This is a genomic window from Streptomyces sp. ITFR-21 (genome assembly GCF_031844685.1).
GTDB lineage: Bacteria > Actinomycetota > Actinomycetes > Streptomycetales > Streptomycetaceae > Actinacidiphila.
Map to the genome: position 1 here is coordinate 2,190,001 of NZ_CP134605.1, position 230,686 is coordinate 2,420,686.

Annotated in this window: 183 protein-coding genes, 4 tRNA genes, 5 pseudogenes and 1 riboswitch (1 of these 193 cut by a window edge); of the genes and pseudogenes, 76 read left to right on the forward strand and 116 right to left on the reverse strand. The window is 73.0% G+C overall.

The annotated features are described in order from the left end of the window. Positions 1-73 precede the first annotated feature (73 nt). The 7 genes from ahcY to RLT57_RS09755 all read right to left on the reverse strand — a co-directional run bounded on the left by ahcY (position 74) and on the right by RLT57_RS09755 (position 7,500). A complete protein-coding gene (ahcY, locus tag RLT57_RS09725; protein WP_311296970.1) occupies positions 74-1,525 on the reverse strand; it encodes an adenosylhomocysteinase in 1,452 nt (483 codons plus the stop codon). Between the two features lie 236 nt (positions 1,526-1,761). Next, positions 1,762-2,721, reverse strand: a complete 960-nt coding sequence (locus RLT57_RS09730; protein WP_311296971.1) for a cation diffusion facilitator family transporter — start codon at positions 2,719-2,721, stop codon at positions 1,762-1,764. A 98-nt stretch (positions 2,722-2,819) separates the two neighbouring features. Continuing rightward, on the reverse strand, positions 2,820-4,022 hold the full coding sequence (manA, locus tag RLT57_RS09735; RefSeq protein ID WP_311296972.1) for a mannose-6-phosphate isomerase, class I: 1,203 nt from the start codon (positions 4,020-4,022) through the stop codon (positions 2,820-2,822). Beyond that, the gene (locus tag RLT57_RS09740) at positions 4,019-5,173 is read right to left on the reverse strand and encodes an SIS domain-containing protein (RefSeq protein ID WP_311296973.1); all 1,155 of its coding nucleotides are present in this window, start codon (positions 5,171-5,173) and stop codon (positions 4,019-4,021) included. The genes manA and RLT57_RS09740 overlap by 4 nt, the downstream gene beginning before the upstream one ends. A 75-nt stretch (positions 5,174-5,248) precedes the next feature. Beyond that, on the reverse strand, positions 5,249-5,428 hold the full coding sequence (locus RLT57_RS09745) for a Trm112 family protein (RefSeq protein WP_311296974.1): 180 nt from the start codon (positions 5,426-5,428) through the stop codon (positions 5,249-5,251). 216 nt (positions 5,429-5,644) lie between these two features. Continuing rightward, positions 5,645-7,003 carry a phosphomannomutase/phosphoglucomutase gene (locus RLT57_RS09750; protein ID WP_311296975.1) on the reverse strand — a complete coding sequence of 453 codons (1,359 nt, stop codon included), beginning with the start codon at positions 7,001-7,003 and terminating at the stop codon, positions 5,645-5,647. A gap of 131 nt (positions 7,004-7,134) precedes the next feature. Beyond that, positions 7,135-7,500, reverse strand: coding sequence for a DUF3499 domain-containing protein (locus RLT57_RS09755; protein WP_311296976.1), 366 nt, complete (start codon positions 7,498-7,500; stop codon positions 7,135-7,137). 346 nt (positions 7,501-7,846) lie between these two features. On the opposite strand from RLT57_RS09755, the gene RLT57_RS09760 reads away from it, so the two are divergent. Continuing rightward, positions 7,847-8,299 carry a metallopeptidase family protein gene (locus RLT57_RS09760; protein ID WP_311296977.1) on the forward strand — a complete coding sequence of 151 codons (453 nt, stop codon included), beginning with the start codon at positions 7,847-7,849 and terminating at the stop codon, positions 8,297-8,299. A gap of 261 nt (positions 8,300-8,560) precedes the next feature. Here RLT57_RS09760 and RLT57_RS09765 read toward each other — a convergent pair whose 3' ends face one another. The 3 genes from RLT57_RS09765 to RLT57_RS09775 form a co-directional block, all read right to left on the reverse strand. Beyond that, complete coding sequence (locus tag RLT57_RS09765; RefSeq protein WP_311296978.1) at positions 8,561-10,030, reverse strand: DUF5719 family protein; 1,470 nt, start codon at positions 10,028-10,030, stop codon at positions 8,561-8,563. After that, on the reverse strand, positions 10,027-13,929 hold the full coding sequence (locus RLT57_RS09770) for a glycosyltransferase family 2 protein (protein ID WP_311296979.1): 3,903 nt from the start codon (positions 13,927-13,929) through the stop codon (positions 10,027-10,029). Before RLT57_RS09770 ends, RLT57_RS09765 begins: the two co-directional genes overlap by 4 nt. 210 nt (positions 13,930-14,139) lie before the next feature. After that, positions 14,140-14,403, reverse strand: a complete 264-nt coding sequence (locus RLT57_RS09775; protein ID WP_031519519.1) for a WhiB family transcriptional regulator — start codon at positions 14,401-14,403, stop codon at positions 14,140-14,142. Positions 14,404-15,076: 673 nt separating this feature from the next. Here RLT57_RS09775 and RLT57_RS09780 point away from each other — a divergent pair. From RLT57_RS09780 to RLT57_RS09790, 3 genes are read left to right on the forward strand one after another with little or no spacing between them, the layout of a single operon-like run. Then, a complete protein-coding gene (locus RLT57_RS09780; protein ID WP_311296980.1) occupies positions 15,077-15,610 on the forward strand; it encodes a cysteine dioxygenase in 534 nt (177 codons plus the stop codon). A 39-nt stretch (positions 15,611-15,649) separates the two neighbouring features. Continuing rightward, positions 15,650-16,606 (forward strand): 2-phospho-L-lactate transferase, encoded by a 957-nt coding sequence (gene cofD, locus RLT57_RS09785; protein WP_311296981.1) that lies wholly within the window; start codon positions 15,650-15,652, stop codon positions 16,604-16,606. Beyond that, complete coding sequence (locus RLT57_RS09790) at positions 16,603-17,916, forward strand: coenzyme F420-0:L-glutamate ligase (RefSeq protein ID WP_311296982.1); 1,314 nt, start codon at positions 16,603-16,605, stop codon at positions 17,914-17,916. Before cofD ends, RLT57_RS09790 begins: the two co-directional genes overlap by 4 nt. A 44-nt stretch (positions 17,917-17,960) precedes the next feature. Here the strand turns inward: RLT57_RS09790 and RLT57_RS09795 are convergent, their stop codons facing one another. Then, positions 17,961-18,947: a DNA-3-methyladenine glycosylase family protein gene (locus RLT57_RS09795; protein WP_399128370.1), complete on the reverse strand. Its 987-nt coding sequence runs from the start codon at positions 18,945-18,947 to the stop codon at positions 17,961-17,963. Positions 18,948-18,998: 51 nt separating this feature from the next. Continuing rightward, the gene (locus RLT57_RS09800; protein WP_311296983.1) at positions 18,999-20,162 is read right to left on the reverse strand and encodes an NDP-sugar synthase; all 1,164 of its coding nucleotides are present in this window, start codon (positions 20,160-20,162) and stop codon (positions 18,999-19,001) included. A 107-nt stretch (positions 20,163-20,269) separates the two neighbouring features. Between RLT57_RS09800 and RLT57_RS09805 the strand changes: the two genes are divergently transcribed. The 4 genes from RLT57_RS09805 (at position 20,270) to RLT57_RS09820 (ending at position 26,077) form a co-directional block, all read left to right on the forward strand. After that, positions 20,270-21,049, forward strand: coding sequence for a TIGR03089 family protein (locus tag RLT57_RS09805; protein WP_311296984.1), 780 nt, complete (start codon positions 20,270-20,272; stop codon positions 21,047-21,049). A 366-nt stretch (positions 21,050-21,415) separates the two neighbouring features. Further along, positions 21,416-22,702, forward strand: a complete 1,287-nt coding sequence (locus RLT57_RS09810) for an LCP family protein (protein ID WP_399128373.1) — start codon at positions 21,416-21,418, stop codon at positions 22,700-22,702. 153 nt (positions 22,703-22,855) lie between these two features. Next, positions 22,856-24,565, forward strand: a complete 1,710-nt coding sequence (locus RLT57_RS09815) for an LCP family protein (RefSeq protein ID WP_311296985.1) — start codon at positions 22,856-22,858, stop codon at positions 24,563-24,565. A gap of 39 nt (positions 24,566-24,604) precedes the next feature. Continuing rightward, a complete protein-coding gene (locus RLT57_RS09820; protein ID WP_311296986.1) occupies positions 24,605-26,077 on the forward strand; it encodes an LCP family protein in 1,473 nt (490 codons plus the stop codon). A 128-nt stretch (positions 26,078-26,205) separates the two neighbouring features. On the opposite strand, the gene RLT57_RS09825 is transcribed toward RLT57_RS09820, so the two are convergent. Next, on the reverse strand, positions 26,206-27,252 hold the full coding sequence (locus tag RLT57_RS09825) for a glycosyltransferase family 2 protein (RefSeq protein WP_311296987.1): 1,047 nt from the start codon (positions 27,250-27,252) through the stop codon (positions 26,206-26,208). A 111-nt stretch (positions 27,253-27,363) separates the two neighbouring features. Between RLT57_RS09825 and RLT57_RS09830 the strand changes: the two genes are divergently transcribed. After that, on the forward strand, positions 27,364-28,866 hold the full coding sequence (locus RLT57_RS09830) for an LCP family protein (protein WP_311296988.1): 1,503 nt from the start codon (positions 27,364-27,366) through the stop codon (positions 28,864-28,866). 150 nt (positions 28,867-29,016) lie between these two features. Here the strand turns inward: RLT57_RS09830 and RLT57_RS09835 are convergent, their stop codons facing one another. Then, positions 29,017-29,484 (reverse strand): acyl-CoA thioesterase, encoded by a 468-nt coding sequence (locus tag RLT57_RS09835; RefSeq protein WP_311300654.1) that lies wholly within the window; start codon positions 29,482-29,484, stop codon positions 29,017-29,019. A gap of 309 nt (positions 29,485-29,793) precedes the next feature. Between RLT57_RS09835 and RLT57_RS09840 the strand changes: the two genes are divergently transcribed. After that, positions 29,794-31,014 (forward strand): LCP family protein, encoded by a 1,221-nt coding sequence (locus RLT57_RS09840; protein WP_311296989.1) that lies wholly within the window; start codon positions 29,794-29,796, stop codon positions 31,012-31,014. Between the two features lie 104 nt (positions 31,015-31,118). Here RLT57_RS09840 and RLT57_RS09845 read toward each other — a convergent pair whose 3' ends face one another. The 4 genes from RLT57_RS09845 to RLT57_RS09860 all read right to left on the reverse strand — a co-directional run bounded on the left by RLT57_RS09845 (position 31,119) and on the right by RLT57_RS09860 (position 35,362). After that, positions 31,119-31,541, reverse strand: coding sequence for a hypothetical protein (locus RLT57_RS09845; RefSeq protein ID WP_311296990.1), 423 nt, complete (start codon positions 31,539-31,541; stop codon positions 31,119-31,121). A 339-nt stretch (positions 31,542-31,880) separates the two neighbouring features. After that, complete coding sequence (locus RLT57_RS09850) at positions 31,881-32,582, reverse strand: LAETG motif-containing sortase-dependent surface protein (RefSeq protein ID WP_311296991.1); 702 nt, start codon at positions 32,580-32,582, stop codon at positions 31,881-31,883. A gap of 216 nt (positions 32,583-32,798) precedes the next feature. After that, positions 32,799-33,959, reverse strand: a complete 1,161-nt coding sequence (locus RLT57_RS09855; RefSeq protein ID WP_311296992.1) for an acyl-CoA dehydrogenase family protein — start codon at positions 33,957-33,959, stop codon at positions 32,799-32,801. A 104-nt stretch (positions 33,960-34,063) separates the two neighbouring features. Beyond that, the gene (locus tag RLT57_RS09860) at positions 34,064-35,362 is read right to left on the reverse strand and encodes an LCP family protein (protein WP_311296993.1); all 1,299 of its coding nucleotides are present in this window, start codon (positions 35,360-35,362) and stop codon (positions 34,064-34,066) included. 93 nt (positions 35,363-35,455) lie between these two features. On the opposite strand from RLT57_RS09860, the gene RLT57_RS09865 reads away from it, so the two are divergent. After that, positions 35,456-36,796 carry a UDP-glucose dehydrogenase family protein gene (locus RLT57_RS09865; protein WP_311296994.1) on the forward strand — a complete coding sequence of 447 codons (1,341 nt, stop codon included), beginning with the start codon at positions 35,456-35,458 and terminating at the stop codon, positions 36,794-36,796. A 203-nt stretch (positions 36,797-36,999) separates the two neighbouring features. On the opposite strand, the gene RLT57_RS09870 is transcribed toward RLT57_RS09865, so the two are convergent. Continuing rightward, positions 37,000-37,542, reverse strand: a complete 543-nt coding sequence (locus RLT57_RS09870; protein WP_311296995.1) for a GtrA family protein — start codon at positions 37,540-37,542, stop codon at positions 37,000-37,002. Positions 37,543-37,771: 229 nt separating this feature from the next. Here RLT57_RS09870 and RLT57_RS09875 point away from each other — a divergent pair, with 229 nt between their 5' ends. The 3 genes from RLT57_RS09875 (at position 37,772) to RLT57_RS09885 (ending at position 40,778) form a co-directional block, all read left to right on the forward strand. Then, positions 37,772-38,911 (forward strand): 5-(carboxyamino)imidazole ribonucleotide synthase, encoded by a 1,140-nt coding sequence (locus RLT57_RS09875; RefSeq protein WP_311296996.1) that lies wholly within the window; start codon positions 37,772-37,774, stop codon positions 38,909-38,911. Then, on the forward strand, positions 38,904-39,434 hold the full coding sequence (gene purE, locus RLT57_RS09880) for a 5-(carboxyamino)imidazole ribonucleotide mutase (protein WP_311296998.1): 531 nt from the start codon (positions 38,904-38,906) through the stop codon (positions 39,432-39,434). The genes RLT57_RS09875 and purE overlap by 8 nt, the downstream gene beginning before the upstream one ends. 147 nt (positions 39,435-39,581) lie before the next feature. Then, positions 39,582-40,778 carry a dipeptidase gene (locus RLT57_RS09885; protein ID WP_311296999.1) on the forward strand — a complete coding sequence of 399 codons (1,197 nt, stop codon included), beginning with the start codon at positions 39,582-39,584 and terminating at the stop codon, positions 40,776-40,778. A 33-nt stretch (positions 40,779-40,811) separates the two neighbouring features. Here RLT57_RS09885 and RLT57_RS09890 read toward each other — a convergent pair whose 3' ends face one another. From RLT57_RS09890 to RLT57_RS09905, 4 genes are all read right to left on the reverse strand, one after another. After that, complete coding sequence (locus tag RLT57_RS09890; RefSeq protein WP_311297001.1) at positions 40,812-42,086, reverse strand: ATP-binding protein; 1,275 nt, start codon at positions 42,084-42,086, stop codon at positions 40,812-40,814. 12 nt (positions 42,087-42,098) lie between these two features. Further along, complete coding sequence (locus RLT57_RS09895; RefSeq protein WP_311297002.1) at positions 42,099-42,773, reverse strand: response regulator transcription factor; 675 nt, start codon at positions 42,771-42,773, stop codon at positions 42,099-42,101. Positions 42,774-43,190: 417 nt separating this feature from the next. Continuing rightward, positions 43,191-43,688, reverse strand: a complete 498-nt coding sequence (locus RLT57_RS09900) for an ATP-binding protein (RefSeq protein ID WP_311297003.1) — start codon at positions 43,686-43,688, stop codon at positions 43,191-43,193. A 137-nt stretch (positions 43,689-43,825) separates the two neighbouring features. Next, positions 43,826-44,194 carry an STAS domain-containing protein gene (locus RLT57_RS09905; RefSeq protein WP_311297004.1) on the reverse strand — a complete coding sequence of 123 codons (369 nt, stop codon included), beginning with the start codon at positions 44,192-44,194 and terminating at the stop codon, positions 43,826-43,828. 277 nt (positions 44,195-44,471) lie between these two features. Here RLT57_RS09905 and RLT57_RS09910 point away from each other — a divergent pair, with 277 nt between their 5' ends. Next, positions 44,472-45,323, forward strand: coding sequence for an RNA polymerase sigma factor SigF (locus RLT57_RS09910; RefSeq protein WP_311297005.1), 852 nt, complete (start codon positions 44,472-44,474; stop codon positions 45,321-45,323). Between the two features lie 94 nt (positions 45,324-45,417). Here RLT57_RS09910 and hutI read toward each other — a convergent pair whose 3' ends face one another. The 4 genes from hutI to hutU all read right to left on the reverse strand — a co-directional run bounded on the left by hutI (position 45,418) and on the right by hutU (position 51,119). Continuing rightward, a complete protein-coding gene (gene hutI / locus RLT57_RS09915; protein WP_311297006.1) occupies positions 45,418-46,617 on the reverse strand; it encodes an imidazolonepropionase in 1,200 nt (399 codons plus the stop codon). A gap of 119 nt (positions 46,618-46,736) precedes the next feature. Next, positions 46,737-48,083 (reverse strand): formimidoylglutamate deiminase, encoded by a 1,347-nt coding sequence (locus RLT57_RS09920; protein ID WP_311297007.1) that lies wholly within the window; start codon positions 48,081-48,083, stop codon positions 46,737-46,739. Then, positions 48,074-49,276 (reverse strand): allantoate amidohydrolase, encoded by a 1,203-nt coding sequence (locus RLT57_RS09925; RefSeq protein WP_311297008.1) that lies wholly within the window; start codon positions 49,274-49,276, stop codon positions 48,074-48,076. The genes RLT57_RS09920 and RLT57_RS09925 overlap by 10 nt, the downstream gene beginning before the upstream one ends. Before the next feature lie 175 nt (positions 49,277-49,451). After that, on the reverse strand, positions 49,452-51,119 hold the full coding sequence (gene hutU, locus RLT57_RS09930) for a urocanate hydratase (protein WP_311297009.1): 1,668 nt from the start codon (positions 51,117-51,119) through the stop codon (positions 49,452-49,454). A 141-nt stretch (positions 51,120-51,260) separates the two neighbouring features. On the opposite strand from hutU, the gene RLT57_RS09935 reads away from it, so the two are divergent. Next, entirely contained in the window at positions 51,261-52,601 is a 1,341-nt protein-coding gene (locus RLT57_RS09935; protein ID WP_311297010.1) for a diaminopimelate decarboxylase, read from the forward strand. On the opposite strand, the gene RLT57_RS09940 is transcribed toward RLT57_RS09935, so the two are convergent. From RLT57_RS09940 to RLT57_RS09955, 4 genes are all read right to left on the reverse strand, one after another. Next, the gene (locus RLT57_RS09940; RefSeq protein WP_311297011.1) at positions 52,591-53,178 is read right to left on the reverse strand and encodes a hypothetical protein; all 588 of its coding nucleotides are present in this window, start codon (positions 53,176-53,178) and stop codon (positions 52,591-52,593) included. The two genes, RLT57_RS09935 and RLT57_RS09940, sit on opposite strands and share 11 nt — an antisense overlap. A gap of 98 nt (positions 53,179-53,276) precedes the next feature. Further along, positions 53,277-54,302 carry a MurR/RpiR family transcriptional regulator gene (locus RLT57_RS09945; protein ID WP_311297012.1) on the reverse strand — a complete coding sequence of 342 codons (1,026 nt, stop codon included), beginning with the start codon at positions 54,300-54,302 and terminating at the stop codon, positions 53,277-53,279. Between the two features lie 380 nt (positions 54,303-54,682). Next, positions 54,683-56,902, reverse strand: coding sequence for an MMPL family transporter (locus tag RLT57_RS09950; protein WP_311297013.1), 2,220 nt, complete (start codon positions 56,900-56,902; stop codon positions 54,683-54,685). 180 nt (positions 56,903-57,082) lie between these two features. Further along, positions 57,083-58,414, reverse strand: coding sequence for an AMP-binding protein (locus RLT57_RS09955; RefSeq protein WP_311297014.1), 1,332 nt, complete (start codon positions 58,412-58,414; stop codon positions 57,083-57,085). 91 nt (positions 58,415-58,505) lie between these two features. Here RLT57_RS09955 and RLT57_RS09960 point away from each other — a divergent pair, with 91 nt between their 5' ends. Further along, positions 58,506-58,925: a hypothetical protein gene (locus RLT57_RS09960; RefSeq protein WP_311297015.1), complete on the forward strand. Its 420-nt coding sequence runs from the start codon at positions 58,506-58,508 to the stop codon at positions 58,923-58,925. 489 nt (positions 58,926-59,414) lie between these two features. Here RLT57_RS09960 and RLT57_RS09965 read toward each other — a convergent pair whose 3' ends face one another. Further along, positions 59,415-60,803, reverse strand: coding sequence for a cystathionine beta-synthase (locus tag RLT57_RS09965; protein ID WP_311297016.1), 1,389 nt, complete (start codon positions 60,801-60,803; stop codon positions 59,415-59,417). 150 nt (positions 60,804-60,953) lie between these two features. On the opposite strand from RLT57_RS09965, the gene RLT57_RS09970 reads away from it, so the two are divergent. From RLT57_RS09970 to RLT57_RS09980, 3 genes are all read left to right on the forward strand, one after another. Further along, positions 60,954-61,973, forward strand: coding sequence for an SGNH/GDSL hydrolase family protein (locus tag RLT57_RS09970; protein WP_311297017.1), 1,020 nt, complete (start codon positions 60,954-60,956; stop codon positions 61,971-61,973). A 314-nt stretch (positions 61,974-62,287) separates the two neighbouring features. After that, positions 62,288-63,508 (forward strand): acetyl-CoA C-acetyltransferase, encoded by a 1,221-nt coding sequence (locus RLT57_RS09975; RefSeq protein ID WP_311297018.1) that lies wholly within the window; start codon positions 62,288-62,290, stop codon positions 63,506-63,508. Between the two features lie 379 nt (positions 63,509-63,887). Next, entirely contained in the window at positions 63,888-64,682 is a 795-nt protein-coding gene (locus RLT57_RS09980) for a hypothetical protein (protein WP_311297019.1), read from the forward strand. Positions 64,683-64,858: 176 nt separating this feature from the next. Here RLT57_RS09980 and RLT57_RS09985 read toward each other — a convergent pair whose 3' ends face one another. Next, positions 64,859-65,182, reverse strand: coding sequence for a hypothetical protein (locus RLT57_RS09985; RefSeq protein ID WP_311297020.1), 324 nt, complete (start codon positions 65,180-65,182; stop codon positions 64,859-64,861). A gap of 140 nt (positions 65,183-65,322) precedes the next feature. On the opposite strand from RLT57_RS09985, the gene RLT57_RS09990 reads away from it, so the two are divergent. Beyond that, positions 65,323-65,556: a DUF4287 domain-containing protein gene (locus tag RLT57_RS09990; protein WP_311297021.1), complete on the forward strand. Its 234-nt coding sequence runs from the start codon at positions 65,323-65,325 to the stop codon at positions 65,554-65,556. A gap of 102 nt (positions 65,557-65,658) precedes the next feature. Here RLT57_RS09990 and RLT57_RS09995 read toward each other — a convergent pair whose 3' ends face one another. Continuing rightward, entirely contained in the window at positions 65,659-66,552 is an 894-nt protein-coding gene (locus RLT57_RS09995; protein ID WP_311297022.1) for a Bax inhibitor-1/YccA family protein, read from the reverse strand. Positions 66,553-66,835: 283 nt separating this feature from the next. Here RLT57_RS09995 and RLT57_RS10000 point away from each other — a divergent pair, with 283 nt between their 5' ends. Continuing rightward, positions 66,836-67,729 (forward strand): bifunctional DNA primase/polymerase, encoded by an 894-nt coding sequence (locus RLT57_RS10000; protein WP_399128386.1) that lies wholly within the window; start codon positions 66,836-66,838, stop codon positions 67,727-67,729. A gap of 2 nt (positions 67,730-67,731) precedes the next feature. On the opposite strand, the gene RLT57_RS10005 is transcribed toward RLT57_RS10000, so the two are convergent. From RLT57_RS10005 to RLT57_RS10080, 16 genes are all read right to left on the reverse strand, one after another. After that, positions 67,732-67,814 (reverse strand) — tRNA-Leu (locus RLT57_RS10005). Between the two features lie 251 nt (positions 67,815-68,065). Then, a complete protein-coding gene (locus RLT57_RS10010) occupies positions 68,066-69,388 on the reverse strand; it encodes a cyclopropane-fatty-acyl-phospholipid synthase family protein (protein WP_311297023.1) in 1,323 nt (440 codons plus the stop codon). Between the two features lie 134 nt (positions 69,389-69,522). Further along, positions 69,523-70,920, reverse strand: a complete 1,398-nt coding sequence (locus RLT57_RS10015) for an NAD(P)/FAD-dependent oxidoreductase (protein WP_311297024.1) — start codon at positions 70,918-70,920, stop codon at positions 69,523-69,525. 375 nt (positions 70,921-71,295) lie between these two features. Then, positions 71,296-72,246 carry a Ppx/GppA phosphatase family protein gene (locus RLT57_RS10020; protein WP_311297025.1) on the reverse strand — a complete coding sequence of 317 codons (951 nt, stop codon included), beginning with the start codon at positions 72,244-72,246 and terminating at the stop codon, positions 71,296-71,298. Continuing rightward, entirely contained in the window at positions 72,243-72,770 is a 528-nt protein-coding gene (locus RLT57_RS10025) for a DUF501 domain-containing protein (RefSeq protein WP_311297026.1), read from the reverse strand. Before RLT57_RS10025 ends, RLT57_RS10020 begins: the two co-directional genes overlap by 4 nt. A gap of 112 nt (positions 72,771-72,882) precedes the next feature. Continuing rightward, positions 72,883-73,392, reverse strand: coding sequence for an FtsB family cell division protein (locus RLT57_RS10030; RefSeq protein ID WP_311297027.1), 510 nt, complete (start codon positions 73,390-73,392; stop codon positions 72,883-72,885). 219 nt (positions 73,393-73,611) lie between these two features. Continuing rightward, positions 73,612-74,892 (reverse strand): phosphopyruvate hydratase, encoded by a 1,281-nt coding sequence (gene eno, locus RLT57_RS10035; RefSeq protein WP_311297028.1) that lies wholly within the window; start codon positions 74,890-74,892, stop codon positions 73,612-73,614. 225 nt (positions 74,893-75,117) lie between these two features. Then, the gene (locus RLT57_RS10040) at positions 75,118-75,825 is read right to left on the reverse strand and encodes a transglycosylase family protein (protein ID WP_311297029.1); all 708 of its coding nucleotides are present in this window, start codon (positions 75,823-75,825) and stop codon (positions 75,118-75,120) included. Between the two features lie 5 nt (positions 75,826-75,830). Next, a riboswitch (cyclic di-AMP (ydaO/yuaA leader) is annotated at positions 75,831-75,974 on the reverse strand. Between the two features lie 370 nt (positions 75,975-76,344). Then, positions 76,345-77,424, reverse strand: coding sequence for a transglycosylase family protein (locus tag RLT57_RS10045; protein WP_311297030.1), 1,080 nt, complete (start codon positions 77,422-77,424; stop codon positions 76,345-76,347). 233 nt (positions 77,425-77,657) lie between these two features. After that, the gene (locus RLT57_RS10050; RefSeq protein ID WP_311300656.1) at positions 77,658-78,917 is read right to left on the reverse strand and encodes a cytochrome P450 family protein; all 1,260 of its coding nucleotides are present in this window, start codon (positions 78,915-78,917) and stop codon (positions 77,658-77,660) included. A 34-nt stretch (positions 78,918-78,951) separates the two neighbouring features. Continuing rightward, positions 78,952-80,112, reverse strand: a complete 1,161-nt coding sequence (locus RLT57_RS10055; protein ID WP_311297031.1) for a MazG family protein — start codon at positions 80,110-80,112, stop codon at positions 78,952-78,954. Positions 80,113-80,206: 94 nt separating this feature from the next. Next, complete coding sequence (locus RLT57_RS10060) at positions 80,207-80,890, reverse strand: SurA N-terminal domain-containing protein (RefSeq protein ID WP_311297032.1); 684 nt, start codon at positions 80,888-80,890, stop codon at positions 80,207-80,209. Positions 80,891-81,159: 269 nt separating this feature from the next. After that, positions 81,160-81,912, reverse strand: coding sequence for a glycoside hydrolase domain-containing protein (locus RLT57_RS10065; RefSeq protein ID WP_311300657.1), 753 nt, complete (start codon positions 81,910-81,912; stop codon positions 81,160-81,162). Between the two features lie 704 nt (positions 81,913-82,616). Next, a complete protein-coding gene (locus RLT57_RS10070; RefSeq protein ID WP_311297033.1) occupies positions 82,617-83,405 on the reverse strand; it encodes an HNH endonuclease family protein in 789 nt (262 codons plus the stop codon). 121 nt (positions 83,406-83,526) lie between these two features. After that, positions 83,527-85,101, reverse strand: coding sequence for a serine/threonine-protein kinase (locus RLT57_RS10075; protein WP_311297034.1), 1,575 nt, complete (start codon positions 85,099-85,101; stop codon positions 83,527-83,529). Further along, entirely contained in the window at positions 85,098-85,811 is a 714-nt protein-coding gene (locus RLT57_RS10080; protein WP_311297035.1) for a hypothetical protein, read from the reverse strand. The genes RLT57_RS10075 and RLT57_RS10080 overlap by 4 nt, the downstream gene beginning before the upstream one ends. A 1,063-nt stretch (positions 85,812-86,874) precedes the next feature. On the opposite strand from RLT57_RS10080, the gene RLT57_RS10085 reads away from it, so the two are divergent. Continuing rightward, a complete protein-coding gene (locus RLT57_RS10085) occupies positions 86,875-88,533 on the forward strand; it encodes a DUF2079 domain-containing protein (RefSeq protein WP_311297036.1) in 1,659 nt (552 codons plus the stop codon). Between the two features lie 115 nt (positions 88,534-88,648). Here RLT57_RS10085 and RLT57_RS10090 read toward each other — a convergent pair whose 3' ends face one another. From RLT57_RS10090 to RLT57_RS10120, 7 genes are all read right to left on the reverse strand, one after another. Continuing rightward, positions 88,649-89,575 carry a TolB family protein gene (locus RLT57_RS10090; protein WP_311297037.1) on the reverse strand — a complete coding sequence of 309 codons (927 nt, stop codon included), beginning with the start codon at positions 89,573-89,575 and terminating at the stop codon, positions 88,649-88,651. 151 nt (positions 89,576-89,726) lie between these two features. Then, positions 89,727-90,824 carry a glycoside hydrolase family 19 protein gene (locus RLT57_RS10095; RefSeq protein WP_311297038.1) on the reverse strand — a complete coding sequence of 366 codons (1,098 nt, stop codon included), beginning with the start codon at positions 90,822-90,824 and terminating at the stop codon, positions 89,727-89,729. Between the two features lie 441 nt (positions 90,825-91,265). Next, the gene (gene mfd, locus RLT57_RS10100; RefSeq protein WP_311297039.1) at positions 91,266-94,835 is read right to left on the reverse strand and encodes a transcription-repair coupling factor; all 3,570 of its coding nucleotides are present in this window, start codon (positions 94,833-94,835) and stop codon (positions 91,266-91,268) included. A 442-nt stretch (positions 94,836-95,277) separates the two neighbouring features. Continuing rightward, positions 95,278-97,848 (reverse strand): ABC transporter permease, encoded by a 2,571-nt coding sequence (locus tag RLT57_RS10105; protein ID WP_311297040.1) that lies wholly within the window; start codon positions 97,846-97,848, stop codon positions 95,278-95,280. Further along, a complete protein-coding gene (locus RLT57_RS10110; RefSeq protein WP_311297041.1) occupies positions 97,845-98,633 on the reverse strand; it encodes an ABC transporter ATP-binding protein in 789 nt (262 codons plus the stop codon). The genes RLT57_RS10105 and RLT57_RS10110 overlap by 4 nt, the downstream gene beginning before the upstream one ends. A gap of 294 nt (positions 98,634-98,927) precedes the next feature. Then, positions 98,928-99,425 carry an SUKH-3 domain-containing protein gene (locus RLT57_RS10115; protein WP_399128393.1) on the reverse strand — a complete coding sequence of 166 codons (498 nt, stop codon included), beginning with the start codon at positions 99,423-99,425 and terminating at the stop codon, positions 98,928-98,930. Next, the gene (locus tag RLT57_RS10120; protein ID WP_311297043.1) at positions 99,422-99,931 is read right to left on the reverse strand and encodes a YwqJ-related putative deaminase; all 510 of its coding nucleotides are present in this window, start codon (positions 99,929-99,931) and stop codon (positions 99,422-99,424) included. Before RLT57_RS10120 ends, RLT57_RS10115 begins: the two co-directional genes overlap by 4 nt. 279 nt (positions 99,932-100,210) lie before the next feature. Here RLT57_RS10120 and RLT57_RS10125 point away from each other — a divergent pair, with 279 nt between their 5' ends. The 5 genes from RLT57_RS10125 (at position 100,211) to RLT57_RS10145 (ending at position 107,118) form a co-directional block, all read left to right on the forward strand. After that, entirely contained in the window at positions 100,211-100,942 is a 732-nt protein-coding gene (locus tag RLT57_RS10125) for a hypothetical protein (RefSeq protein ID WP_311297044.1), read from the forward strand. A 277-nt stretch (positions 100,943-101,219) separates the two neighbouring features. Next, a complete protein-coding gene (locus RLT57_RS10130; protein ID WP_311297045.1) occupies positions 101,220-101,963 on the forward strand; it encodes a sensor domain-containing protein in 744 nt (247 codons plus the stop codon). A gap of 196 nt (positions 101,964-102,159) precedes the next feature. Then, complete coding sequence (locus tag RLT57_RS10135) at positions 102,160-103,170, forward strand: SMI1/KNR4 family protein (RefSeq protein ID WP_311297046.1); 1,011 nt, start codon at positions 102,160-102,162, stop codon at positions 103,168-103,170. A 7-nt stretch (positions 103,171-103,177) separates the two neighbouring features. Further along, entirely contained in the window at positions 103,178-105,925 is a 2,748-nt protein-coding gene (locus RLT57_RS10140) for an SUKH-4 family immunity protein (RefSeq protein WP_311297047.1), read from the forward strand. Positions 105,926-106,185: 260 nt separating this feature from the next. Next, entirely contained in the window at positions 106,186-107,118 is a 933-nt protein-coding gene (locus RLT57_RS10145; RefSeq protein ID WP_311297048.1) for a DivIVA domain-containing protein, read from the forward strand. A 242-nt stretch (positions 107,119-107,360) separates the two neighbouring features. Here RLT57_RS10145 and RLT57_RS10150 read toward each other — a convergent pair whose 3' ends face one another. Then, positions 107,361-108,683 carry a sensor histidine kinase gene (locus RLT57_RS10150; RefSeq protein WP_311297049.1) on the reverse strand — a complete coding sequence of 441 codons (1,323 nt, stop codon included), beginning with the start codon at positions 108,681-108,683 and terminating at the stop codon, positions 107,361-107,363. 338 nt (positions 108,684-109,021) lie between these two features. On the opposite strand from RLT57_RS10150, the gene ppc reads away from it, so the two are divergent. Continuing rightward, complete coding sequence (ppc, locus tag RLT57_RS10155) at positions 109,022-111,760, forward strand: phosphoenolpyruvate carboxylase (RefSeq protein ID WP_311297051.1); 2,739 nt, start codon at positions 109,022-109,024, stop codon at positions 111,758-111,760. A gap of 171 nt (positions 111,761-111,931) precedes the next feature. Here ppc and RLT57_RS10160 read toward each other — a convergent pair whose 3' ends face one another. Both RLT57_RS10160 and RLT57_RS10165 read right to left on the reverse strand, forming a co-directional pair. Continuing rightward, positions 111,932-112,534, reverse strand: coding sequence for a TetR/AcrR family transcriptional regulator (locus tag RLT57_RS10160; RefSeq protein WP_311300658.1), 603 nt, complete (start codon positions 112,532-112,534; stop codon positions 111,932-111,934). A gap of 133 nt (positions 112,535-112,667) precedes the next feature. Beyond that, positions 112,668-113,669, reverse strand: a complete 1,002-nt coding sequence (locus RLT57_RS10165; RefSeq protein ID WP_311297052.1) for an acyl-CoA desaturase — start codon at positions 113,667-113,669, stop codon at positions 112,668-112,670. A 444-nt stretch (positions 113,670-114,113) separates the two neighbouring features. On the opposite strand from RLT57_RS10165, the gene RLT57_RS10170 reads away from it, so the two are divergent. The 6 genes from RLT57_RS10170 to RLT57_RS10195 all read left to right on the forward strand — a co-directional run bounded on the left by RLT57_RS10170 (position 114,114) and on the right by RLT57_RS10195 (position 119,023). Further along, positions 114,114-114,185 (forward strand) — tRNA-Gln (locus RLT57_RS10170). A 72-nt stretch (positions 114,186-114,257) separates the two neighbouring features. After that, positions 114,258-115,712: a bifunctional UDP-N-acetylglucosamine diphosphorylase/glucosamine-1-phosphate N-acetyltransferase GlmU gene (gene glmU / locus RLT57_RS10175; RefSeq protein ID WP_311297053.1), complete on the forward strand. Its 1,455-nt coding sequence runs from the start codon at positions 114,258-114,260 to the stop codon at positions 115,710-115,712. A gap of 144 nt (positions 115,713-115,856) precedes the next feature. Then, positions 115,857-116,843: a ribose-phosphate diphosphokinase gene (locus RLT57_RS10180; protein ID WP_311297054.1), complete on the forward strand. Its 987-nt coding sequence runs from the start codon at positions 115,857-115,859 to the stop codon at positions 116,841-116,843. Between the two features lie 242 nt (positions 116,844-117,085). Further along, complete coding sequence (locus RLT57_RS10185; protein ID WP_311297055.1) at positions 117,086-117,694, forward strand: 50S ribosomal protein L25/general stress protein Ctc; 609 nt, start codon at positions 117,086-117,088, stop codon at positions 117,692-117,694. 133 nt (positions 117,695-117,827) lie between these two features. Further along, positions 117,828-118,421, forward strand: a complete 594-nt coding sequence (gene pth, locus RLT57_RS10190) for an aminoacyl-tRNA hydrolase (protein WP_311297056.1) — start codon at positions 117,828-117,830, stop codon at positions 118,419-118,421. A gap of 119 nt (positions 118,422-118,540) precedes the next feature. Then, positions 118,541-119,023 (forward strand): hypothetical protein, encoded by a 483-nt coding sequence (locus RLT57_RS10195; RefSeq protein WP_311297057.1) that lies wholly within the window; start codon positions 118,541-118,543, stop codon positions 119,021-119,023. A gap of 196 nt (positions 119,024-119,219) precedes the next feature. Here RLT57_RS10195 and RLT57_RS10200 read toward each other — a convergent pair whose 3' ends face one another. Beyond that, a complete protein-coding gene (locus RLT57_RS10200) occupies positions 119,220-120,059 on the reverse strand; it encodes a trans-aconitate 2-methyltransferase (RefSeq protein ID WP_311297058.1) in 840 nt (279 codons plus the stop codon). A gap of 127 nt (positions 120,060-120,186) precedes the next feature. On the opposite strand from RLT57_RS10200, the gene RLT57_RS10205 reads away from it, so the two are divergent. Next, on the forward strand, positions 120,187-120,684 hold the full coding sequence (locus RLT57_RS10205) for a MarR family winged helix-turn-helix transcriptional regulator (protein WP_311297059.1): 498 nt from the start codon (positions 120,187-120,189) through the stop codon (positions 120,682-120,684). On the opposite strand, the gene RLT57_RS10210 is transcribed toward RLT57_RS10205, so the two are convergent. The 11 genes from RLT57_RS10210 to rsmI form a co-directional block, all read right to left on the reverse strand. Further along, the gene (locus RLT57_RS10210) at positions 120,643-121,449 is read right to left on the reverse strand and encodes a response regulator transcription factor (RefSeq protein ID WP_311297060.1); all 807 of its coding nucleotides are present in this window, start codon (positions 121,447-121,449) and stop codon (positions 120,643-120,645) included. The two genes, RLT57_RS10205 and RLT57_RS10210, sit on opposite strands and share 42 nt — an antisense overlap. Positions 121,450-122,093: 644 nt before the next feature. Beyond that, positions 122,094-123,239 carry a galactokinase gene (galK, locus tag RLT57_RS10215; protein ID WP_311297061.1) on the reverse strand — a complete coding sequence of 382 codons (1,146 nt, stop codon included), beginning with the start codon at positions 123,237-123,239 and terminating at the stop codon, positions 122,094-122,096. Further along, positions 123,236-124,216, reverse strand: a complete 981-nt coding sequence (galE, locus tag RLT57_RS10220; RefSeq protein WP_311297062.1) for a UDP-glucose 4-epimerase GalE — start codon at positions 124,214-124,216, stop codon at positions 123,236-123,238. The genes galK and galE overlap by 4 nt, the downstream gene beginning before the upstream one ends. After that, the gene (galT, locus tag RLT57_RS10225) at positions 124,213-125,259 is read right to left on the reverse strand and encodes a galactose-1-phosphate uridylyltransferase (RefSeq protein WP_311297063.1); all 1,047 of its coding nucleotides are present in this window, start codon (positions 125,257-125,259) and stop codon (positions 124,213-124,215) included. The genes galE and galT overlap by 4 nt, the downstream gene beginning before the upstream one ends. Positions 125,260-125,772: 513 nt before the next feature. Beyond that, entirely contained in the window at positions 125,773-126,456 is a 684-nt protein-coding gene (locus RLT57_RS10230) for a helix-turn-helix transcriptional regulator (RefSeq protein WP_311297064.1), read from the reverse strand. 347 nt (positions 126,457-126,803) lie between these two features. After that, entirely contained in the window at positions 126,804-128,594 is a 1,791-nt protein-coding gene (locus tag RLT57_RS10235) for an ABC-F family ATP-binding cassette domain-containing protein (RefSeq protein WP_311297065.1), read from the reverse strand. Positions 128,595-129,007: 413 nt separating this feature from the next. Further along, positions 129,008-129,922 (reverse strand): 4-(cytidine 5'-diphospho)-2-C-methyl-D-erythritol kinase, encoded by a 915-nt coding sequence (locus RLT57_RS10240; protein WP_311297066.1) that lies wholly within the window; start codon positions 129,920-129,922, stop codon positions 129,008-129,010. A 106-nt stretch (positions 129,923-130,028) separates the two neighbouring features. Continuing rightward, the gene (rsmA, locus tag RLT57_RS10245) at positions 130,029-130,889 is read right to left on the reverse strand and encodes a 16S rRNA (adenine(1518)-N(6)/adenine(1519)-N(6))-dimethyltransferase RsmA (RefSeq protein WP_311297067.1); all 861 of its coding nucleotides are present in this window, start codon (positions 130,887-130,889) and stop codon (positions 130,029-130,031) included. A gap of 116 nt (positions 130,890-131,005) precedes the next feature. Beyond that, positions 131,006-131,896: a TatD family hydrolase gene (locus RLT57_RS10250; RefSeq protein WP_311297068.1), complete on the reverse strand. Its 891-nt coding sequence runs from the start codon at positions 131,894-131,896 to the stop codon at positions 131,006-131,008. Positions 131,897-132,246: 350 nt separating this feature from the next. Further along, positions 132,247-132,627 carry a hypothetical protein gene (locus RLT57_RS10255; protein WP_311297069.1) on the reverse strand — a complete coding sequence of 127 codons (381 nt, stop codon included), beginning with the start codon at positions 132,625-132,627 and terminating at the stop codon, positions 132,247-132,249. A 322-nt stretch (positions 132,628-132,949) separates the two neighbouring features. Further along, the gene (gene rsmI, locus RLT57_RS10260; protein ID WP_311297070.1) at positions 132,950-133,837 is read right to left on the reverse strand and encodes a 16S rRNA (cytidine(1402)-2'-O)-methyltransferase; all 888 of its coding nucleotides are present in this window, start codon (positions 133,835-133,837) and stop codon (positions 132,950-132,952) included. A 152-nt stretch (positions 133,838-133,989) separates the two neighbouring features. Here rsmI and RLT57_RS10265 point away from each other — a divergent pair, with 152 nt between their 5' ends. Continuing rightward, positions 133,990-135,714, forward strand: coding sequence for a dolichyl-phosphate-mannose--protein mannosyltransferase (locus tag RLT57_RS10265; RefSeq protein ID WP_311297071.1), 1,725 nt, complete (start codon positions 133,990-133,992; stop codon positions 135,712-135,714). A 148-nt stretch (positions 135,715-135,862) separates the two neighbouring features. Here the strand turns inward: RLT57_RS10265 and RLT57_RS10270 are convergent. Next, positions 135,863-136,285 (reverse strand): annotated as a pseudogene (locus tag RLT57_RS10270) (VOC family protein); the annotation flags it as partial. 677 nt (positions 136,286-136,962) lie between these two features. Between RLT57_RS10270 and RLT57_RS10275 the strand changes: the two are divergent. Further along, the gene (locus tag RLT57_RS10275) at positions 136,963-138,600 is read left to right on the forward strand and encodes a penicillin-binding transpeptidase domain-containing protein (protein ID WP_311297072.1); all 1,638 of its coding nucleotides are present in this window, start codon (positions 136,963-136,965) and stop codon (positions 138,598-138,600) included. A 374-nt stretch (positions 138,601-138,974) separates the two neighbouring features. Here RLT57_RS10275 and RLT57_RS10280 read toward each other — a convergent pair whose 3' ends face one another. The 4 genes from RLT57_RS10280 to RLT57_RS10295 form a co-directional block, all read right to left on the reverse strand. Then, complete coding sequence (locus RLT57_RS10280; protein ID WP_311297073.1) at positions 138,975-139,760, reverse strand: SDR family NAD(P)-dependent oxidoreductase; 786 nt, start codon at positions 139,758-139,760, stop codon at positions 138,975-138,977. Positions 139,761-139,764: 4 nt separating this feature from the next. After that, positions 139,765-141,033 carry a serine hydrolase domain-containing protein gene (locus RLT57_RS10285; RefSeq protein ID WP_311297074.1) on the reverse strand — a complete coding sequence of 423 codons (1,269 nt, stop codon included), beginning with the start codon at positions 141,031-141,033 and terminating at the stop codon, positions 139,765-139,767. 390 nt (positions 141,034-141,423) lie between these two features. Then, complete coding sequence (locus tag RLT57_RS10290) at positions 141,424-143,247, reverse strand: glycoside hydrolase family 6 protein (RefSeq protein WP_311297075.1); 1,824 nt, start codon at positions 143,245-143,247, stop codon at positions 141,424-141,426. A gap of 422 nt (positions 143,248-143,669) precedes the next feature. After that, complete coding sequence (locus tag RLT57_RS10295; RefSeq protein ID WP_311297076.1) at positions 143,670-145,343, reverse strand: FAD-binding dehydrogenase; 1,674 nt, start codon at positions 145,341-145,343, stop codon at positions 143,670-143,672. A 200-nt stretch (positions 145,344-145,543) separates the two neighbouring features. Between RLT57_RS10295 and gltX the strand changes: the two genes are divergently transcribed. After that, positions 145,544-146,920, forward strand: a complete 1,377-nt coding sequence (gltX, locus tag RLT57_RS10300) for a glutamate--tRNA ligase (protein WP_311300659.1) — start codon at positions 145,544-145,546, stop codon at positions 146,918-146,920. Between the two features lie 238 nt (positions 146,921-147,158). Continuing rightward, entirely contained in the window at positions 147,159-150,782 is a 3,624-nt protein-coding gene (locus RLT57_RS10305) for a S41 family peptidase (protein ID WP_311297077.1), read from the forward strand. Positions 150,783-150,844: 62 nt separating this feature from the next. On the opposite strand, the gene RLT57_RS10310 is transcribed toward RLT57_RS10305, so the two are convergent. The 5 genes from RLT57_RS10310 to RLT57_RS10330 all read right to left on the reverse strand — a co-directional run bounded on the left by RLT57_RS10310 (position 150,845) and on the right by RLT57_RS10330 (position 155,962). Beyond that, the gene (locus tag RLT57_RS10310) at positions 150,845-151,972 is read right to left on the reverse strand and encodes a DUF3103 family protein (RefSeq protein ID WP_311297078.1); all 1,128 of its coding nucleotides are present in this window, start codon (positions 151,970-151,972) and stop codon (positions 150,845-150,847) included. A 260-nt stretch (positions 151,973-152,232) separates the two neighbouring features. Further along, positions 152,233-152,454, reverse strand: coding sequence for a hypothetical protein (locus tag RLT57_RS10315; protein WP_311297079.1), 222 nt, complete (start codon positions 152,452-152,454; stop codon positions 152,233-152,235). Positions 152,455-152,562: 108 nt separating this feature from the next. Continuing rightward, the gene (locus tag RLT57_RS10320) at positions 152,563-153,465 is read right to left on the reverse strand and encodes an SDR family oxidoreductase (RefSeq protein ID WP_311297080.1); all 903 of its coding nucleotides are present in this window, start codon (positions 153,463-153,465) and stop codon (positions 152,563-152,565) included. Beyond that, entirely contained in the window at positions 153,462-154,460 is a 999-nt protein-coding gene (locus tag RLT57_RS10325) for an alpha/beta fold hydrolase (RefSeq protein ID WP_311297081.1), read from the reverse strand. The genes RLT57_RS10320 and RLT57_RS10325 overlap by 4 nt, the downstream gene beginning before the upstream one ends. Further along, positions 154,457-155,962, reverse strand: coding sequence for a flavin-containing monooxygenase (locus RLT57_RS10330; RefSeq protein ID WP_311300660.1), 1,506 nt, complete (start codon positions 155,960-155,962; stop codon positions 154,457-154,459). The genes RLT57_RS10325 and RLT57_RS10330 overlap by 4 nt, the downstream gene beginning before the upstream one ends. A 512-nt stretch (positions 155,963-156,474) precedes the next feature. Here RLT57_RS10330 and RLT57_RS10335 point away from each other — a divergent pair. The 5 genes and pseudogenes from RLT57_RS10335 (at position 156,475) to RLT57_RS10355 (ending at position 160,350) form a co-directional block, all read left to right on the forward strand. Further along, on the forward strand, positions 156,475-157,254 hold the full coding sequence (locus RLT57_RS10335) for a MerR family transcriptional regulator (RefSeq protein WP_311300661.1): 780 nt from the start codon (positions 156,475-156,477) through the stop codon (positions 157,252-157,254). A gap of 288 nt (positions 157,255-157,542) precedes the next feature. Further along, positions 157,543-157,809, forward strand: coding sequence for a DUF2630 family protein (locus RLT57_RS10340; protein ID WP_311297082.1), 267 nt, complete (start codon positions 157,543-157,545; stop codon positions 157,807-157,809). 65 nt (positions 157,810-157,874) lie between these two features. Continuing rightward, positions 157,875-158,165 (forward strand): GNAT family N-acetyltransferase, encoded by a 291-nt coding sequence (locus RLT57_RS10345; RefSeq protein ID WP_311300662.1) that lies wholly within the window; start codon positions 157,875-157,877, stop codon positions 158,163-158,165. Between the two features lie 102 nt (positions 158,166-158,267). Then, positions 158,268-159,844: pseudogene (locus RLT57_RS10350) on the forward strand (AlkA N-terminal domain-containing protein). Beyond that, complete coding sequence (locus RLT57_RS10355; protein WP_311297083.1) at positions 159,841-160,350, forward strand: methylated-DNA--[protein]-cysteine S-methyltransferase; 510 nt, start codon at positions 159,841-159,843, stop codon at positions 160,348-160,350. The pseudogene RLT57_RS10350 and the gene RLT57_RS10355 overlap by 4 nt, the downstream one beginning before the upstream one ends. A gap of 60 nt (positions 160,351-160,410) precedes the next feature. Here the strand turns inward: RLT57_RS10355 and RLT57_RS10360 are convergent, their stop codons facing one another. From RLT57_RS10360 to RLT57_RS10400, 9 genes and pseudogenes are all read right to left on the reverse strand, one after another. Then, complete coding sequence (locus tag RLT57_RS10360; RefSeq protein ID WP_311297084.1) at positions 160,411-163,098, reverse strand: YfhO family protein; 2,688 nt, start codon at positions 163,096-163,098, stop codon at positions 160,411-160,413. A 426-nt stretch (positions 163,099-163,524) separates the two neighbouring features. Next, positions 163,525-164,121 carry a TetR/AcrR family transcriptional regulator gene (locus RLT57_RS10365; protein ID WP_311297085.1) on the reverse strand — a complete coding sequence of 199 codons (597 nt, stop codon included), beginning with the start codon at positions 164,119-164,121 and terminating at the stop codon, positions 163,525-163,527. A gap of 279 nt (positions 164,122-164,400) precedes the next feature. Continuing rightward, a tRNA-Ala gene (locus RLT57_RS10370) sits at positions 164,401-164,474 on the reverse strand. A 91-nt stretch (positions 164,475-164,565) separates the two neighbouring features. Beyond that, complete coding sequence (gene sepX, locus RLT57_RS10375; protein WP_311297086.1) at positions 164,566-165,618, reverse strand: divisome protein SepX/GlpR; 1,053 nt, start codon at positions 165,616-165,618, stop codon at positions 164,566-164,568. Positions 165,619-165,735: 117 nt separating this feature from the next. Further along, positions 165,736-166,356, reverse strand: a complete 621-nt coding sequence (locus tag RLT57_RS10380) for a GNAT family N-acetyltransferase (RefSeq protein WP_311300663.1) — start codon at positions 166,354-166,356, stop codon at positions 165,736-165,738. A 128-nt stretch (positions 166,357-166,484) separates the two neighbouring features. Continuing rightward, positions 166,485-166,970 (reverse strand): annotated as a pseudogene (locus tag RLT57_RS10385) (MogA/MoaB family molybdenum cofactor biosynthesis protein); the annotation flags it as partial. After that, complete coding sequence (gene moaC / locus RLT57_RS10390; protein ID WP_311297088.1) at positions 166,967-167,449, reverse strand: cyclic pyranopterin monophosphate synthase MoaC; 483 nt, start codon at positions 167,447-167,449, stop codon at positions 166,967-166,969. The pseudogene RLT57_RS10385 and the gene moaC, both read right to left, overlap by 4 nt. An 88-nt stretch (positions 167,450-167,537) precedes the next feature. Beyond that, positions 167,538-168,860, reverse strand: coding sequence for a molybdotransferase-like divisome protein Glp (glp, locus tag RLT57_RS10395; protein WP_399128406.1), 1,323 nt, complete (start codon positions 168,858-168,860; stop codon positions 167,538-167,540). Continuing rightward, positions 168,857-169,765: a UTP--glucose-1-phosphate uridylyltransferase gene (locus RLT57_RS10400; protein ID WP_311297089.1), complete on the reverse strand. Its 909-nt coding sequence runs from the start codon at positions 169,763-169,765 to the stop codon at positions 168,857-168,859. The genes glp and RLT57_RS10400 overlap by 4 nt, the downstream gene beginning before the upstream one ends. An 81-nt stretch (positions 169,766-169,846) precedes the next feature. Between RLT57_RS10400 and RLT57_RS10405 the strand changes: the two genes are divergently transcribed. Then, complete coding sequence (locus RLT57_RS10405; RefSeq protein ID WP_311297090.1) at positions 169,847-170,440, forward strand: 5-formyltetrahydrofolate cyclo-ligase; 594 nt, start codon at positions 169,847-169,849, stop codon at positions 170,438-170,440. Positions 170,441-170,518: 78 nt separating this feature from the next. Here the strand turns inward: RLT57_RS10405 and RLT57_RS10410 are convergent, their stop codons facing one another. Further along, the gene (locus RLT57_RS10410; protein WP_311297091.1) at positions 170,519-173,239 is read right to left on the reverse strand and encodes a penicillin acylase family protein; all 2,721 of its coding nucleotides are present in this window, start codon (positions 173,237-173,239) and stop codon (positions 170,519-170,521) included. A gap of 179 nt (positions 173,240-173,418) precedes the next feature. On the opposite strand from RLT57_RS10410, the gene RLT57_RS10415 reads away from it, so the two are divergent. The 3 genes from RLT57_RS10415 (at position 173,419) to RLT57_RS10425 (ending at position 176,776) form a co-directional block, all read left to right on the forward strand. Continuing rightward, positions 173,419-174,912, forward strand: a complete 1,494-nt coding sequence (locus tag RLT57_RS10415) for a potassium/proton antiporter (RefSeq protein WP_311300665.1) — start codon at positions 173,419-173,421, stop codon at positions 174,910-174,912. Positions 174,913-175,478: 566 nt separating this feature from the next. Then, entirely contained in the window at positions 175,479-175,820 is a 342-nt protein-coding gene (locus RLT57_RS10420) for an FmdB family zinc ribbon protein (protein WP_311297092.1), read from the forward strand. Positions 175,821-175,924: 104 nt separating this feature from the next. Beyond that, entirely contained in the window at positions 175,925-176,776 is an 852-nt protein-coding gene (locus RLT57_RS10425) for an S-methyl-5'-thioadenosine phosphorylase (RefSeq protein ID WP_311297094.1), read from the forward strand. A gap of 76 nt (positions 176,777-176,852) precedes the next feature. Here RLT57_RS10425 and RLT57_RS10430 read toward each other — a convergent pair whose 3' ends face one another. After that, the gene (locus tag RLT57_RS10430) at positions 176,853-176,999 is read right to left on the reverse strand and encodes a hypothetical protein (protein ID WP_311297095.1); all 147 of its coding nucleotides are present in this window, start codon (positions 176,997-176,999) and stop codon (positions 176,853-176,855) included. A gap of 115 nt (positions 177,000-177,114) precedes the next feature. Here RLT57_RS10430 and RLT57_RS10435 point away from each other — a divergent pair, with 115 nt between their 5' ends. From RLT57_RS10435 to RLT57_RS10450, 4 genes are all read left to right on the forward strand, one after another. Next, a complete protein-coding gene (locus RLT57_RS10435; RefSeq protein ID WP_311297096.1) occupies positions 177,115-177,609 on the forward strand; it encodes a hypothetical protein in 495 nt (164 codons plus the stop codon). A 102-nt stretch (positions 177,610-177,711) separates the two neighbouring features. Then, complete coding sequence (locus RLT57_RS10440) at positions 177,712-178,185, forward strand: MscL family protein (RefSeq protein ID WP_311297097.1); 474 nt, start codon at positions 177,712-177,714, stop codon at positions 178,183-178,185. 597 nt (positions 178,186-178,782) lie between these two features. Beyond that, complete coding sequence (locus RLT57_RS10445; protein ID WP_311297099.1) at positions 178,783-179,169, forward strand: hypothetical protein; 387 nt, start codon at positions 178,783-178,785, stop codon at positions 179,167-179,169. A 251-nt stretch (positions 179,170-179,420) separates the two neighbouring features. Beyond that, complete coding sequence (locus tag RLT57_RS10450) at positions 179,421-180,632, forward strand: low temperature requirement protein A (protein ID WP_399128411.1); 1,212 nt, start codon at positions 179,421-179,423, stop codon at positions 180,630-180,632. 22 nt (positions 180,633-180,654) lie between these two features. Here the strand turns inward: RLT57_RS10450 and RLT57_RS10455 are convergent, their stop codons facing one another. Next, the gene (locus RLT57_RS10455; protein ID WP_311297100.1) at positions 180,655-181,404 is read right to left on the reverse strand and encodes a VIT1/CCC1 transporter family protein; all 750 of its coding nucleotides are present in this window, start codon (positions 181,402-181,404) and stop codon (positions 180,655-180,657) included. Between the two features lie 130 nt (positions 181,405-181,534). Between RLT57_RS10455 and RLT57_RS10460 the strand changes: the two genes are divergently transcribed. Next, on the forward strand, positions 181,535-181,957 hold the full coding sequence (locus tag RLT57_RS10460) for a hypothetical protein (RefSeq protein ID WP_311297101.1): 423 nt from the start codon (positions 181,535-181,537) through the stop codon (positions 181,955-181,957). Here the strand turns inward: RLT57_RS10460 and RLT57_RS10465 are convergent. Then, complete coding sequence (locus RLT57_RS10465; protein ID WP_399129812.1) at positions 181,954-183,168, reverse strand: IS110 family transposase; 1,215 nt, start codon at positions 183,166-183,168, stop codon at positions 181,954-181,956. The two genes, RLT57_RS10460 and RLT57_RS10465, sit on opposite strands and share 4 nt — an antisense overlap. A 303-nt stretch (positions 183,169-183,471) precedes the next feature. Continuing rightward, positions 183,472-184,467: a sigma-70 family RNA polymerase sigma factor gene (locus tag RLT57_RS10470; protein WP_311297102.1), complete on the reverse strand. Its 996-nt coding sequence runs from the start codon at positions 184,465-184,467 to the stop codon at positions 183,472-183,474. 198 nt (positions 184,468-184,665) lie between these two features. Here RLT57_RS10470 and RLT57_RS10475 point away from each other — a divergent pair, with 198 nt between their 5' ends. From RLT57_RS10475 to RLT57_RS10485, 3 genes are all read left to right on the forward strand, one after another. Further along, the gene (locus tag RLT57_RS10475; RefSeq protein ID WP_311297103.1) at positions 184,666-185,187 is read left to right on the forward strand and encodes a GNAT family N-acetyltransferase; all 522 of its coding nucleotides are present in this window, start codon (positions 184,666-184,668) and stop codon (positions 185,185-185,187) included. Positions 185,188-185,278: 91 nt separating this feature from the next. After that, positions 185,279-186,064 carry a dioxygenase family protein gene (locus tag RLT57_RS10480; RefSeq protein WP_311297104.1) on the forward strand — a complete coding sequence of 262 codons (786 nt, stop codon included), beginning with the start codon at positions 185,279-185,281 and terminating at the stop codon, positions 186,062-186,064. 19 nt (positions 186,065-186,083) lie between these two features. Then, entirely contained in the window at positions 186,084-186,716 is a 633-nt protein-coding gene (locus RLT57_RS10485; RefSeq protein WP_311297105.1) for a hypothetical protein, read from the forward strand. 221 nt (positions 186,717-186,937) lie between these two features. Here the strand turns inward: RLT57_RS10485 and RLT57_RS10490 are convergent, their stop codons facing one another. Beyond that, positions 186,938-188,446 (reverse strand): MFS transporter, encoded by a 1,509-nt coding sequence (locus tag RLT57_RS10490; RefSeq protein ID WP_311297106.1) that lies wholly within the window; start codon positions 188,444-188,446, stop codon positions 186,938-186,940. Between the two features lie 298 nt (positions 188,447-188,744). Beyond that, positions 188,745-189,404, reverse strand: coding sequence for a TetR/AcrR family transcriptional regulator (locus tag RLT57_RS10495; RefSeq protein ID WP_311297107.1), 660 nt, complete (start codon positions 189,402-189,404; stop codon positions 188,745-188,747). A 184-nt stretch (positions 189,405-189,588) separates the two neighbouring features. Here RLT57_RS10495 and RLT57_RS10500 point away from each other — a divergent pair, with 184 nt between their 5' ends. Continuing rightward, positions 189,589-190,065, forward strand: a complete 477-nt coding sequence (locus RLT57_RS10500) for a MarR family winged helix-turn-helix transcriptional regulator (protein ID WP_399128415.1) — start codon at positions 189,589-189,591, stop codon at positions 190,063-190,065. 50 nt (positions 190,066-190,115) lie between these two features. Here RLT57_RS10500 and RLT57_RS10505 read toward each other — a convergent pair whose 3' ends face one another. Both RLT57_RS10505 and RLT57_RS10510 read right to left on the reverse strand, forming a co-directional pair. Further along, the gene (locus tag RLT57_RS10505; RefSeq protein WP_311297108.1) at positions 190,116-190,940 is read right to left on the reverse strand and encodes an ABC transporter ATP-binding protein; all 825 of its coding nucleotides are present in this window, start codon (positions 190,938-190,940) and stop codon (positions 190,116-190,118) included. A gap of 105 nt (positions 190,941-191,045) precedes the next feature. Continuing rightward, positions 191,046-192,581 (reverse strand): MFS transporter, encoded by a 1,536-nt coding sequence (locus RLT57_RS10510; RefSeq protein WP_311297109.1) that lies wholly within the window; start codon positions 192,579-192,581, stop codon positions 191,046-191,048. Positions 192,582-193,140: 559 nt separating this feature from the next. Between RLT57_RS10510 and RLT57_RS10515 the strand changes: the two genes are divergently transcribed. Then, positions 193,141-193,800 (forward strand): hypothetical protein, encoded by a 660-nt coding sequence (locus tag RLT57_RS10515; RefSeq protein ID WP_311297110.1) that lies wholly within the window; start codon positions 193,141-193,143, stop codon positions 193,798-193,800. 82 nt (positions 193,801-193,882) lie between these two features. Then, on the forward strand, positions 193,883-194,167 hold the full coding sequence (locus RLT57_RS10520; RefSeq protein WP_311297111.1) for a hypothetical protein: 285 nt from the start codon (positions 193,883-193,885) through the stop codon (positions 194,165-194,167). Between the two features lie 155 nt (positions 194,168-194,322). Here RLT57_RS10520 and RLT57_RS10525 read toward each other — a convergent pair whose 3' ends face one another. Then, positions 194,323-194,940, reverse strand: a complete 618-nt coding sequence (locus RLT57_RS10525) for an FMN reductase (RefSeq protein ID WP_311297112.1) — start codon at positions 194,938-194,940, stop codon at positions 194,323-194,325. Further along, positions 194,937-196,043, reverse strand: a complete 1,107-nt coding sequence (locus RLT57_RS10530; RefSeq protein WP_311297113.1) for an LLM class flavin-dependent oxidoreductase — start codon at positions 196,041-196,043, stop codon at positions 194,937-194,939. Before RLT57_RS10530 ends, RLT57_RS10525 begins: the two co-directional genes overlap by 4 nt. 251 nt (positions 196,044-196,294) lie before the next feature. On the opposite strand from RLT57_RS10530, the gene RLT57_RS10535 reads away from it, so the two are divergent. Further along, a tRNA-Arg gene (locus RLT57_RS10535) sits at positions 196,295-196,367 on the forward strand. A 377-nt stretch (positions 196,368-196,744) separates the two neighbouring features. On the opposite strand, the gene RLT57_RS10540 is transcribed toward RLT57_RS10535, so the two are convergent. Together RLT57_RS10540 and RLT57_RS10545 are read right to left on the reverse strand one after the other, a co-directional pair. Further along, complete coding sequence (locus tag RLT57_RS10540; RefSeq protein ID WP_311297114.1) at positions 196,745-196,987, reverse strand: hypothetical protein; 243 nt, start codon at positions 196,985-196,987, stop codon at positions 196,745-196,747. Positions 196,988-197,716: 729 nt separating this feature from the next. Then, positions 197,717-198,901, reverse strand: a complete 1,185-nt coding sequence (locus tag RLT57_RS10545) for a helix-turn-helix domain-containing protein (RefSeq protein ID WP_311297115.1) — start codon at positions 198,899-198,901, stop codon at positions 197,717-197,719. Positions 198,902-199,084: 183 nt separating this feature from the next. Between RLT57_RS10545 and RLT57_RS10550 the strand changes: the two genes are divergently transcribed. Further along, a complete protein-coding gene (locus RLT57_RS10550; protein ID WP_311297116.1) occupies positions 199,085-199,321 on the forward strand; it encodes a hypothetical protein in 237 nt (78 codons plus the stop codon). 300 nt (positions 199,322-199,621) lie between these two features. Then, positions 199,622-199,852 (forward strand): hypothetical protein, encoded by a 231-nt coding sequence (locus RLT57_RS10555; protein ID WP_311297117.1) that lies wholly within the window; start codon positions 199,622-199,624, stop codon positions 199,850-199,852. Between the two features lie 24 nt (positions 199,853-199,876). Here the strand turns inward: RLT57_RS10555 and RLT57_RS10560 are convergent, their stop codons facing one another. Then, positions 199,877-200,161: a hypothetical protein gene (locus RLT57_RS10560; protein ID WP_311297118.1), complete on the reverse strand. Its 285-nt coding sequence runs from the start codon at positions 200,159-200,161 to the stop codon at positions 199,877-199,879. Between the two features lie 336 nt (positions 200,162-200,497). Here RLT57_RS10560 and RLT57_RS10565 point away from each other — a divergent pair. The 3 genes and pseudogenes from RLT57_RS10565 to RLT57_RS10575 form a co-directional block, all read left to right on the forward strand. Beyond that, positions 200,498-200,602 (forward strand): annotated as a pseudogene (locus RLT57_RS10565) (transposase); the annotation flags it as partial. A 482-nt stretch (positions 200,603-201,084) separates the two neighbouring features. Continuing rightward, positions 201,085-201,603: a hypothetical protein gene (locus RLT57_RS10570; protein WP_311297119.1), complete on the forward strand. Its 519-nt coding sequence runs from the start codon at positions 201,085-201,087 to the stop codon at positions 201,601-201,603. Positions 201,604-201,869: 266 nt separating this feature from the next. Then, a complete protein-coding gene (locus RLT57_RS10575) occupies positions 201,870-202,490 on the forward strand; it encodes an RDD family protein (RefSeq protein ID WP_311297121.1) in 621 nt (206 codons plus the stop codon). A gap of 265 nt (positions 202,491-202,755) precedes the next feature. On the opposite strand, the gene RLT57_RS10580 is transcribed toward RLT57_RS10575, so the two are convergent. Next, a complete protein-coding gene (locus RLT57_RS10580; RefSeq protein ID WP_311297122.1) occupies positions 202,756-202,935 on the reverse strand; it encodes a helix-turn-helix domain-containing protein in 180 nt (59 codons plus the stop codon). Positions 202,936-203,171: 236 nt separating this feature from the next. On the opposite strand from RLT57_RS10580, the gene RLT57_RS10585 reads away from it, so the two are divergent. From RLT57_RS10585 to RLT57_RS10595, 3 genes and pseudogenes are all read left to right on the forward strand, one after another. Continuing rightward, on the forward strand, positions 203,172-203,702 hold the full coding sequence (locus RLT57_RS10585; protein WP_311297123.1) for a hypothetical protein: 531 nt from the start codon (positions 203,172-203,174) through the stop codon (positions 203,700-203,702). Positions 203,703-203,918: 216 nt separating this feature from the next. After that, positions 203,919-205,194 (forward strand): annotated as a pseudogene (locus tag RLT57_RS10590) (permease). 40 nt (positions 205,195-205,234) lie between these two features. Next, positions 205,235-206,254, forward strand: coding sequence for a pseudouridine synthase (locus tag RLT57_RS10595; protein WP_311297124.1), 1,020 nt, complete (start codon positions 205,235-205,237; stop codon positions 206,252-206,254). Between the two features lie 149 nt (positions 206,255-206,403). Here RLT57_RS10595 and RLT57_RS10600 read toward each other — a convergent pair whose 3' ends face one another. After that, positions 206,404-207,195, reverse strand: coding sequence for a VOC family protein (locus RLT57_RS10600; RefSeq protein WP_311297125.1), 792 nt, complete (start codon positions 207,193-207,195; stop codon positions 206,404-206,406). A gap of 200 nt (positions 207,196-207,395) precedes the next feature. On the opposite strand from RLT57_RS10600, the gene RLT57_RS10605 reads away from it, so the two are divergent. Further along, a complete protein-coding gene (locus tag RLT57_RS10605) occupies positions 207,396-207,599 on the forward strand; it encodes a hypothetical protein (RefSeq protein ID WP_311297126.1) in 204 nt (67 codons plus the stop codon). Between the two features lie 76 nt (positions 207,600-207,675). On the opposite strand, the gene panD is transcribed toward RLT57_RS10605, so the two are convergent. Both panD and RLT57_RS10615 read right to left on the reverse strand, forming a co-directional pair. After that, a complete protein-coding gene (panD, locus tag RLT57_RS10610; RefSeq protein ID WP_311297127.1) occupies positions 207,676-208,098 on the reverse strand; it encodes an aspartate 1-decarboxylase in 423 nt (140 codons plus the stop codon). Continuing rightward, a complete protein-coding gene (locus RLT57_RS10615) occupies positions 208,053-208,508 on the reverse strand; it encodes an FUSC family protein (protein ID WP_311297128.1) in 456 nt (151 codons plus the stop codon). Before RLT57_RS10615 ends, panD begins: the two co-directional genes overlap by 46 nt. A 663-nt stretch (positions 208,509-209,171) precedes the next feature. Here RLT57_RS10615 and RLT57_RS10620 point away from each other — a divergent pair. Further along, positions 209,172-209,384 carry a heavy-metal-associated domain-containing protein gene (locus tag RLT57_RS10620; protein ID WP_311297129.1) on the forward strand — a complete coding sequence of 71 codons (213 nt, stop codon included), beginning with the start codon at positions 209,172-209,174 and terminating at the stop codon, positions 209,382-209,384. Positions 209,385-209,479: 95 nt separating this feature from the next. Continuing rightward, a complete protein-coding gene (locus tag RLT57_RS10625; RefSeq protein WP_311297130.1) occupies positions 209,480-211,786 on the forward strand; it encodes a heavy metal translocating P-type ATPase in 2,307 nt (768 codons plus the stop codon). Between the two features lie 585 nt (positions 211,787-212,371). Here the strand turns inward: RLT57_RS10625 and RLT57_RS10630 are convergent. Then, complete coding sequence (locus RLT57_RS10630) at positions 212,372-214,141, reverse strand: D-alanyl-D-alanine carboxypeptidase family protein (protein WP_311297131.1); 1,770 nt, start codon at positions 214,139-214,141, stop codon at positions 212,372-212,374. Positions 214,142-215,175: 1,034 nt separating this feature from the next. Between RLT57_RS10630 and RLT57_RS10635 the strand changes: the two genes are divergently transcribed. The 3 genes from RLT57_RS10635 (at position 215,176) to RLT57_RS10645 (ending at position 217,783) form a co-directional block, all read left to right on the forward strand. After that, a complete protein-coding gene (locus RLT57_RS10635; protein WP_311297132.1) occupies positions 215,176-215,886 on the forward strand; it encodes a GOLPH3/VPS74 family protein in 711 nt (236 codons plus the stop codon). Between the two features lie 657 nt (positions 215,887-216,543). Next, positions 216,544-217,398 carry a helix-turn-helix domain-containing protein gene (locus RLT57_RS10640; RefSeq protein ID WP_311297133.1) on the forward strand — a complete coding sequence of 285 codons (855 nt, stop codon included), beginning with the start codon at positions 216,544-216,546 and terminating at the stop codon, positions 217,396-217,398. A 175-nt stretch (positions 217,399-217,573) separates the two neighbouring features. Next, on the forward strand, positions 217,574-217,783 hold the full coding sequence (locus tag RLT57_RS10645; RefSeq protein WP_311297134.1) for a DUF397 domain-containing protein: 210 nt from the start codon (positions 217,574-217,576) through the stop codon (positions 217,781-217,783). Between the two features lie 139 nt (positions 217,784-217,922). Here the strand turns inward: RLT57_RS10645 and RLT57_RS10650 are convergent, their stop codons facing one another. From RLT57_RS10650 to RLT57_RS10675, 6 genes are all read right to left on the reverse strand, one after another. Further along, the gene (locus RLT57_RS10650; RefSeq protein WP_311297135.1) at positions 217,923-219,116 is read right to left on the reverse strand and encodes a PLP-dependent aminotransferase family protein; all 1,194 of its coding nucleotides are present in this window, start codon (positions 219,114-219,116) and stop codon (positions 217,923-217,925) included. 203 nt (positions 219,117-219,319) lie between these two features. Continuing rightward, the gene (locus RLT57_RS10655) at positions 219,320-220,423 is read right to left on the reverse strand and encodes an ADP-ribosylglycohydrolase family protein (RefSeq protein ID WP_311297136.1); all 1,104 of its coding nucleotides are present in this window, start codon (positions 220,421-220,423) and stop codon (positions 219,320-219,322) included. A gap of 247 nt (positions 220,424-220,670) precedes the next feature. Beyond that, on the reverse strand, positions 220,671-222,062 hold the full coding sequence (locus RLT57_RS10660) for a phosphodiester glycosidase family protein (protein WP_399128426.1): 1,392 nt from the start codon (positions 222,060-222,062) through the stop codon (positions 220,671-220,673). A gap of 152 nt (positions 222,063-222,214) precedes the next feature. Continuing rightward, complete coding sequence (locus tag RLT57_RS10665) at positions 222,215-225,436, reverse strand: tetratricopeptide repeat protein (protein WP_311297137.1); 3,222 nt, start codon at positions 225,434-225,436, stop codon at positions 222,215-222,217. A gap of 78 nt (positions 225,437-225,514) precedes the next feature. Further along, positions 225,515-228,118: a bifunctional FO biosynthesis protein CofGH gene (locus RLT57_RS10670; RefSeq protein WP_311297138.1), complete on the reverse strand. Its 2,604-nt coding sequence runs from the start codon at positions 228,116-228,118 to the stop codon at positions 225,515-225,517. Positions 228,119-228,599: 481 nt separating this feature from the next. Further along, positions 228,600-229,403: an AMP-binding protein gene (locus tag RLT57_RS10675; RefSeq protein WP_311297139.1), complete on the reverse strand. Its 804-nt coding sequence runs from the start codon at positions 229,401-229,403 to the stop codon at positions 228,600-228,602. 614 nt (positions 229,404-230,017) lie between these two features. Between RLT57_RS10675 and RLT57_RS10680 the strand changes: the two genes are divergently transcribed. Further along, positions 230,018-230,686 carry the start of an AfsR/SARP family transcriptional regulator gene (locus tag RLT57_RS10680; protein ID WP_311297140.1) on the forward strand. Its footprint extends 2,277 nt past the window's final position, so only the first 669 of its 2,946 coding nucleotides appear in the window; the start codon lies at positions 230,018-230,020; its stop codon lies off the right edge, out of view.

A 230,686-nucleotide genomic window follows, 5' to 3' on the forward strand; every position in this document is an offset into this window, starting at 1 on the left:
CGACGAGGCCCCCGTCTCGCGGGCGAGACGGGGGCCGGTGCTCGGTGGATCGTCACACGGACGGTGGCGCGGCTCAGTAGCGGTAGTGGTCCGACTTGTACGGGCCTTCCACCGGCACGCCGATGTACGCGGCCTGCTCGGGGCGCAGCGTGGTGAGCTTGACGCCGAGCGCGTCCAAGTGGAGGCGGGCGACCTTCTCGTCCAGGTGCTTGGGCAGTACGTATACGCCGATCGGGTACTCCTCGGGCTTGGTGAACAGCTCGATCTGGGCCAGTGTCTGGTCCGTGAAGGAGTTGGACATCACGAAGGAGGGGTGACCGGTCGCGTTGCCGAGGTTGAGCAGGCGGCCCTCGGACAGCACGATGATCTTCTTGCCGTCGGGGAACGTCCAGGTGTGGACCTGCGGCTTGACCTCGTCCTTGACGATGCCGGGGGTCTTGGCGAGGCCGGCCATGTCGATCTCGTTGTCGAAGTGGCCGATGTTGCCGACGATCGCCTGGTGCTTCATCCGGGCCATGTCCGCGGCCATGATGATGTCGCGGTTGCCGGTGGTGGTGACGAAGATGTCGGCTGTCTCCACCACGTCCTCCAGGGTGGCGACCTGGTAGCCGTCCATGGCGGCCTGCAGCGCGCAGATCGGGTCGATCTCGGTGACGACGACGCGTGCGCCCTGGCCGCGCAAGGACTCGGCGCAGCCCTTGCCGACGTCGCCGTAGCCGCAGATGACGGCGACCTTGCCGCCGATGAGAACGTCGGTGGCGCGGTTGATGCCGTCGACGAGGGAGTGCCGGCAGCCGTACTTGTTGTCGAACTTCGACTTGGTCACGGCGTCGTTGACGTTGATGGCGGGGAAGAGCAGGGTACCCTCCTGCTGCATCTCGTAGAGCCGATGGACGCCGGTGGTGGTCTCCTCGGTGACGCCGCGGATCTCGGAGGCGAGCTGCGTCCACTTCTGCGGGCTCTCGCCGAGGGTCCGGCGGAGCAGGGCGAGGATGTAGCCGTACTCCTCGGGGTCGTCGGCGGCCGTGGCGGGTACGGCTCCGGCCTTTTCGAACTCGACGCCCTTGTGCAGCAGAAGAGTGGCGTCGCCGCCGTCGTCCAGGATCATGTTGGGGCCGCCGGTGGGGGTGTTCGGCCAGGTCAGGGCCTGTTCCGTGCACCACCAGTACTCTTCGAGGGATTCGCCCTTCCAGGCGAAGACCGGGATGCCCCGCGGGTCTTCCGGGGTGCCGTTCGGGCCGACGGCGACGGCCGCGGCGGCGTGGTCCTGGGTGGAGAAGATGTTGCAGGAGGCCCAGCGGACCTCGGCGCCGAGGGCGACGAGGGTCTCGATCAGGACGGCGGTCTGCACCGTCATGTGCAGGGAGCCGGTGACGCGGGCGCCGGCCAGCGGCTGCGCGGCGCCGTACTCCTCGCGGAGCGACATCAGGCCGGGCATCTCGTGCTCGGCGAGCGTGATCTCCTTGCGACCGAACACGGCCAGGGAGAGGTCCGCGACCTTGAAGTCGGCGGTGGTGGTGGGCATGCGGTCTGCTCCTCGCGGTTGAGGTCGAGGCGGACAGGGATACGGCGCGGCCGACGGACGGCTCGGGGTGCGGCGCACTGCGGGCACACCCGTCCCCCTTGCGGCAGCGCAATCCGTCGGAGGCCCTCTCTCCCTCGGCCGGTCACCGAACGGTAACCGCCCGACCGCCATCAGCAGCGACGTCTGGCTAAGGACGAATCTACACCGGTCGGCGCAGGGGACCCAGTGGATCTCGGTCAGCGTCCGCCGGGGGTCTGCGCGGGGTCGGGGCCCGCCGAGGCGGCGGTGTCGCTGTAGATGTCGGGTTCGAGGTAGATGACGCGGGCGAAGGGCTCGGCGGCGCGGATGCGTTCCTCGGCGGCGTCGATGGCGCGGGCGACCTCGCCGGCGGTGTCGTCGTGCCGGACGGCGATCTTGGCGGCGACCAGGAGTTCCTCGGGGCCGAGGTGCAGGGTGCGCATGTGGATGACACCGGTGACGGTGTCGCTGTCGAGGATGGCGGAGCGGATCCGGGCGGCGGATTCCGGGTTGGCGCCTTCACCGATCAGCAGGGACTTGGTCTCGGCGGCGAGGACGAGTGCGATGACGATGAGGAGGGTGCCGATGCAGAGGGTGCCGATGCCGTCCCAGATTCCGTCGCCGGTGGCGAGGGCGACACCGACGCCGGCGAGGGCGAGGGCGAGGCCGATGAGTGCGCCGAAGTCCTCAAGCAGGACCACGGGGAGTTCGGGGGCCTTCGCCCGGCGGATGAACTCGATCCAGGACAGGGTGCCGCGGGTGTGGTTGGACTCCTTGACGGCGGTGCGGAAGGAGGAGCCCTCGGCGATGATCGCGAAGACGAGGACTCCCACCGGCCAGTACCAGTGTTCGACGGCGTGCGGGTGGCGGACCTTCTCGTAGCCCTCGTAGAGCGCGAACATACCGCCGACGGAGAACAGGACGATCGAGACGAGGAAGGCGTAGACGTAGCGTTCCCGGCCGTAGCCGAAGGGGTGTTCCTCGTTGGCGGCGCGCTTGGCCTTCTTGCCGCCGACCAGGAGGAGTGCCTGGTTGCCGGAGTCCGCGATCGAGTGGACGCCTTCGGCGAGCATCGAGGAGGAGCCGCTGAAGGCGAACGCCACGAACTTGGCGGCGGCGATGGCGAGGTTGGCGCTGAGTGCCGCGATGATCGCCCTGGTTCCGCCTGACGCGCTCATAGGTGCTGGATGTCCCTTCCGTCGGCCGGGTCTGTCGCCGCGCCTGCTCGGGCGCCGCGGTCGGACATTCTTGCAGGCGCCGGATGGGTTCGGGGGTGTCAGGCCGCGACGGTGGCGCGGAAGACGGTGGCCGCGCCACCGAGTTCGACGTGTTCGCCGGCCGGGAGGTAGGCGGATTCGCCGCGGACGAGGGTGAGGGCGGTGCCGTCGTCGGCGCGCAGCCTGGCCTCGCCCGCGGTGCACAGCAGGATCTGTGCGGTGCCCTGGTTGAGGGGGCGGGGGTCGGTGCCGGGTGCGAGGACGTAGCGCGACAGGCGGAACTCGTCGATGGGGGCGGCGTACAGCTCCTCGCCGTCGGGGGCGGCTTCGGGGCGCAGCACTCCGGGGTCGCCGGCTTCGAAGCGGACGACGCGCAGGAGTTCGGGGACGTCGATGTGCTTGGGGGTGAGGCCGCAGCGCAGGACGTTGTCGGAGTTGGCCATGATCTCGACGCCGAGTCCTTCGAGATAGGCGTGCGGGACGCCGGCCCCGAGGTAGAGGGCCTCACCGGGCTGGAGGCGGACGTGGTTGAGGAGCATCGCGGCGATGACGCCGCGGTCGCCGGGGAAGCTGTGGGCGATCCCGGCGTAGGCGGCGTAGGCCGTGGCGTGCGGGGTGCCGGGGGTCTCGGCGAGGCGGGCGGCGGCCTCGGCGGCGGCGCGGGCGGTTGCGGCCGTCTCGGCGGGGTCGGCGCCGAGGACGGCGGCGAGGACTTCGCGCAGGGCGCGGTCCTGGGGGTGGGCGCGCAGGATGTCCACGTAGGGGGCGAGGGTGCCGATACCGAGGGCCTCGATGAGGTCGGCGGCCTGCGTGGGGCGCCGGAAGCCGCACAGGCCGTCGAACGGGGAGAGTGCCACCAGCATCTCGGGCTTGTGGTTGGCGTCCTTGTAGTTGCGGTGCGGGGCGTCGAGCGGGATGCCCCGGGCTTCCTCGTCGGCGAAGCCCGCCTTGGCCTGGGCGAGGTCGGGGTGGACCTGGAGTGACAGGGGCGCGCCGGCGGCGAGCACCTTCAGGAGGAAGGGCAGCCGGGGGCCGAAGCGCTTGACCGTGGCGTCGCCGAGTTCGGCGTCGGGGTCGGCGTCGATGACCGAGTCGAGGGGGACGGGTCCCCCGCCGCGGTCGACGCGGGACGGTGCGCCGGGGTGGGCGCCCATCCACAGTTCCGCCTGGGGTTCGCCGGTGGGCTCGGTGCCGAGCAGTTCGGGGATGGCGGTTGTGGAGCCCCAGGCGTAGGGGCGGATGGTGTTGAGGAGGCGGTTCATGCCGGTGATGGTCTCTCGGTCGAGGCGACGGCCAGGTAAACGGCGGCGAAATCCGTCAGGGCGAGGAGTTCGGCGGCGGTGTCGAGGAGGGTGCCGGCCGTGGCGGAGATCTCGCTGAGCGGGGTGTCGTGGGCGTAGGCCTGCTCGCGGACCGCGGGTGCGGCGGAGGCCGGCTGGTCGGCGGCTTCCTGGAGGAGCACGACGCGCAGTCGCAGCCGGTCCGGTTCTTCCAGGCGGTCGCGGAAGAAGTCGTCGGCGTCGACGGCGAGGGGGTGGGCGCCTGCCTGGAGGGGGCCGTGGACGGTGAGCGCCGCGGGAAGTTCCGCGCTGAGCGCGGGGCGGCCGGCGCGGGCGGCCAGGACGGTGGCGAAGCGGCGGGCGCCGACCGCGGCGATCCGGCCCTGGCTCCACAGCAGGGGCAGCGAGCCGTCGAGTTCGGCGGCGAGGGTCTTGGCCGGGTTGGTGTAGGTCGCGACGGCGGGACCGCAGCGGGTGGCGACGTCGTCGAGGGTGTCGGCGACGCTCTGCAGCGCGGAGGGGGGCGCGCTGAGCAGGCCGATGCGGTCGGCGAGGGCGAGCAGCGGGATGAGCAGGGCCCAGAAGGCGCCGGTGTCGGCGGCCGGTTCGTCGGTGGGGCCGAGGCGGGCGGGGCGGCCGCTGGGGTCGGGGGCGGCGAAGGGCAGCGCCATCCCGCGGACCTGCGCGACGGCGTCAGCGAGCGGGGCCTTGGGCGGGGTGACGGCGGCGGCGGTGCAGCCACGCCGGTACGCCTGCTCGACGAGGTCGGTCAGGCCCTGTTCCGTGCCCTGGGTGCTGAGCAGGAGCAGCAGGTCGAGGGAGCCGGCCCAGCCGGGCAGCGTCCAGTGGGACTGCTGCGGGGTGGGTCCGGTGGGGTCGAGGAGCTGGACCGGGCAGGTGCCGGAGCTGAGCGCGGACAGCAGATCGGCGACGGCCGCGGCGTCGGGCCCGCTGCCGGCGATGAGGACGGTTCGGGGGCGGCCGTCCGGGCGCAGTTCGGTGACGCCGGCCTCCTCAGCGAGCCGCAGCGCGGTACGTACCCGGGCACCCGCGCCGGCGACCCCGCGCAGCAGCCCGTGGACGTCGGCGCGGGCGAGCGCGTCGGGGTCCTCCAGCAGCGTCTCGTCGAACAACACGACCTCCGGTCGGATCCGCCTGTGATGCGGTGGTGGTGTGGGCGGGGGGGCTGGTGCGGTGTGCGCCCGGTGTCAGGAGGGGCGGCGGGCTTCGTCCACCAGCAGCACGGGGATCTCGTCACGCACCGGGTAGGCCAGGCCGCAGGTCTCGGAGGTGCACACGAGTTCCTTCGCGTCGGTGTCCTCGCGCAGGGGGGAGTGGCAGGCCGGGCAGGCGAGGATCTCCAGCAGGCTGGGTTCGACGAGCGGCATGTGAGGTGTCCTCCGGGCGGTGTGCGGCCGAGGGCGGCCGGCGTCGGGCATCGGATGCGCGGCGCCGGTCGGCGCCGACCGGTCGGGGTGGCCGGAGGGTCTCCCGCGCGGTCTGCGGTCCGCCTCCGTGCCCTCAGCCTATCGCCGCGCCCGGCGGGCGTACGCCCCCTCGCACACGGCGCTCGGGCCGCGTACGGCCTGCCGGGACGGCCGCGGCTACGCCCTGACGATGCCCAGTACCCGGTCGCGCAGGCGGGTGACGGTGGCGGGGTCGCGGGCCTCGACGTTCAGCCGGAGCAGCGGCTCGGTGTTGGAGGCACGCAGGTTGAACCACCAGTCGGCGGCGGTGACGGTGAGTCCGTCGAGTTCGTCGAAGGCGACGTCCGGCCGGCCGGCGAAGGCGGCCCGTACGGCGGCGGTGCGGCCCGCCTGGTCGTCGACGGTGCTGTTGATCTCACCGGAGGCGGCGTACCGGTCGTAGGCGGCGACCAGCGCCGACAGCGGGCCGTCCTGGGCGCCGAGGGCGGCCAGCAGGTGGAGGGCGGCGAGCATGCCCGTATCGGCGTTCCAGAAGTCGCGGAAGTAGTAGTGGGCGGAGTGTTCGCCGCCGAAGACCGCGCCGGAGGCGGCCATCTCCTGCTTGATGAAGGAGTGCCCGACCCGGGTGCGTACCGCGGTGCCCCCGTGCTCCGCGATGACCTCGGGCACCGACCGGGAAGTGATCAGGTTGTGGATGACGGCGGCTCCGGGGTGCTTGGCCAGTTCGCGGGCGGCGACCAGGGCGGTGACCGCGGACGGCGGCACGGGCTCGCCGCGTTCGTCCACGGCGAAGCAGCGGTCGGCGTCTCCGTCGAAGGCCAGCCCGATGTCGGCGCCGGTCTCGCGGACCCTGGCCTGGAGGTCGACCAGGTTCTTCGGGTCCAGCGGGTTGGCCTCGTGGTGGGGGAAGGTGCCGTCGAGCTCGAAGTACATCGGCACCAGGTCGACGGGCAGGCCGGCGAGGACGGTGGGCACGGTGTGGCCGCCCATGCCGTTGCCCGCGTCCACCACGACCTTGAGCGGCCGGATACCGGAGAGGTCGACCAGGGAGCGCAGGTAGCCGGCGTAGTCGCCGAGCACGTCGCGCGCGCCGATCGTGCCGGGGGCGGCGGTCACGGCCGGCGTACCGGTCTCGGACCACTTCTCGGCGAGCGCCCTGATGTCGGCCAGGCCGGTGTCCTGGCCGACGGGGGCGGCGCCGGCCCGGCACATCTTGATGCCGTTGTAGCGCGCGGGGTTGTGGCTGGCGGTGAACATGGCCCCGGGCAGGCCGAGCCGGCCGCTGGCGAAGTACAGCTCGTCGGTCGAGCACAGGCCGATGCCGGTGACGTCCGCGCCCCGCGAGGCGGCCCCGCGGGCGAAGGCGCCGGCGAGGCCGGGCGAGGACGGCCGCATGTCGTGGCCGATGACGATCGCGTCGGCCTCGGTGACCGTGGCGAAGGCGGCGCCGAAGATCTCGGCGAGCGGTTCGTCCCACTGGTCGGGGACGACGCCGCGCACGTCGTACGCCTTGACGATTTGCGACAAATCGGCCACAGCACACCTCTGTCGGACATCGGTCGGAGCCTGCGCGGGCGCGGGCGGTGGTGGGGCGGTGCGGTGCGGTGTCGGAAGGGGCCCGGTGCACCGAAGAGCCCGGCACAACCTACCGAACGGCGTGGGAGAGGCTACGACTCCGGGGACCGCAGCACCCGCAGGTGGCCGCGCCGGGCGACTTCCCGCGGGTCGATGTCGCGCGCTCCGCCGTGTCCCCGGTCCGGCGGTCTGGCCGCTTCCCGCACGGCGTTGGCCAGTGCTTCGAGGTCGTCGCCGCTGGGCCGTGCCGATCCGGTGTCCGTCGCCAGCCGTACGACCTCCCAGCCGCGCGGGGCGGTCAGCCGCTCCGAGTGCTCCGAGCACAGGTCGTAGCAGTGGGGTTCGGCATAGGTCGCCAGAGGGCCGAGAACGGCCGTGGAGTCCGCGTAGACGTACGTCAGCGTCGCGACGGCGGGACGGCCGCAGGCGGTGCGCGAACAGCGACGTACAGGGCTCACGACGTTGGACGGTACCGCACTCTTGAACGGGCCGCGACGACTCCGGGCGGACTCACCCGGTCGTGTCGCCCGGCCGTCAGGGGAACCACGTGCTCCACTGTGCCCGCGCTGACCTGCGGGGACGATATCCGCCATTCGGCGGCATACCGACGGTGAGGCTCTGGTTACAGCTCTGCCGCCGAACGGATCCGATCCGCGGGTGGCGGATATCCGTCGCTCCGGTGGCCTGATGCGTTCCATGGCCTGCGGCCCGGCCCGGCTCGGGGGCGGCCCGCGTTCGCTCCCGCCGTGACAGGGGCAGGATCTATTGCAGTACGGACCCTCTCCGAGGACTAGGCTCACGCTGATGGACAGCTCGGCTCCCCCCCCTCCGATCCCCCCCGCGTCACGGCCGCGCCACCGCGACCGCCACGGGCGTGGGATGCGCGGACCCATCGCGCCTCCGCAGGTGCCGCTGGCGGTCAGCCGGGCGGAAGCCTTCGACGACCTGGTACGGGACGCCGCCGACCGGCTGGAGCGGCGCTGGCCGCAGCTGGCGGACGTGGAGTTCGCCGTCCAGGAGGTGCCGTGGCCGCAGGACGGCCTCGCCGCCGAAGGGGACCCGGTGCCGCTCGGGCGGCTGATCGGCGCGGCCAAGGACCGGCCGAGCCGGATCGTGGTCTACCGGCGGCCGGTGGAGATCCGCGCCAAGAGCCGTGACGAGCGGGCCCTGCTGGTCCACGAGATCGTGGTGGAGCAGGTCGCCGAACTGCTGGGGCTGTCGCCGGAGAACGTCGACCCCAAGTACGGCGAGGACTGACCACTCCGGGACCGCTCCGGCACCACCGGCCGGGACAGGCCGTCGGCGGCGGCGGTGCCCGCGGCAGGGCCGCGGGCCTCTCCCCCGCTCCCCCGCGTCCCCTCTCGGCGTCCTATTGCCGAGCGCCCTGTCCCAGCGCTGCGTCCCGGCGGCATTAGGCGCCCCGCCGCCCCCAGGCGCCCCGCCGCGTGGCGGCCGGGCGCCGGGGGCGGCGTCCTCGGCGGCCCGGACGTCCTCGCGGCCGCACGCGGGAGCCCGGACTCAGCGGTCGAGGATGCGCAGATCGGCCGCCGCGCGCGGTACCGCGACCATCCCCCGGTCGTCGGGCATCGGCTGGATCGTGAACATCTGCACCCCGTCCAGTGGCAGGGCCAGCGTCCGTGACGCGTAGAGCTGCCCGCCGGAGATCCGCTCGACGGTCACGGCGTACGTCCCTTTCAGGCCGCTCGGCTGCGGCGGCGCCATGGCCAGTGTCGCGCCCGCCTTGACGGTGACCGTCCTGCTGGCCGCGGTGCCGCCGCCGGAGCCCGCCGACGAGGTGACCCGCGCGGTGACGGACCGGCCGACCGCGGTGAGCGAGAGCGTGGAGCCCTTGGCGCGGTTGTCCGCGACGCTGGCCCGGGTGTCGATCCTCGGGGTCGCCGGCAGGAAGGCGATCTCCTGGCCGGCCCCCTTGCCGCGTGTGACGCGGACCGCGGCGACCACCGGCACGGGGGTGTGCACGTCGCTCGACCCGATGACGAGCGAGGCGGCGTCGCCCTTGGTGACGTCCCCGAGGTCCACCGAGGCCGTCATGCCGCTCTTGACGTGCAGCGTCTCGTGCCCGGCGGGGGTGATCAAGCCGGTGGAGGTGGCCAGTTTCACCGTGAGGTCGGCGTCGTCGGAACCGGTCGCAAAGGCCACCAGGCGCACGTCGGCGGCATCGGCGGGGATACCGGGCAGCACCAGGCTGGTGGCGGGGTCGGCGGCCGGGGCCATCCAGTCCGCGCCCGCCTTGGTGTCGGTGGACTCCAGTAGGGCGCCGACCCGGCCGCTGCGGGCCACCACGTGGGCGGTCAGGTCGGCGGCCTTGTCGGCCACGATCGTGGACAGCAGCACCGGCTCCGTACCGCCGCCGGGGACCGTGATGCCGTCCCCGGTGGATGCTTTGAGCAGGCCGTTCCTGCCGTAGAGCTCGATGTCGACGACCGCGGGCGTCTCGTCGGGGTTGACCAGCTGCACGTAGTCCTGGCGGGTGCTCTCGGTGCTCGCCCCGGGGAACCAGAACTCGCTGTCCGGTACGACGCACGAAGCGCCGAGCAGGCCGCGCCCCGGTCCGCTGTCCACGACCGTGGTCTGCTGGACCGTCCAGCCGGGCGCCAGCGGCCCGTCGGCGGTGCCGACGAGGGCGGGCGCGTCGGACCTGGTGGTGCCGGCGGTGGCGGGCTTGCCCGGGGCGGCCAGCGGCGCCACCGGCCTGGCCTTGGGCGTGACCGGGACGAGCTCGGCGCTGCTGCTGCCGCCGCCGTCACCCGATCCGCCGGATCCCGGCGGGGTGAAGGACGTGTACTGGGTGGTGGCGAAGTCCGAGCTGGAGGGCTCGGGGCACAGCAGGCTGCTGCGCTGCACGGGGAGCCGGGCGGCGGAGGCCGCCGGAGCCGCCTCGGAGTCACCGCCGTCGAGCGCGGCGGCACCGGTCAGTACCGCGAGCGCGACGACGGCGCCGGCCAGGGAGATCGTGGTGCGGTTCACTGGTGGTTGCTCCCGTCGCGGCGCTGGTCGCCTTCTGGGTAGTACGCGCCGGGGTCGGGATAGGCGGCCGGATCGGCGTAGCCCTGGCCGTCGGGGTAGCCCTGGCCGTCGGGGTAGCCCTGGCCGTCGGGGTAGCCCTGGCCGTAGTCCCGGCCCTCGCCGTAGCCCTGCTGCTGACCGCCGTACCCGGCCTGGTCGTCGGGGGCGGGCGCGTAGGGGTCGTAGCCGGGGGCGGGCGGAACGTAGCCGTAGCCGTCGGTGTAACCGCCCTGCTGCTGCTCATAGGTGCCGGGGGCCGGGACGGGCACCTGGTCGGGGGCCGCCGGGTACGGGCCGCCGTCCCACTGCTGCTGTCCGGGGTCGGCGCCCTGGGGGTAGGCCGGGTCCTGGTAGCCCTGTTCCTGGTAGCCGTAGCCGGTGTCGGTGCCGGCCGGCGCCGCATAAGGGTCGTAGCCGCCCTCGGCCGGGTCGTAGCCGCCCTGTGCGTACGGGTCCTGCCGGTACGCGTCCTGCTCGGCGGGTTCCCGCGTGTCGGGGGCCGCGGGTTCCTGGGCGTCGGGGGCCTGGGCGCCCTCGGCCTCGGCGGCGGCTTGCAGCCGGCGGGCGCGGCGGCCCTCTCCGGCGGCCTGGGCGGGGATCTTTGCGGTGAGCGGGCCGGCGCCCGCGGCGGTGGCGCCCTCCGGCTCGGGCAGGTCGTCGTCGACCTCGCGGCGGCGGCCGGGCAGGGCCAGCACGATGACCACAAGCAGGAGGAACGCCTGGGTGCCGAGCCAGCCGATGTGGGTGACCGGTTCCTCGAAGGTGACGTCCAGCCGGCCGGCCGAGGGGGGCAGTTCGAAGCCCTGCGCCCAGCCGTCGACGGTGGTCGGCGTCAAGGACTCGCCGTCGAGGGTGGCGTGCCAGCCCGGGGCGGCGGAGTCGGCCAGCCGCAGGACGCGGCCCGAGGGCCCGGCGGGCACCTTGGTGTGCGCGTCGACCCGGCCCGCGGCCACCCCGACGGGCTGTGCGCCCTTGCCGGTGATGGTGATCCTGGAGACGTCCGTGTTGACCCGCCACAGCTCGGTCCCGCCGGTCTGGCTGACCCGGGACAGGCCGGGGGTGCTGTCCAGGACCCGGCCGTACGAGCGGGGCGCGCCCTTCTGCGCCAGGACGTAGCGGATCGCGTATCCGGCCAGCCGGGTGCCCTGGTCGGCGCCGGAGCCGGCCACCAGGTTGGCGACGACGTCGTCCAGGGTGGCGTCGGGACCGGCCTCGGCGGCGAGCTCGGCGTCGCCGAGCCGTACGCCCGAGCCGCGGACGAGGGCGTAGGAGACGCTGCCCCCCGTGCCGCTGATGACCAGGGTGCGGGGCTGGTCGCCCGAGGTGCTCTCCTCCGCGACGAAGGCGGGCACCTGTCCGGGGTCGGTGCGCTTGATCGGGCCGTCGGCGCCGTCGATCACCCAGGTGAAGGCTGCCAGCAGGGGCGCCGCCACGGCGGCGACGGCGACCAGTCCGGCCACGGGCTGGCGCCAGCCGAAGCCGCTGGCGGCGATCCGCTCGTTGGCGTTCTCGGCGCCGACGGCGGCGGCGGCCAGCAGCGCGAGACCGTAGACGAGCGTGGCCGGGCCCGCCCAGTCCTTGCCGTTCTCGATGACGGCGAAGAGCAGGCCGACCAGGGCGACGGCCCAGGCGGCGACGATGGCGGTACGCCGCGTGTCGCGCATCAGGGCGGCGAGCGCGGCCAGCACCACGCCGATGAGCAGGAACCCGCCGGACGCCTTGGGGCCGCCGGGGCTCAGCAGCAGCAGGTCGACCCCGGAGGCGGAGCCGGTGCCGTAGGGCAGTCCGGCCTGGTCCATCAGGCGCCCCGGGTGGCTGAGCAGGCCCAGCGACCAGGGGGCGAGCAGCACGATCGGTGTGATGACCAGCGCCGCGAAGCGGAGCAGGTGCGGGACGACCAGTTGCTGCCTGCCGGTCGCGAGCCGCCAGCCGAGGGTGCCGGCGGCCAGCAGCAGGGCGATCGGCCAGGTGACCGGGGTGAAGGCGGTGGTGAAGGTCAGCATCAGGGCCAGCGCCCAGGTGGCGCGCCAGCTGGGGCGGGCGCCGCGTTCGATGGCGTTGGCGCTGAGCTGGAGGCCGGCGGTGGCGACGGCGGCGCGGGCCATCAGCGGCAACAGGATGGCCAGGACCGCGGTGCCGAGCCGGCCGGCGGCAAGGGCCCCGGTGACGGCGGGCAGGAAGGCGTAGGCGACCGACGCCCACGCGCGCAGCAGCCGGGACTCGGTCAGGGGGCGGGAGGCGAAGTAGGCGGCGACACCGGCCAGCGGCACGGAGGCGACCAGGAAGAGCGTCAGGGTGAGCCCGGTGGAACCGAACAGGACCGTGGCGAAGAGCGCGAGGACCGCGATGTAAGGCGGCGCGGCCTGGGTGCCGCCGGTGCCGAGGGGATGCCAGGAGCCGGCGTAGGTGGACCACAGGTCGGACGCGCCGGGGGCGGCGGGCAGTAGCGCCCCGCCGGCCAGGGCGCCGCCGCCGAGCAGCGCACGGCACGCGGCGAGGGACACCAGGAGCAGCAGCGCGAAGAGCACCGGGCCCGGTTTGCGGGCGATCTGCTTGAGCCGGGCGAACTGCTCGATCTCCAGGAAGTCGCCGTCCTCGTCACCGGGGCCGGACTCGACGCCCGCGCCGCCGTGGCGTCCCGCCGCGGCGGTGGCGTCGTCGGCGCGGCCGGGGAGGTTGCTGACCACCTGGTCGACGGTGGCGCGCACGGTGGCGCCGGGCGGCGGGAACAGCGGGCGCAGTTCGGCGGGGGGCACTTCGCCGCGGCCGCGCCGGTTGCGTGCCGCGAGCAGGCGGCCGGGGCGCAGCAGGACGCCCATCAGGCCGACGATCTCGTCGACGGCCTGGCCGGGGACCTTGCCGACCAGGTAGGCCAGGGTCCGCAGCAGGGTGCCGACGACGATGCGTACGACCACGTAGGGCAGCAGCGGGCCGCGGGTGTTGGCGAGCAGCGTGTAGACGGCGCCGGCCTTGTCGACGCGGTGCGGGTTGACCGCGGACCGGCCGGCGCAGTCGACGGGGCGGCGCTCGCGGGAGGCGGCCTCGGCATGGCGCAGTACGGCGTCGGGGGCGACCAGGACGGTGTGTCCGGCGGCCTGGGCGCGCCAGCAGAAGTCCACGTCGTCGCGCATCAGAGGCAGCCGGCGGTCGAAGCCGCCCAGTTCCTCCCACACGTCGCGGCGCACCAGCATGCCGGCGGAGGACACCGACAGCACCTGGCGTACCTGGTCGTGCTGGCCCTGGTCCTGCTCGCGGCGCTCCAGGCCGGTCCAGCGGCGGCCGCTGCGGGCGATGCTGACGCCGACTTCGAGCAGCTGCCTGCGGTCGTACCAGCTGCGGAGTTTGGGACCGATGATCGCGGCTGACGGAGAGGTGTCGGCGGTACGGAGCAGGGCGGCGAGCGCGCCGGGGTCGGGTTCGCAGTCGTCGTGCAGCAGCCACAGCCACTGGACGGGTTCGCCGTACGGGTGGTCGGGCTCGTCGTAGACGTCGTCGTTCCAGGTGCGGCGCACCGGGTCCCAGCCGCTGCGGCGCTCCAGGTAGGGCAGCTGGTCCGCGGTGAGCGGGGGGGCGGCGCGCACGGCCTCCTCGACGGCGGCGCCGAAGCCGGTGCGGCGGGCGAGGTGCAGGACGCGCTGGTCGCCGAGCGATTCGGCGAGCAGGCGGGCGGAGTCGTCGGCACTGCCGGTGTCGGCGGCGATGACGTCCTGGACCGGGCGGTCCTGGGCGAGCAGCCCGGAGAGGGCTTCGGGCAGCCAGCGCGCGCCGTCGTGCGCTACCAGCACGGCGGTGACGACATGGCGCGGGAACTCAGGGGTGCCGACCTGATGAGCGGCCGGAGCTGGGCTGTTCACGGACATCGAGGTTCAGGCCCCGGTTCGCTGGACTGCGGTGGACGGTTGCGCCCGCTCGGCGGCGGGCCCACGTCATGGACGGCCCCCCACACTAACGGCTTACGCCGGGGGTGCCCGCCGACGCGGTCCGGGTGTGAGAACAACGGCAGCCCGCCCCCCGTGCCGGTGGGGCGCGGGAGGCGGGCTGTCCGCGGGCGGTGCGGCGCGGACCTGAGGTCAGACGACGCCCTTCTTCAGACGGCGGCGTTCGCGCTCGGACAGACCGCCCCAGATGCCGAAGCGTTCGTCGTTGGCGAGGGCGTACTCCAGGCAGTCGGAGCGGACCTCACAGGCGAGGCAGACCTTCTTCGCCTCACGCGTGGAACCGCCCTTCTCCGGGAAGAACGACTCGGGGTCGGTCTGCGCACAGAGCGCACGCTCCTGCCAGCCGAGTTCCTCGTCGGCCTCTTCGGCCAGCAGCAACTGGAACTGCTCGGTCATGCGCGCCCCTCGTCTGTCGTGCTTCCCCGTGATGTTGCCTGCCGTCACCATGTCCGGCTGAACGACACGAGTGAAATTACAAGTGTGCGGATCCGAGCCAGTCAAGCCGGAATCTGCTATTGGGCCCGTTATTCACTCCGCTGAACCAAGGCGTAACGGAAAGTGTTGATATCCGCCAAAAAACTCTCATGGGCCAACCGCGGTCGCGCCGGCCGGCCGGCCACATACCGTCAGACGCTGCGGCGACGCACCGCGTTCCGCCGTTCGGATGAAACGTCGCGGATCACATTTCGATCACAGAAGCACAACGTCACACCGGGCGGCGTGTCCCGGCGGACCGGAATCGGATCCTCATCAGATCTGCACGGATGCCGCACCATCTATCCGCACCTTCCGATACACAAACCTTTCAGTACTGTGCGTTACCGGATCGGGTGAACATGAAAGACATAGTGGACATTGAGTTGACAGGCAGCCTCCGGAAACGGTCTTCTTGACCTCATGTCCGCCGAGCCCATCGCGCCCACCCGGACTCGCCGCCGCGAGTCCCGCTGCGTCGCGCTCGCGCAGAGCTGTCGTTGTTCCTGTCGCTGCCGCTGAATCCCCCTGCCCGGGACCGCCACGGACCCGGCACCGTCCCACGTCACGCGCACCGCAGAGGAACACCACCCCCATGTACTCCGACGTCTCCATCGCCGGTGACCCGCTGGCTCTGCCCCACCTGCTCCCCCCGGTACCGCAGCACCCCAGCACCGTGGCCGAGTTCGCCGGACTCGCCCGCGCCGTCGCCGCCGACCGCGCGCTATGGGTGCCCATGGTGCGGTACGACGCCACCACCCGCTGGTACGCCCGCCTGCAGACCGGCCCCGGCTACGAGGTATGGCTGCTGAGCTGGCTGCCCGGCCAGGGCAGCGGCCGGCACGACCACGGCGCCTCCTCGGGCGTTCTCGGCGTCCTGCGGGGCACATTGCGGGAGCACGCCCTGGGCGCGGGCGGGGAGTCGACCCGGGTGCTGACGGCCGGACTCCAGCGGGCGTTCGCCCCGGGCTACGTCCACGAAGTGGTCAACGACTCACTGGAGCCGGCGGTGAGCGTGCACGTCTACTTCCCCGGGCTGACCGAGATGACGCCCCACGGCTGCACCGCCGGCGGCCGTACGGAGCATCAGGCCGCGGCGTCCGTGCCCGCGGCCCCGGCAGGAACGTGACTTATCGCCCCGGCCGGACGGGCTGACAGACTGGGGACCATGCGAATCGTGGTTCTGGCCGGAGGTATCGGGGGCGCGCGCTTCCTGCGCGGCCTCAAGGCAGCGGCGCCGGAGGCGGACATCACCGTCATCGGCAACACCGGAGACGACATCCATCTGTTCGGGTTGAAGGTCTGCCCCGACCTCGACACCGTCATGTACACCCTCGGCGGCGGCATCCACGAGGAGCAGGGCTGGGGGCGCGCGGAGGAGACCTTCGCCGTGAAGGAGGAGTTGCGCGCCTACGGCGTCGGACCCGAGTGGTTCGGCCTGGGCGACCGGGACTTCGCCACGCACATCGTCCGCACCCAGATGATCGGCGCCGGCTACCCGCTGAGCGCCGTCACCGAGGCGCTGTGCGCCCGCTGGAAGCCGGGCGTGCGGCTCATCCCGATGTCGGACGACCGGGTGGAGACCCACGTCCTGGTCGAAGTGGACGGCGAGCGCAAGGCCGTGCACTTCCAGGAGTACTGGGTACGGCTGCGGGCCTCGGTCACGGCGCACGCCGTGGTACCGGTCGGCGCCGAGGGCGCCAAGCCGGCGCCCGGAGTGCTGGAGGCGATCGCCGAGGCCGACGTGATCGTCTTCCCGCCGTCGAACCCGGTGGTCAGCGTCGGCACGATCCTCGCGGTCCCCGGGATCCGCGAGGCCATCGCCGAAGCGGGGGTGCCCGTGGTGGGGCTGTCCCCGATCGTGGGCGACGCCCCGGTACGCGGGATGGCCGACAAGGTGCTGGCCGCGGTGGGCGTGGAGTCGACCGCGGCGGCGGTGGCCGCCCACTACGGCAGCGGTCTGCTCGACGGCTGGCTGGTGGACACCGTCGACGCCGGCGCGGTGCCCGAGGTCGAGGCGGTGGGCATCCGCTGCCGCGCCGTACCGCTGCTGATGGAGAGCGTCGAGGCCACCGCCCGGATGGCCCGGGAGGCGCTGGCGCTGGCCGAGGAGGTGCGGGCGTGACCGACCTGCCGCGGTACGAGGTGTTCGGGGTGCCGGGGATCGGGGAGGTGCAGCCGGGGGCAGACCTGGCCAAGCTCATCGCCGCGACCGGGGTCGAACTGGCCGACGGCGATGTGCTGCTGGTTACCTCGAAGATCGTCAGCAAGGCCGAGGGCCGGATCCTGCGGGCCGGGGACCGCGAGGCCGCCGTCGACGCGGAGGCGGTACGGCTGGTGGCCCGGCGCGGGCCGACCCGGATCGTGGAGACGCGGCACGGGTTCGTGATGGCGGCGGCCGGGGTGGACGCCTCCAACACCCCGCCGGGCACGGTGCTGCTGCTGCCCGAGGACCCGGACGCGTCCGCCCGGCTGGTCCGGGAGGGGCTGCGCGAGGCGCTCGGGGTACGGGTGGGGGTCGTCGTCACCGACACCTTCGGCCGGCCCTGGCGCGAGGGGCTCACCGATGTGGCCATCGGCGCCTCCGGGGTGCGGGTGCTGGGCGACCTGCGCGGCGCCCTGGACTCGCACGGCAACGAGTTGAGCATGACGGTCACCGCCACCGCCGACGAACTGGCCGCCGCCGGCGATCTGGTCAAGGGCAAGGCGACAGGGGTACCGGTCGCGGTGGTGCGCGGCCTGAGCCGGCTGGTGGACCCGGAGCCCGGGGCGGCGGACCCGGGCGCCCGCCCTCTGGTGCGCGTCGCGACCGACGACATGTTCCGCCTCGGCACGTCGGAGGCGGTACGGGAGGCGGTGTCCCTGCGGCGGACCGTGCGGGAGTTCACCGACGAGCCGGTGGATCCGGCGGCGGTGCGGCGGGCCGTGGCCCTCGCCGTCACGGCCCCGGCGCCGCATCACACCACGCCGTGGCGGTTCGTGCTGCTGGAGTCCGCGTCGGCCCGGACGCGGCTGCTGGACGCCATGCGGGACGCCTGGGCGGCGGACCTGCGGCGGGACGGGTTCTCCGAGGAGAGCACGGCCAAGAGGCTCAGGCGCGGGGACGTCCTGCGCGCGGCGCCCTACCTGGTGGTGCCGTGCCTGGTCACCGAGGGCGCGCACCCGTATCCCGACGCGCGGCGGGCGGCGGCCGAGCGGGAGATGTTCGTGGTGGCCGCCGGGGCGGGCGTGCAGAACCTCCTGGTCGCGCTGGCCGGGGAGCAGTTGGGGTCCGCCTGGGTGTCGTCCACGATGTTCTGCCGGGACGTGGTACGTGAGGTGCTCTCGTTGCCGGCGGACTGGGACCCCATGGGTGCGGTCGCCGTGGGGCGGCCCGCGGCGCTTCCGCCGGCCCGGACGGCCCGCTCCGAGGCGGACTTCCTGGTCGTGCGCTGACGTCCGGGCCCGTCCGCCGGCGGCCGTGTTGCCGGCCGGCGCCCTCAGGAGTGCCGTGTCGGCGGGTTGGGGGCCAGGCGGGGGGTCTGCCGGGGCGGCGAGGGGGTGGTCAGGAGGATGAGGCGGGCGGCGCGGTGGCGCTGGCCGGGGTAGGGGGCGAGCAGGCGGAGCATGGCCTCGTCGGTGGAGCGGCGGGTGCCCTCCAGGGCGTAGCCGATGTGGTGGGGAAGGTGGAGGTCGCCGACGGTGAGGGCGTCGGGGGCGCCGTGGCTGCGCTGGAGGGTTTCCGCGGCGGTCCAGGGGCCGATGCCGGAGATGGTCTGGAGGCGGGCGGCGGCGTCCTCGGCGGGGACGGCGGCAAGGGCGTCGAGGCGGGGGCCGACGCGGACCGCGCGCAGGACGGTGGCGGCGCGCTTGGCGTCGACGCCGGCGCAGTGCCAGTCCCAGGAGGGGATGCGGGCCCAGCCACGGGCGTCGGGCATGACCCGCATCCGGTCGGCGGGGGCCGGTCCCGGAGCGGGCTCGCCGTGCTGGAACAGGAGCAGCCTCCAGGCGCGGTACGCCTCGACGGTGGTGACCTTCTGTTCGAGGATGGTGGGGATCAGCGCCTCGAGGACCAGCCCGGTGCGGGTGAGCCGCAGCCCCGGATGGCGCCGGTGGGCGTAGTAAACCACGCGGTGTCGCGGCACAAAGGCCGCCGGATCGTCGTGGGCGCCCAGGAGGCCGGGCAGGGCGTCCAGCAGCCAGTCCGCGCCCGGACCCCACGCCTGCCCCTCCAAGGCGGCCGGGCTGCCGGTGACGCGCAGGGTGCCGGGCCCGGCGGGTGTACGGCTGGCCCGCCACACCGCGCCGTCGGGGGTGATCCGGAAGGCCGGGTCGCCGCCGCCCCGGCGCAGGGGCATGACGGTCAGCCGTACGTCGAGCGGTCCGCCCGGCACCCATGTACGCGTCCGCGGCGGTGCGGTCACCGCGCCGGGGCGGCTCCCCGGGGGCGGACCGCCGCCCTCAGGGCGCGTACGCGGTGCAGGCATCCGCCGAGCGTACCCGGCGCCGGGACGGCTCCCCCCGGCCGCACCCCCGGGCTACTGGTCGGAGGAGAAGCGGATCGCGCCGGCGTCGATCCGCGCCCGGCACCACACCCGGGCGCCGGGCGCGAGTTCGTTGTCGGGGCCGACGTACGCGCCGTCGCCGATGACGACGCCGTCCAGGACGGTCCGGGCGCCGACCCTGGCGCCCGCGCCGACCAGGGAGTTCCTGACCACCGCGGCCGCGTCCACCCGGGCGCCGGCCAGCACCGCACTGCCGTCGACCCGTGCCCCCGAGCCGATGACGGCGCCCGCGCAGACGCACGTGCCGCCGGAGAGCTTGGCGTCTTCGGCGACCTGGGCGCCGGGCAGCACGAGGCGCTCGCCGTGGCGGCCGGGGACGGCCGGCGAGGGGGCGCGTCCGAGCACCAGGTCGGCCGAGCCGCGGACGAAGGCGTGCGGCGTGCCGAGGTCGAGCCAGTACGTGGAGTCGACCATGCCCTGCAGGTGGGCCCCGGCGGCCAGGAGTTCGGGGAAGGTCTCGCGCTCGACGGAGACCGGGCGGCCGGCCGGAACGGTGTCGATGACCGACCGGGTGAAGACGTACGCGCCGGCGTTGATCTGGTCGGTGACGATCTCCTCGGGCGTCTGCGGCTTCTCCAGGAAGGCGGTGACGCGGCCGGACGAGTCGGTGGGCACCAGACCGAAGGCCCGCGGGTCGGGCACCTTCGTCAGGTGCAGCGAGATGTCGGCGCCGGTGCGGCGGTGGGTGGCGACGAGCGCGGGGATGTCGAGGCCGGTGAGGATGTCGCCGTTGAAGACGAGCACCGGGTCGCCGGCCGCGGAGCGCAGGCGGTGGGCGACGTTGCGGATGGCGCCACCGGTACCGAGCGGGTCGGTTTCGGTGACGTACTCCAGGTGCAGCCCGAGCGCGGAGCCGTCGCCGAAGTACGGTTCGAAGACCTCGGCGAGGTAGGAGGTGGCGAGCACGACGTGCTCGACGCCGGCCGCACGGGCCCGCGCCAGTTGGTGGGTGAGGAAGGGCACGCCGGCCGCCGGGATCATCGGCTTGGGGGTGTTCACGGTCAACGGCCGCAGCCGGGTCCCCTTGCCGCCGACCAGCAGGATGGCCTCGGTCGCGGAACGGCGCTCGGCGCGTCCGGCGAAACCCGTGGCTTCGGCGGCCGCCCTGAGGCTCTGTGCAGGCGTGGGTGCAGGCATGGGGAAGATGGTGACATAAGGCGTGAAAGCTGATGAATCCCGATCTGACGGCCCGTCGGTCACGTCACGCGACGCTACTCGTACGGCCCAGCCGGGACTACCCGATCATGCCAGGTAGCCTGACCGGCGTGACACCCACCACCGGTACCCCCGCCGCACTGCTCGCCGCCGCTCTGCGCACCGACGCCGCCAGGCCGCTGATCACCTTTTACGACGACGCGACCGGCGAACGCGTCGAGCTGTCGGTGGCCAGCTTCGCCAACTGGGTCGCGAAGACGGCGAACCTGCTGCAGGGCGATCTGGGGGCCCGGCCGGGCGACCGGCTGGCGCTCCTGCTGCCCGCGCACTGGCAGAGCGCGGTGTGGCTGCTGGCGGCCTTCTCGACCGGCGTGGTGGTGGCACCCGGTGGCGATCCGGCCGGCGCCGACCTGGTGGTGACCGGGCCCGACACCCTGGAGGCGGCGCGGGCCTGCCGGGGCGAGCGGGTGGCGCTGGCGCTGCGCCCGCTCGGCGGCCGCTTCCCGCGGCCGCCGGCCGGTTTCTCCGACTACGCGGTGGAAGTGCCGGGCCAGGGCGACCGCTTCGCGCCGTACGCGCCGGTCGGGCCGGACGCCCCCGCGCTGGAGCTGCCGGGCGGCGCCGTACTGGGCGCCGGCGAGGTGGTGGACCGGGCGCTGGCGTCGGCGCGGGTCCTCGGGCTCGCCCGCGGCTCCCGGGTGCTGTCCGGGCTGCCGTACGGCACGTGGGACGGGCTGGCCGCCGGACTGCTGGCGCCGCTCGCGGTCGACGCCTCCGTCGTCCTGTGCCGCCACCTGGACGCGCTGCCCGCGGAGCAGCTGGCCCGGCGTCAGGACTCCGAGCGCGTCACGCACACGGCGGGCGGATGACCGTACGGGCGGGCGGGCACGGGGCCGTGACGACCGCGCCGTTCGCACGGCCGCGCCCCGGCGCCCCGCCGCGACGGGACGGGACGGGACGTTCGTACGATCACATGACCGTACGACCGGAAGTCCGTACGACTGCGTACCCGTGAAACCGCACACCCGTACGATGTTTCGTCCGCCGACCCCGTCCGTCCCCCGGCCGGATGCCCGGGTTTCCCCTGAACCGCGCGGGGAATTCGGCATGACAGGCAACCAACCGAGCCGTTCGACTGTCTGAACGGGTGCTGGTGGGGTACTCGGGTTCGATTCCCCGAAAACAGCCGGCAACCGGCCACCCGCCGGGTGGACATCTGAGGGACAGGCAGCGACGTGACCACGCCACACGAGCCCCCCAAGGGCGAGCCCGCCGCCACCACGGCTCCCGAAGGCTCTCCGGAAGCCGGGACCGGCGCCCCCGGCCGGCGGCCCGGCTACCGGTGGCTGCGTGTCCTGGCCGTCTGCACCGCGTTCCTCGTCCTCGCCCTCGGCGCGGGCTCCTGGTACCTGTACGAGCGGCTCGACGGCAACATCACCACCGACACCACCGCCGAGAACGAACTGCGGGCCCAGGACGCGGAGCGGCCCACGCAGGGGCCGGACCGGGCCGAGAACATCCTGCTCATAGGTTCGGACAACCGCGGCGCCGGCAACGAGAAGTACGGCCACGACAGCGGCACCCAGCGCTCCGACACCACGATCCTGCTGCATTTGGCGGCCGACCGCGGCAGCGCCACCGCGGTGAGCATCCCGCGCGACCTGATGGCGCGGGTGCCGGACTGCACGAAGTCCGACGGCAGCACCGTCCCGGCCCGGTTCGAGCAGTTCAACTGGGCGTTCGAGCGGGGAGGCGCCGCCTGCACGATCCGCACGGTCGAGGACATGACGGGCATCCGGATCGACCACCACCTGATCGTCGACTTCACCGGCTTCAAGAGGATGGTCGACGCGGTGGGCGGCGTCGAGGTGTGCGTGCCCGAGCCGGTGCACGACGTCAACGCCCTGCTCGACCTGCCCGCGGGAGTGCAGAAGCTGGACGGGGAGCAGGCGCTCGGATACGTACGGGCCCGCGAGAGCCTCGGCGACGGCAGCGACACCCAGCGGATGGAACGCCAGCAGGACTTCCTGGCCTCGCTGGTCAAAAAGGTGCGCAGCGACGGCGTGCTGCTCAACCCGGTCAGGCTCTACCCGCTGCTGTCCGCGGCCACCTCCTCGCTGACCGCCGACCCGGGGCTCGACTCGCTGACCGAGCTGTACGACCTCGCGCACGGCATCCAGCAGACGCCGACCGGGGCGATACGTTTCCTCACCCTCCCTCAGGAGCCCTACGTCGCGGACCACAACCGCGACCAGCTGCTGCAGCCCGACGCCGACACGCTGTTCACGGCGTTGCGCGAGGACCGGGCCGTCAACGTGACCGGGGACGTACCCGCGGGCTCCCCGAGCGCCTCGCCCGGCACCGTGACGCCCACCACCGCCTCGCCCGGCGCCGGGACGCCCACCGCGGCGACACCCGCCACCGGAACACCGGCCACCGGCTGGCCGGCCATGACCCCCACCCCCGGTCCCACGTATCGCGGAACGACCGCGGACCGTGACATCTGCGGCGAAGACCAGTGAAAAGCCACCGAGGGCACCCACAAGTCGCCGACGGGATCGTCAAGGTTTGTCCGGTTGTAGGGACACGGGATTCGTCACGGCCGCGTGTCGGCGCTGAACTGTGCGGCTAATGTGAGCGCTCCGGCCCATCCCGGATGGAGGACCCGAGGGACCGTGGACACGCAAGGCCGTAGGAACATCGACCCGGCGGACCAGTGGGTGCTGGACCCGGAAACGGGCACGTACCAGCTGCGGTTGGAGCCGGGCGACGCGCCGTCACCGAGCGTGCCGACGCAGGGCAACGCCCGTGGCACCGCCGAGCGTTCCGCGGAACCCTCCGACGCCGCGCCCCCCGGCGACGGGCCGTCCCGCCGCGGCCGCCGCGCCGCGCGGAACGCCGCCGCGGTCCCGGCCGGTCCGCGCAGCCGCCGCAGGACCAAGCAGGGGATGTCGCGCGGCAAGAAGGTGCTCGCCTGGACCGGCGGCGTCCTGGGCTTCGTGGTGATCGCCGCGAGCGTCGGCGGCTACCTGGTCTACGAGCACATCAACGGCAACATCACCACGGTCGACGTCGGCGACGCGGGCAGCAAGAGCGTCACCCACGAGGGCCCGATGAACATCCTGGTGATCGGCACCGACAGCCGGCAGGGGCTGGGCGGCAAGTACGGCGACACCGGCAGTGTCGGGCACGCGGACACCACGATCGTCTTCCATGTCTCGGCGGACCGCAGCAACGCCACCGCGGTGAGCGTCCCGCGGGACATCGTGACGGCCATCCCGGACTGTCCGACCAGGCAGGAGGACGGCTCCACCAAAGTCGTCCCCGGCACCCCCATGCAGCTCACCACGCCGAAGTTCAACGAGAGCCTGGGGCAGGACGGCCGCGACCCGGGGTGCACGATGCGGCTGGTGTCACAGATGACCGGCCTGCGGATCGACCACTTCATGATGGTCAACTTCGAGGCGGTCAGGACCCTTTCCACGGCGGTCGGCGGTGTCGACGTCTGCCTGGCCCGGCCGCTGGTCGATCCCAAGTCGCACCTGAACCTGAGCAGCGGCCCGCACAAGATCCAGGGCGAGCAGGCGCTGGAGTTCGTACGCACCCGGCACGCGCTGCAGAACCAGAGCGACCTGGACCGGATCAAACTGCAGCAGAACTTCCTGAGCGCGATGATCCGTCAGATCAAGTCCAGCGGCACCCTGACCAACCCCTCGAAGCTGTGGACACTGGCGAACGCGGCCACCAGGGCGCTCACCGTGGACAGCGCGATCGGCAGCGTCAGCAAGCTCAGCAGCCTGGCCAAGGACCTCAGCAAGGTCGACACCAAGCACATCACCTTCACCACACTGCCGGTGGTGGACAACCCGAACGAGAAGATCCACGCGACCGTCGTCGTCGACCCCGTCAAGGCACCGCAGCTGCTGTCCATGGTCAGGAACGACGTCTCGCTCACCGAGGTGCGGAAGGCCCCGGCGGCGCCCGACCCGCGGCTGGTGGGCCCCAAGGCGGCGCCGCACGACACCCGGGTCAACGTCCGCAACGGCAGCGGCGTCATCGGCGCCGCCCAGGACACCGTGAACTGGCTGCAGAACGAGCAAGGCGTCAACCGCTCGGCGAACGCGGGCAACGCTCCCGCCCCGCTCACCAGGACCACCCTGGAGTACGCGCCGAACCAGGCCGACCAGGCCCGCTCGCTGGCCGCCATGATGGGCCTGCCCGCCACCGCCCTCCACCAGGGCACGGCCGACGCGGAACCGCTCGCCTACATGACGCTCACCCTGGGCGCCGACTTCACCAGGCCGGGTGCTCCGATCGGCACGCCGACCACCGTGCCCGACGGGGTACAGAAGACCGAGGCGGACAGCACGGCGTGTGTCGGATGATCCGGCCGGCCGGCAACTGTACGGAGGACCGAGGCGACCGTGGACGCGCAAGGGCCTGACTTCGTGGACCCGGCGGACCAGTGGGTGCTGGACCCGGCGACCGGCACCTATCAGTTGCGGCTGGGCCCGGCGGATCCGGCCGCCCGGCAGGAGCCGCCGCAGCCGGCCGCCGAGGCGCCGCCCGGTCCCGCCCGGCCGCCGGGCGCGGACCGCGCCGCGCCCGCTGCCCCCGGCCGCGGCGGCCGTCGCGCCGCGGCCCCGCCCGGCCGCCGCCGGCGCAAGGCGCGCAAGAGCGGCAACAGGCCGCTGTTGTGGGCGGCGGGCGCGGCCGGGGTGGCCCTGGTGGCCGGCGGGGTCGCCGTGCTCGCCTCGGGGCACTCCGCGGGCAACCGCGTCGGCACCGTGGACATCGGTGACGCGGGCGCCAGGACGCTGTCGTCCAGCGGGCCGATGAACCTGCTGCTCATCGGTGCCGCCGACGCCCCGACGGGCGGCGCCGGAGCCGCGGACACCACGATCCTGCTGCACGTGGCGGCCGACCGGAGCAACGCGACCGCTGTGGGTATCCCCGGCGACGTCGTCACCGGCATCCCCGACTGCCCCACGGTGCGGCAGGGCGGCGGGACCAGGGTCGTCCCCGGCTCGCCGCAGCACGCCGCCTCCCCCACGGCGGCCGACAGCCTCGGGGTGGACGGCCGCGACCCGGGCTGCGCCGTACGCCTGGTCGAGCAGCTCACCGGCGTCCGGGTCGACCACTTCCTGATGCTCGGGTCCGCGCGGGTCCGCGCCCTGTCGACGGCGGCGGACGGCGCCGGCGCCTGCTTCGCCGAGCTGCCCGCGGACCCCGCACGGCTGAGGACGCTGGCTGCGGCGAAGGCGCTCACCGTGGACACCCCGCTCGGCAGCGAGACGGCGCTGGACGGTCTATCCGGGCAGTTGGGCAAGGTGGACGCCGGGCACCTCACGTTCACCACGCTGCCCACGAAGGCCAACCCGGCCGACCCGGCGCACGCCACGGTCGTGGTCGACCGGGACAAGGCGGCGCAGCTCTTCTCACTGGTCAGGAACGACGTCCCGCTGTCCGGGAGGCCGGCGGCGCCCGATCCCCGCCTGGTGGGACCCAGGACGACCCCGCACGACACCAGGGTCACCGTCCTCAACGGCAGCGGCGTCTTCGGCGCATCCCAGGACGTGCTCAACTGGCTGCAGAACGACGAGGGCGTCAACCGGTCCGCGAACGGCGGGGACGCGCCCGCACCGCTCGCGAGGACCACCCTCGCCTACGCGCCGAACCAGGCCGACCAGGCCCGCTCGCTGGCCGCCATGATGGGCCTGCCCGCCACCGCCCTCCACCAGGGCACGGCCGACGCGAAGCCGCTCGCCTACATGACGCTCACCCTGGGCGCCGACTACACCGCGCCGGGCACCCCCATCGGGCCGCCCACGTCACCGCCCAAGGGGCTCCGGATGACGACCGCGGACCGTGCGGGGTGCGCCGTCGCGCCTCAATAGGCGCCGGGCCGTGCCGCCCGGGTGCCCGCCGGGTCCTCGACGTGCCAGCCGACCGTTTTACGTGCTCGACCGCCTAACGCGCTCGACCGCCTTATACGCCCGGCCGGCCGTCGCCTGCCCGGCCGTCGCTAGACGTCCGCCGGCTCGGTGGCCGCAGCCCTGACCGCGGGGCGGCGGCTGGCGATGACCTTGCGGGCCAGCGAGCGGGGGCTGGTGAGGAAGCCGTAGCCCCAGCACATGTGCATGGTGGCCAGGGCGAGCGGGATACGGAGCCGGGCGCCGAACGGCAGGCCGCGGCCCGCCGGCAGCGAGCCGGCGACGATGCCGACGACATAGGCGGCCGGGACCGTAAGGGCCCACGGGGTGAGGGCGGCGCCGACGACGACGCCGGCCGCGTTGGCGAGCAGGGCGGCGGGAGCGGCGAGGTAGCGGAGGTTGACCGAGCCGTGGTGGTAGCGGGTGACGACGCGGCGCCAGCGGCCGTAGTCCTTGTACTGCTTGGCGAGGGTGCGCACGCTCGGCCGGGGCCGGTAGGAGACCCGCAGTTCGGGCGAGAACCAGATGAGGTGGCCGGCCTCGCGGATGCGGTAGTTCAGCTCCCAGTCCTGGGCGCGGACGAACTCCACGTTGTAGCCGCCTTGCTGCTCCAGCACCTCGCGGCGGAAGACGCCGAGGTAGACGGTGTCGGCGGGGGCGGCCTGACCGCCGGTGTGGAAGGCCGCGTTGCCGACGCCGATCTTCGCGGTCATCGCGGCGGCGACCGCGTGCTCCCAGTCGTTCTCGCCTTCGGCGTGCATGATGCCGCCGACGTTGGCCGCGCCCGTCTCGTCCAGCAGCCGCACGGCGGTGGCGATGTAGTCCGGCGAGAGCATCCCGTGCCCGTCCACCCGGACCACGACCGGGTGCCGGGACGCCTTGATGGCCGCGTTCAGCGCGGCGGGGGTGCGTCCGGTGGGGTTGGGCACGGTGTGGACCCGCGGATCCTCCGCGACCAGGTCGGCCGCGATCGCGTCGGTACGGTCCCGGGAGGGGCCGAGCGCGATGACGACCTCCAGCGCGCCCGGATAGTCCTGTTCCAGGATGTGCCGGACGGCGTTGCGCAGGTGGCGCTCCTCGTCGAGCACCGGCATGATCACGGAGACGGCCGGGAGCGCGGGATTCGTGGCGGCGTTCATCGCGGCAAACGTTACCGCTTACGGGGGACCCCAGCGCGTGGGGCCAGGACCTACTGTCCTATTTGTCACTAGCCTGAACGGGTCTGCACCCGATGGCTGGAGGTCTCCCCCGTGCCGCCCACCCGACGCCGCCCGCCCCCGCCCGGCAGCCGCCCGCCGGCCGGCCGGCGTCCGCGCCCCCGGCCGCCGATCCGCTGGAGCACCCGGGTCGCCGGCGGTCTGGCCCTGCTGGTGATCACCGTGAGCGGTGTCGGCCACGCGGTCGTCACCGGGGTGAACGGCGCGATCGGCCGGGTGGACGCCTTCGGCGGGATGCAGGGGCGGCCGGACGGCACCAAAGGCACCAACTTCCTGCTGGTCGGCACCGACGGGCGCGACGGCCTGGACCCGTCGGACAGGCAGCGCTACCACCTGGGCGGCACGGCCTGCCACTGCACCGACACCATCATGCTGATCCACCTGTCCGCGGACCGGCGCCGGGCCGCCGTCGTGAGCATCCCGCGCGACACCTACGTACGGCTGCCGGGAAAGCCGCCGCCGGCTCCGCCGGCGTCCGCCGTGCCGGACGCCGGGAGCGCCGGCGCCCGGTCCGCGCCGCCGCCCGCCGCCGCCCGGCCCGCGAAGATCAACCAGGCGTTCGCGGAGGGCGGCGCCAAGCTCACCGTGCGCACCGTCGAGCAGCTGACCGGGATCCACGTCGACCACTACCTGGAGGTCGACTTCACCAGCTTCATGAGGACGGTGGACGTCATCGGCGGAGTGCCGGTCTGCACCGCCGTGCCGCTCAGGGACCCCTACACCGGGCTGGACCTCCCGGTGGGCACGACGACGCTGGACGGCGGCCGGGCGCTGCAGTACGTGCGCTCCAGGCACATCGACGGCTCGGCGGACCTGGGGCGGATGCAGCGGCAGCAGCGCTTCCTGGCGCAGGTCATCCGGAAGATCACCGATGGGAACACGCTGGGCGACCCGGTGGCGGTGGGCAGGATCGCCGGTACCGCGCTCGGGTCGGTCCGCGCCGACCAGCGGCTGGGGGCCGGGGACCTGATCGCCCTGGCCAAGGGCATGAAGGGCCTGTCGGCCGGCTCCTCGGAGTTCGTCTCGGTGCCGCTGAGCGATCCGGACCACGAGGTCCCCGGCGTCGGCTCCACCGTGAAGTGGGACGACGCGAAGGCGGGCAGGCTGTGGGCCGCGATCCGCGCCGACCGGCCGCTGGTCCCGCATCGGCAGGACCCGGCGCACAGGGGCGGCACCAAGGTTGCGGTCGACCCGGCACAGATCCGTGTCACGGTGGCGAACGGCACCGCCACCAGCGGGCTGGCCGCCGGGGCCCAGCGGGCGCTACGCGCCACCGGTTTCGTCACCCCGGGACTGCCGACCACGGCCGCCCACGGCGCCGCCCGGACCGTGATCCGCTACGACCCGCGCTGGGACCGCTCGGTGAAGTCGCTGGCGGCGGCTCTGCCGGGGGCCGCACTGGTGCCGGTGGCCGGGCAGGGCCCCGTCATGGCGGTCACCCTCGGCGCAAACTTCGCCAGGGTCGCCCCGGTGTCGGTGGCGTCCGGCGGCGTCGGGGAGGACGCGGTCACGGGCGACGAGGTGGTGTGCCCGTAGCCGTCCTGGGCGGCGGCACGGGAAGGCTCGCGGCCGGCCGGCTCTCTTACGGCCCGCTGACCTCGGGGCGCCGGGCAGAACACGGCGGCGCACCCGTGGTCGGCGTCCTAAGGGCGCCGGACAGGGCGGCGCACCCGTGGCCCGGGACGCTCATCCGTCCAGGCCCTCGGCCGTCCGCTCCCGGCGCAGCTCCAGGATCGCGCGGCGCCGGGCCAGCCGGTGGGTGCGGCGGATCTGGGCCTCCTGCCACCGGCGGCGGTCCCGGTCGGTCTCGGGGATCACCGGCGGCACCGGGCGCGGCCTGCCCTCGGCGTCCACGGCCACGAAGACCAGGTACGCGCTGGCGACCTGCTTGGCCGGGCCGGACTCGTTCCAGCGCTCGGCGACGACCCGGACCCCGACCTCCATGGAGGTCTTGCCGGTCCAGTTGACCTGGGCTTTCACATGGAGCAGGTCGCCCACCCTGACCGGTTCCAGGAAGGCCATCTCGTCCATGGCGCCGGTGACCGCCGGGCCTTCCGAATGGCGGCCGGCCACCGCGCCCGCGGCGTCGTCCACCAGCTTCATCACCACGCCTCCGTGCACCGTGCCCAGCAGGTTGGTGTCGTGCGCGCTCATGATGTGGGAGAGCGTGATCCGGGACGCCGAGGCGGGCTTCCCCGGGATCACCGGGACGGCCGGGGTGGACAGCCGCGCCGGGGTGTCCCGCCCGCCCTCCCCGTCGGGGCGGGGGCCGGTTCCCGGCGCTGCCCGGCCGGCTTCCGGACCGGGCTCGGGTCCGGTCTGCGGACCGGCGGAGGAATCGATCACGCGTCCCACTTTAGGTCCGTCACGGATTCGCTGCGGCCGGTGGCCGAATGCATCGGGTCTGCTACAGAACCGCCTGCGATTCCCGGTCCCCGAAGACGGCCGGGCACACTGGCGGGCATGAACGGTTGGAGCGATGACACCGAGCGGCGCCGGCGCACCGAGCCCCCGCTGCCCCCTGAACTGTCGCCGCGCCGGGCCGCTGCCGCCGGCGGGGTCCCGCCGCAGTCCGGCCGCCGCCCGCAGCCGGGCGGCGCCCCCGGCGGCGCGTACGGGCCGCCCAGCGCGTACGGGCCGCCCGGTGCCGGCGTCCCCGGTGGGCCCGGCGCCCCGCGCGGCCCGCGCTGGAGCACGCGCAGGAAGATCGGCTGGGCCGCCCTCGGTCTGGTCGTGGTGCTGCTCGTGGTGTCCGCCTCCACGTACTTCTGGGCCGACTCCAAGGTGCGCCGGGAGGTCGACCTGGGCAAGGTCGAGGACCGGCCGCCGACGGGCAAGGGCACCAACTATCTCATCGTCGGTTCCGACAGCCGCGAGGGCCTCACCAAGGAGCAGGAGAAGCAGCTGCACACCGGCGCCGACAGCGGCCAGCGCACCGACTCCATGATGATCCTGCACACCGGCGGCAACGGCACCACGATGATGAGCCTGCCCCGCGACTCGTACGTCACCATTCCGGCCTTCACCGGGCAGCGGACGCACAAGCGGTACGCGGCCTCCACGCACAAGCTCAACCGCGCGTACTCCGACGGCGGCCCCGAGCTGCTGACCCGGACCATCGAGTACAACACCGGCATCCGCATAGACCACTACGCGGAGATCGGCTTCTCCGGCTTCGTGAACCTGGTCGACGCGCTCGGCGGTGTGAAGATGTGCCTGGACAAGCCGCTGCACGACAAGGCGTCCGGGGCGGACTTCTCGGCCGGCTGCCAGACGCTCGACGGCAGGCAGTCGCTGGCCTTCGTCCGGCAGCGGCACCAGGAGGCCGACCAGGACCTCGGCCGGATGCGGAACCAGCAGAAGTTCCTGTCCACCCTGGCCCACCAGGCGGCCTCGCCGTCGACCGTCCTGAACCCGTTCAAGCTCTACCCGGTGATCGGCTCCGGCCTGGACACGCTGGTCGTCGACAAGAAGATGAGCCTGCCGGACCTGGCGTCCATGTTCTGGGCGATGAAGGGGGTCACCGGCGGCAGTGGGCACTCGATCACGGTGCCGATCGCCAACGCCAACTACATGACGCCCAACGACGGGGACGCCGTCAAGTGGGACATGGCGAAGGCGAAGCCGCTGTTCGACGAGCTCAGGAGCGACCAGAAGGTGACGGTCGCCGACAGCGGCCGGTAGCGGCGCCCTCGGGGGACGGACGGCGGCCCCGGCCCCGCGGCGGGTTCGTCGCGGGGCCGGGGCCGCCGGTGCTTCCCCGGGTGTACGGCGGATCGGTGATCGCGTCAGGCGGCGATCGGCTGGCCGGTGACGGCCGGCACCCACTGGTCGAGCTCGGCGCGCCAGTAGCGGCCCACGTTCAGGCGGGTCGGCTTCTCCTGGCCCGGCAGCTGGAAGCGCAGCGAACTCCACAGCACCTTGCGGCGGACGTCGCTGACCAGGCCGGCGGCCTCGGCGCGCGGTATCGCCGCCACCAGCTCCTTGGGACGGGCGGTCATCCGGCCGGCCTTGTGGAAGACCACGGCCTGCTCGGTGACGGTGACGAAGTAGTACTTCACGAACGCCTGGGCGAGCAGGCCCAGGTTGTCCATCAGCCACGGGCTGGGCCCGGTGACGGTGTGGAAGGTGACGATCGGCCGGTCGGCCGGGTTGATCTCCGCGATGGCCTGCGCCACCTGCTCCTGCATCGTCGATTTGCGTATAGCCATGAGGTGCCCCCAATTTCACGTGCGCCGTGCGACGTACTGACATGCCGTGGTGCCGCCGCCGATCGGCTAGTGGCGGCGCCGCAGCGTACCGCTCCGCGGCTGTCAGGTACGCGGCGGGTGCTGATTCGTGACAACGGTGACGGAACACCCCCACCGCCCTGAGGCGGTCCGGACCGCCTCAGGAAGCCTTCAGCGGCTCCTCGGGGCCCGTCCGTCGGGGACCCCCGAGTGCCGCCAGGCGGCGTCCGCGGACGGGCGGCGTCCGCGGACGCACCACGGCCGTACGACACCGGTGTCGTACGGCCGTGGTGAGGGTGGAGCGGTGAGCCGTCGGCGGCGTCAGTGACGCGCGGCCGGCCTGCGGCGGCGCAGGGCGAACACGGAACCGCCGCCGATGACGACCAGCGCCGCCGCGACACCCGCGATGATCGGGGTGCTGCTGCTGCCACCGGTCTCGGCCAGGTTGGTGGTGCCGCCGGCCGCCGGGGACGGCGCGTTGCCGGTGTCGGCGACGACCGGGGCCGTGGTGGTGCCGCTGGGGGCCGGGGTGGGCGACTCGGTCGCCGGCGTGGTGGTCGGGGTGTCCGTGGTGGGCGACTCCGACGGGGAGGTGGGCGGAGGAGTGGTGGGCGGGGCGGTGGTGGGCGGCGGCGTCGTCACGCAGGCGGTGGCCGGCGTGGTGATCTTGGTGTCGCCGACCTTGCCGCCGTGCGTCTTGACGACGGTCACCGTGTAGGTCGTGTTCGGCTGCCAGTCGACCGTGAAGTCGACGTCGACGCCGCCTGCGGAACCGATCACGTTCTCCTGCTGGCCGACCTGGGTGTCGCCCTGCTTGACGGTGATCGTCACGGGGGTCCTGGAGCCGTCCTTGTCGACGACCGTGATCACGCCGTGGCCGGCGTCGTCGCACGACGCGCTGCCGGAGAACTCGGAGATGCTGCATGCGAACGCGCTGCCTGCGACGCCCAGCGCGAGAGCGGCTGCGGCGGAGGCGACGCCAATGGATCGCACCGCTATGGCGGTGCGGCGGTTAGTGGACACGTCTTCCCTTCACGGGACTCGGATCACAAGCAGAGAAAGGCCGTTCAGCAGACGCTCGGGCCCCCCGTCCCGCTGATGGCCCCCACAGCTCTACAAGCCCCTTCGGACGCTTGTCAATTGATCGCAAACCGACCGCTAAACCACCCCAACAGTCCAAAGGGCACCCCGCGGGGTGCCCTTCGAGCTGCGGTTATTACACAGTTGCGACGCAGGAGGTTACGCGGGCAGGTTGCGTGACATGACGATCCGCTGCACCTGGTTGGTGCCTTCATAAATCTGCGTGATCTTGGCGTCGCGCATCATTCGCTCCACCGGATAGTCGCGCGTGTAGCCGTAACCGCCCAGGAGTTGGACCGCGTCGGTGGTGATCTCCATGGCCGCGTCGGAGGCGAAACACTTGGCCGCGGCGCCGAAGAAGGTCAGGTCGGCGTCCACACGTTCGGATTTGGCCGCGGCGGCGTAGGTCAGCTGCCGGGCCGCTTCCAGCTTCATGGCCATGTCGGCGAGCATGAACTGGATGCCCTGGAACTCGGCGATGGCCTTGCCGAACTGCTTGCGCTCGTTGACGTAGCCCCTGGCGTAGTCGAGCGCGCCCTGGGCGATGCCGACGGCCTGGGCGGCGATGGTGATGCGGGTGTGGTCGAGGGTCTTCATCGCGGTGCCGAAGCCGGTGCCCTCGGCGCCGATCAGCCGGTCGGCCGGGATGCGCACGTTGTCGAAGTAGACCTCGCGGGTCGGCGAGCCCTTGATGCCGAGCTTCTTCTCCGGGGCGCCGAAGGAGACGCCCTCGTCGCCCTTCTCCACCACGAAGGCCGAGATGCCCCTGGAGCGCTGGTCCGGGTCGGTGACGGCCAGCACCGTGTAGAACTCCGAGACGCCGGCGTTGGTGATCCAGCGCTTGACGCCGTTGAGCACGTAGGAGTCGCCGTCGCGGACCGCGCGGGTCTTCATGCCGGCCGCGTCGGAGCCGGCGTCGGGCTCGGACAGGCAGTACGAGAACATGCCCTCGCGGCGGGCCAGCGCGCCCAGGTACTTGGCCTTGAGCTCCTCGGAGCCGGCCAGCTGGACGGGCAGCGAGCCGAGCTTGTTGACCGCCGGGATCAGCGAGGAGGAGGCGCAGACCCGCGCGATCTCCTCGATCACGATCACGGTCGACAGCGCGTCCGCGCCGGAGCCGTCGTACGCCTCGGGTACGTGCACTGCGTGCAGGTCGTTGGTCTCCAGGGCGTCGCGCGCCTCCTGGGGGAAGCGCGCCTGCTCGTCGACCTCCGCGGCGAAGGGCGCGATCTTCGCCTCGGCGAGCGAGCGCACGGCGGCTCTGAGCATGTCGTGCTCTTCGGAGGTCCGGAAAAAGTCGAAGTCGGAGGATCCGGCCACTGTGTCTCACTCCCCGAGTGCTAACTACCGTTAAGTAACCCTACGATCCTAGGGCGGGGGTCGCCAGGGGGCCTACGGGGTGCGCCGGCCGGGGCGGGTGACGTTCACGACACCTTGTCGCCCAGGGTGTCCAGGCTGTGGGTGGCCACGAAGTCGGTCATCGTGTCGTTGCGCATCGACTCCCACAGCTCGTCGGCGGCATTGGCGTCCAGCAGCACCACGGACTGCTTCTGGATCATGTCGAAGCCGCCCACCGGGGCGTTCATGAAGGCCATGTCGGACGACCTGACGTCGCGCATGCCCCACACCAGTCCGCGCAGGTCGCCGTTGGACAGCTGGTCGTCCACGCTGACCACGGACGTGACCTGGTCGAGCGTCCTCTTGAGCTTGAGCGGGTTGCTGAAGGTGCCCCCCGACAGCATCTTGACCAGCACCGCCCGCAGGAAGTTCTGCTGCCGGTGGGCACGGTCCAGGTCGCCGTTCGGCAGCCCGTACCGCTCGCGTACGTAGTCCAGCGCCTCGTCGCCGTCCATGTGGTGCGTACCGGCCGTCCAGACCGCGCCAGGGCCGCCGCCGTGCAGCCGGGAGACCGTCTTGTCGACGGTGATGTCCACGCCGCCCACCGCGTCGGTGAGCTTCTTGAAGCCGCTCCAGTCGATGACCGCGAGGTGGTCGATCTTCACCTTGGTCAGGCGCTGCACGGTGTCGATGAGCAGCGGCGGGCCGCCCCAGGAGAAGGCCGCGTTCAGCTTGGCCTTGCCGTGGCCCGGGACGCTGACCCAGGAGTCGCGGGGCAGCGAGACGACATAGGCGTGCTTGTGGTCGGCCGGGAGATGGACCAGCATCATCGTGTCGCTGCGCTGGGCGCCCGGCTTCCACTCCGGCGCCTTGGCGTCCTTGCCCGTGGTCGGCAGGTCGGACCGCGCGTCCAGGCCGACCAGCAGGAAGGTCTGGCTGCCGTCCTTGGATGGCGGGGGAAGCGCGCTCTCGGGCACGCCGGTGGGGAAGGCGTTGGGGATACGGTCGACGCGGCCGGTGTAGTGCTGGTACGCCCAGTAGGTGGTGCCCGCGGCCAGCAGGACGCCGGCGCACAGCAGGACGAGGGCGCCGTAGAGGACCCTGCGGGTACGGCGGCGGCGCCGGGTGCGGCGGGCGGGCTCGTCGCGGTCCGGGTCGTCCGAAGACGCCCCGCCGGCACCGGTGCGGCCCGGCGCCAAGCCCGCAGGACCGCCGGGTCCCGGGCCCGGCAGGTCGCCCGCGGCGCCCTCCCGGGATATGGACGGGGAGGGGTCCTCCGTCTTCCCCGGCGGGGCCCACGGCGCGGCCGCGCCCGCCCCCTGGTCCTCCGCCGGGACCCGCCCCGCACTGAAACCGCCTCTGCCGGCGTCGCCGTTCTCGGCCACAACCCACCCCTTAGATCTCTGCACGCATTGTGGACCGAGTGGCCATGTTCCATACATCATTTGGTTCACCGAGTGCCGACTATGCTTCGGCGCATGCCTCTGAAGCTCACCGTCATCGGCACCGGCTACCTCGGCGCCACCCACGCCGCCGCCATGGCGGAACTCGGATTCGAGGTGCTCGGGCTCGACATCGACCCCCGTAAGATCGAGATGCTCTCACGCGGCAAGGTACCGATGTACGAGCCGGGTCTGGAGGACCTGCTCGCCCGGCACGTGGCCGGAGCGGACGGTGCCAGCGGGCGGCTGCGCTTCACCACCTCCTGGGAGGAGGTGGCCGAGTTCGGCGACGTGCACTTCGTCTGCGTCAACACCCCCCAGAAGCACGGCGAGTACGCCTGCGACATGAGCTACGTGGAGAGCGCGTTCTCGCTGCTCGCCCCGCATCTGCGCCGCCCGGCCCTGGTGGTCGGCAAGTCGACGGTACCGGTGGGCAGCGCCGGCCGGCTGGCCGGGCTGCTGCAGCGGCTGGCCCCGGCGGGAGCGGAAGCCGAGCTGGCCTGGAACCCGGAGTTCCTGCGCGAGGGCTTCGCCGTCGAGGACACCCTGCACCCGGACCGGATCGTGGTCGGCGTGACCGGCGAGCACGCCGAGACGGTGCTGCGCGAGGTCTACGCGGCGCCGATCGCCGAGGGCACGCCCTTCGTGGTGGCCGACTACCCCACCGCCGAGCTGGTCAAGACCGCCGCGAACGCCTTCCTGGCCACCAAGATCTCCTTCATCAACGCGATGGCCGAGGTCAGCGAGGCGGCCGGCGGCGACGTCGCCAAGCTCGCGGAGGCCATCGGCCACGACGACCGGATCGGCCACAAGTTCCTGCGGGCCGGCATCGGCTTCGGCGGCGGCTGCCTGCCCAAGGACATCCGCGCCTTCATGGCCCGGGCCGGCGAGCTGGGCGCGGACCAGGCCCTGACGTTCCTGCGCGAGGTCGACTCCATCAACATGCGGCGCCGCACCCACATGGTCGAGATGGCCCGCGAGGCGGTCGGCGGCGGCTTCCTGGGACGCCGGATCGCGGTACTCGGCGCCAGCTTCAAGCCCGACTCCGACGACGTACGCGACTCGCCGGCCCTCAACGTGGCCGGCCAGATCCACCTCCAGGGCGGCCAGGTCACCGTCTACGACCCCAAGGGCATGGAGAACGCCCAGCGCATCTTCCCCACTCTCGGCTACGCCCCCACCGCCCTGGACGCGGTACGGGGCGCCGAGGTCGTCCTGCACCTCACCGAGTGGCGCGAGTTCCGTGAGCTGGACCCGGCGAGCCTCGGGGAGGTCGCGGACCGGCGGCACATCCTGGACGGGCGCAACGCGCTCGATCCGGCACTGTGGCGCAAGGCGGGCTGGACGTACCGCGCGATGGGGCGTCCGTCGGCCTGAGGGCGTTTCTTTCGGGGGAGGGCGCGGGCCGGTCCCCTCTCCCGGCCCGCGAACCGGTCCCTCTTGGCCGTGCTACCGGCCTCAGGTGTGCTCCCTGGTCGGCCTCAGGCGCTAAGACCGGGGCCGTGGGCGGCAAGGTACGGTGCGGGGTGGGGCGGTGCGGCCGGTACAGGGGTCGGCCGGGCCTCGCGCGCCCCCGCCGGTCAGCTCGACTTGTCCGCGTCGGCCTTGCTGCGCTTGGGCCGCGGCTGCGCCGGCGCCCGGCGGTCCGCCCCGGTGAGGAAGGACTCCGCCTGCTCCACGGCCCCGCGGGCGGGCATCGTACGGAAGACCCAGGTGCGGTAGGACCAGAAGCGGAAGAGGGTGGCGACCCCGATTCCGGCGAACTTGAAGACGTTGCTCTGCAGCTGGCTGTCCCAGCCGAACGCGTACGTCGCCAGGTAGAGGACGCCGTTCTCGATGACCAGGCCGATCGCGCTGAAGAACAGGAACAGGCTGAGTTCCCTGGTGCGGCCCGCCTTGTCGCGGTCGCGGTAGGTGAAGTACCGGAAGCCCAGGTAGTTGAAGGCGATGGACACCACCGTGGCCAGGATGCTGGCCCGCACGGTCTGCAGTTCGGTGCTGTGCCGTACCAGGTTGAACACACCGATGTTGACCAGCACACCCACCGCGCCGACGGCGCCGAACTTGGCGATTTCGCGGTACACCAGGCGAAGCCTGGAACGCAGTGAGCGCAGTCCGCTCATGTTCGCTCGGCCCTGTCTGTCGGGGGTCGGGTGCCTGGTGAGGTCGGGGTGACGCTGCCAGTGGTCCTCATCATGCTAACCGCCTTGTGCGAAAATACGGCGTTCGATGGGCGTTATTCCTCCTCTCGTACGGCGGATACCCTGGTCGAGCCAGTTTCCGGGGGCGGGCCCTGTCCGAGGGCGGGCCCCGAGCCCCGCGTACCACGCGCGTATCCCGGCAGGAAGAAAAGTGACATTCCCCGTAGTCGGCATGGTCGGTGGCGGCCAGCTCGCCCGTATGACGCACGAGGCGGGCATCCCGCTCGGGATCCGGTTCAGGATCCTCAGCGACACACCGCAGGAGTCCGCCGCGCAGGTGGTGGCCGACGTGACCGTCGGTGACCACCGCGATCTGGACACGCTGCGGGCCTTCGCCGCGGGCTGCGACGTCCTCACCTTCGACCACGAGCACGTCCCGGCCGGGCACCTGCGGGCGCTGGAGGCCGACGGTGTGATCGTGCGGCCCGGCGCCGACGCGCTGGTGCACGCGCAGGACAAGGGCGTCATGCGGGCCCGGCTCGCCGCCCTGGGGGCGCCCTGCCCGCGGAACCGGATCGTCGCCGATCCGGCGGACGTGGCGCGCTTCGCGGCGGAGACCGGCGGCTTCCCGGTCGTGCTGAAGACCGTACGCGGCGGGTACGACGGGAAGGGCGTGTGGATCGTCCGGTCCGAGGCGGACGCCGCGGAGCCGTTCCGCGCCGCGGTGCCGGTGCTCGCCGAGGAGAAGGTGGACTTCGTCCGCGAGCTGGCGGCGAACGTGGTCCGCTCACCGCACGGGCAGGCGGTCGCCTACCCGGTGGTGGAGTCGATCCAGGTCGACGGCGTGTGCGACACGGTGATCGCGCCCGCGCCCGGACTGCCCGAGGAGCTGTCGGCGCGGGCGCAGGGGCTGGCACTGACCATCGCCCGCGAGCTGGGCGTCGTCGGGCATCTGGCGGTCGAGCTGTTCGAGACCGCCGACGGGCGCATCCTCGTCAACGAGCTGGCCATGCGCCCGCACAACAGCGGCCACTGGACCATGGACGGGGCCGCCACCTCGCAGTTCGCCAACCACCTGCGGGCGGTGCTCGACCTGCCGCTCGGCGACCCGCGGCCCCGCGCCCGCTGGACGGTGATGGCGAACGTGCTGGGCGGCGACTTCCCCGAGATGTACACGGCCTACCTGCACTGCATGGCCCGGGATCCCGGGCTGAAGATCCACATGTACGGCAAGGACGTGACGCCGGGCCGCAAGGTCGGGCACGTCAACACCTACGGCGACGACCTGGCCGACGTGCGGGAGCGCGCCCGCCACGCGGCCGACTACCTGCGAGGAACGATCGATGAGTAACGCGCCCGTGGTGGGCATCGTGATGGGTTCCGACTCCGACTGGCCGGTGATGGAGGCCGCGGGGCAGGCGCTGGAGGAGTTCTCCGTGCCGTACGAGGTCGACGTGGTCTCGGCGCACCGCATGCCGCGCGAGATGATCGCGTACGGCGAGGAGGCCGCCGGACGCGGTCTCAAGGCGGTCATCGCCGGCGCGGGCGGCGCGGCGCACCTGCCCGGGATGCTGGCCGCGGTGACGCCGCTGCCGGTGATCGGCGTGCCGGTCCCGCTCAAACACCTGGACGGCATGGACTCGCTGCTGTCGATCGTGCAGATGCCGGCCGGGGTGCCGGTGGCGACGGTCTCGGTCGCGGGGGCCCGCAACGCGGGGCTGCTGGCGGTGCGGATCCTCGCCGCGCACGATCCGGAACTGCTGGCGCGGATGCGGGAGTTCCAGGTCTCGCTGAACGAGGAGGCGACCGAGAAGGGGAAGCGGCTGCGGGCGAAGGCCGCCGGTGCGGCGGCGGGCTTCGGCTTCGGGCACTAGGCTGTCGTCCGGAGCTGCGCGGCGTCGCGGTCCCCGGAGATCCACACGACAGGCCCTCGTTCTGTCTCCGCCGGTCAGCGGCTTGTCCGGGAAGTTTTCCACAGGGCCTCCAGCGGCTCGGCTGACCGGCGAAATACAGTGTCCGGCATGGAACTTCTGACCGATTTTCTCCCCCGGGCCCGCGAACTGCTGGCCGCCCATCCCGTGGTGGACGGGCACAACGACCTGCCATGGGGACTGCGCGAGCAGGTGGCGTACGACCTCGACCGGTTGGACATCTCCGTCGACCAGACGGGGCGTACGCACACCGACATCCCGAGGTTGCGCGCCGGCGGGGTCGGCGGGCAGTTCTGGTCGGTGTACGTGCCGGTGGACCGGACCGGCGGCGCGGCCGTCACCGCGACGCTGGAGCAGATCGACGTGGTCCACCGGATGACCGAGCGCTACACCGACGACCTGCGGCTCGCCCTCACCGCCGACGACATGGAGACCGCCCGCGCGCAGGGGCGCATCGCCTCCCTGATGGGCGCGGAGGGCGGCCACTCCATCGACTGCTCGCTGGCCGTCCTGCGCCGGCTGTACGCGCTCGGTGTGCGCTATATGACGCTGACCCACAACTCCAACACCCCGTGGGCGGACTCCGCGACCGACGAGCCCGCCGCCCACGGCCTCACCGCCTTCGGCGAGGAGGTGGTCCGCGAGATGAACCGGCTGGGCATGCTGGTGGACCTCTCGCACGTCTCCCCCGACACCATGCGCCACACCCTGCGGATCGCGCAGGCACCGGTTGTCTTCTCGCACTCCTCGGCCCGCGCGGTCTGCGACCACGTCCGCAACATCCCCGACGACGTGCTGGCGCTCCTGCCCGGCAACGGCGGCGTCGCCATGGCGACCTTCGTACCCAAGTTCGTCCTCCCGGCCGCCATCGAGTGGACCCTGGAGGCCGACGCCAACATGCGCGCCCATGATCTCCACCCGCTCGACACCACCCCGCGGGGCATGGCCGTCCAGCACGCGTTCGAAGCGGTCCGTCCGCGGCCGGCGGCCACCGTCTCGACCGTCGCCGACCACCTCGACCACATGCGCGAGGTCGCCGGGATCGACCACCTCGGTATCGGCGGCGACTTCGACGGCACCGCCTTCACCCCCGACGGCCTCACGGACGTCTCCGGCTACCCCAACCTGGTCGCGGAGCTTCTCCGCCGCGGCTGGTCCGACGCCGACCTGGCCAAGCTCACCTGGCAGAACGCGGTCCGGGTGCTGCGCGGCGCGGAGTCCGCGGCGGTCGCGCTGCGAGCACGGCGCGGCCCTTCGACGGCGACCATAGGCCAGCTGGACGGCTGAGCCGCTTCCTCGTCCCGGAGCCGCGCGGACGGCTCAGGCGGCGGGTTCGTCGGGCGGCGTGTCCCGGCGCGGGAGGATCTCCTGGGCCAGGAAGAGCGCGAAGACCGGGGGGCGCTGCTGGAGGAGTTCCAGCCGGCCGCCGTCCGCTTCGGCGAGGTCGCGGGCCACGGCGAGGCCGAGGCCGGTGGAGTTCCGGCCGCTGACGGCGCGTTCGAAGACGCGGGCGCCGAGGTAGGGGGGGACGCCGGGGCCGTCGTCGGAGACCTCGACCACGGCCTGGTTGCCGGTCACACGCGTGTGGAGGGCGACCGTGCCGGCGCCGTGCATCAGGGAGTTCTCGATCAGGGTGGCCAGTACCTGGGCGACCGCGCCGGGGGTGCCGACGGCGCGCAGCGACCGGCCGCCGGAGACCACCAGGGCGCGGCCCTCGGACTGGTAGGCGGGGCGCCACTCCTCGACCTGCTGGCGGATCACCTCGTCGAGGTCGAAGTCGACGGCGGAGCCGGAACGGGGATCGCGGGAGTTGGTGAGCAACCGCTGCACCACGTCGGTGAGGCGCTCGACCTGCCCGAGCGCGATGGTGGCCTCCTCCTTGACCGCCTCCTCGTCCTGGGCGGTGGCCACGATCTCCTCCAGCCGCATGGACAGCGCGGTCAGCGGGGTGCGCAGCTGGTGGGAGGCGTCGGCGGCCAGCCGGCGCTCGGCGGTGAGCATCCGGCCGATCCGTTCGGCGCTGGCGTCCAGGACGTCGGCGATCCGGTCCAGCTCGGGCACGCCGTACCGGCGGTGCCGGGGCCGCGGGTCGCCGGAGCCGAGGCGCTCGGCGGTCTCGGCGAGGTCGGTGAGCGGGCTGGCCAGCCGCCGGGCCTGCCGTACCGCGAGGGCGACGGCGGCGAGCACCGCCAGCAGCGCGACCGCGAGGATCACCAGCAGGGTGCGGCCGATCTGCTGGCTGATCTTGGAGCGCGACTCCTCCACCGTGACGGTTTCGCCGTGGTCACCGGTCTGGGCGGAGGAGATGACCTTGCCGTGCGGGAGGTCGCCGAGGTTGATCTCGGGGTAGCCGGGGACGCGTACCACCGCGTAGCGGCCGTCGGCGACCTGTCGTTCCAGACCCTTGGCGTCGACCGGCTCGGCGGCCAGCAGCCGGTCCTCGACGAGGCTGAGCAGCCGTACCGACTCCGACTCCACACCGTCCTGGGCGCTGCTCTGGATGGTCCTGGCCTCCACGACGACGAGCGAGATCCCGAAGACGGCGATGACGACGAGCACCACGGCCAGCGTGGAGGAGATCAGGCGGCGGCGCATGGAGGCGGCGGGTCAGTTCTTCTCGAACCGGAAGCCCACCCCGCGGACGGTGGAGATGAAGCGCGGGTTGGCCGCGTCGTCGCCGAGCTTCTTGCGCAGCCAGGAGATGTGCATGTCCAGGGTCTTGGTGGACGACCACCAGGTGGTGTCCCAGACCTCGCGCATCAGCTGCTCGCGGGTGACGACCCGGCCGGCGTCCCGTACCAGCACCCGCAGGAGGTCGAACTCCTTTGCGGTGAGCTGGAGTTCGTCGTCGCCCATCCAGGCGCGGTGCGACTCGACGTCGATCCGTACGCCGTGGGTGGAGGGCTGGGCGGGCTCGGCGGTGCCGCGGCGCAGCAGCGCCCGGACCCGGGCGAGCAGTTCGGCGAGGCGGAACGGCTTGGTGACGTAGTCGTCGGCACCGGCGTCCAGACCGACGACGGTGTCGACCTCGTCGGCTCGGGCGGTGAGCACCAGGACCGGGAAGGTGTGGCCCTCCACCCGGATCCGTCGGCACACGTCGAGACCGTCCATGTCGGGCAGGCCCAGGTCCAGCACCACCAGGTCGACGGAGCCGAGCAGTGCCGTCTCCAATGCGGTGGGTCCGTCCTCGCGCACCTCGACCTCGTAGCCCTCGCGGCGCAGTGCGCGTGCGAGCGGCTCCGAGATGGATGCGTCGTCCTCGGCGAGAAGTACGCGGGTCATGGGCTTGATGGTAGTCCGCACGGGGCAGCCGCGACTCGCTGGTGCGCACGGGGCCACGGACGACGCTCCGCCCGGGGCGCGGCGGAACTCCGTGACCGGCCGGGTTCCCCGCCGGCGGCCCGGTGGTTCAGTCGGCCGCGGTGGAGGCGTCGGGGCGCGTGCGGGTGTGCAGGCGCCTCAGAGGTGAGGGACGTCTCAGGCGCGCGGGCGCCGGAGCAGGAACGGGAGGGCCGGGTGGAAGGGGACGCGGAGAGGGCCGGGACCTGTCGGGTGGATCTGCGCGGGTCGAGGAGCGGGGTCCGGTGGGGGCGGGGACGGCGGAGGAGGGAGGCGGCGTGGTGCGTCGCCGACCGGCGGGAACGCGGCAGGCGTGCGCAGCCGGACCCCGCGGCACCGCGACGATCCCGACGACAGGCCCTAGGAGGGCGCGGCCAGTTCGGCCCACACCGTCTTGCCGGGGCGGCCGTCCTGGCGGGTGACGCCCCAGTCGAGGCAGAGGCGCTGCACGATGAACATGCCGTGGCCGCCGGGGCGGCCCGCGCGGTGCGGGGTGCGGGGGGCCGGGTCGCCGGGGCCGCCGTCGACGACCTCGATACGCAGCGCCTTGGCGCTGTGCCGCAGCCGCAGCTCCTCGGGACCGCCGGCGTGCAGGCAGGCGTTGGTGACGAGCTCGGAGACCACCAGCAGGACGTCTTCGGCGGCGGCCCGGCGGTCGGCGGTGGCGGCGGGCAGCCAGCCCCACTCGTTCAGCGCCTGCCGGGTGAAGTCCCTGGCCCGGGGCACGATGCCGCTCTCCCCCGACAGCGCCAGCCGCTTCTCCTGCTCTGGCGTCCGGGGGGGCACGTCGGGCTCGCCTTCGGAGCCTCCCGTGTCCGGGCCGCGATCGTCCGCGGCGTAGGGCCGAGTGGTGCTCATCAGGGCCTCACCTCACGGATGTCCAACTGCGGTCCGTCGGTCTTCTGCCCGGTCGATCTCCGGGAACACGTCGAGAGCGGCGACAATGCGCGTCCGCTCCGGCGATGGTCATTCACGCCGCCCCCGTCCACCCGCCACTACCCCTGAAGTGCCTGGTCAAGGGTGTCATGAACGGTGAAGACCGTCTCTGCCCCGGTGATCTCGAAGACCCTGGCGACCGTCGGCCGCATCGCCGCCAGGTGCACCGCGCCGCCGATGGCCTCGACCCGCAGCCGGGCGCCGAGCAGCACGTTCAGCCCCGTGGAGTCGCAGAACGCCAGGTCGGCACAGTCGATCACCAGCCGGGTGGTCCCGGCGTCGACCGCGGCGCCCAGCGGTTCGGCGAGCACGTCCGCGGTGTGGTGGTCCAGCTCTCCCGACGGCGTGAAGACGGCGCTGTCGCCGACCTGCCTGACCTCGACACGCAGCCTGCCCAGGCCGGCCGTGCCGACCGCGTCGCGGTCCATGTGAGCTCCTTACTACATCCCTGGTGACGCGCCACCCGACCCTACGCGTTCGGCGGCGGTGACGGTAGTCGGCACGTTTCCCACACCCCGCTCATACGCCCTGCACACAGCTTTTGTGCGCTCGTCACCTGCCGCGCCGTCTCCCGGCGGCCGGGCCGCGCGCCGCCCGCCGCGGACTTGCGGCACCCTCCGGACAGGGGGTACAGCTGGAGGTACGGCACTGGCACGGCCGCCCGGCACCGGCCGCCGACCGCCGACGCGAAAGAGGGAGGAGCACATGACACCCCGACTCGGCCTGGATCATGCGCAGGAACAGTTCGGGGGTCTTCAGGGGCTCCCGGAGATTCCCCCCTACGAGGAGATCGGACCGGTCGACGCGCGCGCCCTGTCCAAGACGCTCTTCGCCCGCCTCCGGACGCTGGAGGAGGGCACGCCCGCGTACTCGTACGTCCGCAACACGCTGGTGGAGCTGAACCTGGCGCTGGTGAAGTTCGCGGCGTCCCGGTTCCGCACCCGCAGCGAACCGATGGAGGACATCGTCCAGGTCGGCACGATCGGCCTGATCAAGGCGATCGACCGGTTCGAGCTCACCCGCGAGGTGGAGTTCCCGACCTTCGCGATGCCGACCATCGTGGGCGAGATCAAGCGGTTCTTCCGCGACACCAGCTGGTCGGTGCGGGTGCCGCGGCGGCTGCAGGAGCTGCGGCTCGACCTGGCCAAGGCCGGCGACGAGCTGGCCCAGCAGCTGGACCGCACGCCCACCGTACGGGAGCTAGCCGACCGGCTGGACCTGCCCGAGCACGAGATCATCGAGGGCATGGCGGCGAGCAACGCGTACACCGCCAGCTCGCTCGACGCCCAGCCCGCCGATGACGACCCGGAGGGGGCCCTGGCCGACCGGATCGGCTACGAGGACCACGACCTGGAGGGCGTGGAGTACGTCGAGTCGCTGAAGCCGCTGATCGCCGGCCTGTCGTCCCGGGACCGGGAGATCCTCTCGCTGCGGTTCGTCGGCAACCTCACCCAGTCGGAGATCGGCGAGGAACTGGGCATCTCCCAGATGCACGTGTCGCGGCTGCTGACCCGGACGCTGTCCCGGCTGCGCCGGGGGCTGCTGGTCGAGGAGTAGGCCGCTTCGGCCGGTACGTCCGCCGCCGCACCGTCCCCGCCGCCCGTCGCGGCCGGGCGGACGTACCCGGCGACCGGCGGACGTACCGGCGGTCCTACGGGGCCGCCGGTCCTACGAGCAGCCGTCCGGCCTGCCACACCGCAGCCGTCAGGGGCACTCCCGGGCGGTAGGCGAGGTGGACGTGGCTGGGGGCGTCCAGAAGGTGCAGATCGGCGCGCGCGCCCGGCGCGACCGTACCGACGTCGGTACGGCGCAGGGCGCGCGCGCCGCCGTGTGTGGCCGCGCGGACCGCCTCATCGGGGGTCATGCGCATGTCCCGGACGGCGACCGCGACGCAGAACGCCATCGAGGTGGTGAAGGACGAGCCGGGGTTGCAGTCGGTGGACAGCGCGACGGTCGCGCCGGCGTCCAGCAGGCGGCGGGCGTCCGGGTAGACGGCGCGGGTGGAGAACTCGGCGCCGGGCAGCAGGGTGGCCACGGTGGTGCCGGCGGAACCCGCCAGCGCCTCGACGTCCGCGTCGGTGAGGTGCGTGCAGTGGTCGGCGGAGGCGGCGCCCAGTTCCACCGCGAGCCGGACGCCGGGGCCGGGTCCGAGCTGGTTGGCGTGCACCCTGGGGACCAGACCGCGGTCCCGCCCCGCGGTGAGGACGGCGCGGGCCTGGTCCCCGTCGAAGGCGCCCCGCTCGCAGAAGACGTCGATCCACCGGGCGTGGGGCGCGCAGGCGTCGAGCATCGGGCCGGTGACCAGGTCCACGTAGCCCGCCGGGTCGGCGGCGAACTCCGGCGGGACGACATGGGCGCCGAGATAGGTCACCTCGGCCGTGTGCGCGGCGGCGATCCGCAGCGAGCGGGCCTCGTCGCCGACGGTCAGGCCGTAGCCGGACTTGGTCTCCATCGTCGTGGTGCCCTGGCGCAGCGCCTCCGCCAGGTGCCGGGCGACGTTCGCGGACAGCTCGGCGTCGGAGGCGGCGCGGGTGGCGGCGACGGTGGTGCGGATGCCGCCCGCGGTGTAGGGGCGGCCGGACATCCGGGCGGCGAACTCGGCGCCGCGGTCGCCGGCGAAGACCAGGTGGGAGTGGGAGTCCACGAAGCCGGGGAGCAGCGCCCGGCCGCCCGCGTCGACCCGGTTGTCACAGGGGGGTGCTTTGCTTGTCCCACCGGTCCACACGACGCGGTCGCCGACGATGACGACGGCCGCGTCCCGGACCAGTCCGAGGGGGTCGCCGGGAGCGCAGAGGGAGGGATCGTTGGTGACCAGGGTGCCGATGTTGGTGATGACCGTGCTGGTCGTCATCGTTTTCGCCTCCGCTTTCCGTGCCGTCCGTGCCGTCCGTGTGCCGCCGCCGCGCCGGATCGGCCGGGCGGGTCCTCACCTGCTGCGGGCCGGGGTGCGGCGCGCAGTCCGGGCCGGGGTCAGTCCGGCCGGGCGGCGGCGATCGCCCTGGCCAGGGCCGCCGGCACGTCCTCGACGAGCTGGTGCACCCCGTCGCGGACGACCGGCCGACCGCCCACCACGGTGTGCCGGACGTCCGCTCCAGTCGCCGCGAATACGGCCGTCTCGGCGCCGAGCCGCGGCGGGGGGCCCGCCGTGCGCACCGAGTCCAGCGCGATCGTGGTGAAGTCCGCGAGCGCGCCCGCCTCCAGCCGGCCCGCGTCCGGCCAGCCGAGGCCGGCGTGGCCGTTCTCGGCGGCGGTGCGCAGCAGCTGAGCGGCGGTCCAGTGGCCCCGGGTGCGGCTGCGCAGCCGTTCGTCCAGCTCCAGCGCGCGCGCCTCCTCGAACAGGTCGATCACCGCGTGGCTGTCGCTGCCCAGGCTCAACAGGCAGCCGGCGCGCTGTAGTCGGAGCGCCGGGCCGATGCCGTCGGCGAGGTCCCGTTCGGTGGTGGGGCACATGCAGACGGTGCCGCCCGCGCCGCCGAGCAGGGCGATGTCCTCGTCGGTGAGGTGGGTGGCGTGCACGGCGGTGGTGTGCGGGCCCCAGAAGCCGGAGTCGGCCAGCAGCCGGGCGGGGGTGCGCCCGTGGACGGCCAGGCACGCCTCGTTCTCGGCGGGTTGCTCGGACAGGTGGATGTGGACCGGCACGTCGCGGGTCCGGTCGGCGAAGGCGGCGTAGTCGTCCCGGTCGGAGAAGGCGCGTACCGAGTGCAGCGCGGCGCCGATCCTGGCGTGGCCGCCGCCTCTGAGCCGGGTCCAGCGGTCGTACCAGCGGTCCGCGGTGCCGTCGCCGAAGCGGGTCTGCGTGCCCTCCAGCGGGCGGTAGCCGCCGTGGGACAGGCCGCCGTGCAGGTACGCGGCGTCCAGCAGGGTGATCCGGATGCCGGCCTCGCCGGCGGCGGCGATCAGCGCCTCGCCCATGGCGTTGGGATTGCCGTACGGAACGCCGCCGCGCTGGTGGTGCAGGTAGTGGAACTCACCGACGCAGGTGATGCCGGTCAGCGCCATCTCGGCGTACACCGCGCGGGCGAGGTCGAAGTACGAGTCGGGGGTGAGGTGGGAGGCGACCGAGTACATGACGTCGCGCCAGGTCCAGAAGGTGCCGCTGCCGACCTGGACGGTGCCGCGCAGCGCCCGGTGGAAGGCGTGGCTGTGGGCGTTGGCCAGGCCCGGCAGGGTCAGCCCGCGCAGCGCGGTCGCGCCGGGCGGGGGCGTGTCCACCCCGGTGCGCAGTCCGCTGATCCGGCCGTCTGCGACGGTCAGGGCCACGCCCGGTTCGACACAGGTGTCGAGCCAGGCGTGCTCCAGCCAGTACGTCACCCGCACGCGAGGCCCTCCAGTACGTCGGCGAGCGCGTCGACCCCCGCCGCGCAGTCGTCCTCGGCCGCCGACTCCGCCGGGGAGTGCGAGACCCCGGTGGGGTTCCGTACGAACAGCATGGCGGTCGGCACGGCGGCGGACAGGATTCCGGCGTCGTGTCCCGCGCCGGTGGGCAGCACGGGCACCGGGTTTGTCCCGGTGGGCGCGATCAGGCGGGTGAGCCGGTCGCGCAGGTCGTGGGCGAACTCGACGACCGGGGTGAAGGACTCGCGGACCACGTGGACGGCCACGCCGTCGCGGGCGCCGCGTTCCCTGGCCGCCTGCTCGACGGCGGCGACGAGCGCGGCGAGGGTGTCCTCGTCGGCGGCGCGCGAGTCGAGCCAGCCGCGGACCAGGGAGGCGATGGCGTTGACGCCGTTGGGTTCGACGGCGACCTTGCCGAAGGTGGCCAGTGCGCCCGCCAGCCGGGCCTTCTTGCGGGCGGCGAGCACGGTGGTGGCGTAGGTCAGCATCGGGTCGTGGCGGTCTTCGAGCCGGGTGGTGCCGGCGTGGTTGGCCTCGCCGCGGAAGTCGAAGCGCCAGCGGCCGTGCGGCCAGATCGCCGAGGCCACGCCGACCGGGGCGCCGGCCAGGTCCAGCGCGCGGCCCTGTTCGACGTGGAGTTCCACGAACGCGTCGATGCGGGCCAGACGTTCGGGGTCGGGTCCGAGGGCGGCCGGGTCGCGGCCGGCCCGCTCCATGGCTGCGGCCAGGGTGACGCCCTCGGCGTCGCGCAGCTCCCTGGCCTGGTCCGGGGTCAGCCGGCCGGCGGTCAGCCGCGAGCCGGCGCAGGCGACGCCGAAGCGGGCGCCTTCCTCGTCGCCGAAGTTGACGACGGCGAGCGGTTTGCGGGGCTCGGCGCCGCGGTCGCGCAGCGCGTCGACCGCGGCGAAGGCGGAGATCACACCGAGCGGGCCGTCGTAGGCGCCGCCGTCCGGCACGGAGTCCAGGTGGGAGCCGGTGACGACGGCCTGTCCGGCGAGGGGGTCGCCGAGCCATGCCCACTGGTTGCCGTTCCGGTCCACCTCGTAGGTGAGGCCGCGCGCTTCGGCCTGCGCGCGGAACCAGGCGCGGCAGTCGGTGTCGGCGGACGTCCAGGCGAAGCGGCGGTAGCCGCCGGAGGCCGCGCTGCGCCCGAGTGGCAGCAGGTCCCGCCACATCTCGTGGAACCCCGGCGGCCGGGCGGCCTTCTCCGCCGCCCGCCGTGTTCCCTCGCCGGCCCTCTCCCCCGCTCTCCCCGCTTGCGCCGCCTTTTCCGCTCCGCCGCCCGCCGGGGCCGGGACCTCCGTTCCGGGGCCGTGGTCCGCGGGCGCCGGGCGGGCCTGATCGCCGCCGTCACGCATCGACGGTGCCCTCCCGCATGGGAACGCGCACCCCGCGGTCGGCGGCGACGCTCCGCGCCGAGTCGTAGCCGGCGTCCACGTGCCGGATGACGCCCATGCCGGGGTCGTTGGTGAGGACGCGGCGGATCTTCTCGGCGGCCAGGGCGGTGCCGTCGGCGACCGTGACCTGGCCCGCGTGGATGCTGCGGCCGATGCCGACGCCGCCGCCGTGGTGGATGGAGACCCAGGAGGCGCCGGAGGCGACGTTGACCATGGCGTTGAGCAGCGGCCAGTCGGCGATGGCGTCGGAGCCGTCGAGCATGGCCTCGGTCTCGCGGTAGGGGGAGGCGACGGAGCCGCTGTCGAGGTGGTCGCGGCCGATGACGATGGGCGCCTTCAGGGTGCCGTCGGCGACCATCTCGTTGAAGCGCTCGCCGGCCCGGTCGCGCTCGCCGTAGCCGAGCCAGCAGATACGGGCCGGCAGGCCCTGGAAATGGACGCGTTCGCCGGCCAGCCGGATCCAGCGGGCCAGCGACTCGTTCTCCGGGAAGAGGTCGAGGATCGCCCGGTCGGTGGCGGCGATGTCGGCGGGGTCGCCGGACAGCGCGGCCCAGCGGAAGGGGCCCTTGCCCTCGCAGAACAGCGGCCGGATGTAGGCGGGCACGAAGCCGGGGAAGGCGAACGCCCGCTCGTACCCGGCGAGCCGGGCCTCGCCGCGGATGGAGTTGCCGTAGTCGAAGACCTCGGCGCCGGCGTCCTGGAAGCCGACCATCGCCTCGACGTGCGTGGCCATCGACTCGCGGGCCCGTTCGGTGAACTCGGCGGGCTTCTCGGCCGCGTAGTCGGCCATGTCGGCGAAGTCGACGCCGAGCGGCAGGTAGGCGAGCGGGTCGTGGGCGGAGGTCTGGTCGGTGACGATGTCGATGGGGGCCTGCAGGGCGAGCAGCCGCGGGACGAGTTCGGCGGCGTTGCCGAGAACGCCGACGGACAGCGGGCGGCGGGCGTCGCGGGCTTCGGTGGCCAGTCGCAGGGCGTGGTCGAGGGAGTCGGCCTTGACGTCGAGGTAGCCGTGCCCGAGACGGCGCTCGATGGCGCGCGGGTCGCAGTCGACGCAGAGCACGACGCCGCCGTTCATGGTGACGGCGAGCGGTTGGGCGCCGCCCATGCCGCCGAGTCCGCCGGTCAGCGTGATGGTGCCGGCCAGCGTGCCGCCGAACCGTTTGGCGGCGACGGCGGCGAACGTCTCGTAGGTGCCCTGGAGGATGCCCTGGGTGCCGATGTAGATCCAGGACCCGGCGGTCATCTGCCCGTACATGGTCAGGCCGAGCGCTTCCAGGCGGCGGAACTCCTCCCAGGTGGCCCAGTCGCCGACCAGGTTGGAGTTGGCGATCAGCACCCGCGGCGCCCACTCGTGGGTCTGCATCACGCCGACCGGGCGGCCGGACTGGACGAGCATGGTCTCGTCCTGCTTCAGGCCGCGCAGGGTGCGGACCATCGCGTCGAAGGAGTTCCAGTCGCGGGCGGCCTTGCCGGTGCCGCCGTAGACCACCAGCTGGTCGGGGTGTTCGGCGACCTCGGGGTCGAGGTTGTTCTGCAACATCCGCAGCGCGGCTTCCTGCGGCCATCCCTGAGCGCTCAGTGCCGTGCCGCGCGGTGCGCGTACCGGCCTCGGTCCCGTCATCGGTCCGGTCTCCTCGTCGTCGCGATACCCGGTGGAGTTATTCATTCACATCCTGGCCAGCTGAATAGCCCTAGTCAACAAGGTGCCGGCCGGCAGGGGGCCGGTGGCGGCGCCGCCGGACGAGGTGGTGGGATGGTCGTCATGAGTGATGAGCCGGGGAAACGGCGGGGGCACGCGCTGCGCGCGGCGGTCCGGCAGGGGCTGGTGAACGAGGGCGAGCCGGTGGTCGGGCTACTGGACGTCACGGGCGTCGAGCACGCGGCGGCGGCCCTCCACTCCGCTTTCGCCACGCCCGGGATGACGGTCACCCACACCTTCGCCGTCAAGGCTGCCCCGCTCGTACCGGTGCTGGCGCTGCTCGCCGAGTGCGGGCTCGGCGCCGAGGTGGCCAGTCCCGGCGAACTGGCACTGGCCCGCGCGGCCGGCGTCCCGGCCGACCGGACGGTACTGGACTCCCCCGCCAAGACCGTCGCCGAGCTGCGGCGGGCGCTGGCGCTCGGCGTCGCGGTCAACGCGGACAACGCGCTGGAGCTGGACCGGATCGACGCCCTGCGCGCCGCCGTGCCCGGCTCCGCCTCGCCGGTCGGGCTGCGGGTCAACCCGCAGACCGGCGGCGGCAGCATCGGCGCGATGAGCACCGCGACCGCCACCTCCAAGTTCGGGGTGGCGCTGCGCGACCCGGGCGCCGAGGAGTGGGTGCTGCGCGCCTACGCCGAACGCCCGTGGCTCGACCGCCTGCACACCCACACCGGTTCGCAGGGCGTGCCGCTGGAGCTGATGGCCGCCGGGGTGCGGGCGGCCTACAAACTGGCCGAGCGGATCAACCGGGCGGCCGGGCGGCAGCAGGTCCGCGTCCTGGACATCGGCGGCGGCCTCCCGGTGAACTTCGGCTCCGACGTGACCGCCCCGGGCTTCGCCGCCTACGCCGACCTGCTGCGCCGCGAGGTCCCCGGGCTCTTCGACGGCCGCTACGGGCTGGTCACCGAGTTCGGCCGGTCGCTGCTGGCCAAGAACGGCACCGTGCTGGCCCGGGTCGAGTACGCCAAGTCGGCCGGCGGCCGGCCCATCGCGGTCACCCACGCCGGCGCCCAGGTCGCCACCAGGACCGTCTTCGTACCCGACGCCTGGCCGCTGCGGGTGCTCGCCCTGGACGGTGCGGGCCGCGAGAAGGGCGGCGAGCCCGTCGTCCAGGACGTGGCAGGGCCGTGCTGCTTCGCCGGCGACCTGGTGGCCAAGGCGCGCCCGCTTCCGCTGCTCGCGGCCGGCGACCACGTGGCCCTGCTGGACACCGGCGCCTACTACTTCTCCAACCACTTCGCCTACAACTCGCTCCCGCGGCCGGCCGTCCACGGGTACGTGGCGGCCGACGACGGCGGCGTCGCCTTCGCCCCGGTCCGCACGGCGCAGACCGAGGCGGAGCTGCTCGCCGAGAGCGGAGCCGGACTGCCGCCCCTGCGGCGGAGGCGGTCGGTCAGCGGCTGACTGCCACCCGGCTCCGTGCGGCGGCGGCAGCCGCCGACCGGCGCCGCCGGCCACCGCCCGGGGCCGCGTCGCCGGCCGCGATGCCGGTCAGCTCGTACGCGTCGGGCCGGCCGTCCGGGCGCACCCAGAGCAGGGCGTCCGCGGACCGCTCGATCCGCGCCACCCGGCGGCTCCTGGCCCACAGCCCCGCGCCGAGGCCGCCGACCAGCATGCCGCCCGCGCACGGCAGCAGCACCGAGGAGCCGGCGGCCACCACGAACGCCGCGGCCAGCCACCAGCGGCGGCGGCGCAGCCAGGCCCGCGCGGTCACCCGGCGGTCCTGGAGGTACACCGACTTGGCGGCCCGCGAGGCGGCCTCGGCACGCTGTGCGTAGCGCCCGCCGCGGACCACGAACGCCGCCACCGCGGCCAGGACGAACAGCGCCGCCCCCGCCATCACGCCGATACGGCGTCCGGTCGGGCTGAACGTCACCGCCGTCCCCGGCGCCGCGGCGATCACCCCCAGCCACCACGACCAGCACGCCGCCGCGCGCACCGTCACCGCCACCCGCGCCAATGTGTAGGCCCCGCGCACCACGTCGGGCTCCCTCCGTCTCAGCTGAACGAATGCTCGGGAGAGTACTTCGCGTTTCTCAGATTTTCGTTAAGACGTCCGCTGCCATTCGGCCTCCGCCGTCATTCGACGAACACGCCGCGGGCCGCCGCCCGCGCGTCGAACTCCTCCAGCCGGGCCTGCGGGTCCGGCAGCGCGTCGCACATCGACTCCAGCAGTACCCGGCCGAGCAGCATCGGGGCGCAGGCGGTGTCGAAGGCCAGACCGGTGCCCACGGCGGCCGGCAGCAGCAGGTCGCTGTGGGCCGCGACCGGGGCGAAGGCGCTGTCCGCGACCGCCACCACGGTCAGGCCCGCCTGCCGGGCGTAGGCCAGCGCGTCGACCACCTCGCGCGGGTGCCGGGGCAGGGCGAAGCACAGCAGCGCGCTGGCGCCGGCCCGCACCGCCGCGTCGATCCGGTCGCCGAGCATCGTGCCGCCCTCGTCCAGCAGCCGCACGTCCGGGTGCACCTTGGCCGCGAAGTAGGCGAAGCCCCGGGCCTGGGCGCCGGCCGCCCGCAGCCCGAGCACCGGCAGTGGGCGGGAGGCGGCGAGCACCGTCCCGGCCCTGGCCACGGGGCCGGGGTCGGCGAGCAGCGCGGCCAGGTGCCGCAGGTTCTCGATCTCGGCGTGCACGGCCTGCTGGTACTCGTTGTACCCGGCGGCGTCCGGCGGGAACTGGGCCGGGGCGACCTCCCGCAGGTGCCGGCGCAGCGCCGGGTAGCCGTCGAAGCCGAGGGCGACCGCGAACCGGGTCACGGACGGCTGGCTGACGCCCGCGAGTTCGGCCACCTCCACGCTGGACAGGAACGGCGCCTCGTCCGCCTTGCGGACCAGGCAGTGCGCGATGCGCCGCTGAGTGGGCGTCAGCCGCCGCGCCTCGAAGAGTTTCAGCAGCCGGGCCGAGGCGTCGGCCGCCCCGGCGCCGTCCCGGGCCGCGGTCCCGGTGCCGACCGCGCTTCCGGCACCGGCGCCGGAAGCGCGGCCCGCGCCGACGCCGGGACCGGCGGCGACGTCAGCACCCGTGCCAGCGGCGGCACCGGCTCCGGCTGCGGCACGAAGACCCCGGCCCGGCCCGTCCGCCACCGCTTCGCGCTCCGCGTCACCCATCGCAGTCCCGTCCCTGGCCCGTGACCCACCCGTCGTTATTCACCGGGACAAGACTCTGCATGAAGTTATGCACTCAGGCAAGGCGAGCGGCACGGACCGCACCCCGCCGCGACGCCCCGCCGACCGCCCCGCCGACCGCCGCGCCCACCCGGTGCACGGCGTGCGCCGCCGCCACCGCACGCCGTCCCGACCAGCGCCCTTCGCCGACCGTCCAGCGCTCCGCCAGCGTAACGGAAGGGCTGGACAGGTGGTCGACACCTGCCCAGCCCCTGTGGACGACTTCGGCGCCCCCGCGGACCGCGGCGCCCCGGCACCTCCGCCGGTGCGGTGGCGGGTGCGCCCGAGGGCGTGTCAGCGGCGCCGTCCGACGGCGTGCCGGCTCAGCCGCGCTGCCCCGATCCGTCCAGTTCGCCGGCCTCCTCGGCCTCCCGGCCGCCGCCGCCCGGCGCCGCGCCGGCGCCGGAAGCGGGGGTCAGGGCCGTACCGCCGGACGGGAACGGCTCCCCGCCCCGGTCCGCGTGCCCCGGCCACCAGGCGGCGTGCCCGATGAGCGCGGTGAGGCTCGGCGTGAAGAACATCGCCATCACGAACGCGGCGATCACGATGCCGAAGGCGATGGCGAAGCCCATCTCGGTCAGGAAGGTGTTGCCGGACAGCATCAGGGTGGCGAAGGTCGCCGCCAGGATGAACCCGGCCGCGCCGATCGTCGGCCCCGCGTGCCGCAGTGCCTCGGCGGCGGCCTCGCGTGGCTCGCGGCCCTCGCGGGCCTCCTCCCTGAGCCGGGCGATCATCAGGATGTTGTAGTCGGTGCCGATGGCGACCACGAACAGGTACATGATGATCGGCAGCATGAAGATCAGCCCGTCGCCGCGGCCGAAGATCAGCACCGTCGCGCCGAGCGTGGCGCCGAAGCCGAGGGCCACCGACGCGATCAGGTACCAGGGGGCCACCACGCTGCGCAGCAGCAGCCCCAGGATGATCATGATCAGTATCGCGGCCACCGGGAAGACCGTGCGGTAGTCGTGGTTCACGGCGGCGTTGATGTCCCGGTAGATCGAGGACGTACCGCCGACCACCGACTCCGTCCCGGGCGGCGCGTTGTCCGACGCGACGCTGCGGACGTTGCCCACGGCGGAGATCGCCTGGTCGCTGGCGCCGGAGTACTTGAGCGTCAGGGAGAACAGCGCGGTGGTCCGGTCCTTGTTGAGCCCGGTCCTCTGGTCGAAGGAGCCGTCCGCGACGCCGTCGGCCGCGCGCAGCTCGGACAGGTACGCGTTGAAGTCGATGCCGGCCAGCGGCTTGCCGTCGGTGCTGGTCAGGAAGACCGAGGTCGGGTCCGCGGCGCCGGCGGAGTACGCCTTCTGCATGGTGTCCTGGACGACCATGGACTCCTTGGTCTTGGGGATGGACCCCGAGGCCAGGTCGTAGTTCGCCTTGTAGCCGAGGGTGCCCAGCGCCAGCAGCACCATGACCAGGCCGGAGACGATCACCACCAGCCCGGACTTGCGGCCCACCAGCCTGCCGATGGCGGCGAACCGGGCGTCGGACGGCTCCTGCCGCCACTTCTTGCCGGGCCAGAACAGCACCCGCGGCGGGATCAGCGAGCAGACGGCCGGGAAGAGCGTCAGACCGGCGATCAGCGTGACCGCGACCAGGATGGCCAGGGCCGGGCCGAGCTGGGTGAGGAAGCCGAGGGTGGACAGCGCGAGCGCCAGGAAGGAGATGATCACCGCGCCGGCCGCGGAGGCGATCGCCTCGCCGACCCTGGTGACGCTGTTGACCATCGCCTGCTTGGGTTCGTCACCGGCCCGCAGCCGTTCCCGGTAGCGGAACATCAGGAACAGGAAGTAGTCGGTACCGACGCCCAGCACCACCACGATCAGCAGCGCCGAGATGGAGCTGTTGGCCTGGAGCCCGAAGAGCTTGGTGGCGTCGGCGATGAGCGCGTTGGAGGTGGTGAAGACCAGGCCGGTCAGAACGATCAGCGGCATGACGGCCACGATCGGCGACCGGAAGATGATCAGCAGCGTGATGATGATGATCAGCAGTGAGCCGATCAGCGCCACCGCGTCCGAGGTGTTCCCGGCGTCCTGCTGGTCGAGGCCCTGTGCCGCCTGGCCGCCGACCTGCACCTTGAGGTCGGTGCCGGTGGCGAGGTCCGCGGAGTCGGTGCGCAGCGCCTTGGCCGCGTCCTGCTGGGCGGGCTGCCCGGCCGTGTCCTTGTTCATCTGGACCAGCGCCGTCTGGTACTTGCCGTCCTTGGACGGGGTGCCGGCGATGACCTTCTGGACCTGGTCGATCTTCCTGTGGCCCAGACCGTCGGTGATCCGGGTGATGTCCGCCTTGTCGGCGGCGGTCAGCGGGGCGCCGTCGGTGCGCTGGTAGAGCACGATCGCGGACGGGGTGAAGGACGAGGGGAACGCCTTCTCCTGGAGGTCCATCGCCTTGATCGACTGGTAGCTGCTGGGGAGGAAGCTACTTTCGTCGCTGTTCGACGGAAGACTCGGCGCGGTGGCGATGATCGCGACGGCTGCGATCAGCCACGCCACGATCGTCCAGATGGGATGGCGGACGACGGTGCGTCCTATGCGGTGGAACATGCGGTGCTGCCTCCATGGCAGGGCGTATCACCGCCACCCTTTGGAGCGGTACCCGGGTATCGGCGACCCGGACGGCGCCAGGCCGTCCGGTGGTGGTCATGTCTGGGTGGTTGCAGACACCGATCTTACTTGCCGCCCGGCAAGTGGCAAGCGGCGGCCCCCCTGCCCCCATCCTGCCGGTCACAGCGGGGGGAGCAACCGCTTTTGCGGCTTGCCCATCGCGTTGCGCGGCAGCTCGGCGAGGAAGCGGACCGCCCGTGGCCGCTTGTGCGCCGACAGCCGCGCGGCCACGAAGTCGGTGAGCTCCGCCTCGCTCACCCCGGTGGCCACCACGTAGGCCACCACCTGCTGCCCCAGGTCGGCGTGCGGGGCGCCGACCACCGCGGCCTCCCGGACCGCCGGGTGGGCCAGCAGCGCGTTCTCCACCTCCCCGGCGCCGATCCGGTAGCCGCCGGACTTGATCAGGTCGGTGGAGGCCCGGCCGACGATCCGGTGGGTGCCGTCGGGGTCGACGGCCGCGATGTCGCCGGTACGGAACCAGCCGTCGTCGGTGTACGAGGCCGCGGTCGCCTGCGGCCGGCCCAGGTAGCCGTCGAAGAGGGTCGGGCCCTTGAGCTGCAGCTCCCCGATACCGTCGGCGGACTCGGCGATCCTGGTGACGATGCCCGGCAACGGCGTGCCGACCGCGCCCGGCCGCCGCGCGCCCGCGGCCCGCGCGCTCACCGTGATCAGGGTCTCCGTCATGCCGTAGCGCTCCACCGGTTCGTGCCCGGTCAGCGCGCGCAGCTCCTCGAAGACCGGCGCGGGCAGCGGCGCGCTGCCGGACACCAGCAGCCGCGCTCCGGACAGCGCGCGGGCGGCCCGCTTGTCCCGCGCCACCCGGTGCCACACCGTGGGCACCCCGAAGTAGAGGCTGCCGCCGGCCGCCGCGTACGCCGCCGGGGTGGGCCGTCCGGTGTGCACCAGGCGGCTGCCGGTGCGCAGCGCGCCCAGCACCCCCAGCACCAGGCCGTGCACATGGAACAGCGGCAGACCGTGCACCAGGGTGTCCTGCGCGGTCCACTGCCAGGCGGCGGCCAGCGCATCCAGGTCGGCGGCAATGGCGGCCCGCGAGATCAGCACGCCCTTGGGCGGCCCGGTCGTCCCCGAGGTGTACAGCACCAGGGCGGTCTCCCCGGCCGGCTGCCCGGCGTGGTCCGCGCGCTCGGCGAAGTCCACGGTCAGCAGCTCGGCGCCGGAGTCCCGCAGGATGTGCTCCCGCTCACCCGGGCCCGCGTCGGGGGGCACCGGTACGACGGGGACGCCGGCCAGCAGCCCGCCGACGACGGCGGCGACGGTCTCCAGCGAGGCGGTCGCCTCCACCGCGAACGCCTTCGTCCCCGCGACCCGCCGCGCCACCGCGCCGGCCGCGCCCAGCAGCTCCTCGTACCCGCACGCCCTGCCGTCCACGGTCAGCGCGTCCGCCCGGTCCCGGCCCCCGTACAGGGCGGTGAGCAAGGGCACTTCGGGCATGGCGGATCCTCCTCGGGGACGGCTGGCCCCCGGGTGGGAACGGGGGCTGACCCCAGTGTCGCCCACCCCCCGCACTGCCTACGGTAGCCACATGGACGCCCGTGACCCGGAGCTCAACAAGGAACTCTCCGCCACCCTGCAGGCCCGCAAGGACCTCGGGGCGGAGTACGAGCCGGAACTCGTCGACTCCTTCATGGACAAGGTGGCCGAACGCGTCGACAGCCGTGTCGAGCAGCGTGTACGCCGTGAACTCGCGCAGCAGCAGACCTCGTTCGCCCGCGCCGGCCGCCGCCCGATCGGCCCTCCCGAGCACGGGGCGCGGTTCGCCCGCTACGGGTTCGCCGGGTTCACCATGATCGCCGCGATCCCGCTGTCCGCCATCGGCGCGGTCAACGCGGGCACCGCCGGGCTGTTCATCACCTGGGCCGGCGTCATCGGGGTGAACGTCGCCCAGGCGCTCGGCAGCGTCTACGGGTCGCACGGCACGCAGGAGAAGGACGAGTGGGCTTAGGCCTGTCGTCCCGCCCGGGTCTCCGCGGCGTCGCCCGGCGCCCGTAGGAGGCCGGACGGCTGTCCGGACCCCGGCGGGGGCGCCCGAGGGCGGAACCAGGAAAAGGGAAAAGGGGGAAAAGGAGTGGGGCGGGAACCGCCGCACCCCCTGGGTTACAAGGCCCAGAGGGGCGGGACGACGGCGGTCCCCGCCGGGACGCGAGCCGGGTCAGGGCCGGGCCGTGCGCGTCCAGGGTCACCATGGTGTCCGGGAGCCGCTCCGGATTCCTTGGCGCCACATTCGGTGGGTCTTCCCGGCCGGTTTTTTCAGTACCCGCCGTTCCGACATGTCCAAATGTGGCGGACGGTTGTTAAGCCCGTGCTGCGTGTACGTGTCGCGGGTGTACCAGTTCCGGGAATCCCCGCCAGCCCGCGCGCCGCGGCCCCGGCCGGGCCGGTCCGGCCCGGTGAACGCGCGTAGCAAGGCTCCGCACGCGCCGGGTCCGCGGGGTCAGACGCCGCCGTGCTCGGCGAGGAAGGCCAGCAGGTCCTGTCTGCTGACCACTCCGGTGGGCTTGCCCTCCACCAGCACGATCGCCGCGTCCGCGCCCTCCAGCACCGTCATGAGGTCCGCGACCGGCTCCCCCGAGCCGACCTGCGGCAGCGGTGCGCTCAGGTGCTTGTCCAGCGGGTCGTCCAGCAACGCGCGCTTGGTGAACAGCGCGTGCAGCAGTTCCCGCTCCACCACCGAGCCGATCACCTCGGCGGCCATCACGTCGGGGTGTCCGGCGCCGGGCTTGACCACGGGCATCTGCGAGACGCCGTACTCGCGCAGCACCTCGATGGCCTGGCCGACCGTCTCGTCCGGGTGCATGTGCACCAGGTTCGGCAGGCCGTCCGCCTTGCGCGCGACGACGTCGGCGACCCGGGCCCGCCCCTCGCTCTCGTCGAGGAAGCCGTGCGAACTCATCCACTCGTCGCTGAAGATCTTCGACAGGTAGCCGCGTCCGCTGTCCGGCAGCAGCACGACCACGACGTCGTCGGGGCCGAGCCGCTCGGCGACCTTGAGCGCCGCGACGACCGCCATCCCGCAGGAGCCGCCGACCAGCAGGCCCTCCTCGCGGGCCAGCCGCCGGGTCATCTGGAAGGAGTCCTTGTCGGAGACGGCCACGACCTCGTCGGCCACCTCGCGGTCGTACGCGGTCGGCCAGAAGTCCTCGCCGACGCCCTCCACCAGGTACGGGCGGCCGGAGCCACCGCTGTAGACCGAGCCCTCGGGATCGGCGCCGATCACCTGGACCCGGCCGTCGCTGACCTCCTTGAGGTAGCGGCCGGTGCCGGAGATGGTGCCGCCGGTGCCGACGCCCGTCACGAAGTGGGTGATCCGGCCGTCGGTCTGCCGCCACAGCTCGGGGCCGGTGGAGTGGTAGTGCGACAGCGGGTTGTGCGGGTTGCTGTACTGGTCCGGCTTCCAGGCGTTGGGGATCTCGCGCACCAACCGGTCGGAGACGTTGTAGTACGAATCGGGGTGTTCGGGGTCCACAGCGGTGGGGCAGACCACGACCTCGGCGCCGTACGCGCGCAGCACGTTGATCTTGTCCATGGAGACCTTGTCAGGGCAGACGAAGACGCACCGATAGCCCTTGCGCTGGGCGACCAGGGCCAGCCCGACCCCGGTGTTGCCCGAGGTGGGCTCCACGATGGTGCCACCCGGCCGGAGTTCACCGCTGCGTTCGGCGGCCTCGATCATGCGCAGGGCGATACGGTCCTTGACGGACCCGCCGGGGTTGAAGTACTCGACCTTGGCCAGGACGGTCGCCCGGACGCCCTGGGTCACGCTGTTGAGCCTCACCAGCGGGGTGTTGCCGACGAGGCTGATCATCGAGTCGTGAAACTGCACCGTTTGTCTCCGGGTTCTCCGAGATGGGTACGGCCAGCCTAGGCGGGAAACGCCCCGGGGGCCGCCAACGTTGTGGTTGTCGGTGGTGCCCTCCGGGGCACCGGGTAGCTGTACGGTGCAAATACTGGGGTAGTGGAGGTGGTCGGCTCGATGTCGAGGGCGACAGTGGCACGGCGGATCGCGACCGCGGCGGCGTTCGGCGGTGGCGGGATCAGCCTGCTGGGCGGGGCGGCGGTCGGCGTGCTGCTGACGGAGGTGCGGCTGGCCAAGCGGGTGGTCGGCGGCTCGGACGACGTGCCGCCGCGGGCGGACGGCCGGTACGGCTCCGCGTTCGGCCACCGCACCGGGGAGTCGCCGCTGCGGCTGGGCTTCCTCGGGGACTCCACGGCCGCGGGCCAGGGTGTGCACCGGGCCAGGGAGACACCGGGAGCACTGCTCGCCTCCGGCCTCGCGGCGGTCGCCGAACGGCCGGTGCAGCTGGTGAACGTGGCGCTGCCCGGCGCCCAGTCCGACGATCTGGCCCGCCAGGTGTCGCTGCTGGTCGGCTCAGCGCCGCCGGACGTGGCGGTGATCATGATCGGCGCCAACGACGTGACCCGCCGGATGCCGCTGGCCACCTCGGTGCGGCTGCTGTCGGACGCGGTACGGAGGTTGCGCGCCGCCGGTACACAGGTGGTCGTCGGCACCTGTCCCGACCTGGGCTCCGTCGAACCGGTCTACCAGCCGCTGCGCTGGCTCGCCCGGCGGGCCAGCCGCCAACTGGCTGCGGCGCAGACCATCGCGGTGGTGGAACTGGGCGGCCGTACGGTCTCCCTCGGCGACCTGCTGGGGCCGGAGTTCGAGGCCCGCCCCCGCGAGCTGTTCGGCCCGGACAACTACCACCCCTCCGCCGAGGGCTACGCGACCGCCGCCATGGCCATGCTGCCGACGGTCTGCGCGACCCTGGGCCTGTGGCCGGAAGCCGACGAGCACCCGGACGCCCGCCGCGGCGAGGGCTTCCTCCCGGTCGCCCAGGCCGCCGTGGAAGCGGCTTCCGAAGGCGGCACGGAGGTCGCCGCCGGCCCCCGGGGCCGCTGGGCCCTGCTCAAACGCCGCCGCCGTCGCCCCCTCCCGGACGACCACCACCCCACCGCCGACCCCGCGTTACGCTCCGCGAGCCCCACCCCCTGACCACGCGGACCGACCGCCACGGGCTGAGCCCGCGGCCCCGTTGCGCGCCGCCGCGACGGCCGGTCACCCCGTTTCCCGTGCCCCTGCCCGTGCCCGCTCCCGGCGGCAGCCGGCCCCGGGCACGGGCCCTCCCCCGGCGGCAGCCGGAGGGCGGTGTGGGGCGGCCCGGATCCGGGTAAGGCACCCCGCAGGGGTAAGCAAGCGCTCAGAAAGTAGCCCGCATCACAGCGCCGCCCCGGTGACCCACCCCACTACGTGCGGGTAACTTCCGAGAACCAGCACCGACCACCCGCCGCTCGCCGAGGAGTGCCGCGATGCCCGAAGCCGTCATTGTCTCCGCCGCCCGTTCGCCCATCGGACGCGCCTTCAAGGGGTCGCTCAAAGAACTGCGTCCGGACGACCTGGCCGCGACGATCATCCAGGCCGCACTCGCCGAGGTGCCGCAGCTCGACCCGCACGACATCGACGACCTGATGCTGGGCTGCGGCCTGCCCGGCGGCGAGCAGGGCTTCAACCTGGGGCGGATCGTCGCCGTGCGGATGGGCATGGACCACCTGCCGGGCTGTACGGTCACCCGCTACTGCTCGTCCTCACTGCAGACCACCCGGATGGCGCTGCACGCCATCAAGGCGGGCGAGGGCGACGTCTTCATCTCGGCGGGCGTCGAGACGGTCTCCCGCTTCGCCAAGGGCAACTCCGACAGCCTCCCCGACACGGTGAACCCGCTGTTCGACGACGCCCGGGCGCGTACTCTGCAGCGGGCCGAGCAGGGCGGCGGGGAGTGGCACGACCCGCGCGAGGACGGACTCGTACCGGACGCGTACATCGCGATGGGCCAGACCGCCGAGAACCTGGCGGCGCTCAGGGGCGTCAGCCGCCGCGAGCAGGACGAGTTCGGCGTGCGCTCGCAGAACCTCGCCGAGGAGGCGCTCAAGAACGGCTTCTGGGAGCGCGAGATCACCCCTGTGACGCTCCCGGACGGCACCGTGGTCGCCAAGGACGACGGGCCGCGCCCGGGGGTCACCATGGAGGGCGTGGCGGGCCTCAACCCGGTCTTCCGCCCCGACGGCACGGTCACCGCCGGCAACTGCTGCCCGCTCAACGACGGCGCCGCCGCGCTGGTGGTCATGTCCGACACCAAGGCGCGCGAGCTCGGCGTCACGCCGCTGGCCCGGGTGGTCTCCACCGGCGTGTCCGCGCTGTCCCCGGAGATCATGGGCTACGGCCCGGTGGAGGCGTCCCGGCAGGCGCTGCGGCGGGCCGGGATGACCGTCGGCGACATCGACCTGGTGGAGATCAACGAGGCGTTCGCCGCGCAGGTCATCCCCTCCTACCGCGCCCTCGGCGTCGACCTGGACCGGCTGAACGTCAACGGGGGCGCGATCGCGGTCGGCCACCCCTTCGGCATGACCGGCGCCCGCATCGCGGGCACCCTCATCAACAGCCTCCGGTTCCACGACAAGCAGTTCGGCCTGGAGACGATGTGCGTGGGCGGCGGGCAGGGCATGGCGATGGTCATCGAACGCCTTTCCTGATCGCGCGTCCACCGCGCCGCGATCCCCGCGGCGACCGCGCCCGCCGCCCCCCGTGGCACACCGACGCCGCCGCGGCCGCGACCCGGCACCGGCCCCCAGCAGCGACGATCACCCGAAGTATCCGGTCAGCTCCATTGCGCACTCTGTGTGACATAAGTCGCAACGAAATCGCCCCCGGGATGTGATTTTTCCCCGGGGGTGCTTCGTTCTCGCAGGTCAGCACGGCATTGGACGGACAACCCGGACCCACAGAACCCCCCAATTCATGACGTTCCGCACTGCAAAGGCCACGGGTTTACCGGCAGAGTGATGGTTGGGAAAAGTTTCAGCCACCACTCAGGTGGGCAACGCTCGGGTCGCGTCAGTCGGGAGAACGTCAGTGAGTGCCAACTTCACCGTCCTGCTGGTCGCCGCGGGTCTCGCCGCGGCCGCGGGCACCGCCGCCCTTGTCAGCGCGCTCGGCGTGCGCCGCGAACTGTCCGCGCTGCGGCACGAGCTGACCGGCCCGCGGCTGCCCGCCCAACGTGCCTCCTCCGCCGACATCCGGTCCGCGGTCGCCGACGCGCTCGCCGACGAACGGGAGCGGGAGCTGGCCGAGGCCCGCGCCTTCTGGGCCGAGCAGGAGTCCCGCGAGACCGCGGGCGAGGGCACGTTCTTCCGCGGCGGCCCGTTCGGCGCGACCGCCGACGCCGCCCCCGCCGAAGCCGTCGCCGAGGGCGCGCTGCCGGACTACGAGGTCCCGCCGGTGCTCCCCTGTCTGCCGCGGCAGGCCGACTCCGCGGGCCTGGAGGCCGACCCGTCCGAGGTGACGCTGCCCGCGCCCGGCGCCGTCCCGCACCCCTCGGGCCCGGACTTCGCGCCCTTTCCGGTGGTCGCCTCCCGGGACCAGACCGCGGAACGGCTCGCCGACCTCGCCGACGCCCGCGTCCCGCTGTCGGACGTACGGCCCGGACCGCTCGGCACCCTCGACGTGTACGTGTTCGCCGACGGCACCACGCTCTGTATGACCCCCGGCCACCGGGAGACCGCCCTCAGGCTGTCCGGGGCGCTGGACCGCGGCGAGGTCCCGGTGCTGCGCGGCGGCTCGGCGATAGCGGGCGCCTACGCGCTCACCTTCGCGTACGGGGACGAGAGCGTGTACGTGCTCGCCGACCGCGTGGTCGCCTCCCTCTGAGCCGCCCGGACCCCGGCGGCTTCCCGGGCCCGGCGGCGCCTCGGCCGCCGGGCCGAGACCCCCGTAGGGCGCTCGCGGACCCTCGCGCGGCGAACCCGGGAACGGCCGCCGGCCCGCGGCCCGGCCGGCAGGCCAACCGACCCCGGCAGGCACCGCCCGGGGCGCCGGCAAACCGCTCAGCCGACCGCCTTGGCCGTGACCGCGAGCCGCCGCAGCGCCTCCACCAGCACCCCCTCCGCCCGGCCCGGATCGCGGTCCGCCACCGCCGCCAGTTCGTGGCCGGCCACCGCCAACTGGTCGCCGACCACGAAGATCCCGTCGTCCGGCATGTCGTACGGCTCCCGCCCGGGGAACTCCAGCAGCTGCGCCTGGCGCGCCAGCCAGCGGGCGAGTTCGAGCCCTTCGGCGGCGGCGCCCGCCCGGAGCCGGCGTTGCGGCAGCGCCCGCAGGCGTCCGGCGAGGCGTTCCACGGCGGTGTGCAGCGCGGTGCGTTCGGACATGTCCGAGACCCTACCCGCGACCGGCGACGGCACCCGCACCCGCACCCGCACCCGCACCCGCACCCGAGCGTCCGCGATGGTTGCCATCGACCGACCGCTCGGGCACGGTGGGGTTACCGGACCACATACCGGAGGCGCCGATGTACCAACAGCACTTCTCCGACGAGACCCACCGGAACATGCTCTCCCACATCCCGCGGAGCACCGGCCGCGAGGTCGGCGACTGGCTCCGCGCCCTGGCCGACGGGCCGTCTTTCCTCCGCTTCGACGAGAAGGTCAGCTGGCTGCGCAGCGAGCACGACCTCTCCTACGGCCACGCGAAGGCCATCGCCCACGAGTACGACCTGCGCCGGGCGGCGCGCAACCTCCTCTAGGGCCGCCGCCCTCCTTTCGCCCGCCCCGGGACACGGGCGGGCCGCCGGGAAGCGCACCGCTCCCCGGCGGCCCGCCGAGGCGCCGGTGGCCGCGCGGGGCGGTCAGTCGCGGAGGACGGAGATCAGCCGCAGCAGTTCCAGATAGATCCACACCAGGGACACCGTCAGGCCGAACGCGGCGAGCCACGACTCCTGCCGCGGGGCGCCGTAGCGGATGCCGTCCTCGACCCGCTTGAAGTCCAGGGAGAGGAAGAACGCGCCCAGGCCGATGCCCAGCAGGCAGAAGACGATGCCGAGGCCGCCGGTGGTCAGGCCCAGGCCGTCGGAGCTGCCGAAGGCGAGGAAGAGCAGGTTCACCACCATGGCCAGCAGGAAGCCGACCGCGATGGCCAGGCCGATCCGCTGGTAGCGGGCGGTGACCCGGATCAGCCGGGTCCGGTAGGCGACGAGCATGCCGGCGAAGACCGCCATGGTACCCAGTACCGCCTGCACCGGGGCGCCCTGCCACGCGTCGTTGTACATGTGGCTCAGCACGCCGAGGAAGACGCCCTCGAAGGCCGCGTAGCCCAGGATCAGGGCGGGCACGGGGGCGCGCTTGAACGACTGGACCATCGCCAGCACGAAGGCGATCAGGGCCGAGCCGAGGGCGAGTCCGAAGCGGTCCGGGATGACCGTCCAGCCCAGCACCGCGCCGACCGCCACCAGGCCCAGCGTCATCGCGGTCCGCATGACGACGTCGTCGATCGTCATCCGGCCGGTCTGCGCGGGTCCCGCGGCCGGGCCCGCGTACATCCGCTCCATCTGGTCCGGGGTCAGGGGCCGCCCCTGCGCGGGCCGGTCGTAGGGGTTGCGCGCGCCCTGCGCGTACGGGGTGCCGCCCTGCCCGGCGAAGGGGTTGCCCTGCTGGGCGCCCTGCGCACCTTGTGCGCCGAATCCGGCGTACTCGCTCCCGCGGGTGAACCCCCGCCGGGAGAAGACCGGGTTGCTGCTCCTCATGTCACTCCTCCCTGGGCCGCGTGCTGCGGCACTGCCGTCAATAGTAATGGTCTGGCAAAGAAAGCACGGATACGCCTGGCGGAGGGTGTTCCCCTGGCCCGGACCCTTACTCCCCGGTACTCCCCGGTACTCCCCGGTACTCCCCGGCGCGCTCCCGGCGGCACTTCCCACGGCGGTCCGAAGGTACTCCCCGGGGCTGTGGCACGGCCCGGGGAACCGCCCGCGGGGATACGAACTGGACGGCTGACGTCCGGCGCGGTATCACTGGGACGTGGAAACGAACATGCGTTCGAACATCAGGGAGCAGGCCATGGCACGCCCCGACCACACCCGTGCCCTGCACGCGGCGCTGCTGACCGCCGCCAGCGGCCTGCCGGTGATCCCGCTGTCCCGGACCAAGCTGCCGGCGGTGCGCTCACCGCACCGCGACGAGCCGCGGCCGGGCGGCTGCCGCGGCGAGTGCGGGCGGCCGGGACACGGCGTGCACGACGCCACCACCGACCCGGCCCGGATCCGCGCACTGTTCGCCGTCGCGCCCTGGGCGACCGGGTACGGCATAGCGTGCGGCCGGCCGCCCTACCACCTGATCGGGCTCGACCTCGACGTCAGGCACGGCGCCGACGGGGTGAAGGAGCTGGACGCACTGGCCCGCCGACACGGCTTCGCCCTGCCGGAGACGGTCACCGTCCTCACCCCCAGCGGCGGCCGGCACCTCTGGCTGACCGCGCCGGGGCCGGTCCCCAACTCGGCGGGGCGGCTCGCCCCCGGCGTCGACGTGCGGGGGCTGGGCGGCTACCTGGTCGGTCCCGGCTCCCGTACGGTCGCCGGCCGGTACCTGCTGCTGCCCGGCACCCGTCAGCACCCGCTGGGCGAGGCTCCGGCCGCCCTGCTGGGCCTCGCCTCCCCCCCGCCGCCGCCCCGCGAGGCCGCGGTCGCCGCACCCCGGCACCCGGCGGAGAAACGTGCCGCCGCGCTCGTCCGGTTCGTACTGGACTCCCAGGAAGGCGAGCGCAACGGGCGCCTGTTCTGGGCCGCCTGCCGGGCCTACGACGCGGGACTGGCCGACGCGCTCGCACCGGCCCTGGTGACGGCGGCGGTGCACACCGGGCTGGGCGAGCGGGAGGCGGCCGCTACAGTCGCCTCCGCGAGCCGGCTCCGAGCATCCGCAGAGCCCTGAAGTGCCCGGAGCCGGACTTGAACCGGCACGCCCCCGAGGGGCAGCGAGGTTTAAGCTCGCCGTGTCTGCGTTCCACCATCCGGGCCGGCGGGGCGCAGTGAAAAGCGTATCCGGGTTGGCTGGCGCGAACAGGACGGGCAACCGGCCATGTTGTCTTATTTTAGGGGTTACTGACGGCGTATCAGGCCCGCCTGAGGGGTCTACCTGCACCACAACCGCCGTTTACCGGCATCGCCGCCCCTCACGCACAAGTGACGTGAAATCGCTCTCCGCAGTTGACTTCCGGCGGAGAATCGACCACCTCCGCCGGAAAACCATGCACTTATGCACGCAGTTTCACGACAGCCAGGCCGTCCGGGTGGCCGGGATGTCCGAAACGCCGTCAACACCGGTGCGCACCGCGAGCACCTGATTGACCCCGATCCGGTTGCGTTCGAACGACAGCGCCGACGCCGCCATGTACAGCCGCCAGACCCGGGCCCGGCCGGGGGACGTCACGGCGACCGCCCGGTCCCAGCACGCCTCCAGGTTCCGCACCCACGCCCGCAGCGTGCGCGCGTAGTGCTCCCGCAGCGCCTCCATGTCCCGCGCCTCGAAACCCGCCTGCTCCAGGTACGCCACCGTCGCGCCGACCGGGGCGAGTTCGCCGTCGGGGAAGACGTACCGGTCGATGAACTCGTCGATCCGGTACGTCTCCTCGTCCACCAGCGGGCGGCGGGCGATCTGGTGGTTGAGCAGCAGGCCGCCGGGCCGCAGCAGGGCGTACAGGGTGCGGGCGTACTCCAGGTAGCGCTCGCTGCCCACGTGCTCGGCCATGCCGATGGAGGAGATGGCGTCGTAGGGCCCGTCCCTGACGTCCCGGTAGTCCTGTACCCGGATCTCGATCCGGTCGGTCAGCCCCGCCTCCGCGACCCGCTTGCGGGCGTACACGGCCTGCTCGACGGACAAGGTGATGCCGGTGGCGCGGACGCCGTAGTGCTCGGCCGCGTGCAGCACCATCGAGCCCCAGCCGCAGCCGACGTCCAGCAGCCGCTGCCCCTCCCGCAGCTGCAGCTTGCGGCAGATCAGGTCGAGCTTGGCGAGCTGGGCCTGCTCAAGGGTGGTGTCGGGTTCGGGGAAGACCGCGCACGAGTAGACCATCGACGGGCCGAGCACCATCTCGTAGAAGTCGTTGCCGACGTCGTAGTGGTGCGCGATGGCCTCCTTGTCGCGCTTCTTGGTGTGCGCGATCCCGGCGCGCCTGCGGGCCTCCTCCGGCGGCGGCGGGGGCGGCAGTCCGGGCCCGGCGAGCGCCAGGGCGGTCCGGGCCAGCCGGTACGTCGCCGGGTCGCGCAGGAGGGAGCCGGCCCGGCGGATCGTCTCGGCCCCGGTGGCGGCGGGTTCCCCCTCACCACGGTCCCAGAAGAGGCCGGACAGCTCGTCCAGCGCCCGGTAGAGGTCGCCCTCGATGTCGAGCTCGCCGGCCACCCAGGCGCGGGCCAGCCCCAGCTCCCCCGGCCGCCACAGCAGCCGGCGCAGCGCCCGGCGGCGCCGGATGACGAGCACGGGCGCGCCGGGGGGCCCGGCCTCGCTGCCGTCCCAAGCGCGCACGCGCAGCGGGAACGGCGTCGAGAGGGCATGTTCGGCGAGGTCCAGAATGCGATGAGCCGCGTCAGCCATGGTGCTGAGCGTACGACTGAAATCCGCCGTCGGCGGCCCTGACGCGAAAATCTACGTTGCAGATACACACACTTACGCCCGCAGGGCGCCCGCACCACGGATGGCGGACGCCCTCGGGCTCAGGTCGTACCAGGTCAGGAGGCTACAGCGGGCTCCGCGGACTTGTCGGCGGCGGCTGTCGGGCGGACCTCGGCGGCGGGCGCCGGGATCGGCCGGGCCGCCACGTAGAACTCCTCGCGGGGGTTCTCGATGGCGCCGAGCGAGACGACCTCGCGCTTGAGGAACATGCCGAGCGTCCAGTCGGCGAGCACCCGGATCTTGCGGTTCCAGGTCGGCACGGCCAGGCCGTGGTAGCCGCGGTGCATGTACCAGGCGAGGCGGCCCTTGACCTTGATCTTGGTCCGCTTGCCGAGCACGATCATCGCGACGCCCTTGTGCAGCCCGAGACCGGCCACCGCGCCCTTGTTGGCGTGCCTGTACTCGCCCTGCGGGAAGCCGCGCATCCCGGAGATGACGTTGTCGCCGAGTACCTTGGCCTGGCGCAGCGCGTGCTGCGCGTTCGGCGGGCACCAGGCGCCCTCACCGGCCGACACGTCCGGGACCTGGGCGTTGTCGCCCGCGGCCCAGATGTAGTCGGTGCCGCGCACCTGGAGGTCGGAGCGGGTGTCCACGTGGCCGCGCGGGCCGAGCGGCAGGCCGAACCGGGCGAGCGCCGGGTTCGGCTTCACACCGGCCGTCCACACGATCGTGGAGGCGTCGATTTCCAGGCCGTTGGCGAGCACCACGTGCTTGTCGACACAGGACTTCATGGAGGTGCCGAGGTAGACCTCGATACCGCGCTCGCGCAGGTGCTCAAGGCCCCACAGGCCGAGTTCGGGACCCACCTCGGGCAGGATCTTGTCGGCGGCGTCCACCAGGATGAAGCGCATGTCCTCGCGCTTCACGTTCGGGTAGTACCTGGCGGCGTCGCGGGCCATGTCCTCGACCTCGCCGATGGTCTCCGCGCCGGCGAACCCGCCGCCGACGAAGACGAAGGTGAGGGCCTTGCGGCGGACGTCCTCGTCCGCCGTGGAGTCGGCCTTGTCGAGTTGCTCCAGTACGTGGTTGCGCAGCGCGATGGCCTCCTCGACGCCCTTCATGCCGATGCCGTTCTCGGCGAGGCCGGGGATCGGGAAGGTCCGGGAGACCGCGCCCAGCGCGATCACCAGGTAGTCGAAGGGAAGCTCGTAGGAATCACCCACGAGCGGCTCGACCGAGGCGACCTTGCGGTCCTGGTCGATGACGGTGACCCGCCCGGTGAGCACCTCGGCGCCGGGGAGCACGCGTCGCAGCGGGACGACGACATGCCGCGGGGAGATGCTGCCTGCTGCGGTTTCGGGGAGGAAGGGCTGGTACGTCATGTACGAGCGCGGGTCGACGACCGTGACGGTCGCCTCGCCGTACCGCATCTTCTTCAGGATGCGGCGCGCCGCGTACAGGCCGACGTAACCGCCGCCTACAACGAGGATCCGTGGACGCTCCGTGGTGCTCATGCTTCGAGTATCCAGTACGCGGCGGACCCCCCCTAGTGAGCCCCTTCACAAGGTGCTGGACACCTTGTGCTACCCTGCCCGGCTTCACGACCTGGGGGTACGTGTCTCCGGCGCGGCCCGGGTGCGGGCGCGGCGGCGGACCCACCTCTGAGCAGCGGGGTTCGGCTGCCGGACAGCGGGCGGCGGGACGGGCGTCACACCGCCGAAACATGACCTGGCCGTGGATTTCAGGGGTCGAAGGGCACCACCCCTTGGAAAATTGGGCCGCCGGGCGGGAACTTCATGTGAAGAGTTTCACAAAGGATGTCGGACGGGCCGCCCGCGGGGCCGGCCAGGGGCGCTCATCTGGGATTTGGCCGGCTCAGGCGGGCCGGCTCAGGCGGTCCCGAAAGCGATGCCGTCGAGGATGTCGTGCTCCGAGACCACGACCTCCTTGGCGCCGGTGCGCTCCATGATCCGCAGCAGGATGAGGGCGCCGGCGCCGATGACGTCGATCCGCCCCTCGTGCATGACGGGGATGGCGGCGCGCTCGGCGCGGGTGGCGGCCAACAGCCGCTCGGTGATGTCGCGGACCTGCTCCAGGGGGATGCGGGAGTGGTGGATGGTCGCGGGGTCGTAGGCGCGCAGTCCGAGGGCGATGCCGCCCAGGGTGGTGACGGAGCCGGCCAGGCCGACGAGGGTGCGGGCCCGGTCGAGCGGGACGGTGCGGGCCGCCTCGGCGAGAGCGGTGTCGATGTCGGCGGTGACGGCCGCGATCTGCGCGGGCGTCGGCGGGTCGCTGAGGACGCCTTCGCGCAGCAGGTGGCGTTCGGTCAGGCGGACGCAGCCGATGTCCACCGAGCGGGCGGCGGCCACGGTGTCCTCGCCGAGCACGAACTCGGTGGAGCCGCCGCCGATGTCCACCACCAGGTACGGGGCGGGCGGCCGGTCGCCGCCGGTGAGTTCGCGGGTGGCGCCGGTGAAGGAGAAGGCGGCCTCCTGGTCGCCGGTGATCACCTCGGGCTCGACCCCCAGAACGGCGCGCACGCCGCGGACGAAGTCCTCCCGGTTGGCCGCGTCGCGGGTCGCGGAGGTGGCGGCGAACCGGATCCGCCCGGCGGGCACCTCGTGGGCGCGGATCACCTCGGCGTACTCCCGGCAGGCCGCGAACGTCCGCTCCAGGGCCTCGGGGGCCAGCCGGCCGGTGCGGTCCACGCCCTGCCCCAGCCGTACGATCCGCATCCGGCGGTCCACGTCGGTGAGGGTGCCGGCCTCCTGGTCGACGTCGGCGACCAGCAGGCGGATCGAGTTGGTGCCGCAGTCGACGGCGGCGACGCGGGTCGTCACGCGGACTCCTCGGTGCTCCGCGCGGTCACGCACGGCCCCTTCGCCCACCAGTCGGGTAGCAGGTCCAGCGTCCGGTCGCCCAGCGGGTTGACGCCGGGGCCGGCCGCCAGGGAGTGGGCGGCGAGCACGTGGAGGCACTTGACGCGGTCGGGCATGCCGCCGGCGCTGGGGAAGCCGGGGAGCACCTCGATGGCGTCGCGGCGGGCGAGGTAGTCCTCGTGGGCGGCGCGGTAGGCGGCGGCCAGGTCCGGGTCCTCGGCGAGCGCGGCGGTCATCCGCTTCATGACGCCGTCCGCCTCCAGGGTGCCGACGGCGGAGGCCGCACGCGGGCACGTCAGGTAGTACGTGGTCGGGAAGGGCGTGCCGTCCTCCAGCCGGGGCCGGGTCTCCACCACGTCGGGGTTGCCGCACGGGCAGCGGTGGGCGACCGCGCGCAGCCCGCGCGGCGGGCGCCCGAGTTGGGCCCGGACGGCGGCGAGGTCCGCGTCGGTGGGCTCGGTGGGGTGCTGAGGGGTGCTGTTCATAGGCCGTTCTGCGTCGGAGGGGGACGAAGCGGGGAGAGCCGCCGGGCGTCCTGGGAGGCCGGGCGTCCCAGGGGCGCTCGGCGGACCCGGCGGCCTGAGGACGCCGGGACGCTCAGGGTGCTCGGCGGCGGGACGGAGCCGCGGCCTCGTCGGCCTGGTCGACACCGTCCCACAGATTGTCGTACCACGGACGGCGGGCGGCCGCCTCGTCCGAGGCGCCGTGCCGCGCCGCCGGGCCGGCCGCGGCGGTGGGCAGCGGGCCGGTCATCCGGAACCCGGTCTCGCCGGGCAGCACGTAGTGCAGCCGGTCGCGGGCCTGGGCGCGTACGTAGTCGGGGTCCTGCCAGCGGGCCTTCTCCTCGCGCAGCTGCTCCACCTTCTCCTCGGCCCGCTGGGCGGCCCGCCGCTGGTCGGCGATGTCGGAGCGCTGGGCGATGTACTGCCGCATCGGGTACGCGAGGGCCACCACAAGGGCGCACAGCACCAGGGCCAGCAGCGCGGCCCGGCCGGTGAGCCGGCTGCGCCGCGCCGGGCGCCGCGCCGCCGCGCGGTAGACCCGGGCCTGCGCCTCCTGGCCGATCGCCTTCAGCCGGGCCGTGGTGGAGAACCGGTCCGCCGCCACCCGTCACTCCCCTCGCCGCACCGGTATCCGCGGATCCGGCCTGTCCGTGTGGTCCGCGTGTGGTCCGCGGCGACCGCGCGGGTCCGCCGTCCGCGGGCCCGCCGCCGCACCCGCGCGTGCGCGGGTCCGTACGTCCCCGCCCACGGTACGGGACCGGGTGCGGGGACACGGGGAGGCGGGGGCACGCAAGGAGCCGCGCGGCCGGGACGGCCGGTGCGGTCAGCGCTTGAAGCGGGGGAACGCCGAACGCCCGGCGTAGACCGCCGCGTCGTCCAGGATCTCCTCGATCCGCAGCAGCTGGTTGTACTTGGCGACGCGCTCGGAGCGGGCCGGGGCGCCGGTCTTGATCTGGCCGCAGTTGGTGGCGACGGCCAGATCGGCGATGGTGACGTCCTCGGTCTCGCCGGAGCGGTGCGACATCATGCACTTGTAGCCGCTGCGCTGGGCCAGCTCCACCGCGTCGAGTGCCTCCGTCAGCGAGCCGATCTGGTTGACCTTGACCAGCAGCGCGTTGGCCGTGTCGGTGTCGATGCCCTTCTGCAGGCGCTCGGGGTTGGTGACGAACAGGTCGTCGCCGACGATCTGCACCTTTGCGCCCAGCCGGTCGGTGAGGACCTTCCAGCCCGCCCAGTCGTCCTCGAACAGCGGGTCCTCGATGGAGACCAGCGGGTAGGCGGCCACCAGCTCCTCGTAGTACTCGGTCATCTGGGCGGCGGACTTCTCCCCGCCCTCGAACTGGTACTTGCCGTCCTTGTAGAACTCCGAGGCTGCGGCGTCCAGCGCGAGCGCGATGTCCTGGCCGGGGACGTAGCCGGCCTGCTTGATGGCCTCGACGATGAGGTCGAGGGCGGCCCGGTTGGACTCCAGGTTCGGCGCGAAGCCGCCCTCGTCGCCGAGGCCGGTGGACAGGCCGCGGGACTTCAGCACGCCCTTGAGGGTGTGGTAGACCTCGGCGCCCCAGCGCAACGCCTCGGAGAAGGACTCGGCGCCGATGGGCGCGATCATGAACTCCTGGATGTCCACGTTGGAGTCGGCGTGCGAGCCGCCGTTGAGGATGTTCATCATCGGGACCGGCAGCACGTGCGCGTTCGGGCCGCCGAGGTAGCGGAACAGCGGCAGGTCGGACGCCTCGGAGGCGGCGTGGGCGACGGCCAGCGAGACGCCGAGGATGGCGTTGGCGCCGAGCGAGGACTTGTCGGGAGTGGCGTCCAGGTCGAACATCGCCTGGTCGATCAGCCGCTGCTCGGTGGCGTCGTAGCCGACCAGCTCCGGACCGATCTGCTCGATCACGGCGAGGACGGCCTTCTCGACGCCCTTGCCCTGGTAGCGGTTCTTGTCACCGTCGCGGAGTTCCAGGGCCTCGTAAGCGCCGGTGGAGGCGCCGGAGGGGACCGCGGCACGGCCGGTGCTGCCGTCGTCGAGGCCGACCTCGACCTCGACAGTGGGGTTGCCTCGCGAGTCGAGGATTTCCCGGGCTACGACGACGTCGATGGACGGCACGTTGTCTCCTTCTGCGGTGTCTTCGAAGTCTTCTCGTCTATGTCGGGACGAGCCTAACCGGCTTCAGGGCCGGGACCGGCGCTCGGCCCGGCGGCTGGAACGGAATGCCCCGGCCGGGCACGCCAGGGGGAGGGCGTGCCCGGCCGGAATGGTCAGGAGGCTTCGACCGCCGTCCGTCCGCAGTTCGGCCGGACCGGCTCGGCCGTTCGGGGACCGGCGCCCGGCTCAGCTCAGGTGCAGGTGCTGGCCCGGGTAGATGAGGTCGGCGTCGTGCACGATGTCGCGGTTGAGCTCGTACAGCTTCTTCCATCCGCCGTCCACGCCGTGCGCGGCGGCGATGCCGGAGAGGGAGTCGCCGCGGACGACGGTGTACTCGCCGTCGCCCTTGCGCACCACGGTGTGGGTGGCCGCCCGGTGGTGGGTGGCGGCCTTGTGGGTCTTCTTCGCCGGGGCCGGCGCGGCCTTGGTGGTACTGGACGCCGACGACGAGGAGGACGAAGAGGACGAGGAGGACGAGGAGGAGGACGTCGAAGACGACGAGCCGCCACCGGTGTTGATGTCGGGCGCCGGGCCGCCGGCGGTCAGGCCGCCGGCCGAGGCGCAGGACCACGCGCCCGGACCCTGGATGGCGAGCAGCTTCTCGGCGACGGCTATCTGCTGGTCCTTGGTGGCCAGGTCGGCGCGCGGGGCGTACTGCAGGCCGCCGGCCGCCTCCCAGCTGGACTGCGAGAACTGCAGGCCGCCGTAGTAGCCGTTGCCGGTGTTGATGGACCAGTTGCCGCCGGACTCGCACTGCGCGACCGCGTCCCAGGTGGCGACGGAGGCGGCGGAGGACGAGGTGGCGCCGATCAGCGGAATGGCGATCGCGGTGCCGGCGACTCCGGCGAACGAGGCGAGTCGGACGAGCTTGGAGGCACGACGGTGCTTACCCATGATGTTTGTGTCCTCACCGACGCCTGCGAGGTCAGCTGTCGGGTTCGGGCGTGAGTTGCCCGGCCGGGCCGCGTCCTGCTCATACGGCCATCTCGGCTTCACCCCAAGCCGGTCCCGGCCGTGCGTACGTTGCGCAGCGTGGTGTGCTGTCCGGTGCTGCGGGCGGCGTACGGGCCGGGTCCGGCGGAAGACCTTGGGTCCCCCGCTCCTGCCTGCGGCGCTTTCGCGTCGGCTGTTCCCGTCGGACGGCGGCAGGACTCGGCGTTCTGCCCAACGGGGCCCGCTGTGGCGAGCGACAGAACGTTAAGCACAGGTGGGCGGATAGGACAAACATCCCGGATCGGGTCGCCAACTGAGCCCGCCCACTCGGCCGGTCGACGAAGCCGCAGGTCACGGCGTCCGATATCAGCGGCCTGCAAGCGGGCGGTCACAGCGGCCGAAGAGAGGCTTGTCACATCTTCGACCGGAAGGGACGGGCGGTACGTCCGGTTTGTCGGCCAGCCGTCAACCGCCGCTTTCTCAGCCAAGATTGAGGATCTGTCCGGGTTTGATGAGGTTCGGGTCCTCGCCGATCGACTGCCGGTTGGCCTGGTAGAGCTGCCGCCAGCCGCCGTCGACGTGCTGGGCGGTGGCGATTCCCGAGAGCGAGTCGCCGGCGCCCACGGTGTACCGACCGGCGGGTGAAGTGCCCGGATCCTCACCTTTGTTGGCGGTATCGGTGGATGCGGGGCCGGACGGTGCGGCGGAGTCCGTGTCGGTCACCGAGAAGACCTGGGTCCGGGTGGCCTGGTCGCGGGCGGCCAGCTCCTCGTCGGTGGGGCTGTACGGCTTCGCGTGCCTGCCGGCTCCGCTGCCCGCGTCCGGCGCGGTCGGCAGGGCGCCCGTCGGGTCCGTGGGGGCCAGCGTGGCGGCGCCCCCGGGGTCCGGGAGGCCGGGCGGCGGCGTGGTGCCGGCGGGGGCCGTCGGCGCCGCCGGGACGGCGGGCGTGACCGGCGGGGCGCTCGGGCCGGTGCCGCCGTCGCCCGGGTCGCCCGGTGCGGCCGTCGAGGGGGCGCCGGGGGTGGCCGGGGCGGTCGGCGCCACCGGGGGCGTCGCGGGGTCCGTGGCGGCCCCCGAGGGCGGCGTGGGCGGCGTCGTGGCGGGCGGGTGCTCGCCGGGCTGGGCCGGGGCGGGCTGGGGGGAGGGGGAGGAGCCCGGGTCGGGTGTCGCGGGGTCCTGGAGCAGGCCGGTGCCCTCCTCGCAGCCCGGCCAGGCGTTCGGGCCGAGTTCGGTGAGCATCCTCTCGGCCACGGCTATCTGGTCGGCCTCGGAGGCGAGGTCGGGGCGCTCGGCGTACGCGGCGCCGCCGTACAGGTCCCAGGTGTCCTGCGTGATGGCGAGGCCGCCGTAGAAGCCGTTGCCGCTGTTGGCGTGCCAACTGCCGCCGGTCTCGCAGAACGCCACCCGGTCCCAGGTGGTCTGGTCCGCGGCCTGGGCGGTGGCCGCGCCGAAGAGGGGCAGGGCGATGCCGGCGCCTGTCGCGGCGGCGGTCGCCATGGTCACCACGGCCGCCGGGGTCGGGCGGGGGCGCCGGTGCCGGCCGTTACCTGACGAAAGCATTGCGGTCGCCTTTCTTTCCGGCCTCACGCGCCCGCGTGTGCCGCCGTGGTCCCCGTTCGGTGACCTGCGGACCCGCCGGTCCGGCCGGGGTCGGGGCCGGGCCGCCGTCCACGGGCGGCCGCGCTGGTGAGGGCTGGCGCGTCCCGCGAGCCGTACGTGCCTCGCGTTGACCGCAGAACGTAGCGGGGTTGGCCGTCACATCACAAGCCGATGTAGCGATCATCACGTCCCGGTCACGCCGGTGACGGTCCGTCACCCGCCCGCCGGCTCCCCCGGGACGGCTCGGCGGTGAACTCCACCGGAAGCGTGCGCAGCCCGCGCATGATCAGGCCGCCGCGCCAGCGCAGTTCGGCCGGATCCCCGGCGAACCGCAGGTCGGGCAGCCGGGTCAGCAGCGTGGCCAGCGCGGTCCTGGCCTCCAGCCGGGCCAACGGGGCGCCGAGACAGTAGTGGATGCCGTGCCCGTAGCCGAGGTGCGGATTGTCGCGGCGGGCCAGGTCCAGGGTGTCGGGCCCGCCGAACCGGGCCGGATCGCGGTCAGCCGCCGCCAGGACCACCAGGACGGGGTCGCCGGGCGCGACCGCCTGGCCGCCGATGGTCAGCGGCACGGTCGCGTAGCGCCACGTGGCCAGCTCCACCGGCCCGTCGTAGCGCAGCAGTTCCTCCACGGCGCTCTCCAGCAGGGCGCTCTCGCCGCGGGCCAGGGACGCCTGGAGCTCCCGGCGGGCGGCGGGGTGGGTGAGGAGGGTGTGGACGCCGTTGCCGATCAGGTTGACGGTGGTCTCGAACCCGGCGAACAGCAGGATGAACGACAGCGACGCCGCCTCGTTCTCCGTCAGCTGCTCGCCGTGGTCGCTCGCCCTGATCAGGCCGGAGATCAGGTCGTCGCCGAGGTCGCCGCGCTTGCGGTGGATCAACTCCACCAGATACGACCGCATCCGCTTCACCGACCGCGCCACGCCGCCCCGGGGGCCGTTGCCGTGTCTGATCATCATCCCGGCCCAGTCGCGGAAGTCGTCCTGGTCCGCCGCGGGCACGCCCAGCAGGTCGCAGATCGCGTAGATCGGCAGCGGGAAGGCGAAGTCGTGGATCAGGTCCGCCTCCCCACGCCCGGCGAACCCGTCGATGAAACGGTCCGTCAGCTCCCGTACCCGCGGCTCGAACGCCGCCACCCGGCGGGGTGTGAACGCCTTGGACACCAGCCGCCGCAACCGCGTGTGGTCCGGCGGGTCGATGTTCAGCAGGTGCGTCATCAGGTCGGCGCCGCGCTCCCCGGGAATCCCCGTCTTCCCCCGCGACTCCCCCACGTGGTGCGCCGGGTTCTTGCTCAGCCGCCCCTCCGCCAGCGCCTCCCGCGCGTCCCCGTACCGCGTCACCAGCCACGCCCCGACCCCGCTGGGCAGCCTCGTCCACCGCACCGGCGCGTGCTCGCGCAGCCACGCGTAGGCCGGATACGGGTCGGTGGCGAACTCCCAGGTGAAGAGGTCGGGCATGCCGCCGTCGGTACGGCCTTCGCGGTCCACGGGCTCAGTCACGCCCCGACGCTGTCCGGCCGGACCGGCCCGCCGCCTCGCGGCCGGTCCGCTCCCCCGCCCGCTGTCCGTCCCCGGACTCCCCGTCCCCGGACTCCCCCGGCTCCCCGGAGCCCGCGCCGCGGGCCGCCGCCTCGGCCGCCCGTATCGCCGCCCGGTAGCGGCGCGCGGCGTGCCGGAGGGCGGCTTCCGGGTCGAGGCCGGCGGACTGGGCGGCGGCGGCCTCGGCGAGGAGGTGGTCGCCGAGCCGGGTCTCGTCGTCGAGGAGCGGGGTGGGCGGCGCGGGCGGGTCGGCCGGCAGGGGCAGTCCGGCGGCGCGGGCGCGGCCGGCGAGCTTGGCGGCCAGGGCGAGGGCCGGGGAGGCGGGGGGGACGCCGTCGGTGACCGATTCCCTGGCCTTCTCCACCCCCTTGAGCCGGACCCAGTTCGCCTGCACCTGCTCGGGGGTCTCGGCCACCTCGTCGCCGTAGATGTGCGGGTGGCGGTGGACGAGCTTGGCTACCAGGCCGGCCGCCACGTCGTCGATCCCGAACGGTTCCTGCGGATGGCCCTCCGCGATGGCCGCGTGGAAGACGACCTGGAGCAGCACGTCGCCGAGTTCCTCGCGGACCGCCTCCCGGTCGCCCTGCTCGATCGCCTCGACCAGCTCGTACATCTCCTCGATGCCGTACGCGGCCAGGTCCTCGTGGGTGCGCTGGCTGCTCCACGGGCACTCGGCCCTGATCCGGTCCATCACCTGGACCAGGTCGAGCAGCCGTGCGCCCGGCAGGTCCCAGGAGCCGGGCAGCAGTTCCAGATCGGGCATCGCCACCCGTCCCGAGCCGCCGAGCCGGGCCAGCTCGTCGGTGACGGCCGGCGCCGCGCCGCCCGACACCGGCAGGTAGACGACGGTACGGCCGCCCGCCGTCGCGTCCGCCAGTTCCCGCCCGCCGGGGTCGGCGATCTCCACCGCCACCCCGGCCTCCCGCAGATAGGGCAGCTGCGGGTGCCCTGGGTCGGGGCACACCACCCGGTCGGCCTCGCGCAGCGTCCGCCAGGCCGGCCAGGACAGCTGGCCGGGGGCGACCCGGTGGCTGCTGGTGAGCAGCACCAGGCGGCCCGGCGCGGTCGCCCCGCCGCCGGTGTCCACGCCGTTCACATCGCTCGCGTTCTTCACTCCACGAACGTACCCCGGACCGCCGACAGTCCCGACCGCGCCGGCCGCGCCGGCCGGGCCGCCGGCCACGCGGTCCGCCGCCCGGGGGCGTTCGTCAGGCCCCGCCGTCGGCGGTGGCCGCGGAGTCCGTGGTGAGCGAGGCGTCGACCGGCGTCCTGTCGACCACCCACGGGTCGCTCTGCGCTCCGATGGACGCCTTCTTCGCGTCCCAGGTGCCGTAGCGCGGGTTGACCGACACGCCGATCGAGTCGGCGGTCTTCACCACCTCCTGGGTCAGCGCGGTGTTGCCGCCGTCGCTGCCCGGCTGGTAGCCCAGGCTCTGGATGAGCTTGCCGGAGGCCACGTCCCGGTAGAAGAAGTGGTCGATGTCGGACTTCGCCACGCCGTAGTTGACCAGCAGGGTGCTGTCGAGCTGTGCCTCGTTCCCGCCGAACTGGGCGAGCGCGGCCTGGCGGTCCCGCTGCACCTCGCCGTCGGTGACGGTGAGGTGCGCCTTCGCCAGGGCGCGGTCGAGGACCTGGTCCTCCACCAGCCGGCCCAGCATCTGGGTGGACAGATCGCCGGCCGAGTCCAGCAGCTGCGCGCCCTGCGGCGACGCGGACACCTCGGTGCGCAGCTCGGTGACCTCGGCCTGGAGGGTGGAGACGGTGATCCGGTGGTCGCCGACCACCGCCGCGGCGCCCGCGTGGGCGGGCCCCGAGCCGCACGCGGTGAGGGCCGGCGAGGCGAGCAGCAGTCCTGCGGCGGCGATGGAGACGGCGGTACGGCGGCGGACCATGGTGCCTCCCGGCGGGGCGCGGGCCCCGCGAAGCTGACGTGACGGCGATGATCGATCGGACACGAGGATAGGGAGCCGGGGCCGCGGATATCCAGCACTCCGCGGAAGGTGATCGCCCGTTGGACCGTCCTGTGCGTGCGCTGTGGACCGTATCAGTGCCGTTCGCCCGGATTCGGTCCGGCTCCGGCCTGCGGCGCTCGGGCCGGACCCTTTCCTGCGGCCCGTCCCGCCGTTCCGGCCGGTGCCGGCGTTCCGGCCGGCCGCGGGCTTCAGCCGACGACGGCGACCGGCGCGTCCCAGGCGTCTCGGTCGACGGTCAGCGTCACACCGCCGTACGTCTCCTTGGAGTCCGCCCGGTACTGGTGGCCGCGCCGGTGCCCGGTCCACAGGCCCGCCGCGAACGGGAAGCCCGTGGTCGTGGTGGTGCCGCCGTCGTAGCGCGCGTACCACAGGGCGTCCGGCAGGTCGGGCACCGTCGGCTCGGCCTGCGCGACGGCGGCGGCGCTGGAGGAGGTGAACCCGTAGAAGCCCGCCCAGTAGCCGCGGGCGTGCAGCGCCTTGTCCCAGGCGCGGATGTACGTCAGCACGGAGGTGACGCAGGAGGTGTCGCCGGTGTCGTACGCCTCCATGTCGAGGTAGATCGCGCTGGTGGAGACCATGCCCAGCGACTTGGCCGCGGCGACCGCGTCGGCGCCGTCGGAGGCGCCGAGCGCGGCGGCGCCGGACGCGGTGATCCGCTCGGGGTTGCCGCCGGTCTGGCAGGGCGGCTGCGCGCCGACGTACAGCGGGATCAGCTTCCAGCCCGCCGCGCTGACGGTGGCCGCCCAGGAGGCGGTGAGCTGCGGCTGGGCGCAGCCGCGGTTCCGGCCGCCGATGTAGACGGCGGCGGCGCCGTAGGGGCCGCTCGCGCGCCAGGCGCTCATCCTGCTCGCGCTGGGCGCGGTGCAGGTGTCGAAGGCCAGGCCGGTGAAGACGCTCGCGGTGGTGGGGTGGGGCAGGCCGGGAAGGCTGCCGACGGTGATCGGGCCGCCGTGCTTGCCGGTCGTGGGGGTCTTGGGGGTGGTCGCGGACTGCGCCGCGGTGGCCTTGGGGGCGGCCTTCGCGGTGGCCGTCGCGGGCTTCGCCGTGGCCGTGTCGGCGGGCGTGGCCGCCTGGCTCGCGGCGCCGGTGCGTGCCTTGGCCGTGCCCGGGGCGGACGTGCCGGCCGGCGCGGCGGCGACCGCACCGGCGGCGGGGGCCTTCGCCCCCGTGTTCCCGTGCCCGCCCGAGCCGGCCGCCTCGGCGATCGCGGTGCCACCGCCGATCACCGCCACCGCGACGGCCGCTGCGGCGTAGCGGCGCCACTTGCGCTCGGGCAGACGGCGTCGCGGCATGGCGGTCCTTGGCTGAGTCGGCACGTCGGGGTGCGGGCGGGTGCGGGCGGTCCGCGCGGCGGCGCGGGCCCCACGCTCGCGCGGACCACGGCGGGGTCACGGCCGAGCCTGGCAAGTATCGCCGCGGCCAGGGGAGTTGACAATTCCGGGGCCCCGCGGACGGCGTCCACGGGCCGGCCGGTGACCGCCGCCGGTGCGGGTGCGCCGCCGGCGGCGGTCAGGGACCCCTGAGGGCGCCGCGCCGTGCGAGCGGTGGCCCTGAAGGCGGAACCTTGAGGGCCGGGACCCTGAGGGCAGGCCCCCGGAGGTGACAACCTGGGGAGTGAGGGCCTTGGGAGTGAGGCGCGGGCCGGTCAGCCGCCGCACTGGGCGAGCATCGCCTGCTTGTCGGCAGTGGTCACCGGCAGGTCGTACTTGAGGGACACCTGCGCGATCCGTACGGCGTACGAGCAGCGGATCTGCTTATTCGGCGGCAGCCAGCTCGCCGCGCCCGAGTCGCTCTTGGCCCCGTTCGACGGGCCGTCCACCGGGATCAGGTTGAGCGGGTCGTTGGCGATCTCCTCGCGCTTGTCCTTGGTCCAGTGGGCGGCGCCCATCTGCCAGTCGTACGACAGCGGCATCACGTGGTCGATCTGGACGGTGGTCGCCTTGGCCTTGGTCCAGCGGATGGCCTTGCCGGTGTAGGGGTCGTCGAGGGTCATCGACATCACCACGCACTTGGAGCCGGCCCGGTACGTCAGCCGGAGGCCGTCCCGCTTGAGCAGGTCGTTGCGGGTGTCGCAGCCGTTGTGCGCGAAGGGCACGTCGGGCGCTGAGTCCATCCAGGCGGAGCCGAACTGGGCCCGGCTGTACCCGGTCTTGGGGCCGCGGCCCTTGGTGGCCACCTTCTTGACCAGGGCCACCGCCTCGGCCCGGTCGGCGGCGGAGGTGATGGCGGCGAGCCCGGGTTTGGTGCCGTCGGGGTTGTCCAGCGGGCTGACCGCCCGGCCGTTGCCGACCACGGGCCCGCTGCCCGCCGTGGTGGCCGCGGCGCCGGTGCCGGGGGTGCCGACGGCGATCGTGGTGTCCTTGCAGCCGGCGACGCCGAGCAGCACGGTGAGTACCGCAGCGCCGGCCAGAGACCGGGATATGCGCCTGTCCATCTTTCACCTCGGGAAGAGAGTCGCGGGCAGTCGTGACCGCCCACGGCCGGTGCCGTATATCCGGGTATATGCCCCCGACGGCGGGAAAATAGCGCGGAGTTGAGTCCCGCCGGCCGATCGGTCAGCCCTGCACCCGGCCCAGCCAGGCCAGCGTGCGGCGGATCTCGCCCGGCAGCGGGTGGTGGGGGCCGTGCACGCGCTCGGCGTCGTACAGCAGCCGGCCCAGCACGTCCCGGGCGGCGGCGCGGTCGCCGACGGACAGCAGCAGGTGCCCGATACGGCGGCGGATGTCGAGCGGGACGGCCGGGGCGGTCGCGGCCCACCGCTCGAAGTACGGGAGCAGGATGCGGTATTCGCCGAGCGCCGCGGTGGTGTCGCCGAGCTGCTCCAGGCATTGGGCGGCCTCGTAGCGGAACTGCAGTGCCCGCCGGTCCGCGCCGCCGTACTGCGAGGCGGCCTCGTCCGCCAGCCGCCGCAGCTCGGGCAGCGCGCGGCGGAACTGGCCGTCCTCCATCAGCGTGGCCGCGTACTGCTTGCGCAGCGTGCGGAGCACGGGCGAGTGCTCGCCGTGCCGTTCGGCGGCGGCCGGGATGATGCCGCCGAGCAGGTCCACCGCCTGGGTCACCCGGCCGGCGTCGAGCAGCCGCTTGACCTCGTCGATCGCGCCGGCCAGGTCGGTGCCCCGGAGCGCGGGAACAGGAGTGGGGGCGGAAGCGGGGGCGGAAGCCGGAGCGGGCGCGGAGCCGGGGGCGGCGGGTGGGACGGCCGCGGGCGGGGCGGGGCGGTCCGGCCAGGGGGCGTGCGGCCGCAGGAACGGGCGGGTGGGGTCCATCGGGCCGAGCGGGGCGTGCCCGGCGCCGGGGGCGGGCAGCAGCGCGGCCAGCTCCCGGTAGACGTCCTGGCCGCCGGCCGGGCGGTGCTGCGGGTCCTTCGCCAGCAGCCGCAGGACCAGGGACTCCAGCGGCTCGGGCACCTCGGCGCGTATCCGGCGCAGCGGCACGGGCGCGTCGTACAGGTGCCGGTGCAGCACGCCGAGCGCGCTGGCGCCGGCGAACGGCACCTGCCCGCTGAGCAGTTCGTGCAGCACCACACCGAGTGCGTACAGGTCGGTGCGCGGCCCGACGGCGCCGCCCATGGCCTGCTCCGGTGCCATATAGGCGGGGCTGCCGATCGGCGTACCGGTGTGCGTGAGCCGGGTGGTGTCGGTGTCCATCACGGACGCGACGCCGAGGTCCAGCACGGTGACGGTGCCGTCCGGCTTGATCATCACGTTGCGCGGCTTGAGGTCGCGGTGCACGATCGGCACCGCGTGCACGGCGGACAGCACCGCGCACAGCTGCGCCGCCACGGCGACCGCCCACGGCCACGGGTAGCGCTCGTGCTCGGCGAGGTGGTCGCCGAGGTCCTTGCCCTCGACGTGCTGCATCACCAGGTACAGCTCGTCGCCGTCCGCCCCGGCGTCGTGCACGGTGACCAGTCCCGGGTGGTCGACCTGGGCGGTGACGCGGCACTCCCGCTCGAAGCGGTCGCGCAGCTCCTTCGCGTCCTCCCCGCCTGCCACCTTGTCGGGGCGCAGCAGCTTCACCGCAACCCGGCGGTCCAGTCGCCGGTCGTAGGCGGTCCACACCTGTCCCATGCCGCCCTGGCCGATGATCTTGGCCAGTTCGTACCGGCCGGCGATGAGCCGACCGATCACCGGCCCTCCTCCTTGCGAAGGTAGTCGCTCAACTCGTCGAGTTCCGCGCGGACCTGGTTGATCCTGGGAGCGGGCGCCGGGGGCGGGGTGGCGGCGGGGCGCGCCGTCGGCGGCGGCGTGCCCTGCGGCGTGGCCGGGCGGGCGGCGGGCGGCGTGGCCGGACGGCCGGACGGCGGGGCGGTCGGGTGCGGGGTCGGACGTCCCGTCGGGTGCGGGGTCTGGTGCGCGGCGGTCGGCATGGTGGGCCCGGGGCGGCCGTACCCGTACGGGGGCTGCTGCCCCGGCCGGGTCACGGACGGCCCCTGGGGTATGCGGTGCCCGGTGGCGTACGGGTTGTGCTGCGCGTACCCGGCGGGCGCCGGACCCGCGGCGGGCGGGCCGCCCCGCCGGCGGACGTCCACCACCAGGAAGTACGCCGACGTGCCGAACATGCACACCAGCAGGATCACCGCGCCGACGTTGGACTGCCAGGTGTCCTCGTTGCTCGCGACCTCGATGAGCACGAAGCCGATGACCGTCAGCCCCGCCGAGACGCCGACCATCGCCCAGTCCTGCGGGCGTTTGCCGACCAGCGCGAGCCGCAGCGTCGACACCCACGCCAGCAGCCCCACGGACAGCACCGGCAGCGCGGTGAAGAGCACGCGCAGCCCGACCACGGCCCCGTGGTTGGCGGGGCGTGGAGGCGGCGGAACCGTGCCGGGGCCGTACATCTGGTGCTCCTGGTCGTCGAAGCGGAGGACTTGTCCAGAGCGTATCGGCCGGACCGGACACCCGTACCCCGCTCCGGGCCGACCTGTGGATAACTATTCGGGACGCCGCCCCGCCCGCCTCCGGCACGCCGCGCCCGCGCGGCGGCCGACCGCGTCCCCGGCCGCCACGACCGCCCCCGCGCAGGCCCCGTGACGCCCCCTCACCGCACCCCGGAACATCCCGCCCGACGCCTCGGCGGCCCCTTCAACGCACAAAGCCCCCTGCCGGTGCGAGAGTCGCAACTTCCGCGGCGGTCGAGAGAGCCTTGTGTCCCCCCATCCTGACACCCCGTCCGGCCCGCATCCCCTTCCCCGGCCCCGCGTCCCCTCTTCACCACCCGAAGGAGCGACCGCCCCGAAAATACCACCGCCGGCTCCACCGCCGCCTCCGACGCGGCGCCGTCGGCCTTCCCCGGCAACACCCTCCGCGGCCCCGTCCGGCCCGCCCCGCCCCACGACGACGGCGAGGAACCATGGCTCCGCGCTCCGCCGCCCCGGTGCGCGGACGGTGGGCGTCCGCCGGTGCGCCGGGCGCGCTGCCGGGCTTGTGGCCGGCGCCCCGGCCGGCCCGGGTGGCGGCGGCGCGGCGACCGTGGCCGGCCGCGGTGCCGCCGTACCGGCGGGGTACGTGCTTCCGCTGCGGCCGCGTCATCCAGGCGGTGGGCGAGGGAAGGCCCGGCGCGGAGAGCGCCGGGAGGCCGCGCCGTCGGCCGCGGCCAGCCCGGTCGCCGGCAGTGAAGGCGCAGGCGGCGAGCGCCGGCGCCGCGGTGCCGCGCAGCCACGCAGCCACGCAGCCACGCACGGCGGGGGCGGCACAGACCGCGGCGCCGCCCCCGCGCCAGTGGCCGCGGTATCCCGGCGGGTCGGAACACACGGCGGGCGGCATGCGGTGCGCCGCGGAGTGCGGGCCGGCCCGGCGACGGCCGGTATGGCACGCTCGGTGCGTCCCATGGGTCCCGCTCGCACGGGCCGTCCCGTAACCTTTCCCGGCAGACCACGACCCGTTTCCGGAGGAGGGCGACCGATGGACAGGGCCGAGGCGGTCATCCCGGCGCAGGACACCAAGGACGCCAAGGGCGGTGCGGCCGTCCCGGCTGCGGCCGAGGCGGGCGCGGGCACCGACGAGACCGGCCGCGGACCGGGTCGGCGGTGGCCGGCTCCGGGGGCGCGGCTGGACCCGTACCTGCTGACCGCCGTGTTCTTCGTGGCCTATCTGCTGCTGTCGGTGACGCGCTACCGGCGGATGCTCACCATGTCGTGGGACCTCGGCATCTTCGAGCAGGCGGTCAAGTCCTACGCGCACCTGCACGCGCCGGTCGCCGACCTCAAGGGGCCCGGCTTCAACATCCTGGGCGACCACTTCAGCCCGATCACCGCGCTGATCGCGCCGTTCTACCGGGTCTTCCCCAGCCCGGTGACGCTGCTGGTCGCGCAGGCGCTGCTCTTCGCGGTGTCGGTGATCCCGGTCACGCGGGTGGCCGGGCGGCTGCTCGGCCGCGGCCGGGGACTGGCGGTCGGGGCCGCGTACGGGTTGTCGTGGGGGGTGCAGAAGGCGGTCGAGTTCGACTTCCACGAGATCGCCTTCGCCATGCCGCTGCTGGCGTTCTCGCTGGAGGCGGTGCTGCGCAGGCGGTGGGCTGCGGCGCTGTGGTGGGCGGTGCCGCTGGTCTTCGTCAAGGAGGACATGGGGATCACCGCCGCCGCGATCGGCGTGATCGTCTGGTGGCGGACCCGGGACGAGCCGGAGGAGGAGCCCGAGCCGGACCAGGAGCCCGCGACCGCGCAGGAGCCCGAGGCGTCCGGTGGCGAGGAGGCCCGCGCGGCGGCCGAGCGGCCGGAGGCCGCCGACCGGTCGCAGGCGGCGGCCGCCGGGGACGACGCGGCCGACGACGAGCCGCCGCTGACCGACGCGCTGCGGTACGGGCCGTGGGCGGTCGGCCTGGTCGGCTTCGGGGTGGCGGCGTCGGCGCTGGCCTTCGAGGTGATCATCCCGGCGTTCAACACGGCAGGCGGCTACGACTACTGGAACAAGCTGAACGGCGACGGCGCCCCGATGCCGGGCCACATTCCGTTCGCCACCGCCCTGCACACCCTGCTGTGGCTCCTGCTGCCGACCAGCGGCCTGCTGGCGCTGCGCTCGCCGCTGATCCTGGCCGCGCTGCCGACCATAGGCTGGCGGTTCGTCTCCCACGACGACCACTACTGGGGCACGGACTGGCACTACAGCGCGGTGCTGATGCCGGTGATCCTGCTGGCCCTGGTGGACGCCGCCGACCGCTCGCGGACCAGTCCGCGGCCGTGGCTGCGCTCCTACGCCTCCGGGGCGCCGGCCGCGGTGGCCGGGGCGGCCCTGGCACTCACCTTGACGCTGCCGCTGGCCTCGCTGGACCAGGGCGACACCTACAAGGTCGACGCGCACACCAAGGCGGTCGAGAAGCTGCTGGACGCGATTCCCGACGGGGCGAGCGTCGAGGCGAACGTCGGGCCGATCAGCCACCTGGTGGACCGGACCACGGTGTACTGGGTCGGGGACACGGTGAGTGTCACCCCGCAGTACATCGCGCTCGACAACTCCTCGGGCTGGGTACCCGATCCCCTGGTGTACGCCAAGCAGCTGCACCCGGCGGCCACGTACCAGGTGATCGCGAACGCCGAGGGATACGTGATCCTGCACCTGGCCTGAGCACCTCACGGGCGGGGGCGGGGCGGTGCGGGCGGCGGGGAGAGCTGCTACGGCCGGCCCCCGGCCCGCTCGGGGCCGCACCCGCGCGGGGCCGGCACGGCGGGATCCCCGCCGCTCAGCCCGTCGGATAGTCGACGTAGGCGAAGCGGCGGGAGTCCGGGGCCCAGCTGTTGACGTTGAGGCTGCCCTGGCCGCCGAAGAAGGCGAGCAGGTCGCGCCGGCCACCGCCGTCGGTGCCGATCAGGCGCAGGACGACGTTACGGTCGGCGGGGTGGCCCTGCGTGCCGGGCGGGAAGCTGATGTAGAGCACGTGGCGGCCGTCGGGCGAGACGTGCGGGAACCAGTTGACCCGCTCGTCCGAGGTGACCTGGGTGAGGCCGGAGCCGTCGGGGCGCATCCGGAAGAGCTGGGCGTGGCCGGGGGCGGCGGCGCCGTGCTCGGAGTTGAACCAGATCCAGTCGCCGTCCGGGGTGAACTCCGGGCCGTCGGCGGGGGCCGGGCCGTCGGTCAGCCGGGTGCCGGGGCCGCCTGCCGCCGGCGCCGTGAAGATGTTGCGGTAGCCCCACTCGTCGCCGCCGTGGGGCTCGACGCCGACGTAGGCGAGGGTGCGGCCGTCGGGCGAGACACCGTGCAGGAAGTGCCGGAAGGGCCCGGGGAGCCGCTCGTCGGTGACCTGGCGGGCCGGGCCGCCGCCCGACGGGACCGCGTGGATGTGCCCGTCGCCCGCCGACAGGTAGAGGGTGCGGCCGTCCGGCGAGACCACGTGGTCGTTGTTGGCGTCGGTGATCCCGCCGGTGTCGATCACCTCGGGGCCGGGCCCGCCGTCCCCGTACCGCGCGGCGGCCGCGATCCGCAGCAGCAGCCCGTCCTGGTTGAACACCAGCCAGCGGCCGTCCGGCGTCCAGTTCGGCGCTTCCAGGGCGCTGTTCGCGCTCTCGTGGACCAGGCGCGGCGCGCCGCCGTCGATGTCGCCCACCAGCAGCCGGGCGCGCTGGCCCGGGGCGAGCGGTCGGATGTTCGTACCGGCTGCGGTGATCGTCACAGCCGCTCACCCTAACGCGTGTCCCGCTCCCGCTCCCCTCGGCGCGGGAGCGGGGCACGCGTGCGTCACGGACTGCTGGGCGGGGCCGCCGGAACAGGTCCCCCGCGGCTCCCGGAGCCCCGCCGGGGTTCCCGGCCGGTCCCGTGGGTGCTCAGCAGGACAGGTTGCCGCCCGCCGGGACGCCCAGGATCGAGGTGAAGCTCTGGTACGCGTTGACCCGGCTCTGCACCTGCGCCGGGTTGCCGCCGTTGCACTCGATGCTGCCGTTGATGCTGCGGATGGTCTCGCCGAAGCCGGCGCCGTTGACCATGGCGTTGTGCGGGGTCATGGTGCCGGGGCCGGACTGGGTGTTCCAGTACCACAGGCCGGTCTTCCAGGCGACCGCCGCATCGGTCTGGACGAGGTTCGGGTTGTCCAGCAGGTCGATGCCGAGCGCGTCGCCCGCCGCCTTGTAGTTGAAGTTCCAGCTGAGCTGGATGGGCCCGCGGCCGTAGTACGCGGCGGTGCCGGCCGGGCAGCCGTACCACTGGCTGGTGTCGCAGTAGTACGGGTAGTTGGCGGTGTTCTGCTCGACGATGTAGACGAGGCCGCCGGTCTCGTGGCTGACGTTGGCGAGGAAGGCCGCGGCCTCCTGCTTCCTGACCGTGTCGCTGCCGGTGGTGGCGAAGCCGGGGTACGCGCCGAGCGCGGCGGTCAGCCCGCTGTAGGTGTAGAAGGAGTTCCGGCTCGGGAACATCTGGTTGAACTGCGCCTCGCTGACCACGAATCCGCCGGAGTTGGGCGGCGGGGTGGTACCGCCGGTGCCGCCGGTGCAGGTGTACGGGTCCCAGTACCAGGTGCTGATGGTCGGGTCGTAGCCCGGGTTGTCGTGCTCGGCGACGTAGAGGTTGCCGTCGGTGTAGCGCACCACGTTGCCGGTGACGTAGGTGTGGCCCGCGGCCCACGCCGGGTAGTCGCAGCTGCCGCCGGAGCCGCCGGTCGTACCGCCGCTGCCGCCCGAGGAGCCGTCGCAGGCCCCCTGGTCGGCCCAGACGTCGGCGGCGCCGGGGGTCTCGCCCTGGGTCCACCACTTGGCCGACCAGTTGTGGCTGTTGTAGGAGGCGGCCATGCCTCCGGTGTAGACCGCGGAGGAGCTCCAGGGCGACGCACAGGTCGCGGCGGAGGCGGTTGAGGCCATCGGTACCAGGATCGCCAGCCCGACGACGGCCGCGAGGGCGGTGAGGAAGGCGATGATCCGTTGTCTCGACACGTGACCACTCCTTGTGTGGGGTTTCGAGTGGGGTCGATGCAGCACTCAAACGGATTGGTATGGACCTGTCAATAGCCTGGTCCCGGCCGAGCCCCTCCCACCAGCACTTCGGCCAGCACGGAGGCGTCCGGAAGCGGCCGGAAGCAGCCGGTTCGGCGGGGGCCACCGGGGGCGGCGGTGCGACCCGATCAGCGGGCTCGCCGGTGCCGGCGGTGCCGGCCGTCGCGGTGCACACCGGATCACCGCGTTTCCGGCGTGTTCCGGCGGGTCCGTCCGGACCAGCGGGACGACCAACCGGATGAGCCCGACCAGCCGAACCCGCCGAACCCGCCCGCTCACCAGGATCCGCCGGAACCGCCGGCCGACCGGTTCAGCCGGACCTACCGGATCAGCCGGACCTACCGGATCAGCCGGAAGCGCCGGCCGACCGGACCAGCCCGTTCAGCCGAGCACGGTCGTCAGGAACTCCGCCGTCCACTGGAGCAGTTCCCGCCCCACCACCGGCTTGCCGCCGATCCGGGCGGTCGCCGGGCGCGGCACCATCACCTGCTTGGCGGCCGGCTTGATCAGCGAGCGGGGGTAGATCCGCTGGAGCCGCAGCTCCTGGGACTCGCGCAGCTCCACCGGGCCGAAGCGGACGTTGGCCCCCTGGAGGGTGATGTCGCTGACGCCGAACCGCCGGGCCAGCATCCGCAGCCCCGCGACCAGCAGCAGGTTCTCCACCGGCTCCGGCAGCTGGCCGTAGCGGTCGACGAGCTCCTCGCGGACCGCCGTGACGTCCTGCTCGGTGGTGGCCGCCGCGATGGACCGGTACGCCTGGAGCCGCAGCCGCTCGCCGGGCGCGTAGTCGTGCGGTACGTGCGCGTCCACCGGCAGCTCGATCTTGACGTCGAGCAGCGTCTCCTCGGGCTCGCCGCTGGACTCCAGCGCCGAGCGGTAGTCGGCCACCGCCTCGCCGACCATCCGCACGTACAGGTCGAAGCCGACGCCCGCGATGTGCCCGGACTGCTCGCCGCCAAGCAGGTTGCCGGCGCCGCGGATCTCCAGGTCCTTCATGGCGACGTACATGCCGGCGCCCATCTCGGTGTGCTGGGCGATGGTGGCCAGCCGCTCGTGCGCGGTCTCGGTCAGCGGCTTCTCCGGCGGGTACAGGAAGTACGCGTAGCCGCGCTCCCGGGACCGGCCGACGCGGCCGCGCAGCTGGTGGAGCTGGGACAGCCCGAAGGTGTCGCCGCGCTCCACGATGAGCGTGTTGGCGTTCGGGATGTCGATGCCGGACTCGACGATCGTGGTGGACACCAGGACGTCGAACTTCTTCTCCCAGAAGTCCACCACCACCTGTTCCAGCTGCGACTCGCCCATCTGCCCGTGCGCGGTGGCGATCCGCGCCTCCGGCACGATCTCGCGCAGCCGGGCCGCCGCCCGGTCGATGGACTCCACCCGGTTGTGGATGTAGAAGACCTGGCCCTCGCGCAGCAGTTCACGGCGGACCGCCGCGCCGATCTGCTTCTCCTCGTACGGTCCGACGAACGTCAGCACCGGGTGCCGCTCCTCCGGCGGGGTGGTGATGGTGGACATCTCCCGGATGCCGGTGACCGCCATCTCCAGGGTGCGGGGGATGGGCGTGGCGGACATGGTGAGCACGTCCACGTTGGCCCGCAGCTTCTTCAGCTGCTCCTTGTGCTCGACGCCGAACCGCTGCTCCTCGTCCACAATGACCAGGCCGAGGTCCTTGAACCTGGTCTCCGACGAGAACAGCCGGTGGGTGCCGATCACCAGGTCGACCGAGCCGTCGTGCAGCCCCTCCAGCACCGCCTTGGCCTCGGTGTCGGTCTGGAACCGCGACAGCGCCCGTACGTTCACCGGGAACTGGGCGTACCGCTCGGAGAAGGTGCCGAAGTGCTGCTGCACCAGCAGGGTGGTCGGCACCAGTACGGCGACCTGCTTGCCGTCCTGCACCGCCTTGAAGGCGGCCCGGACCGCGATCTCGGTCTTGCCGTAGCCGACGTCGCCGCAGATCAGCCGGTCCATCGGGACCGACTTCTCCATGTCCTCCTTGACCTCGGCGATGGTGGTGAGCTGGTCGGGGGTCTCCGCGTACGGGAAGGCGTCCTCCAGTTCGCGCTGCCAGGGGGTGTCGGCGCCGAAGGTGTGGCCGGGGGCGGCCATCCGCGCCGAGTACAGCCGGATCAGGTCGGCGGCGATCTCCTTGACCGCCTTCTTCGCCCGCGCCTTGGTCTTGGTCCAGTCCGCGCCGCCCAGCCGGTGCAGCGAGGGGGCCTCGCCGCCCACGTACTTGGTGATCTGCTCCAGCTGGTCGGTGGGTACGAACAGCCGGTCACCGGGCTGGCCGCGCTTGGCCGCCGCGTACTCCACCACCAGGTACTCGCGGGTGGCGCCCTGCACCGTACGCTGCACCATCTCCACGTAGCGGCCGACGCCGTGCTGCTCGTGGACGATGTAGTCGCCGCCGACCAGGGTCAGCGGGTCGATGCTCTTGCGGCGGCGGGACGGCATCCGCCCCATGTCCTTGGTGGACGACTTCTGGCCGGACAGGTCGGTCTCGGTGAGCACCGCCAGCTTCAGCGCCGGGTCGATGAAGCCGTGTTCCACCGAGCCGGTCGCCACGTGGACCACCGAGGGCGTCAGGCCCGCCAGTTCCACGTCCAGGCGGGCGGCGATGCCCTCGCCGCCGAGCACCTCCACCATGCGGGCGGCCGGGCCGTGGCCCTCGGTGACGAAGACCGTGCGCCAGCCCTCGGCGAGCCACCCCTTGGTGTCGGCCAACGCCCTGGCGGTGTCGCCGCGGTACAGCTCGGGGGCGTGCATGCCCAGCCGCAGGGTGTCGCCGAACTCCCGCTCCAGGCTGCTGTCGCCCGCCCGCTGCGCCGCGGTCGCCTCGTCGGCGGCGAAGGGGGTCACCGACCACCACGGGATACCGAGCTCGCGGGCCCGGTCGCGGACGTCGGCGATGGCCCACAGCGAGGCCGCGCCGAGGTCGATCGGGGCCTCGCCGCCGACCGCCGACGCCGCCCAGGACGCCTCCAGGAACTCCCGGGAGGTCGCCACCAGGTCGGCGGCCCTGGTCCGCACCCGCTCCGGGTCGCAGACCATCGCCATCGAACCGGCCGGCAGCACGTCCAGCAGCAGCTCCATGTCGTCGACGAGGACCGGCGCCAGGGACTCCATGCCCTCCACCGCGATGCCCTCGGCGATCCTGCCGAGCAGCTCGTCCAGTTCGGGGTGCTCGGCGGCCAGCGCGGCGGCCCGCGCCCGCACCTGGTCGGTCAGCAGCAGCTCGCGGCAGGGCGGCGCCCACAGGCCGTGCTCGGCGACCTCCAGGGACCGCTGGTCGGCGACCTTGAAGTACCGGATCTCCTCCACGTCGTCGCCCCAGAACTCCACCCGCAGCGGGTGCTCCTCGGTGGGCGGGAAGACGTCCAGGATGCCGCCGCGGACCGCGAACTCGCCGCGCTTCTCGACCAGCTCGACCCGGGCGTACGCGGCTGCCGCCAGGCCCTCGACCACGGTGCCGAGGTCGGCGCTCCGCCCGCTGCGCAAGGACACCGGCTCCAGGTCACCGAGCCCCTTGACCTGCGGCTGGAGCACGGACCGGATCGGCGCGACGACGACCTGCACGGGGCCGGCCGCCGGGTCGTCGGCCCGCGGGTGGGCCAGCCGCCTCAGGACGGCGAGCCGGCGGCCCACGGTGTCGCTGCGCGGCGACAGCCGTTCGTGCGGCAGCGTCTCCCACGCCGGGTACTCCACCACCGCGTCCGACGGCAGCAGGGTGCGCAGCGCCGCCGCGAGGTCCTCGGCCTCGCGGCCGGTCGCGGTCACCGCGAGTACGGTGCGGTGGGCGCGGGCGGCGAGCGCGGCGATCGTCAGCGGGCGGGCGGCCGGCGGGCCGACCAGGTCCACCAGCGGGCGCGCGCCGGAGGCGGCTGCGGCCACCGCCTCGGCGAGGGCGGGGTCCTCGACGACGACGTCGACCAGACCGTTCAGACTCATCAGGATTCCGTCCAGGGGGCAGGCGATGCGAAGGGTGCGCCGCCGCGAGGGCAACGCGAACCGCCCGACACGTGTCACGGGCCGGGGTACCCCAAGCGTACGACCTACCGGTGACACACACCCCCGGACGGGTCCGGTCGGACCCTGGACGGGTCCCGGGTCCGGAGCCGGGAGCGGGAAGCGGTACGGGGCGGAGCCCGGACGCGGAGCCGTGAGCGGGGCCGGGCCGCGGGGACGGGCGCGGAGCCGGGCGCGGGGACGGACCGGACCAGGCGAGGACCTGCCCGGGGGCGGGAGCCGGGCCGGGGGCGGGAGCCGGGCCGGGGGCGGCCAAAGACCCGCTCGTCGCGTCCGTACCCGCCCCGGCTCTGCCCCGCGCCCCGGACCGGTGGCGCCCCGCTCCCGCGGGCGGGACCGGGGCCGCGCCCGCGGGGACGTGCGCTCAGTCCGTCGCGATGGCGTCCAGCACGTTCATCCGCGCCGCCCGGAAGGCCGGCATCAGCGCGGCCAGCAGGCCGACCACCGCGGAGCCGACGAAGACCGCGATGATGGTGGGCCACGGCACCTTGAGGATGCCCAGCCCCTGGGAGGCCAGCACCTGCTGGGCGGTGGCGCCCCAGCCGAGGCCGAGGCCCAGGCCGACCAGGGCGCCGAAGAGCGCGATCACCACCGACTCCAGGCGGATCATCCGGCGCAGCTGCCGCCGCGACATCCCGATCGCGCGCATCAGGCCGATCTCCCGGGTGCGTTCGACCACCGACAGGGCGAGGGTGTTGACGACGCCCAGGACGGCCACGATGATCGCCAGGCCCAGCAGGCCGTAGATCATGTAGAGCAGCTGGTCCACCTGGCTGCGGATGAGGTCCTTGTAGTCGGCCTGGTCGCGGACCTGCACCTGCGGGTAGTCCCTGACCGCGGCCTTCAGGGAGGCGTAGGCGGCCTTCTGCCGGCCGTCCGCCGCCTTGGCGAACATCATGAAGTCGCCGGGCATCCGGTCCGGCGGCAGCAGCCGCCGGGCGGTGGCGATGCCGGTGAACAGCGTGCCGTGTTCGAGGGCCGTGTCGTCGCTGGTGACGGCGGCGACGGTGAGCACGGCGGTGGAGCCGCCGACCGGGGTGACGGTCAGCCGGTTGCCCGCCTTGACGCCGTTGTCCTTCGCGAAGCCCTCGGGGACCGACATCGCGTCCTTGCCGTAGGCGTCGGACAGCTTGCCGCCGACCGTGGCGAGCCGGACGTCCTGCGCGTAGGTGGGGCTCGCGGCGGTGATGTCGTCCTTGACGGTTTTGCCCGACGGGAGGGTCAGCCGGGCGCTGACGACCGTGTAGTCGGTGAAGTGCTCGATGCCGCGCGCGGACTTCACCGCCCTCTCCACGGCCGGGGTGAACGTCTGGCCGCCGTTGCCGCCGACCTGGACGATGAAGTCGGCGCCGACCGACTTGTCGAGCTGGTCGCCGGCGGAGGCCACCATCGACGAGCCGACCACCGACATGCCGGCGACCAGCGCCAGGCCGATCATCAGCGCGGAGGCGGTGGCACCGGTCCGGCGCGGGTTGCGCAGCGCGTTACGCTCGGCCAGGCGCCCGACCGGGCCGAAGAACCGCAGCACGACGGCGCTGACCGCCCGTACGACGGCTCCGGCGAGCAGCGGGCCGACGATGACGAAGCCGAGCAGGGTCAGCAGCACGCCGAGGCCGAGCAGGCCGCCGCCGGTCGCGGCCTTCGCCGCCTGGGAGGCGCCGACCAGGGCGACGGCGCCCGCCGCGCAGACCAGGACGCCGATCGCGGCGCGGACCCGTCCGGCACGGACGTCGGCGGGGGTGCCGGCGTCGCGCAGCGCGGCCATCGGGGAGATCCGCCCGGCGCGGCGGGCCGGGATGTACGCGGCGAGCACGGTCACGACGACGCCGATGAGCAGCCCGACGACCGGAGTGGTCGCCTTGACGGTCAGTTCGGACATGTCGAGCCTCATGCCGACCGCGCCCATCAGCTTCATCAGGCCGACGGCCAGGCCGATGCCGCCGCCGATGCCGAGCACCGAGCCGGTGAGGCCGAGCAGGGTGGCCTCGATCAGCACCGAGAGGTTGACCTGTCGGCGGCTGGAGCCGAGCGCCCGCATGAGGCCGGTCTCGCGGGTGCGCTGGGCGACCAGCATGGAGAAGGTGTTGACGATCAGGAAGATGCCGACCAGGACCGAGATGCCGGCGAAGCCGAGCATCGCGTACTTCATGAAGTCCAGGAAGCCGCCGAGGTCGTCCTTGTCCTTCTGCTCGGTCTCGGCCGCGGTGTCGACGGTGTAGCCGCCGCCGATGGCCGCCACGACGTTCTGCTTGAGCCGGTCGTCGCTGGTGCCCGCGGCGGCGGTGAGGCCGAAGCCGGTGTACGCGTGCGGGTCGCCGAGCAGCCTGGTCTGCGCGGTGGGGGTGTCGACGTAGAGGACGGCGGCGCCCGGGTTGGTGGTCTTGAAGGTCGCGATGCCGCTGATGGTGACGTCGAAGTCGCCGGGTGCCGCGATGACGCGGAGCCGGTCGCCTATGGCGAGGTGGTGCTTCTCGGCGGTGTCGGCGTCCAGTACCGCGTCGGCCGGGCCGCGCGGGACGTGCCCCGAGGAGATCTCGACGGCCTTGGTCTCGGTCGGGTCCCAGTTGCTGACGACGGTCGGGGCGCCGGTGGTGGGGCTGATGCTCTTGTTCCGCGCGTCGGCGACCGTCACGTCCTGGCTGGTGACGTCGGGGTACGAGGCGGCGACGCCCGGCACCTTGGCGAGCCGGTCCTGGAGCGAGGCCGGTACGGCGGCGGGCCTGCCGGTGGCCTGCGCGTCGTCGGCCTTCTCGGCGCTGACGGTGACGTCGGAGGCGGTGGAGCCGAAGAGCCTGTCGAACGTCGCGGTCATCGTGTCGGTGAAGACGAGGGTGCCGCAGACGAAGGCCACCGACAGCAGTACGGCGACTGCGGACAGCGCCATACGGCCCTTGTGCGCGAGGAAGTTGCGCACCGAGGTCTTGAGGACGGTCACGAGGTCCTCCCGCGGCCGTCGAAGGACTTCATGCGCTCCAGGACGGACTCGGCGGTCGGGTCGGTCATCTCGTCGACGATCCGGCCGTCGGCGAGGTACAGCACGCGGTCGGCGTACGAGGCCGCCACCGGGTCGTGGGTGACCATGACGATGGTCTGGCCGAGCTCGTCCACCGAGCGGCGCAGGAAGCCGAGGATCTCGGCGCCGGCCCGCGAGTCGAGGTTTCCGGTGGGCTCGTCGCCGAAGATGATCTCGGGCCGGGCGGCGAGCGCCCTGGCCACCGCGACGCGCTGCTGCTGGCCGCCGGAGAGCTGGGCCGGGCGGTGCTTGAGCCGGCCGGCCAGGCCGACGGTCTCCACCACCCGGTCCAGCCAGGCGCGGTCCACTCTGCGGCCCGCGATGTCCATCGGCAGCGTGATGTTCTCCGCCGCGTTGAGCGTCGGCAGCAGATTGAAGGACTGGAAGATGAAGCCGATCCTGTCCCGGCGCAGCTGGGTGAGCTTCTTGTCCTTCAGGTGGGTGATCTCGCTGCCGCCGACCCAGATCCGGCCCTCGGTGACCGTGTCGAGCCCGGCCAGGCAGTGCATCAGGGTGGACTTGCCGGAGCCCGAGGGTCCCATGATCGCGGTGAAGCCGCCCCGCGCGATGTCGACGTCGACCGCGTCGAGGGCCAGCACCCGGGTCTCGCCCGAGCCGTACGCCTTGGTCACCGAGCGGGCGGCTGCTGCCACGGCCGAGCGTTCTCCGTTGCCCCCGGTCCTGGGAATCGTCACTGCCGTCGGCACGGTCACTCACTCCTGATGTCGGTCTGCTGCGGTACGTCCCAGCCTGCCGGTGCGTGCGCGGCGGCACGATGGGGCAGGTCTCCGTCCGCGGGTGGGGGTAGCCCCAGCCCGTCCTACGACCGTAGGGGGCGCCGGCGGCGCGATCGTCATCCGGCGGTACGAACCGGGGGCCGCCGCAGGTAGGTGGCCGCCCCTAGGGGACCGCTGCCCGGGGCGGACCCGGGCGTCGGGGTCGGCGCCGGGTACGTGCGAAGGTGGCGCGTACACGCAAACCGGCGGCCCGGGGGCGCCGGGTCAGTCCGCGGTGAGCCGGACCGGCCGTATCCCGCCGAGGAGCGCTGCCAGGGCCCGGTCGATGTCGGGCCCGGCGTACCAGTCGCCGGTGTGGTCCACCGCGTAGACCCGGCCCTCGGCGTCGATGGCCAGCAGCGCACCGGTGCCCGCTTCCTCGCCGAGCGGGCTGACCTCGCTCTCCAGGGCGCGCCCGAGGTCGCCGAGGGTACGGGCCAGGTGCAGGCCGCGCATCGGGTCGACCACCAGGACGCTGGGCGCGACCTGGCGTCCCGCGGCGGGCGCCGGCGGGATCTTGAGACCGCCGAACTCCGCCCACGCCTCGACCGCGGCCGGGGACACCGCGTGCCGGTGGCCGCCGGGCGACCGGTGCGCCCGCAGCCGGTCGGCCCAGCCCTCGGCCTGCTTGATGTCCCAGCGGCCCGGCTGCCAGCCCGCGGCGCGCAGCGCGGCATCCACGCCGGCCGGGAAACGCGTACCGTGCGGCGCCACCCGCCTCACCCGCCTTCCGCGTCCGGGTCGAAGGGCCGTACGCCCAGGTGCGCGAGCAGCGGCGCGCAGGAGCGGCAGGGCGGGGCGTAGGCGCCGTGCGCCGGGTCGCCGTCCTCGCGTATCCGGCGGGCGGTCAGTCTGGCGCCGCGCAGCGACCTGCGGGCCTCACCGCGGGTGAGCGGGTGGCGGGCGGCGCGCCTGCCGCGGCCCGCCTCGACGGCCCTGAGGTGGCGGGAGAGCAGCACCGCCTCCGGGCAGCGCCCGGCGAACCGCTCACGCTGCCCGACCGGCAGGGCGTCCAGGAAGTCCCGCACCACGGGGTGGAGTTCGGCCGGCTGCTCGGCTTTGGAGCCGGTGCAGGTCAGGACCTCACCGGGGAGGAACAGCGCGGCGGCCACCGCCGGCAGGATGCCGTCCCTGCGGTGCCGCAGCACGGGCGGGGCGGCCCCGTCGGGTTCGGCGCTCCAGGCCGGCCGCGGGTCGGCGGCCCCTGCCGCGCCCGGATGAATCGTCATGTCGTGCGCCTGTTCCTCCGTTTGCCCGCCGCTCAGCGGGCGTTTCCCCCGTACGCCGATCAGAGTGCCAAACGCCCTGTGGATGGGGAAGGAGGACGCGGCCCGCCGGCCGTCCGCTGTGGGGCATGTCACCGCCGCGCGGCGAACCGCCCCCGGCCCGGACACAGCGGGCGCACAGGTACCCCGGACGGCATGGACGATCCGGGTCCGGTGGCGGGAGGATCGTCAGTCGGCCCGCCCCGCGGGCACCCCCCACCGCCGACCCAGGGAATGTGAACCATGCGCAAGACCCGCCTTGCCGCCTCCGCTGTCGCACTCCTGCCCGCGCTGCTGCTGGCCGCGGCCTGCTCGTCGAACTCCGCCGACGCCGACGGCCACTCCAAAGGGACCGCCCCGGCCAGCGCCGCCGCGAGGGCGCCGCTGACCAAGGCCCAGCTCACCAGCGCCCTGGTCACCACCACCGACGTACCGGGCTACACGGTGCAGGTCTCCCAGACCGACGCCACCGACTCCACGGACGACTCGACGCTCACCGCGGACGAGCCGGCCTGCCAGCCCCTGGCCGACATCACCAGCAGCAAGCCGAAGATCCACCGGATGGCGTTCGTCGGCGCCGCCTTCGCCAAGACCCCGGTGGGACAGGCCACTCCGGCGCAGATCGACCAGATGCTGGTGGCCAGCCACGCGCCGGGGGACGCGCAGAAGGTCATCGACTCGGTGAAGACCGCGCTGGGCAGCTGCACGTCGTTCAACGCCATCGACAACACCGGGACGAAGACGCCGTTCGCGATCACCAAGGCGGCGGGGGTGGCGACGGGCGACGCGTCGGCGTCCTACGTGATGACCGACACGGCGGACAAGAAGACCGGGGCGGCGCTGGTGACCGTGGTGAAGTCCGGTGACACCATCACCGCCTACCTGTCGGTGAAGTCGGCGGGCGGCGCGGGCCAGCTGCCCCTGGCGGTGGCGGTCAAGCAGAACGACAAGCTGAAGGCGGCGCAGGCGAAGTAGCGGCACGGGCGGAGCGGCAGGGCGGGCGAAACGGCGGCGGGCGGAGTGGCGGTGCCCCGGGGCCGGTCCGGCGCCGGGCGCCACGGTCCCGCCGCGGCGGGACCGGTGGGCCGGGGGGCCTTCGCGAGCGGTGCCGGCGGTGGGCCCTGTGAGCAGTGCCATAGGCGGCCCGCCGGGCCCGGTGCCGTAAAGTCGCGCGGCAGCGGGCCGCCACCCGCGGGTCCGGGACGGGCGACGGGACGGCCGCCGGACGGCCACGACACAGGGGAACACATCGATGCCGATACCTGCGCGCATTTGCCTACCGGCCGGTAGTCGCGCCCGCCGCCGTACGGCCCTGGCCGCCGCGGCCCTGCTGCCGGTGCTCGCCGTGACCGCGGGCTGCGGCGGAGGCGGGGGGAAGCAGCCGGAGCCGGTGAAGGCGTCCGGCGCGGTACCCGTCGCCGCGCTCACCCAGGCGCTGCTCACCTCCTCCGACGTCGCGCACGTCCAGGTGCTGCCCTCGGGCAGCAAGTCCCAGCTGCTGGGCGGACCGCAGAAGGCCGACCCTGCGGCCTGCCAGCCGGTCGTGGACCAGTGGACCACCCGGCCGAAGCACCCGCGGCAGGTCTACGCCGGGGCGCTGCTCACCGACACCGCGGACCAGGACAGGAACGCCAAGGCCATCAGCCTCGAGGTGATCGCCTCGTACAAAGCGGGCGAGGCCGGGTCCGTACTGGACGAGCTGACCGCCGCGCTGCGCACCTGCCGCAGCTACAAGGTCACCCGCGCCGGCACCACCTCGACGTTCGACGTGGAACCGGTCCCGGCGACGGGAGCCCCGCTCGGCGACCAGCAGGTCACGTACACCGTGTCCGACCCGACGAAGGGTGCCAAGGGGACGGTACTGGTCACTGTGGTCCGCAGCGGCGACGCGACGGCCGCCTACGAGACGGTCCGCGCCGACCACAAGACGGCCGCGCTGCGGCCGGCGATCCCGCTCAAGCAGGCCGCCAAGCTGAAGGCGGCGGCCGGCGGCTGAGCCCTGGATCGGGCCCGGGACCGGGACCGGGACCGGGCCGGGAGCAGGCCGGGGACTGGGCCGGGAGCAGGCCGGGGACTGAGTTGTCCGGAGTTATCCACAGGGTCGGGGCAGGGGCCGACGCGAGTTCCGCCCCAACCCCTAGGCTGTCCGTCATCAGCTGGGACACAGTGGGACGGAGCAGGGGGGAAGCACCATGACGACAGGTCGGCCGGGGCCCGGAGCGCCCCCCGGACCGGGCGCCGGGGCATGGCCGGCGCCACCCAACGCGGCCTACTCCGGACAGGTCGTGCACTTCCCCGACCCGGTGCGGGCGGCCCGGCATCCGCGGGGTGTGCGGGTGGACGACGCCGGCCACCCCGACTTCTCGCCGTACGCCCGCGCCGCCGCGGAGATCGCCGAGCCGCCCGAGGGCTTCGGCGTGGACGAACTGCGGCTGACCGACTACGTCTCCGCCAACGCCGCGCTGCACGCCGCGGGCCACGAGCTGTGGGGCAGCCTGCCGCCGGTCGCCACCCCGCACGGCTGGACCTGGCACCACGTCTTCGGCAGCCGCCGGCTGGAGCTGATCCCCGTCGAGGTCAAGGCGCTGCTGCGGCACCACGGCGGCCTGGCCACCTCCACCGCCGACCACGGCAAGCGCGGCACCCGCCCGCTGCGGGAGACCCGGCCGGTGCACTTCGGACTGCCCATGGACCCGGTGTCGGTCACCGAGGAGCAGGTCCGCGACGTCGAGGAGGAACTCGGCTACCGGCTGCCCGGCGCCTACCGCACCTTCCTCAAAGCAGCGGGCGGCTGCGCGCCCAAGGGCGTGGCCCTCGACGCCGAGCTGGGCCTCCTGGTCGACCAGCCCTTCTTCACCGTCCGCGAGGACGCCGCGGTCAACGACCTGGTGTATGTGAACAAATGCCTGCGCGACCACCTCACCAAGGACTACCTGGCCATCGGGTACGCGCAGGGCGGCATCCTAGCGGTCAAGGTGCGGGGTGAGCGGACCGGTTCCGTGTGGTTCTGCGCGTACGACGACGTGCGCGACGGCGACCGCTGGGCGACCCCGGCGGACCGGGTGGCGGAGTTGCTGCTCCCGTGCGGCGACACGCTCGACGCCTTCCTGCTGCGGCTGGCCGGCAATCCGCCGGAGCTGGAGACGGTGGCGAGCCTGATGGTGGACGGCGGCTTCGCCGCCGCGGTACCGGTGGAGGGGTGAGGCGGACATGGTCACTTTCGCGCAGGCGCAGGAGCGCGCGGAGCGCTGGGTCAACGGGGACGTGCCCGCGTACCAGTCCCGGGAGATCCGGGTCCGCGAGTTCGACCTCGGGTTCGTGGTGTGGTCCGAGGCGCGGCCGGGCGGCCCGACCTCCGACGACGGGTCGGTCCGGGTGGTCATCGCCCGCGACAGCGGCGAGGCCACGCTCTGGCCCGGTCTGCCCGTCGGCGAGCTCATCCGGCGCTACGAGGAGGAGTACGGCCCGGTCCCGAACGACGCGGTGCCGGAACCGGCCGAGCGGCTGGACCTCGAAGCGACCTCGTTCCTGCTGAGCCCCCCGCAGTGGCTCCAGGACGCGGCGGACCGGATGGGCGTTTCCGACCGCCGGGGCCCCGCCACCCTCGCCGGTTCCGGCGACGCCCCGCCCCCGGCGGGGAGTCCGGCCGGTCCGGCGGGCGAGGCGGGCGCGGACAGCACGGTCGCCGCCGCGGCGGGGGCGGTGGGGAGGGCCGCCGCGGAGGTCGGCGCGGCGGGAGCGGGCGCCGGACCGGCCGGACTGCCCGCCGGCGGCGCCACGACCGGTTCCGGTACCGGCGGGATCGACTACCGGCGGCCGGACCGGACCGCCGGACGGCCGGCCGAGCAGCCGGAGTACGACATAGCGGCGCCCGGGTCCGCCCCGGCGCCCACGCCGACCCCTTCGCCTGCGCCGGGAACCGCGCCGGCTGCGGGCCCGGTTCCCGCACCGGCACCCGCACCCGTACCGTCTTCCGGGGGTGTCGACTTCCGGCGGCCCCGGGCGGGCGGGGTGCCGCGGCAGGACGCGGGGCCGAGCAGTTGGGCCGGGAAGACGGTGAGCGACTCGGGGCAGGGTTCGTCCGTCGCGGTGCCTGCCACCGTGTTCGCGCCGCCCATCACCGGCACGGACGACCCCGAGGAGGAGTTCGCGCTAGGGGCCGAGGAGCGCACCGCGCTGATGCCCGGCATCGTGCCGCCCGCGATGGCGCGGTTCGCGCCGCAGGAGCCGCTGCCCCCGGGCGGGCCGCCGCGCCCCGGGGTGCCGTCGACCACGGGCGGCTCGCCCTATCCGCCGCCGACCGGACCTGCCGTGCCGCTCCCGCCGCCGGGGGCCGCGGACATCGCCGAGCTGGCGACCGCCAAGGCGCGGCCCGGCAGTGTGCCGCCGCTCGGCGCGCCCGGGCGGAGCCCTGACGCGCCGCCGCCTCCGGGACCGCTCAGGACCCCCGGAGCACTCGGGTCCGACCCGCACTACGCGCAGACCATGCTGTCCGGCCCGGCGGGCCCGCCGCCGCCCTCCGGCAGCGGGACGCCGCCCCCGCCCGGGGGGAGCGCCGACCCGCACTACGCCGCGACCATGCTGTCCGGCCCCGCGGGCCCGCCGCCTCCGCCGGGCGCGGGCAGGCCCCCGGCGGGCGGCACCCCGCCGGCCGGCGCGGACGACCCGCACTACGCGGCGACGATGCTCGCCCGCCCCGCCGGCCGGCCCTTCCCGCCGCCCGGCGCCGGACCGGCCGGACCTCCGCCGCCGCCCGGCGGGGGCGGCCCGCACGACGCGGCCACCGTGCGGTCCGGGCCCGCGGGGCCACCGCCCCCCGGCGCCGGGGGGCCGCCGCCCGGGACGGCTGACCCGCACTACGCGCAGACGGTGCTGGCGGGTCCCGCCGGTCTGCTGCCGCCCGCGGGGGTCGGGGGGCCGCCGCCCCCGCCGCCTCCGCCGCCCGCGTACGGGTACCCGCAGCCGGTCGCCGTGCCGACGGTCGGTCCGGGGTACATGGCGGTGCTGCGCTACCGGGCCCAGGACGGCAGCGAGCAGCAGGTGATACGGCGGTCCGCGCCGGGCGCGCCGCACCCGGAGTGGCAGATCCTGCACGAGCTGCGGTCGCTCGGCGTGCGGCCGGAGCAGGTACTGGAGCTGCACACCGAGCTGGAGCCGTGCGACCTGCCGGGCGGCTACTGCGCCCGGATGATCCGGGAGACCTGGCCGCAGGTGCGGGTCAGCCACACCGCGCCCTACGGCAGGGACCACGCGGGCCGCCGGCAGGGCGTCCAGCATCTGCTGACGCATCAGGGCGAGTTGCACCAGGTGGCGGGCGCGCCCGCGCGCCCGCAGCCGCAGCGGGTGCCGATGCCGGACCCGCACGCGGTGCCGCGGGTGCCGCCGGTGGGCCTGGACGTGATCGGGCGGGAGTTGGCCGGGGCGTTCGGCCCGCAGGGCGTCTTCCGGTTCGACCAGCGCGCGGTCTCCCGGCAGGGCGTGCCGGACATCGTGGCGCAGACCCTGGTGTGGTCGGGGCTGCCGGCCGACTTCGGACCGTTCTTCTGGGCGCAGGCCCAGCCGGGCCAGCCGGTGCCGACGCTCGGCGAACTCGCCGTGCAGCGCGGGGTGCGGCCGGCCGCGGACGCGGGCTCGTACCTGGTGATGGGCAACGACTTCGGGCGTCAGCTGTGCGTGCAGTACGGCACCGCGCACATCGTCGCGGTGCCGGTGGAGGCGGGGCCCGGCGGGCAGCCGGTGCCGCCGCAGTTCGTCAACTCCAGCCTGCCGGAGTTCGCCCGCAGCCTGGCGCTGCTCGGCCGGATGTGGCGGTTGCGGATCGGGCTGACCCCGGAGCAGGCCGGCCGCTGGACGGTCGACTTCCAGGCACAGCTGGCCGCCCAGGACCCGGCGGCCATCGCCTCTCCGGACAACTGGTGGTCGGTGCTGGTCGAGCAGATGTGGGACGGACTGCTCTGATCTGCGCCGGTCGAGCGGCCGGTGGAGGACCCGGTGGGGGCGGGGCGTCGCGGCGGCTTGGCGGTGGGGCGGGCGGCAGGCCGGCGTAGGCGGTTTACGGCCGTTTCGTGCGGGCCGGGTGGAAGAGGTGTCTTCCACCCGGCCCGTCCGTGTTCCCGGGGTAGACGACAGGTCGGAGTGTCGACACCCGTACAATTCGGACATAAGCGAAAAATGGTCCCCACGGATCAGCCCGACGGCGAGGGCGAGAGGCAGTGGCCATGAGTAGTGACACGACCGCATCGACGGCGGCGAGGGGGCGGTTCGACACCGTGCGCAGCCGTGGTTACCGGCCCGACCAGGTGGACCGCTTCCTGGACGAGCTCTCCGAGGACCGGGACGCGGCGTGGGAGCGGGCCGCCCGGCTGACCGTACTGGCCAACGACATGGACGCCGAGGCCGACGAGCTGCGCCGGCAGCTGGCCGTGCTGGGGTCGACCGCTTTCGACGTACTCGGGCCCGGCGCGCAGGAGTTGCTGCGGCTGGCCGAGGAGGAGGCGGTGGCGGTACGGGACCGCGCGGAGGCGGAGGCGCAGTACGCGCGGGACGCCGCGGACACCGCCCGCCGGACCCTCCAGGACGAGGCGCGCGCGGCGATGTCCGCGCGGCTCGCGGCGGCCGAGGAACAGGCCCAGCGGGTACTGGACGGGGCGTGCGGCCAAGCCGCGGAGATCCTGGGCCGGGCCCGCGCGGAGGCGGACGCGGTACGCGGCGAGGCCGGCGCCGCACTGGACGCGGTCAGGGACGACGCGCAGCGCGCGGACCGCCAGGCGGCGCAGTCCCGGCGCGAACGGGTCGCCGCGCTGGAGCACGAGCTGGCCGAGCGGGAGGCCGGGGTGGACGGCCGGCTCGCCGGCCTGCTCGCCGACGCCGAGCACCGGCTGGCGCAGGCGCAGCGGGAGCGGGCCGAGGCGGAGGAGGCGTTCGACAGGGACGAGGCGGCGGCCGAGGCGCGGGCCGCGGAGCTGATCGCGCAGGCGCGAGCGCAGGAGGAGCGGGTGCGCCACGAGGCCGAACGGGCGCTGCGCGAGCACGAGCAGCACCGGGACGAGATCCGCGCACACCTGGCCCACATCCGCGCCACCTTGTCCGACCTCACCGGCCGCGCCCTCCCCGAGCCCCCCGAAACCCCCGGCCCCCCGCCCTCGGCCTGACCGCGCCCCCGGACCGAACACCCCGCCCCTACCGCCCGCCCCGGACGGCCGCACCCGACCGCGCCACCGTGGACGCCCGGGGCCCGGACGCGCCGACCACGACCGGCCCGGCTTCCCCCGGCCACCCCCGACCACGCACGGCTCCCCCCGACCAGCCGACCACGCACGGCCCGCTCCGGACGGCCCGACCCGAACGCCCCGACCCGCACGGCCCGCTCCGGACGGCCCGACCCGCCCCGGCCCTACCGCGGTGGTGCCGGGACCATCGCCGAGACGCGGAAGCCGCCGTCGGGGGTGGGTCCGGCGGCGAAGCCGCCGCCGTGGGAGGTGACGCGTTCGCGCATGCCGAGCAGGCCGTGGCCGCCGCTGGGGAGCGGGGTGGCGGGGGTGGTGCCGTCGGCGGGCCCGTTGGTGACGAGGACGGCGACCTCCGCCTCGCGGTAGGCGAGCCGGACATGCGCCTTGGCACCCGCCGCGTGCTTGTGGACGTTGGTCAGCGCCTCCTGGACCACCCGGTAGACGGTCGCCTCCACCCGGGGTCCGCAGGGCCGTTCCACGCCCTCGACGGTCAGCTCCACGCCCATCCCGGCGGCCTGCGACTCCTCCACCAGCGCGGCCAGCTCCGCGAGGCACGGACCCTCGCCGGTCTCGGCCGGCCCGGTGTCCGGGAGCGCGGGCGGCGGCCCGCCCGCGGCGGGCGGACCCGGCGACGCCCTCACCTCCGAGGCCGTCCGCAGCACCCCCAGCATCTCCCGCAGCTCGGTCAGCGCCTGCCGCCCCATGTCGCCGAGCAGCTCCGCGCCGGCCGACGCCTTCTGCGGGTCCTTCAGCGCGACCGCCTTGAGCGCCGCCGCGTGCACCACCATCAGGCTCACCCGGTGCGCCACCACGTCGTGCATGTCGCGGGCGATCCGGGTCCGTTCGTCCGCGCGGGCCCGCTCGGCCCGCTCCAGCGCCTTCTCCGCCAGCAGTTCCAGCTCCCGCTCCAGGCCGTCGGCGCGCTCCCGCAGGCTCTCCACCAGCCGGCGCCGGGCCCGTACGTACAGCCCCAGCAGGACCGGCGGCGCGGTCAGCCCGAGTGCCGTCAGGACCGAGACGATCACGGTCACCGGCACCGACGTCGAGCTGCCGTCACCGGGGTCGCGCAGGCTGTCCTCAAAGCTGAGGAAGGCGACGAGCATGGTGCCCAAACCGTTCATCGCGGCCAGCGCCGTGGTGATCCGGCGCGGCACCTCCGAGGCGGCCAGCGTGTAGAGGCCGACGAGCGAGAGCAGGAAGCCCGTCTGGGCGGGCGAGACCGCTATGCCGACCAGCACCACGGCGACCGGCCAGCGCCGCCGCAGCAGCAGCACCGCGCCGACCAGGATGCCGAGCAGGGCGCCCAGACCCGGCACGATCCCGGTCTTGTCGGCGAAGGTGCCGCCCTCGAAGGCGCACTCCAGCGCCGAGACCCCCGCGAGGACGGCGTCCAGCAGGAAGCCGCGCCGCCTCGTCCACCACCACCAGCCGGACCGGGGCGATCCCCCAGCCCCGTCGTCCGGTACGTGCGCCCCCGTCGTACTCATGGCCTCCAGACTAGGCCGTGCCCTGTCCGCCACAACGGGCCACCACAACGGGCCACCACGGCGGACCGCCACGGCGGACCGCCACAGCGAACCAGCCCGTGCCGGCCGGCACGGGCCACGGCGGCGGTCCGCCGCGACGGCCCGCGCGCCGCTGCCGACGGCGCCCGTCCGTCAGGTGGGCGGGCGGTCTGGTGCCGAAGGCCGCCACTTATCCTGAAGGAGTCGGACAGCGCGGTCCGCGAGTACGTCCCGCGCTCCCGGGCCCGCGCGTCGGGCAGGCGCCCAGGAGCGGGTACTGCGAATTCCCCGTCCATCCCACTGCACAAGGAGCCGCACCTGTGAGCAGCGCCGACACCGCCCCGGACAGCAGCACCGCCCTGCGAGCCGATATCCGCCGCCTGGGTGAGCTGCTGGGCGGCACCCTGGTGAGGCAGGAGGGTCAGGAACTCCTCGACCTCGTGGAGAAGGTACGTGCCCTGACCCGCAGCGACGGCGTGGCCGCCGCCGCCCTGCTCGGGGAGACCGATCTGGAGACCGCGGCCAAGCTGGTCCGCGCGTTCTCCACCTACTTCCATCTGGCGAACGTCACCGAGCAGGTGCACCGCGGCCGTGATCTGCGGGAGCGCCGCGCCCTGGAGGGCGGCCTGCTCGCCCAGACCGCCGACCTGCTCAAGGACGGCGACCCGGAGCACGTGCGGGAGACGGTACGGAACCTCAACGTGCGGCCGGTGTTCACCGCGCACCCCACCGAGGCGGCCCGCCGCTCGGTGCTGAACAAGCTGCGCCGGATCGCCGAGCTGCTGGAGGCCGGACCGAGCGGCAACGGCACCGGTGACAAGCGCCGCGCCGACCTGCGGCTGGCGGAGAGCATCGACCTGCTGTGGCAGACCGACGAGCTGCGGGTGGTCCGCCCGGAGCCCGCCGACGAGGCCCGCAACGCGATCTACTACCTGGACGAGCTGCACGCCGGGGCGGTCGGCGACGTGCTGGAGGACCTGGCGGCCGAGCTGGAGCGGGTCGGGCTGCCGCTGCCGGCCAGGACCAGGCCACTGACCTTCGGCACCTGGATCGGCGGCGACCGGGACGGCAACCCCAACGTCACCCCGCAGGTCACCTGGGACGTCCTGATCCTGCAGCACGAGCACGGCATCACCGACGCGCTGGCGCTGGTGGACCTGCTGCGCGGCGCGCTGTCCAACTCCATCCGCAACTCCGGTGCCAGCCAGGAGCTGCTGGACTCGCTGTCCGACGACCTGGTGACGCTGCCGGAGATCAGCCCGCGCTACAAGCGGCTGAACGCCGAGGAGCCCTACCGGCTGAAGGCCACCTGCATCCGGCAGAAGCTGGTCAACACCCGGGAGCGGCTGGCCGGCGGCACCCCGCACGTCCCCGGCCGCGACTACCTGGGCACCGCCGGCCTGCTGCACGACCTCCAGCTGATCCAGGACTCGCTGCGGGCGCACCGCGGCGGCCTGATCGCCGACGGCCGGATGGACCGGACGATCCGCACCCTGTCCGCGTTCGGCCTCCAGCTGGCGACGATGGACGTACGGGAGCACGCCGAGGCGCACCACCACGCGCTGGGGCAGCTCTTCGACCGGCTGGGCGAGGAATCCTGGCGGTACGCCGACATGCCCCGCGACTACCGGCGCAAGCTGCTGGCCAAGGAGCTGCGCTCGCGCCGGCCGCTGGCCCCGACCCCGGCGCCGCTGGACGAGGCGGGTGCCAAGACGCTCGGGGTGTTCCACACCGTCCGGGAGGCGTTCGAGCGGTTCGGTCCCGAGGTGGTGGAGTCGTACATCATCTCCATGTGCCTGGGTTCCGACGACGTGTTCGCGGCGGCGGTGCTGGCCCGCGAGGCCGGACTGATCGACCTGCACGCCGGGGTGGCCAAGATCGGCATCGTGCCGCTGCTGGAGACCACCGACGAGCTGAAGATCGCCGACAGGCTGCTCGACGAGATGCTCTCCGACCCCTCCTACCGGCGGCTGGTGTCGCTGCGCGGCGACGTGCAGGAGGTGATGCTCGGCTACAGCGACTCCTCGAAGTTCGGCGGCATCACCACCTCGCAGTGGGAGATCCACCGGGCGCAGCGGCGGCTGCGCGACGTGGCGCACCGGCACGGGGTGCGGCTGCGGCTCTTCCACGGCCGCGGCGGCACGGTCGGCCGCGGCGGCGGCCCCTCGCACACCGCGATCCTGGCGCAGCCGTGGGGCACCCTGGAGGGCGAGATCAAGGTGACCGAGCAGGGCGAGGTCATCTCCGACAAGTACCTGATCCCCTCGCTCGCCCGGGAGAACCTGGAGCTGACGGTCGCCGCCACCCTCCAGGCGTCCGCGCTGCACACCGCGCCGCGGCAGTCCGACGAGGCGCTGACACGCTGGGACGCGGCGATGGACCTGGTGTCGGAGGCGGCGCACTCGGCGTACCGGAAGCTGGTGGAGGACCCGGACCTGCCGGCGTACTTCTTCGCCTCGACCCCGGTCGACCAGCTCGCCGAGCTGCACCTGGGGTCGCGGCCGTCGCGCCGCCCCGACTCCGGCGCCGGGCTGGACGGCCTGCGGGCCATCCCGTGGGTGTTCGGCTGGACGCAGTCCCGGCAGATCGTGCCCGGCTGGTACGGGGTCGGCTCGGGGCTCAGGGCGGCGCGGGAGGCGGGGCAGGACGCGGTCATCGACGAGGCGTTCGGGCAGTGGCACTTCTTCCGCAACTTCCTGTCCAACGTGGAGATGACGCTGGCCAAGACGGACCTGCGGATCGCCCGGCACTACGTGGACACGCTGGTGCCGGACGAGCTGCGGCACGTGTTCGAGGCGATCGAGGCCGAGCACGCGCTGACGGTCCGCGAGGTACTGCGGATCACCGGGGAGAGCGAGCTGCTGGCGGCGAGCCCGGCGCTGTCGCGCACCTTCCACATCCGCGACCAGTACCTGGACCCGATCTCGTACCTCCAGGTGACGCTGCTGGCCCGGCAGCGGGCGGCGGCGGCCCGCGGTGAGACCCCGGACCCGCTGCTGTCCCGGGCGCTGCTGCTGACGGTCAACGGCGTGGCGGCCGGCCTGCGCAACACCGGCTGAGCCGCCCGCCGGGGCAGCCGGCCGGGGCCGGCCCCGCACCCGTCGCACCGGTGCGGGGCCGGCCCGGTCGTACGGCCTGGCGAACCCCGTCCGCCGCCGGACGGCCGTACGCCGGCCCCGCGTCGGACGGTCCTGCGAGGCCGGCCCGCGCCCGTCCCCGCGCCCCCGCGGTCAGTTCCTGCGGTGGCCGGTCAGCCGCGGTTCCGGGTCGAGCCCGGACAGGCCGTTCCACGACAGGTTCACCAGATGCGCGGCGACCTCGGCCTTCCTCGGGCGCCGGGCGTCCAGCCACCACTGGCCGGTCAGCGCGACCATGCCGACCAGGGCCTGGGCGTAGAGCGAGGCCAGCTCGGGGTCGAAGCCGCGCTGCTCGAACCCGCGGCCGAGGATGTCCTCCACCCGGGTGGCGATGTCGCCGATCAGCGAGGCGAAGGTGCCGGTGGACTGGGCGACCGGCGAGTCCCTGACCAGGGTCCGGAAGCCGTCGGTGGACCGCTCGATGTAGTCCAGCAGCGCGAACGCGGCCTGTTCCAGCAGCTTCCTGGGGTGCCCGCCGGTGAGCGCCCCCGTCACCATGTCGAGCAGCCGCCGCATCTCGCGGTCCACGACGACCGCGTACAGCCCTTCCTTGCCGCCGAAGTGCTCGTAGACCACCGGCTTGGACACGCCCGCGTGGTGCGCGATCTCCTCCACGGACGTGCCCTCGTAACCGCGTTCGGCGAACAGCGTGCGGCCGACGTCGAGCAGCTGCTCGCGCCGTTCCCCGCCGGTCATGCGGACCCGGGGTGCACGCCGCGCGGCCGGGCCCGCGGTGCCGCCGGCCGCCGCGGCGCCCCCGGTGCCCGCGCGGGCACCGGGGGTCCCGTCTCCACCGTCGCCGGGGCCGACTCGGTCGCTCACCCGCCCATCATGCCGCTTCCTGGACGGACTCCTTGACGTTCTCGGTGCGGCGGGAGTCGATCCGCTCCGCGCTCGGCCAGCGGACGTCGGTGGCCCAGCCGGCCAGTTCGAACCAGCGGATCACCCGGGCACTGGAGTCGACCTGGCCGCGCAGCACGCCGTGCCGGGCGGAGGTGGGGTCGGCGTGGTGCAGGTTGTGCCAGGACTCGCCGCAGGACAGCACCGCCAGCCACCACACGTTGCCGGAGCGGTCGCGGGACTTGAACGGGCGCTTGCCGACCGCGTGGCAGATGGAGTTGATGGACCACGTCACGTGGTGCAGCAGAGCCACCCGAACGAGCGAACCCCAGAAAAAGGCCGTGAACGCGCCGTACCAGGACATGGTGGCCAGGCCGCCGATCAGGGCGGGCAGCAGCAGCGAGATCGCGGTGTAGAGCCAGAAGTCGCGGGAGACGCGGCGGATGTCGTTGTCCCTGATCAGGTCCGGCGCGTACTTCTGCTGCGGGGTCTGCTCCTCGTCGAAGAGCCAGCCCATGTGGGCCCACCACAGGCCCTTCATCAGCGCGGGCAGCGTCTCGCCGTAGCGCCACGGGCTGTGCGGGTCTCCCTCGGCGTCGCTGAATTTGTGGTGCCGGCGGTGGTCGGCGACCCAGCGCACGATCGGGCCCTCGACGGCCATCGACCCGGCGATCGCCAGCGCCACCCGCAGCGGGCGGTTGGCCTTGAAGGAGCCGTGGGTGAAGTAGCGGTGGAAGCCGATGGTGATGCCGTGGCAGCCCAGGAAGTACATGCCGACCATCAGTCCGACGTTGAGCCAGCTGAGTCCGTGTCCCCAGGCCAGGGGTACCGCGGCGACCAGCGCCACGAACGGGATGCAGATGAACAGCAGCAGCGCGATCTGTTCGATCGAGCGCTTGTTCTCGCCGCCGCGCGTGGCCGGCGGCAGCGGCTCCTGTCCCGGGGACCCGGGTCCCCGGGGCTCGGTGATCACGTCTGTCTGAGTGGTCATGGCTGTCCCTTGCGTCGGCGACATTGGGTAGGTGGTGGGGGGCGGTCGGGGGGCGGTCGGCGGCCGTTCATGTCGGTTACGCCCGTAACCTACGGCTCCGTAAGTATTGCAGCGGCGCCCGTCAGGGCAACAGGACCACATGGGGTAAGGGTCTCCTACCCGTCATCGCCGGTCTCACCGCGGGACGTTCCCCACCCGCGGCGATCCGCTCCCGGCCACCGCGCCCGCCCCGGCCCGCCGGGTCGCCGGCGTCGGGCAGATCACTGCGGCCGGCCGCCCCGGTCGGCCACTGCCCCGGCTCGCCGCGGGCGGGCCGCCGCGGCCGGACGGGCCGACCGTCCGGCGGATCGCCGCCGATCAGCGTCGCGGGGACGGGGGGTCGTACGGCATGATGGAACCGAGCAGCCCGACGGGCCCGACACCGGGCCGCAGGAGTCGAGTTGATCCGCCGTGGTGTAATCGGCAGCACTGGGGCTTTTGGTGCCTTAAGTCCGGGTTCGAGTCCTGGCGGCGGAGCAGTACGTAGTCGTGGTCCGGCCCGTCGGTATCCTTCGGGTGTCCAACACCCGAAGCCGAGGAGTCTCCGCCGTGAGCCCCAACCGCCCGGCTGCCGTCGTCATCCTCGCCGCGGGTGAGGGCACCCGCATGAAGTCGGCGACCCCCAAGGTCCTGCACACCCTCTGCGGCCGTTCGCTGCTCGGCCATGTCGTCGCCGTCGCCGGCGCGCTGGAGCCCGAGCACCTGCTGGTGGTCGTCGGTCACGCCCGCGAACAGGTCACCGAGCACCTGGCCGGGCTCGACCCGCGGGCGCTGACCGCGGTGCAGGACGAGCAGCGCGGCACCGGGCACGCGGTCCGCACCGGCCTGGACGAGCTGAGCCGCCGGGGCGTGGTGCCGGACGGCACGGTGGTCGTCACCTACGGCGACACGCCGCTGCTCACCACCGAGACGCTCACCACCCTGGTGGCCGCGCACGAGTCCGGCGGCAACGCGGTGACCGTGCTGACCGCCCGGGTCCCCGACCCCACCGGCTACGGGCGGATCATCCGCGGCGCGGGCGGCGACGTCACCGCGATCGTGGAGCAGAAGGACGCCACCGCGAGCCAGCGGGCCATCGCCGAGATCAACTCCGGGGTGTACGCCTATGACGCGCGGCTGCTGGCCGAGGCGCTGGGCAAGATCACCACCGACAACTCGCAGGGCGAGGAGTACCTGACCGAGACCCTGGCGATCCTTCGCCAGGCGGGCCACCGGGTGGGCGCGCACACCGCCCCCGACCACCGGGAGATCGCCGGGGTCAACAACCGGGTGCAGCTCGCAGAGGCCCGCCGGGTGCTCAACAGCCGGCTGCTGGTGCGGGCCATGCTGGAGGGCGCCACCGTCGTCGACCCCGGCTCGACCTGGGTGGACGTGTCGGTCACCGTCGCACCGGACGTCCTGATCCACCCCAACACCCAACTGCTGGGCGCCACCAGCCTCGCCGAGGGCGCCGAGGTCGGCCCCAACTGCACCCTCACCGACACCGCGGTCGGCGCCGGCGCCCGGGTCTCCAACACCGTCGCGGACCGGGCCGAGGTCGGCGAGCGGGCGAGCGTCGGGCCGTACGCGTACCTGCGGCCGGGCACCCGGCTGGGCGCCGGGGCCAAGGCCGGCACCTATGTGGAGATGAAGAACGCCGCCATCGGCGAGGGCACCAAGGTGCCCCACCTCAGCTACGTGGGTGACGCCACCATCGGCGACCACACCAACATCGGCGCCGCCAGCGTCTTCGTGAACTACGACGGCGAGGCCAAGCACCACACCACGATCGGCAGTCACTGCAAGACGGGCTCGGACAACATGTTCGTGGCGCCGGTCGTGGTCGGGGACGGCGCGTACACCGCGGCCGGCTCGGTGATCACCAAGGACGTCCCGGCCGGCTCACTGGCCGTCGCCCGCGGCCAGCAGCGCAACATCGACGGCTGGGTGGCCCGCAAACGCCCTGGCAGTGCCGCTGCGCAAGCGGCCGAACGCGCACAGCGGCACGGTGACCCGCAGCCCTAGTGAGGGTCGTCTCATCCGGCCCTTTTGCGGTGCACAGGTGTACCGCACGGGGCGTAGCGTGTGGTGTGCACACCATTCCGCCGGCCCGCCCGACTCCGGGCGGCGCTCTGTCGAACGCCAGTCGAACACCAAGGAGACGGTGCAGTGACCGGGATCAAGACGACCGGTGAGAAGAAGCTGATGCTCTTCTCCGGCCGCGCCCACCCCGATCTGGCGGAGGAGGTGGCGCACCAGCTCGCGGTCGAGCTCGTGCCGACCAGGGCTTTCGACTTCGCCAACGGCGAGATCTACGTGCGGTTCGAGGAGTCGGCCCGCGGCGCCGACTGCTTCCTGATCCAGAGCCACACCAGTCCGATCAACCAGTGGATCATGGAACAGCTGATCATGATCGACGCGCTCAAGCGGGCCTCGGCCCGGAGCATCACGGTGATCGTCCCCTTCTACGGGTACGCCCGGCAGGACAAGAAGCACCGCGGCCGTGAGCCGATCTCGGCCCGGCTGATGGCCGACCTGTTCAAGACGGCGGGCGCCGACCGCATCCTCACCGTCGACCTGCACACCGACCAGATCCAGGGCTTCTTCGACGGCCCGGTGGACCACCTCTTCGCGCTGCCGGTGCTCGCCGACTACGTGGGCGCGAAGGTGGACCGCTCCAAGCTGACCATCGTCTCCCCCGACGCCGGCCGGGTCCGGGTCGCCGACCGCTGGTGCGACCGGCTGGGCGCCCCGCTGGCCATCGTGCACAAGCGCCGCGACCCCGACGTCGCCAACCAGGTGAAGGTCCACGAGGTGGTCGGCGACGTCAAGGGCCGGGTCTGCGTCCTGGTGGACGACATGATCGACACCGGCGGCACCATCTGCGCCGCCGCCGACGCGCTGTTCGCCAACGGCGCCGAGGACGTCATCGTGACCGCCACCCACGGCGTGCTCTCCGGGCCCGCCGCGGACCGGCTGAAGAACTCCCGGGTCAGCGAGTTCGTCCTCACCGACACCCTGCCGACGCCCAGCCAGATCAACCTGGACAAGGTGACCGTGCTGTCGATGGCGCCGACCATCGCCAACGCGGTCCGCGAGGTGTTCGAGGACGGCTCGGTGACCAGCCTCTTCGAGGACTCCAAGAGCCCGCACTGACCTGATCGGGCGCCCGGCCCCGCGCCGGGCGGCGCCGCCCGATTTCGTCCGGGGCCCTCCCGCCGGTTACGCTGTCCGCGTTGCTCGGCGAGGGAGGCCCCGGACTCTTGTCCGGACCGTTCTCCGTTATCGGCGCGCTCCTCGTAACCGGTCCCCGCCAGTGCGCGGGGATGAGTCGTGGAACGGCCCGTCGTGGGTCGGGTGACGTCAACCGCCGTCCCGTTACGAGGAGTCCAGCGCCCATGGCCGAAGTGAAGATCCCCGCAGAACCGCGTACCGAGTTCGGCAAGGGCGCCGCCCGCCGGGTGCGCCGCGCCAACCAGGTCCCCGCCGTCATCTACGGCCACGGCGCCGAGCCCCAGCACGTCACCGTCCCCGGCCACGAGCTGCTGCTGGCGCTGCGCACCGCCAACGTGCTGATCTCGCTGGAGATCGGGGGCCGGTCCGAGCTGGTCATCCCCAAGGCCGTGCAGCGCAACCCGCTGAAGGGCTTCCTGGAGCACATCGACCTGCTGTCGGTCAAGAGCGGCGAGAAGGTCACCGTCGACGTACCGGTCAACGTCGAGGGCGAGCCGGCCCCGGGCGGCAACCTGCTGGAGCACCTGCTCAACACGCTGCCGGTCGAGACCGAGGCCACCCACATCCCCGAGGGCGTCACCGTCTCCGTCGAGGGCCTGGAGGCCGGCGCGGCCATCCTCGCCAAGGACATCGAGCTGCCCAAGGGCACCGTGCTGGCCGTGGAGGGCGACACCGTCGTCATCCAGGTCGTCTCCGCGCAGGCCGAGGCGGCCGACGAGTCCGGCGCCGAGGGCGAGGGCGCCGCCTCCGCCGAGTCCGGCGCCGAGGGCTGACCGCTCCCACCGCGCTCACCGGGTCCACCGCCGCCGCGTCCGCCGCGCCGACCGGTCCCGCGCCACCCGGCCGCCGTCGTACCCTCCGGGGTGCGGCGGCGGCCGCATTTCCCGACGGCTTACGGAGACGTGGATGACCGACAGCACAGAGCCCTGGCTGGTGGTGGGCCTGGGCAATCCCGGGCCCGAGTACGCCGGCAACCGGCACAACATCGGCTTCATGGTGGCCGATCTGCTCGCCGAACGGATCGGCGGGAAGTTCAAGCGCGCGCAGAAGGCCCAGGCACAGGTGGTGGAGGGCCGGATCGGACCGGCCGGGCCGGCGGGCCGGCGGGTGGTGCTGGCCAAGCCGATGTCGTTCATGAACCTGTCCGGCGGGCCGGTGACCGCGCTCAAGGAGTTCTACAAGGTCCCCACCGAGCGGATCATCGCCGTGCACGACGAGCTGGACATCGACTTCCCCACCCTGCGGCTCAAGCTGGGCGGCGGCGACAACGGCCACAACGGCCTGAAGTCGATGACGAAGTCGCTGGGCGCGGACTACCTGCGGGTGCGGGCCGGGATCGGCCGGCCGCCGGGCCGGATGGAGGTGGCGGCCTTCGTGCTGAAGGACTTCTCCTCCGCCGAGCGCAAGGAGCTGGACTGGTTCGTGGACCGGGCCGCCGACGCGGTGGAGGCACTGGTCGCCGAGGGCCTGCAGCGCGCCCAGTCCACGTACAACAGCTGACCGGCCGACAACCCGACCGGCCGACAGCCACGCGGCCGGCAACCGCCCGGTCAGCGCCCGGACGCGGCTGTCACCAGCCGAGTTGACCGGACGGTACACCATGGCCAAAGATCGCCCGCATGGCGAAAGCAAGCCCCCAGGGGGCCTCGGGGCTGGCGCTGTTCGCCCGGATGGTCGCGGCGGGGGTGCTGGCGCTGCTGCTCCTGGTGGCGGCCGGCTGGAACTCCTGGCAGACCGCGCAGTACGTGGTCCTCACCAAGGGCCGCGAGCAGGGCACCGTGACGCTCACCGCGTGCGGCGGCTCCGACGACTGCACCGGCCCGTTCGCCCCCAAGGGCAGCGCGGTCGCCCGGCCGCAGGTGACGGTGAACCTGCCGGTACGCCACCACGTCGGTGAGCGGGTGGACGTGGTGCTCAGGCCCGGCACGCTCACCGCGGTGCGGTCGGGTTTCGGCGGACTGCTCTTCGCCTGGGTGCCGTTCGGCGGCGCGCTGCTGCTGGCCGCCGTGGTGGTGGCCGGCGGTCTGCGGATGCGCCGCACCGCCTGGACCCTCGCGACGGCCGGCGCGGCCCTGCTGGGCGGGGCGTTCCTGACCCTGTGAGGGGCAGCGTACGGCGCCGGGCGGGATATCGGCGCCGGGCGGGACCGGTGGCGGACGGGACCGGTGGCGGACGCGTCGCCGGCCGCCCCGGTCCTCCCGTGCTACGGCCGTACGACCCCACGAGCACGCGCTTACGCGCACCGGGCCCGTACGTACGGCCCTGCCCGCACCCGCACCCGCACCCGCACCCGCACGGTCAGTCCGCCGCCCCGGCGGGCGCCGCCGCGGTCCTGGCGACCGCGAAGATCCGGCGGAACGGGAAGACCGTGCCGTGCGGGCCCGCCGGGTAGGCCGCGCGCAGCAGGTCCCGGTACTGCCGGACGAACTCCCCCGCCGCCCGCGGGTCGCCCGCCAGCGCGGTCAGTACCGGCCGCAGCGCGGTGCCCTTGGTCCACTCCAGCACCGGGTCCTCCCCCCGGAGCAGCTGGACGTAGGTGGTCTCCCAGACGTCGACGGCCGCGCAGCCCTGCCCGGCGAGCAGTTCCGCGTACTCGGCGGGGCGCAGGACGTGCAGATGGCGGCCGGCCTGCCCGCCCAGCCGGTCCCGCCACGCGGGGCTCTCGCACAGCTCGGCGAGCAGCGCGTGGCTGGGGGCGGTGAGGTTCCCCGGCACCTGGAAGGCGAGGGTGCCGCCGGGGGTGAGGTGTGCCAGCCAGTCGGGGAAGCGGTCGGCGTGGCCGGGAACCCATTGGAGGGCGGCGTTGGAGACAATCAGGTCGTGGCGCTCCCGCGGTGTCCAGCGGGCGGCGTCGGCGTACCGGAACTCCAGTACGCCGCCGCCCGGCGTGCGTCCGGCGTGGGGCGCCGCCGCGGCCAGCATCTCGCGCGAGGTGTCGTAGCCGGTGATCCGGGCACCGGGCCAGCGGTCGGCGAGCCGGAGGGTGACGTTGCCGGGGCCGCAGCCGATGTCGGCGATCCTGGGCGCGGCGCCGCCGGGGAGCGGTCCGACCCGGGCCAGCAGGTCGTGGAAGGGCCGGGTGCGGTGGGTGGCGTGCCGCAGGTACTGCCCGGGGTCCCATGCGGGGGCTTGTGGCATCGTCGGTCCTCCCTGGAATGGCACGGGGACGGAGCGCGGCACGCGGCCCGCACCCGCGCAGACTCCCCCCAGGGTATATCTTGACGTCAAGAGACTTCATGTCGACAGACCTACTACACTGATCGCCATGGAGGACGAGGTCGACCGGCTGGTCGCTGCATGGCGCCGAGAGCGTCCCGACCTCGACGTGGAACCGCTGGAGGTGCTCAGCCGGGTCAGCAGGCTCGCCCGGCACCTCGACCGGGCCCGGCGGCTGGCGTTCGCCGAGCACCGGCTGGAGCCGTGGGAGTTCGACGTGCTCACCGCGCTGCGGCGCACCGGCCCCCCGTACCAGCTCTCCCCCGGGCAGCTGCTCACCCAGACGCTGGTCACCTCGGGCACCATGACCAACCGCATCGACCGGCTGGCCAAGCGCGGACTGGTCGGGCGGCTGCCCGACCCCACCGACCGGCGCGGCGTCCTGGTCCGGCTCACCCCGGAAGGCCGGGGCCGCGCCGATCAGGCGCTGGCCGGGCTGCTCGCGCAGGAGCGGGCCATCCTGGGCGAGCTGAGCGAGCGGCAGCGGGCCGAACTGGCCTCGCTGCTACGACAGCTGACCGCGCCGTTCGACAACGTCCCCGGCTGACGGGACCAGCTCCACCGGCCCCACCCCGGCCCGGCGGGCGAGGGCGACGGCGGCCAGCGTGGAGTGCACCCCCAGCTTGCCCAGCACGTTCTGCATATGGGTGCGGACGGTGTGCGGCGACAGGAACAGCCGCTCGGCGACCGCCTTGCGGCCCAGGCCCGCGACCATGCAGCGCAGCACCTCCTGCTCGCGCGGGGTCAGCGACTCCACCAGCTGCTCGCTCTCGGTGCGGTGCCGGCGGGCCGCGGTCAGCTCCCGCAGCACCCCGGTCAGCAGCGCCGGCGGCAGATGCGTCTCGTCGCGCAGTACCCCGCGCACCACGGCCAGCAGCCGGGACAGCGAGCAGTCCTTGGCGACCCAGCCCGACGCGCCCGCCTGGAGTGCCCTGGCGGCCCGTACCGGGTCGTCCCGCTCGGCCAGCACGACGGTCCTGGTGCCCGGGTAGTCCGAGCGCACCCGCTCCACCAGGGCCAGCCCGTCCAGTACCGGGTCGCGCGGCTCGGCGGCCGGCCGGCGCTCGCCGCCGGACAGCGACGGCACCGCGGCCAGCGTCACCGCCGGACGCGGCCCGGAGCCGAGGTCGGCGTCGACCAGCAGGACGTCGTAGCGGCGGTTGTCCACCGCCGCCCGGTCCAGGCAGCGCTGCGCCGCGGGCCCGCTCCCCGCGGCCGAGACGTCGACGTCGGGTTCCGCCGCGAGTGCGGCGGCGAGCGACTCGGCGAAGATGCGATGGTCGTCGACGACGAGAACGCGGATTCGTCCCACGGAACACCACTCCCGTAAAAGGGCACTCCCCCAGTGGCGGCGGGGCGTCATTCGCGTGGGATCCGGCACCCGGACCGGGACCGCCGCCCCTGGCCGGGTGCCGAACCCCTTGCGTCTCGCCCCCTGATCGACACCGGCCCCCACCGGCGTCGTTGGGAAAAGCGTAGGGGCTCAGCCGTGGATTGGAGCCCTCTTGGCGGAAGTTACCGGCGGGACGCTGCGTGCAATTGCCGCTGGCCGGACACGTGTGGGGTGCAGGTGACGGGACGTGCGCCTGCGCCTGCCGGGAGCGGCGGCGGTGGCCCCCCCCCGGGCCGGGAGCCGCCCGCCGGGTTCCGGCCCCCGACGGCGCATCCCGGGCCCGCTCCGGACGCCGCGGACCGGCCTTCGCCGCGGACCGGTCCCCGGCGCGGACCGGCACCGGACGGCGCCCGAAGGACCGGGCCGCGACCGGGCCGCCGGGTCCGGCCGAACCCGGGTGGGACCATGCCGCGACCGGGCCGGGTCCCGGGCAGGTCCCGGTCTGGTCCTGCCCGGGGCCTGGGCGGGACCCGGGCGGACAGGACCCGGCGGGGTCCCGGACAAGTTCCGCCCCGGGGTCCGTTCGGCCGCCGGGGCGGAACTTGTCCGGGCGCCGGGGCGGGCTACCCGAGGCGGTGGGCGCCCGGGCCCGGGACGGTGGTGAAACGGCGGGACTGCGGCAGCGCCCGGTCGATCGCGGAGCCGATCCTCTCCTCGGCCGACTCCTCCAGGAGGACGATCGCCGAGCCGCCGAACCCGCCGCCGGTCATCCGCGCGCCGAGCGCGCCCTCGGCGAGCGCGGTGTCCACCACGACGTCGAGCTCCGCGCAGGAGATGCGGAAGTCGTCGCGCAGCGAGACGTGCCCGGCGGTGAGGACCGGGCCGATGTCGGCGGTCCGGCCGGCGTCCAGCAGGGCGATGACCTCCTCGACCCGGCGGTTCTCGGTGACAATGTGCCGGGTCAGCCGCCGCAGCCGGTCGTCCGGGAGGGCGGCCAGCGCCGCGTCCAGATCCCCGTACGCCACGTCCCGCAGCGCGGGCAGCCCGAGTGCCGCCGCGGCGGCCTCGCAGCCGGCCCGCAGCTCGCCGTAGGCGCCGTCGGCGTGGGCGTGCTTGACCCGGGTGTCCACCACCAGCAGCCGCAGCCCCTCGGCCGCCAGGTCGAACGGCACCTGGCGCTGCGCCATGCTGCGGACGTCCAGATGCAGGGCGTGCCCCTCGGTGCAGCACGCGGACGCGATCTGGTCCATCACGCCGACCGGCGCGCCCACGTAGACGTTCTCCGAGCGCTGGCACAGCAGCGCCAGCTCCTGCCGGGTCGGCTCGACCCCGTACAGCTCGGTCAGTGCCAGCGCGGTGACGACCTGGAGCGCGGCCGACGAGGACAGGCCGCCGCCGACCGGGACCGTACTGGTGTAGTGGATGTCGGCGCCGCCGACCGGGTGCCCGGCCTCGCGGAGCGTCCACAGCACGGCCGCGGGGTAGCGGGCCCAGCCCTCGGTGGCGCCGGGGGCCAGGCGTGCGACGTCCAGTTCGACGACGCCGCCGGCGCCGATGCCCGTGGCGGCCGAGTGCAGCCGCAGCCGACCGTCGTCGCGGCGGGCGACCGCGGCGCGGGTGGTGTGCGGCAGCGCGAACGGCATCACGAAGCCGTCGTTGTAGTCGGTGTGCTCGCCGATCAGGTTGACCCGGCCGGGCGCCGCCCAACCGCCCTCCGGGGCCCGCCCGAAGACCTCGGTGAAGGCGGCGCCCAACGCGGCTTCGGTCATGGCGTCTCCCCTGCCAGCGCCTGGGCGAAGACCCAGGCGTCCCGGACCATCTCGGTGAGGCCGGTACGGCTCGGCCGCCAGCCCAGCCGCTCGCGGGCGCGGTCGGCGGAGGCGACGAGGACGGCGGGGTCGCCGGCCCGGCGCCGCTCGACCGTGGCCGGGACCGGGTGCCCGGTGACCTCGCGGACCGCGTCGATGACCTCACGGACCGAGAAACCCGTGCCGTTGCCGAGGTTGCAGATCAGGTGCTCGCCCGCCGGGGCCCCGTCCAGGGCCAGCAGGTGCGCCTCGGCGAGGTCGGCGACGTGGATGTAGTCCCGCAGGCAGGTGCCGTCCGGCGTCGGGTAGTCGTCGCCGTAGACGGAGACCGCGGCGCGCCTGCCCTGGGCGACCTGGAGCACCAGCGGGATCAGGTGCGACTCGGGGTCGTGGCGCTCGCCGTGGCGGCCGTAGGCGCCGGCCACGTTGAAGTAGCGCAGGGAGACCGCGGACAGCCCGTGGGCGGCGCACTGGGCGCTGATCATGTGGTCCACGGCGAGCTTGGTGGCGCCGTACGGATTGGTGGGCGCGGTAGCGGCGTCCTCGGTGATGGGGATCGCGGCGGGCTCGCCGTAGGTGGCGGCGGTGGAGGAGAAGACCAGGGTGCCGACCCCGGCCTCCCGCATGGCGGCGAGCAGTTCGAGGGTGCCGGCCACGTTGTTGCGCCAGTACTTCTCAGGGTTGGCGACCGACTCGCCGACCTGCGAGGAGGCGGCGAAGTGCAGCACCGCGTCGAAGGAGCCGTCCAGTACCCTGGCCGCGTCCTGGATCCGTCCCTCGACGAACTCCGCGCCCTCCGGTACCCCTTCGCGGAAGCCGGTGGACAGGTCGTCGAGCACCACCACCCGGTGCCCGGCCTCCAGCAGGTGGGCGGCCACCACACCGCCGACGTACCCGGCTCCGCCGGTCACCAGCAGCTTCTTCCGCAGGTTGCTCACTGAGTCGCTACCTCTCGCAGTCGCTTCGCTGCGGACTCCGGCGGCACGTCGTTGACGAAGGCGCTCATGCCCGATTCGGAGCCCGCGAGGAACTTCAGCTTGCCCGAAGTCCGCCGGATGGTGAAAAGCTCCAGGTGAAGGGCGAAGTCGCGGCGGTCGGCGGCGGTGAACGGAGCCTGGTGCCAGCCGGAGATGTACGGCGTCTGCGGCTGGTCGTCGCCGAAGATCCGGTCGAAGCGGCGCAGCAGTTCGAGGTAGAGCGCCGGGAACTCCGCGCGGGCGTCCTCGCCCAGACCGAGCAGGTCGGGCACCCGGCGGTTGGGGTAGAGGTGCACCTCGTACGGCCAGTGCGCGGCGTACGGGGTGAACGCGGTCCAGTGCTCGCCGGCCAGCACGATCCGGCGGCCGTCGGCGCGCTCGTCGGCGAGGACGTCGTCGAAGAGGTTGCGGCCGCCGGTGGCCTCGCGGTGCGCGGCCAGCGAGCGCAGCATCAGGGCGGTGCGGGGGGTGACGAACGGGTAGCCGTAGATCTGGCCGTGCGGGTGGCCGAGGGTGACGCCGATCTCCTCGCCGCGGTTCTCGAACGGGTAGACCTGTACGACGCCGGGCAGCTGCGAGAGGTCCCGGGTGCGGTCGGTCCAGGCGTCCAGCACCAGGCGGGCGCGGGCCGGGGTCAGCCCGGCGAAGGACGCGTCGTGGTCGGAGGTGAAGCAGACCACCTCGCAGCGGCCCTTGTCGCCGGTCAGCGACGGGAAGCGGTTCTCGAACACCACCACCTCGTAGTCCGGCGCCGGGATCTCGCTCAGCCGCCCCTCGCGGGAGGGACACAGCGGGCACTGGTCGGCCGGCGGATGGTAGGTACGGCCCTGCCGGTACGAGGCGACGGCCACCGCGTCACCGAGCAGCCGGTCGGCACGGACCTCGGAGGTCGTGGCGACGGGCTCCAGCGGGCGCAGGTCGGCGGCGTCGCGCACGACCGAATCGGCGGAGTCGTAGTAGATCAGCTCGCGGCCGTCCGCGAGCCGAATCGTCGTCTTCTTCACCCTGCGGCACCTCACACCACAATCTCCCAACAGAACCGCACACAATGAACCACAACAGAACAGTCCCGTCAATGCGCAGGGCAGACCGAACTTCACATCGACCGGAGGACCACACGCCGGGGTCAGGACGGAGGTAACCAAACAGATCCGCACGGATGTCATCAGGCGGGACATGCCGACCGGCGCGCCGACCCCCGAAGGGCCCTGGCCGGGCGGGCGACCGGGGCGGGTCCGGCGTGGGCTCGGGGCGGGTCCGGCGCGGGCCGCGCCCCCCGGTACGGCCTGCGGCGCGGGCCCGCCCGTGGCACCCACCAGCCGCGCCCGAGACCGCCGCAGGCGGTACCGCAGCCGCCGCTGGCCGCGCCCGTCCCCGCCCGCGGTTCAGCGCGGTCAGCGCGGTCAGCGCGGTTCAGCGCGGTTCAGCGCGGTTCAGCGCGGTTCAGCGCGGTTCAGCATGCCCGGCGTGAGGACTTCGCGGCGGCAAGGGTCCGCGCTCCGGCGTAACGGTTCTGCTCAGGGGTGGCCGGCGGTCTCCTCCACCGCTCTGTCCAGCAGGCCGGTGCGGGCCGCCAGGGCCGCGGCCTCCAGCCGTGAGCCCACGCCCAGCTTCATCAGCACCCGCTGCACATGCGTACGGGCGGTGCTCGGCGCTATCCGCATGCCCGCCGCGATCAGCCGGGTGTCCTCGCCCTCGGCGACCCGTACCAGCACCTCGATCTCCCGCGGGGTGAGCATCTCCAGCAGCCGCGCGCCCTCGTCGTCGGGCTGCCGCGCCGGATTCAGCAGCTCCGCGAACGCGCCCTGCAGCAACGGCTGGGAGATGGCCACCTCACCGGCCCGCGCCTTGGCCATCGCCCGCTCGACGCCCTCGATCCGCTCGTCGTGCCGTACGTATCCGGACGCGCCCGCCGCGAAGGCCGCCGCGATGCCGCGCGGATCGGGCACCGGTCCGAGCACCACCACCGCCACCGCGGACCGCTCCCGCTTGATCCGCGCCACCGCGTCGAACGCCCCCGGCTCCGCGGGCGACGCCGTGCCGAACAGGCACACCTCGGGCGACCTGCTCAGCACCAACTCGGCCGCGCCGCCGGCCGGAGCCGCCGCGGCCAGCACCCGGTGCCCGCGCAGCTTCAGCGCCGAGGCGAGCGCCTCCGCGAGCAGCCGGTGGTCGTCGACCACCACGAGCCGTACGCCCATGTCGGGTGTCCCCCCCATCCCCCCAGGGGCCTGGGCCGCTGCCGGCCCCCGTGCCCTGTGCATAGCGCCGCGGGAACCGCCCCAACCACGTCCCCACGCCTGGGGAACCGTCCCGTTGGCCGCGAAGCTACACGCTCGCCGGACTCCGCGGGCCCTCATCCGGACAGAACCCTCCGGCAATTGCGGATGACCCTCCGGTACCGGCGCCGGTGCCCGGCCCGCGGTCCCGGCGCCGCGGCGCCCGCTCCCCGGGCGCCGGTCCGCGGACCCCGGTCCGCGCCCCTGGTCCGCGTGCCCGGTCCGCTTGTACCGCCGCGGTCGCGCACACCGCCGCGGCGCGTGCCGCGTCACGCGTCCTCGGCCAACTCCAGCCAGCGCGTCTCCAGTTCCTCGCGCTCCTCGCGCAGCGACCGCAGCTCCGCGTCCAGCGCGGCGACCTTCCCGAAGTCGGTGGCGTGGTCGGCGATCTGGCCGTGCAGCTTGCTCTCGCGGTCGTTCATCTTGTCCAACTGCCGCTCGATGCGCTGAAGTTCCTTCTTCGCCGCCCGGGTGTCGCCGACCGGCCTCTCCCTCACCGGCGGCGGCGGGGGCGCCGCGGCCTCCACCAGCAGGCGGCGGCGCTCCAGGTACTCGTCCACCCCGCGCGGCAGCATCCGCAGACCGCGGTCGCCGAGCAGCGCGAACACCCGGTCGGTGGTGCGCTCCAGGAAGTACCGGTCGTGGCTGATCACCAGCATCGAGCCGGGCCAGCCGTCCAGCAGGTCCTCCAGCTGGGTCAGCGTCTCGATGTCCAGGTCGTTGGTCGGCTCGTCGAGGAACAGCACGTTGGGCTCGTCCATCAGCAGCCGCAGCAGTTGCAGCCGCCGCCGCTCGCCGCCGGACAGGTCGCCGACGGGTGTCCACTGCTTCTCCTTGGTGAAGCCGAACTTCTCGCACAGCTGACCCGCGGTCATCTCCCGGCCGTTGCCGAGGTCCACCCGCTGCCGTACCGACTCCACGGCCTGGAGGACCCGTTGGGCCGGGTCCAACTCAACGACCTCCTGGGAGAGGTAGGCGAGCTTCACGGTCCGGCCGACGACCACCCGGCCGTGCGCGGGCTGCTGGTCGCCGCCGCTGGACCAGGCGTTCGCCAGCGCCCGCAGGAACGAGGTCTTGCCGGAGCCGTTCACCCCGACCAGGCCGATCCGGTCGCCGGGGCCGAGCTGCCAGGTGATGTGCCGCAGCAACTCCCGCGGCCCGGCGGTGACCGTCACGTCCTCCAGCTCGAACACGGTCTTTCCCAGGCGAAAGTTGGCGAACTTCATCAGCTCCGCGGTGTCGCGCGGCGGCGGCACGTCCTCGATCAGCGCGTTGGCCGCCTCGATCCGGAACCGCGGCTTGGAGGTACGCGCGGGGGCGCCGCGGCGCAGCCAGGCCAGTTCCTTGCGGACCAGGTTCTGCCGCTTGCCCTCCTCGGTGGCCGCGATCCGCTCCCGCTCGGCGCGGGCGAACACGTAGTCGCTGTAGCCGCCCTCGTACTCGTACACCGTGCCGCGCTGCACGTCCCACATCTGCGTGCACACCTGGTCCAGGAACCAGCGGTCGTGGGTCACGCACACCAGAGCGGAGCGGCGGGCCTGGAGGTGCCCGGCGAGCCAGGCGATGCCCTCCACGTCCAGGTGGTTGGTGGGCTCGTCCAGTACCAGCAGGTCCTGCTCGTCGATCAGCAGTTTCGCCAGCGCGATACGGCGCCGCTCGCCGCCGCTCAGCGGTCCGATCACGGTGTCCAGTCCCTGGCCGAACCCCGGCAGGTCCAGCGCGCCGAACAGCCCGGTCAGCACGTCCCGGATCCGGCCGTCCCCGGCCCACGCGTGGTCCGGGCGGTCCCCGACGATCTCCTGGCGGATGGTCGCCTCCGGGTCCAGCGCGTCGTGCTGGGTCAGCACGCCCAGCCGCAGCCCGCTCTGGTGCGTGACCCGCCCGGTGTCCGGCTCCTCCAGCTTCGCCAGCATCCGCACCAGCGTCGTCTTGCCGTCGCCGTTCCGCCCGACGACCCCGATCCGGTCCCCCTCCGACACCCCGATGCTCAGTCCGTCGAGCAGGGCCCGGGTGCCGTATGTCTTGCCGACGGCCTCGACATTGACCAGATTCACGGCCACGTGCGTTTTTCTCCCGGCTCAGCGTGGGCTACTTCTCCCCCCAACCCTAGCCCGCCCCCCGCACCTCCCCCGCCGACCGTGGGACCGCCCGCGGCCGATGGCCCGCGAACCGCCCGAAGCGGAGGGGCGCGGGGCGCCGACCGCGGGGACGCGGTGCCGTTGCAGGACGGGGGCGCCCGCCCGCCCGAGCGGCGACAACTCTACGGGGGACGGTGCCGCCGCAGGCAGGGGCGGGCAGAGGAGGGGAAGGAGACTTTGGCGGACGGCCGCGACGCGGACCGCTCGGACCGGTGACCCGGGACGCGGCGGGGCGCCGGGCGCGGGGGCGCCCGTCCCTGCCGGACGCGGCGCGGGCCGGGGACCCGGGGACCGCCGCCGGCGTCGGCGGGAAGACCGCCCGGACGGGACAGGCCCTAAGGGACGATCGTCGCGCCCTCGGCCGGGGAGGCCGCGACGCGGGCGGAGGGGCCGAGGGTGGCCGCGATCTTCGCGGCCGTGTCGCCGTCGGGGGCGAGGAAGGCGCACGTGGGGCCCGATCCGGAGACGATCCCGGCCAGCGCCCCGGCCGCCACGCCCGCCCGGAGGGTCTCCGCCAGCTCCGGGCGCAGCGAGAGCGCCGCATCCTGGAGGTCGTTGGCCAGCGCACCCGCCAGCGCGTAGGCGTCCCCGCCGGCCAGCGCGGCCAGCAGCGCCGGGGCCGCCGCCGGTGCGGCGACCTCCGCGACGGTGTCCCCGTCGCCGCTCTCCCGGCGCAGCCGGTCGCACGCCCGGTAGACCTCCGGAGTCGACAGCCCGCCGAGCGCCGCCACGAACACCCAGTGGAACGCCCCGCCGACCTCCAGGGGCGTCAGCAGCTCCCCGCGCCCGACGCCCAGTGCCGCGCCGCCGACCAGCGGGAACGGCACGTCGCTGCCGAGCTCCGCGCACATCCCCAGCAGCTCCGCGCGCGAAGCCCCGGTCCCCCACAGCTCGTCGCAGGCGACCAGCGCCGCCGCCGCGTCCGCGCTGCCCCCGGCCATCCCGCCGGCCACGGGGATGTCCTTCTCGATGTGCAGGCGCACCTTCGGCTCGAACCCGTACCGCCCGGCGAGCAGCGCCGCCGCCCTCGCCGCCAGGTTCGACGCGTCCAGCGGCACCGACGCCACGTCCCTGCCCGCCGCGGTGATCCGCAGCTCCTCGGCCGGGGACGCGGTCACCCGGTCGTACAGTCCGACCGCGAGGAAGACGTTCGCCAGGTCGTGGAAGCCGTCCGGCCGGCGCCCGCCGACGGCGAGCTGGACATTGACCTTGGCGGGGACACGTACGGTCACGGCGGTCAGGGCGGTCACGGGCGGAGCTCCTCTGCGGCGGTACGGGGTACGGGTTCGGGCACGGCGGGGGCGCCGCGGTCCGGGGCGGTACGCGGCGCGGCGGCGCCGCGGTCACGGGCCAACGCTACGCGGGCCGGTGCTCGGCGATGGCCGCGAACTCCTCGACGGTCAGCGCCTCCCCGCGGGCCTGCGGCGACACCCCCGCGGCGACGAGCGCGGCCTCCGCGGCCGCGGCCGACCCGGCCCACCCGGCCAGCGCCGCCCGCAGGGTCTTGCGCCGCTGGGCGAACGCCGCGTCCACGGCCGCGAACACCTCGCGCCGTGACGCCGAGGTCCGCGGCGGGTCGCGGCGTACCAGGGAGACGAGCCCGGAGTCCACGTTGGGCGCCGGCCAGAAGACGTTGCGCCCGATCGACCCGGCCCGCCGCACCTGCGCGTACCAGTTCGCCTTCACCGACGGCACCCCGTACACCTTGTTGCCCGGCCGGGCGGCGAGCCGGTCGGCGACCTCGGCCTGGACCATCACCAGGGTCCGTTCGATGCCGGGGAACGTCGCGAGCATGTGCAGCAGTACCGGTACGGCCACGTTGTACGGCAGGTTCGCCACCAGCGCGGTCGGCGGCGGACCGGGCAGCGCCCGTACCGTCATCGCGTCGGCGTGCACCAGCGCGAAGCGCTCCGCCCGCGCCGGCAGCCGCGCGGCCACGGTGGCGGGCAGCGCGGCGGCCAGCACGTCGTCGATCTCGATCGCGGTGACCCGGTCCGCGACCTCCAGCAGGGCCAGCGTGAGCGAGCCGAGCCCCGGCCCGACCTCGACCACCGTGTCCTCGGGGCGCACCCCGGCGGTCCGCACGATCCGCCGTACGGTGTTGGCGTCGATGACGAAGTTCTGGCCGCGCTGCTTGGTGGGCCGTACGCCCAGCGCGGCGGCCAGCTCGCGGATGTCGGCCGGTCCCAGCAGGGCGTCGGGGTCTGTCGTACTCACACCGGCAAGGCTATCGGCCGGGGGTCCGTGCCCGGTCCGTCCCCGGTCGGCGGGAGCCTGCGGCGGCCGGGCGCCGGGGCGGGGGCCGGGCCCCGGCGGCCGGGGCGGGAGCGGGGTCAGTAGCCGAACACCCGCGCGGTGTTCGCCGCGATCGCCGCCGCCAGGGTGTCCTCGTCGTCCCCGCGGGCCGCCGCCATCGCGCGCAGGGTCAGCGGGATGAGGTAGGGCGCGTTGGGCCGGCCGCGGTGCGGGACCGGGGTGAGGAAGGGCGCGTCGGTCTCCACCAGCAGCAGCTCGCGCGGGGCGACGGCCACCGCGTCCCGCAGGTTCTGCGCGTTCTTGTAGCCGACCGTGCCGGCGAAGGAGAGGTGGTAGCCGCGCTCGGCGCACACCTTCGCCATCGCGGCGTCGCCGGAGAAGCAGTGGAAGACCACGGTCCGCGGGGCGCCCTCCTCCCGCAGGACGCGCAGCACGTCGTCGTGCGCCTCGCGGTCGTGGATGACCAGTGCCTTGTCCTGGTCCTTGGCGATGGCGATGTGCCGACGGAAGGAGTGCTGCTGGGCGGCGACCCCGTCGGGTCCGGTCCTGAAGTAGTCGAGGCCGGTCTCGCCGACCCCTCTGACCTGCGGCAGCGCGGCGAGTTCGGCGATGGCGTCGAGCTGGGCGTCGAGCGCGGCCGGACCGGCGGGCGGGCGCTCGCCCCGCCGCGACCAGCCGTCGGGGTCGCCGTCGACGATCCGGGGCGCCTCGTTGGGGTGCAGGGCCACCGTCGCCCAGATGTCGGGGTACTCCGCGGCCGTCCGCGCGGCCCAGCGCGAGCCCGCCAGGTCGCAGCCGACCTGGATGAGCGTGCCGACTCCGACGGCGGCCGCCCGGGCGAGGGCCTCCGGGACCGTACCGGACTGCATGTCCAGGTGGGTGTGCGAGTCGGCGACCGTGACCCGTAGCGGCTCGGGCGCCGGCGGGGCGGTGTTCCTGCGGTCGTCCTGGTCCTTCTTCGTGGGCATGGCTCCGATCCTAGGGACGGGGACCTGTCCCTGGACCGGGGCCCTCGCCTCCCCTTGCCGCCGGGGTGGTCGCGGGGCCCGTGGTGCGGTGCCGTGGTGCGGTGCCGTGGTGCGGTGCCGTGGTGCGGTGCCGTGGTGCGGTGCCGTGGTGCCGTGGTGCGGTGCCGTGGTGCCGCGGTCGCCGGGTACGCGGTCGCGTCCCGCGCCGGCCGTGTCCCGCGGGGTTGCGCGGGGTTGCGCGGGGTTGCGCGGGGTTGCGCGGGGTTGCGCGGCCGTGCCGTACGCGGTCACGCCTTACGCGATCGCGCGCTCCGCGGTCACGCCGTGCCCGGTGCTCGGCCGCCGGGCGGTCACGCCGTCCCGGTCCGGCGCTGCCTGCGGTGCAGCAGGCCGAGTATCGAGCGGTGGGGGCGTACCGGCGGCTCGTCGCGGTGGTCCGTCCACCGGCCGGCGGCGCCGGCCGTCCCGGCGGCCTCCTGGACCCCGGGGGCGCCGGACACCCCGGAGACCTGGCCCGACCGCATGATGCGGACCAGGTGGCCGTCGCAGTTCTGGCAGCAGGGGCTGGTCAGCGGCGACGGCACCTTGGCACCGTCCACCAGATAGGTGACGAAGGGGTGGCCGAGGCCGTCGGTGCGGTGCTCGATCTCGTAGCTCTGCTCCCAGCCGTAACCGCAGTTCAGGCAGGCGAAGGCGTACGCCTCGGTGATGTTGGGTTCCGCGATGGTCATGGCAGCTCCTGCGCGCCCTTCCGGACCGGGGTGTCCGGGGCGGGACTTTCCCACCTCCAGCGAACGCCCCCGCGGCGGCCCGCGCATCGCCGTCACGCCACTCTTGAGGATGATTTGGCGCGTATGGGGAAGTTGGGCGCAATTGCTTTGCCATAGTCCAGGTTTAATCCAATAACACAATCGGAGAAACCTTTCACGTTGGGTCACCGGGGGCCTTTCGGCTCGCGACGGGCTCACACGGGGATCGCGGCGTGCCACGAGGCAGCCGCCCCCCGCCGGCCGCCCGGTCCACGCCCCGGGCCGCTCCCGCCGTCCGCCCGGTCTACGCCCCCGCCCCGCGCCCACGGGCCGCCCCCGCCTCGTGCTTGGCCGCCACCACCGCGTCGAAGACCTCCCGCTTGGGCAGTCCGACCGCCGCCGCGACCGCCGCGATGGCCTCTTTGCGGCGCTCCCCGGCCGCTTCCCGTACGGCCACCCGCGCCACCAGTTCGGCCGGCGTCAGCTCCGACGGGCCCGGCTCCGGCGCGCCCTCGACGACCACGGTGATCTCACCGCGCACCCCTTCCGCGGCCCACACCGCCAGCTCCGCCAGCGGACCGCGCCGGACCTCCTCGTACGTCTTGGTCAGCTCCCGGCACACCGCGGCGCGGCGCCGCCCGCCGAACACCTCGGCCATCGCGCCCAGCGTGTCGTCGATCCGGTGCGGTGCCTCGAAGTACACCAGCGTCCGCCGGTCCGCGGCCACCTCGCGCAGCCGGGCCAGCCGCTCGCCCGACTTGCGCGGCAGGAACCCCTCGAAGCAGAAGCGGTCCACCGGCAGCCCGGAGACGGCCAGCGCGGTCAGTACGGCCGACGGACCCGGCACCGCCGTCACCGTGATCCCCCGTTCCACGGCCGCGGCCACCAGCCGGTACCCCGGGTCCGACACCGACGGCATCCCCGCGTCGGTGACCAGCACCACCCGGGCGCCCCCCGCCAGCGCCTCCACCAGCTCCGGCGTCCGCCCGGCCTCGTTGCCCTCGAAGTACGACACCACCCGGGCCCGTACCTCGATCCCGAGCGCCTGCGCCAGCCGCCGGAACCGCCGGGTGTCCTCGGCGGCCACCACGTCCGCCCCGGCCAGCTCCACCCCCAGCCGCGGCGGGGCGTCCGCGGGGTCGCCGATCGGGGTTCCGGCCAGTACGAGGACGCCTGCTGCTGCGCTGTTCACGGTTCATTTTCCCACCCGGTTCCGACCCGGTTCCCACCCGCCCGGCCGTCCGCCCCCGCGCCGGTCGCCACCGCCGCCCGGAGATTCACGACAAATGCGGCGGGGATCGCCGCGCACATCGCATTCTCAGACCCTTTCCCTACGATGGGCCGGTGACGAGTGAGACGGCGACCCAGGACCGTGCCCAAGAGGACGCTCCGGCGGAGACCGAGCCGAGTGCGTGGGGGCGGCGGCTGCGCCGGTTCGGCTACGCCGAGCAGGAGCACAAAGACACCCGGGAGCGCCTGGTCCCGCCGTTCCCCGAGCCGGGAACGCGCATGTGGCAGGCGGTGGGCCTCGGCCCGGCGACCGCCGCCCGGCTGGCCCGATGGTCCGGCTGGACCGGCCCGCTGCTGGTCTCGCTCTTCGCCGGGGTCATCCGCTTCTGGCACCTGGGCAGCCCGCGCGAGGTCGTCTTCGACGAGACGTACTACGCCAAGGACTCCTGGTCGCTGCTGAAGTTCGGCTACGAGGGCACCTGGTCGGACGGCAAGGTCTCCAACCCTGACCTGCTGGCCCATCCGCAGAAGATCGACCTGTCCAGCGCGCCCGGCTACGTCGTGCACCCGCCGATGGGCAAGTGGATGATCGCGGCCGGCGAGTGGGTCTTCGGCCTGAACCCGTTCGGCTGGCGCTTCGTGATGGCGCTGCTGGGCACGCTGTCGGTGCTCATGCTGTGCCGCATAGGGCGCCGGCTGTTCCGCTCCAACGCGCTCGGCTGCATCGCCGGCCTGCTGATGTCGGTCGACGGACTGCACTACGTGATGAGCCGGATCGCGCTGCTCGACCTCGTCATCATGTTCTTCGCGCTGGCCGCCTTCGGCTGCGTGCTGGCCGACCGCGACTGGGCCAGGGCCCGGCTGGCCCGCGCCCTCCCGGTCGGCGAGGACGGCTTCGCGGGCCCTGACCAGCGCACCGGCGGCCGGGCCGGCACGGGCTGGCGGCCCTGGCGGATCGCGGCCGGCTTCTTCCTCGGCCTGGCCGCGGCCAGCAAGTGGAACGGCCTGTACTTCCTGGCGTTCTTCATGGTGCTGACCGTGCTGTGGGACGTCGGCTCCCGTCGGCTGGCCGGCGCCCGCCGCCCGCGCCTGGCGGTGCTGCGCAAGGACCTCGGCTGGTCGGTGCTGTCGGTCTCCGGCACCGCCGTGGTGACGTACCTGGTCACCTGGACCGGCTGGTTCGCCTCCGACAACGCCTACAACCGGCACTGGGCCGACGGCCGCGGCGGCTTCTGGTCGTTCGTCCCGGCCCCGCTGCGCAGCCTGTGGCACTACGAATACCAGGTCTACCAGTTCAACGTCGGCCTCCACACCCCGCACCCCTACCAGTCCAACCCCTGGAGCTGGCTGGTCCTCGGCCGCCCGGTCTCGTACTACTTCCAGTCCCCCAAGCTCGGCCAGGACGGCTGCCACGCCGCCGCCGGCTGCTCCCGCGAGATCCTCGCCCTCGGCACGCCCCTGCTGTGGTGGTCCGCCTGCTTCGCCCTCGTCTACCTGCTCTACCGCTGGATCCTGCGCCGCGACTGGCGGGCCGGCGCCGTCCTCTGCGCCGCCGGCGCCGGCTACCTCCCCTGGTTCCACTACCAGGACCGCACCATCTTCTTCTTCTACGCCGTCGCCTTCGTCCCCTACCTCTGCCTGGCCGTGGCCATGATGATCGGCGCCTTCCTCGGCCCCCCCGCCGCCACCGAGTCCCGCCGCATGTGGGGCGCCGTCGCCGCCGGCACCCTGGTGCTGCTCATCATCTGGAACTTCGTCTACTTCTTCCCGATCTACACGGGCATGACGATCCCGTACAGCAGTTGGCAGGCGCGCATGTGGTTCGACAGCTGGATCTGACCGGGCCGGCAGATGCGGCGAGGGGCCCCGCGCGGGAGGACAGGCGCGGGGCCCCTCGGCCGCTCCCGGTCGCCCCGGGCCGTCCCCCCGGTCCCGGTCGTCGGCTGACGGCCCGGGGCGGCCCGGTCCCGCCTCGGGTGGCCGCTCCGTCGAGGCAGAACCCGTTGCCCTCGATGTCCCGCATCACGATGCACGGGTCGTTGCCGTCGTACAGGAGTCGCACGCGTACCGCGCCGAGCGGGAGCAGGCGCGCGCACTCGGCTTCGAGGTGGCGAGGCGCTCCTCACCCACGAGCCCGGTGCCGACCGGCACGTCGAGAGGCAGCCGGTTCTTGACCACCTTGCCCTCGGGAACGCACTGGAAGAACAGCCGCGGGCCCTCTCCCGGGGGATCAGCGCAGGCGAACCGTGCCCCGGTCCTCATCCGGCCGGGAGCGGTCGACATCGTCCCAGCTGGCGGACCCCTCCGGCTGCGGCGTTACGACGTACCCCGGCACCTCGCACCAGAACCGGGTGACGCGCTCAGGTTCCGCGCAGTCGAAGGTGACGTGGAACCGCCGGATCGACGACACCGGCGCGCCCTGACAGGGAGCCTCCCCCGACCGTCTCCCAGCGGGGATCCGCATGCGGCGGACGGATGACCCCGGCGAGCCGCTGCCGCACCGTACGGTCGCTGAGACTCACCCGGTGCCGGTGCCGGTGCCGGTGCTTTAAGGGGCCCACCGCTCCGGACCGGCCTGGCGGCCACGGCGCTCGCCACGATCCCCGGGGCGGCCGACCCGGGGCCGCAGCCACAAAGACGACTCCTCCCCGGTAAGAACCGGAATCGCACCCGCCCGGAGCCGAGCACGCCCGCAACGCCGTCAGGCCCTCGGCCACCCGGGGCACCAGGCGAGCACGCCGGACGGACAGCCCGACGGGGCAGCCCTTCGCCGCGGGGGCCGCCCGGGCCGAGGGGCGGTGCGGGCCTGTCAGGGGTCAGGGCCCGGCGCCGACCCCCTGCCGGGCCGCCGCGCCCGACAGGGACCGCGGCCGTACCACCGAGCCCTGATCACCAAGTGGCGACCTCGGTTCCGTTCAAGGCCGAGTCCCTACAATCCCGTGCCCTGATCGAGATCTCACCCGCCACGGCCGTCCCGTAAAGTCGCGGAGGCGGGCACGTGTATTGAGCACGTTTCGGCCAGGGGAAGACGCGGCGCGCGGGGGCGGGTCCAGGGGCGGCAGCGGGAGGGGAACGGGGTCGGTGCCCATGTCACGGGGAATCAAGGTCGGAATCATCGGCACGGTGTTCGGCGGCATGCTCGCCGTCGCCGGTTTCGGCGCGTACAACATCTACTCGGGCCTGGCGGGCGGTGGCAGCGGGGGTGGAAGCGGCCGTACGTCGACCGCCGCCGCCCCGGTCAACACCGCGCCGCCGACGCTCCAGGAGGTCTCCGAGACCGCGACCGACTTCCTGACCGCCTGGTCCGCCCGCGACACCGCGGGCGCGGCAAAGCTCACCGACTCCCCCGCGGCCGCCACCGCCGCCCTGGACGCGTACGCCGGTCAGGCGCACATCACACAGGTGCAGATCGTGCCGCGCCCGGCGGCCGGCACCCGGATGCCGTTCAACGTCACCGCGACCGTCAGCTACCCGGGTCTGGCCCCGCGCCCCTGGACGTACAGCTCATCGCTCGGCGTCGGCCGTGACGCGCACGGCAGGCCGGCCGTCACCTGGGCGCCCTCAGTGCTGTATCCGGACCTCCAGGACGGCGACACAGTGGTCACCGGGCCGGCCAAGGCACCCGAGGTCGACGTCGTGGACCGCGACGGCAAGGTGCTGGACGCGGCGCACTACCCCTCGCTCACCGAGATCCTCAAGCAGCTCACGTCCCGTTACGCCGGGTCGCTGCACGCCGGCACACCCGGCATCGAGACGTACATCGAGAGCTCGGACGGCGCCCAGACCAAGACCCTGGACATCCTGCGCAAGGGCGCCGACGCCAAGCTCAGGACCACCCTGGACGCCGGTGTCCAGGCAGCGGCCGAGAAGGCCGTCAAGAAGGCGACGGGCCTGGCGGGCGTCACCGCGCTCGACACCGGGACCGGCGGCATCCTCGCGGTGGCCTTCACCCCGTCGACAGGCCTGGACCGCGCGCTCATGGACCTGCACGCGCCCGGCTCGACGTTCAAGATCGTCACGGCCGCCGCGCTGCTCACGGCGGGCCTGAAGCCCGGCACTTCGTCCCCGTGCCACAGCGGCGACAACATCGGCGACGGCAAGCCGTACACCAACGTCAGCCCTGACAACCCCGACGCGACCCTCCAGTGGGACTTCGAGCAGTCCTGCAACACCGGCTTCATCAAGAAGGCCGGCTACCTCCGGCCCGACACCCTGACCGACACCGCCGTGACCTACTTCGGCCTCGGCCCGACCTGGTATGTCGGGACCAGCACCCTGGACGCCGTCGTGCCCGGCGGCACGGGCGACGAGCTGACCTCGGAGATGATCGGCCAGGGCAACGTCCTGATGACCCCGCTCAACATGGCGTCCGTCGCCGCGACCGTCCGCGAGGGCGTGTTCCACCAGCCGACGATCCTCCAGGACAGCGGCGTCATCGAGCACCGGACGCAGATCCCCACCACGCCGCTGCCGCCGGCCGTCGAGCAGGGCCTCCAGCAGATGATGCACGGCGCCGTCACCGAGGGCACCGCCCGCCCGGCGATGGGCGGCCTGCCGGGCAAGCTCGGCGCCAAGACCGGCTCCGCCGAAGCCGGCACGGTCCAGCCCAACGGCTGGTTCACCGCCTACCGCGGCCACGTCTCGGCGGCCGGCATCGTCCTCCAGGGCGGCCACGGCGTCGACTCCGCGGGCCCCATCGTGGCGGCGGTGCTGGCGGCGTCCTGACCGACGGCGCACCTTCCGACGGTACGGAGCCGGTCCCGGCCGCCGGCGCGGCTGCGGTCGCCGGCGGGCGGGCGGCGGCCCAAGACAGCGGCTCACGGACACGGACGTGTGTACTCCTCCGGTGGGCGGTACGGGGCCCGGTCGCACACCGGGCCCGGCACCTCCTCCGCCCGCTGGATCCTGACACCCGCACAGCCCGCTGCCGTGAGCTTGCGCCGGACCTGTCCGTGAATCGGCAGCCCCGGCCGACCCCCGCGGCGCCGCGGCCCACGAGTTGTCCCGGCCCGCGCCCCGCCGTAGGTCCGTGCCGCCCGGCGTCTTCGGCACCCCGGTTCGATCAGGACGACCGGGGTGCACGGCGGAGCTGCCCGCTGCTACTGCACCGCCAGCGCTTCCGTGAATCCCGCGTTGCTCTGCAGGATGCCGCCCTCGACCGGCAGCGTCACCCCGGTGATCCAGGCCGCGTCCGCCGACGCCAGGAAGGTGACCGCTGCCGCGATATCCTCCGGCTCGCCGACCCGGCCCAACGGGTAGGCGTGAGCGGCCCGTTCCAGCACGCCTTCGCGTCCCTCCCACGCCGGAGTGCGAATCGTGCCCGGCGCCACACAGTTGACCCGGACCCCGCTGGGCGCCACCTGCACCGCCATCGAGCGGGTGAGGGACATCAGGCCCGCTTTAGCGGCGCTGTAGGCGTGGTTGCCGAAGGCGGAGAGGCCGTTGACGGAGCCGATGTTGACGATCGCCCCGCGGCGCGACGGCGCCGCGGTGAGATAGGGCAGCGCGGCGCGCGAGCAGCGCATCGCGCCGGTCAGCGAGACGTCCAGGTCGAGACGCCACGCCTCCTCGGACTCCTCGGCGAAGTCGTCCTGATGAGGGCTGCACGAGTAGGCGTTGTTGACCAGTACGTCCAGCCCGCCGAACGCCGCCACCGCGTGCGCGACCGCCGCGTCGACGGACACCCGGTCCGCCACGTCACAGCGGTACCCCTCCGTACGAGCGCCTCCGGCCCGGATGGCGGCAGCGGTCCTCACGGCCGCGTCCCCGTCGATGTCGGCGATCAGCACCGCCGCGCCCTCCGCCGCGAACCTGCGGGCGGTCGCCTCACCGATCCCGCGGGCCCCGCCCGTCACCAGCACGCCGTATGTCTCGAACCGTCCCATCGGCTCAGCCTATGGACTGCCGCACAGCCCTGACCAGTGCCTGGGCACGGGGATCGGCGGTCACGTTCTGCTGGAGGCCGTTGGTGACGTAACCGAAGCCTATGCCGTGCGCCGGGTCGGCGAAGGCCAGCGAACCGCCGCGCCCCGGATGTCCGAACGCGCCCGAGCCCAGCAGCGGTGATGCCGGCCCGTGCAGCATGTACCCGAGCCCGAACCGGGTGTTGATCACCAGCACCTGGTCCGGCCCCTCGGACTCCACCGTGCGGGCCGCGGTGAGCGTGGCCGGCACGAACAGCCGCCGCCCGCCCTCCACCTCACCGATCAGGGCGGCGTAGAACCGGGCCAGTGATCGTGCGTCGGCGATCGTGTTCGAGGCCGCCAGCTCCCCGGCGCGGTACGCCGGATCGTTCTCGTCGGGCAGCGGGGTGATCGCGGCGAAGGCACGGCGGGTGAGCGACTCGGGATCGGCGTACGCGTCCTGCACGGCCCTCTTGGGCCGGGCCCGCAGGCTGCCCGACGCGGTCGGTGGCGGCGCGGCTGTCTCCCCGATCCGGCCCACCCGGCGCGTCTGTTCCGGTGGCAGCCCGACCCACAGATCGAGACCGAGCGGCCGGGCGATCTCCTCCGCCACGAAGCGGCCGATAGTCCGCCCCGAGGCCCGCAGCACCAGCTCGCCGAGCAGCCAGCTGTACGTCTGCGCGTGATACCCGTGGGCGACCCCCGCGGGGAAGAGCGGTGCCTGCGCGGCGACCGCCCGGGGCCCGGACACCCCGTCCAGCGCCTGTTCGGGGGTGAGCGGAGTGTCCAGTGCCGGCACACCCGCCCGGTGCGCCAGCAGCTGCCGTACCGTCACCCGTTCTTTGCCGCGGGCCTTGAACTCGGTCCAGTACGCCCCCACCGGGGCGTCCAGGTCCAGTTGGCCCCGCTGGTGCAGCAGCAGCAGGCAGGCCGCCGCCACGCCTTTGCCCGCCGATCTGACCGTATGGACGGATTCCTCGGTCCACGCGGTCCCGGCGTCCCCGTCGCCGGTGTCCCGGTCGCCCGCGGGCCCGTCGAAGTCGGCCGTTCCCGCCCACAGGTCGACCACCTTCCGCCCGTGCCGGTAGAGCGCGACCGCGGCCCCCCGGTCGCCCCGGCGGGCGAAGTTGTCCGCGAAGGCGGCCCGGACCGCCTCCCAGCCGTCCTCCGCCGTCCCGTGGACGGCAACGCCGACGCCGACGCCGACGCTGGCCCCGGCGCCGACGTCCGCGCCCGCGTCCTCGTAGTCGTCCATCAGTAGTGCCTCCTGCCGTACGTGCCTTCCCCCACCATGGTGCCCGACGGTTCCGGCGGCCACCGCCCGCCCCGTATCCCTTCCGGACCGGTCGCGGCAGGCGATGGACTCGACGGCCTCCCGGCGAATCATGGTGGAGTGTCTGTCACGTGTTACACGCTTCGGGAGCCGAAGTGGTGACAGGCCGGGTGCCGCTACTTTTTTCCGGCGCCCGGTCCCGTGGGCACGAGCCGCCCGAACGGCGGGCCCTCGGACGGCGGGAAACGCCTGCGGGCCCGTAGCGGGGCCGCATACCCGGTCGTCGTGACCCGGGTGCGGCCCCGAAACGGGCCCGGTGGGGGGATCCGCTGCCGGCACGCGCCGCCCGACTGCTGCGGCGCGTGCGAGGTGCTACGACAGCGGCGGGTATGCGTTCTGGATCAGCTGGTGGAACTGCGCGGAGAACCAGTCACCCGCGAGGGGCGAATCCGCCAGCGCCCCGGACGGGCTGTTGCCGTTGCGTGCGTTGCCGGTGTACGTCGGGTCGCACATCCGGTCGAAGCCCTTGCCCTGGTCGTTTGCGATCGCGGTGCTCGAACCGTCCGACTCGCCGGGCGGCTTCACCCACACGTAAGCGTCGATTCCCGGCTGCGGCGCGGCCGTCGGCCGCTCACCCAGACCGGCGCCGGACTGGTTGCACCAGTTGCCCGCGTGGATGCGCTTGTCGATCCGACCTCCGTTGACGTACGTGTCCACGTCCGTCGTGGCGCCCGGACCGGTGGGACGCGCGGTGCCGCCCCAGCCGTTGCGCGAGGTGTCGATCAGCATGCCGATGCTCGAGTTGAAGCCGATGGAGACCAACTCAGTGCGCAGACCCTGCGCAAACGTCAGCTCATCGACGTAGTTGTTCCAGTCGACCCACTTGGACTGCCGGACCGTGGTGCCGTTGACGCTGTCGGTGACCTTGAAGTACGGCTCGGTCAGGGCGCTGTAGTTCGCCGTGTTGGTGATGAACCCCTGCACGTCGTTGACCGTCGCGCCGCTGCTCGTCGCGGCCTTAAGGAACTCCTGGGCGGCGGGGACGAAGTTGGAGTCCCAGCCGAGCCACGCGTGGTGGGCGGCGTCGATGTAGTTGTACGTGTTCGACAGCGCGCCCAGCTTGTTCAGCGCGTAGCCGACGCCCTTCTCGTAGTTGCCGTTCGCCTTCATCACCGCGCAGGCGTCCGTGGAACCGGCCGTGCCGCCGGCGTTGGTGGTGATGTTCGGCAGCGAGTCCGGCTCGATGATGTTGACGATCCGCAGGGCCGCGTACTTCGGGTCCGACATGATCGACGCGATCGGGTCGATGTACTCGGTCTCGTACCGGGCGAGTTCCGTCGGGCCCAACTCACCGTTGGAGGCGAGTGCGGCGCAGTCACGGCCGGGCAGGTCGTAGATGACGAACTCGACGGTGAGCGGCGCGCCGGCCGCCTGCTGGACCGCGGCGTCGAGATGCGCCTTGAGGCCCATGCCGCCGTTCACACCCTGGATCGCGGCGATCCGGTCCAGCCACACGGCGGTCGACTGGTCGGCGATCGCCTGACCGCCGTCGCCCGAGGCCTTGGCGGACCACTCGGGGTTGACGTAACCCTTAGCACCCGCATACGGGTTGTCCAGGCGCTGACCGGACGGGGGCGTGGTGGGAGGAGTCGTGGGCGGCGTCGTCGGCGGGGTGGTCGTCGGGGTGGTCGGCGGCGTCGTGGTCGGGGGCGTGGTGGTCGGGGGTGTGGTGGGGGGAGTCGTCGGCGGCGTGGTATCGGTGCCGGTACCCGTGCCGCAGGTGACGCCGTTCAGGGTGAAGGACGTGGGCGAGACGTTCGTGCCGCTGTACGTGCCGTTGAACCCGAAGTTGGTCGAACCGCCGGTCGCCAGCGCGCCGTTGTACGACAGGTTGGCCACGGTAACCGCCTGGCCGCTCTGGCTGATCTGGGCGTTCCAGCCCTGGGTGACCTGCTGGTTCCCGGCGAAGGACCATCCGAGGTTCCAACTCGTCAGCGGGCTGCCGGTGTTCGTGACCGTCACCGAGGCGGTGAAGCCCACGTTCCACTCGGTCTGCACGGTGTACTGCACGGAGCAGCCGGCGGTGGCCGCCGAGGCGGACGTGGTGCTCACCGCGGCCACCACACCGCCGGAGGCGACCACGAGCGCCCCTGCGGCCAGTACGGCGGTTCTGCGTCGGACTGTTGCAACTGCCATGTGCGAACAACCTCCATTAGGGGGGATGGACCGCGCCGTTTGCGGCCGACGGGGTCTTGGGAGGTGATGCGATGATTCATGGATGGGTTACACACTCTTAATGTGGGAGCGCTCCCATAGTGGGCAGGCCCCTACTTCCTGTCAATGCTTGAAACACAACAACCCCCAAGGACTGCTGCTGACCGCACCCGTTGAACCCACCCCGGAACCTTGCGGCGCCCTGGACCGGGCGACCCGCAGGGGCACGGAAGGCGTGTCATGCTCCAGCGGCGCGAACGGCGGTGGCGGACACCGGCCGGTTGCGGGCGGGGCTGCACGGGCAACCTACAGCGGCGCAGCTGACGACGGGTCCGCGGGACGGCGCACCCCGGTCCGGGGGCGGGCGTTCCGTCACCCGCTCCCAACCGGACCGGAGCGAGCCCTCACGCGGTCGCGAGCGCCGCGGACCGTCCTGCCGTGCGCCCCGAGAACAGGCAGCCGCCCAGGAACGTGCCCTCCAGCGAGCGATACCCGTGCATCCCGCCGCCACCGAAACCGGCCGCCTCACCCGCCGCGTACAGTCCCGGCAGCGGCTCGCCGCGTGACTCGCCCTCGCCGGGGACGAGCACCCGGCCGTCGAGGTCGGTCTCCAGACCGCCGAGCGACTTGCGGGTCAGGATGTTGAGCCGGACCGCGATCAGCGGGCCCGCCTTCGGGTCGAGCAGGCGGTGCGGGGCGGCCGTACGTATCAGCTTGTCGCCGAGGTAGTTGCGGGCGCCGCGGATCGCGGTGATCTGGAGATCCTTGGTGTAGGTGTTGGCCACCTCCCGGTCACGCGCCTCGATCTCGTGCCGCAGACCCGCCTCGTCCAGGAGCCCTTCGCCGGTCAACGCGTTCATCCCCTCGACCAGCGCGCCCAGTTCGCTTTCGACCACGAAGTCGACACCGTGCCGCTTGAACGCCTCGACCGGACCGGGCGCCCCCGGCAGCGCACGCCTGAGCACGTCGCGCACGCTCTTCCCGGTCAGGTCCGGGTTCTGCTCGGAGCCCGACAGGGCGAACTCCTTCTCGATGATCTTCTGGGTGAGGACGAACCACGTGTACTCGTAACCCGAGCGCATGATGTGTTCGAGGGTGCCGAGCGTGTCGAAACCGGGAAAGTACGGCACCGGCAGCCGCTTGCCCGTCGCGTCCAGCCACAGGGAGGAGGGGCCGGGCAGGATGCGGATCCCGTGGCGGGCCCAGACCGGGTCCCAGTTCTCGATGCCTTCGGTGTAGTGCCACATCCGGTCTCCGTTGATGCCGGACGCGCCGGCCGACCCGGCGACGCCGAGCATGAGGCCGTCCACGTGCGCGGGAACGCCGGACAGCAGCTTCTTCGGCGGCGTGCCCAGGCGCTCGGGCCAGGCGGCGCGGACCAGTTCGTGGTTGCCGCCGATGCCTCCGCTGGCGATGATCACGGCCTGTGCGCCGAACCTGAACTCGCCCGCCTTCTCGCGTGAGCTGGCCTGCCCCCGTCCGACGCCGCTGGGCACCAGCACCTCACCGGTGACCCCGTCGATCGCACCGGCGGTCTTCGTCAGCCCCGTCACCCGGTGGCGGAACCGCAGTTCGACCCGCCCCTGCGCGACCGCCTCCCGCACCCGCCGGACGAACGGCGCGACCACGCCCGGCCCGGTCCCCCAGGTGATGTGGAAGCGCGGCACGCTGTTGCCGGGACCGGTCGCCAGGAACCCGCCGCGCTCCGCCCAGCCGACCACGGGGAAGAACCTCACGTCGCGCTCGCGCAGCCAGGCCCGCTTCTCGCCCGCCGCGAAGTGCACATACGCCTCCGCCCACCGGCGCGGCCAGTGGTCCTCTGGGCGGTCGAAGCCGGCGGTGCCCAGCCAGTCCTGCATCGCCAGGTCCGCGCTGTCCTTGATCCGCATCCGCCGCTGCTCGGGCGAGTCGACCAGGAACAGGCCGCCGAACGACCAGTGGGCCTGCCCGCCGAGGGAGACCTCCGGCTCCTGGTCGACCAGGATCACCTTCCTGCCCGCCTCGGCCAGCTCGGCGGTGGCGACCAGGCCGGCCAGACCCGCGCCCACCACCACGACATCCGCGTCCAGCGCTGCCATCGCCCGCCCCTTCCCGGTCCGGCGTACCCGTCGGTAGCACGTTACGCGAACCGGCCCCCGCCGGGCAGCGGCCGGGATCCGGGCCTGTGGACAACCCAGCCCTGTGGATAACTTTCGGCAAGATCCACACGGCAGGCCCTACGCTTTACGTCATGTCCGCCACCACACCTCGCGTCCGTTTCGCCCCCTCACCGACCGGCATGTTCCACGTCGGCGGTGCCCGTTCCGCGCTCTACAACTGGGCGGTGGCCCGGCAGTCCGGGGGCACCTTCGTGCTGCGCATCGAGGACACCGACGCGGCCCGCAACAAACCGGAGTGGATCGACGGCATCATCAGCGCCCTCGCCGCCATCGGCATCTCCGCCGCCGACCCGCACTTCGAAGGCCCCTACTTCCAGTCCGCCAACGCCGCCCGGCACCGCGAGGCATCCCTCTCCCTCCATCAGGCCGGGCTCGCGTACTACTGCGACTGCACCCGCGAGACGCTGGCCCTGCGAACGGGCTCCCAGCACCTCGGCTACGACGGCTTCTGCCGCGACCGCGACCTGCCGTACGAGCCCGGCCGCGCGCTGCGATTCCGTACTCCCGACGAGGGCGAGACGGTCGTGGTGGACCTCGTCCGCGGCGAGCCGTCCTTCCCCAACAGCGCGATCGAGGACTTCGTGATCGCCCGCGGCGACGGCTCCCCCGTCTTCCTGCTGGCCAACGTCGTCGACGACCTGGACGAGGGCGTCACCGAGGTCATCCGGGGCGAGGAGCACCTGTCCAACACCCCCAAGCAGCAACTGCTCTGGCAGGCCCTCGGCGCCGTGCCCCCGGTGTGGGCCCATCTGCCGGTCATCGTCAACGAGAAGCGCCAGAAGCTGTCCAAGCGGCGCGACAAGGTCGCCCTGGAGGACTATCTCGCCGAGGGCTACCTCCCCGAGGCCATGGTCAACTACCTGATGCTGCTCGGCTGGGGACCCGGCGGAGACCGCGAGATCCTGCCCTACGAGGAGCTGGAACGGCTCTTCCGCGTCGAGGACGTCAACGGCTCCTCGGCGTTCTTCGACGTCAAGAAGCTGACCGCCTTCAACGGCGAGTACATCCGGGCGCTGTCGCCGGACGCCTTCGTCTCCGCCTGCGCTCCGTGGCTATCCGCCCCGCACGCGCCGTGGCCGCCGGCGTCGTACGATACGGCGGTCTTCGCGTCGGTAGCGCCGCTGGCGCAGACACGGATCGCCGTCCTCTCCGAGATCACCTCCTATGTCGACTTCCTCTTCCTGGACGAGCCGGTCCACGACGAGGCGTCCTGGGCGAAGGCGATGAAGGAGGGCGCGCTGAGGCTGCTCCGCGAGACGGCCGCGGTCTTCACGGCGGTGCCGCAGTGGGTTCCGGAGCCGTTGAAGGAGGCGCTGGAGTCGGTGGCCGCCTCCCACGGTCTCAAGCTGGGCAAGGCGCAGGCACCGGTCCGGGTCGCGGTGACGGGCCGCACCGTCGGGCTGCCGCTCTTCGAGTCCTTGGCAGCGCTCGGGCGGGAAAGGACGCTGGCGCGGCTGACCGCGGCCGAGTCGCTCCTGGAGGGCGGGGCGGGGTGAGAGACGGCAGACGTACCGGCGGCGCGGTCGCGGCCCCGGTCGTACCACGGTTTCGCTGAGTCACAGGTGCGGGAACCGGCGCCGGTGAAGGCGTACCCGGGACCCCGCACCCGGAAGACCGCGCACCGTACGCGGGCTGCCGCCGGCCGCCCCGGCCGGGGGCACGGGCGACTGAACGGCGCGCCGCGGGGGCGCGTCCACCGGGGATAAGTTGCCGGCCGGCCGGGCCCCCCGAACCATGGGAGAGGTGAGCGATGCCGCGTACCTCCGGTTCCCGCACCTGCACGGCGACCTGCTCTGCTTCGCCGCGGAGGACGACATCTGGGTGGCCCCGCTCGGGCCGCCCGACGGATCGCCCGGTCGCGCCTGGCGGGTGACGGCGGACCGGACCAGGGTGGGGGCGCCGCGCTTCTCACCCGACGGTACGACCATCGCCTTCACCACCTGGCGCAGCCTCGACCCCGAGGTGTACCTCGTCCCGGTGGACGGCGGCACCCCGCGCCGCCTCACCTACTGGGGCAGCTCCGACACCCGGGTGTGCTCCTGGTCGCCGGACGGCCATGTGCTGGCTGTGTCGTCGCACGGCCAGCCGTTCGCCTATCACACCTGGGCACACAGCGTCACCACCGCGACGGAGTGCGGACCGGGCGGCCCGCTCCCGTGGGGGCCGGTCTCGGACATCGCCGTTTACGACTGCGCCGACGGCGAACGCCGCACCCTCCTCCTGACCGGCACCCCGCCGCACGAACCGCACGCCTGGAAGCGCTACCGCGGCGGGGCCACCGGCCGCCTGTGGCTGCACGGCCGGCGTCTGGTCCCGGACCTCCCCGGCCATCTCGCGACCCCCATGTTCGTCGCCGGCCGCATCGCCTTCCTGTCCGACCACGAGGGCGTCGGCAACCTCTACTCCTGCCGCCACGACGGTACGGACCTGCGCCGCCACACCGACCATGCCGACTTCTACGCCCGCAACGCCTCCACCGACGGGCAGCGGGTCGTCTACCAGTGCGCGGGCGAACTCTGGCTGGTCGAGGACCTGACCGCGGCCGACGCCCGCCCGCGTCGGCTGCCCCTGCGGCTCGGCGGCCCCCGCAGCGGACGCCGCCCCTACCAGGTGCCGGCCGCGGCCAACCTCGACGGCCTGGCGATCGACCGCACCGGCCGGGCGAGCGCGGTGTGCGTCCGCGGCAGCCTGTACTGGCTCACCCACCGCGACGGCCCCGCCCGTACCCTCTCCGACGTCCCCGGCTCCCGGGTGCGGCTCCCGGAGATGCTGGGCGACACGGGCCTTGTCGCCTATGTCACCGACGCCGAGGGCGAGGACGGCATCGAACTGGCGCGGCTGCCCGGCCGCGCGTCACGCGCACCGGCCCGCGAACCGTCCGCCTCCGATGAGTGGGCGACCGGTCCGGCGGCGACGGCGAGCGCCGGTGCGGCCGCGACGACCGCGGGCGGCCGGGCCCGTACCGGCTCCACCCGGTGGGGCGGCCGGTCCGCGGACGGCGACGGTCCCGACGACGGAGCGCCGGTCGACTTTCCCGCCGCCGTCTCCGGGTACGTCGCCGACAGCGGGCTCCCCGTCGGCGGCGACACGCCAGCCCGCCTCGCCGTCGGACGGCTGGGCCGCGTGCTGGAACTGGTCTCCTCCCCCGACGGCGGCACCCTCGCGGTCGCCACCCACGACGGCCGTCTGCTGCTCGTCGCCACCGGCGAGGGTGAATCCGAGGAGGGATCGTCATACGACGGCTCGTCGTACGGGATGACGTCGGAAGAGACGGACGGCACACCCGGCGGCGGCACCGGCGGCGGGATCACCCGTACGGGGTCCGACCCGCACACGATCCGATCATCGCCGGGCACGGTCGTCGAACTGATCCGCTCCACCAACGGCCCGGTACGCGACCTCGCCTTCTCCCCGGACTCCGCCTGGCTCACCTGGTCGCACCCGGGTATCGGCCGCTCCCTGCGCTCCATCAAGATCACCCGACTGGCCGACCGTACGATCATCGGCGTCACCAACGGCCGCTTTGAGGATGAACAGCCTGTCTTCACCCGCGACGGCCGCTACCTGGCGTTCCTCTCCTGGCGCGGCTTCGACCCGGTGTACGACGTTCATACCGGCGACCTTTCCTTCCCCCTGGGCTGCCGCCCCTACCTCGTACCGCTCAACTCCGCCACCCCTTCGCCCTTCGCGCTGAGCGTCGAGGGCAGTCCCGTCGTCGGCGGCCTCGACCCGGTCGAGAACACCGGCGACGGCCCGGTGGTCGTCGAGACCGAGGGGCTGCCCGACCGGGTCACGCCCTTCCCCGTCTCCGCGTCCAAGTACTCCGCTCTGGAGCCCGTCGAGGGCGGCCTGGTCTGGCTGCGCTGGCCCATCTCCGGCGCTCTCGGCGAGACCTTCGTCAACCCGACCGACCCCTCCTCGCGGCCCACCCTTGAGTTCTTCAGCCTCGGCAAGTGCAAGCGCACCGAACTCGTCCGCCACATGGACTGGTACGCGGTCAGCGGCGACGGACTGCGCCTGGCCGTCTTCGACGAGGGTGAGCTCGCCGTGCTGCCCGCCACCGAACGCGGCGACGACGACTCCACCGTCTTTGTCGACATGCGCCGTATCCTGCACGAGGTCGAACCCACCGCCGAGTGGCGCCAGTCGTACGCGGAGGCCGGCCGCCTGATCCGCGACTACTTCTGGGCGCCCGACATGTGCGGTGTGGACTGGCCCGCGATCCTCGACCAGTACCGGCCGCTGGTCGAACACGTCTCCACCCCCGACGAGTTCGCCGACCTGCTGCGTGAGGTGCTGGGCGAACTCGGCACCTCGCACGCCTATGTACAGCCCGCCCGCCGCAACGAGGGGCCGCCGCACTACCAGCGCCCCATCGGCCTGCTCGGCGCCGACTTCCAGCACAACAAGAACGGCACCTGGACGGTCGCCCGCATCCTGCCGGGTGAGTCCTCCGACTCCAAGGCCCGTTCACCGCTCGCCGGCACGGGCATCCGCGAGGGCGCGGTCCTCACCCACGTCGACGGCCGGCCGGTCGACGCGCACGCGGGCCCGTACCCGTTGCTGGCCGGCGCGGGCGGTACGACCGTTGAGCTGACCTTCACCCCCGCGGGTGGCCGCGGCGCGCCCCGCCGGGTCGCCGTCGTCCCGCTGGTGGACGAGCGACCGCTGCGCTACCAGCACTGGGTCGCCCGCCGCCGCTCAGTCGTACGCCACCTGAGCGGCGGCCGCTGCGGCTATCTGCACATCCCCGACCTCGGGGGATCCGGCTGGGCCCAGTTCAACCGCGACCTGCGCAAGGAGGTCGCCTACGACGCCCTGCTGGTCGATGTCCGCGGGAACGCGGGCGGCAACATCAGTGAACTCGTCATCGAGAAACTCACCCGAAAGGTGCTGGGTTGGGACCTCACCCGTAACGCCCAGCCCGTTTCGTACACCAGCGGCGCGCCCCGCGGTCCGATAGTCGCCATTGCCGACGAGGCGACCTCCTCGGACGGCGACATGATCACCGCGGCCTTCCAACTGCTCGGCCTCGGGCCCGTCGTGGGCCTGCGCACCTGGGGCGGCGTCGTCGGCATGACCGGCCGCCACCGGCTGGGCGACAACACCGTCATCACCGTGCCCATGAACGCGGCCTGGTTCGACGCCTACGGGTGGTCCGTGGAGAACCACGGTGTGGCCCCGGACATCGAGTGCCTGCGTACCCCTTTGGACTGGGCCGAGGGCCGTCACGGCCAACTCGACGTCGCCGTGGACACCGCGCTGTCCCTGCTGGCGGAGCAGGCCGCCGCCGTTCCTCCCGACCTGTCCGACCGCCCCGACCGCGCGCGTCCCCGGCTACCTCCGCGCCACAGGTAAGGGGCGCCCCGCAAGGGAGGGCGCCCCTTACCGCGAAGGCCGGGCGACGCACGGCCCGCAGGTCAGAACTGCTGGACGAAGTACGGGGACACCGACAGCCAGCCATTGCCGCGGGCGCCGTTGAGACGGCCGGTGGAGGACCGGGCGAGGGTGTACCAGGAGTCCACGTAGTCGGCGTCGTTGGTGTACCAGGACGAGGGGATCGCGGCGAGGATCGCGTCGACCAGGGGGATGTAGGCGCCCTGGTCGGTGATGGTCAGCAGGGCGTCGGCGAGGGCCTTGGCCAGGTCGGCGTAGTTGGTGTCGCCGTCGTCCTCCATCATCACGACGTCGGCCAGGTTGTATTTGTAGTTGGACCAGTTGACGAGAATCTGGTTCGGGTAGTAGGTGGTGTGGTCGTTGTCCAGGTAGGGCATGTCGACGGTGTCCACCCGCACCTTGCCGTCGAACCCGAAGCCGCTGACGATCGAGAAGATCTCGGCGTCGCCCAGGATCCACGGCTCCTCGTCGTCGTTGAGGTAGACCGAGTCGACCCGGGTGGTCCAGAAGCCGGCGGTGTCGGCCTTCGCCGCGACCGGGGCGGACAGGCCCGCCTTCGTGAACGCCTTGTTCACCTGGGCGAGTCCGGCGGACACGGCCTTGGTGACGTCGAGGTCGACGACGTAGACCGGCCTACTCGGCGTCTGCCGTGAGCTGAGGGTGTGGACGCGGCCGGCGCTGTCGTACGCGGTGACAGTGGCCGCGGCGTCGTCGTCGGCGGCCGCGGCGACCAGCGGCTCGGCGCCCGCGGCCAGCGCACCCCGCATGGACGCGGCGCCCAGCCGCAGTCGCAGCAGCGAACCCGCGGCCGAGGGCAGGCCCTTGGCGGCGGCTATCCGGCGGTCCGCGCCGGAGACGGCCGCGTTGAGGCCGGCGGGCGCGGCGGTACGGCCGGCCAGCGCGCCGAGGTCCACCTGCCGGGAGCCGAGCGCGGCGGTACGGACCTGGGCGCCCCACGTCGGGTCGGCGAGGGAAGCGGCGAGGCTGCGGGCGGCGCCGGCCTCGATGCTGCCGACCGTGCTGGTGGCGGGGGTGTCGGAGGCGGGAGTGGAGGCGTGAGCGGCAGGCAGGGCGAGGCCCTGGACCGTGAGGGCTGAGGCGGCGGTGAGCGCGAGGGCGATCGCGGTGCGCCGGGTGGCGGTGAGGTGCACGGGGTTCCTCCTGGAGGCGTTGCCGCGACCGCTTTCCTGGCGGTTCGGCGGCGGTTGGGGACGTTCAGGATGGAGCCGGTTCTATGCGGGTAGACACCCGCACCGCCAAAAATGATGTCCGGAACATGCCAACAATACAAGAGTTTCTCCGGCCACAAGAAACACGAAGAAGGGGCATCCCTAACGGATACCCCTTCACGTGTCACGGTGTTGACCTGGCGCCAACGCACGGGCCACGCCTGCGACCGCCCAAGAAGGCGTCAGGCCAGGGTGTCCTGATCGTCCTGCTCGGAGCCCGTGCGCTCACGGGCCTCGTCCTTGAACCGGGAGCGGCGTCCCTGCCCGTTCTGCTGCGGCCCGCGCTCCATCCGCTCGGGGTTGTCCGTGCCGACGGCCGACTCGTTCCGCCTGTTGCCGACGGCGGTCCTGGGCTTGTCGGCGTACTCGTCGGCCGTGTCCCTGAACTGGTCGAAAGCACCCATGGTGACTCCTCCTGGAGTCTTGGGGGGGATGGAGCCTCGACAAGATGTACATGCTGGGATGGCCCTCGCGTCTTGGGAGAATGACCCCAGGTCAGCGAGCGATTACGGCTACGGTGTGTGATGGTCGGACGATCGTGCGGCCTCATCGGCGGCCCCGCCGCTGCCGACAAGTCCACGTTTGGCCCGCGCGCCGCGCGCCAGCGCCGGTTGTGCGCGGCGCATTTCACGCCGCCCGAGCACACCGCCGATGACCGACGGCAGGAAACCGCGCACCGGCTGCATCCCGCGCAACCACCACTGTCCGTACACATGAGGCGATCGTCGTACGATGCCGGCCGCAATCCGCTCGACGGCCGGCTCCAACGGATAGGTGCGGTTGGCCGGCCACGGCAGCTTGGCGCGCATCTCCCGCAGCACTTCGTCCTCATCGGCGCCGCGCACCATGTCGGTGTCGGTCCAGCTCAGATACCCGACACCGACCGCGACGCCCTGGTAGCCGACCTCCGCCCGCAGGCTGTGCGCGAACGCCTCCACTCCCGACTTGCTGGCGCAGTACGCGGCCATCATCGGCGCAGGGGTGATCGCGGCCAGTGATGCGATCTGCAGAAGATAGCCACGCGACGCGACGAGCGCGGGCAGGAAGGCGCGGGCGGTGGCGATACTGCCCAGCAGGTTGACGTGGATCACCCGATCGAAGGCGTCGGGGTCGGAGTCGAGGAACGGACCGCCGGTGGCGACACCCGCGTTGGCGACCACCACGTCGATCCGGCCGAAGCGCGCGACGACTTCCTCGGCCACACGCGCCATGGTCGCCCGGTCGGTGACATCAGCGGTCCAGAAGGCGGCATCACCACCGAGTGACTCCGTGACGTTCTGCAGCTCATCGGGTTCGAGGCCCACCAGCACCAGGCGCGCGCCGCGCGCGGCGAGTGTACGGGCGAGCAGCGCGCCCACCCCGCGGGCCGCACCGGTGACCACGACGACCTGGCCGTCCACTGATGATCCGCTCATGCGCTGTTCTCCTCCGCTCGCGATGTGCGTGCCTGTAGCGGTGTGCTTTTCGCACGATCGCCAGGATCGTGATATGCGATACGGCTGTCTGACGAAGCGGCCGTCAGATGATCGGCGACCAGATCCCGTATCACCCGCGCGACAGCGGCCGGATCCTCGATCGGGGTCATGTGACCGGCCCCCGGCAACTCGGTCAGGCCGGCGAGTCGCGGCAGAACGGCGGCCATGCCGCGGGCGTGCGCCTTGGGGGTGAGTTTGTCGGCGGTACCGACCAGAACCGCGGTCGGGGCGGTGACCGCCGCCAGCTCCACGTCCAGGTCGAGCACCGCGAGCACCCGCCCCCACGCCGACCGCTGCCGCGGCCGGCACGCGTGCACGATACGAGCGGTGAAGTCGACCTGTTCAGGTGTCGAGTCCGATCCCAGCACCCCGTACTTCAGCGCGGCCTTCGACAACCGCGTCACCCGTCCGAGTGGCATCGCCGACACAAGCAGCTGCCGGTGGAAGACGCGTCGCAGGCGCCGCGGACCGAACCGCGCCGGCAGCACCTCGGTCGCCCCCAGCAACCGGCCGCTGCCGGTGCTGGCGAGCAGGACCGCAGCCGTCCGATCGGTCACGGCCGCACGCCCGGACGCCGCCATGATCGTCATACCGCCCATGGAGTGGCCGGCCAGTACCGCGCGTTCACCCTCCGGGACAACCGCTTCCAGTACGGCTTCCAGATCGTCGGCCAATGCGCCGGTGCCGTAGCCGTTGCGGGTGACCGGCGCGCCGCTGCGGCCGTGCCCGCGCTGGTCGTAGGCGACGATCCGACAATCGTCCGCGAGCAGCCGAACGACCGGCGCCCAGAAGAGCGTTGAGCACGTCCACCCGTGGGCCAGGACGACAGTAGGACCATCGGGTCGCCCGTATTCCTCGGCATGGATACGGGTGCCGTCAGCAGAGGCGACAGCCAGTTCGCGGCGCGCCGGCACCGTCTCGTACAGCCGGTTCACGTGACCACCTCCACGGCGGGTTCGGCGGCCGCGACCGGCGCGAGGACCTCGTACTCCGACAGTTTCAGTTGGCGCGTCGCCCGGCGGAACTCCGAAGTGGTGCCCGGCCACGCCGTGGTGTTGCGTCCGTTGGCGTCCAGGTACCAGCTCTTGCAACCGCCGGTGTTCCAGACGGTACGGGCCGCCCGCCGCTGCATCTCCGCGTTCCACGCGCTCACCGCGCCCGGCTTGGCGTCCAGCGCCGCGCCACCCGAATGCGCCAGCGCGCGCAGGTAGTCGGCGACGTAATTGAGCGATGACTCGATCATCAGAATCATCGAGCTGTTCCCCAGGCCGGTGTTCGGACCGATGATCAGCAGAAGATTGGGAAATCCGTCGACCGTACAACCGCGCAGCGCCGCCATGCCGTTCTTCCAGTGCTCGCCGAGCGTGCGCCCGTCCGCACCGATGATCCGATCACCGATGGGCATGTCGGTCACGTGGAAGCCCGTTCCGAAGATGATCGCATCGACTTCCCGCTCGCTGCCGTCCGCCGTCACCACCGACGACCCGCGCACCTCCGTCAGCGCGGAAGTGACCACCTCGGTGTTCGGCTGGGCGAGAGCCGGATAATAGGAATTCGACAGCAGGATGCGTTTGCAGCCGATCGTGTAATCGGGCGTGAGCCGTGCCCGCAGCGCCGCATCCTTGATGGACCGCCGCAGATGGCCGCGGGCGATCCGCTCGGCCGCCTTCATCAGCTTCGGCCGCTTCACAAAGGCGCCGACCTGGAACTCCCGGATCAGCCACAGCAATCCCCGCCGTGCCTTCGCCGAGCCCGGCACCGTCGCGTGCAACCACCGCTCCGCCGCCCCTATCGGCCGGTCCATCCGGGGCATCACCCACGGCGGAGTCCGCTGGATCACGGTCAGCCGCGCCACGTCCGGCTGGATCGCCGGCACGATCTGGATCGCCGAGGCCCCCGTGCCGACCATCGCGACCCGCTTGCCCTTCAGGTCGAAGTCGTGGTCCCAGCGCGAGGAGTGGAAGACCCGCCCGGGAAAGTCCCCGATCCCCGGGATGTCGGGGATCTTCGGGTCGGACAGCGGGCCGGTCGCCGAGACCACCACATCGGCCGTGAGTTCGCCGCTCGCCGTCGACAGACGCCAGTGTCGCGCGTCGGCGTCCCAGCGGGCCTGCCGTACCTCGGCGCCGAACCGCAGATGGGGTCGCAGCCCGAAGGTGTCCGTCACCCTTTCGAGGTAGGCGCGGATGTGTTCCTGGCCGGAGAAGGCGCGCGGCCAGTCCGGGTTGGGGGCGAAGGAGAACGAGTAGAGGTGGGAGGGCACGTCGCAGGCACAGCCGGGGTAGCTGTTGTCGCGCCAGGTGCCGCCCACCGCGTCGGCCCGCTCCAGGATCACGAAGTCGGTGATCCCCTCTCGCCGGAGCCGTACGGCGGCCCCCAGCCCGCCGAAGCCGGACCCGATCACCGCCACCCGCACGTGTTCGAGGTCGCCGTCCATGGCACCGCCCTTCGCGTTCGTCCCTGACTCCACCACACCCGGGTCGGCCACTTCTCGCCGCCGGCCGCTGATCCGGTCAACCTTGCGTCCGACCGGCCACCGGTCCGATCACCCGCTGACCGGAAAAATCACGCCAGCAATCACTGGCATGGTCGTACGTCCGGACTGTAGAGCACTCGGGTTACCGACGGTAGAGGCTGGACCGAATCGGCTACCGCCGGGTAAGTGGCCGCTGGCGGCCGGACGAGGGCGGCACGACGGTCAGCTGCGGGAGGCCGCCCAGGACCGTCCAGAACCGCCCAGAACACCGGTAGAACCGTTTCCGCAGCGCATAGGCTGACCGTGTGGACGACATCGGCACCGGCACCGGCGAAGAGGGCGCCCCGCCCGTCCCGCCCGGCCGCCCCGCCGACGAAGCCGCCGGCACGGCTAAGGGCGCGCACCCGCGCCATGTCACCCGCACTGCTCCGGACAGCAGCCGGGGCGCCCGCCCCGCCCCCAAGGACCGCGCCCTGCGCGAATACCGCGTCGAAGAACTCGCCGAAGCCGCCGGCATCCCCGTCCGCACCCTCCGTTTCTACCGCGAGCGGCGCCTGCTGCCGCCCCCGCGCCGTGCCGGCCGCATCGCCTGGTATTCCGAGGACCACCTCGCCCGTCTGCGCACCATTGCGGCCCTGCTGGAACGCGGCCACACCCTCGGCGGCATCGCCGAACTCATCGCCGCCTGGGAGAACGGCCGCACCCTCGACGGCGTGGCCGAACTCCTCGGCCTGGAAGGCGCCCCCGCTCCGCCCTGGTCGGACGAGACACCGGTCAGGCTCAGCCCCCAGGCGCTCGCCGACTACTTCGGCGAGGACGTCAGCCCGGACAACCTCACGACCGCCCTCACGCTGGGCTACATCGCCGTCGACGGCGAGAACGTCGTCCACATCAGCCGCCGCCTGCTGGAGGCCTCCTCCGCACTGGTCCGCGAAGGCGTACCGCTGGCCGCGGTGCTGGCGGCCGGCCGCGAGGTACGCGGCCATGTGGACGCGCTGGCCGAACTGTTCACGCAGGTCATCGGCGCCTACGTACTCGGCCCGCCGACCGCCTTGCCGGCGGGCGAGGCCCACAGCGTCCCGCAGGCGCTGCAGCGGCTGCGCCCCCTGGCCAAGAGCATCGTGGAAGCCGAGATGTCACTGGCGATGGACCGCCGGGTACGCGCCGAGATCGACGTCCGGATGCGGAAGCGCGCGGAGACGGCCGGCCGCGAAAGCCCCGAAGGTTTGCCTAAGGACGCCGGGGCATCCTAGGAGGCGCATCCCGGGGGATGCGTCCTCAGCACGCCAGGGCAGGCGGTCGGACGAGCGCCGCGTCAGCCCGCAAAGGCCGGGGAGGCGGGGAAGGGCCGGAACAGCGGCACGTAACAGGCCGCGAAGGGCGGGAGAGGAGCGGGACGGGCCGCAAAGGGCGCCGAGCCCCCGGCACCCTCCCTCGGCCGATCACCCCCCGCTCCGCGCATTCCGCCGCCCGACCTGCAAGAGTGGAGGTGCCCGACCACGACAGCGCAACGCCGTCCCTCACCGGACCGGGAGGTTCCCGTGCAAGAGCCCAATGACGCCGGCGCCGAACACGCCATCCTCGGCCGGATCAGCAAGATGGTCGCCGACGAGAAGATCCTGCGTGAACAGCTGACCGCCGGCGGCATCGACGGTGACACCGAGAAGGAGCGCCTGGCCGCCCTCGAACGCGAGCTCGACCAGTGCTGGGACCTGCTCCGCCAGCGCCGCGCCCTGACCGAGGCGGGCGAGGACCCGGGTGCCGCCCGTGTCCGGCCCTCCTCCACGGTCGAGAACTACCGCTCGTGAGCCGCGGCGGCGAGGGCGACGGGAACAGCGAGCCGACCGCCGCCGGGGGCAGCGGCAAGGTCACAATCACCGACGCCCCCGAGCAGCACCGCTACGAGGCCAGGGTCGACGGCGGCCTGGCCGGCTTCGCGGTGTACCTGCGTACGCCGCAGCTGGTGACCTTCGTGCACACCGAGGTCGAGGACGCCTACGGGGGCCGCGGTGTCGGCTCCGCGCTGGCCCGCGCCGCACTTGACGAGGCCCGCGCCCAAGGGCTCCAGGTGGTCGCGGTCTGCCCGTTCGTGAGCGGCTGGATCGACCGGCACCCCGCATACCGGGACCTGCTGTACGAGGCAAGCAGCCAGGTAAGCGACTAGGACCGGCTTCAGGGACCGCCGCCGGAGCCTGCGAGCCGGGTCCCGACGGCGCGCCTGCGTCCGGTGGTCGGTGGTCCTCCTCCGCCCGGTCGTCCCACCTCCATGTCGGATTTCCGCCAGACCAGCCCCCTGACGACGCGGGATGCTGGTGGGGTGCATACGGACTCCGACGCCTGCGTCCGCGCCGTCCGGTCGAAGACGCCCGTTTCGACGGGTGGTTCTTCACCGCGGTGCTGACCACGCGCGTCTACTGCCGACCCAGCTGCCCCGCCGTACCGCCGAAGGCCGAGAACATGAGCTTCCATCCGAGCGCGGCAGCAGCCCAGCAGGCCGGTTTCCGCGCCTGCAGGCGCTGCCGCCCGGACGCGGCGCCCGGCTCCCCGCAGTGGAACGAGCGCGCCGACCCGGTGGCCCGCGCCATGCGGCTGATCGCCGACGGCGCGGTGGACCGCGACGGTGTCCCGGGCCTCGCGGCGCGCCTCGGCTACAGCGCACGGCAGCTCGAACGCCGACTGGTCGCCGAACTCGGCGCCGGGCCGCTCGCCCTGGCCCGCGCGCAGCGCGCGCAGACCGCCCGGCTGCTGATCGAGACCACCACGCTGCCGATGGGCGAGGTCGCCTTCGCGGCGGGCTTCGCCGGCATCCGCGCCTTCAACGACACCGTGCGCGCGGTGTTCGCCCTGTCCCCCGGGGAGTTGCGCGCCCGCGCCGCCAAAGGGCGCCCGTCCGCGTCCGACGGCGCACTCGCGCTGCGGCTGCCGTTCCGCCGACCCCTCACCCCCGACAACCTGTTCGGTCATCTCGCCGCCACCGCCGTACCCGGCGTGGAGGAGTGGCGCGCGGGTGCGTACCGCCGCACCCTGCGGCTGCCGCACGGCCCCGGCATCGTGGCGTTGAGGCCCCGACCCGACCATGTCGGCTGCCAGTTGTGGCTCGCCGACTGGCGTGACCTCACGCAGGCGATCAGCCGCTGCCGCCGGATGCTCGACCTGGACGCGGACCCGTCGGCCGTCGACGCGCTGCTGTCCGCGGACCCGGTGCTGGCCCCGCTGGTGGCCAGGGCGCCGGGCCGACGGGTACCAGGGGTCGCGGGCGGGCCGGAGTTCGCGGTACGGGCGGTACTGGGCCAGCAGATCTCCACCGCGGCGGCCCGTACACACGCCGCCCGGCTGGTGACCGCGTACGGCGAACCGGTCACCGATCCCGCGGGCGGCCTGACTCACCTCTTCCCCTCCCCCGCCGCGCTCGCCGCCCACGATCCGGCCGAGTTGGCGATGCCGCGGACCCGCAAGGCGACCCTGGCCGCATTGCTACGGGCCCTGGCGGACGGCGAGTTGGACCTCGACGTCGGCTGCGACTGGCAGCAGGCCCGGTCCCGGCTCGCCGCGCTGCCCGGCGTCGGCCCGTGGACGGTGGAGACGATCGCGATGCGTGCGCTGGGTGACCCGGACGCATTTTCGCCCACCGACCTCGGGATCCGCCGCGCGGCCCGTGACCTCGGTCTCCCCACCACGCCGTCGGCGCTGTCGAAACGGTCCGCGGCCTGGCGGCCATGGCGCGCGTACGCCACACAGTACCTGTGGGCGACAGGCGACCACCCGACCAACGTCCTCCCGCCGGAGCGCCGTTCGGCGACTTCGGTCACCAACCCCGTTACGGAGAAAGGCCCTTCCCGATGACAACCACCGTTTACGCTCTTGTGGACAGTCCCTGCGGCCCGCTGACCCTGGTGGCCAGGGACGGCGCGCTCGCCGGCCTCTACATGACCGACCACCGGCACCGTCCACCTCTGGAGAGCTTCGGCGCGCGGGTCGAGCCGGACGGACTCCCCGCGCTCGCCGAGGTGTCGGAGCAGCTGTCGGCGTACTTCGCCGGCGGCCTGACCCGTTTCGACCTGCCGCTGGCGGCCGTCGGCACCCCGTTCCAGCGGCGCGTCTGGTCGGCGTTGAACGACATCCCTTACGGCGAGACGGTCTCGTACGGCCGACTCGCAGCGTCCCTCGGCCAGCCGGGCGCCTCCCGCGCCGTGGGCCTGGCCAACGGCAAGAACCCGATCAGCATCATCGTGCCCTGCCACCGGGTGGTCGGCGCCAACGGCAGCCTGACCGGCTACGGCGGCGGCCTGGAGCGCAAGCGCTGGCTGCTGGGCCTCGAAGGCGGGCTCTGCCGACCGACGCTGATCTGACCGCCGGCCGCGGCGGCGGTGGTGCCGGGGACCGTCCGGAGCACCACCGGCCCGGCGGGGTCAGGGGGCGCCCCGCGTCACGGCCTGCGCGTGCTGCCGCAGCGGCACGTCCTCGGCAACCGCCGGGCCGGTCCGCCTCCTTCGCCGCCACCCGTATCCGGCCAGTGCCGCCAGTCCGAGCAGCGAGACCCCGCACGCCGCTTCGCCGAGCCGCAGCCCCGGCGGGGTGAAGGAGCAGGAGACCGTGTTCGTACGGCCGTCGAGCGGCACGGCCAGCAACCCGAGGTACGACGCCGCCGGACGCGCCGGGCCGTGACCGGCCGAACAGCTCCACCCGGCGATGTCGGGCGCGGCCACTACCGCGAACCCGCGTGCCTGCGGCGGAAGGTGGGCCCGGATGCCGTCGGAGGTCACGTCCACCCGGGTTGCTCCGGTGGCGGCGAGGTGCCGCTCGGCCGCCGCCAGCCGGGCCTGGTCGAGGCAGCCGATCCCGTCGGCTTGGACCGTGCTGGGCCCCTGCGCGGGGTGCAGCAGCAAGGTGAACCGCCCGCTGTGCGGGGTGGCTCCGAGCCGCTGTACCGGCGCGCGGTGGCTGGTCATCCGGCCCTGGTACGCGATCGGCGCGCTGCCGGGTGCGCGCACCGATCCGGTGAAGTCCGGTGACCAGAAGTAGAGTTGGCTGCCCGCCGGGCAGGACGAGGCAAGGCGGTAGATACGCTGCCGGCCGCCCGGGGTGCGGTAGGCGCCGTTTCTGCCCGGCCGCAGCGTGCGCCCGTCGGCGTCGGTCACCCGCATGCTCCCGCCGGTGGTGTAGACGCGGCTTCCGAGCAGCAACTCCTGGTTGCGGTACGGCGATCGGCCGTATCCGGTGGTCGGCCCGGCGGCGCGTACGGTGACCAGCGGCGGCACCGCCCGGCGGGTGACGGTGGGCCGGGGGGCCGGTCCCTGAGCGCCGTGGCGCGGCTCGGGCGGCGAGTGCAGCCGGGCGCCGACGGAGAAGATCACGTCGGTGACCGGGTTGTCGAGACTCTGGGGGGAGCGCCCGTGCGAGGTCCACCCGCCGCCGAGCGCCGCGAGCGTACCGGACCACACCGCCGAGGTGAGGCTGCTGTAGTACTGCGCGCCCTGTCCGCCGACGGCCAACGCGTCGTTCCCGACGGTCTGTTCGCGTCCCGGCTCGGTCCGGTAACGCGGCCAGCCGTCGGCGTCGGCGAGGGCCCGCCGTTCCTCGCCCTGCCGCTGCCCCCAGGCAGGGTAGTCGTCCAGCAGGCCGCGCCTCTTGTGGTCGGTCCAGGCGTCGGTGACCGCCGCCTGCCCCAACTGGGCCGCCAGCAGCAGGCCGACGGCCAGCACGGCCGGGAGGCTGGCGCGTATGGACACAACTCCCTTGTCCTGCAGGCGCCGGAGCAGCAGCAGCCCTCCGTAGGCGGCCACCAGGCCGCCGGCGAGCAGGGGATACGTGGTGGGCCCGGCCAGTTTGTGGTCCGCGCCGAGCGCGACGAAAACGGTCATCAGTCCCATCAGCCCTGCTCCGTAGGCCAGTTGGCGCGGGCCGGGCAGCCGGTGGGCGACCGACTGCCACGCGCCGATCACCATGGCGCCGCTGAGCACGAAGGTCTGCCGGTACGGGCTGCCGTTGGGCTCGGTGAAGGCGTGCCACATCAGGTGCGTCGGCTTCAGCTCGAAGGACACGGCGACCACGACCGCCAGCGCCGGCCACACGACGCGGTCCCGCCGCGGCACCGCCGGGTGGAAGGGCAGCACGAACGCGAGCAGCAGCGCGGCGGTACCGATGTAGGTGGAGGGCGTCGCGAAGCCGTACGTGCCCGGAAGCATCCGCATCAGCAGGTCGGCGAAGGGCAGCGGACGGAAGGCGGGCAGTGAGAGCGGGGACGCGAGCTTCGTGCCCTTGACGATGGTGAGCAGCACGGGTGCGGTCAGGCCGATACCGAGGACGGTGGTGAGGGCGGCGCGGCCGAAGGTGAGTGCGGCGTGGCGGGCGGGAGTCCGCGGCCGTCCGCCGGGCTTCGCCGAAGCCGAACCCGGGCCGGGTCCCGGATCCGGTACCGCCGCCGGGACCGGAACCGGCTCGGTGAGCAGCCGGGCGGCGAGGAACAGTGCGGCGCCGAGCGTGGCCATGTACGCGGTGTAGAAGTTCGCGGCCCAGCACAGGGCGACCACCAGGACGCCGGTCGCCGTCCGCCGGCCTTGCCGCGCCCACTCCCCGACCATGCACAGCAGTGGGAGGGCGGTCAGGCCGTCGAGCCACATCGGGTTGTAGGACGCCAGCATCAGCGTCCACCCGCACAGCGCGTACGACACCCCGAGCAGCCCGGCCGCCCACCGAGGCCCGGGACGCAGCACGAGCAGCAGCACCGCCATCGCCGCTGCCGCCGAGCCGAGTTCGAGCACGCTGACGACGTAGACGGCCAGGTCGATGCGGTCCCGCGGGAAGAGCGCGACCAGCGGCGCGAACGGGCTCGCCAGATACGTGCCGAAGTCGGGCAGGAAACTGCTGCCGTAACCGGACTGCCAGTTCAGCAGCCAGCCGCCGTCCGCCCTGCCGTGCAGCAGATCCCACAGGTGGGCGTGGAAGGGCACGTACTGGTTGCCGAGGTCGCTCACGCTGCGCGTCCGGGTCCCGAACGGATACTGCCGCGCCAGCGCGTCCCCCGCGCAGAACGCGATCATCGTCAGCCCGGCGGCGGTCAGCGCCGCCCGTAGCCGGCCGGCGTGCTCGGATGTCATCGATTCCCCTGTCGCGTACGGCCTGCCCGGCGCAAATATCACTGACAGTTAGGCAGTCTGGTACGACGGAATGATGTATGCCAAGCATCTTCGGGGGTGAATCAGGGTCCCCGACCGGTAATTGACTTCGATCGGTGACAACCTTTACATACTCTCAACATCCCAGGTGGAACCGAAGTATGGCGATCCGCATCCGCCTATTGACGGTTCATCACTCTGCACAGGATACGGGTCGCATCCGCATGTCCGCGGATTCGTATGCAACCACCCGGGTTTCACGCTCTGTAATAACATTCCTCTGTCGCCGCCCACCCTCGACACCGGTGTCCGGCTGTACGGGATCGGGCCGCCACGGTGACCAACCGCACGCCGATGATCGGACCGGCCCGCCGAACACCCGTCAGAGCGACCGGCGTCCTGCGCGACTTACGCGAGCCGCAGCGCGGGCACCACGACGGCGTCGATGAACCGGTGGCTGTACTCCGGGTCGGGGTCGATGCCCTCGATGATCGGACGGGCCAGTGCGGCGCCGAAGAGCAGGTGCGGAAGGAAGTGGCCCGCGGGACTGTCCGCGGCGATTTCGCCGCGGTCCACGGCGCGCTGCACCAGGTCGCGGAAGCTGGCCAGCTCCGGCTCGACGAGCAGTTCGCGCAGCGCGCGGAACAGGTCCTCGTTCCGGAAGGCCGCGTGAGCGAGGCCGCGCATCAGTTCCTGGTCACGCTTGGACTCGTTCGCGTCATGACATCTGACGAACTCGTGGAGGTCGCCCGGCAGCGACCCGGTGTCGATGTCCGCGAGCGACACCGGTTTGTGGTGCCGCAGCGCGGTGGCGACCAGTTCCGGCTTGCCCTTCCACTGGCGGTAGAGGGTGGCCTTGCTGGCCCGGGTGCGGGCGGCGACCGCGTCCATGGTCAGCGCCTCGTAGCCGACCTCCCGCAGCAACTCGACGACGGCCTCGTACAGCTCCCGCTCGCGCTCGGGGGTCAGGCGGGTACGACGCGGAGTGGTTGCCTCCAGCGACATGTCCTGTCCTCCTGTCCACGACGAGTGAAGCGCCACTGTCGAAACGATGCCGTACACCCAGAGAGTAGACGGCGCCTGATCGAAACGCCACCGTTTCGATCGTACGTCGCACCACTTCCCTCCCGGGCCGCCCCGCCCCCGCTCGGCGGACCGCCTGCCTGGCCGCCGTTCGGACACCCGCCGTGGGACAGCCCCGGAAACAACAAAATCCCGTCCGATCAACAGACCGGACGGGAACCCGCCAACCAATCCTCGACCAAACCGAGAACAGTCGAAAAGTGGACCTGAGGGGATTCGAACCCCTGACCCCCTCGATGCGAACGAGGTGCGCTACCGGACTGCGCCACAGGCCCTTGCGACGAGGAAAACTCTAGCATCCCGGCGAGGGTGTTCGTGAACGCGATATCGGCAGGTCCGCGAGCGGCCCGGCCGCCGCGGGCCCGGTCATTCGTTGGCGGCGCGGGGCCGGTCGCCCTCGGCGTACTGGTCGAAGAGGGGGGTACGGCCGCCGCGGGGGCGGCGCGCGGGGGGGCGCTGGTCGCGTTCGCGGGCGGGCCCGGGCTCGCGCGGTTCGCGGGAGACGGCCGGGTCCGCAGGCGTCGTACCGGAGCGCGCCGGGCTCCACGTGTCAGCCGCTCCGAGATCGACGCCGCCCGGGGTGCGGGGGGCGACCGGAGCGGTGACGTAGGTGGGCAGCGGCACCGGTACGGGATCCCAGCCGTCGTCGGCGCCCTGCTGGGCGCGCTGCTGGTCGATCCACTCCGCGTGGTCGGTCTGCTCGACCAGGGCGCGGCGGTCGGCGGTACGGGGCGAGGGGGTCCGCACGTGGGGCACTGCCGGGACGGCGGGCGCGGCAGGGCGCTCCTCCCTGGCCGCGGGCGCGGGCGGCGCCTCGGAACGGGCCCGGAGGCGGCGCGCGGCCTCGATCGCGTGCCGCTGGTCCAGCCGCACCTCGTAGCGGCGGCGCTCCTGGCGGCGCATCTGCCCGATGTAGACGGTGAGCAGCACGGCGGGGACGGCCGGCACCCATAGCAGGCCGACACCGCCGACGGCCGCCACGACGGCGCCGACGGTGAAGACGAAGAAGAGCGTCGTGGTGGTACGCCGACGGCGCACCAGTACCTTCGCACGCTGGCTTCCGGCCGCCGCGGTCGCCGAGGCGCCGGATGCAGACGGGGACGCGGGCCCCGGGCGGGCGGCGGGACGGCGCACCTCAGTCGCGGGCACGGCGAGGCTCCGGACGTCGACCGGACCCACGGGGTCGGCGCCGTCCTCCTCCTGCTCCTGCGTGTCGGCGGCGGGATCGACGCTCTCACCTCGCGCCTTCGCGACCCGTCGCTCCATTGCCGCCCGCCCGGACAGAAGCCGGATGGCGGTACTGAAGCGTTCGGTCGGACGCGCTTCGTTGAGCTCATCCTGCCTACGGAGCCACATGGGCACCAAGTAGGCAGCCCAGGCCCCGACAATGACTGCGTAGATGAGGCCACTACTGCTCACGCGCTACACGGTAGGGGGGATCGCGACACGCCATACGCAATTCGGCCCGGTGTGTCGCACGATCCGGCTGATATGCCGAGATTTTCTTCCAGCGGGCCCCTTATTCGAACAATCGTTTTATTTACGAGGAGTGCCGGGCCTCGCCTGCCGCCACCGGTGCAGCAACCCTTCCGGTACTTCCTCGGCGGTCAGCGCGAAGACGAGATGATCACGCCATCCTCCGTCGATATGGAGATAGCGAGGACGCAGCCCTTCCTCCCTGAAGCCGAGCTTTTCCGCCACCCGCCGGCTCGGCCCGTTCTCCGGGCGAATGCACACCTCGACCCGGTGCAGACCGACACGCCGGAAGCAGTGGTCGACGGCGAGCGCCACCGAGGTGGGCATCACCCCGCGGCCGGCCACCGCCTCGTCGACCCAGTAGCCGATGTGCGCCGAACACATCGAGCCCCAGGTGATCCCGGCGACGGTGAGCTGACCGGCCAGGCGCCCCTGGTATTCGACGACGAACGGCAGCATGCGCCCGGCGTGTGCCTCACTGCGCAGATGGCGGACCATCTGTCGATATGTCGGCCGCTGGGCGACATGGCCTGGCGGGGCGGGCGGCACGGTGGCCTCCCACGGTCGCAGCCAGTCACGGTTGCGACGGTTGACCTCGCGCCATGCGCGCTGGTCACGCACCCGGATCGGGCGGAGGGTGATGTCACCGTCCACCAACTCAACCGGCCAGGACCCGTTCAGCTCGGTCTCCCAGTGACGGAGTTCGGATGATCATTCGGCCGGTCATCTGACCGGTCGCGCGTCGGGTGATGCGGCTGGCCCGGGTCGCCGTGTGCCCGGCTGGCCGCGTTGTCGTACGGCCGGTTGTTCGGATGATCGCCCCCGCGAATCTGATCAACGGCATGTACGACCAACGGCGCGAGCACAGCCAAGCCGTCCTTCACCCCGCCGGTCGAACCGGGCAGGTTCACCACCAGGGTGCGTCCGCTGACGCCCGCCACGCCACGGGAGAGTACGGCGGTGGGCACCTTCTCCCGGCCGGCGGCACGGATCGCCTCGGCGATCCCGGGAACCTCGTAGTCCAGGAGCCCGCGGGTGACGTCCGGCGTGCGATCGGTCGGCGAGATGCCGGTGCCGCCGGTGGTGATCACCACGTCGTACCCCTCGGCCACCGCCTCACGCAGCGCCTGCTCCACAGGGGCGCCGTCCGGCACGATCCGCGGGCCGTCGACGGCGAACCCGAGCTCTTCCAGGGCCGCGACGACCAGTGGCCCGCCGCGGTCCTCGTAGATCCCGGCGGCGGCCCGGTTGGAAGCGGTGACCGCGAGCGCCCACAGGCCGGCGGGACGGGTCATGACCGGTGCCAGTCGCCGGATTTCCCGCCGGTCTTGTCCTCGACGCGGACATCCGTGATGACGGCGCCCTTGTCGACGGCCTTCACCATGTCCACGACGGTCAAGGCGGCGACACTGACGGCGGTCAGCGCCTCCATCTCCACGCCGGTACGGTCGGTGGTCCTCACCGTCGCGGTGATCTCCACCGCGTCGTCGGCGACCGCGAGATCGACGGTCACCCCAGAGATCGCGAGTGGGTGGCACAGGGGAATCAGGTCAGGAGTGCGTTTGGCACCCATGATGCCGGCGATCCGCGCGGTGGCGAGGGCGTCGCCCTTGGGCAGGCCCTCGCCCCGCAGCAGTTCCACGACACGCGGGGCCACCAGGACCCGCCCCGTGGCGCGCGCCGAGCGTGCGGTGACGTCCTTGGCGGAGACATCGACCATGCGGGCCGCGCCCGCCTCGTCGAGGTGGGTGAGGTGCTGCTGGGCGCTGCTCATCGTTCTCCCGGTGCGGTCTCTAGGGCAGACACCGTACCGGCACGTGCCCGCGTACGGACCGGCGGTCCGCAGCCCGGGACGCGGGCGGCTAGTCCAGCAGAACCACGTCGACCTCGGTGCCCGCCGCGACCGAGGTGACCGCCTCCGATACGACGATCAGCGCGTCGGCGTGGGCGAGTGCCTTGACCAGGTGTGAAGCCGCGCCACCCACAGGCGTGACCGTCCCGGTCGCGTGATCGTAATGTCCGCGCAGGAACTGGCGTTTTCCTTCGGGCGACCTGTCGATCGCCGCGGAACACCTCGCTCGTACGACTTCCCGATGAACGGCGCCTACCCCCATGAGAGTGCGGATCACCGGCCGTACGAACAGCTCGAAGGACACATAGGCACTGACGGGATTGCCGGGGAGCGCGAGCAGCGGGGTGCGGTCGGGGCCGATCCGGCCGAAGCCCTGCGGCTTGCCCGGCTGCATCGCGAGCTCGCGGAACTGCACGAACCCGGCCGCACTCCCCGCGTCGTCTCCGAAGGAGTCTCCGAGCGACGACAGCGCCTCCTTGACGACGTCGTACGCACCGACGCTGACGCCGCCGCTGGTGACGATGACATCGGCCCGGATCAGCTGGTCCTCGATGGTGGCGCGCAGCGTCTCGACCTCGTCGGCGACGGCACCGACGCGGTACGCGATCGCGCCGGCGGCTCGTGCGGCAGCGGTGAGGGCGTAGCTGTTGGAGTCGTGGATGCGGCCGGGGGCGAGTTCCTCGTCAGGCTCGACGAGTTCGCTGCCGGTGGACAGCACCACCACCCTGGGCCGCGGCCTTACCGTCACGGTGCCCCGCCCGACGGCTGCCAGCAGACCGATCTGCGGCGGCCCGAGCACGGTGCCGGCGGCCAGCGCCAGGTCCCCGGCCGCCGCGTCGCTCCCTCTGGCGCGTACGAACTGCCCCGCCGTCGCCGGCTGGTGCACCCGCACCTCGCCGGCCGCGCCCGAGGGATCGACGCTGTGCGCCGTCATGGCGGTCGCACGGCCACTCCCGGCCCCGCCGTCCGTCCACTCCACAGGGACGACCGCCTCGGCCCCCGGAGGGATCGGGGCGCCTGTCATGATCCTGGCGGCCTGGCCGGGTCCGACGGTCGGCAGTACGCCGCTGCCTGCTGCGACGTCACCGATCACTTCGAGGACGGCTGGGTGCTCGGGTGCCGCGGCCCGGGTGTCGGCGACCCGTACGGCGTAACCGTCCATGGAGCTGTTCTCGAACGGCGGCAGCGCGACCGGCACCGTGACGTCCTCGACCAGTACGCATCCTTGGGCGTCGAGCAGTTGCAGCTCGATCGGGTCGAGCGGGGCGAGCTGGCCGAGGATGTTCGCCAAGTGTTCGCTGACAGACCACACGCGGTCGGCGCCCTGACTCACGCCTGCATCTCCTTGGTGACGTAGGTGCGGAGCCAGGTACGGAAGTCGGGACCGAGGTCCTCGCGCTCGGCCGCCAACCGGACGATCGCCCGCAGGTAGTCACCCCGGTCACCCGTGTCGTACCGGCGCCCGGTGAACACCACCCCGTGCACCGGACCACCGTCACCACCCCGCTCCGCCAGCACCTCCAACGCATCCGTCAACTGGATCTCCCCACCCCGCCCCGGACCCGTCCTCCGCAACACCCCGAACACCGCCGGATCCAGCACATACCGCCCGATCACCGCGAAAAGCGACGGAGCCGACCCCGCATCCGGCTTCTCCACCAACCCCGTCACCCGCACCACATCCCCCTCACCCGTCGGCACTATCGCCGCCGCCCCGTACAAATGGATCTGACCCGGATCCACCTCCGTCAACGCCACCACACTGCCCCCGTACCGCCCCTGCACCGCGATCATCCGCGCCAACAACGGATCCCGCGGATCGATCAGGTCATCCCCCAACAACACCGCGAACGGCCGATCCCCCACATGCGGCTCCGCACACAACACCGCATGCCCCAACCCCCGCGGCGCCCCCTGCCGCACATAGTGCACCGTCGCCAGATCACTCGACTCCCGCACCCGCGCCAACCGCGACGCATCCCCCTTACGCGTCAACGCCTCCTCCAACTCGTAGTTCCGGTCGAAGTGATCCTCCAACGGACGCTTGTTCCGCCCCGTGATCATCAGCACGTCCGACAACCCCGCCGCCACCGCCTCCTCCACCACATACTGGATCGCCGGCTTGTCCACCACCGGCAACATCTCCTTCGGCGTCGCCTTCGTCGCCGGCAGAAACCGGGTCCCCAGACCCGCCGCAGGAATAACAGCCTTGCTGATCCGAGGATGTGTGCGCGTCATGCCGTGCACCCTAGCGGGCGTGTATGTGCGGAAGATGAAAGACCGGGCGGTTGCGGCTGATAGGCAGCGGTTGTGGATGGTATGAACGAGACCCGCGCACACAAGGGAGCCCTGCGGGCGCGCCTGCTGGCGGCTCGGCGCGAGTTGACCGCCGACGAACGCCGGGCGGCCGGCGCGGCGCTGGCCAGGCGGGTACGCGACCTGCCGTCGCCGGCCGTTTTGCGGACCGTGGCGGCCTACGTGTCGACGGGCACCGAACCGGGCACCCCCGACCTGCTGGACGTCCTGCGTGAAACCGGCGCCCGGGTGCTGCTGCCGGTGCTGCTACCCGACAACGACCTGGACTGGGCTGAATACGGCGGCCAGGAGGCCCTGGAACGCACCTCTCGCGGCCTGCTGGAGCCCACCGGACCCCGGCTCGGTCCGGATGCCGTGAGTGCGGCACAGGCCGTTCTGCTGCCGGGCCTCGCCGTGGACGCGCAAGGCGTACGCCTCGGACGCGGCGGCGGTTCGTACGACCGGGTCCTCGCCCGCCTGGAGGCGGCGGGGACTCACCCGCTGCTCGTCGTCGTGCTGTACGCGCACGAGGTGGTCGACACGGTTCCGCGGGAACCGCACGACCACCTCGTGGACGCGGTGGTGACTCCGGAAGGTGTACGGCACTTCCTCAGGTGACAGGACACCGAGGAGGGGTACGCGGCGCGTTCCGGCACTTTTGGGGGGACGCGCTCGGGGCGCAGGCCCGGTCCCCTTCTACGGGGTGAGCGCCATCTTCGCCTTGGACGCCAGGTCGACCTGAGTGTCGGAGAAGTACCAGGGCAGCAGTTCCCCGGCCGCCCATTTGTCGGTCTGGTCGGTGTAGTGGGAGTTGTAGGCGTGACCTGACGCGCCGGTGAGGTTGATCCAGCGGGACTTGTCGAAGTCCTGGAGGTTCACGATCATCCGCATCGAGGGCACCCAGTCGACGTCGTAGCCGCCCGCGGCGTTCCAGCCGGTGGCGTCCACTGCCGCCTCGCCGCCGCTGAGCTGCCAGGGGCCGCGGTTGAACACCCATTGGATGACACCGGGGCCGTCGGTGCCGAGCGTCTGGTTCTTCAGGTCCAGCTTGTGCAGCCGCCCCCAGCTCCAAGTGTCTATGTCCTTGCCGAGCTTGGCGGTCAGCTCGTAGCGCGCGTCCTTCATCGCCTGGGCGAGAAGCTGGTCTCGGGTGCTGTGGTGGGCCTTGTCCGGGTCACCGCTGAAGAAGGCAGTCGTGGACATCGTCCACCATGGGCTGTCGGGCTTGTTGAGGATGTCGCGAACCACCTCGAACCAGCGGTCGCCACCGTCCGGCTGCGCCTCGGCAGCATCGCGCTCGCCGCATTCCTGGACGGCGGGGTCCTTGCCGTCGAGGTTGTCAACGGGGCCGGTCTCGCCCACGGGCAGCACCCTTAGGCACTGGCCCTTGGGGCGCAGTTCCTTGGGTAGTTTGTTTCCGAAGGCAAGCTTGAGGATGTTGCGCCAGACCGCGTTGAAGTAGGCGGCTGCCGCCGAGTCGGAATCCTGCTTGTAGTCCCAGCCGTCGAGCAGCTGCTGCGCCTGGCGGACGTAGTCTCCCTTGTCGCCCTTTATGTCGATGTTCTGGAGATAGGGCACCAGAAGGCGGGCGATCTCGCTGCTGTCGTCGTTCTGCATGGACTGCATGTCGTCCATGGAGATCTTCCCGTTGTCTTTGGTCTTGGACGCGATCAAGCTGTTGATCCGCTGGCTGCGCGTGCCGTAGCCCCAGTCCTCGGTCAGAAGATAGGGGTATTTGCTCTGGTCGATGACGGCCTGGTTGGCGGTGACGATGTAGCCGCGCGGCGGGTTGTACTCGTAGGGCATCGCCGTGAACGGGATGTAGCCGGTCCACTTGTAGCGCGAGTCCCAGCCGGGCACGGGATAGGTGCCGTCGTCGCCCTGGGAACGGATCGGAACCTGGCCGGGCGCCTGGTAGCCGATGTTTCCCCTGGTGTCGGCGTAGATCAGGTTCTGCGACGGTACGGCGAAGTCAGCGGCGCCGGCCTGGAAGGACTTGAAGTCCGTCGCCTTGTCCAGCTCGAAGACGGCGTCCATCGTCTTCGAGGGGGTGAGGGCCGTCCATTTCAAGGCGACCGCGTAACCACTGTTCACACCGCCCGGCGGATCGGTGACCGGCGCGGCCTGGCCGACGTCCCTGATCTCGTCGCTACGGTCGGAGATGATCGGACCATCGTTCTTGGTCTCACGAACGGTGATCGTACGATCCTGCCCGCCGGCGACCTTGATCGTCTCCTTGCGGGTCGTGAAGGGCACCTGCTTGCCGTCGTACAGGTAGGTGTTCGCGGTGACCTTCTCCAGGTACAGGTCGGTCACGTCCGCGCCGAGGTTGGTCATGCCCCAGGCGATGTTCTGGTTGTGACCGATGATGACGCCCGGCATCCCCGAGAAGGTGTAGCCGGCGACATCGTAGGGGCAGGCCGCGCTGACCGTGCGGCAGTGCAGGCCCATCTGGTACCAGAGCGAGGGCAGCTGTGGCGCCAGGTGCGGATCGTTGGCGAGCAGCGGCTTACCGGTCGTCGTGTATTTGCCGGCGACGACCCAGGAGTTGGAGCCGATACCGCTGCCAGACGGCCCGAGGAGTGCCGGCATTTGGTCGATGATCTGACTGATGCCGGAAAGCTGCGCGTCGACGGTGCCGTTGAGTCCCTGCGGTTCACTCCCGTCGGCCTGCTCGTACTGTTCGGTGGCCTGATCGACGGTACCGGGGTCGACGATGATCGGAAGATTGCGGTCATACGGATACGCGGGGTACAGCTGCTTGATCTGCGTCTGGCTGAGGCGGCTGGTCATCAGGGCGCGGTCGATCTCGTCCTCCATGTTGCCGCGCAGGTCCCAGGCCATCGCCTTGAGCCAGGCGACGGAATCGACCGGCGTCCAAGGCTGCGGTTTGTAGTTGTTGGCGAACGACAGGGCGGCATACTCCAGGGAGAGCGCGGCGCCGCTGTGGTCCTTCAGGTACGCGTTGACGCCGTCGGTGTACGCCTGCAGGTATGCCTTGGTGGCGGGGTCGAGCTTGGTGTCCCACTCCTGCTGCGCGATGCCGTGCCAGTTGAGGGTGCGCAAAAAGGCGTCGGTCTCCACCTGGCTCTTGCCGAACATCTCCGACAGCCGGCCGGAGGTGAGGTGGCGGCGGACGTCCATCTCGTAGAAGCGGTCCTGGGCCTGCACGTACCCCTGGGCACGGAAGAGGTCCTCGGGGGTGTCGGCGTAGATCTGCGGGATTCCGTTGGCGTCACGTTTGACGTCGACCGGGGCCGACAGCCCCTTGAGTCTCAGCGAGCCCGTGGTCTGCGGGAAGGAGGATCGCACGGTGCTGACGCTCCAGTACGACCCGTATCCGATGCCCACCACGAGCACTAGCGCCAACGTGATCACGATGAGGCGTACGCGGCGGGGTTTCTTCCGTGCGGGCATCGCTGTCCTTCGAGGGGCAGGGCGGACCAGGTGATCAAGTGCTCGTTGTGCAAGGGCAACCATAGGCGTACGCCCCACGCGCCCAGGACGCGGCGTCCGGGTGGCGGGCCGGGGGACCGCTGATCGTCAAGAGAGGGTAAAATGTTAGATAAGGCAATGAAGTTGAAAGGACCGGGCCCCTGACTGTTCACCACCTGAACGAGATCCTCTTGATCGGCGCCGCGGTGCTCCTGGTCGCGGTCGTCGCCGTCCGGCTGGCCTCGCGCAGCGGCCTGCCGACCCTGCTCATCTACCTCGGCATCGGCGTCGCCATCGGACAGGACGGCCTGTTCGGCTTCACCTTCGACAATGTCCAGCTCACACAGGTACTCGGGTACGCGGCACTGGTCGTGATTCTCGCCGAGGGCGGGCTCGGCACCAAGTGGCACGAGATCAAACCGGTGGTGCCGGCCGCCGCCGTGCTGTCCACGATCGGCCTGTTGGTGAGCGTGCTCATCACCGCGGGTGCGGGGCACTACCTGGTGGGGCTGGAGTGGCGGCAGGCACTGATCATCGGGGCGGTGGTGTCCTCCACGGACGCAGCCGCGGTGTTCTCGGTACTGCGGAACGTCTCGCTGCCCAAGCGAGTGACCGGTGTACTGGAGGCGGAATCGGGCTTCAACGACGCTCCTGTGGTGATCCTGGTAGTCGCTTTCTCCAGCGCCGGCCCCGTAGCGCACTGGTACACGCTGCTCGGACAGATTCCTCTGGAGTTGGCGATCGGGACGGGCATCGGTGTCGCGGTCGGCTGGCTGGGCGCCTACGGACTCAAGCGTCTGGCGCTGCCCGCCTCGGGCCTGTATCCGATCGCCGTGATGGCCATCGCCGTGCTCGCATATGCGGCGGGGGCCACGGCCCACGGTTCGGGCTTCCTCGCGGTCTACGTCGCCTCCCTTGTGCTGGGCAATGCGAAGCTGCCGCACCGCCCCGCCACCCGGGGTTTCGCCGAGGGGCTCGGATGGATCGCACAGATCGGACTTTTCGTGCTGCTGGGTCTTCTTGTCACACCGCACGAGCTGGGTGACGACATTCTGCCCGCCATTGTCATCGGGCTCTTCCTCACCCTGGTCGCGCGCCCGGTGTCCGTACTGGCCAGTTTGTTGCCCTTCCGCATCCCATGGCGTGATCAGGCACTGTTGTCGTGGGCGGGGCTGCGGGGTGCGGTGCCGATCGTGCTCGCGACCATCCCCATGGTGGCCGGGGTCGACGACAGCGAGCGCATCTTCAATATCGTCTTCGTACTGGTGATCATTTACACCTTGGTACAAGGCCCGACGCTGCCGTGGGCCGCGAAGTCACTCGACCTGGGCACCGGCGACGAACGCGGTGCCGCCGACCTCGGCATCGAGTCGGCGCCCCTGGAACGCCTCCAAGGGCACCTGCTCTCTGTCGCCATTACGGAGCGCTCTCGTATGCACGGCGTCGAGGTCGACGAACTGCGACTGCCTCCGGGTGCCGCCGTCACCCTGGTGGTACGAGCGGGGGCCAGTTTCGTACCGCTGCCGACTACCATGCTTCAGCATGGTGACGAGTTGCTCGTCGTCACGACGGACCCCGTACGTGATGCCGCCGAGAACCGACTGCGGGCGGTAGGACGCGGCGGCAAGCTCGCCGGATGGCTGGGAAGCCCGTGAGTACCCACTGGAGTGGTTCGGCCACCGCAGGGCGTTTGATCGGATACAAGATCACGCACGCTGAACGGGTGCCCGTCGGACACGCCGTCTGCTTGGCATCGGGTCGGCCGGTTGGCCGTCGTGCCGGGCGAAAGCCTTCGGCGTAACGGCGTGGGAGTACGCACGCACGTGCTACCAGGCGGCAGAAGGTTCCCGCTACGACGCCCAAGGTGCGCGTTGGTCGTGCAAGCACGCGGGCGACCTCCTGAGGATGGAAGCCGGCTTTTCGGTAGTTGCCGCGTACTCCTGACGCATGGGTACCGCTGCTTCGTGGCTTCACCGCGGGCTGCCCCTTGATCAGGACGCTCGTACCGGTCACAAGCGGGCTTCACAGTGCCGGCCGGCAGTGCGACCCTTGCCCCGGTGGGCTCGCGGGACTGCGGGGCGGCCGGTTCCTCGGTTCGCGCGAGGTGGCCGCCGCGGGTGTGATCGGTCACCGTTAGCCGGTCGCGGTGGACTGACGGCGGGAAATACTGCACTATTGAGCGTCGTTAGCACTCAATGAGTGAGAGTGCCAGGAGGAGCAAGTGCCGACGTACCAGTACCAGTGCACCGAGTGCGGCGAGGCCCTTGAGGCGGTGCAGAAGTTCACCGACGACGCACTGACCGAGTGCCCCAATTGCGGTGGACGCCTGCGCAAGGTCTTCTCGGCGGTGGGCGTGGTCTTCAAGGGGTCCGGTTTCTATCGGACCGACAGTCGCGGTTCGTCGTCGAGCAGCGCTCCCGCGACCAAGAGCAGCAGCGGCTCGGACCACAAGTCCTCCGACAGCAGCAGCACGTCGTCGGACGGCGCGTCCGGATCGTCAGCGTCGGGCGGCTCATCGTCGTCCAACGGTGCGTCGTCGCCCAGCAGCACGTCGGCGGCCTGACTGTCGTTTCGGCCCTCCCCCGGGCGGCCGAGGATCTACGAGCCCCCGCCGTTTTCGCCGGCGGGGGTTCGTCGTGTTCCCGGGTTCCGATTAGGGTGATCGCCATGGTTGAGAGTGATGATGTGGCACGGGCCGAGATCGGCGTCATCGGCGGGTCGGGGTTCTACTCGTTCCTCGATGACGTCACTGAAATCACGGTCGACACTCCTTACGGCCCGCCTAGCGACTCGCTGTTCCTGGGTGACGTGGGTGGCCGCCGGATCGCTTTTCTCCCCCGCCACGGCCGCAGGCACCACTTGCCGCCGCACAAGATCAACTACCGCGCCAATCTGTGGGCACTCGCCTCCGTCGGAGCGCGCCAGGTTCTCGGTCCCTGCGCGGTCGGCGGCCTGCGCGCGGAGTACGGGCCCGGCACCCTCCTCGTACCGGACCAACTGGTGGACCGTACGAAGTCTCGGACCCAGTCGTACTTCGACGGCGAGGCCAGGCTCGACGGCCAGGTACCCAACGTGGCTCACGCGACGTTCGCCGACCCGTACTGTCCGGTGGGGCGTCGGGCAGCCGTGGACACCGCCCGGTCAGGCGGCTGGGAGGCGGTGGACGGCGGCACGCTGGTCGTGATCGAGGGGCCGCGCTTCTCCACCCGCGCGGAGTCCCTGTGGCATGCGGCGCAGGGGTGGTCGGTGGTGGGTATGACCGGTCACCCGGAGGCAGTCCTCGCCCGCGAACTGGGACTTTGCTATACGTCGCTGACGCTGGTGACCGATCTGGACGCGGGTGCCGACACCGGCGAGGGCGTATCGCACGAAGAGGTCCTGGAGGTCTTCGCCGCGAACGTCGGCAGGATGCGCGATGTGCTCTTCGACGTGGTCCGTGCCCTGCCGGACGACAGCAAGCGGGACTGCCTCTGCATGAATGCGCTCGGCGGCCAGAAGACCGGGATCGCCCTGCCGTAGCGATGTCGGACTACCACCCTCCGAGAACCTGACGGCCCCCGTATATCCCCTCCGAAACCCCGGTTCAAGCCGTCACTCACTCGTTGGAGTGGCCGCGCTTTCCGTAGCCATGAGTTATCCACAGGGCTTTCGGCGCGATATCGCCGAGATGAGCGATGGTGGATGCGCCGACCGGTCCGCGGTCGACTTCCATCCACGTCAGGCGGTGTCTCGTCATGTTCACAGCCGGTCCTCGCTCGTTCTCCCCGGCACAATCGCCCGTGTCTTCGGGCCCGGTCCCCGTCATCGGTTCCGGCGCGCCCGGCGTGCCAGAACCGTATACGCCACCGAGGTGTGCTGTGCCGCCCTTCCCACCCATTCACGCGGGCGGCCGCGGCGGCAGACGCCTGCTGCGCCGAGCCGTCCGGCACAGGCGCAAGCCGCTGGCCGTGGGCCTGGTCATGACCGCCGCCGCGCTCGCCGCGTCCGCGGCTCACGGAGCCGCTCCTCGGCCGGCCGCCGTCACCCCGCGCGGACCCGCAAGGCCGGTGGCGACGCGCCACGCCACGCCCGAAGTCCTCGTTCGGGCCCCCGTTCGTATCGCCGACGCGGCCGTTGTGGATCTGCTGCACCCCGGCGACCGGGTGGACGTGCTGGCCGGCGCCCGGGTGGTGGCCGCAGGCGTCACCGTGCTGGCCGTGCCGGAGGCAGTAGGCGTACCGCCGGCAGCCACTGTGGCGCCCGACCCTACGGGGCCGGGGGGCGCGCTGATCGTGCTCGCTGTGCCTCGCCGTACCGCAGCCTCCCTCTCGGGAGCCGCCGCGTCATCAGCTCTGGCGGTGACGCTGTGTTGAATCACCCGTTCGTGGAAGGCGACTGGACACCCGGATCCTCGACTGCCTTGTATGGCGGAACCCGTTACTCCGTCACCCCGGTATCAAGGAAGAGGCGCATCGGTGACCGACCCGAACAAACCGAGCCTGCTGTTGGGCTTCAGGCAGTTCATCACCCGCGGGAACGTGATCGACCTGGCGGTCGCGGTGGTCGTGGGTGCCGCGTTCACGAGCATCGTGAACTCCGTGGTCAACGGGGTGATCAATCCCCTCGTCGGCGCATTCGGTACGAAGGACCTCGCTGGGTATTCGTCCTGTCTCAAAGGGCCGTGCGTGCTGAACGACAAGGGCGAGGTGATCAGCGGCATCCGGATCCTATGGGGCTCCGTATTGAGCGCGAGCCTGACATTCCTGATCACGGCCGCGGTCGTGTACTTCCTGATGGTCGTACCGATGTCCCGCTATCTGGCACGTCAGGCGGGCAAGCGCGGGCAGGTCGAGGCGGAGGAGAAGGTGGCGGAGGAGGTCGAGGAGATCACGCTGCTGAGGGACATCCGCGACGCGTTGGTGGCGCCGCGTGTGGGCTCGGGGAACTGAGGAGTCATGCGGCTGAAGCAGCCTCGCGGGCGCGGCAGGAGGCTGAGCGGCTTCAGAGATGGTGCGGGGGCTTCTCGCTGAGAAAGCGGGTGAAGTCGTCGTCCGCGGCGTCTGCGGCCGTATCGCCCCAGCCGCGGTCGGTGTCGTCGGGCGACGGGCGGTCTAGTGGGTCGTCGAAAACCAGCCGTCCGGGGCCGCTCGCCCCGGCGGCGGGCCCCCTGCAGGGTGGGGAGGACGCGGCGCCTTCGCCGGTTCCCCCAGCCGGGGACGCGTCATCTCCGGCTCCGGTGTCCGGGGCTCGGTCACGGTCACGGTCACGGGCGGTGCTCATGCGCCCAGAATACGGCGGCCCCGGCGCCGTGGGAGAGCCGTTCGCGGCCAGGCGGACATACGGGGACACGCTGAGTGTCCGTCGGGGGGAAGCGGCCCGGGATACCTGGCCGCAGGAGGACGCACGGACGAAGGCCGTCCCGCGTGCCTCTGTCGGGAGCCGTCCGGGAACCGGGCCTCGACCGAAGCGACCCCGGGTACCGTCCCTGATCGAGCAGGGCTGCGGGAAGGGTCCGTGCCGACGCGAACAGGTCCGCCGATACCCGTTTGCCGTCTGTTCCGCTCCCGCCGGGCTGGGACGTCGACCGCTGCCCGAAGGACGAGTCGACGCGTCCGACGGGCTCCATCATCAGGCGCCGACCGGCTCGGCCGCCGTTCCCGCGGGCATTGTGGAGCAGGTGGATCCGCCCCGGCCACGCGACGGTCAAGGCGTCCAGAGGGTCGACGGCCATCTCGGACGGCAGCCCGACGGCGAAGGTGGAGGCCCGCTCCAGGACCGTGGGCATCGGCCGGCGGCGGGTGGTGCCGGGCTCCGTGCGGGGCGCCATCGACGGGTTGATGCGGGTCCCGGACGCGGCTTGGATCGCGAGCACCCACGTACCGGAGTTCCTCCTCGGGTCCCTGGCGGGCACCTCCACCGGGACCGGTTCGTGAGCGACGATCCGGATCATCGCCAAGACGCGTGACCACGGCGCACGCGGCAATGTGATCGCCTGCGGTGTGCCCTGGGCGAGGCCGACCGCACAAGGCGTCGGCGCCGCGGGTGGTATCTGCGGCATGTGCAGCATTTTCCGAGCACAATGTCGTTGAACGAGGGATCGGAGCAATTTAGGGGAGCATGGAGGGGACACCGGCTTCGCGCGTTGGGGTGCGCGCCGGGCCCGGGCTGCCCCATGGTGTGCTGCATGAGCGATCCCACACTCCCGACCGGTCCGACGGCCGATACGAATACCGCGGCCCGCACCGGTGATGCGGTGCGGCGGATGACGGCACGATGCCGCACCGAGAAGCACCGGGCATCCACACCGCTGGAGCTGTTCTTCGACCTGTGCTTCGTGGTCGCGGTGGCACAGGCCGGCGGGCGGCTGGTGCACGCCGTGGCGGAAGGGCACGCGGGGCACGGGGTGACCGGTTATCTGATGGTGTTCTTCGCCATCTGGTGGGCGTGGATGAACTTTTCGTGGTTCGCCTCGGCGTACGACAACGACGATGTGCCGTACCGGGTGACGACGCTGGTCCAGATCGTCGGTGTGCTGGTGCTGGCGGCCGGTGTGCCGCGGGCGTTCGACGACGGTGACTTCCGGTTCACGGCGATCGGCTACGCGGTGATGCGACTGGCACTGGTCGCGCAATGGCTGAGGGCGGCCCGCGCCGAGCAGGGTGCGCAGCGGACGACGGCACTGCGGTACGCGGCGGGGGTGACCGTCTGCCAGGCGGGGTGGATGACGTTGCTGCTGCCACAGGGGGCACCGCCCGTGTGGGCGTTCGCGCTGCTGGCAGTCGCGGAGATGGCGGTGCCCCTGCTGGCGGAGCGGCGCGCGCCCACGACATGGCATCCGCATCACATCGCCGAACGGTACGGGCTGTTCACGATCATTGTGCTCGGCGAGTCCGTGTCTGCGGCCACTGTCGCCGTCCAGTCCGCCGCCGACGAGGACCAGGCACTGTTGGACTTGCTGCCCATTGCGGCGGGCGGGCTGCTGATCGTGTTCGCGGCCTGGTGGATCTATTTCGCGGTGCCCATCCACGACCATCTGGCGTCCAACAGGGAGGCGTTCCAGTGGGGCTACGGTCACTTCGCCGTGTTCACCTCGGCCGCTGCGATCGGTTCCGGTCTGGAGGTGGCGATTCACCAGGCGGTGGGAACAGCCGATATGTCGACTCGGGCAGCGTCGTCATGGGTGACTGTTCCAGCGGGGGTCTTTCTCCTGACTGTGTGGATGCTGCATTCGCGGCACTACAAGCGGGGGGCGGCGCAGCAGTTGACGTTGCCGCTGGCGGCGCTGGCGGTGACGGCGTGCACGTTCGCAGGTTCGCATGCGGTGCTGTGGGCAGGGCTGGTGTGCGCTGGGGCCGTTGCCCTGGGTGTGTTCCTGGAGGCACGCGTTCCAAAGTGATCGTACGAACGGACGCCGTGGATCAGACGCCGGCGGCTCCCAGGAGTGCTCCGACGGCATAGGTGACTGCCATGGCGATGGCACCGCCGCCCATGTTGCGCACAATGGCGGGGCGGCCAGGTGCGTTGCCCAGTCGGGCGCTGCCCCAGCCGCAGGCGGCGAGTGCGACGAGCACGGACGCTACGGTGACGGGCAGCTGCGAGTCGTGCGGCGGGAGCACGATCGCCAAGAGCGGCAGCAGTGCGCCGGCGGTGAAGGAGATGAAGCTGGCCCAGGCGGCGTGCCAGGGGTTGGCGAGTTCTTCGGGGTCGATGCCGAGTTCGACGCGGGCGTGGGCACCCAGTGCGTCACGGGCGGTGAGCTGTTCGGCGACTTCGCGGGCCAGTTCGTGGCTGATGCCCTGGTTACGGAGGAGGCTGGTGAGCTCGTCGAGTTCGGCTTGCGGGGTGGTGGCGAGTTCTCTGCGTTCCAGGGCCAGGGCGGCCCGTTCGGAGTCGCGCTGGGTGCTGACGGAGACGTATTCGCCTGCCGCCATCGACAGGGAGCCTGCGAGGAGCCCGGCGAGACCTGCGGTGAGCAGCACGGAGCGGGAGTCGGTGGCACCCGTGACGCCGACGACGAGGCCGGCGGTGGAGACCACACCGTCGTTGGCGCCGAGGACGCCGGCCCGTAGCCAGTTCAGGCGGGTGCCGAGGCCGTCGTGGTGGGGTTCCTGCGGGTGTGGACAGGCGGTGTCCGCGCTGCCGCCTGCGGTGTCGTCGCTCCTGGGCATAGCAGGCAGCGTCTCATCCTGCACCGAGCCCGGTGTGCCGTACGCAGGGCCGGGCCCGGGCGGGGGGGTGCCCCTATGTCTTTGGTCAAGGTGGATGGGTGCTGGTTCGGTCGTCTGAAACGATGTGCCTGTGCATGCTGATGATCAGGTTGGCGAGGGTGTCTCTGCGGAGCTCGCGGTGTTTCTCCGGAACGCTGATGACGGCCGTCCGGTGAAGATCGTTCCTTCCGTCTGCGGCGGGTGTGGCGGGGGCGTGTTCTTCGTGCTCGTCGACGATGTCGAGGGCGGGGCCGAGCGGGTGTGCGTTGGTTGCGGCGTCCGCGCGTTCGTCGCGGATAGCGAGGAGTTCTGGGAGGACGCGGATCCTGGCGAGGCCTGCTGCCCGTGCGGGAGCGAGGAGTTCGAGACCGCGGTCGCGTTCTCCCTGGCCGACGACGGATCGGTCCGCTGGGTGACCGTTGGGCTCCGGTGCCAGAAGGACGGCGCCGTTGGGGTCTATGCCGATTGGAAGATCGACTACGGCCCCACACATCACCTCCTGACCAGGGTCTAGGTCTGCGGGGCGACCGCCCGGACGGGCTGCGGTTCGTAGAAGGTTCCGTCGCGGAGCATGGCGAAGAGGACGTCGGCCCGGCGTCGGGCGAGGCAGAGCAGAGCTTGAGTGTGGTGCTTGCCTTGGGCGATCTTCTTGTCGTAGTAGGCCCGGGAGGCAGGGTCGGCCAGGGCGGCGAACACGGAGAGGAAGAAGGCCCGTTTGAGCTGCTTGTTTCCTCTCCGGGAGGGCTGTTCGCCGCGTATCGAGGACCCGGAACTGCGGGTCGCGGGGGCGAGTCCCGCGTAGGCGGCGAGGTGGCCGGCGGTCGGGAAGGTGCTGCCGTCGCCGACCTCGATCAAGATGCGGGCTCCGGTCCTGACGCCGATTCCCGGCATCGACCTCAGGACCTGTGAAAGAGGGTGGGCCTCCAGGAGTTCCTCGATCCGCCCTGCCAGCAGTTTCCGCTGGTCAAGGACGGCTGTCAGGGACCCGGCCAGGCTCGGGACGATCAGCGTGGCCGCCTCGGTCCCCGGAACGGTGACGGTCTGCTCGTCCAGGGCGGCGAAGATCTCCTCGACCAGCCGCACGGCCATCCGCGGCGCCTTCGGCCGTAACAGCGTCACCAGACGGCGTCGGCCGGCCTTGCGGATCTGAGCCGGAGACCCGAACCGCTCCAACAGAGCCAGGACGGCCTGGTGCTGCAACCGCGGCCCCAGCACCCGCCCCAGCGACGCCCGGATCTGCGTGAGCAGGCCGTGCAGCCGGTTCGCGACCCTGGTCGCTTCGCCGGCCAGGTCGTCGTCGAACCCGACGATCATCTCCAGCTCGGCGATCGTCTCGTCCTCGCCGTCGATCGCCCGCAGCGTGTGCGGCATCGCGCGGGCCGCGTCCGCAATGATGAACGCGTCCTTCGCATCGGTCTTGGCCTCGCCCGGGTAGAGGTCGGCGATCCGCCGCATCGTGAGGCCTGGAAGGTAGGCGACGGGGCAGCCCATGTCCCTCGCAACGGCCAGCGGCAGGGCGCCGACCGAGGCCGGCCGGTCGACCACGACCAGCACCGTTCCGTGCTTGGGCTTCAGCTTGGCGAACAGCCCGCGGAGCTTGGGTTCGGTGTTGGGTAACCGCTTGTCGAAGGCCTTCTTGCCGGCCGGGGTGACGGCTGTGGCGTGGTGTTCGCCCTTGCCGAGGTCCAGGCCGAGGAAGACGTCGATGTCGCCGGTGTCGATCACGTGCAGGGCCCCTCCGCTCACGCTTTCGTCCGGCCTTGCCTCGGCACCGAGCTGCCACACCCACGTTACGGAGAGCTCTTCCGGCTCGGGTAAGCCGGTGCTCAAGCCCCTCATCAGCGGTCCGTCGATGCCTCCGGGCCCGGTGACACCACCCCCCGGATCATCAACAACAAGGGGGGAAGTCATGCCGGACCCGAAGGCCGGAGGCCCCATTGCGGAGCCACGAAGACGGTAACGGGGGGGGATGCACCGGGGCCCGGGTCTGTGGGGTGACTCCTTCGCGGGGCCACCGTTTGGAGCCGGTCAGGCCGCTTCGTAGTCCAGGCCGGTCGCGCGCGCCATCCGCTTGAGGTCGGCGAGGGCGTGCTTCTCGATCTGCCGGATGCGTTCGCGGGTGAGGCCGTGTTCCTTGCCGACCTCGGTGAGCGTGCGTTCGCGGCCGTCCACGATGCCGTAGCGGGCCCGGATGATCGAGGCGGTGCGATCGTCCAGTCGGTCGATGAGGCCGTCGAGCTCCTCGCGGCGCAGCATGACCAGGACGGAGTCCTCCGGGGACGGCGCGGCGCCGTCCTCCACGAGGTCACCGAACTCGGTCTCACCCTCGGCGTCCACGGACATGTTCAGCGACACGGGGTCGCGGGCCCAGTCCAGGACGTCGGCGATGCGCTCCGGAGTGGAGCTGAGTTCGGCGGCGATCTCGGCGGGTTCGGCGTCGCGGCCGTTCTCGCGGTTGAATTCCCGCTGGACGCGGCGAATGCGGCCGAGTTCCTCGACGAGGTGGACGGGCAGCCGGATGGTGCGGGACTGGTCGGCGATGGACCGGGTGATGGCCTGGCGGATCCACCAGGTCGCGTAGGTGGAGAACTTGAAGCCCTTTGCGTAGTCGAACTTCTCGACGGCGCGGACCAAGCCCGCGTTGCCCTCCTGGATCAGGTCGAGGAGAGGCAGGCCGCTGCGCGGGTAGCGGCGGGCGACGGCGACGACGAGGCGGAGGTTGGACCGAATGAAGACGTCCTTGGCCCGCTCTCCTGCGTCGACGAGCGCCTGCAGTTCCTCGCGCCGGGCGTCTGCGCCCGCTTTCGCGGGCAGCTCCGGGCCGGCTGCGAGTATGCGTTCGGCGTAGACGCCCGCTTCGATGTCCCGGGACAGCTCGACCTCCCGGGCGGCGTCGAGCAGCGGGGTGCGCGCGATCTCGTCCAGGTACATGCCGACGAGGTCGCGATCGGCGACTTCCCCGCTTGCGGCGCGAACGCTGCTGGTCCCGCCTGCGTTACGACGGGCGACGGCACGGGTTGCCATGCGTGCTCCCTTACGAAGGTACGGTCGGTCTCGGTCGGGTGGGCCGCCGTGCGAGCATTCCGCCGTGTGTGCGGCTCATGCCTTCTGGCTTCCCCATCCGGTGTGAATAACGACTGGAATCCGGACACAATTCCCATGTCGTCACCTGTTTTTTATGATCATGCAGTACCCTGTCCGACCGCATAGGGAGGTCAAGCATTGTCGGATGGTATAAATGCGCAGGTCAGCCCTGGCGGCGAGGACGACCTGGAGTCGCTCACCGATATTTACAACCACTACGTCCGCGAGACGCCCGCCACCTTCGATGTGACCCCGGTCACTGTTGACGAACGGCGTCCGTGGTTGCTCTCCCACCCGGAAAACGGCCCCCACCGCCTCATGGTTGCCCGCGCGCCGGGTCCGCGTGGCCGGATCCTCGGGTACGCGACGAGCAGCCCCTTCCGGGCGAGGGCGGCGTACGCGACGTCCGTGGAGACCAGCGTCTACCTCGATCCCGATGTCCGGGGTGGTGGGATCGGCACATTGCTCTACGAACGGCTGTTCCAGGCGCTCACCGGTGAGGACGTCCACCGCGCCTACGCGGGCATCACTCTTCCGAACGAGGCGTCCGTGCGTATCCATCAGCGCTTCGGATTCCGGCAGGTCGGGGTGTACGAGGAGGTCGGACGGAAGTTCGGAACGTACTACGACGTGGCGTGGTTCGAGAAGCGCCTGACCTGAGCGGCGGTCGGCACCCACGCCTTCTTACTTGAGTGTTCAATCACCTTACGTTACGGTCGTACCCTACGTTTGAATCTTCAAGGAGGGTGCCATGACCACCGAAGGCCGGCAGCGCATGCCCGCGCTCTACCTATCGCACGGCGCCCCGCCGCTCGCCGACGATCCGGTGTGGCCGGGCGAGCTGGCGGCCTGGGCGGCCGGCCTGCCCCGGCCCAGGGCGATCCTCATCGTCTCGGCGCACTGGGAGGAGGCGCCGCTGGCGATCGGCGCGACGGCGACCGTGCCGCTGGTGTACGACTTCTGGGGGTTCCCCGAGCACTACTACCAGGTGACCTATGCGGCGCCCGGCGCCCCCGAGCTCGCCGAGGACGTACGGAAGCTCCTGCGCGGCGCGGGCCATCCCGTACGGGACGTTCCGGAACGCGGGCTGGACCATGGTGCCTATGTGCCGCTGGTGGAGATGTTCCCGGCGGCGGACGTCCCCGTGCTCCAGGTGTCGATGCCGACGCTGGAGCCCGAGAAGCTGATGGAGCTCGGGCGGCGGCTGGCGCCGCTGCGGGACGAGGGTGTGCTGATCGTCGGCAGCGGCTTCTTCACTCACAACCTGGCGGCTCTCCGGCACACGGGCAGCCTTCCGCCGAGCTGGTCGACGGAGTTCGACGACTGGGGGAAGCGGGCTCTGGGCGCCCAGGACATCGACGCCCTGCTGGACTTCGAGCACACCGCGCCCGCCGGGCGACTGGCCCACCCTCGGACCGAGCACTTCGCGCCGCTGTTCGTTACGCTCGGCGCCGCCGAGTCGGAACTCGGCAGCCAGCGCAGCATCATCGACGGTTTCTGGATGGGCATGGCCAAGCGCTCCGTCCAGTTCGGCTGAACAGGAAGACATTCACCTCATGTCACTCATGCTCGTGCGGAAGCGGCGCGTCACGACCGGTGTGGCCGTCCTGGCCGGAACCTTGGCCCTGGCCGCGTGCGGCTCGGGTTCCGACGGCAAGGACGCCGGCGGCCCGACCGGTGCCAACGGCGCCGACGACAAGCCGGCCACGTCCTCGTCGGTCTCCTGGCCGGCGCCCGCGGACGCTTCGGCTCAGGTTAAGGCCGCGGGGCTGCCGATGCTGGGGCAGGAGGGACAGGTGCTGCACATCCACAGCCACCTGGACGTGTTCGTGGACGGCAAGGCCGTGACGGTACCGGCCGAGATCGGCATCGACCTCGGCAAGCAGCAGATCAGCCCGCTGCACACGCACGACACCTCGGGCGTGGTGCACATCGAGTCGCCGGTCAAGGCCGACTTCACACTCGGCCAGTTCATGGCCGAGTGGAACGTGCCGATCAGCAAGGACGCGCTCGGCCCGCTGAAGACCGGCGGCGGCAAGGAACTGGGCCTGTACGTCAACGGCAAGAAGCAGACGGGCGATCCTGCGGCGGTCACGCTCGGGGCGCACGACGAGATCGCCGTGGTCTACGGCGCCGCAGGCGACAAGGTGACGGTGCCGGGTTCGTACGACTGGCCGGAAGGTCTGTAGACCGGACCACCGTACGGTCCGCCGGTCGTACATCTGCCTGTACGTCCGGACGCCCGCGACGACGGCGCGTAACCGCTGCCATGGGGTGACGCGTGCTCGTACGGTACGACGAACGGCAGGCCCCCACCCCTCCGGGTGATATCCGGAGCGGCGGGGGCCTGCCGTTGCGCGTTACGGGTGACCGTACCGACCGTATGGTCCGATCGGCCGACCGGTGGTCGTCAGTGGGCGATGACCGGCACCGCGAAGTCGTCGACCGACTCGTCGCCCTCGGCGCGCTCCGCGTGGTTCTGGATCTCGGCGTTGACCAGTACGAACGCCAGGATCGAGGCGATCGTGAGGATGGCCGTGGCCCAGTAGATGGCGACCGAGTAGCCGTGGACGGCGGACTCGTTGACGAGCAGCTGGTTCTTCAGGTCGCCCGCGTTCTTGGCGTGGTCCTTGATCCAGGAGGCGGTGGCGCTGGCGGCAAGGGTGTTCAGCAGGGCGGTACCGATGGAGCCGCCGACCTGCTGCGAGGTGTTGACCATCGCGGAGGCGACACCGGCGTCCTCAGGCCGCACGCCGTGCGTGGCCAGGCTCATCGCCGGCATGAACGCCGTGCCCATGCCGAGACCCATCAGGACCAGGCCCGGCAGCAGGACCGCTGCGTAGCTGGAGTCCACCTTGATCTGGGCCAGGATGCCCATGCCGATCGCGGCGAGCAGGAAGCCCGGCGCCATCAGCAGCCGCGGGCGGACCCGCAGCATCAGCCGGGTGCCGATCTGCGTGGAGCCGACGATCATGCCGCCGACCATCGGCAGGAAGGCGACGCCCGACTTCAGCGCCGAGTAGCCCATGACCGTCTGCAGGTAGTAGGTCAGGAACAGGAACAGGCCGAACATGCCGATGATGGCCAGACCCAGCGACAGGTAGACGCCGCCCCGGTTGCGCTCGGTGATGACGCGCAGCGGCAGCAGCGGGGCCTTGACCTTGCTCTCGACGAGCGCGAACGCCGCCAGCAGCAGTACCGAGGCGACGAAGAGGCCGATGGTCACACCGGCCCCCCAGCCGTCGGACTCGGCGCGGCTGAAGCCGTAGACGAGGGAGACCAGGCCCCCGCTGGCGAGGACCACGCCGGGGACGTCGAGACGGTTGCGGTTGCGGCCCTGGGCGGGCTCGTTGACGAACGCGACCGCGCCGATGACGGCAGCGACGGCAAAGGCGATGTTGACGAAGAGGGCCCAGCGCCAGTTCAGGTACTCGGTGAGGACACCGCCGAGGATCAGGCCGACGGCGGCGCCGGCGCCGGCGATGGCGCCGTAGATGCCGAACGCCTTGGCGCGTTCCTTGGCGTCGGTGAACATCACCGCGAGCAGCGACAGCGCGGCGGGCGCGAGCAGGGCGCCGAAGAGGCCCTGGAGGGCGCGGGCGCCGAGCAGCATGGAGGTGTTGACGGCCGCGCCGCCGATCGCGGAGGCCGCCGCGAAGCCGAGCAGGCCGACGATGAAGGTGTTCTTGCGTCCCCACAGGTCGGCGACGCGGCCGCCGAAGAGCAGCAGGCCGCCGAAGGCCAGGGTGTAGGCGGTGACGACCCACTGGCGGTTGCCGTCGGAAATGCCGAGGTCTGCTTGCGCGGACGGCAGTGCGATGTTCACCACGGTGGCGTCGAGTACGACCATCAGCTGGGCGATCGCGATGAATATGAGCGCTGTCCAGCGCTTCGGGTCGGGCTGGAGCGTTTCAGGCATGGCTGGTCTCACTAAGTGGGTTGCGGAGTGACAGGACGTGGGGACGTGTGTCAGCTGTTCCGGCCGTGATCGGGGCCCCGGATCGGCGCCGGATGGTCGGGCGAACGAGCGGTCTGCTCTGACGTCGGTCGCTTGTCGGTGACGCGGGTCGGTCGGTTGTCGCATCGGTCACGGCGCGGTGTTCGGCGGGTTCCGCGACCTTGTCGGTTCATCGGCCTGGTGAGCCGCACCGGCCTCGCAGGTCTGGCGCAGGGGACGATCTCGCCAACGCTATAACCGCACTCGTATGACTTGCGAACTATTTGTTGCAGCCTTGCAGATCCTCCAGGGTCGCCGCGGTCCCCACGAGCTCGGATTGCGCCGGCGCGCGCAGTCCGTCGAGGAAGAGTTGGAGGTGCCGGTGGGCGAAGCGGTCGAAGCCGACGCAGCCGGTGCCCGGGAGCGGCCGGGTGAGCTGCGTCAGTGCGACCATCAGGTCTCCGACGGCTATGTCGCCGCGGAGCTGGCCGGCGCACTGGGCCCGGTCCATGATCGCGGTGATCGACCGGTCCAGGCGCTCGACCTGCTCGGCGACCTGGGGGTCCTGGCAGTTGAAGGCGTCGGAGACCATGGGGCACAGGGCGCCGATCCGTTCCTCGGCCGCTTCGAAGACGAATCGGTGGAGTGCGGAGAAGGCGTCGGGTTCCTCGGCGAGGGCGTCTTCCGCACGCTGGGCGGTGCGGGCCATCACCGAGAGGGCGACCTGGCGGATCAGTTCGCTCCGGTCGGCGAAGTGGCGGTAGAGGGTGGCGTTGCCGACGCCCGCCCGGCGGGCCACTTCGTCAAGCGGCACGTCGGGGCCGAATTCCACGATCGCCTGGCGGGCGGCGCTGACGATCCGCTCGCGGTTGCGGGTGGCGTCCGCGCGCAGCCGTGCCGTGCGGGGCCTGACGGCGGTGTCGGTGTCCAGCGTGGTCACGGCGGGCTCCTTTCGCGGTCGGTCGGTGCTGTCCGGGCCGAAACGGAAAACAACTCCCCGCTTGCGGTCATCAGATCAAACGGGGATCCGATCCCCGGATATTTCAGGGATGGCTTGTGACTCCCGTCACAGCATTCACGTGTTTTTTATTGAACATTCAATGAGTACCCGTACTATGAACGGCATGCGATGGCTGACTGAAGACGAGCAGGCGTCGTGGCGTGCGTTCCTGCACGCCACGACGCTGCTTGACGACCACCTCGACCGTCAGCTGCAACGCGACGCGGGCATTCCTCACATGTATTACGCACTGCTCAGCACACTGTCTGAGACGCCGGGACGCCGGATGAGGATGACCGAACTCGCCGAGCAGACCAAGATCACCCGTTCACGCCTCTCGCACGCCGTCACCCGTCTGGAGGGCAACGGCTGGCTGCGCCGGGAGAGCTGCCCGACCGACCGGCGCGGCCAGGTGTGCGTGCTGACCGACGCGGGTTACGAGGAACTGGTGCGTACCGCGCCCGGCCACGTGACGGCGGTACGGACGGCGATCTTCGACCGGCTCACGGCCGAGCAGACCGCGCGGCTCGGTGAGATCTCCCGGATCATCGCCGAGGGCCTGCACCAGCCGGAGGACGCGGACCTGCCGTGGCTGCGCTGAGTCCTCGCCCGGAGGACGCCGGCCCCGGCAGCGCCGGGCCGCCCGAGGGGTCATCGGCGGCCGGACCGGGCCAGCCAGCGGCCCTCGTGCCGGCTGACCTCGATGGGCCTGCCGAAGCATTCGGTCATACGATCGCCGGTCAGGACGTCGGCCACCGGCCCGGCGGTGAGCACCCGGCCCTCCTTGAGCAGCATGACGTGGCCGACCGCGGGTGACAGCTCCTCCAGGTGATGGGTGACGGTGACGGTGGCCAGCCCCGTACGGGTGACCGCGAGGCGGTGCATGGCGTCGATCAGATCTTCACGCGACGGAAGGTCGAGGGCGTTGAACGGTTCGTCGAGCAGCAAGAGCGACGGATCGGCCATCAGGGCCCGCGCGAGCAGGATCCGGGCCCGCTGGCCCCCGGAGCACACGCCGTAGGGGCGGTCGGCCAGTTCCTTGATCTCCAACTCGTCGAGCAGCGCGTGGGCCCGGTCCCGTACCTCGGAGTCGTACCTCCGCCACAGCGGTTGCACGGTGCCGGTATGACCGGTCAGTACGACCGTATGTGCGGCGGCGTCCTGCGGGACCTTCTGTGCGGAGGACACCAGGCCGATGCGGACGCGCAGTTCGCGCATGTCGACGTGACCCAGGCGGTGGCCGAGCACCTCGACCGTGCCGGTGGTGGGGTGCATCAGCGCGCCGATGAGCCGAAGTACGGTCGTCTTACCGGCGCCGTTGGCGCCGAGCAGCGCCCAGTGCTCTCCGGAGCGAACCGTCCAGCTGACGTCGTCGAGGATGACCTGGCCGGTAGTGTGACGCCGTACGCCGGCCGCCTCGAGCGCCGCGACGACCTGCGGCGCGCCGTACGCGGCGGCTGTCCCGTTGGCTGTCATACGGGGACGGTAGCTGTATCGGCCACTTTGTCGTGGGGGCGTTCCGCGATGTGGAAGGGCCGTCGGGCGCCCAAGGACGTCTGCCGACCGTCCGGCCCGCTCGCGTCACACGGGAGCGGAGGCCGGCTCGGCGTTGGGGTCGCTGGACAGGCTTCTCGGCACACCGCGGCGGTACAGCAGCAGGGTGATCACGGCGCCGGCGGCGAAGAACGCCGCGGACCACCAGTAGGCGACCATGTAGCTGTGCAGCTGCGCCTTGCCGGCGACCGCGGCAGTGGGGCGCCTGCCGACCAGGTAGCGGGCGGCGGCGCTGGTTGCCAGGGTGTTGAGCAGCGACGTTCCGATGGAGCCGCCGACCTGCTGCGAGGTGTTCACCATTGCGGAGGCCACACCGGCGTCGTAGTTCTTCACGCCGGCCGTGGCGAGGTTCATACCGGTGGCGAAGATCATGCCGAGGCCCAGGCCCATAAGGAGCAGGGGTGGCAGTACGTGGGCGCCGTAGGTGCTGCTGGCGTCCAGGGAGGTCAGCCAGGCCATCGCGCCGCCGGAGAACAGCATGCCGGTGGGCACGATCGGTTTCGCGCCGATACGCGGTACGAGCATGTTAGTCGTGACCACCGATGTGATCATGATGACGACGACCATCGGCAGGAAGGCGACGCCGGTCTTCACCGGTGAGTACAGCAAGGTGCGCTGCAGGTAGTAGGTCAAGAAGAGAAACACACCGAACATGCCGGCGCCCGAGATGAACATCGCAAGATACGACGCACCACGGTCGCGGTCGGCCACCACCCGCAGCGGCAGCAAAGGATGCTCGGCGCGCCCCTGCCACCAGACGAACGCGGCGAGCAGGACACCGCCGGCCGCCAGGAAGCCCCAGGTGCTGGGGGCGCTCCAGCCGTGGCGCTGGGCGTTGGAGAAGCCGAAGACGATACAGAACAGGCCGCCGGAGACGACGACCGTGCCGGGGATGTCCAGGGCCGGCCGGTCCGGCGACACGCCGGAGCTGAGAAAGCGCGAACCACCCGCGAAGGCGATGAGCGCGAAGAGCAGGTTGACGTACAGACACCAGCGCCAGTCGAGGTATTCGGTGAGCAGCCCGCCGAGCAGCAGCCCGAACGCGCCGCCGGCGCCCGCGATGGCGCCGTAGATGCCAAACGCCTTCGCGCGCTCCTTGGGGTCGCTGAACGTCGTCGTCAGCAACGACAGCGCGGCCGGGGCCAGGAGCGCGCCGAACGTGCCCTGCAGGGCCCGGGCGGCCACCAGGACCTCGAAACTGGGCGCCCCGCCGCCGATGGCGGAGGCCACCGCGAAGCCGATCAGGCCGATCAGGAAGGTCCGCTTGCGGCCGATCAGGTCGGCCAGCCGGCCGCCCAGCAGCAGCAGCGAGCCGAACGCGAGGGCGTAGGCGGTGACGATCCACTGCCGGTTGCCGTTGGAGAAGCCGAGGGCCTGCTGGGCGGACGGCAGTGCGATGTTCACGATGGTCGCGTCCAGTACGACCATCAGCTGGGCGAGTGCGACCACGCACAGGACCCACCACCGGTGGGCTGGGGCGGCGGCGCCCGGGGGGCGGGGTGTGTGTGGTCCGCCCTCAGGGCCGGACGGGTCCGTGGAGCTGTCCTGGCTGCTACGGGCCATGTCCTGGGTCTCCTCAGCGCGTCAGCACGTCTCCGGTTCTCCACGCTAGGTGGAGCCCTGCCGCCTCGCCACGCGGGCGGCGGGCGCGGTGGCCGCCGCGTGGCGGAGGCCGGTCCGAGGCCAACGGCTCCGGACGGGCCCCTATAGGCGCGGCCGGGCAGCGGTGACCCCGGGGCGTCCGCATCGCCCGCCAGTTCCGGCGCCAGCGCCGGTATGCCTGTAGACCGATACGACCGCATGGTCACCCGGGTGCGTCCGTACGCAGTAGCTCCGTGTGCGGGCCGATCCCCGGCGCCGTTTTCTGTTCACCACAGGGCGGACCGCTGGAGGAGGGGGGACACACGTATGGCGACGAGTGCGGGCGGCGCGGATCCCGGCTCGGGCCGGGCCGGCGACGGCGAGCGCGCGAAACCGGCCGATCCGGGGCGTCGTCCCGGTCCGCGTCGGCGGTGGCGTGCGGCGCTGTCCGTGCTGCTGATCACACTGGCCGCCGTGCTGGCGCCGCTCAGCGTGGCCGCCGTCTGGATCGCGGACGTCATGGGCCGACACCGACCGCTACGTGTCGACGGTCGCGCCGCTCGCCTCCCGGCCGGATGTGCGGGCGGCGGTCACCGGCGGGGTGACGGACGCCATCATGTCCGAGGTCGACCTGGACGCCCTGCTCGCAGGTGTCGCGCCGAACCACCGCGCTGATCTGGAGGCGGTGCTCGGCGCCTTGGGCGGGCCGATCACCGGCGGCGTCAAGGACTTCGTCCACGGGACGGTGGTGGGCTTCGTGGCCGGTGACGCGTTCCTCGCCATCTGGACGCAGCTCAACCGCCAGGCGCACGCCGCCGTGGTCGGGGCGCTGACCGGCGACCAGGGCCACGTCGTTCGGCTGCGGGGTGACGCCGTGGTGCTCGATCTCACGCCGGTCGTCGCGCAGGTCGAACAGCGGCTGGTGGCTCGCGGTCTGACCGCCGCATCGCGCATTCCGCCGGTGCACGCGGACTTCACCCTGGTGCGGTCGCAGGACGTAAGGAAGGCCAGGGCGTGGTTCCGGGCGCTGCGGGTCGCCGGGAACTGGCTGCCGGCCGTCACCGTGGTCCTGGCCGCGGCGGGGAGTGCCGGCGGCCGGGCGACGGCGGCGGGCGCTGGCAGGCGCGGCGCTGGGCGTCGCGGCGGGTGCCGCCGTGCTCGGGATCGGGTTGGCGCTGTTCCGGGCCGTATATGTCGATGATGGGCCCGGGAACACGGACGAGCGGGCAGCGGGTGCCGTCTGTGACCAGGTCGTACGATTTCTGTGGGCGACCATACGAGTGGTGATCACACTCGGCGTCGTCGTGGCGGTGGGTGCCTGGCTGAGCGGGCCCGGGCGGTGGGCGGGGCGGGTCCGGGAGATGTGGGAGTCGGTGATCGCCGCGGTGCGGGAGGGGACAGGGGTCACCTCGACCGGGTCGGTCGGACGGTGGGTGCACCGCTGTCGGCGGGCGCTGCGATGGGGTGCGGTGCTGGTGGCGGCCGTCGTGCTGGTGCTGTGGTCTTATCCGACCGGTTGGGTCGTCTTCTGGATCGCGGTGGTGGCCGTGCGGCGCTGGGCGTCGTGAGGTTCGTGGACGACCGGCGTCACTCGGCGGGGAGAGGGTGATGATGCGATCATCACCGCCGCGTACATCACCCTCCCGGGCGCATCGCCCTCCCAGGTGAGTCACCCGTTCGAAGACGCGCCCCCGGTGCTCGGTCACCCGGGGGCGCGCGCGGGTCACTCTTCCGTGGCCAGGGCCGCGAGCTGCTGCTCGAAGGGGACGACGGCCTCCTCCGGCGCCGACCCGCGTACCACGGCGGGGCGGGCTTCGATGAGGGCGGCCAGTTCGGCCGCCGCGCGGTCGATACGGCTGTCGAGGGCTCCGTCGCCACCTGCGCCCCAGTCCTCGGCGGCCGCGTACACGGCCGTCGGTATGACGATCGACCGCAGGTAGGCGAAGAGCGGACGCATCGCGTGCTCCAGCACCAGCGAGTGCCGGGCGGAACCGCCGGTCGCCGCGATCAGCACCGGGGTGCCGGTCAGCGCCCGGTTGTCGATGACGTCGAAGAACGACTTGAACAGGCCGCTGTAGGAGCCGGTGAAGACCGGGGTGACGGCGATCAGGCCGTCGGCGCCGGTCACCGTCCCGATGGCGTCGCGCAGCCTGGGGCCGGGGAAGCCGGTGACCATGTTCTGGGCGATCTCGGCGGCGAGTTCCCGCAGTTCGACCACTTGTACGTCGAGGTCGGCGGTGTGCGCCTGCCGCCGGACGGCTTCGGTCAGCCGGTCGGCGAGCAGCCGCGTCGAGGACGGGCGGCTGAGCCCGGCGGTGACCGCCACGAGCTTATTCGTCATGCCTGCGCCTTAAGGAGTGCGGCGGCCTGGGCGTCGCGGCGGGCGACGAGGGCCTGGTGGGTGGGGCCGTCGGGGACGTCCGCGGGGCGTCCCTTGGCGAACTCCTCGCGCAGCACGGGTACGACCTCCTCACCGAGGATGTCGAGCTGTTCCAGGACCGTCTTCAGCGGCAGGCCGGCGTGGTCCATGAGGAACAGCTGCCGCTGGTAGTCGCCGAAGGTCTCGCGGAAGCCCAGCGTCTTGTCGATGACCTCCTGGGGCGAGCCGACGGTGAGCGGGGTCTGCTCGGTGAACTCCTCCAGCGACGGGCCGTGGCCGTAGACGGGGGCGTTGTCGAAGTAGGGGCGGAACTCGCGGACGGCGTCCTGGGAGTTCTTGCGCATGAACACCTGCCCGCCCAGGCCCACGATCGCCTGTTCGGGCGTGCCGTGGCCGTAGTGGGCGTAGCGGTCGCGGTAAAGGCCGATGAGGCGCTTGAAGTGCTCGTTGGGCCAGAAGATGTTGTTGGCGAAGAAGCCGTCGCCGTAGTAGGCGGCCTGTTCGGCGATCTCGGGGCTGCGGATCGAGCCGTGCCAGACGAACGGGGGCACGTCGTCGAGGGGGCGCGGCGTGGAGGTGAAGGACTGCAGGGGTGTGCGGAACTTGCCCGCCCAGTTGACCGCGTCCTCGCGCCACAGCTTGTGGAGCAGCGCGTAGTTCTCGACGGCCAGTGGGATGCCCTGGCGGATGTCCTTGCCGAACCACGGGTAGACCGGGCCGGTGTTGCCGCGTCCCATCATCAGATCGACGCGTCCGTCGGCCAGGTGCTGCAGCATCGCGAAGTCCTCGGCGATCTTCACCGGGTCGTTCGTGGTGATGAGGGTGGTCGAGGTGGAGAGGATCAGATGATCGGTGCGCGCGGCGATGTGTCCGAGCATCGTCGTGGGAGACGACGGTACGAAGGGCGGATTGTGGTGCTCGCCGGTCGCGAAGACGTCGAGGCCGACCTCTTCGGCCTTGAGTGCGATGGCGACCATCGCCTTGATCCGCTCATGCTCGCTCGGTGTCCGTCCCGTGGTCGGGTCCGCGGTGACGTCGCCGACTGTGAAGATTCCGAACTGCATTTCTCCCACCGTCCCGTTTGGTTGACTGTTCAATCACCCGAACATTCCGGTCCCCGGGACTATTCCCGCGCCCTGACGCACCCGGTCGGCGTCAATAGGTGCCGGTCGGATGGTCGGACAAGGGGTGGGCGCGACGAGCGGCAAAAGGACACGGGGCCGCTGCCGAGCGGCGTCGGCCGCAAAGGAGCCCGAGCGGGCGGTCGGCGCCCGGGGACGATCCGGTAGTCTGTCGTTGGTTCAGGCACTCCCCCGCCCCAGTAGCTCAGGGGATAGAGCACGGCTCTCCTAAAGCCGGTGTCGCAGGTTCGAATCCTGCCTGGGGCACGCCTGTCAGCAGCACAGATACAGCGAACGGCCAGGTCAGGGGCGCTCCCCCGAACCTGGCCCGTTCGCATTTCCTGGAACCCGCTGGAACCTACTGGCCGCCTTCTGGAACCCGCCGGCAGGGCGGCGTCCCCTAAACGTCCCCTGAACGATCATGTATTGCCGCAGCTCCGGGGCATGGAACGGGCCCTCAGCCGCCAAGGCGGAGAGGGGCCGCTTCACGCCGGGCTCCGACAGGGGGCCGCCCGAGTCAGACCCGGCGCGTCTGAGGTTCTATTCGACAGCGGACCGGCTCGCCAGGTTGTACATGACCTGGACGTTCACCTGAACGGATGAACATCCGTTCGATTCTGGCGCACGCCCCCGGGCGATGCGGCTCAGTCGGGCAGCGCGATGCTGTCGGCGGCCTGGTTCACGGGCTCCTCCGCCGCCTCCCGCTCGTCCGTCCCGGCGGTGTGCTGTCCGGCGGCCAGGGCGGCGGCGCCGAGGGCGGCGAGCTGCTGGTCGAAGTCGTCGCCGTTGCTGGGCACAGGGGTCTCCTGGTGGTGTCGGACGTAGCGGGCGCAGCCGCCCCGGTGCACGTAGAGGAGGCTGGCACCGGTGGCCTGGTCGACGTGCACCTCCTGAGCCTGGACGCGCAGTAGTGGCTTGCTGGCAGCGGGCGCAGGGCCGGCCGGCCGTGGCGGTGCTGGGCGGCCCGGCGGGGTGGTCGTCCGGCGCGGGGACCGGCCGGTGCGGGGATTCCGGCGGCCGGTCCCGGTGGCCTGTCCACGGGGCCTGCCCGGTCTCCTGATAGGCCCGCCGCAGACGGGCCGCGTCCACGCACTGGTACCCGGCGAGGCAGGTGGGGCACTCCCGCAGGTGGCCCAGGTAGGCGTCCCGTAAATCGGTGACCGTGGGCGGCTCGGGGGTGACCGGGTCCAGGCTGCGCGGTCCGGCGCCTGTGTCCAGGTAGTGGCCGCCGGTCACCGGTGGTCCTCCGGCCGGCAGCGGTCGCACCGGCAGGGCGGCCAGATGGAGATCGCCAAGGGCGGGTCGGTGGGGCCTGGGGTGACGGCCGTCTTCGGGCGCCCGCTGGTGCGCGCGCCGGTGGCCGCGTCCACGGTGTAGACGCGCAGTGTCAGGCCCGGGTGCGGCGCCTGAGGGGGACTACCGGCCGGCGCCAGCCCGCTCCCTCGAATGTCTGTACGCTGAGCCATGTCGTCGCCCTCTCCGGCGTCGGACGTGCTCCCGGGCCTGCCAGCCGCGGGGGCCTTGTGCTGCCCGTGGGCAGCACATCGACGCTACGAGGGGTGTGACCTGGCCTTCAATGGCACTTCCGCCGGGGCCCGCACGGAAGTGCCACACGCCTACAGCGGAAGCCCTGTGGCGTCGGCAAGCAGCCGCATCCGCGGGGACAGGGTGCGGCGCCGCTCGATCACCCGTCCGAGGATGTCGCGGGCGTACTGCTGGTGCGGCAGCCACTGCGGGGCGGCCTGCCACGCCGTCTCCAGAAGGTTCACAGCCGCGTCGTACTGCCGCAGCCGCACGTGCGCCGACGCCTGGTCCAGGCGGTTGCGGTTGAGGTTGTTGCTCGTCGGGCGCATCCCTTCCCAGGAGATCTCCGAGGACAGGTGCAGGACGCGGTCGGGCCGGTCGGTGATCATGGCGTGCTCGGCCTCTTTGAGCTGCACGGTCCGGGCGTCGTAGGCCCGCAGGAACCCGCCCGGAAGAGGGCGGTCGCCCACCGCGGCGGCGGCTGAGCCGGCCAGCCGCAGCAGCTGCTGCGCGTCGTCGGAGCGGGCATCGCGGTCTGCTGCCGCCGCGCCGCGCAGCAGCAGCCAGCCCCACGCGCCGAGTTCGCCGGGGGTGGCCCGGGACATGCGGGGCTCTATCCGGTCCGCCCACTGCTCGGCCAGGGCGGCGGCGTCCGCGATACGCCCGCGGCGCAGCAGCAGCCAGCAGCGTGTGCTCACCGCGGCGGCGGCGTCGAGTTCTCCGCCGGTGGCGGCCAGGGCGCGGGTGAGGGCGGTGTCGGCCGCGTCGAACTGCCGGGTCTGGGTAAGCAGCCAGCCGACCAGTTGCAGCAGGTCGGCCTGCACCCGGCGGCCGTCTTCCTCGCCTGCGACGGCTGCGGCGTCGCGCAGCAGCGCGGGCAGTACGGTGGCGAGCTGGTCGAGGCGGTCGGAGGCGGCCAGTGGTACGGCCGCGGCTGCCGCGGCCTGGACTCCGGCGACCGTTGGAGCGTCGTCCACAGGCCCCAGCTCGGGCGCGTCAAGGGCAGCGCGGACCCGCGCCCACCGGTCCAGTACCGCGGGCGTTGCGCCGGGAGCTTCGCGGGCGGCGCCGAGGAGAACGCTGGTGGGGACGTGCAGGGCTACGGCCAGGGCGCGGGCGGTCTCCACTCGGGTGTCGTCCCGCTCGCCCTGCTCAAGCTTCCTGATCAGCGACAGCGACACGCCGGACTCGGTGGCCAGTTCGCGCTGGCTCAGACCCCGTCGTTTGCGGATTTCCCGCACCCGTTCACCGATGGTGCTGTCGGTGGGATGAGGCATACCGGTGCCACCTTCGTTTCGACCTCGACACACGAAACGGTACAGCGGCCCGTGCAGTGCGCGGGGCCGCAGGCCTGTCGTACCGGGCCCGTTGCATCACGGCACGGACCTCCCCGAACCCTGGTCGAGCTGCAGCGCCACGCCGACACCGCCTGGGCCGCAGTTACGGCGCACCGGCAGCAGGTGGACGCCCGCCGCCGGGTCGGGGCCGTCCCCGTGCGGGAGCTCGCCAAGTGGCAGGTCCAGCCCCTCCCTGCGTGGACGCCCGAGGAGGACGAGGAGCACACCCGGCTCATGGGCATCGTCACCGCGGCGGCCGAAGCGCTCCACGCGGGGATCGCAGAAGCTGGCCTCACCGAGGACTACGCCACCGTGCAAGGACGCCGCAAGACGGCGCGAGAGCAGGCCGCCGGCCGGTAGCCTCGGCGCGTGAGTGTCGTGAAGTACGTGGGCGGCCCGCTGGACGGCAAGACCATGGACGTGAGCGGCTGAACGGACGAGCAGATCCGCTCCGGCGTGTAGGGGATCGTGGACGGGTGGGTCGCGCGGGCCGACTACGACCCGGCCGAGGGCGAGGACCCGCCGGTCTGGCACTACCGCGGGCCCGTACCGGGGTGAGTAGCACGGGCCCGCGCTACTCACCCGTTCGCCCCGCCCCGCGGGCGCACCCCGGCGGCCCGGGGCACGGTGGAGACCCGTCCCCACCACCCTGGAGACCCGATGCTGGTCAAACTTTTGCACGACAAGGGCATGCGGTCCGAGCACGCCTACACCGCCGGTTTCATTTCGATCGGCCTGACCCTCCTGACCTGGCAGGGATCACGGCGGATCGAGCAGAAGGGCGAAGAACGCGCCGACCGCATGTCGATTTTCGTCGGGGAGTGGGCACCCACCTTCTTCGCCCTCGGACTGGCCCTGGCCAACTACGAGAACAAGACGTTCAAGCACTGACAGCTGCCGATCAGGCGGCGCCTGTCAGACCGGACGCGATACGCCGCGCCCCCGCCCATGAAGGGCGGGGGCGCGGGTTGTTGCAAGCGGCGCCTCAAGGGGCGACGGGTTTCGGCAACTGGTCGTTGCTGAGCGGGAACCGTTGACGGCTCTCATCTGTTCCGGGAAGGCGATCGGGGTGTAGTCGGCGAGGATGTCGAAAGTGTCCGCAGGCCAGTCGCCCGGACCACCGCGGAGCAGAACGAGTCGCTGGTCGAACTCGAAATTCGCGCGGTCGATCCGCTGCACCAGCGACAGGGCGTGGTCCATGCCCGCCTCCGTTCCGCCGACGGCCTGGACCGGTACCTTCCGCTGCGGCGTGTCGGCCCTTGCTGTGGGGCGAACCTGCGAACCCAGCGGGAGCTTGATCGTCGGCCGACGGGTGTAGGGGAGATGGGCCCCGTCCAGGAACGTGTACGGCTGGCGGATGAGCGGGCTCTCTTTGGTTCCGGAGGGGCGAGATACCGCAAGCCGTCCGCCATGAGCATCGCGCTGGCGATGTCGGAGGCCCGTCGCTCAGCCTGCTCGACCGGGCGCCGGCCGACGATACGGTCGTCGATCTCACCGAGTTCGAAGGCCGCCAGGATCTCCGTCCAGGCTGTGGCGGCCTTCACCGCCTTTCCCCGCGAGATCTGGCGGCAGATCCGGTCGAACAACCCGCAGGAACGCCTGAACAAGAAGATCCGCCGCCGCAGCGACGTCGTGTCCCTGGGCGCCGGGTGGTGCTCGTAGTCGGCGGCTCCCAGTGCCAGGGCGACGGCCATCCCCAGGAGGTTGACCTCGTTGGGCCGCTCCGGCACGGCCGAATCCGGTGTCGGCTCCAGGCGGATGCCCTCAGCGGGGACGTCCACCACTTGGGCGGCGTACATGACTGGCATGGGCCGGGTCTCCTTCGTTCGGGCAGGACGTGCGACGGCCTTGAGCGGCCGGGGGCGGCCGGCGCACCGCGCGTGGGCGGATGGGGCCGCAAGGCCCGCCGCCCGGCGTCCCAGCGCCCTATTGAACAACGCGGGCGGCCGGATACCGGCCGGGCTCGCCACGGGCACCGGTGCGCCGGGGTGCAGGTTCACCGGGTCGCCGCCGCGGGCTTCCGCCTCCGGCGCGGCGGGACCGGCGGACGGGATACGGGGAGATGGGCACCTCATGCGGTTACATCGTGCGCAACCGTAGTGTTCCGGGTGAAAGGCGGCACCGTGGCCCACAGCACCGGCCGTGGCATGGTTCCGGCGCGGCGTGGGGAGCCCCTGCAGCGGCTGCTGTTCGGCGGGGTGTACGGGACGGTGCTGTCCAGTGCGCTGGCGGCGGCGCTGGACCATGACAGCGGGGCGCCCGACTCCGGCTACGACGCGCTGTGGATTCTGGTGGCGGTGGTCGCCTCCGCCGCGGCGCACGGGTACGCCCACGCGATCGCGCACCGCACCGCCGACGGGCGGGAGGCCGCCCTTGAGGCGGTGCGGTCGGTGCTGACCGAGTGGCCGCTTGTGGCGGCGGCGGTGCCGACCCTGGCCGCGCTCGTGGGGGCCTCGGCGGGGTGGTGGAGCGAGGAGGGCGGGATCAACGCCGCCCTGGCCGTCAACACCGTGGCGCTGTTCGGCTGGGGGCTGTGGGCCGGCCGGACGGCGGGGCAGAGCTGGGCGACGGCCTGCCGTGTCGGCGCCGTGGACGTGCTGCTCGGCCTGTTCATCGTGGTCGTGAACGTCGTGAGCCACTGAGCGGCCCGGCCGGCCGGGGCGCCGGCAGGTCCCGTCGGCGCCCCGCCTTCGTCCACGCGAGGGGAGGAGGCGTTCCGAGGGTGACCGACCAGGGGTGAGCGCCGGGCGAGGCAGACGTTCGTGCGGGCCCGGCCGGCCGGCGGCAGGGGCGCCCACCAGCGGCGGTCGGGGGGATCGGGACGGGAGCGCCTGCCGGGAAGAGTCGGCCGCGAGACAGCCCGAGAAGGCGTCGACTGATTGTTCGATCACCTGCTTTACTCACCGCCATGAGCGAGAATCAGCCGCCTCCTTACGGCGGCGTGCCGGAGGGACAGCCTCCATACGGACAGAACCCGTACGGACAGAACCCGTACGGACAGGACCCCTACGGCCAGCAGCCTCCGTACGGACAGGACCCCTACGGTCAGAATCCTTACGGGCAGCCCCAACAGCCGGGGCCGCCCTCCTACCCCGGCGGCGCACCTCAGGACTTCCAGGCCTACGGACAGCAGCCGGCCGGCATACCGCCGCTGGCGCACTGGGGTTGGCGCGTGCTCGCCACCCTCATCGACGGTGTCATCACCTACGTGGCCGACACGATCGTGCATGCGGTCGTGGGCGGCGGTGCCGGCGCGGCCCTCGGCAGCATCGTCGCGTTGGCCGTCTGGTTCGGCCTTGCCTACATGGAGGGTACGAAGGGACAGACCCCCGGCAAGATGGCGGCCGGTATACGGGTGCTGCGCGAGGCGGACGGCAGCCTGCTCGGGTTCGGCCTGGCCGTCGGCCGGCGCCTGCTGCACGTCCTGGACGCGATCTCCTGCTACGTCGGCTTCCTCTGGCCGCTGTGGGACAGCAAGAGGCAGACGTTCGCCGACAAGATCGTGCACACCGTCGTCATCAGGCCCTGACTTTGTCCCGCCGCCGGTTCTCCGGCATCCGAGAAGAAGGCCGCCCCGGCGAGGGGCGGCCTTCCGTCCGTGTCGGGCTCCTCGGCGGGAACCCCGCGGGTGCCTCGCGGGCCGACACCGGCGCTCCGACCGTCGGTTTCCGGCCATGTTGGTCGACAGGGCCCGCGCCTGAGGGGGCCCGCCCGCGTCGCGCGGAGACAGCGGGCCGGGCGGCGGCTCGGACACGGCGCGGCCGGGCCTTGCCCACGGCCGGTCGGCGGAGGTGTCAGCGGTCGTGGGTGATGGCGGCAGTGGAGACGCCAAGGGCCTCGGCGTAGCGGCGGATGGTGTCGTCACTGGCTCCGACGAGGCCGCGTTCCAGGCGGGAGAGATGGCCCCGGTCCAGGCCCGTTCTGGCCTGCATCTCCCGCAAGCTCACTTTCCGAGCTGTGCGGAGTGCTCTCATTGCCGCGCCGTTCGGTCTCACATCCTGAAATTAGCTGTACGCAGCTCAGGTCGCAACTATGCAAGCGAGTATAGAAGGCTCTTTCTCAGAGCTTTAAAACTCTTTAGCGGGCTTCAACACGGGTCTTCCTGCGTGTCGTCACGCAACCGGGGGGCCGCTTTCGGCGCTCTCCAACGCAGGTCAAAAGACCGAAAGACACCTACGTGGTTGCATGAACTAGGGCATGATGAGGCCCCATGGACGGAGACTGGGTGCGAGTGGGCAGAGCCGTGGAGACAGCACGTGAAGGCTTGGGGCTCACCCAAAAGGGGCTCGGCGAACTCGCCGACGGGGCCGGGCGGACGGTCATCCAGACCATCGAGCGCGGCCACAAGTTCAAGAAGGTGACCAAGACCCTGCGCAACGTCGAGCTCGCGCTGGGCTGGAAGCGGGGCTCGGTCGAGAACATCCTGGCCGGCGGTGACGCGCTGCCCTCCGACGAGTTGGCGGAGCGCAATTCGATCGGGCGATCGGCCCAGGGTGCCTACGCGGGACTGCCGCTCCGGGTGGCCAACACGCTCGCCGAGGGCGTCACCCTGGACACCACGATCCTGCCGCTCACCGACTACGCGGCGATGGTCGTCGTGGTCAAGGGCAAGCCGACCGCGACGCCCGAGCAGCTCCGGCTGGCGCTGCTGGCCTGGGAGGGCGAGAGGGGCTACCTGCGCCGGTCGCAGAGCCAGCCGGACGGCGCGCCGAGCACGCAGAGCGCCCCACAGGAGGCGTGAACCCGAGCACATCGCTGCGACAGAGCCCGCGAGCAGCTCGGTCCGGGCTCGGGCCTGATCCGCGTCCGGTGGGCGGAGCGGGGCTCTGGGCCGGGCTCCGGCCGGGCGGCGCCGGAGTTATCCACAACCCGACCGTTTTCGGTCCGCTCCGGTTCCCGCGTTTGTGGTTGCATGATCGGACCGTGCAGCAGGCCGACGGGAGAACGGGGGTGCCTCATGCATGCGATCCGGCACGCCCTTTCCATCACCGGCTCGATGACCTGGGAAATCACTCGGGCGCTGGTGCTCGGGTCCGTACTGTCGGCGGTCGTGCAGGCGGTCGTGCAGGCGGTCGTGCAGGCGGTCGTGCGCAAGTCGACCGTGGTACGGCTGCTCGGCGACGACCGGTCGCGGACACTGTCGGTGGCCTCACTTCTGGGGTCGGCGTCGTCGTCCTGTCTCGTACGCGGCGGTGGCGCTGGCCCGTTCCCTGATCGTCAAGGGCGCGGACTTCACCGGGGCGATCGCCTTCGAGATCGCCTCGACGAATCTGCCGGTCGAACTCGGCGTGATCCTCGCGCTCCTGATGGGGTGGCGGTTCACGGCGGCGGAGTTCATCGGCGGGCCGATCATGATCGTGGTGCTCGCGGTGCTGTTCCGGCTGCTGCTGCAGGACCGGTTGCTGCGGGATGCGCGGGAGCAGGCCGGCGCGGGGTGGCCGGGTCGATGGAGGGGCATGCCGCGACGGACATGTCGGTGGGCGGCGAGGGGCCGTTCCGGCGGCGGCTGCTGTCGCGGGACGGCTTCACCTCGGTGGCGCACGTGTTCGTGATGGAGTGGGCGGCGATCCTGCGCGACCTGGTCGCGGGGCTGCTGATCGCGGGGGCGATCGCCGCGTGGGTGCCCCGACGGCTTCTGGCGGACGTTCTTCTTCGACGGCCACCCGCTGGCGTCCAAGGTGTTCGGGCCGATCGTGGGACCGCCGGTCGCGGTGGTGTCCTTCGTCTGCTCGATCGGCGACGTGCCGTTGGCGGTGGTGCTGTGGAAGGGAGGCATCAGCTTCGGCGGGGTGGTGGCGTTCATCTTCGCGGATCTGCTGATCCTGCCGATCCTGAACGTCTACCGCCGGTACTACGGGCTGCGCACGACGGGGTTCCTCGCCGGCACCTTCTATGTGGCGATGGTGGCGGCCGGCTACCTCGCCGAGCTGGTCTTCGGCGGCGGCGGGCTGGTACCGGACCAGGCCGACGCCACCGTCCCGACCGACGGCGTCACCTGGAACTACACGACCTGGCTCACCATCGTCTTTTTGCTGCTGGCCGCCGCGCCGGTGGCGCGCTTCTGGTGGACCGGCGGGCTGCCCATGCTGCGGATGACGGGCGGCGCCCCTGCGGGGCCGGACAGCAGCCACCAGGAGCACCAAGGACACCGGGGCCACGAAGGACAGCGCGCAGACGGCGGGCACGACAGCCACGGCGGCGGGAGTGACCACCGTGGCCGGCCGGCCACGTAGCCTGGCGGCCGACGAGTCGACGGGGGGAGGTGAGGGCAGGGTGGCGCGCAGACCAGGGCGCAAGGCGCCGCCGTCGCCGCTGGAGCAGCGCGACGGGGTGGACGCGGTGTGCGTGCGCCTGCCGGGCGACACCCGTTCCCACGGGCAGCAGCGGCAGGCGGGCCGGGCCGGCCGCGGCGCGGCGACGGCCGACGGCCCGCCGCCGACCGTGGCCGCGTACCTGCTGGAGCGCTACGCCGCCGCCGTCGGGGCCGCAGAGGTGGCGGCGATGCTGGCGGCCGGCCGGTTCGTGGGCGCCGACGGGCGGCCGGTGGACGCGGGCACGCCGTACGAGCCCGGCGGGTATGTGTGGTTCCACCGGGACACGGCCCCCGAGCAGCCGGTGCCGTTCGCGATACGGGTGGTGCACCGCGACGCGCGGATCGTCGTCGCGGACAAGCCGCACTTCCTGGCCACCACGCCGCGCGGCCGGCACATCACGCAGACCGCGGTGGCCCGGTTGCGGCGGGACCTGGACCTGCCGCTGCTGTCGCCAGCGCACCGGCTGGACCGGCTGACCGCCGGGCTGGTGCTGTTCGTCGTACGGCCCGAGGACCGGGGGGCGTACCAGACGCTGTTCCGGGACCGGCGGGTCCGCAAGGAGTACGAGGCGGTCGCCGCGCACGATCCGGCGGTGGAGCTGCCGCGCACCATGCGTAGCCGGATCGTCAAGGAGCACGGGGTGCTGGCCGCCCGGGAGGTACCCGGGCCGGTCAACGCGGAGACCAGGATCGAGCTGCTGGGCCACCGCGGCGGGCTCGGCCGCTACCGGCTGCTCCCCGCCACGGGCCGCACCCATCAGCTGCGGGTGCACATGAGCGCGCTGGGCCTGCCGCTGCTGCACGATCCGCTCTACCCGGAGGTGGCGGAGGAGACGGCGGAGGACGACCCGGGCCGTTTCGATCGGCCGCTGCAACTGCTGGCGCGGGCGCTGGAGTTCACCGACCCCCGGACAGGACGGCCGGTGCGGTTCGAAAGTGCGCGGGAGCTGGCCGCGTGGGCGGCTCCCACCGTGCCCTGAGCCGCCCCGCCTCTGCCTCAGGCCGGGGCCCGCCCAGGCCCGGGGCAGAGGCGGGGCGGCTCAGGGCACGGGGGCCCCGCGGGGTCGGGCCCCGGAACTTTGGGGTTCGGCTGTCCCGGGGCCGCGCGGGCCCGCGGGCCCGCGCAGTGTCAGACCGTGGACTCCGCGGGGGTGAGCAACGCGAAGGACGCGCCTTCGGGGTCCTTGAGCAGCGCCATGCGGCCGACGCCCTCCATGTCGGTGGGAGGCATCACGACGCCGGCACCGCGCTCGGCCGCCTTGGCGGTCACCGTGTCGCAGTTGGCGACCGAGAAATAGGGCTGCCAGTAGCCGGTGTCGTCCGGGAGCATGTCGCTGCCGAGTTGTGTGAGGCCGCCGTGGGAGCCTTCCTGGCCGCCGCCGGAGCGCGAGGCGACGACGTAGTCGCCGGAGCCGTCGGGCAGCGGCATGTCCTCGTAGTCCCAGTCGAAGACGGTGTCGTAGAAGCGCTTGGCCTGCTCCGGGTCGGTCGTGCAGAGCTCCGTCCAGCACAGGCCGCCGGCGCCGACCCGGTCCAGACCCTGGTTGCCGCGGGGCTGCCAGACGGCGAAGTCGGCGCCGCCCGGGTCGGTGTAACCCGCCAGACGCCCCCGGTCGAGGACGTCCGTCGGCGGGAAGCGGACGGAGCCGCCGGCCTGTTCGACGGCCTTGGTGGTGGCGTCCGCGTCGGCCGACTCGAAGTGCACCGTCCAGGCCGCGTCGGCGTCGGCACTCCGCAGCGGGCCGAGCGCGGCGACCGTCTGGCCGGCGAGCTGGAACAGGCCGTAGCCGCCGGACTCGGGGCCCGCCGACCGCAGGTCCCAGTCGAAGAGCGCCTTGTAGAACGCGGCGGCCGCCTCGGTGTCGTGGCTGCCCAGATCGATCCAGTTGGGAGCCCCGGGAACGTAGTCGCTGGTGAGCATGGTGCCGACCTCCGTGCGTTGAGGGATGTGCCGGATTCAGACGGTGTGTCCTCTCTCACACCAGCATGGCAGCAGCCGTCGGGGACCGCTTTCCACCGCCAGGTCACAGGCGGGCGCACGCACCGGGGCGTGACGTGGCGCACACGTGGGGTGGCGCAACGGATTCGGGATTGTCAGTGGTGCCGTCTAGGGTTGTTCACATGTACGGGGGAAGACTTGATCAGGCGAACGCGGCCCTGCGCGCGTATGTGCGGGAGCACGGTGACCGGCCCTGGACGGCCGAGGAGCTTTCGGAGCTGGCGCGGCTGCGCACCCGCTGGACGGCAGCCGCACGCGAGCTTCGCATGCAGATACGACCGGCGGGTGGGCCGGTCAGCAGTGCCGCGGTGGTGACGGCGGCCTGACCCGCGCCCCGGGGCAGTGCACCCCGGGGCGGGTCGGCAGCGGGTTTCGGGAATTCCACCGGTTTGCGGGGCCCTCTCAGGTGCGCGCGGGGGCGTGCGGCGGGCGGACGGTGTCCGTGCCGGGGGCGGGTTCGGCGGCGTCGGCGCCCAAGGCGGTGATCCGGTTGGCGGCGTCGACGTGGACGACGGCCGGCCGCAGACTGCGGGCCTGCGCGTCCTCGACCTGGGCGTAGCTGATCAGGATGACCAGGTCGCCGGGGTGCACCAGGTGGGCGGCGGCGCCGTTGACGCCGATCACGCCGGAACCGGGCTCGCCCTCGATGACATACGTCTCCAGGCGGGCGCCGTTGGTGATGTCGACGATGTGGACCAGTTCGCCCGGCAGCAGGTCGGCGGCGTCCATCAGCTCACGGTCGACGGTCACGGACCCCACGTAGTGCAGATCTGCCTGGGTCACGGTGGCCCGGTGGATCTTGGACTTGAACATGGTGCGCAGCATGGCGCCGCCTCCTGGTGGTGAGCAGGTCGCGTCCCGGACGGGTACGCGCCGACCGTCCCAGCGTAGGGCGGTCGGCCGCGGCTCCGGCCGGAGGGGCTGCGGGGAGTGCGGAACGCCCACACCGCGCGGATGAGGTCGCGCAGCCAGACGCCGATCAGCAGGTAGCAGGAGGTGACGGTCACACCGGCGGCCGGCGCGCCGGAGACCGGGTGGGCGACCAGAGTGCCGGTGAGCGCGCCGGTGAAGGCACCGGCGATGCGCAGGCCGCTGCGGTGCACCACGTCGCCGCGGCTGCGGGCGGCGCTGCACACGACGAAGGCGGTGATCACCGTCCACGTCCAGTGGTGCGGGAAGAACAGGTGGCCGGCGGCGAACCCGGCGGCCATCGCGGCGGCGCGTTGGGCGGCCAACCGGGTTTGCGGCTGCGGGTCGCGCCGCCCACCTGTGTGGCGGGCGGGGCGGGGGTCTCCTTGGCGGGCCGTTCGCGGGAGCGGAGGTCGCGCACGGCGGCGGCGTGGTCGCGGAGGGCGCCGAGGGCGGGGTCGGAGTCCGGGCCGGTGTCGGAACCGTCGCCGGGGCCAGCGTCCCGGGGCGGCAGGGCGGCCACGGCGGTGATGATCGTACGAACGGCGGTGTGCAGCCGTACACACCCCGGGGCGAGCAGACGCAGTCGGATCAGCGTTCCTATGCTCTCCCTGTCACCCGTGCGGGGCGCATGTCACTCTTCGCGTCGCACGTCACCCGCGCACGGCGTTCACCCGTACGAAGACGCGGAGACGGCGAGAACCCGATGGTCAGACTATCCCCCGGCGCGCTTGCCGACCCGGTCGCCGACCCGGCCAACAGCCATGCCGACGGCGGACGGGCGAGCGGGCCCGGCCGGGGACGGCCGCCGGAGCGCGACCGGCGTGCGGGCGTGGGGCGCGGACAGCCGACAGGTGCGCGCGTATGGTCGTACCAGCAGTTCACCATACCCCTGGGGGGTAGCCTGCGGTGTCATACCCCTAGGGGGTATAAGGTGATGATAGAGAGACCGGAGAAAGCCCCTTCACTCACACCACGAGGAGCACAGCATGACCGAGACCGTCTACTCCGTGTCCGGGATGAGCTGCGGTCACTGCGAGTCCGCCGTCAGCAAGGAGGTCACCGGGATCCCCGGCGTCACGTCCGTGACCGCCGTCGCGAAGACCGGACTGCTGACCGTCGCCTCCGAGCAGCCGCTCGACGAGGGGGCCGTTCGCGCCGCGGTGGACGAGGCGGGTTACGAGCTCGTCGGCCGGGTCTGAGCCCGCGCGGAGCCCAGCCGGGTGACCGTCCGCCGGCAGGCGGCGCGCGCACCCGGCACACGCATCACCGACCAGGGGACGACCAGGGAGCGGAAATGGCCACCACCACCGCGCACACGGACGGCGGACCCGCCCGGGAGCGGATCGAGCTGGCGATCGGCGGCATGACCTGCGCGTCGTGCGCCACCCGGATCGAGAAGAAGCTCAACCGGATGGCCGGCGTGACCGCGACGGTCAACTACGCGACCGAGAAGGCGAAGGTGGCGTACGGGGAAGGGGTCGCGGTCGGCGACCTCATCGCGACCGTCGAGGCCACCGGCTACACCGCCGCCCCGCCCGCTCCCCCGCCGGCCGGTCCCGGGAGCGGGGACCGCGGCCGGGCGGAGGAGACCCCCGAACTGAACTCGCTGCGACGGCGGCTGACCACCGCCGTGGCCCTCGCCGTCCCGGTGATCGCGCTGTCGATGATCCCGGCATCGCAGTTCACTAACTGGCAGTGGGTCGCGCTGGCGCTGGCCTCGCCCGTCGTGGTGTACGCGGGTCTGCCGTTCCACCGCGCGGCCTGGGTGAACCTGCGGCACGGCGCCGCCACCATGGACACGCTGGTGTCGGTCGGCACGCTCGCGGCGTACGGCTGGTCGCTGTGGGCGCTGTTCTTCGGCACGGCCGGGACGCCCGGCATGACTCACCCGTTCGGGTTCACCGTCACCCGCGGGGACGGCGGCGGGAACATCTACCTGGAAGCGGCGGCCGGAGTCACCGCGTTCATCCTGGCCGGCCGCTACTTCGAGGCCGGCGCCAAACGCCGGGCCGGGGCCGCGCTGCGCGCCCTGTTGGAGCTCGGCGTTGAGGAGGTTGCGGTGCTGCGCCGCGACGCCCGCGGCGCTCAGGCCGAAGTACGGATCCCGGTGGGCGGGTTGGCGGTCGGCGACCGCTTCGTCGTCCGGCCGGGGGAGAAGATCGCCACCGACGGGGTGGTACGGGAAGGCGGCTCGGCGGTCGACGCCTCGATGCTCACCGGCGAGTCGGTGCCGGTGGAGGTCGGACCCGGGTCGCCGGTCGCGGGCGCGACGGTGAACGCCGGCGGCCGGATCGTGGTCGAGGCGGTACGGATCGGCGCGGACACCCGGCTGGCCCGGATGGCCCGCCTGGTGGAGGACGCGCAGAACGGCAAGGCGGCGGCGCAGCGGCTCGCCGACCGGATCTCGGCGGTGTTCGTGCCCGCCGTGATCGCGCTGGCGCTCGGCACCCTCGGGGTGTGGCTGGCGCTGGGCGAGGGCGCGACGGCGGCCTTCACGGCGGCCGTAGCGGTGCTGATCATCGCCTGCCCGTGCGCACTCGGGCTGGCGACGCCGACCGCGCTGCTGGTGGGCACCGGGCGCGGCGCCCAACTCGGCATCCTCATCAAGGGTCCCGAGGTGCTGGAGTCCACCCGGGCCGTCGACACGGTGGTCCTGGACAAGACCGGCACGGTCACCACGGGCGCGATGGCGCTCACCGGTGTGCACATCGCCCGCGACGCCGACGCGGACGCCAAGGACGTCCTGCGGCTGGCCGGCGCCCTGGAGCACGCCTCCGAGCACCCGGTGGCGCGGGCCGTGGTCGCCGCCGCGACCGAGGACGGCGTCGCACTGCCGCTCGTGGGGGCCGACTTCGCGGCCGTGCCGGGGCTGGGTGTACGCGGCACCGTGGACGGGCACGCGGTGCTCGTCGGCCGGGAGCGGCTGCTCGCCGGCGCCGGGGTGTCGCTGCCCGCCGAGCTGGCCGAGGCGAAGCGGGCGGCCGAGGAGCGCGGCGGTACGGCGGTGGTGGTCGCCTGGGACGGGCGGGCCAGGGGGGTGCTGGTCGTCGCCGACGCGGTGAAGCCGACGAGCGCGGAGGCGGTACGGCGGCTGCGCGCGCTGGGGTTGCGGCCGGTGCTGCTCACCGGCGACAACGCGGCGGTCGCCGCGGCGGTCGCCGCTCAGGTGGGTGTCGACCCGGCGGACGTCCACGCGGAGGCGCTGCCCGAGGACAAGGTGGCCGTCGTGCGCGGCCTCCAGGAGCAGGGCCGGACGGTCGCGATGGTCGGCGACGGCGTCAACGACGCGGCGGCGCTCGCCCAGGCGGACCTCGGGCTCGCCATGGGCACGGGTACGGACGCGGCCATCGAGGCGGGCGATCTCACCCTCGTGCGGGGCGATCTGCGGGTCGCCGCCGACGCGATCCGGCTCTCGCGCCGCACCCTCGCCACCATCAAGGGCAACCTCTTCTGGGCGTTCGCCTACAACCTGGCGGCGATTCCGCTGGCCGCGGCCGGCCTGCTCAACCCGATGGTCGCCGGGGCGGCGATGGCCTTCTCCTCGGTCTTCGTGGTCGGCAACAGCCTGCGCCTGCGCGGCTTCAAGCCGCTGGCGGACTAGGGTCTGTCGACTGGTTCTGCGCGGGTCAAGGAGCGCGGTCCGGTGCGTCGCGGCTGCGCGGCGAAGGAGGGGGGCGGCGTGGTGTGTCGCCCACCGGCGGGAACGCGGCAGGTGTGCGTACGGGGGCACGCGCGACGCCACGGAGATCCGCCCGACAGCTCCTGGCCGAGCGCGGGCCCCGCGGGCGGTCTTGTCACCGGGCGGGTCGGCAGCAGGCCGGGGGCGAAGCCGGGACGTACGACGGGCCGGGGCACCGGGGCGCGGCCGGGCCGTGGAGACGGCGGCGGCCGAACGCGGCGGCGGCCGGAGCCGGGTTCGGCCGCCGGACCCACGGATCAGCCGGCGGTCCCGCACGCCCGTGGCGCGCACCGGCCGGCCGCCCGGAGGAGGCAAGCCCCGCCGCACGGGCCGCCCGGCCCGACAGCCCCGTGCCTGAGCCGCCCGACCCGGCAGGCGGACCACCCCGCCCGCCGACAGCCCACCCCCCGGGCGCAACCCGGCCCGCACACCGGCCGGCGCGTCGGGGGGCGCCGGGAGGTCGCGGACCGGGTGAGGGGGCCGGGAGGGCGGGGGCGGGGACCGGAGTCAGAAGTGGGTGAGTTTCTTGGCGAAGGACGGCTCCTTCAGGTCGCTGCCCAGCAGCACCGGCACGCTGGTGCGGGCCGCCCCCGTGCCGAAGCTGAGCCTGCCGACCGCGGTGCCGGCCCGCGCGCTGTGCGGTACACCCGAGGAGTTGGCGTCCAGCGTGACGCCCACCTTCATGCCCGGCCAGCCGATCGCCGTCAGGTTCGCGCCGGCCACCACCGGGGTGGTGCCGCCCATCGCGTCGTCGATCTCGCCGACGACCTCGCCCTTCTTCACTATCGTCGCCGACGTCAGGCCGCCTTGGACGGACTCGATCAGCTTCTGGCTGTTCTTCAGGGCCAGTTGCAGGCTGTCGTAGACGGTGGCGCCGCCGCGCTGCTGGAGCGTGACGCCGAGGACGAGCTGCTGCTTGCCGTCGACGGTCTTGTTCGCCGCCCACATCAGGGCGCCGCCGGCCGGGGTGCTGGAGCCGGTCTTGACGCCGACGACGCCGTAGTGGACCAGGTCGTTGTTGTTGTTGTAGATCGTGCCGACGCCCGGGATGTCGACGTTCGGCAGCGCGACCACGGAGCGGAAGACCTCGTTCCGCATCACTTGCCGGGCCAGTTTGAGCTGGTCCTCGGCGGTGCTGACGGTGGTCTCCTCGAAGCCGCTCGCGCCGGTGTACGTGGTGTGCGTCATGCCCAGGCCGGCGGCGGCGCTCGTCATCTTGGTGACGAACGCCTGCTGCGTACCGGAGTCCCAGCGGGCCAGCAGGCGGGCGATGTTGTTGCCGGACGGGATCAACAGCAATTGCAGCATCTGCCGTTCGGTGAACCGCTGGCCGGCCTTGACCGCGGCGGTGGACTCGTCGGCGGACGAGGACTCGTCGGCGGCCTGCTGGTCCACGGTGATCAGCGGGCCGTTCTGCTGGGCGGCGATCGGGTGGTCGCGCAGGATCAGGTACGCGGTCATCACCTTGGTGACGCTCGCGATCGGCACCGGCGTCTGGGCGCCGTGCACCCCGAGCAAGCCGATGCCCTCGACCTCGGCGACGGACTGGCCCTGCGACGGCCACGGCATCGACTGCGGCAGCGGGGTGCCGGCGAAGGTGTACGAGGAGGCCGCGGTCAGCTCCAGGGCCGGCGCGGGCAGCGGGCGTACGGCCTGCACGATGACGTAGACCAGCGCGAGGACCACCACCAGCGGGGTCCAGATCTTGAACCGGCGCAGGGTGGTGCGCCAAGCGGTCTGGCGCGGCGGCGGGGTGTTGGTCAGCTCGGCGAGCAGCTTCAGGGGCGCCTGTCCCGGCGCGGCGGGCGCGGGCGGGACGGGCATGCCGCGGGTGCCCTCGGGGCCGACCCGCTCCGTTTCCGCGGGCGCGGCGGACCGCGCCGCCCCCCCGGCCGCGGCGCCCTCGGCCGTCACCGTCCCGGCCGCGGCCGTCGCCGCCGTCACCGTCCCGGCCGCGGCCGGCTTCCCGGTCGTCACGCCCCGAGCCTCCCCGGAGCCCGGAGGGCTCTGCGCGCCCGTCTGCCGGGCCGGCGGCTTGGCTGCGGGCGGCAGCGGCACGGGGGCCGGCCGCATGGGCGCGAACGGGCTCGTGCGGGCCGCCACGGGCCTGCCGGGCGTGCCGAAGACCACCGGGCCGTCGCCGTCGGGCCGGTCCGGCAGATCGGAGACCAGGGGCTTCATGAAGGGCTCGGCGGTCGCCGGCGGCTCGCCGGGCTCCGGCGCGCGCTCCGGGGCCGCCGACTCGTACGCGCCCGTCCCGTCCGCGGCCGGCGCCACCGCACCCGACCCGGCGGCGACCGCACCCCCACCCGCGGCCGCCGCCGCGTCCGTACGGCCCGGGGCGCGCCGCTCCCCCGCCTGCCTACGCTCCGGCGCCGCTGGCGCCCCCTCAGAGGCCGCGAGGGCCCCGGACGCGCCCCCAGTGCCCTCAGCGTCTTTAACGGCCCCAGCCGCCTCCGCCACGGCCTCCACGGCCCCCGCGCCCCCCGGGGCTTCCGCGCCCTCCGCGGACCCCCCGCCGGGCACCCCGGCGTGCACCCCGGCGCTCGCTCCGGCCGCCGGGACCGCCGAAACCCCTTCCGCACCGTTAACCCCACCGGCACGGGCAGCCTCACCCGTCCCATTCGCCGGGTCACGATTCGATTGCGTTTTCCGGGGCTCGCGACCTCCCGCGGACGAGGCGGTGGCCGCCGGATCCGGGTCGGGGCCGACACGTTCGGCTGCGGCGCGCACACCCTCAGGTACGTCGTCCGCCGGTCGCGCGGCCGGCGCGGACCCGGTCGCCGGGGCCGGACGAGGGCGCGGGCCGGCGGCCGGACCGGCCGCGGACGCCAGGGCGCGCGGGGCGGCGGAACCGCTCAGGGGCGCGCCCGCGTGCTCCCCGGGTACGTCCGGAACATCCGATGTTCGTACCGTCGGAGACGCATCAGGCGCCTCATGCGCCTCAGTAGGCAACGGGAGCACCGTATGCCTCGGAGGTGCGGCCACCCGATCGGCCACCTCCCCCGACGTTCCGTGCTCCTGCTCCCTGCCGGGGGACTCGCCCGCCACGCAGACCTCCTCCACACATTGTCATCGAACGCGCACCTACCGTGATGAGGCCGGTCGCGGCTCGTCCTCCGCCGGCGCCGCCCGTCCCGGCTCACACCCGCAAGTGTCCCGCGACGGACCCGCGGGCCGACCGCGACACCCCACCCACCCCGTAGACGAGAACGACATACCACCCGGTTCCCACCGATATGGCAAAGGCGCTCTCGACAGGCCGGTGTGAGAGGCGTCACCCTGTCATTCATCCACGCGGGGAGGCATGGATGGGCAAGAGCCGCAGAAGTATTCCGGAAGAGCTGTTGCTGCTCGCCCTGGACCCGACGACCGGGACCACGGCGCAGCCGCAATCACTCGACCTCGGCCTCGCCGGGGCACAGCTCGTCGAGCTGGCCCTGGCCGGGCGGATAGCCCCTGACGGGGATCGTATCGCCGTGGTGCACCCACGGCCGACAGGAGATCCGACCCTGGACTCCGCGCTCGAACTGCTGCGACGCCGTGGCAGTCCGGTGCGGGCGGTCCACTGGATCGGCGGGCCCCGGCTGGGGCTGCGTCAGACGTATCTCGCGCACCTGGAGCGGTGCGGCATGGTGCACGCCGTGCCGGGACAGATGTGCGGGGTGCTGCCGACCACTCGGTATCAGGCGACCGACAGCGCGGTCAGCCGGGAGATCAGAGCCCGGCTGGACAGCTCGATCCGCACCGGCGTACCGCCGGACCCGCGGACCGCCGCGCTTGCCGCGCTCGCCCACGCCGTGGGACTCGGCAAGCACCTGTACCCGGGCAACGAAGGCCGGTCCTCGCGATCGCGCCTGCGGGACCTGATCCGGTACGACCCGATGGGCGGCCTCGTGGCGCACGCCGTGATGGACGTGCAGAACGGGGTGGCGGCGCAGCCCAAGCAGCGTCCGCCGGCCCAGCAGCAGGCGCAGCGCTCGGCGGGGCACGGCCCCATGGCCCGGGCCGGCGCCCGTTGAACGGTGCGGACTGCTCGTCGGCGGCATCAGCACGGTTGTAGCAGGCGGGCTGTACGCGGCGGATAAACGCAGGGCCGCCGCGCACGTCCGGGCCACGGGTACGCACGTGCGGTACGTATCAGTGCGGCACCGGGCCGTATCCGGTGGTGGCAAACAGGATCGAGCGCCACCGGGCACCAGCGAACGCGCAGTGAGCAGCACCCAGTAGTAACCGCGCAGTACGGGACGGGAGCGGTGTCCGCCGGCAGGGACCGGGCACCGCCGAGCCAACCGTCCTCAGCGACCCTTTCGGGAGCCGCTGTGACGCGCGGGGCGGCGGGCTTCCGGGACTTCCGGAGTCGGCGCCCCGCGCGTCGCCGTTTCCGCGCCGCTCTTTCCGCAGCGCCTTTGCCGCGCCGGCGATTCCGCACCGCCGCGGGTCCCCGTGCCGCCGTACCGCTCGCACCTCCCGTACCGCCGGGTCGCCCCGCGCGCGTGCCGCGTCGTTCCCGCACCTGTTTGTGCCCCATTGCGTACGAACGCGGCGCCGCTTTCCGCGCGAAGCCGCCCGCCCCCGTGCCGCGGGCAAGCTTGTTCCGCTCATTCGCCAGCGCGGCGATGACCGGTAGTGGCAGGCTGCTGACCATCAGTACGGATCATCATGGAGGTGCAGTCCCTGTGGTCGCCAACGTCAACCCCACCGTCAGGCGGCGCCGGTTGGGTTCGGAGCTGCGCAAGCTCCGTGAGCAGAAGGGCATGACCGCCGAGGAGGTCGCGGCCCGCCTCCTGGTCTCCCAGTCGAAGATCAGCCGGCTGGAGAACGGCCGGCGCAGCATCAGCCAGCGCGATGTCCGCGACCTGTGCGGGGTGTACGGCGTCGAGGACGTCCGGATCGTCGACTCGCTGATGCAGATGGCCAAGGAGTCGCGCCAGCAGGGTTGGTGGCACGCCTTCGGGGACATCCCGTACAGCGTCTACATCGGCCTGGAGACCGAGGCGGCGAGTCTGCGGGTCTTCGAACCGCAGGTCGTGCCGGGCCTGTTGCAGACACCGGGGTACGCCACCGCGGTGATCGCCGGGAGTCTGGCGGAGGCCACGCCGGAGCAGGTGGAGAAGCGGGTGAACGTCCGGATGCGCCGGCAGGACCGGATCACCGACGCGGACGCCCCGTTGCGGATGTGGGCGGTGATCGACGAGGCGGCGCTGTGCCGCAAGGTCGGCGACAACGCCACGATGCGCGAACAGCTCGACCACCTGGTGGAGTTGAGCCAGCTGCCGCATGTCACCGTGCAGGTGCTGCCGTTCGAGGCGGGCGCGCATCCGGGGCTCAGCGGCCAGTTCGCGGTGCTGGAGTTCACCGACTCCACCGACGCGACGGTGGTGTACCTGGAGGGCGTCAACAGCGATCTGTACCTGGAGAAGGACACCGACGTGCAGGCGTACAGCGTGATGTACGAGCATCTGCGGGCCCAGGCGCTGAGCGCCGAGCAGACCCGGGGCTTCATCATGGAGGCCGCTGAGCGTTACAGGTGAGGCTGGCGGGCGGCACCATACACCGACACCCACCCCACGGGGAAGTTTTCTGGGCCATATGCCCTCCGGTTGGGTGAAGAGCCCCACAGGGTCCCGATGGTGGCGAGTAGCGTCGATCGCGTCAGGTAAGGCGCGCATTTGCGCCACCCTCATCAGCACAGACCGGAGCGCAGAGATGGCAATCAAGCTGGGCAGCACCCCCGCGTGGACGAAGTCCTCGCGTTCCACCGGAAACGGCGCGTGCGTCGAAGTGAAGTCGCCCGCCGCCGAGTCCGTGGTGGTCCGCGACTCCAAGGACCCCCAAGGCCCCGTTCTCATGTTCTCGCCCGCGGCGTGGTCGTCGTTCGTCACCGAGGTCGACCGCGGTTCCTTCAACCTCCGCTAGCCCGTCAGCAGCATCCCGAAGAGCCCTCTCGACTGGCCGCCGTCCTGGCCGAGAGGGCTCGCTGCCGTCACGGGCCGCGACCTGCGCACCGGGCGCCGCGGACCAGGCGCCACGGACCAGGCGGCCTGACGCGCGGCGGTCAGAACACCCTGGCCAGCCGGGCCAGTCCCTCCTCGATCTCGGCCGGGGTGTGCGTGGTGAACGACATCCTCAGCGCGCCCTGGTCGGGCGCGGCGGCGAAGAAGGGCGCACCGGGGACGTAGGCGACGTCGTACGTGATCGCGGTCCGCAGCAGCGCGGTGGCGTCGTGGCCCTCGGGGAGCCGGACCCAGACGAACATGCCGCCCTCCGGCCGGTTCCAGGTGGTGCCCGCCGGGAACGCGGCGGGCAGCCCGGCGAGGAGCGCGTCGCGGCGGGCTCGGTAGGCGGTGCGGACCCGCGCCAGATGGGCGTCCAGGTCCCGGTCGGCGAGGTAGCGGGCGGCGGCGGCCTGGTCGACGGTGGAGGTGTGCAGGTCGGCGGCCTGCTTGGCGATGACGCAGGCCCGCGCGAGGCCGGCCGGGGCCCGCAGCCAGCCGAGCCGCATCCCGGGCGCCATGATCTTGGAGAAGCTGCCGAGCAGGACCGTGCGGTCGGCGGCGGCCTCCAGCGAGGCGATCCACGGCTCGGCCGCGCCCTCGAAGCGCAGTTCGCCGTACGGGTCGTCCTCAACGATCCACAGCCCGTACCGCCCCGCCACCTCCGCGACCGCGCGCCGGCGCGCGAGCGGGAGCGTACGGCCGGTCGGGTTCTGGAAGTCGGGGATCAGGTAGAGCAGTTTCGGCCGCTCGCGCAGCACCAGCTCCTCCAGCGCCTCCGGGACGACCCCGTCGCCGTCGGTCGGCACCGGCACCACCCGGGCGCCCGCGAAGCCGAAGCACTGCAACGCGGCCAGGTAGGTGGGGTTTTCCACCAGGACCACGTCGCCGGGCTCCAGCAGCGCGGTGGCGATCAGTGCCAGCGCCTGCTGCGAACCGCCCGTCACCACCAGGTCGTCGGCCCCGGTGGGAAAACCGCGCGCGGTCAGCCGCCCGGCGACCGCGGCCCGCAGCTCCGGATCGCCCTCGGTGGTCGAGTACTGGAGCACCGTGCCGGGCCGCTCGGCCAGCACGCGGTCGTACGCCGCCCTGATGCCGTCGGCGTCGAACAGCTCCGGCGCGGGGAGGCCGCCGGCGAAGGAGATCACCTCGGGGCGCGCGGTCAGCGCCAGGATCTCCCGCACCGGCGAGGCGCCCACCGTCCGGGCGCGGGCGGCGAGGGAGGGGGGCGCGGCGCGGGGCGGGGTGGTCGTCATGCCCGGCAGCCTACGAAGAACTGCTAGGACGTCCAAGTACTTTCCAGCATGCGGTCGGCTGCGGCCTTCCGGCGCGCCGGCCCGTGCCGCCCGGGTACCGCGGTCCCGCCGCCCGGACGGCGTGCCCGCCCGCACCGCGTGCCCGCCCGCACCGCGTGCCCGCCCGCACCGCGTAGCCGCCCCTACGGCCCCGCCCGGCCGCCCTACGCGGCCGGGTAGCGGTCCAGCCAGGCCGGGCTGGCGCCGGACGGGCCGTGCAGCGCGGGCGCCTGGGTCATCTCCATCGCGAAGTCGTCGGCGAGCTGGAGGATCGTGCTGCGGCCCTCCAGCTCCGCTATCCAGGCCGGCGGCAGCGCCGTCTCGCCGTGCTGGACGCCGAGCAGGTTGCCGCAGATGGACCCGGTGGAGTCGCTGTCACCGGAGTGGTTGACGGCCAGCAGCAGGCCGTGCCGTACGTCTTCGGCGACCAGCGCGCAGTACACGCCGATGGCGAGCGCCTCCTCGGCCGTCCACCCCTCGCCGAGCGCCTCCACCCGCTGCGGGGACGGCAGCCCCTGCCGTACGGCCCCCAGCGCGCTCTGGAGGGCGTCGGTGGTCTCCTGGTGGCCGGGCCGGGCGCCGAGCAGCGCCAGCGCGTGCTGCACCGAGCCGTCCAGGGCCTCGCCGCGGGCCAGGCCGTGCACGATGACGGCGAAGGCGCCCGCCGCGAGCTGCCCGGTGGGGTGGCCGTGGGTCTGCGCGGCGCACTCCACGGCGAGCTGGAAGACCAGTTGGGGCTCCCAGCCGACCAGCAGCCCGAAGGGCGCCGACCGCATGACGGTGCCGCATCCTTTGGAGCCGGGGTTCTTGGGGTCCTCCAGGGTGCCCATCCGGTCGTCGGACAGCCCGGACAGACAGGCGCCGCCCGGGGCGCGCTGCGCGTACAGCCACTCCTCGCGGGCCAGCCACCCGATGTCCCTGCGGCGCTCGTCGGGGCCCCATTCGCGCTGGGTTGCCGCCCAGCGCAGGTAGGCGCGGTGGATGTCGGTCGGCGGGTGCCAGGCGCCGGTGTCGCGCCGCACCTGGGCGCGTATCAGCCCCTCGACCGTGAACAGTGTCATCTGGGTGTCGTCGGTGACCGCGCCGCGCCTGCCGTACGCCGTCACGTAGTCGGTGACGCCGTCCGGCCCGTGGCTGTGCTGGATCGCGTCGAGCGACTCGAACTCCACGCCCCCGCCGAGGGCGTCGCCGATCGCGCCACCGAGCAGGCAGCCCCGCACCCGGCTGCGGAAGTCCTGCTGCTGCGCGCGTCCCCAGACAGCGGTCAAGGCGGTCCCCTTCGATCAGCCCCCGGTCAGACCCGTTCTGCGCCAGCACCCTAGCCGACGGGGCCGGGAGAGGAAGGGGAGGCGGCGAGGAGGCCGGGGTTGTCCGCGAACGGCCGCGAACGACCGCGAAAGGACAGATGGCGACGGATTCCTCCGCCGCCGGTCCCGCGGCCGGCCGCGCTGCCACGGTCCTGCCCCCGTTCCCCCGGCCGGGGAGCACGCCCGCCGCCGCCCCGCCGCCGCCCTGTCAGCGGTCCGCGAACACCCCGATCGCGTTGGCGACCGGCCGCTCGGCCCCGCCCGACGGGTGGTTGCGTACGGTCACGGCCGGCTGCCCCGCCGCCCGGGTGACGAGTGTCGTGGAGCCGCCGCCGTCCAGGTCGACGGCGTCGTCGGCGCCGATCCGCCGCATCACACCGGCGAGTTCGGCGACGGTCAGACCGGCGCCCGCCTCGGCGCCGCCGTCCAGGGCGAGCAGGTAGAGGGTCCGGCCGCGGTGGCCGGAGCCGGCCGCGGTCCTGGTCGCCGCCGTCCCGGCGTCCAGCCCGGCCGGCGGCTGCCCGCCGCGCAGGACGGGGAAGCCGCCCACCGCGAAGGCGTACGGGACGCGGCTCGCGGCGGGCGCCAGCCGCGCGGCCACCCGCGCCCGGTCGCCGATCCGCAGCGCCGCCCGCAGCGTGTCGGCGCCCGCGTCCCGGCCGAGCAGCACGGTCGTCCCCGCGGGGATCGCGCCCCCGCCCGGCGGGCCGGCGGCCTCGGTGACGCGGCCGTGCCGTACGACGACCTCGTACGTGTCAGTACTGCATCCGGCACCGCGCGAGGTGTCGCTGCCGCAGACGGCCCGTGCGCGGCTGGCCGCGCCCCAGGCCGAGGTGTACGCGCCGATGCCACCGTCGGGCAGCGCGTACTGGTTGTACCCGCCGAGAACGTACGTGCCGCGCGCGGTCCGCACCTCCCCCGTGAGGGTCAGCCGGTCCAGCCGGGCCCGGTGGTCGGTGCCGACGCCGAGCACGTCCTCGGCCGTCGCGCCGGGCGGCAGCGCCGGGCCGAACCGCTGCCGGTCGGGCACCGCGGCCTTCAGCGCGCGGCCGGAGGCGATCTCGGGCCCGTCGGCGGAACCGGTCGGGGCCACTCCAGGGTGCTGGTCCTCGGTGATGTCGAAGAAGTCGCCGTTGACGGCGCCCACCGCGTGCCGCGCGTCGGCCAGTCGCGAGACGGCGGCGCGCGCCGCGACGGCGCCCGGTGTCAGCAGGTCCGCCCGTGCGTGCCGCAGGTCCACCGCCAGCACATGGCCGTGGACGGCGCCTTGGGAGGCGGCGACGGTGAACTCCCCGTAGGTCACGCCGCGGGCGAGGCGCTCCACACGGTCGTACGGCATCCCGGCGGTCCGCGCCGCCGCGCCACCGGCCCCCGCGAGGGTGCCGGCCAACGCGGCGAGTGCGGCCAGGGCCGCCGCCGCGGCCGGGACGCCGCGCCCGCGGCCACGGGCGCCGGAGCCGATCCGCCGGGCGGAGCCCGAACGGGGGCCGGAACGGGGGCCGGAACGCGCGACCGGGCCGGTGCCGGTGCGGGTACGCCCACGGGCGCCGGTGCGGGTCGTCGTCGTGGTGCTGCTGCTCGTCCTGCCGTCGGGCGTCACTTCTCCCCCAAGGGATGTGGCAACTCACTTCTGCCACACAGGACTTCAGCACCGGGCCGGGCCCAGGGCCGAGGAACACGGGGAAACGCGGCCGCGGCGGGGCGCCGAATTCACCGGGACGGGCTCCCGGCGGGGGCCGGCCGGGTGAACGCCTACGCGCCCACGGACCCGGTCTCCTCCAGCGTGGCGCGCGCCGCGGCCACCAGGTCGCGGCGGGCGGTCAGCCGCGGGGCGTCCGCGCCGGGGCAGCCGGCGAGGTAGGCGAGTTCCTGTTCGAGCTCGGCCAGGATGCTCCAGGAGGGCCCGGCGGCCAGGAGTCCGGTGAGCGCGGCGTCGACGGCGGGCCAGTCGGCCAGGGCGCAGCCGGCCAGGGCGCGGGCGCCGGCCCACGCGGCCCTGTTCACCGCGCTCTCCGCGGGCGGTGCCGCGGCGAGCACGGTGTCGAAGCGGCGCCAGGACGCGCGGTCCGACAGCCCCGCCCGGTCGTAGGCGTCGACGAGGAGGGTCTCGGCCGCGACGTTCAGGTCGCCGGGCGCGGGATCGGCGACGCGGGCCAGTTCGGTACGCGCCCGGTCGTGCCGGCCGGCGCGGCGGTGCAGCGCGGCCCGGTCGGTGGCCAGGGACACGGTGGCCGGGGACACGGCCAGCGCCGCGTCCAGGTCGGCCCAGGCTTCGGCGGTCCGGCCGAGCAGGCCCAGCACCCCGGCGCGCCGGCGCAGCGCCTCGGCCCGGTCCTGGGCACGCCGCACCCAGGCGTCGAGGTCGGCCAACGCCTCGTTCGGCCGGCCGAGTTGCAGATACGCCACCGCGCGGCCCTCGTAGCCGGGCAGGTCGTCGGGCGCGCGGTCCAGCAGCTCGCCGTAGGCGGTGACCGCCTCCGCCCAGTGGCCGCGCGTGACGTGGATGTCGGCCCGCTGGCGCGCTGTACCGGGTTCGGCGGGGGCCAGGAGCGCGGCACGGTCCAGGTCGGCCAGGGCCGCGTCGTAGTCGCCCAGCATGCGCTGGAGACCGCCGCGGGCGGACAGCAGCCGCCAGTCGTCGGGGCGGACGGCGAGCGCCCGGTCGAAGTCGGTCAGCGACTCCTCGTAGCGGCGCAGGCCGACCAGCGCCATGGCACGGCCGGTGTGCAGAACGGCCGGGTCCGCGCCCGGCTCCTTCTCCAGCGCCAGGTCGAAGGCGGCGAGCGCCTCGTCGAACCGCTCCAGCTTCAGCAGGGTCTTCGCCCGGGGGCTGTACACCGTCGACAGCCGCGGGTCCGCGGCGGACTCCAGGGCCACGTCGTAGGCGGCGAGCGCGTCGCTGTGCCAGCCCTGCACGCTGAGCATGAGCCCGACACTGAGGGCCAGCAGCGAACGGCGCGGGCCCTTCTCCGTCAGTGACACGAATCGCCGGAAACCGCCGACGGCCTTCTCCCGGTCGCCGAGCAGCAGGTCCGAGCCGCATCGGATGACGAGCGCGGCCACGTTCGCCGGGTCGCGGGCCAGCAGGTGGTCCGCGTCCCTGGCCGCGTCGTCGTGGCGGAGCAGCAGGAGGTTGCTGTGCGCCCGGCTCTCGCGGGCCTCGCAGTCCGCCGGGGCGACCTCCAGCGCCCGGTCCAGCGCCTTGACGGACTCCTCCAGCCGGTCCAGGCGGCGCAGCGCGTCGCCGCGCCAGAAGTGGACCTCGTAGGAGTCGCAGCCGATCCGGACCGCCGCGTCGTAGTCGGCGAGCGCGGCGGCCGGGGAGTCGGCGCGGGCGTGTTCGCGGCCGCGGCGTACGTAGGCCTCCGCCCTTGCCTCGCCGTCGAGTTGCCTTCTGTCCAGCAGCGCGTTCAGCGCGCGCAGCACCGGCCGCTCGGCCTCGTCGAGCGCGGCGCCCAGCGCCTGGCCCCACTCCCAGACGATCTCGGCGTCCAGGTCGTTGCCGGCCGCGGTCAGCATGCGGGCCCAGGGGCGTACGGCGTCGGGGCCGGCGGCGCAGGCGGAGACGGTACGGGCCAGGGCGCCCGCCAGGGCGCCGCGCGGGTCCGCGCAGAGCCGGTGGTAGGTCTCCTCCAGGACGTAGCCGGCCCACTGCTCGTCGTCCCAGGGGGACGTGGCGGCCTGCGGGGCGGACCAGTCGGCGAAGGCCGCCGCCAGCCGCTCGTGCTGGTCGCGCCAGCGCCGGGGCGACCGCTTGCGCTGCAGGCGGAGCATCGCCGTACGGACCACGTCGTGGTAGGTCACCCGGCCCGCGCGGTCGTCGACGAAGGGCAGGGCGTGCAGCCAGTCGTAGAGCAGGCCGGCCTCCGGGTCGACCGCTTCGCGGAAGACGTCCTCGTCCAGGCGGCGCGGCAGGGCTGCGGCGAGGGCCGCGTCCCGGCGGGCGGGGTCCTCGATCCACTTCAGGAAGCGTTCGACGGCGGTGTCGCTGGGGTCGTCCACCGCCTCCGGGCCGGCCGGCCGGGCCTCGGCGAGGGTGGAGACGAGCACGGGCAGCCGCCCGGACAGCCGCAGCACCGTGTCCACGACGCGCTCGTCCGTGGTGCCCTTCGCGGCGAGCAGGTCGCGTGCCTCGGCCTCGGTGAACAGGTCCAGCGGCACGTCGGCGATGACGTCGGCGAAGTCGCCCCAGACGGCGGGCGCGAGGGTGCCCTGGCCGGAGAGGGTGAGGACGAGGTTGGCCGGCAGCGGGCCGTACCGGCCGTCCAGGACGAGGTCGCGCAGCCAGCGGTCCAGCAGCGGGCCGGTGCGCTCGTAGGTGTCGAGGAAGAGGGCGAGCCAGGGGGTGTCGGCCGCGGCGGCGGTGAGGTCGCCGACGAAGACGGGGGTGAGGACGTCGGCCGGGGACATCACCAGCCGGACGTCCTGCTCGTTGCCGAAGCGCGTACTGAGCGCGGCCCGCAGCCGGTCGACCTGGAGGGCGAGCCGGTCGGGGTCCAACGCGCCCGCGACGGGGCCGAGTCCGGGGACCAGGCCGAGGCCGGCGAGTCCGGCCTGGGCGGCCAGGACACCGCCCGGGGAGGGGGTGTCGAGGGCCTCGGGCACGGCCTCGGCTTCGTGGCGGCGCTCGCGGTAGCTCGCCATCAGCTTGTCGAAGGCTTTGAACGGCCGTCCCTGCCGGGCGAACTGGTGGCTGAGCGCGGCCATCGCGTCGGGCACGCCGGTGAGGGCCTCGTCCAGGTACCCGGTCAGGGCGCCGAGTTCGCGGGCGGTGTTCTCCCACTGCCGCAGCAGCGAGGACTTGCCGACGCCGGCGGCCCCGTGCACGTGGTAGATGACGCGGTGCGCGTCGTCCTCGGGCGGGATGGCCAGGTTGGTGCGGAACGCGGCCAGTTCGGCGCGGCGGCCGACGAAGCCGCTGGTGCGCCGCCGTCGCAGGAGGTCCTGCAACGACGGCTGCTGACGATTCGGCATCCCTGCCCCCTGCTTCCCTGCTCCCCGGCCCGAGACCGCGGAGCCCCGGATGTCCCCGGAGGAACAGGGTAGGCGCTCTCAGTCCCCCAGCACCGGCAGAAGCTCGGGGAGGTGCCCGTCGGAGGCCGCCCCGGCGGCGAGGCGCTCGGCGGGGACCTCGCCGTAGAGCGTGGTGCGCTGCCGGGAGGGCCGGCCGGCCGCCTCGGCGATGGCGGCCAGGTCGCGGATCGACCGGTAGGAACCGTAACCGGAGCCGGCCATCCGGGAGATGGTCTCCTCCATCAGGGTGCCGCCGAGGTCGTTGGCGCCGGAGCGGAGCATCTCGGCGGCGCCGTCGGTGCCGAGCTTGACCCAACTGGTCTGGATGTTGGGGATGTACGGGTGGAGCAGCAGGCGGGCCATCGCGGTCACCGCGCGGTTGTCGCGGGTGGTGGGGCCCGGCCGGGCGATGCCGGCCAGGTAGACGGGCGCGTTGGTGTGGATGAACGGGAGGGTGACGAACTCGGTGAAGCCCTCCCGGCCGTTGGCCAGCGCGTTCTGCTGGATCCGGGCGAGCAGCCGGAGATGGCCGAGCCAGTGGTGGGGCTGGTCCACGTGGCCGTACATCATGGTGGACGACGAGCGGATGCCCAGTTCGTGGGCGGTGGTGACGACGTCGACCCAGGTGGCGGTGGGGAGTTTGCCCTTGGTGAGGACCCAGCGCACCTCGTCGTCGAGGATCTCGGCGGCGGTGCCGGGAATGGAGTCCAGGCCCGCCTCCTTCGCGGCGGACAGCCAGTCGCGGATCGACATGCCGGTGCGGGTGGCGCCGTTGACGACCTCCATCGGCGAGAAGGCGTGCACGTGCATGCCGGGGACGCGTTCCTTGACCGCCTTGGCGATGTCGAAGTAGGCGGTGCCGGGCAGGTCGGGGTGGATGCCGCCCTGCATGCAGACCTCGGTGGCGCCGAGCCGCCACGCCTGTTCGGCGCGGTCGGCGACCTGGGACAGCGACAGGGTGTAGGCGTCGGCGTCGGTGCGGCGCTGCGCGAAGGCGCAGAAACGGCAGCCGGTGTAGCAGACGTTGGTGAAGTTGATGTTGCGGGTGACGATGTACGTGACCTCGTCGCCGACCGTGTCGCGCCGCAGGTCGTCGGCGATCCGGCACAGCGCGTCCAGGGCGGCCCCGTCGGCGTGCAGCAGGGCGAGCGCCTCGGTGTCGGTGAGTCGGGTGGGGTCGTCGGCCGCGGTGCGCAGGGCGGCCATCACGTCGCCGTCCACCCGGTCGGGGACCATGCCGGGGGCGGCCTGCTCGCGCAGCGCCGCCCAGTCGCCGTAGACCTCGTCGAAGTCGTCGCGGCGGTCGGCGGTACGGCCCTCGGTGTCGATGGTGCGGTGAAGGTCGGTGCGCCCGGTGGCGGTGAAGCCCTCGTCGGGCTCCTGCCAGGGCAGGCCGCGCGGGCGGGCGTCGGCGAGCGCGAGGCCGGTCGCGGGGTCTGCCAGGGCCCGTACGTGCGGCAGCAGCCGCGGGTCGAGCCACGGTTCGCCGCGCTGCACGAACTCCGGGTAGATGGTGAGGCGTTCCCTGAGGGCGAAGCCGGTGGCCGCGGTACGCGCGGCCAGTTCGTCGATCTGCGGCCAGGGGCGCTCGGGGTTGACGTGGTCGGGGGTGAGCGGCGAGACGCCGCCCCAGTCGTCGATGCCGGCCTCGATGAAGCGGGCGTACTCGCCGTCGACCAGGTTCGGCGGGGCCTGGATGCGGGCGGCCGGGCCGAGCACGATCCGGGCGACCGCGATGGCCGCGGCCAGCTCCTCCAGTTCGGCGTCGGGCATGCCGCGCATCGCGGTGTCCGGCTTGGCGCGGAAGTTCTGGACGATGACTTCCTGGATGCCGTGGTAGGCGCGGGCGGTGCGGCGGATCGCGAACAGGGACTCGGCGCGCTCCTGGTGGGTCTCGCCGATGCCGATGAGGATACCGGTGGTGAAGGGGACGTTGGAGCGGCCCGCGTCCTCCAGCACCCGCAGCCGGACCGCGGGCTCCTTGTCGGGCGAGCCGTGGTGGGGGCCGCCGGGCTCGGACCACAGGCGGGTCGCGGTGGTCTCCAGCATCATGCCCATGGAGGGCGCGACGGGCTTGAGCCGCTGCAGGTCGGTCCAGCCGAGGACGCCGGGGTTGAGGTGGGGCAGCAGCCCGGTCTCCTCCAGCACCCGGACCGACATGGCGCGGACGTAGGCGAGGGTGTCGTCGTAGCCGTGCGCGTCCAGCCACTCGCGTGCCTCGGGCCAGCGGTCCTCGGGGCGGTCGCCGAGGGTGAACAGCGCCTCCTTGCAGCCCGCTTCGGCGCCGCGGCGGGCGATGTCGAGCACCTCGTCGGGGGAGAGGAACATCCCGTGGCCGGCCCGGCGCAGCTTGCCCGGCACCGTGACGAAGGTGCAGTAGTGGCATGTGTCTCGGCACAGCCGGGTGAGCGGGATGAAGACCTTGCGGGAGTAGGTGATGACCCCCGGGCGGCCGACCGCCTCCAGTCCGGCGTCCCGCACCCGGGCGGCAGTGGCCGCCAGTCTGGTCAGATCGGCACCCCGCGCCTGGAGCAGCACCGCCGCTTCGCCGACATCGAGCGCGACGCCCTCCTCCGCGCGGTGCAGGGCGCGACGCATGGCGTTGGCGGTGGGCGCGGCGGCGCGCGGCGGCGGCAGACTCATCCTTCGAGGATAAGTTGCCCCGTCGGCGATGGGCGGCCCGGCGGACCACCAGTCGGCGTGGTGATCTGTCGGATAGATCACCCGCCGATCCGACCGGACGAGGAATATCCGGGCGGCTCGTACCACCGTACGAAGGGTGACCGGACGGCGGGACGGCGGGACGGCGGGACGGCGGGACGGCGGGACGGCGGGACGGCGGGACGGCGGGACGGCGGGACGGCGGGACGGCGGGACGGCGGGACGGCGAGGACGGCGAGGACGGCGAGGACGGCGAGGACGGCGAGGACGGCGGGACGGCGAGGACGGCGAGGACGGGTGGGGCGCGCGGGGAAACCGCGCGCCCCGCAACCCGCCGGCCGGCGGCCACGAGCCGACCGCACCGGGCCGCCCCCAGGGGAGCGGGGGACCAAGCGAACGGCCCGCCACCGACCGGCGGCCGCGAACCCCACCGCAAGGGGCTGGGCGAAGCGCCCCCGGTCCGTCACACAGTGACCCGTACCGGCAGCAGGATCCGCCACACCGCGTCCTCCACCCCGTGCACCGCCGCGATCCAGCCGACGTTCTCCTCGTCGGTGCCGAGCCGGACCGCCTGGGCGAGTTCGCCCGTCACGTCGGCGAGGTCGGCGTGCGACATCGCCGGCTCCAGCCGCCCGCCGGCCGCGCCGTCGTCGTGGTAGCGGTGGTACGCGGGAGCGCTGCGCAGCACGCCGACCGGGCGCCAGTTCTGGGCCAGGCGCCATACGGGGTCGCCCGCCACCCGCCGCCCGTCGGCTTCGAGCACCTGGGTACGGGACCGGTCCACCGCCAAGGGCGTCCAGGTGTCGGCGCCGGTCAGTACCAGGTCGGGGGCGATGCGGCCGACCGCGCGGCCGACCGGGCCGGTGGCCCCGGGCGCGGGCAGCACCATCGGGATCGCGGCCATGCCGGCGTAGAGGCAGCCGTAGAACGCGCCGGCCAGGTCAGGGCCCTCCGGGTAGGCGAGCATGACGCGGCTGCCGGGCTGGAGCAGGGTGCCGAGGCGGGCGGCGACCGCGCGGGCCCGGCGGTCGAGTTCGGCGAAGCTGCACCCGGCGGTGCCGGTTCTGGCGGCGCTCGGGTACGGCAGCGCGGGCACGGTCTGCGGGCGGCGCTCGGCGCGGTGGCGCAGCAGCGGGCCGGGCAGCCGCCCGATGTCGCCGGGCCGCGGACGCGTCCCGCCGGTCCCGTCGCCGCCGGCGCCGCCCCTGCCGCCGCGTCCGCCGCCCCCGGTCCGGTCGGCCGGGCGGTCGTGGCCGTCGCCGGTCATCCCGGCCACCCGGGTCGTCCCCGGCGCCGCCGCGGCTGCGGCTGTGACTGCGGCTGCGGCTGCGGCTGCGGCCGGAACGGGCCGGGTGGCCGGGACAGCGGGGAAGGCCGGCCCCGTACGGACCGGCCCGGCGCCGGGGCCGCGGCGCGCCTGCCGCCGGCCGAACGCCGACGGGCGCTCGGGCCCGGCCGCCGGTCCATTGCCGTCCGAGGGCCGCGCCGACCGTAAGCCGGACATGTCGAAGGATTCCCCCGGGACACCGCCCCAGATCGGAGCATCAGGCGAAACGTCTCCGCACCAAGCACACATGACGTTCCCGTCACCAACCCGGTCGCAGAACGCACACCGGTACGAACGGACCCCACACAGCACAACCTCCGCGCACGCACAGACGGAACCTCGAATCAGCCCAACTTTTGCCGCCAGGCCGGATCGGGACCCGGACCGGGGTGACCGCAGCGGCCCCGACACGGCAAACTGGCACGGGCGAGTCGGATTCGCGGCTCCACGTGCCATGCGGACAACTGTTCCGTCCAGCGATGAACGATAGATATACGCGCGGAGAGTCGGGGTCTCGGGGAAGTCCCGGCCGCCGGGCGGTTCAGGGGGCTGAAATGGAAACCAGGCCGGAGCCGGGCGCAAGCCTGCGGTTCGCGGTCCTCGGTCCGGTTCGCGCCTGGCGGGGTGGGGAGCCGATCGGGACCGGCGCGCCGCAGCAGCGCGCCTTGCTGGCCGCGCTGCTGCTGCGTGGCGGGCGTACCGCGACCGCGCCGGAGCTCGTCGACGCGGTGTGGGGGGAGAGCCCGCCCAACACCGCGCTGGCCGCGCTGCGTTCTTACGCGTTCCGGCTGCGCAAGGCGCTCGGTCCGCAGGCGCTGGTGACCGACTCGGGCGGTTACGCCCTGCATGTGGACGCCGACGCGCTGGACAGCGCGGTGGTGGAGCGGCTGGCCGCCGAGGCGGACAAGCACCGCACCGCGGGCGATCTGCCGCAGGCGCGCGAACTGCTGGTGACCGCGTTGTCGTTGTGGCACGGCGAGCCGCTGGCCGGACTGCCGGGTCCGTACGCGGAGGCGCAGCGCAGCCGGCTGACGGAGTGGCATGTCGGGCTGGTCGAGACGCGCCTGGAGCTGGACCTGGAACTGGGCGCGCACGCCGAGGCGGTCTCCGAGCTCACCGCCCTGTCCGCCGAGCACCCGTTGCGGGAGCGGCTGCGGGCGCTGCTGATGCTGGCGCTGTACCGCAGCGGCCGGCAGGCCGAGGCGCTCGGTGTCTACGCCGAC

Coding starts and splice junctions, on each gene's coding strand:
- ahcY (WP_311296970.1), bottom strand. CDS start 1,525: ATGCCCACCACCACCGCCGACTTCAAGGTCGCGGACCTCTCCCTGGCC.
- RLT57_RS09730 (WP_311296971.1), bottom strand. CDS start 2,721: ATGAGCGCGTCAGGCGGAACCAGGGCGATCATCGCGGCACTCAGCGCC.
- manA (WP_311296972.1), bottom strand. CDS start 4,022: ATGAACCGCCTCCTCAACACCATCCGCCCCTACGCCTGGGGCTCCACA.
- RLT57_RS09745 (WP_311296974.1), bottom strand. CDS start 5,428: ATGCCGCTCGTCGAACCCAGCCTGCTGGAGATCCTCGCCTGCCCGGCC.
- RLT57_RS09760 (WP_311296977.1), top strand. CDS start 7,847: ATGGACAGCTCGGCTCCCCCCCCTCCGATCCCCCCCGCGTCACGGCCG.
- RLT57_RS09770 (WP_311296979.1), bottom strand. CDS start 13,929: ATGTCCGTGAACAGCCCAGCTCCGGCCGCTCATCAGGTCGGCACCCCT.
- RLT57_RS09775 (WP_031519519.1), bottom strand. CDS start 14,403: ATGACCGAGCAGTTCCAGTTGCTGCTGGCCGAAGAGGCCGACGAGGAA.
- RLT57_RS09780 (WP_311296980.1), top strand. CDS start 15,077: ATGTACTCCGACGTCTCCATCGCCGGTGACCCGCTGGCTCTGCCCCAC.
- cofD (WP_311296981.1), top strand. CDS start 15,650: ATGCGAATCGTGGTTCTGGCCGGAGGTATCGGGGGCGCGCGCTTCCTG.
- RLT57_RS09795 (WP_399128370.1), bottom strand. CDS start 18,947: ATGCCTGCACCGCGTACGCGCCCTGAGGGCGGCGGTCCGCCCCCGGGG.
- RLT57_RS09800 (WP_311296983.1), bottom strand. CDS start 20,162: ATGCCTGCACCCACGCCTGCACAGAGCCTCAGGGCGGCCGCCGAAGCC.
- RLT57_RS09805 (WP_311296984.1), top strand. CDS start 20,270: ATGCCAGGTAGCCTGACCGGCGTGACACCCACCACCGGTACCCCCGCC.
- RLT57_RS09825 (WP_311296987.1), bottom strand. CDS start 27,252: ATGAACGCCGCCACGAATCCCGCGCTCCCGGCCGTCTCCGTGATCATG.
- RLT57_RS09835 (WP_311300654.1), bottom strand. CDS start 29,484: ATGAGCGCGCACGACACCAACCTGCTGGGCACGGTGCACGGAGGCGTG.
- RLT57_RS09840 (WP_311296989.1), top strand. CDS start 29,794: ATGAACGGTTGGAGCGATGACACCGAGCGGCGCCGGCGCACCGAGCCC.
- RLT57_RS09845 (WP_311296990.1), bottom strand. CDS start 31,541: ATGGCTATACGCAAATCGACGATGCAGGAGCAGGTGGCGCAGGCCATC.
- RLT57_RS09865 (WP_311296994.1), top strand. CDS start 35,456: ATGCCTCTGAAGCTCACCGTCATCGGCACCGGCTACCTCGGCGCCACC.
- RLT57_RS09870 (WP_311296995.1), bottom strand. CDS start 37,542: ATGAGCGGACTGCGCTCACTGCGTTCCAGGCTTCGCCTGGTGTACCGC.
- purE (WP_311296998.1), top strand. CDS start 38,904: ATGAGTAACGCGCCCGTGGTGGGCATCGTGATGGGTTCCGACTCCGAC.
- RLT57_RS09885 (WP_311296999.1), top strand. CDS start 39,582: ATGGAACTTCTGACCGATTTTCTCCCCCGGGCCCGCGAACTGCTGGCC.
- RLT57_RS09890 (WP_311297001.1), bottom strand. CDS start 42,086: ATGCGCCGCCGCCTGATCTCCTCCACGCTGGCCGTGGTGCTCGTCGTC.
- RLT57_RS09895 (WP_311297002.1), bottom strand. CDS start 42,773: ATGACCCGCGTACTTCTCGCCGAGGACGACGCATCCATCTCGGAGCCG.
- RLT57_RS09900 (WP_311297003.1), bottom strand. CDS start 43,688: ATGAGCACCACTCGGCCCTACGCCGCGGACGATCGCGGCCCGGACACG.
- RLT57_RS09905 (WP_311297004.1), bottom strand. CDS start 44,194: ATGGACCGCGACGCGGTCGGCACGGCCGGCCTGGGCAGGCTGCGTGTC.
- RLT57_RS09910 (WP_311297005.1), top strand. CDS start 44,472: ATGACACCCCGACTCGGCCTGGATCATGCGCAGGAACAGTTCGGGGGT.
- hutI (WP_311297006.1), bottom strand. CDS start 46,617: ATGACGACCAGCACGGTCATCACCAACATCGGCACCCTGGTCACCAAC.
- RLT57_RS09925 (WP_311297008.1), bottom strand. CDS start 49,276: ATGTGGCGGGACCTGCTGCCACTCGGGCGCAGCGCGGCCTCCGGCGGC.
- hutU (WP_311297009.1), bottom strand. CDS start 51,119: ATGACGGGACCGAGGCCGGTACGCGCACCGCGCGGCACGGCACTGAGC.
- RLT57_RS09935 (WP_311297010.1), top strand. CDS start 51,261: ATGAGTGATGAGCCGGGGAAACGGCGGGGGCACGCGCTGCGCGCGGCG.
- RLT57_RS09945 (WP_311297012.1), bottom strand. CDS start 54,302: ATGGGTGACGCGGAGCGCGAAGCGGTGGCGGACGGGCCGGGCCGGGGT.
- RLT57_RS09950 (WP_311297013.1), bottom strand. CDS start 56,902: ATGTTCCACCGCATAGGACGCACCGTCGTCCGCCATCCCATCTGGACG.
- RLT57_RS09955 (WP_311297014.1), bottom strand. CDS start 58,414: ATGCCCGAAGTGCCCTTGCTCACCGCCCTGTACGGGGGCCGGGACCGG.
- RLT57_RS09960 (WP_311297015.1), top strand. CDS start 58,506: ATGGACGCCCGTGACCCGGAGCTCAACAAGGAACTCTCCGCCACCCTG.
- RLT57_RS09970 (WP_311297017.1), top strand. CDS start 60,954: ATGTCGAGGGCGACAGTGGCACGGCGGATCGCGACCGCGGCGGCGTTC.
- RLT57_RS09975 (WP_311297018.1), top strand. CDS start 62,288: ATGCCCGAAGCCGTCATTGTCTCCGCCGCCCGTTCGCCCATCGGACGC.
- RLT57_RS09985 (WP_311297020.1), bottom strand. CDS start 65,182: ATGTCCGAACGCACCGCGCTGCACACCGCCGTGGAACGCCTCGCCGGA.
- RLT57_RS09990 (WP_311297021.1), top strand. CDS start 65,323: ATGTACCAACAGCACTTCTCCGACGAGACCCACCGGAACATGCTCTCC.
- RLT57_RS09995 (WP_311297022.1), bottom strand. CDS start 66,552: ATGAGGAGCAGCAACCCGGTCTTCTCCCGGCGGGGGTTCACCCGCGGG.
- RLT57_RS10000 (WP_399128386.1), top strand. CDS start 66,836: ATGCGTTCGAACATCAGGGAGCAGGCCATGGCACGCCCCGACCACACC.
- RLT57_RS10010 (WP_311297023.1), bottom strand. CDS start 69,388: ATGGCTGACGCGGCTCATCGCATTCTGGACCTCGCCGAACATGCCCTC.
- RLT57_RS10015 (WP_311297024.1), bottom strand. CDS start 70,920: ATGAGCACCACGGAGCGTCCACGGATCCTCGTTGTAGGCGGCGGTTAC.
- RLT57_RS10025 (WP_311297026.1), bottom strand. CDS start 72,770: ATGAACAGCACCCCTCAGCACCCCACCGAGCCCACCGACGCGGACCTC.
- RLT57_RS10040 (WP_311297029.1), bottom strand. CDS start 75,825: ATGGGTAAGCACCGTCGTGCCTCCAAGCTCGTCCGACTCGCCTCGTTC.
- RLT57_RS10045 (WP_311297030.1), bottom strand. CDS start 77,424: ATGCTTTCGTCAGGTAACGGCCGGCACCGGCGCCCCCGCCCGACCCCG.
- RLT57_RS10050 (WP_311300656.1), bottom strand. CDS start 78,917: ATGCCCGACCTCTTCACCTGGGAGTTCGCCACCGACCCGTATCCGGCC.
- RLT57_RS10060 (WP_311297032.1), bottom strand. CDS start 80,890: ATGGTCCGCCGCCGTACCGCCGTCTCCATCGCCGCCGCAGGACTGCTG.
- RLT57_RS10070 (WP_311297033.1), bottom strand. CDS start 83,405: ATGGACAGGCGCATATCCCGGTCTCTGGCCGGCGCTGCGGTACTCACC.
- RLT57_RS10080 (WP_311297035.1), bottom strand. CDS start 85,811: ATGTACGGCCCCGGCACGGTTCCGCCGCCTCCACGCCCCGCCAACCAC.
- RLT57_RS10085 (WP_311297036.1), top strand. CDS start 86,875: ATGGACAGGGCCGAGGCGGTCATCCCGGCGCAGGACACCAAGGACGCC.
- mfd (WP_311297039.1), bottom strand. CDS start 94,835: ATGAGTCTGAACGGTCTGGTCGACGTCGTCGTCGAGGACCCCGCCCTC.
- RLT57_RS10120 (WP_311297043.1), bottom strand. CDS start 99,931: ATGACGATTCATCCGGGCGCGGCAGGGGCCGCCGACCCGCGGCCGGCC.
- RLT57_RS10125 (WP_311297044.1), top strand. CDS start 100,211: ATGCGCAAGACCCGCCTTGCCGCCTCCGCTGTCGCACTCCTGCCCGCG.
- RLT57_RS10130 (WP_311297045.1), top strand. CDS start 101,220: ATGCCGATACCTGCGCGCATTTGCCTACCGGCCGGTAGTCGCGCCCGC.
- RLT57_RS10135 (WP_311297046.1), top strand. CDS start 102,160: ATGACGACAGGTCGGCCGGGGCCCGGAGCGCCCCCCGGACCGGGCGCC.
- RLT57_RS10140 (WP_311297047.1), top strand. CDS start 103,178: ATGGTCACTTTCGCGCAGGCGCAGGAGCGCGCGGAGCGCTGGGTCAAC.
- RLT57_RS10145 (WP_311297048.1), top strand. CDS start 106,186: ATGAGTAGTGACACGACCGCATCGACGGCGGCGAGGGGGCGGTTCGAC.
- RLT57_RS10150 (WP_311297049.1), bottom strand. CDS start 108,683: ATGAGTACGACGGGGGCGCACGTACCGGACGACGGGGCTGGGGGATCG.
- RLT57_RS10160 (WP_311300658.1), bottom strand. CDS start 112,534: ATGACCGGCGGGGAACGGCGCGAGCAGCTGCTCGACGTCGGCCGCACG.
- RLT57_RS10165 (WP_311297052.1), bottom strand. CDS start 113,669: ATGACCACTCAGACAGACGTGATCACCGAGCCCCGGGGACCCGGGTCC.
- RLT57_RS10185 (WP_311297055.1), top strand. CDS start 117,086: ATGGCCGAAGTGAAGATCCCCGCAGAACCGCGTACCGAGTTCGGCAAG.
- pth (WP_311297056.1), top strand. CDS start 117,828: ATGACCGACAGCACAGAGCCCTGGCTGGTGGTGGGCCTGGGCAATCCC.
- RLT57_RS10195 (WP_311297057.1), top strand. CDS start 118,541: ATGGCGAAAGCAAGCCCCCAGGGGGCCTCGGGGCTGGCGCTGTTCGCC.
- RLT57_RS10200 (WP_311297058.1), bottom strand. CDS start 120,059: ATGCCACAAGCCCCCGCATGGGACCCCGGGCAGTACCTGCGGCACGCC.
- RLT57_RS10205 (WP_311297059.1), top strand. CDS start 120,187: ATGGAGGACGAGGTCGACCGGCTGGTCGCTGCATGGCGCCGAGAGCGT.
- galK (WP_311297061.1), bottom strand. CDS start 123,239: ATGACCGAAGCCGCGTTGGGCGCCGCCTTCACCGAGGTCTTCGGGCGG.
- RLT57_RS10230 (WP_311297064.1), bottom strand. CDS start 126,456: ATGGGCGTACGGCTCGTGGTGGTCGACGACCACCGGCTGCTCGCGGAG.
- RLT57_RS10250 (WP_311297068.1), bottom strand. CDS start 131,896: ATGCCCACGAAGAAGGACCAGGACGACCGCAGGAACACCGCCCCGCCG.
- RLT57_RS10255 (WP_311297069.1), bottom strand. CDS start 132,627: ATGACCATCGCGGAACCCAACATCACCGAGGCGTACGCCTTCGCCTGC.
- RLT57_RS10275 (WP_311297072.1), top strand. CDS start 136,963: ATGTCACGGGGAATCAAGGTCGGAATCATCGGCACGGTGTTCGGCGGC.
- RLT57_RS10280 (WP_311297073.1), bottom strand. CDS start 139,760: ATGGGACGGTTCGAGACATACGGCGTGCTGGTGACGGGCGGGGCCCGC.
- RLT57_RS10285 (WP_311297074.1), bottom strand. CDS start 141,033: ATGGACGACTACGAGGACGCGGGCGCGGACGTCGGCGCCGGGGCCAGC.
- RLT57_RS10290 (WP_311297075.1), bottom strand. CDS start 143,247: ATGGCAGTTGCAACAGTCCGACGCAGAACCGCCGTACTGGCCGCAGGG.
- RLT57_RS10295 (WP_311297076.1), bottom strand. CDS start 145,343: ATGGCAGCGCTGGACGCGGATGTCGTGGTGGTGGGCGCGGGTCTGGCC.
- gltX (WP_311300659.1), top strand. CDS start 145,544: ATGTTCCACGTCGGCGGTGCCCGTTCCGCGCTCTACAACTGGGCGGTG.
- RLT57_RS10305 (WP_311297077.1), top strand. CDS start 147,159: ATGGGAGAGGTGAGCGATGCCGCGTACCTCCGGTTCCCGCACCTGCAC.
- RLT57_RS10315 (WP_311297079.1), bottom strand. CDS start 152,454: ATGGGTGCTTTCGACCAGTTCAGGGACACGGCCGACGAGTACGCCGAC.
- RLT57_RS10320 (WP_311297080.1), bottom strand. CDS start 153,465: ATGAGCGGATCATCAGTGGACGGCCAGGTCGTCGTGGTCACCGGTGCG.
- RLT57_RS10330 (WP_311300660.1), bottom strand. CDS start 155,962: ATGGACGGCGACCTCGAACACGTGCGGGTGGCGGTGATCGGGTCCGGC.
- RLT57_RS10355 (WP_311297083.1), top strand. CDS start 159,841: ATGACAACCACCGTTTACGCTCTTGTGGACAGTCCCTGCGGCCCGCTG.
- RLT57_RS10360 (WP_311297084.1), bottom strand. CDS start 163,098: ATGACATCCGAGCACGCCGGCCGGCTACGGGCGGCGCTGACCGCCGCC.
- RLT57_RS10365 (WP_311297085.1), bottom strand. CDS start 164,121: ATGTCGCTGGAGGCAACCACTCCGCGTCGTACCCGCCTGACCCCCGAG.
- moaC (WP_311297088.1), bottom strand. CDS start 167,449: ATGAGCAGCGCCCAGCAGCACCTCACCCACCTCGACGAGGCGGGCGCG.
- RLT57_RS10400 (WP_311297089.1), bottom strand. CDS start 169,765: ATGACGCGCACACATCCTCGGATCAGCAAGGCTGTTATTCCTGCGGCG.
- RLT57_RS10405 (WP_311297090.1), top strand. CDS start 169,847: ATGAACGAGACCCGCGCACACAAGGGAGCCCTGCGGGCGCGCCTGCTG.
- RLT57_RS10410 (WP_311297091.1), bottom strand. CDS start 173,239: ATGCCCGCACGGAAGAAACCCCGCCGCGTACGCCTCATCGTGATCACG.
- RLT57_RS10425 (WP_311297094.1), top strand. CDS start 175,925: ATGGTTGAGAGTGATGATGTGGCACGGGCCGAGATCGGCGTCATCGGC.
- RLT57_RS10450 (WP_399128411.1), top strand. CDS start 179,421: ATGAGCGATCCCACACTCCCGACCGGTCCGACGGCCGATACGAATACC.
- RLT57_RS10455 (WP_311297100.1), bottom strand. CDS start 181,404: ATGCCCAGGAGCGACGACACCGCAGGCGGCAGCGCGGACACCGCCTGT.
- RLT57_RS10470 (WP_311297102.1), bottom strand. CDS start 184,467: ATGGCAACCCGTGCCGTCGCCCGTCGTAACGCAGGCGGGACCAGCAGC.
- RLT57_RS10480 (WP_311297104.1), top strand. CDS start 185,279: ATGACCACCGAAGGCCGGCAGCGCATGCCCGCGCTCTACCTATCGCAC.
- RLT57_RS10485 (WP_311297105.1), top strand. CDS start 186,084: ATGTCACTCATGCTCGTGCGGAAGCGGCGCGTCACGACCGGTGTGGCC.
- RLT57_RS10490 (WP_311297106.1), bottom strand. CDS start 188,446: ATGCCTGAAACGCTCCAGCCCGACCCGAAGCGCTGGACAGCGCTCATA.
- RLT57_RS10500 (WP_399128415.1), top strand. CDS start 189,589: ATGCGATGGCTGACTGAAGACGAGCAGGCGTCGTGGCGTGCGTTCCTG.
- RLT57_RS10505 (WP_311297108.1), bottom strand. CDS start 190,940: ATGACAGCCAACGGGACAGCCGCCGCGTACGGCGCGCCGCAGGTCGTC.
- RLT57_RS10510 (WP_311297109.1), bottom strand. CDS start 192,581: ATGGCCCGTAGCAGCCAGGACAGCTCCACGGACCCGTCCGGCCCTGAG.
- RLT57_RS10525 (WP_311297112.1), bottom strand. CDS start 194,940: ATGACGAATAAGCTCGTGGCGGTCACCGCCGGGCTCAGCCGCCCGTCC.
- RLT57_RS10530 (WP_311297113.1), bottom strand. CDS start 196,043: ATGCAGTTCGGAATCTTCACAGTCGGCGACGTCACCGCGGACCCGACC.
- RLT57_RS10545 (WP_311297115.1), bottom strand. CDS start 198,901: ATGCCTCATCCCACCGACAGCACCATCGGTGAACGGGTGCGGGAAATC.
- RLT57_RS10555 (WP_311297117.1), top strand. CDS start 199,622: ATGCTGGTCAAACTTTTGCACGACAAGGGCATGCGGTCCGAGCACGCC.
- RLT57_RS10560 (WP_311297118.1), bottom strand. CDS start 200,161: ATGGACCACGCCCTGTCGCTGGTGCAGCGGATCGACCGCGCGAATTTC.
- RLT57_RS10575 (WP_311297121.1), top strand. CDS start 201,870: ATGAGCGAGAATCAGCCGCCTCCTTACGGCGGCGTGCCGGAGGGACAG.
- RLT57_RS10580 (WP_311297122.1), bottom strand. CDS start 202,935: ATGAGAGCACTCCGCACAGCTCGGAAAGTGAGCTTGCGGGAGATGCAG.
- RLT57_RS10585 (WP_311297123.1), top strand. CDS start 203,172: ATGGACGGAGACTGGGTGCGAGTGGGCAGAGCCGTGGAGACAGCACGT.
- RLT57_RS10600 (WP_311297125.1), bottom strand. CDS start 207,195: ATGCTCACCAGCGACTACGTTCCCGGGGCTCCCAACTGGATCGATCTG.
- RLT57_RS10605 (WP_311297126.1), top strand. CDS start 207,396: ATGTACGGGGGAAGACTTGATCAGGCGAACGCGGCCCTGCGCGCGTAT.
- panD (WP_311297127.1), bottom strand. CDS start 208,098: ATGCTGCGCACCATGTTCAAGTCCAAGATCCACCGGGCCACCGTGACC.
- RLT57_RS10620 (WP_311297129.1), top strand. CDS start 209,172: ATGACCGAGACCGTCTACTCCGTGTCCGGGATGAGCTGCGGTCACTGC.
- RLT57_RS10625 (WP_311297130.1), top strand. CDS start 209,480: ATGGCCACCACCACCGCGCACACGGACGGCGGACCCGCCCGGGAGCGG.
- RLT57_RS10635 (WP_311297132.1), top strand. CDS start 215,176: ATGGGCAAGAGCCGCAGAAGTATTCCGGAAGAGCTGTTGCTGCTCGCC.
- RLT57_RS10645 (WP_311297134.1), top strand. CDS start 217,574: ATGGCAATCAAGCTGGGCAGCACCCCCGCGTGGACGAAGTCCTCGCGT.
- RLT57_RS10650 (WP_311297135.1), bottom strand. CDS start 219,116: ATGACGACCACCCCGCCCCGCGCCGCGCCCCCCTCCCTCGCCGCCCGC.
- RLT57_RS10665 (WP_311297137.1), bottom strand. CDS start 225,436: ATGCCGAATCGTCAGCAGCCGTCGTTGCAGGACCTCCTGCGACGGCGG.
- RLT57_RS10670 (WP_311297138.1), bottom strand. CDS start 228,118: ATGAGTCTGCCGCCGCCGCGCGCCGCCGCGCCCACCGCCAACGCCATG.
- RLT57_RS10675 (WP_311297139.1), bottom strand. CDS start 229,403: ATGACCGGCGACGGCCACGACCGCCCGGCCGACCGGACCGGGGGCGGC.